214 protein-coding genes and 5 tRNA genes (1 of these 219 cut by a window edge) are annotated in these 230,686 nt (G+C 44.1%); 90 read left to right on the top strand and 129 right to left on the bottom strand.

Features of this window, described 5'->3' with window-relative positions:
* A protein-coding gene (icd, locus tag MJ764_RS01075; RefSeq protein WP_239323841.1) for an NADP-dependent isocitrate dehydrogenase crosses the window boundary here: on the top strand, window positions 1-949 show its 3' portion. Its footprint begins 290 nt before the window's first position; the window shows 949 of its 1,239 coding nt (coding positions 291-1,239); the start codon falls outside the window, past its left edge; the stop codon is at window positions 947-949.
* 189 nt (window positions 950-1,138) lie between these two features.
* A complete protein-coding gene (locus MJ764_RS11545; protein ID WP_369127153.1) occupies window positions 1,139-1,435 on the top strand; it encodes a CHY zinc finger protein in 297 nt (98 codons plus the stop codon).
* A gap of 17 nt (window positions 1,436-1,452) precedes the next feature.
* Here the strand turns inward: MJ764_RS11545 and MJ764_RS01070 are convergent, their stop codons facing one another.
* From MJ764_RS01070 to ettA, 6 genes are all read right to left on the bottom strand, one after another.
* Window positions 1,453-2,217, bottom strand: coding sequence for a toxin-antitoxin system YwqK family antitoxin (locus MJ764_RS01070; RefSeq protein ID WP_239323840.1), 765 nt, complete (start codon window positions 2,215-2,217; stop codon window positions 1,453-1,455).
* A 112-nt stretch (window positions 2,218-2,329) separates the two neighbouring features.
* Window positions 2,330-3,676, bottom strand: a complete 1,347-nt coding sequence (locus MJ764_RS01065; RefSeq protein WP_239323839.1) for an aldehyde dehydrogenase family protein — start codon at window positions 3,674-3,676, stop codon at window positions 2,330-2,332.
* Between the two features lie 112 nt (window positions 3,677-3,788).
* Window positions 3,789-5,324, bottom strand: a complete 1,536-nt coding sequence (locus MJ764_RS01060) for a peptidylprolyl isomerase (RefSeq protein WP_239323837.1) — start codon at window positions 5,322-5,324, stop codon at window positions 3,789-3,791.
* Window positions 5,325-5,476: 152 nt separating this feature from the next.
* Window positions 5,477-5,746: an HU family DNA-binding protein gene (locus MJ764_RS01055; RefSeq protein WP_239323835.1), complete on the bottom strand. Its 270-nt coding sequence runs from the start codon at window positions 5,744-5,746 to the stop codon at window positions 5,477-5,479.
* A gap of 193 nt (window positions 5,747-5,939) precedes the next feature.
* Window positions 5,940-8,345, bottom strand: a complete 2,406-nt coding sequence (gene lon / locus MJ764_RS01050; RefSeq protein WP_239324073.1) for an endopeptidase La — start codon at window positions 8,343-8,345, stop codon at window positions 5,940-5,942.
* 254 nt (window positions 8,346-8,599) lie between these two features.
* Window positions 8,600-10,270: an energy-dependent translational throttle protein EttA gene (ettA, locus tag MJ764_RS01045; RefSeq protein ID WP_239324072.1), complete on the bottom strand. Its 1,671-nt coding sequence runs from the start codon at window positions 10,268-10,270 to the stop codon at window positions 8,600-8,602.
* Window positions 10,271-10,414: 144 nt separating this feature from the next.
* Here ettA and MJ764_RS01040 point away from each other — a divergent pair, with 144 nt between their 5' ends.
* Entirely contained in the window at window positions 10,415-11,047 is a 633-nt protein-coding gene (locus MJ764_RS01040; protein WP_239324071.1) for a DedA family protein, read from the top strand.
* A 57-nt stretch (window positions 11,048-11,104) separates the two neighbouring features.
* Complete coding sequence (gene mutL, locus MJ764_RS01035; protein WP_239323834.1) at window positions 11,105-13,033, top strand: DNA mismatch repair endonuclease MutL; 1,929 nt, start codon at window positions 11,105-11,107, stop codon at window positions 13,031-13,033.
* A gap of 128 nt (window positions 13,034-13,161) precedes the next feature.
* On the opposite strand, the gene MJ764_RS01030 is transcribed toward mutL, so the two are convergent.
* The 12 genes from MJ764_RS01030 to ubiA form a co-directional block, all read right to left on the bottom strand.
* Complete coding sequence (locus MJ764_RS01030) at window positions 13,162-14,745, bottom strand: YdgA family protein (protein ID WP_239323827.1); 1,584 nt, start codon at window positions 14,743-14,745, stop codon at window positions 13,162-13,164.
* Window positions 14,746-14,893: 148 nt separating this feature from the next.
* Window positions 14,894-15,688 carry a TrmH family RNA methyltransferase gene (locus tag MJ764_RS01025; RefSeq protein ID WP_239323825.1) on the bottom strand — a complete coding sequence of 265 codons (795 nt, stop codon included), beginning with the start codon at window positions 15,686-15,688 and terminating at the stop codon, window positions 14,894-14,896.
* A complete protein-coding gene (locus MJ764_RS01020) occupies window positions 15,685-16,668 on the bottom strand; it encodes a tRNA dihydrouridine synthase (protein WP_239323824.1) in 984 nt (327 codons plus the stop codon). The genes MJ764_RS01025 and MJ764_RS01020 overlap by 4 nt, the downstream gene beginning before the upstream one ends.
* A 122-nt stretch (window positions 16,669-16,790) precedes the next feature.
* Window positions 16,791-17,540 carry a PhnD/SsuA/transferrin family substrate-binding protein gene (locus tag MJ764_RS01015; protein WP_239323822.1) on the bottom strand — a complete coding sequence of 250 codons (750 nt, stop codon included), beginning with the start codon at window positions 17,538-17,540 and terminating at the stop codon, window positions 16,791-16,793.
* The gene (locus tag MJ764_RS01010; protein WP_239323819.1) at window positions 17,537-18,028 is read right to left on the bottom strand and encodes a PAS domain-containing protein; all 492 of its coding nucleotides are present in this window, start codon (window positions 18,026-18,028) and stop codon (window positions 17,537-17,539) included. The genes MJ764_RS01015 and MJ764_RS01010 overlap by 4 nt, the downstream gene beginning before the upstream one ends.
* A 231-nt stretch (window positions 18,029-18,259) precedes the next feature.
* Window positions 18,260-19,312 carry a pseudouridine synthase gene (locus tag MJ764_RS01005; protein ID WP_239323817.1) on the bottom strand — a complete coding sequence of 351 codons (1,053 nt, stop codon included), beginning with the start codon at window positions 19,310-19,312 and terminating at the stop codon, window positions 18,260-18,262.
* A 2-nt stretch (window positions 19,313-19,314) separates the two neighbouring features.
* On the bottom strand, window positions 19,315-19,914 hold the full coding sequence (scpB, locus tag MJ764_RS01000; protein ID WP_239323815.1) for an SMC-Scp complex subunit ScpB: 600 nt from the start codon (window positions 19,912-19,914) through the stop codon (window positions 19,315-19,317).
* Window positions 19,915-19,964: 50 nt separating this feature from the next.
* On the bottom strand, window positions 19,965-20,888 hold the full coding sequence (gene ylqF, locus MJ764_RS00995; protein ID WP_239323812.1) for a ribosome biogenesis GTPase YlqF: 924 nt from the start codon (window positions 20,886-20,888) through the stop codon (window positions 19,965-19,967).
* Between the two features lie 89 nt (window positions 20,889-20,977).
* The gene (gene rapZ / locus MJ764_RS00990; RefSeq protein WP_239323810.1) at window positions 20,978-21,838 is read right to left on the bottom strand and encodes an RNase adapter RapZ; all 861 of its coding nucleotides are present in this window, start codon (window positions 21,836-21,838) and stop codon (window positions 20,978-20,980) included.
* Window positions 21,819-22,781 carry an HPr(Ser) kinase/phosphatase gene (gene hprK / locus MJ764_RS00985; RefSeq protein ID WP_100089478.1) on the bottom strand — a complete coding sequence of 321 codons (963 nt, stop codon included), beginning with the start codon at window positions 22,779-22,781 and terminating at the stop codon, window positions 21,819-21,821. The genes rapZ and hprK overlap by 20 nt, the downstream gene beginning before the upstream one ends.
* A 12-nt stretch (window positions 22,782-22,793) precedes the next feature.
* Window positions 22,794-23,249 carry a PTS IIA-like nitrogen regulatory protein PtsN gene (gene ptsN, locus MJ764_RS00980; RefSeq protein ID WP_239324070.1) on the bottom strand — a complete coding sequence of 152 codons (456 nt, stop codon included), beginning with the start codon at window positions 23,247-23,249 and terminating at the stop codon, window positions 22,794-22,796.
* Between the two features lie 149 nt (window positions 23,250-23,398).
* Window positions 23,399-24,238, bottom strand: a complete 840-nt coding sequence (gene ubiA / locus MJ764_RS00975; protein ID WP_239324068.1) for a 4-hydroxybenzoate octaprenyltransferase — start codon at window positions 24,236-24,238, stop codon at window positions 23,399-23,401.
* A 246-nt stretch (window positions 24,239-24,484) separates the two neighbouring features.
* Here ubiA and MJ764_RS00970 point away from each other — a divergent pair, with 246 nt between their 5' ends.
* Window positions 24,485-24,949: a SixA phosphatase family protein gene (locus tag MJ764_RS00970; RefSeq protein WP_239323808.1), complete on the top strand. Its 465-nt coding sequence runs from the start codon at window positions 24,485-24,487 to the stop codon at window positions 24,947-24,949.
* 41 nt (window positions 24,950-24,990) lie between these two features.
* A complete protein-coding gene (locus tag MJ764_RS00965; protein ID WP_239323806.1) occupies window positions 24,991-25,347 on the top strand; it encodes a YkvA family protein in 357 nt (118 codons plus the stop codon).
* A 57-nt stretch (window positions 25,348-25,404) separates the two neighbouring features.
* Here the strand turns inward: MJ764_RS00965 and MJ764_RS00960 are convergent, their stop codons facing one another.
* The 8 genes from MJ764_RS00960 to MJ764_RS00925 form a co-directional block, all read right to left on the bottom strand.
* The gene (locus tag MJ764_RS00960; RefSeq protein ID WP_239323804.1) at window positions 25,405-26,127 is read right to left on the bottom strand and encodes a glutamine amidotransferase-related protein; all 723 of its coding nucleotides are present in this window, start codon (window positions 26,125-26,127) and stop codon (window positions 25,405-25,407) included.
* 173 nt (window positions 26,128-26,300) lie between these two features.
* On the bottom strand, window positions 26,301-27,893 hold the full coding sequence (locus tag MJ764_RS00955; RefSeq protein WP_239323802.1) for a bifunctional aspartate transaminase/aspartate 4-decarboxylase: 1,593 nt from the start codon (window positions 27,891-27,893) through the stop codon (window positions 26,301-26,303).
* 31 nt (window positions 27,894-27,924) lie between these two features.
* Window positions 27,925-29,625, bottom strand: a complete 1,701-nt coding sequence (gene aspT / locus MJ764_RS00950; RefSeq protein WP_239323801.1) for an aspartate-alanine antiporter — start codon at window positions 29,623-29,625, stop codon at window positions 27,925-27,927.
* Window positions 29,626-30,489: 864 nt separating this feature from the next.
* Window positions 30,490-32,052: a patatin-like phospholipase family protein gene (locus MJ764_RS00945; protein ID WP_239323800.1), complete on the bottom strand. Its 1,563-nt coding sequence runs from the start codon at window positions 32,050-32,052 to the stop codon at window positions 30,490-30,492.
* A 193-nt stretch (window positions 32,053-32,245) separates the two neighbouring features.
* Window positions 32,246-33,724 (bottom strand): efflux transporter outer membrane subunit, encoded by a 1,479-nt coding sequence (locus tag MJ764_RS00940; protein ID WP_239323799.1) that lies wholly within the window; start codon window positions 33,722-33,724, stop codon window positions 32,246-32,248.
* Between the two features lie 34 nt (window positions 33,725-33,758).
* Complete coding sequence (locus MJ764_RS00935) at window positions 33,759-34,886, bottom strand: ABC transporter permease (protein WP_239323798.1); 1,128 nt, start codon at window positions 34,884-34,886, stop codon at window positions 33,759-33,761.
* Complete coding sequence (gene rbbA / locus MJ764_RS00930; protein WP_239323797.1) at window positions 34,887-37,676, bottom strand: ribosome-associated ATPase/putative transporter RbbA; 2,790 nt, start codon at window positions 37,674-37,676, stop codon at window positions 34,887-34,889.
* Between the two features lies 1 nt (window position 37,677).
* Window positions 37,678-38,676: an HlyD family secretion protein gene (locus tag MJ764_RS00925; RefSeq protein WP_239323796.1), complete on the bottom strand. Its 999-nt coding sequence runs from the start codon at window positions 38,674-38,676 to the stop codon at window positions 37,678-37,680.
* Between the two features lie 253 nt (window positions 38,677-38,929).
* Between MJ764_RS00925 and MJ764_RS00920 the strand changes: the two genes are divergently transcribed.
* The 10 genes from MJ764_RS00920 to MJ764_RS00875 all read left to right on the top strand — a co-directional run bounded on the left by MJ764_RS00920 (window position 38,930) and on the right by MJ764_RS00875 (window position 51,204).
* A complete protein-coding gene (locus tag MJ764_RS00920) occupies window positions 38,930-39,787 on the top strand; it encodes a chorismate mutase (protein ID WP_239323794.1) in 858 nt (285 codons plus the stop codon).
* 390 nt (window positions 39,788-40,177) lie between these two features.
* Window positions 40,178-41,950 (top strand): biosynthetic-type acetolactate synthase large subunit, encoded by a 1,773-nt coding sequence (ilvB, locus tag MJ764_RS00915; protein WP_239323793.1) that lies wholly within the window; start codon window positions 40,178-40,180, stop codon window positions 41,948-41,950.
* A complete protein-coding gene (gene ilvN, locus MJ764_RS00910) occupies window positions 41,947-42,438 on the top strand; it encodes an acetolactate synthase small subunit (protein ID WP_239323791.1) in 492 nt (163 codons plus the stop codon). Before ilvB ends, ilvN begins: the two co-directional genes overlap by 4 nt.
* A gap of 84 nt (window positions 42,439-42,522) precedes the next feature.
* Window positions 42,523-43,539, top strand: a complete 1,017-nt coding sequence (gene ilvC / locus MJ764_RS00905) for a ketol-acid reductoisomerase (RefSeq protein ID WP_239323780.1) — start codon at window positions 42,523-42,525, stop codon at window positions 43,537-43,539.
* A 93-nt stretch (window positions 43,540-43,632) separates the two neighbouring features.
* The gene (locus MJ764_RS00900; protein ID WP_239323778.1) at window positions 43,633-44,973 is read left to right on the top strand and encodes an MFS transporter; all 1,341 of its coding nucleotides are present in this window, start codon (window positions 43,633-43,635) and stop codon (window positions 44,971-44,973) included.
* Between the two features lie 138 nt (window positions 44,974-45,111).
* On the top strand, window positions 45,112-45,558 hold the full coding sequence (smpB, locus tag MJ764_RS00895; RefSeq protein WP_100135369.1) for an SsrA-binding protein SmpB: 447 nt from the start codon (window positions 45,112-45,114) through the stop codon (window positions 45,556-45,558).
* A 319-nt stretch (window positions 45,559-45,877) separates the two neighbouring features.
* Window positions 45,878-46,132, top strand: a complete 255-nt coding sequence (locus MJ764_RS00890) for a hypothetical protein (RefSeq protein ID WP_100089731.1) — start codon at window positions 45,878-45,880, stop codon at window positions 46,130-46,132.
* Between the two features lie 713 nt (window positions 46,133-46,845).
* Window positions 46,846-48,411 carry a glutamine-hydrolyzing GMP synthase gene (gene guaA / locus MJ764_RS00885; RefSeq protein WP_239323777.1) on the top strand — a complete coding sequence of 522 codons (1,566 nt, stop codon included), beginning with the start codon at window positions 46,846-46,848 and terminating at the stop codon, window positions 48,409-48,411.
* A gap of 489 nt (window positions 48,412-48,900) precedes the next feature.
* The gene (locus MJ764_RS00880; protein ID WP_239323775.1) at window positions 48,901-50,097 is read left to right on the top strand and encodes an MFS transporter; all 1,197 of its coding nucleotides are present in this window, start codon (window positions 48,901-48,903) and stop codon (window positions 50,095-50,097) included.
* A gap of 135 nt (window positions 50,098-50,232) precedes the next feature.
* The gene (locus tag MJ764_RS00875; RefSeq protein WP_239323774.1) at window positions 50,233-51,204 is read left to right on the top strand and encodes an alpha/beta hydrolase; all 972 of its coding nucleotides are present in this window, start codon (window positions 50,233-50,235) and stop codon (window positions 51,202-51,204) included.
* A 120-nt stretch (window positions 51,205-51,324) separates the two neighbouring features.
* Here MJ764_RS00875 and MJ764_RS00870 read toward each other — a convergent pair whose 3' ends face one another.
* Together MJ764_RS00870 and MJ764_RS00865 are read right to left on the bottom strand one after the other, a co-directional pair.
* Window positions 51,325-52,206 carry a LysR family transcriptional regulator gene (locus MJ764_RS00870; RefSeq protein ID WP_239323772.1) on the bottom strand — a complete coding sequence of 294 codons (882 nt, stop codon included), beginning with the start codon at window positions 52,204-52,206 and terminating at the stop codon, window positions 51,325-51,327.
* Between the two features lie 253 nt (window positions 52,207-52,459).
* Entirely contained in the window at window positions 52,460-52,612 is a 153-nt protein-coding gene (locus tag MJ764_RS00865; protein ID WP_239323770.1) for a hypothetical protein, read from the bottom strand.
* 677 nt (window positions 52,613-53,289) lie between these two features.
* Between MJ764_RS00865 and MJ764_RS00860 the strand changes: the two genes are divergently transcribed.
* Window positions 53,290-53,946 carry a hypothetical protein gene (locus tag MJ764_RS00860; RefSeq protein ID WP_239323769.1) on the top strand — a complete coding sequence of 219 codons (657 nt, stop codon included), beginning with the start codon at window positions 53,290-53,292 and terminating at the stop codon, window positions 53,944-53,946.
* A 91-nt stretch (window positions 53,947-54,037) separates the two neighbouring features.
* Here MJ764_RS00860 and MJ764_RS00855 read toward each other — a convergent pair whose 3' ends face one another.
* Window positions 54,038-54,232: a CsbD family protein gene (locus MJ764_RS00855; protein WP_100089724.1), complete on the bottom strand. Its 195-nt coding sequence runs from the start codon at window positions 54,230-54,232 to the stop codon at window positions 54,038-54,040.
* A 406-nt stretch (window positions 54,233-54,638) separates the two neighbouring features.
* Between MJ764_RS00855 and MJ764_RS00850 the strand changes: the two genes are divergently transcribed.
* The 7 genes from MJ764_RS00850 to MJ764_RS00820 all read left to right on the top strand — a co-directional run bounded on the left by MJ764_RS00850 (window position 54,639) and on the right by MJ764_RS00820 (window position 61,633).
* The gene (locus tag MJ764_RS00850; RefSeq protein WP_239323767.1) at window positions 54,639-56,897 is read left to right on the top strand and encodes a tetratricopeptide repeat protein; all 2,259 of its coding nucleotides are present in this window, start codon (window positions 54,639-54,641) and stop codon (window positions 56,895-56,897) included.
* Window positions 56,898-57,070: 173 nt separating this feature from the next.
* On the top strand, window positions 57,071-58,114 hold the full coding sequence (gene dusA / locus MJ764_RS00845; RefSeq protein WP_275415206.1) for a tRNA dihydrouridine(20/20a) synthase DusA: 1,044 nt from the start codon (window positions 57,071-57,073) through the stop codon (window positions 58,112-58,114).
* Window positions 58,115-58,168: 54 nt separating this feature from the next.
* Complete coding sequence (locus tag MJ764_RS00840) at window positions 58,169-58,963, top strand: thymidylate synthase (RefSeq protein ID WP_239323765.1); 795 nt, start codon at window positions 58,169-58,171, stop codon at window positions 58,961-58,963.
* Entirely contained in the window at window positions 58,960-59,457 is a 498-nt protein-coding gene (locus MJ764_RS00835) for a dihydrofolate reductase (protein ID WP_239323754.1), read from the top strand. Before MJ764_RS00840 ends, MJ764_RS00835 begins: the two co-directional genes overlap by 4 nt.
* Window positions 59,458-59,680: 223 nt before the next feature.
* A complete protein-coding gene (tpx, locus tag MJ764_RS00830) occupies window positions 59,681-60,178 on the top strand; it encodes a thiol peroxidase (protein WP_239323752.1) in 498 nt (165 codons plus the stop codon).
* A gap of 123 nt (window positions 60,179-60,301) precedes the next feature.
* Window positions 60,302-60,979, top strand: a complete 678-nt coding sequence (locus MJ764_RS00825) for an epoxyqueuosine reductase QueH (protein WP_239323747.1) — start codon at window positions 60,302-60,304, stop codon at window positions 60,977-60,979.
* A 285-nt stretch (window positions 60,980-61,264) separates the two neighbouring features.
* Window positions 61,265-61,633 carry a DMT family transporter gene (locus MJ764_RS00820; protein ID WP_476749654.1) on the top strand — a complete coding sequence of 123 codons (369 nt, stop codon included), beginning with the start codon at window positions 61,265-61,267 and terminating at the stop codon, window positions 61,631-61,633.
* A gap of 49 nt (window positions 61,634-61,682) precedes the next feature.
* Here MJ764_RS00820 and hfq read toward each other — a convergent pair whose 3' ends face one another.
* The 14 genes from hfq to MJ764_RS00750 all read right to left on the bottom strand — a co-directional run bounded on the left by hfq (window position 61,683) and on the right by MJ764_RS00750 (window position 75,829).
* The gene (hfq, locus tag MJ764_RS00815) at window positions 61,683-61,931 is read right to left on the bottom strand and encodes an RNA chaperone Hfq (protein ID WP_100089715.1); all 249 of its coding nucleotides are present in this window, start codon (window positions 61,929-61,931) and stop codon (window positions 61,683-61,685) included.
* An 84-nt stretch (window positions 61,932-62,015) separates the two neighbouring features.
* Entirely contained in the window at window positions 62,016-63,467 is a 1,452-nt protein-coding gene (der, locus tag MJ764_RS00810) for a ribosome biogenesis GTPase Der (protein WP_239323743.1), read from the bottom strand.
* Window positions 63,468-63,602: 135 nt separating this feature from the next.
* A complete protein-coding gene (locus tag MJ764_RS00805; protein WP_239323741.1) occupies window positions 63,603-64,229 on the bottom strand; it encodes a YfgM family protein in 627 nt (208 codons plus the stop codon).
* On the bottom strand, window positions 64,229-65,521 hold the full coding sequence (gene hisS, locus MJ764_RS00800) for a histidine--tRNA ligase (protein ID WP_239323731.1): 1,293 nt from the start codon (window positions 65,519-65,521) through the stop codon (window positions 64,229-64,231). Before hisS ends, MJ764_RS00805 begins: the two co-directional genes overlap by 1 nt.
* Before the next feature lie 64 nt (window positions 65,522-65,585).
* Entirely contained in the window at window positions 65,586-66,854 is a 1,269-nt protein-coding gene (ispG, locus tag MJ764_RS00795; protein ID WP_239323729.1) for a flavodoxin-dependent (E)-4-hydroxy-3-methylbut-2-enyl-diphosphate synthase, read from the bottom strand.
* A 1-nt stretch (window position 66,855) separates the two neighbouring features.
* Entirely contained in the window at window positions 66,856-67,740 is an 885-nt protein-coding gene (locus MJ764_RS00790; RefSeq protein ID WP_239323727.1) for a RodZ domain-containing protein, read from the bottom strand.
* Complete coding sequence (gene pilW / locus MJ764_RS00785) at window positions 67,740-68,504, bottom strand: type IV pilus biogenesis/stability protein PilW (protein ID WP_239323725.1); 765 nt, start codon at window positions 68,502-68,504, stop codon at window positions 67,740-67,742. The genes MJ764_RS00790 and pilW overlap by 1 nt, the downstream gene beginning before the upstream one ends.
* A gap of 4 nt (window positions 68,505-68,508) precedes the next feature.
* Window positions 68,509-69,591: a dual-specificity RNA methyltransferase RlmN gene (gene rlmN / locus MJ764_RS00780; RefSeq protein WP_239323723.1), complete on the bottom strand. Its 1,083-nt coding sequence runs from the start codon at window positions 69,589-69,591 to the stop codon at window positions 68,509-68,511.
* A gap of 658 nt (window positions 69,592-70,249) precedes the next feature.
* Complete coding sequence (gene ndk, locus MJ764_RS00775; RefSeq protein ID WP_239323721.1) at window positions 70,250-70,675, bottom strand: nucleoside-diphosphate kinase; 426 nt, start codon at window positions 70,673-70,675, stop codon at window positions 70,250-70,252.
* A 94-nt stretch (window positions 70,676-70,769) separates the two neighbouring features.
* The gene (gene zapE / locus MJ764_RS00770; protein ID WP_239323719.1) at window positions 70,770-71,930 is read right to left on the bottom strand and encodes a cell division protein ZapE; all 1,161 of its coding nucleotides are present in this window, start codon (window positions 71,928-71,930) and stop codon (window positions 70,770-70,772) included.
* A gap of 147 nt (window positions 71,931-72,077) precedes the next feature.
* Entirely contained in the window at window positions 72,078-72,395 is a 318-nt protein-coding gene (locus tag MJ764_RS00765; protein ID WP_239323717.1) for an integration host factor subunit beta, read from the bottom strand.
* Window positions 72,396-72,401: 6 nt separating this feature from the next.
* On the bottom strand, window positions 72,402-74,084 hold the full coding sequence (gene rpsA, locus MJ764_RS00760) for a 30S ribosomal protein S1 (RefSeq protein ID WP_239323715.1): 1,683 nt from the start codon (window positions 74,082-74,084) through the stop codon (window positions 72,402-72,404).
* Window positions 74,085-74,309: 225 nt separating this feature from the next.
* Window positions 74,310-74,984, bottom strand: coding sequence for a (d)CMP kinase (gene cmk / locus MJ764_RS00755; RefSeq protein WP_239323714.1), 675 nt, complete (start codon window positions 74,982-74,984; stop codon window positions 74,310-74,312).
* A 218-nt stretch (window positions 74,985-75,202) separates the two neighbouring features.
* The gene (locus MJ764_RS00750; RefSeq protein ID WP_239323713.1) at window positions 75,203-75,829 is read right to left on the bottom strand and encodes a hypothetical protein; all 627 of its coding nucleotides are present in this window, start codon (window positions 75,827-75,829) and stop codon (window positions 75,203-75,205) included.
* Between the two features lie 192 nt (window positions 75,830-76,021).
* Here MJ764_RS00750 and aroA point away from each other — a divergent pair, with 192 nt between their 5' ends.
* The 3 genes from aroA (at window position 76,022) to MJ764_RS00735 (ending at window position 79,947) form a co-directional block, all read left to right on the top strand.
* Window positions 76,022-77,335 (top strand): 3-phosphoshikimate 1-carboxyvinyltransferase, encoded by a 1,314-nt coding sequence (gene aroA / locus MJ764_RS00745; protein ID WP_239323712.1) that lies wholly within the window; start codon window positions 76,022-76,024, stop codon window positions 77,333-77,335.
* Between the two features lie 81 nt (window positions 77,336-77,416).
* Entirely contained in the window at window positions 77,417-78,457 is a 1,041-nt protein-coding gene (gene ruvB / locus MJ764_RS00740; protein ID WP_239323710.1) for a Holliday junction branch migration DNA helicase RuvB, read from the top strand.
* Window positions 78,458-78,549: 92 nt separating this feature from the next.
* Window positions 78,550-79,947 carry a phosphomannomutase/phosphoglucomutase gene (locus MJ764_RS00735; RefSeq protein ID WP_239323707.1) on the top strand — a complete coding sequence of 466 codons (1,398 nt, stop codon included), beginning with the start codon at window positions 78,550-78,552 and terminating at the stop codon, window positions 79,945-79,947.
* Window positions 79,948-80,056: 109 nt separating this feature from the next.
* Here the strand turns inward: MJ764_RS00735 and MJ764_RS00730 are convergent, their stop codons facing one another.
* The 3 genes from MJ764_RS00730 to MJ764_RS00720 all read right to left on the bottom strand — a co-directional run bounded on the left by MJ764_RS00730 (window position 80,057) and on the right by MJ764_RS00720 (window position 83,797).
* On the bottom strand, window positions 80,057-81,322 hold the full coding sequence (locus MJ764_RS00730) for an MFS transporter (RefSeq protein WP_275415204.1): 1,266 nt from the start codon (window positions 81,320-81,322) through the stop codon (window positions 80,057-80,059).
* Between the two features lie 799 nt (window positions 81,323-82,121).
* A complete protein-coding gene (trxA, locus tag MJ764_RS00725) occupies window positions 82,122-82,451 on the bottom strand; it encodes a thioredoxin TrxA (RefSeq protein WP_239323702.1) in 330 nt (109 codons plus the stop codon).
* A 161-nt stretch (window positions 82,452-82,612) separates the two neighbouring features.
* A complete protein-coding gene (locus MJ764_RS00720; protein WP_239323700.1) occupies window positions 82,613-83,797 on the bottom strand; it encodes an O-succinylhomoserine sulfhydrylase in 1,185 nt (394 codons plus the stop codon).
* A gap of 225 nt (window positions 83,798-84,022) precedes the next feature.
* Between MJ764_RS00720 and yaaA the strand changes: the two genes are divergently transcribed.
* From yaaA to MJ764_RS00705, 3 genes are all read left to right on the top strand, one after another.
* Window positions 84,023-84,805 carry a peroxide stress protein YaaA gene (gene yaaA, locus MJ764_RS00715; RefSeq protein ID WP_239323698.1) on the top strand — a complete coding sequence of 261 codons (783 nt, stop codon included), beginning with the start codon at window positions 84,023-84,025 and terminating at the stop codon, window positions 84,803-84,805.
* A 108-nt stretch (window positions 84,806-84,913) separates the two neighbouring features.
* Window positions 84,914-85,004 (top strand) — tRNA-Ser (locus MJ764_RS00710).
* 346 nt (window positions 85,005-85,350) lie between these two features.
* Window positions 85,351-85,536: a hypothetical protein gene (locus MJ764_RS00705; RefSeq protein ID WP_239323696.1), complete on the top strand. Its 186-nt coding sequence runs from the start codon at window positions 85,351-85,353 to the stop codon at window positions 85,534-85,536.
* A 38-nt stretch (window positions 85,537-85,574) separates the two neighbouring features.
* Here MJ764_RS00705 and MJ764_RS00700 read toward each other — a convergent pair whose 3' ends face one another.
* Window positions 85,575-86,147 carry a TetR/AcrR family transcriptional regulator gene (locus MJ764_RS00700; RefSeq protein WP_239323695.1) on the bottom strand — a complete coding sequence of 191 codons (573 nt, stop codon included), beginning with the start codon at window positions 86,145-86,147 and terminating at the stop codon, window positions 85,575-85,577.
* A 162-nt stretch (window positions 86,148-86,309) separates the two neighbouring features.
* Between MJ764_RS00700 and MJ764_RS00695 the strand changes: the two genes are divergently transcribed.
* From MJ764_RS00695 to MJ764_RS00680, 4 genes are all read left to right on the top strand, one after another.
* The gene (locus MJ764_RS00695) at window positions 86,310-87,074 is read left to right on the top strand and encodes an MMPL family transporter (protein ID WP_239323693.1); all 765 of its coding nucleotides are present in this window, start codon (window positions 86,310-86,312) and stop codon (window positions 87,072-87,074) included.
* A gap of 13 nt (window positions 87,075-87,087) precedes the next feature.
* Window positions 87,088-87,648: an NAD(P)H-dependent oxidoreductase gene (locus tag MJ764_RS00690; RefSeq protein WP_239323691.1), complete on the top strand. Its 561-nt coding sequence runs from the start codon at window positions 87,088-87,090 to the stop codon at window positions 87,646-87,648.
* Between the two features lie 1,317 nt (window positions 87,649-88,965).
* Window positions 88,966-91,539, top strand: a complete 2,574-nt coding sequence (gene clpB, locus MJ764_RS00685) for an ATP-dependent chaperone ClpB (RefSeq protein ID WP_239323689.1) — start codon at window positions 88,966-88,968, stop codon at window positions 91,537-91,539.
* A 443-nt stretch (window positions 91,540-91,982) separates the two neighbouring features.
* On the top strand, window positions 91,983-92,447 hold the full coding sequence (locus MJ764_RS00680) for a CYTH domain-containing protein (RefSeq protein WP_239323687.1): 465 nt from the start codon (window positions 91,983-91,985) through the stop codon (window positions 92,445-92,447).
* 49 nt (window positions 92,448-92,496) lie between these two features.
* Here the strand turns inward: MJ764_RS00680 and prmB are convergent, their stop codons facing one another.
* The 32 genes from prmB to MJ764_RS00535 all read right to left on the bottom strand — a co-directional run bounded on the left by prmB (window position 92,497) and on the right by MJ764_RS00535 (window position 117,154).
* Complete coding sequence (gene prmB / locus MJ764_RS00675; RefSeq protein ID WP_239323685.1) at window positions 92,497-93,441, bottom strand: 50S ribosomal protein L3 N(5)-glutamine methyltransferase; 945 nt, start codon at window positions 93,439-93,441, stop codon at window positions 92,497-92,499.
* A gap of 246 nt (window positions 93,442-93,687) precedes the next feature.
* Window positions 93,688-93,885, bottom strand: coding sequence for an Rz1-like lysis system protein LysC (gene lysC, locus MJ764_RS11540; protein ID WP_420853905.1), 198 nt, complete (start codon window positions 93,883-93,885; stop codon window positions 93,688-93,690).
* Window positions 93,839-94,174 (bottom strand): hypothetical protein, encoded by a 336-nt coding sequence (locus MJ764_RS00670; RefSeq protein ID WP_239323682.1) that lies wholly within the window; start codon window positions 94,172-94,174, stop codon window positions 93,839-93,841. Before MJ764_RS00670 ends, lysC begins: the two co-directional genes overlap by 47 nt.
* A gap of 2 nt (window positions 94,175-94,176) precedes the next feature.
* Window positions 94,177-94,608: a M15 family metallopeptidase gene (locus MJ764_RS00665; protein WP_239323680.1), complete on the bottom strand. Its 432-nt coding sequence runs from the start codon at window positions 94,606-94,608 to the stop codon at window positions 94,177-94,179.
* A gap of 63 nt (window positions 94,609-94,671) precedes the next feature.
* The gene (locus MJ764_RS11400) at window positions 94,672-94,797 is read right to left on the bottom strand and encodes a hypothetical protein (RefSeq protein ID WP_275415202.1); all 126 of its coding nucleotides are present in this window, start codon (window positions 94,795-94,797) and stop codon (window positions 94,672-94,674) included.
* A 237-nt stretch (window positions 94,798-95,034) separates the two neighbouring features.
* Window positions 95,035-95,298: a Txe/YoeB family addiction module toxin gene (locus MJ764_RS00660; protein WP_100114281.1), complete on the bottom strand. Its 264-nt coding sequence runs from the start codon at window positions 95,296-95,298 to the stop codon at window positions 95,035-95,037.
* Complete coding sequence (locus MJ764_RS00655; protein WP_100089862.1) at window positions 95,288-95,548, bottom strand: type II toxin-antitoxin system RelB/DinJ family antitoxin; 261 nt, start codon at window positions 95,546-95,548, stop codon at window positions 95,288-95,290. Before MJ764_RS00655 ends, MJ764_RS00660 begins: the two co-directional genes overlap by 11 nt.
* Window positions 95,549-95,777: 229 nt before the next feature.
* Window positions 95,778-96,113: a hypothetical protein gene (locus tag MJ764_RS00650; protein ID WP_239323673.1), complete on the bottom strand. Its 336-nt coding sequence runs from the start codon at window positions 96,111-96,113 to the stop codon at window positions 95,778-95,780.
* Window positions 96,110-96,586, bottom strand: coding sequence for a hypothetical protein (locus MJ764_RS00645; RefSeq protein ID WP_174828674.1), 477 nt, complete (start codon window positions 96,584-96,586; stop codon window positions 96,110-96,112). The genes MJ764_RS00650 and MJ764_RS00645 overlap by 4 nt, the downstream gene beginning before the upstream one ends.
* A 98-nt stretch (window positions 96,587-96,684) precedes the next feature.
* A complete protein-coding gene (locus MJ764_RS00640) occupies window positions 96,685-97,518 on the bottom strand; it encodes a hypothetical protein (protein ID WP_239323671.1) in 834 nt (277 codons plus the stop codon).
* Between the two features lie 74 nt (window positions 97,519-97,592).
* A complete protein-coding gene (locus MJ764_RS00635) occupies window positions 97,593-98,168 on the bottom strand; it encodes a hypothetical protein (RefSeq protein ID WP_239323669.1) in 576 nt (191 codons plus the stop codon).
* A gap of 1 nt (window position 98,169) precedes the next feature.
* A complete protein-coding gene (locus MJ764_RS00630; RefSeq protein ID WP_239323668.1) occupies window positions 98,170-99,285 on the bottom strand; it encodes a hypothetical protein in 1,116 nt (371 codons plus the stop codon).
* A 3-nt stretch (window positions 99,286-99,288) separates the two neighbouring features.
* Entirely contained in the window at window positions 99,289-99,843 is a 555-nt protein-coding gene (locus MJ764_RS00625; RefSeq protein WP_239323666.1) for a hypothetical protein, read from the bottom strand.
* Entirely contained in the window at window positions 99,830-101,350 is a 1,521-nt protein-coding gene (locus tag MJ764_RS00620; protein WP_239323665.1) for a hypothetical protein, read from the bottom strand. Before MJ764_RS00620 ends, MJ764_RS00625 begins: the two co-directional genes overlap by 14 nt.
* Before the next feature lie 9 nt (window positions 101,351-101,359).
* Window positions 101,360-103,507, bottom strand: a complete 2,148-nt coding sequence (locus MJ764_RS00615; RefSeq protein WP_239323663.1) for a hypothetical protein — start codon at window positions 103,505-103,507, stop codon at window positions 101,360-101,362.
* A 14-nt stretch (window positions 103,508-103,521) separates the two neighbouring features.
* Entirely contained in the window at window positions 103,522-104,100 is a 579-nt protein-coding gene (locus MJ764_RS00610; protein ID WP_239323661.1) for a hypothetical protein, read from the bottom strand.
* Window positions 104,101-104,138: 38 nt separating this feature from the next.
* Window positions 104,139-107,354: a tape measure protein gene (locus tag MJ764_RS00605; RefSeq protein WP_239323659.1), complete on the bottom strand. Its 3,216-nt coding sequence runs from the start codon at window positions 107,352-107,354 to the stop codon at window positions 104,139-104,141.
* 13 nt (window positions 107,355-107,367) lie between these two features.
* Complete coding sequence (locus MJ764_RS00600; protein WP_239323657.1) at window positions 107,368-107,592, bottom strand: hypothetical protein; 225 nt, start codon at window positions 107,590-107,592, stop codon at window positions 107,368-107,370.
* Window positions 107,593-107,631: 39 nt separating this feature from the next.
* On the bottom strand, window positions 107,632-107,913 hold the full coding sequence (locus MJ764_RS00595) for a hypothetical protein (RefSeq protein ID WP_239323655.1): 282 nt from the start codon (window positions 107,911-107,913) through the stop codon (window positions 107,632-107,634).
* Window positions 107,914-107,930: 17 nt separating this feature from the next.
* Complete coding sequence (locus MJ764_RS00590) at window positions 107,931-108,320, bottom strand: hypothetical protein (RefSeq protein WP_239323653.1); 390 nt, start codon at window positions 108,318-108,320, stop codon at window positions 107,931-107,933.
* 1 nt (window position 108,321) lies between these two features.
* Complete coding sequence (locus MJ764_RS00585; RefSeq protein WP_239323651.1) at window positions 108,322-109,008, bottom strand: phage tail tube protein; 687 nt, start codon at window positions 109,006-109,008, stop codon at window positions 108,322-108,324.
* 59 nt (window positions 109,009-109,067) lie between these two features.
* Window positions 109,068-109,424, bottom strand: a complete 357-nt coding sequence (locus tag MJ764_RS00580; protein WP_239323649.1) for a hypothetical protein — start codon at window positions 109,422-109,424, stop codon at window positions 109,068-109,070.
* Window positions 109,412-109,894 carry an HK97-gp10 family putative phage morphogenesis protein gene (locus MJ764_RS00575; RefSeq protein ID WP_239323647.1) on the bottom strand — a complete coding sequence of 161 codons (483 nt, stop codon included), beginning with the start codon at window positions 109,892-109,894 and terminating at the stop codon, window positions 109,412-109,414. Before MJ764_RS00575 ends, MJ764_RS00580 begins: the two co-directional genes overlap by 13 nt.
* Before the next feature lie 2 nt (window positions 109,895-109,896).
* Window positions 109,897-110,238 carry a phage head closure protein gene (locus tag MJ764_RS00570; RefSeq protein ID WP_239323645.1) on the bottom strand — a complete coding sequence of 114 codons (342 nt, stop codon included), beginning with the start codon at window positions 110,236-110,238 and terminating at the stop codon, window positions 109,897-109,899.
* Window positions 110,235-110,549 (bottom strand): head-tail connector protein, encoded by a 315-nt coding sequence (locus tag MJ764_RS00565; protein ID WP_239323643.1) that lies wholly within the window; start codon window positions 110,547-110,549, stop codon window positions 110,235-110,237. Before MJ764_RS00565 ends, MJ764_RS00570 begins: the two co-directional genes overlap by 4 nt.
* Before the next feature lie 50 nt (window positions 110,550-110,599).
* Entirely contained in the window at window positions 110,600-111,844 is a 1,245-nt protein-coding gene (locus MJ764_RS00560; RefSeq protein WP_239323641.1) for a phage major capsid protein, read from the bottom strand.
* A complete protein-coding gene (locus tag MJ764_RS00555; protein ID WP_239323639.1) occupies window positions 111,845-112,492 on the bottom strand; it encodes an HK97 family phage prohead protease in 648 nt (215 codons plus the stop codon). It abuts the gene before it with no gap.
* Entirely contained in the window at window positions 112,492-113,742 is a 1,251-nt protein-coding gene (locus tag MJ764_RS00550) for a phage portal protein (protein ID WP_239323637.1), read from the bottom strand. Before MJ764_RS00550 ends, MJ764_RS00555 begins: the two co-directional genes overlap by 1 nt.
* A 3-nt stretch (window positions 113,743-113,745) precedes the next feature.
* A complete protein-coding gene (locus tag MJ764_RS00545; RefSeq protein WP_239323635.1) occupies window positions 113,746-115,467 on the bottom strand; it encodes a terminase large subunit in 1,722 nt (573 codons plus the stop codon).
* Window positions 115,468-115,962: a terminase small subunit gene (locus MJ764_RS00540; protein ID WP_239323633.1), complete on the bottom strand. Its 495-nt coding sequence runs from the start codon at window positions 115,960-115,962 to the stop codon at window positions 115,468-115,470.
* A 265-nt stretch (window positions 115,963-116,227) separates the two neighbouring features.
* The gene (locus tag MJ764_RS11535; protein ID WP_100089649.1) at window positions 116,228-116,542 is read right to left on the bottom strand and encodes an HNH endonuclease; all 315 of its coding nucleotides are present in this window, start codon (window positions 116,540-116,542) and stop codon (window positions 116,228-116,230) included.
* A gap of 153 nt (window positions 116,543-116,695) precedes the next feature.
* Window positions 116,696-117,154: a hypothetical protein gene (locus MJ764_RS00535; RefSeq protein WP_239323631.1), complete on the bottom strand. Its 459-nt coding sequence runs from the start codon at window positions 117,152-117,154 to the stop codon at window positions 116,696-116,698.
* A 398-nt stretch (window positions 117,155-117,552) separates the two neighbouring features.
* Here MJ764_RS00535 and MJ764_RS00530 point away from each other — a divergent pair, with 398 nt between their 5' ends.
* The gene (locus tag MJ764_RS00530) at window positions 117,553-117,801 is read left to right on the top strand and encodes a type II toxin-antitoxin system RelE family toxin (protein ID WP_093093684.1); all 249 of its coding nucleotides are present in this window, start codon (window positions 117,553-117,555) and stop codon (window positions 117,799-117,801) included.
* Window positions 117,785-118,132, top strand: coding sequence for a helix-turn-helix domain-containing protein (locus MJ764_RS00525; protein WP_239323629.1), 348 nt, complete (start codon window positions 117,785-117,787; stop codon window positions 118,130-118,132). Before MJ764_RS00530 ends, MJ764_RS00525 begins: the two co-directional genes overlap by 17 nt.
* Before the next feature lie 216 nt (window positions 118,133-118,348).
* Here MJ764_RS00525 and MJ764_RS00520 read toward each other — a convergent pair whose 3' ends face one another.
* From MJ764_RS00520 to MJ764_RS00500, 5 genes are all read right to left on the bottom strand, one after another.
* Window positions 118,349-118,774: a hypothetical protein gene (locus MJ764_RS00520; RefSeq protein ID WP_239323627.1), complete on the bottom strand. Its 426-nt coding sequence runs from the start codon at window positions 118,772-118,774 to the stop codon at window positions 118,349-118,351.
* 45 nt (window positions 118,775-118,819) lie between these two features.
* The gene (locus MJ764_RS00515) at window positions 118,820-120,661 is read right to left on the bottom strand and encodes a DnaB-like helicase C-terminal domain-containing protein (protein ID WP_239323625.1); all 1,842 of its coding nucleotides are present in this window, start codon (window positions 120,659-120,661) and stop codon (window positions 118,820-118,822) included.
* Window positions 120,651-121,808: a winged helix-turn-helix domain-containing protein gene (locus MJ764_RS00510; RefSeq protein ID WP_239323623.1), complete on the bottom strand. Its 1,158-nt coding sequence runs from the start codon at window positions 121,806-121,808 to the stop codon at window positions 120,651-120,653. Before MJ764_RS00510 ends, MJ764_RS00515 begins: the two co-directional genes overlap by 11 nt.
* A 100-nt stretch (window positions 121,809-121,908) precedes the next feature.
* Window positions 121,909-122,118, bottom strand: coding sequence for a hypothetical protein (locus tag MJ764_RS00505; RefSeq protein ID WP_239323621.1), 210 nt, complete (start codon window positions 122,116-122,118; stop codon window positions 121,909-121,911).
* Window positions 122,108-122,347 carry a transcriptional regulator gene (locus tag MJ764_RS00500; RefSeq protein WP_174828647.1) on the bottom strand — a complete coding sequence of 80 codons (240 nt, stop codon included), beginning with the start codon at window positions 122,345-122,347 and terminating at the stop codon, window positions 122,108-122,110. The genes MJ764_RS00505 and MJ764_RS00500 overlap by 11 nt, the downstream gene beginning before the upstream one ends.
* Window positions 122,348-122,468: 121 nt before the next feature.
* Between MJ764_RS00500 and MJ764_RS00495 the strand changes: the two genes are divergently transcribed.
* On the top strand, window positions 122,469-123,197 hold the full coding sequence (locus MJ764_RS00495) for a S24 family peptidase (protein ID WP_239323619.1): 729 nt from the start codon (window positions 122,469-122,471) through the stop codon (window positions 123,195-123,197).
* A 233-nt stretch (window positions 123,198-123,430) separates the two neighbouring features.
* Here MJ764_RS00495 and MJ764_RS00490 read toward each other — a convergent pair whose 3' ends face one another.
* Complete coding sequence (locus MJ764_RS00490) at window positions 123,431-124,138, bottom strand: LexA family transcriptional regulator (RefSeq protein WP_239323617.1); 708 nt, start codon at window positions 124,136-124,138, stop codon at window positions 123,431-123,433.
* Window positions 124,139-124,747: 609 nt separating this feature from the next.
* Between MJ764_RS00490 and MJ764_RS00485 the strand changes: the two genes are divergently transcribed.
* Window positions 124,748-125,128, top strand: a complete 381-nt coding sequence (locus MJ764_RS00485; protein WP_239323615.1) for a hypothetical protein — start codon at window positions 124,748-124,750, stop codon at window positions 125,126-125,128.
* A 725-nt stretch (window positions 125,129-125,853) separates the two neighbouring features.
* Here MJ764_RS00485 and MJ764_RS00480 read toward each other — a convergent pair.
* Window positions 125,854-126,192: a hypothetical protein gene (locus MJ764_RS00480; protein WP_239323613.1), complete on the bottom strand. Its 339-nt coding sequence runs from the start codon at window positions 126,190-126,192 to the stop codon at window positions 125,854-125,856.
* 152 nt (window positions 126,193-126,344) lie between these two features.
* Between MJ764_RS00480 and MJ764_RS00475 the strand changes: the two genes are divergently transcribed.
* The 5 genes from MJ764_RS00475 (at window position 126,345) to MJ764_RS00455 (ending at window position 129,156) form a co-directional block, all read left to right on the top strand.
* Window positions 126,345-126,686, top strand: coding sequence for a hypothetical protein (locus MJ764_RS00475; protein ID WP_239323611.1), 342 nt, complete (start codon window positions 126,345-126,347; stop codon window positions 126,684-126,686).
* A 395-nt stretch (window positions 126,687-127,081) separates the two neighbouring features.
* Window positions 127,082-127,459, top strand: a complete 378-nt coding sequence (locus tag MJ764_RS00470) for a hypothetical protein (RefSeq protein ID WP_239323609.1) — start codon at window positions 127,082-127,084, stop codon at window positions 127,457-127,459.
* A gap of 105 nt (window positions 127,460-127,564) precedes the next feature.
* A complete protein-coding gene (locus MJ764_RS00465) occupies window positions 127,565-127,765 on the top strand; it encodes a hypothetical protein (protein WP_239323607.1) in 201 nt (66 codons plus the stop codon).
* Window positions 127,766-127,826: 61 nt separating this feature from the next.
* Window positions 127,827-128,069 (top strand): DUF4224 domain-containing protein, encoded by a 243-nt coding sequence (locus tag MJ764_RS00460; protein WP_100089792.1) that lies wholly within the window; start codon window positions 127,827-127,829, stop codon window positions 128,067-128,069.
* A gap of 19 nt (window positions 128,070-128,088) precedes the next feature.
* Complete coding sequence (locus MJ764_RS00455) at window positions 128,089-129,156, top strand: tyrosine-type recombinase/integrase (protein ID WP_239323605.1); 1,068 nt, start codon at window positions 128,089-128,091, stop codon at window positions 129,154-129,156.
* Between the two features lie 185 nt (window positions 129,157-129,341).
* Here MJ764_RS00455 and MJ764_RS00450 read toward each other — a convergent pair whose 3' ends face one another.
* From MJ764_RS00450 to MJ764_RS00440, 3 genes are all read right to left on the bottom strand, one after another.
* A complete protein-coding gene (locus MJ764_RS00450) occupies window positions 129,342-129,848 on the bottom strand; it encodes an eCIS core domain-containing protein (RefSeq protein WP_239323603.1) in 507 nt (168 codons plus the stop codon).
* A 4-nt stretch (window positions 129,849-129,852) separates the two neighbouring features.
* A complete protein-coding gene (locus MJ764_RS00445; RefSeq protein ID WP_239323601.1) occupies window positions 129,853-130,356 on the bottom strand; it encodes a DUF2062 domain-containing protein in 504 nt (167 codons plus the stop codon).
* A gap of 243 nt (window positions 130,357-130,599) precedes the next feature.
* Window positions 130,600-131,226 carry a Smr/MutS family protein gene (locus MJ764_RS00440; RefSeq protein WP_239323599.1) on the bottom strand — a complete coding sequence of 209 codons (627 nt, stop codon included), beginning with the start codon at window positions 131,224-131,226 and terminating at the stop codon, window positions 130,600-130,602.
* Between the two features lie 167 nt (window positions 131,227-131,393).
* Here MJ764_RS00440 and ubiM point away from each other — a divergent pair, with 167 nt between their 5' ends.
* Complete coding sequence (ubiM, locus tag MJ764_RS00435) at window positions 131,394-132,608, top strand: 5-demethoxyubiquinol-8 5-hydroxylase UbiM (protein ID WP_239323597.1); 1,215 nt, start codon at window positions 131,394-131,396, stop codon at window positions 132,606-132,608.
* A gap of 75 nt (window positions 132,609-132,683) precedes the next feature.
* On the opposite strand, the gene pyrF is transcribed toward ubiM, so the two are convergent.
* From pyrF to MJ764_RS00420, 3 genes are all read right to left on the bottom strand, one after another.
* Window positions 132,684-133,412, bottom strand: coding sequence for an orotidine-5'-phosphate decarboxylase (pyrF, locus tag MJ764_RS00430; RefSeq protein ID WP_239323595.1), 729 nt, complete (start codon window positions 133,410-133,412; stop codon window positions 132,684-132,686).
* A gap of 142 nt (window positions 133,413-133,554) precedes the next feature.
* A complete protein-coding gene (gene lapB / locus MJ764_RS00425) occupies window positions 133,555-134,739 on the bottom strand; it encodes a lipopolysaccharide assembly protein LapB (RefSeq protein ID WP_239323593.1) in 1,185 nt (394 codons plus the stop codon).
* Between the two features lie 24 nt (window positions 134,740-134,763).
* A complete protein-coding gene (locus tag MJ764_RS00420; protein ID WP_100113195.1) occupies window positions 134,764-135,084 on the bottom strand; it encodes a LapA family protein in 321 nt (106 codons plus the stop codon).
* Between the two features lie 331 nt (window positions 135,085-135,415).
* Between MJ764_RS00420 and MJ764_RS00415 the strand changes: the two genes are divergently transcribed.
* The 7 genes from MJ764_RS00415 to MJ764_RS00385 all read left to right on the top strand — a co-directional run bounded on the left by MJ764_RS00415 (window position 135,416) and on the right by MJ764_RS00385 (window position 140,586).
* On the top strand, window positions 135,416-136,339 hold the full coding sequence (locus tag MJ764_RS00415) for a branched-chain amino acid transaminase (protein ID WP_239323591.1): 924 nt from the start codon (window positions 135,416-135,418) through the stop codon (window positions 136,337-136,339).
* Window positions 136,340-136,429: 90 nt separating this feature from the next.
* Window positions 136,430-136,621: a zinc-finger domain-containing protein gene (locus MJ764_RS00410; RefSeq protein WP_100113193.1), complete on the top strand. Its 192-nt coding sequence runs from the start codon at window positions 136,430-136,432 to the stop codon at window positions 136,619-136,621.
* Between the two features lie 139 nt (window positions 136,622-136,760).
* Window positions 136,761-137,717, top strand: coding sequence for a thioredoxin-disulfide reductase (gene trxB, locus MJ764_RS00405; RefSeq protein WP_239323589.1), 957 nt, complete (start codon window positions 136,761-136,763; stop codon window positions 137,715-137,717).
* Window positions 137,718-137,869: 152 nt separating this feature from the next.
* Entirely contained in the window at window positions 137,870-138,679 is an 810-nt protein-coding gene (fabI, locus tag MJ764_RS00400) for an enoyl-ACP reductase FabI (RefSeq protein ID WP_239323585.1), read from the top strand.
* A 151-nt stretch (window positions 138,680-138,830) separates the two neighbouring features.
* Entirely contained in the window at window positions 138,831-139,280 is a 450-nt protein-coding gene (gene mscL / locus MJ764_RS00395) for a large conductance mechanosensitive channel protein MscL (protein WP_093090683.1), read from the top strand.
* Window positions 139,281-139,524: 244 nt separating this feature from the next.
* Window positions 139,525-140,055 carry a beta/alpha barrel domain-containing protein gene (locus MJ764_RS00390; RefSeq protein ID WP_239323584.1) on the top strand — a complete coding sequence of 177 codons (531 nt, stop codon included), beginning with the start codon at window positions 139,525-139,527 and terminating at the stop codon, window positions 140,053-140,055.
* 24 nt (window positions 140,056-140,079) lie between these two features.
* Complete coding sequence (locus MJ764_RS00385) at window positions 140,080-140,586, top strand: beta/alpha barrel domain-containing protein (RefSeq protein WP_239323583.1); 507 nt, start codon at window positions 140,080-140,082, stop codon at window positions 140,584-140,586.
* A 71-nt stretch (window positions 140,587-140,657) separates the two neighbouring features.
* Here MJ764_RS00385 and MJ764_RS00380 read toward each other — a convergent pair whose 3' ends face one another.
* Window positions 140,658-141,344 carry a glutathione S-transferase family protein gene (locus MJ764_RS00380; protein ID WP_239323581.1) on the bottom strand — a complete coding sequence of 229 codons (687 nt, stop codon included), beginning with the start codon at window positions 141,342-141,344 and terminating at the stop codon, window positions 140,658-140,660.
* Between the two features lie 189 nt (window positions 141,345-141,533).
* Here MJ764_RS00380 and MJ764_RS00375 point away from each other — a divergent pair, with 189 nt between their 5' ends.
* The 3 genes from MJ764_RS00375 to MJ764_RS00365 all read left to right on the top strand — a co-directional run bounded on the left by MJ764_RS00375 (window position 141,534) and on the right by MJ764_RS00365 (window position 144,014).
* On the top strand, window positions 141,534-142,382 hold the full coding sequence (locus tag MJ764_RS00375) for a 23S rRNA (adenine(2030)-N(6))-methyltransferase RlmJ (protein ID WP_239323579.1): 849 nt from the start codon (window positions 141,534-141,536) through the stop codon (window positions 142,380-142,382).
* A gap of 105 nt (window positions 142,383-142,487) precedes the next feature.
* On the top strand, window positions 142,488-143,468 hold the full coding sequence (locus tag MJ764_RS00370) for a class 1 fructose-bisphosphatase (protein WP_239323577.1): 981 nt from the start codon (window positions 142,488-142,490) through the stop codon (window positions 143,466-143,468).
* Between the two features lie 54 nt (window positions 143,469-143,522).
* The gene (locus tag MJ764_RS00365; RefSeq protein WP_100091355.1) at window positions 143,523-144,014 is read left to right on the top strand and encodes a peptidylprolyl isomerase; all 492 of its coding nucleotides are present in this window, start codon (window positions 143,523-143,525) and stop codon (window positions 144,012-144,014) included.
* A gap of 143 nt (window positions 144,015-144,157) precedes the next feature.
* Here MJ764_RS00365 and MJ764_RS00360 read toward each other — a convergent pair whose 3' ends face one another.
* The 4 genes from MJ764_RS00360 to MJ764_RS00345 all read right to left on the bottom strand — a co-directional run bounded on the left by MJ764_RS00360 (window position 144,158) and on the right by MJ764_RS00345 (window position 149,834).
* Window positions 144,158-144,649 (bottom strand): prokaryotic membrane lipolipid attachment site family protein, encoded by a 492-nt coding sequence (locus MJ764_RS00360; protein ID WP_239324065.1) that lies wholly within the window; start codon window positions 144,647-144,649, stop codon window positions 144,158-144,160.
* A 159-nt stretch (window positions 144,650-144,808) separates the two neighbouring features.
* Window positions 144,809-145,741 carry a cysteine synthase A gene (gene cysK / locus MJ764_RS00355; protein ID WP_239323575.1) on the bottom strand — a complete coding sequence of 311 codons (933 nt, stop codon included), beginning with the start codon at window positions 145,739-145,741 and terminating at the stop codon, window positions 144,809-144,811.
* 347 nt (window positions 145,742-146,088) lie between these two features.
* Window positions 146,089-148,674 carry a bifunctional aconitate hydratase 2/2-methylisocitrate dehydratase gene (gene acnB, locus MJ764_RS00350; protein ID WP_239323573.1) on the bottom strand — a complete coding sequence of 862 codons (2,586 nt, stop codon included), beginning with the start codon at window positions 148,672-148,674 and terminating at the stop codon, window positions 146,089-146,091.
* 263 nt (window positions 148,675-148,937) lie between these two features.
* Window positions 148,938-149,834, bottom strand: a complete 897-nt coding sequence (locus tag MJ764_RS00345) for a M48 family metallopeptidase (RefSeq protein WP_239323570.1) — start codon at window positions 149,832-149,834, stop codon at window positions 148,938-148,940.
* A gap of 367 nt (window positions 149,835-150,201) precedes the next feature.
* Between MJ764_RS00345 and trkA the strand changes: the two genes are divergently transcribed.
* The 4 genes from trkA to MJ764_RS00325 all read left to right on the top strand — a co-directional run bounded on the left by trkA (window position 150,202) and on the right by MJ764_RS00325 (window position 155,674).
* On the top strand, window positions 150,202-151,599 hold the full coding sequence (gene trkA, locus MJ764_RS00340; protein ID WP_239323569.1) for a Trk system potassium transporter TrkA: 1,398 nt from the start codon (window positions 150,202-150,204) through the stop codon (window positions 151,597-151,599).
* A 12-nt stretch (window positions 151,600-151,611) separates the two neighbouring features.
* The gene (locus tag MJ764_RS00335; RefSeq protein ID WP_239323568.1) at window positions 151,612-153,117 is read left to right on the top strand and encodes a TrkH family potassium uptake protein; all 1,506 of its coding nucleotides are present in this window, start codon (window positions 151,612-151,614) and stop codon (window positions 153,115-153,117) included.
* A 47-nt stretch (window positions 153,118-153,164) separates the two neighbouring features.
* Window positions 153,165-155,036: a transglycosylase SLT domain-containing protein gene (locus MJ764_RS00330; RefSeq protein ID WP_239324064.1), complete on the top strand. Its 1,872-nt coding sequence runs from the start codon at window positions 153,165-153,167 to the stop codon at window positions 155,034-155,036.
* A gap of 95 nt (window positions 155,037-155,131) precedes the next feature.
* Window positions 155,132-155,674 carry an isochorismatase family protein gene (locus tag MJ764_RS00325; RefSeq protein WP_239323566.1) on the top strand — a complete coding sequence of 181 codons (543 nt, stop codon included), beginning with the start codon at window positions 155,132-155,134 and terminating at the stop codon, window positions 155,672-155,674.
* 217 nt (window positions 155,675-155,891) lie between these two features.
* On the opposite strand, the gene MJ764_RS00320 is transcribed toward MJ764_RS00325, so the two are convergent.
* Window positions 155,892-156,356 carry a universal stress protein gene (locus tag MJ764_RS00320; protein ID WP_239323565.1) on the bottom strand — a complete coding sequence of 155 codons (465 nt, stop codon included), beginning with the start codon at window positions 156,354-156,356 and terminating at the stop codon, window positions 155,892-155,894.
* Between the two features lie 103 nt (window positions 156,357-156,459).
* Here MJ764_RS00320 and MJ764_RS00315 point away from each other — a divergent pair, with 103 nt between their 5' ends.
* From MJ764_RS00315 to MJ764_RS00290, 6 genes are all read left to right on the top strand, one after another.
* Complete coding sequence (locus MJ764_RS00315; RefSeq protein ID WP_239324063.1) at window positions 156,460-157,233, top strand: tRNA threonylcarbamoyladenosine dehydratase; 774 nt, start codon at window positions 156,460-156,462, stop codon at window positions 157,231-157,233.
* An 8-nt stretch (window positions 157,234-157,241) separates the two neighbouring features.
* A complete protein-coding gene (locus tag MJ764_RS00310; RefSeq protein ID WP_239323564.1) occupies window positions 157,242-158,075 on the top strand; it encodes a segregation and condensation protein A in 834 nt (277 codons plus the stop codon).
* 58 nt (window positions 158,076-158,133) lie between these two features.
* Complete coding sequence (locus tag MJ764_RS00305; protein ID WP_239323563.1) at window positions 158,134-158,613, top strand: PaaI family thioesterase; 480 nt, start codon at window positions 158,134-158,136, stop codon at window positions 158,611-158,613.
* Window positions 158,610-159,041: a PaaI family thioesterase gene (locus MJ764_RS00300; RefSeq protein ID WP_239323562.1), complete on the top strand. Its 432-nt coding sequence runs from the start codon at window positions 158,610-158,612 to the stop codon at window positions 159,039-159,041. Before MJ764_RS00305 ends, MJ764_RS00300 begins: the two co-directional genes overlap by 4 nt.
* A gap of 104 nt (window positions 159,042-159,145) precedes the next feature.
* Window positions 159,146-160,384: a nicotinate phosphoribosyltransferase gene (gene pncB / locus MJ764_RS00295; protein WP_239323561.1), complete on the top strand. Its 1,239-nt coding sequence runs from the start codon at window positions 159,146-159,148 to the stop codon at window positions 160,382-160,384.
* A 109-nt stretch (window positions 160,385-160,493) separates the two neighbouring features.
* Window positions 160,494-160,904 (top strand): RNA-binding S4 domain-containing protein, encoded by a 411-nt coding sequence (locus MJ764_RS00290; RefSeq protein ID WP_239323560.1) that lies wholly within the window; start codon window positions 160,494-160,496, stop codon window positions 160,902-160,904.
* A gap of 143 nt (window positions 160,905-161,047) precedes the next feature.
* Here MJ764_RS00290 and MJ764_RS00285 read toward each other — a convergent pair whose 3' ends face one another.
* The 11 genes from MJ764_RS00285 to MJ764_RS00235 form a co-directional block, all read right to left on the bottom strand.
* Window positions 161,048-161,608, bottom strand: coding sequence for a TIR domain-containing protein (locus MJ764_RS00285; protein WP_239323559.1), 561 nt, complete (start codon window positions 161,606-161,608; stop codon window positions 161,048-161,050).
* A 166-nt stretch (window positions 161,609-161,774) separates the two neighbouring features.
* The gene (gene lpdA / locus MJ764_RS00280) at window positions 161,775-163,187 is read right to left on the bottom strand and encodes a dihydrolipoyl dehydrogenase (protein ID WP_239323558.1); all 1,413 of its coding nucleotides are present in this window, start codon (window positions 163,185-163,187) and stop codon (window positions 161,775-161,777) included.
* 151 nt (window positions 163,188-163,338) lie between these two features.
* Window positions 163,339-164,553: a 2-oxoglutarate dehydrogenase complex dihydrolipoyllysine-residue succinyltransferase gene (gene odhB, locus MJ764_RS00275; RefSeq protein WP_239323557.1), complete on the bottom strand. Its 1,215-nt coding sequence runs from the start codon at window positions 164,551-164,553 to the stop codon at window positions 163,339-163,341.
* A gap of 65 nt (window positions 164,554-164,618) precedes the next feature.
* Window positions 164,619-167,444: a 2-oxoglutarate dehydrogenase E1 component gene (locus MJ764_RS00270; RefSeq protein ID WP_239323555.1), complete on the bottom strand. Its 2,826-nt coding sequence runs from the start codon at window positions 167,442-167,444 to the stop codon at window positions 164,619-164,621.
* A 197-nt stretch (window positions 167,445-167,641) separates the two neighbouring features.
* Window positions 167,642-168,925 (bottom strand): citrate synthase, encoded by a 1,284-nt coding sequence (gltA, locus tag MJ764_RS00265; protein WP_239323553.1) that lies wholly within the window; start codon window positions 168,923-168,925, stop codon window positions 167,642-167,644.
* 72 nt (window positions 168,926-168,997) lie between these two features.
* Window positions 168,998-169,255 (bottom strand): FAD assembly factor SdhE, encoded by a 258-nt coding sequence (locus MJ764_RS00260; RefSeq protein ID WP_239323551.1) that lies wholly within the window; start codon window positions 169,253-169,255, stop codon window positions 168,998-169,000.
* The gene (locus MJ764_RS00255; protein WP_239323549.1) at window positions 169,255-169,959 is read right to left on the bottom strand and encodes a succinate dehydrogenase iron-sulfur subunit; all 705 of its coding nucleotides are present in this window, start codon (window positions 169,957-169,959) and stop codon (window positions 169,255-169,257) included. Before MJ764_RS00255 ends, MJ764_RS00260 begins: the two co-directional genes overlap by 1 nt.
* A gap of 12 nt (window positions 169,960-169,971) precedes the next feature.
* Window positions 169,972-171,741: a succinate dehydrogenase flavoprotein subunit gene (sdhA, locus tag MJ764_RS00250; protein WP_239324061.1), complete on the bottom strand. Its 1,770-nt coding sequence runs from the start codon at window positions 171,739-171,741 to the stop codon at window positions 169,972-169,974.
* Between the two features lie 2 nt (window positions 171,742-171,743).
* On the bottom strand, window positions 171,744-172,091 hold the full coding sequence (gene sdhD, locus MJ764_RS00245) for a succinate dehydrogenase, hydrophobic membrane anchor protein (protein WP_239323548.1): 348 nt from the start codon (window positions 172,089-172,091) through the stop codon (window positions 171,744-171,746).
* A complete protein-coding gene (gene sdhC / locus MJ764_RS00240) occupies window positions 172,088-172,468 on the bottom strand; it encodes a succinate dehydrogenase, cytochrome b556 subunit (RefSeq protein ID WP_239323544.1) in 381 nt (126 codons plus the stop codon). Before sdhC ends, sdhD begins: the two co-directional genes overlap by 4 nt.
* 141 nt (window positions 172,469-172,609) lie before the next feature.
* Window positions 172,610-173,374 carry a GntR family transcriptional regulator gene (locus MJ764_RS00235; protein WP_275415200.1) on the bottom strand — a complete coding sequence of 255 codons (765 nt, stop codon included), beginning with the start codon at window positions 173,372-173,374 and terminating at the stop codon, window positions 172,610-172,612.
* A 222-nt stretch (window positions 173,375-173,596) separates the two neighbouring features.
* Here MJ764_RS00235 and MJ764_RS00230 point away from each other — a divergent pair, with 222 nt between their 5' ends.
* Window positions 173,597-174,574, top strand: a complete 978-nt coding sequence (locus tag MJ764_RS00230) for a malate dehydrogenase (RefSeq protein ID WP_239323542.1) — start codon at window positions 173,597-173,599, stop codon at window positions 174,572-174,574.
* Between the two features lie 77 nt (window positions 174,575-174,651).
* Here the strand turns inward: MJ764_RS00230 and MJ764_RS00225 are convergent, their stop codons facing one another.
* Window positions 174,652-174,834: a protein MIGRI gene (locus MJ764_RS00225; RefSeq protein WP_239323541.1), complete on the bottom strand. Its 183-nt coding sequence runs from the start codon at window positions 174,832-174,834 to the stop codon at window positions 174,652-174,654.
* An 81-nt stretch (window positions 174,835-174,915) separates the two neighbouring features.
* Here MJ764_RS00225 and metX point away from each other — a divergent pair, with 81 nt between their 5' ends.
* From metX to argS, 3 genes are all read left to right on the top strand, one after another.
* On the top strand, window positions 174,916-176,055 hold the full coding sequence (gene metX, locus MJ764_RS00220) for a homoserine O-succinyltransferase MetX (protein WP_239323539.1): 1,140 nt from the start codon (window positions 174,916-174,918) through the stop codon (window positions 176,053-176,055).
* Window positions 176,052-176,648: a methionine biosynthesis protein MetW gene (metW, locus tag MJ764_RS00215; protein ID WP_239323537.1), complete on the top strand. Its 597-nt coding sequence runs from the start codon at window positions 176,052-176,054 to the stop codon at window positions 176,646-176,648. Before metX ends, metW begins: the two co-directional genes overlap by 4 nt.
* Window positions 176,649-176,932: 284 nt before the next feature.
* Window positions 176,933-178,654: an arginine--tRNA ligase gene (gene argS, locus MJ764_RS00210; protein WP_239323535.1), complete on the top strand. Its 1,722-nt coding sequence runs from the start codon at window positions 176,933-176,935 to the stop codon at window positions 178,652-178,654.
* A gap of 481 nt (window positions 178,655-179,135) precedes the next feature.
* Here the strand turns inward: argS and MJ764_RS00205 are convergent.
* The 6 genes from MJ764_RS00205 to MJ764_RS00180 all read right to left on the bottom strand — a co-directional run bounded on the left by MJ764_RS00205 (window position 179,136) and on the right by MJ764_RS00180 (window position 182,034).
* Window positions 179,136-179,220 (bottom strand) — tRNA-Leu (locus MJ764_RS00205).
* A gap of 293 nt (window positions 179,221-179,513) precedes the next feature.
* A tRNA-Val gene (locus MJ764_RS00200) sits at window positions 179,514-179,589 on the bottom strand.
* Window positions 179,590-179,616: 27 nt separating this feature from the next.
* Window positions 179,617-179,693: transfer RNA gene (locus MJ764_RS00195), tRNA-Asp, on the bottom strand.
* A gap of 32 nt (window positions 179,694-179,725) precedes the next feature.
* A tRNA-Val gene (locus MJ764_RS00190) sits at window positions 179,726-179,801 on the bottom strand.
* Window positions 179,802-180,182: 381 nt separating this feature from the next.
* A complete protein-coding gene (locus MJ764_RS00185) occupies window positions 180,183-180,590 on the bottom strand; it encodes a hypothetical protein (RefSeq protein WP_239323534.1) in 408 nt (135 codons plus the stop codon).
* A 1,213-nt stretch (window positions 180,591-181,803) separates the two neighbouring features.
* A complete protein-coding gene (locus tag MJ764_RS00180) occupies window positions 181,804-182,034 on the bottom strand; it encodes a transposase (protein WP_275415220.1) in 231 nt (76 codons plus the stop codon).
* 1,155 nt (window positions 182,035-183,189) lie between these two features.
* Here MJ764_RS00180 and MJ764_RS00175 point away from each other — a divergent pair.
* Both MJ764_RS00175 and MJ764_RS11395 read left to right on the top strand, forming a co-directional pair.
* Window positions 183,190-186,549 carry a PilC/PilY family type IV pilus protein gene (locus MJ764_RS00175; protein ID WP_239323532.1) on the top strand — a complete coding sequence of 1,120 codons (3,360 nt, stop codon included), beginning with the start codon at window positions 183,190-183,192 and terminating at the stop codon, window positions 186,547-186,549.
* Between the two features lie 606 nt (window positions 186,550-187,155).
* A complete protein-coding gene (locus MJ764_RS11395; protein ID WP_275415199.1) occupies window positions 187,156-190,500 on the top strand; it encodes a PilC/PilY family type IV pilus protein in 3,345 nt (1,114 codons plus the stop codon).
* A gap of 83 nt (window positions 190,501-190,583) precedes the next feature.
* Here the strand turns inward: MJ764_RS11395 and ribA are convergent, their stop codons facing one another.
* Both ribA and MJ764_RS00160 read right to left on the bottom strand, forming a co-directional pair.
* Entirely contained in the window at window positions 190,584-191,207 is a 624-nt protein-coding gene (gene ribA, locus MJ764_RS00165; RefSeq protein WP_239323531.1) for a GTP cyclohydrolase II, read from the bottom strand.
* 5 nt (window positions 191,208-191,212) lie between these two features.
* Window positions 191,213-191,917 carry a hypothetical protein gene (locus MJ764_RS00160; protein WP_239323530.1) on the bottom strand — a complete coding sequence of 235 codons (705 nt, stop codon included), beginning with the start codon at window positions 191,915-191,917 and terminating at the stop codon, window positions 191,213-191,215.
* Window positions 191,918-192,328: 411 nt separating this feature from the next.
* Between MJ764_RS00160 and MJ764_RS00155 the strand changes: the two genes are divergently transcribed.
* The 5 genes from MJ764_RS00155 (at window position 192,329) to MJ764_RS00135 (ending at window position 200,503) form a co-directional block, all read left to right on the top strand.
* Complete coding sequence (locus tag MJ764_RS00155; protein ID WP_100137119.1) at window positions 192,329-192,511, top strand: hypothetical protein; 183 nt, start codon at window positions 192,329-192,331, stop codon at window positions 192,509-192,511.
* 1,728 nt (window positions 192,512-194,239) lie between these two features.
* Window positions 194,240-195,556, top strand: coding sequence for an SLC13 family permease (locus MJ764_RS00150; RefSeq protein WP_239323529.1), 1,317 nt, complete (start codon window positions 194,240-194,242; stop codon window positions 195,554-195,556).
* A 183-nt stretch (window positions 195,557-195,739) separates the two neighbouring features.
* Window positions 195,740-196,978 carry a multifunctional CCA addition/repair protein gene (locus MJ764_RS00145; RefSeq protein WP_239323528.1) on the top strand — a complete coding sequence of 413 codons (1,239 nt, stop codon included), beginning with the start codon at window positions 195,740-195,742 and terminating at the stop codon, window positions 196,976-196,978.
* Between the two features lie 2 nt (window positions 196,979-196,980).
* The gene (gene glnD / locus MJ764_RS00140) at window positions 196,981-199,545 is read left to right on the top strand and encodes a [protein-PII] uridylyltransferase (protein ID WP_239323526.1); all 2,565 of its coding nucleotides are present in this window, start codon (window positions 196,981-196,983) and stop codon (window positions 199,543-199,545) included.
* Between the two features lie 97 nt (window positions 199,546-199,642).
* Window positions 199,643-200,503 (top strand): NAD(P)H-hydrate dehydratase, encoded by an 861-nt coding sequence (locus MJ764_RS00135; RefSeq protein ID WP_239324060.1) that lies wholly within the window; start codon window positions 199,643-199,645, stop codon window positions 200,501-200,503.
* Window positions 200,504-200,592: 89 nt separating this feature from the next.
* Here the strand turns inward: MJ764_RS00135 and MJ764_RS00130 are convergent, their stop codons facing one another.
* Genes MJ764_RS00130 through MJ764_RS00120 form a run of 3 tightly spaced genes read right to left on the bottom strand, consistent with a single transcriptional unit; the run spans window position 200,593 to window position 202,988 of the window.
* Complete coding sequence (locus MJ764_RS00130; protein WP_239323525.1) at window positions 200,593-201,294, bottom strand: aspartate/glutamate racemase family protein; 702 nt, start codon at window positions 201,292-201,294, stop codon at window positions 200,593-200,595.
* Between the two features lie 26 nt (window positions 201,295-201,320).
* Window positions 201,321-201,974: an HAD family hydrolase gene (locus tag MJ764_RS00125; RefSeq protein WP_239323524.1), complete on the bottom strand. Its 654-nt coding sequence runs from the start codon at window positions 201,972-201,974 to the stop codon at window positions 201,321-201,323.
* Between the two features lie 36 nt (window positions 201,975-202,010).
* A complete protein-coding gene (locus tag MJ764_RS00120) occupies window positions 202,011-202,988 on the bottom strand; it encodes a cation diffusion facilitator family transporter (RefSeq protein ID WP_239323523.1) in 978 nt (325 codons plus the stop codon).
* Between the two features lie 732 nt (window positions 202,989-203,720).
* On the opposite strand from MJ764_RS00120, the gene MJ764_RS00115 reads away from it, so the two are divergent.
* Genes MJ764_RS00115 through MJ764_RS00105 form a run of 3 tightly spaced genes read left to right on the top strand, consistent with a single transcriptional unit; the run spans window position 203,721 to window position 207,568 of the window.
* Complete coding sequence (locus MJ764_RS00115; RefSeq protein ID WP_239323522.1) at window positions 203,721-205,226, top strand: MBOAT family O-acyltransferase; 1,506 nt, start codon at window positions 203,721-203,723, stop codon at window positions 205,224-205,226.
* Complete coding sequence (locus MJ764_RS00110; protein WP_239323520.1) at window positions 205,213-206,424, top strand: SGNH/GDSL hydrolase family protein; 1,212 nt, start codon at window positions 205,213-205,215, stop codon at window positions 206,422-206,424. Before MJ764_RS00115 ends, MJ764_RS00110 begins: the two co-directional genes overlap by 14 nt.
* A complete protein-coding gene (locus MJ764_RS00105) occupies window positions 206,414-207,568 on the top strand; it encodes a GDSL-type esterase/lipase family protein (RefSeq protein ID WP_239323518.1) in 1,155 nt (384 codons plus the stop codon). Before MJ764_RS00110 ends, MJ764_RS00105 begins: the two co-directional genes overlap by 11 nt.
* 75 nt (window positions 207,569-207,643) lie before the next feature.
* On the opposite strand, the gene nfsA is transcribed toward MJ764_RS00105, so the two are convergent.
* Window positions 207,644-208,384: an oxygen-insensitive NADPH nitroreductase gene (gene nfsA, locus MJ764_RS00100; protein WP_239323516.1), complete on the bottom strand. Its 741-nt coding sequence runs from the start codon at window positions 208,382-208,384 to the stop codon at window positions 207,644-207,646.
* Window positions 208,385-208,403: 19 nt separating this feature from the next.
* The gene (wrbA, locus tag MJ764_RS00095; RefSeq protein ID WP_239323514.1) at window positions 208,404-209,003 is read right to left on the bottom strand and encodes an NAD(P)H:quinone oxidoreductase; all 600 of its coding nucleotides are present in this window, start codon (window positions 209,001-209,003) and stop codon (window positions 208,404-208,406) included.
* 132 nt (window positions 209,004-209,135) lie between these two features.
* On the opposite strand from wrbA, the gene MJ764_RS00090 reads away from it, so the two are divergent.
* The 5 genes from MJ764_RS00090 (at window position 209,136) to MJ764_RS00070 (ending at window position 216,233) form a co-directional block, all read left to right on the top strand.
* A complete protein-coding gene (locus MJ764_RS00090) occupies window positions 209,136-210,377 on the top strand; it encodes a YihY family inner membrane protein (RefSeq protein WP_239323512.1) in 1,242 nt (413 codons plus the stop codon).
* Window positions 210,378-210,459: 82 nt separating this feature from the next.
* On the top strand, window positions 210,460-211,791 hold the full coding sequence (locus MJ764_RS00085; RefSeq protein ID WP_239323510.1) for a M23 family metallopeptidase: 1,332 nt from the start codon (window positions 210,460-210,462) through the stop codon (window positions 211,789-211,791).
* A gap of 71 nt (window positions 211,792-211,862) precedes the next feature.
* Entirely contained in the window at window positions 211,863-212,627 is a 765-nt protein-coding gene (gene xth, locus MJ764_RS00080) for an exodeoxyribonuclease III (protein WP_239323508.1), read from the top strand.
* A gap of 8 nt (window positions 212,628-212,635) precedes the next feature.
* Entirely contained in the window at window positions 212,636-213,742 is a 1,107-nt protein-coding gene (locus MJ764_RS00075; protein WP_239324059.1) for an anhydro-N-acetylmuramic acid kinase, read from the top strand.
* 112 nt (window positions 213,743-213,854) lie between these two features.
* A complete protein-coding gene (locus MJ764_RS00070; protein WP_239323507.1) occupies window positions 213,855-216,233 on the top strand; it encodes a DNA translocase FtsK in 2,379 nt (792 codons plus the stop codon).
* Between the two features lie 79 nt (window positions 216,234-216,312).
* On the opposite strand, the gene lgt is transcribed toward MJ764_RS00070, so the two are convergent.
* The gene (gene lgt, locus MJ764_RS00065) at window positions 216,313-217,164 is read right to left on the bottom strand and encodes a prolipoprotein diacylglyceryl transferase (RefSeq protein WP_239323506.1); all 852 of its coding nucleotides are present in this window, start codon (window positions 217,162-217,164) and stop codon (window positions 216,313-216,315) included.
* A gap of 283 nt (window positions 217,165-217,447) precedes the next feature.
* Between lgt and hmpA the strand changes: the two genes are divergently transcribed.
* Entirely contained in the window at window positions 217,448-218,665 is a 1,218-nt protein-coding gene (hmpA, locus tag MJ764_RS00060) for an NO-inducible flavohemoprotein (RefSeq protein WP_239323502.1), read from the top strand.
* 85 nt (window positions 218,666-218,750) lie between these two features.
* Window positions 218,751-219,200 (top strand): Rrf2 family transcriptional regulator, encoded by a 450-nt coding sequence (locus tag MJ764_RS00055; protein WP_239323500.1) that lies wholly within the window; start codon window positions 218,751-218,753, stop codon window positions 219,198-219,200.
* A gap of 39 nt (window positions 219,201-219,239) precedes the next feature.
* Here MJ764_RS00055 and MJ764_RS00050 read toward each other — a convergent pair whose 3' ends face one another.
* The 4 genes from MJ764_RS00050 to MJ764_RS00035 all read right to left on the bottom strand — a co-directional run bounded on the left by MJ764_RS00050 (window position 219,240) and on the right by MJ764_RS00035 (window position 223,338).
* Complete coding sequence (locus MJ764_RS00050; protein WP_239323499.1) at window positions 219,240-220,439, bottom strand: LD-carboxypeptidase; 1,200 nt, start codon at window positions 220,437-220,439, stop codon at window positions 219,240-219,242.
* A gap of 213 nt (window positions 220,440-220,652) precedes the next feature.
* Window positions 220,653-222,095, bottom strand: a complete 1,443-nt coding sequence (locus MJ764_RS00045; RefSeq protein WP_239323498.1) for an aminoacyl-histidine dipeptidase — start codon at window positions 222,093-222,095, stop codon at window positions 220,653-220,655.
* A gap of 75 nt (window positions 222,096-222,170) precedes the next feature.
* Entirely contained in the window at window positions 222,171-222,908 is a 738-nt protein-coding gene (ubiE, locus tag MJ764_RS00040; RefSeq protein ID WP_100091304.1) for a bifunctional demethylmenaquinone methyltransferase/2-methoxy-6-polyprenyl-1,4-benzoquinol methylase UbiE, read from the bottom strand.
* A 70-nt stretch (window positions 222,909-222,978) separates the two neighbouring features.
* Complete coding sequence (locus MJ764_RS00035) at window positions 222,979-223,338, bottom strand: gamma-butyrobetaine hydroxylase family protein (protein WP_100113342.1); 360 nt, start codon at window positions 223,336-223,338, stop codon at window positions 222,979-222,981.
* 195 nt (window positions 223,339-223,533) lie between these two features.
* On the opposite strand from MJ764_RS00035, the gene nadE reads away from it, so the two are divergent.
* From nadE to MJ764_RS00020, 3 genes are all read left to right on the top strand, one after another.
* Window positions 223,534-224,325, top strand: a complete 792-nt coding sequence (nadE, locus tag MJ764_RS00030; protein ID WP_239323497.1) for an NAD(+) synthase — start codon at window positions 223,534-223,536, stop codon at window positions 224,323-224,325.
* A gap of 237 nt (window positions 224,326-224,562) precedes the next feature.
* A complete protein-coding gene (locus MJ764_RS00025) occupies window positions 224,563-225,336 on the top strand; it encodes a nucleotidyltransferase domain-containing protein (RefSeq protein ID WP_239323496.1) in 774 nt (257 codons plus the stop codon).
* Window positions 225,323-226,387 (top strand): DNA polymerase beta superfamily protein, encoded by a 1,065-nt coding sequence (locus tag MJ764_RS00020; protein WP_239323495.1) that lies wholly within the window; start codon window positions 225,323-225,325, stop codon window positions 226,385-226,387. The genes MJ764_RS00025 and MJ764_RS00020 overlap by 14 nt, the downstream gene beginning before the upstream one ends.
* Window positions 226,388-226,497: 110 nt before the next feature.
* On the opposite strand, the gene MJ764_RS00015 is transcribed toward MJ764_RS00020, so the two are convergent.
* Window positions 226,498-228,213 (bottom strand): proline--tRNA ligase, encoded by a 1,716-nt coding sequence (locus MJ764_RS00015; RefSeq protein WP_239323494.1) that lies wholly within the window; start codon window positions 228,211-228,213, stop codon window positions 226,498-226,500.
* 158 nt (window positions 228,214-228,371) lie between these two features.
* Here MJ764_RS00015 and hemG point away from each other — a divergent pair, with 158 nt between their 5' ends.
* Together hemG and MJ764_RS00005 are read left to right on the top strand one after the other, a co-directional pair.
* Entirely contained in the window at window positions 228,372-228,902 is a 531-nt protein-coding gene (gene hemG, locus MJ764_RS00010; protein ID WP_239323493.1) for a menaquinone-dependent protoporphyrinogen IX dehydrogenase, read from the top strand.
* Between the two features lie 1,061 nt (window positions 228,903-229,963).
* Window positions 229,964-230,686 (top strand): hypothetical protein (locus MJ764_RS00005; RefSeq protein WP_420853904.1); only part of this gene is annotated, 723 nt, incomplete at its 3' end.

The following is a 230,686-nucleotide window of genomic DNA, read 5'->3' as shown; positions in this document are numbered from 1 at the left end:
TCCGATGACTACTCCTGTTGGCGGCGGTATCCGTTCACTGAACGTTGCTATTCGCCAGCAACTGGATTTATATCAGTGCGTTCGTCCTGTACAGTATTTCACCGGTGTACCTTCTCCACTGAAAGACCCAAGCAAGGTGGACATGGTTATTTTCCGTGAAAATACTGAAGATATTTATGCTGGTATTGAATGGCTGTCTGAGACAGAAGATGCCAAAAAAATAATTAATTTCCTGCAAAATGAAATGGGTGTCACTAAAATCCGTTTCCCGCAAACTTCCAGCATTGGGATCAAACCCGTATCCAAAGAAGGTACACAGCGCCTGACCCGTGCAGCCATCCGATATGCTATTGATAACGACCGTGATAGTGTTACTTTTGTTCATAAAGGTAATATCATGAAATTCACCGAGGGCGGCTTCCGTGATTGGTCTTATGAAGTAGCTAAAAATGAATTTGGCGCTACTTTAATTGGTGAAGGCCCATGGTGTGAATTCAAGAATCCGAAAACTGGCAAAAATATTGTTATTAAAGATTGTATTGCCGATGCTTTCTTGCAGCAGATTCTATTGCGCCCGGCTGAATATGATGTGATCGCCACCCTAAATCTGAATGGTGATTACATCTCTGACGCTCTAGCCGCACAGGTAGGCGGTATTGGTATTGCTCCGGGTGCTAATATTTCTGATGAATATGCTGTCTTCGAAGCTACTCATGGTACGGCGCCCAAATATGCCGGTCAGGATAAAGTTAATCCGGGTTCCATCATTCTGTCTGCTGAAATGATGTTGCGTCATCTAGGCTGGAAAGAAGCGGCAGATTTGGTGAATGCTTCTATTGAAAAAGCCATTGCTGATAAAATCGTTACTTATGATTTTGCCCGCATGATGGAAGGTGCAAAAGAGGTTTCATGCTCTGCTTTCGGCAAGGCTTTAATTGAACGGATGTAATCTAAAGCTACTTAGTTATAACAAACCGAATCTGTTTTAAGGATTCGGTTTTTTTACAATTTCAGCCTTTAGATGTATGTGCCTGCGTATAATAATTATGTCGCTTTAGTTGATACTAGCCTGTTAATTGATAAAGCCGGCAATTTCATTATCATATATTCAAATTAAATAGAATTGATAAATAAGAACATGATTTTAGGAATTGAAACTGATTCATGTGGTCGCTGTGTACATTATCATAATGAAAATGATATTGCTGCACTTCAATGTGGCCAATGTAAGCAATACTATGCTTGTTTTAAATGTCATGACCAGATGTGTGACCATCAGTTTGTTCCCATGGCAACTGCAAACAGCAAGCCAGTTATATGCGGTAAGTGCAATAGTCTTTTGACTTATGAACAATATCAGCAATATACCTGTCCATTTTGTCAGGCATCATTCAATCCACGCTGTGCATTACATAAGAATATTTATTTTAAATAATTGACTACGAATATTCTTTAATTGCCATCTAGATCAACGATCAAGCCGTCTTCATCCCATTCGGTTTTGCGTATCAATTCGTTCTTTTCAAATATCGATTCACTCTTTTTAGCACCAGAATCATACCAGCTCAGCACTACACCACTTACCTTATTATTATGTATGGCCACATCGGCAAGCAGATGTCCTTTATCATCCCATGTTGTCATGGTTTGGACTACGCCCTGATGTACGTTCATATCCTGTTTTATCTGGCCATTTGGATACCAGCGCTGCCAGCGGCCTTCAGCCTTACCATTAATAAAATACAGCTCTCCACGTTTTTGCCCGTTTTCATACCAGCTTAAAGTACGGCCATTCGGCATACCTTTTTGCCAGTTCATTTCAATTGCCTTCTGACCATTGGGATACCAAGTATGCCATTTCCCAACAGGCTTGCCGTCTTTGTAGTCACCCTGTATTTTTTTATGACCGTCTGGATACTGTAGCTTTAATGTACCCTCTTTCATAGCCGGAATAAACTGTTGCAGTTTATCTATGGGTAAGGCATAGCTGTCAGTGTATTTGCTTTTAGCCGGATCAGAAAAATCCTGTACGTCGATATGATTGCCATTATCATGAAATTGTTGCATAGGCTGTGCTTCAGGCTGTTTTTGCACAGCCTGACTATTTGCATCAAAATACACAGTCTTGTGTGTGTGTGACTTAACCTGCCACACAATCGCTATCAGAATGAGTATTACTGCGAGTACGAACCAGTAAAAACGTCTGGCTACATACATGATTTTTTTATCCCTTTTCACTAAGCAGCGTCATTATTTTATGCAATAAATATTATTTCTATCGTTATTACATTTTTTTTCAAATAGTGCAATCACTACCGGTTTTAGCTACTTATTTTTGCCAGTAAGTTTTAATATTAACAAATTCATATATACCAAATTCAGACAATTCACGCCCGAATCCAGAATCTTTTACGCCTCCAAACGGTAAACGCAAATCACTGCTGGTATGGCGGTTGATAAATACGCTACCCACATTTAACTGTTCAGCAAACTGCCATGCCAAATGGGCATCGTGAGTATAAATACTGGCACCCAGACCAAAAGGATTGTCATTGGCCAATTTCAGTGCATGGGCATTATCTCGCGCACGCAGGATAATAGCCACTGGTCCGAATACCTCTTCATGATATACGCGACAATCCTGATTCACTTGATCCAATATAGTGGCTGGATAAAACCAGCCCGGTATATCGCTTGGAATTTCACCCCCAAGCAGACATTGCGCACCATGAGACAGTGCATCCTGTACTTGGTTGTGAACAACTGTACGCAAATCCTGTCGGTGCAAGGGTGCTAAAGTGGTCGTTGACAGCCATGGTTCACCCATCTGCAATTTTTGACATTGCTGCTGCAACGCCGCCAGAAAATCTTCTGCAATTTCATTATGGACTATAAGCCGTTTGGCTGCATTGCAGGATTGTCCGGCATCACGGAAACGCGAATAACACGCCTCTGAAGCGGCCTGTTGCACATCTGCATCATTTAATACAATGAAAGCATTGCTTCCACCCAGCTCCATGACACATTTACGCAAATGCCGGCCAGCCAGTGCAGCAAGATAACGTCCGGTCTGAGTAGAACCAGTAAAAGCCAGCGCCTGTGTGTGTGCGATGGCATACTCAATATCATCATTATCCAGCCAAGTCAGTTGTAAAGGTAAATCATTACCGATCAGATCAAACAGCATCTGGCTGATTTGACCCACTGAAGGAGCCGGCTTCACCAGACAGGCATTGCCCGCACATAAGGCCGGTATGGCAAAACGCAGAATCTGCCATACTGGATAGTTCCACGGCATAACGGCCAGCACGGTACCCAGCGGCTCAAAACGTACCTGACTCAGGCTCGCCTGTGTGGCGATGGTTTTGTGTGCCAGTAGTTCAGGTGCCAGATGGGCGTAATAGCGGATTAACGCAATTGATTTACTGATTTCTGCTTCACACTCGCGCAAACAGCGCCCTACTTCAATACAAATCTGATAGGCCAGCTCTGCTTTAGCCTGTTCCAGACGCTGAGCAAAAGCAAGTAAACGGCGGGTACGAGTTTGTACATTTTCGCAGGCAAAGCCATGTTGTTGTCGGGCCAGTTGCTGATACTGTAGCTCGAATTCAGCTTTTGTCAGACTTTTACGGTTGAACAGAACCTCACCCGTAATGGCATGGTAACTGGTATACAACACAACAATCCTTAAACTGCAAAATATGAATCAAACAGTATGCAATACAATACAGCAACAGGTTATCAGACGATATTGACCTTATAAAAATTTATAAGGTCAATGATAAAAATTATTGCTCGTCGCCAGTTTCCAGTTTCTGTACGCCCTGCTTGATTTTATAACGGCTCTTTAACCACTCCAGATTACTGGTTGCCAGATTTTGCGCCAGACTCTGACTGATCACCTGTTTGGCTTGTGGCAAAATATTATCCATATCCTGTGGTAGGCTAATTGTATTAATTTTTACCAGCACCGGATCTTGCTGGTCTTTAAGCATGATATATGCTGGTTTACCATTTACCGGTTTGGCTTTAATCCAGGATTGGAAATCGTCCTTGGACATAAGGGCTACAGCCTGTTGTGGTGTCAAATCAGCACTGGGTGACCATGACAGGTTGGGATTGGTACCTTTATTTACGGCATCCAAAGCCTGTTTAGCTGCTGCTGTGGCAAGCTTTTTGCTTTCTACAGCAATATAGTCCTGCTGTACCTGTGATTTAACCTCTGCAAAGGATGCCTGATGTTCTTTGCGTACATCAAGAGCACGCACTACCCAGTATGTTCCATTGCCAATATCAACCGGTTCGGAATTGTAGCGTTTAACCAGTACATCATTGCCAAATAAAACATCTTGCAAGGCTTTCGGCATACCACCAGCGCTAGCCATATCACGGGTTATCCAACCCTGATCTACCTTGTGAATCTGCAAGCCAAGCTTATCAGTAATAGGTTGTAATGTTTTGGGATTGTTAAAGGCCAGATCGCTGACACTTTCTTTCATTTTGGCTACCAGCGCTACGCCTTTGCGAGCCTGAATTTCCTGAGTTAGCTGTGCTTTTACGTCTTCCAGAGAGGGCTTGGGCGCAGAGGCAGAAGCTGGAATCTGGTCATAGGCTTTCTTCAATTCTGCTTCACTGACACTCTCTTTGGCGCCCAGTTCTGCGGCAGATAGCTGCACAAATTCATATTTTACTGCTAGTGGCAGATAATATTGTTTTTTATTGGCTTCGTAATAAGCTTTCAGCTTGCTATCGTCTATGGCTACCTGATTAGCAAATTTTGCTGCGGGAAAGGTGATTGTCTGTAATTGTCGCGCAGACTGCAACAGATTAACCATCTGCTTTGCCTGTGTATCACTAACCAGATTACCGGCTTTCATCAGATTGAGCATGGTTTGCATGGCATACTGTTTACGCATACCGTCTACCAGAACTTCTTCAGACATACCAGCTTGTTGCAGAAATGCACGATATTTAGCCTCAACAAATTTTCCGTTTTCCTGAAAACTTGGATCGGATGCAATAACCTGCTTTATCTGTTCAATTGGTACGCTGATACCCATATCATAGGCACCTTGCTGAATATAGGCCTGATCAACGAGACTATCATAAACAAGCTGTTTGCTCACCGAATTGCCGGAGGCATTCTGTAATCGCCGCTGAAAATCATTTACATCATTAACTTTGATTTTAATATCACCAATTTTACTGATGTAATCAGTACCAGGGACAGCCAGCGAATAACCACCTGCAAACACAAAACTCAGGCAAATTACACCCAGAATAATCTGGGCTGGTGTTTTATATTTTTCTACAATGTGGAACATGAGATTCAGTTAACTTTTCTAAAGCAGATAATACTTCCTATTGTAGCGTTTTTTGTTAAGCTAAACCATGCTGTTTGAAGCGCATATGCACAAAAACGACAGACAACAGAAAAGGCGGGATATCCCGCCTTGATGAATTACGCAACCTAAAATTAAAGAGCGTCTTTCAGTGCTTTACCAGCACGGAACTTAGGCGTTTTAGCTGCTTTGATTTCTAATGGTTCACCTGTTTTGGGATTACGTCCAGCACGAGCCGCACGCTCACCAACATAAAATGTACCGAAACCCACCAGTGTTACTGTATCGCCACTTTTCAGTGCATTGGTGACAGCGCTGATCATACCGTCTAGTGCCTTCGCTGCAGAAGCTTTGGATAAATCGGCCTCTTGGGCAATGGCTTCAATCAATTCAGACTTATTCACAATAAAGTCCCTTTCTGTTGTTATGTTCATATGATTTTCAGGTACCACATGTCTGGTGGAGCCTGAACAATACATTACGATTACTTTATAACAAGGCCAAATTCTTTATGTCAAGCATCGATACAGCCACAATGAGTTAAAACAGGCCAAAAACAAAGCCATTCACCAATTAGTGTTGGTGAATGGCTGCATATCAATGTTTTACGGTTTTTGTAGTTGACTTAGGCGCAGATTTGGCTAATACCCCCTCTTCTGGAACACTTTGCCAAGGGCTAGGCGGATATGCCAGCCCCAGATTGAGCACTTCATCAATCCACTGTACAGGATGAATGCTAAGCTTTTCACAGATGTTAGCCGGAATTTCTTCCAAGTCTTTAACATTGTCTTTCGGAATCAGTACATGCTTAATACCACCGCGCAAAGCTGCCAGCAGTTTTTCTTTCAGTCCGCCAATCGGCAGAACTTCACCCCGCAGGGTAATTTCTCCTGTCATGGCTACATCTGCACGTACCGGAATACCGGTAAAAGCTGAAACTAGAGCCAGAGTGATAGCACTACCAGCACTGGGCCCATCTTTGGGAGTAGCACCTTCGGGAACATGAACATGGATGTCGTTTTTCTCATAAAAATCAGGTTCAATACCTAGACTTTCAGCTCGGGAACGTACAACACTCCATGCAGCACTCACTGACTCCTGCATCACATCGCCCAGTTTGCCGGTGCGTAGAATATTTCCTTTACCGCGGAATTTGCTGGCTTCAATGGTTAAGAGTTCACCTCCCACTTCAGTCCAGGCCAGACCGGTAACCTGCCCAACACGATTTTCATTTTCTGCCACGCCGTAATCAAAGCGGCGCACGCCCAGATAATCATGTAAATTGTCAGCATTGATAAGAATTTCTTCCGGTTTGGATTTGGTTTTCTTCCCTTTGCCTACACTTACTTTCTCTTCTGCAACTGCCTGCTTCATAACCACTTTGCGGCAAATCTTGGCAATCTCACGATCCAGTGAGCGTACACCGGCTTCGCGGGTGTAATAGCGAACAATATCGCGTATAGCAGATTCTTCGATGCGGATTTCACCATCGCGCACACCGTTTTGCTTGGTTTGTTTAGCCACCAGATATTTCATGGCAATGTTGATTTTTTCGTCTTCGGTATAGCCGGAAAGACGAATAATCTCCATACGGTCAAGCAGTGGGGTAGGAATATTCAGGCTGTTGGATGTGGCAATGAACATTACATCCGACAAATCGAATTCTACTTCTGCATAGTGGTCGGAAAATGAATGATTTTGTTCAGGATCGAGCACTTCAAGTAAAGCACTGGCTGGATCACCACGAAAATCATTACCTAATTTATCAATTTCATCCAGCAAAAACAGTGGATTTTTTACACCAGCTTTGGCCATGTTTTGCAGAATTTTACCGGGCATGGAACCAATATACGTACGACGATGGCCACGAATTTCACTTTCATCGTGTACCCCACCCAGTGCCATGCGCACATATTTACGGCCGGTAGCCTTAGCAATGGATTCACCCAGTGAGGTTTTACCTACCCCAGGCGGCCCAACCAAGCACAGAATAGGACCTTTGAGCTGGTTCATGCGCTTCTGTACAGCCAGATATTCAAGAATGCGCTCTTTTACCTTTTCCAAGCCATAATGATCAGCATTCAGAATCAGGTCTGCTTTGGCAATATCTTTGCTGACTTTGGATTTCTTTTTCCATGGTAATTCAAGCAGAGTATCAATATAGTTACGTACGACGGTAGATTCCGCAGACATGGGTGGCATCATGCGTAGCTTTTTGAATTCAGACAGACATTTTTCTTCAGCTTCTTTGCTCATACCTGCCTGACGAATCTGCGTTTCAAGATTAGCCAGATCGTCGTCTTCTTCGCCAAGTTCTTTCTGAATCGCTTTTACTTGCTCATTCAGATAGTATTCACGCTGCGATTTTTCCATCTGCCGTTTTACTCGGCCACGAATACGTTTTTCCACCTGAAGAATATCCAGTTCGGATTCAAGCAGGTGCAGCAAATGTTCTAGACGTGCGGTGACATTTACCATGGCCAGTATCTGCTGGCGCTGATCCAGCTTTAGCTGTAAATGGGCGGCAATGGTATCAGCCAGACGGCTTAGCTCTTCAATTCCATGAATAGTAGTTACCACTTCTGCCGGAATTTTTTTGTTTAATTTTGTCAGTTGTTCAAACTGGGATAACAATGTGCGGCGCAACGCCTCATCATTATGGGTATCCTCATCAGTATCTTCGCACTTAACGATGTGTGCTTCGACATATGGGCCAGTTTCATCAATATGCTGTACTTGAGCCCGATACAAACCTTCTACCAATACTTTAACGGTACCATCAGGTAATTTAAGCACTTGCAGGATACTGGCTACTGTACCCATAGCATACATATCTTCTGCATGCGGTTCATCAGTATCAGCATTTTTCTGAGCCAGTAAGAATACCGGCTCATCATGCTCCATTGCTGCATCAAGAGCCGCTATGGATTTTTCCCGACCTACAAACAGGGGCAATACCATATGCGGGTAAACAACAACGTCACGTAGAGGTAACATTGCCATTGTAGTTGGCTGCACTGGAGGAGAATCATAAACTTCAGCCATGTAATGCCTCAATCTTTCCTGAAAATATGCAATAAAATTGAATGTGAAAATGGTGCTGAACCAGCGTTTTTCAAGTACTTCTGTGGCTTGATGGCCATTGAAGCATTTCAATGTTTAGCGCATTAATTATTATGGATGTTAACTATAGAAATTAAGAGAGATAAGCCGGGCAAATCTGATTACCTGAAATCAGCCTGTCCGGCTTTTTAGTATCAGCGGGTTACTGGTTTGTAACGAATGCGTTTAGGTTTGGCGCCCTCCTCTCCCAGACGGCGTTTTTTGTCTGCTTCATATTCCTGATAATTACCATCAAAAAATACCCATCTGGATTCACCCTCAGCCGCCAGAATGTGTGTGGCAATACGGTCAAGAAACCAGCGATCGTGTGATACCACCAGTACACTGCCTGCAAATTCCAGTAATGCGTCTTCCAGTGCGCGCAGGGTTTCCACGTCCAGATCATTGGAAGGTTCATCCAGTAATAACACATTGCCACCAGAAATCAGGGTTTTAGCCAGATGTAACCGCCCACGTTCGCCACCAGAAAGTTTACCGACGATTTTGCTCTGATCACTGCCTTTGAAATTGAATCTCCCCAGATAGGCACGTGCCGGAATTTCAAATTGCCCCACCTGTAAAATATCACGCCCCTCTGCAATCTCATCAAACACAGTTTTATCTTCATGCAGGCCGTGACGACTCTGGTCTACTACTGACAGTTTAACAGTCTGTCCAATCTTTACCTGCCCCTGATCCGGCTGTTCCTGCCCGGTAATCAGCTTAAATAATGTGGATTTACCTGCGCCATTGGGACCAATAATGCCAACAATGGCACCCGGCGGAATCTTGAAGCTCAAATCATCAATCAGTAATTTGTCACCAAAACTTTTGCTGACATGCTCAAATTCGATCACTTCATTGCCCAGACGCTCAGCCACCGGTATGAAAATTTCCTGTGTTTCGTTGCGTTTCTGATACTCATAATTACTCATCTCCTCAAAGCGAGCCAGACGGGCTTTTGATTTGGCCTGACGTCCGCGTGCATTCTGGCGCACCCACTCAAGCTCTTGTTTCATAGCTTTAATTCGTGCAGCTTCTGCTTTTGCTTCATGTTCCAGCCGCGCTTCTTTCTGTTCCAGCCAGGAACTATAATTGCCTTTCCACGGAATACCATGGCCACGGTCTAATTCCAGAATCCATTCAGCGGCATTATCCAGAAAATAGCGGTCGTGTGTTACAGCAACTACTGTACCGGGGAAACGAACCAGAAACTGCTCCAGCCATTCTACTGATTCAGCATCCAGATGGTTGGTAGGTTCGTCCAGCAGTAGCATATCCGGTTTGCTTAATAACAGTTTGCATAAGGCTACTCGGCGTTTTTCACCACCAGACAAATTACCGATGCGCGCATCCCACTCAGGCAGCCGTAAAGCATCAGCCGCAATTTCCAGTTGATGTTCTATATTATCTCCGGCACCAGCGGAAATGATGGCCTCCAGACGTGCCTGCTCTTCGGCCAGTGCATCAAAATCAGCATCTGGTTCGGCATAGGCGGCATAAACTTCTTCCAGTTTCTTCTGCGCCCCGGCTACATCACCCAGTCCAGATTCCACTTCTTCCCGTACAGTTTTATCAGCATCTAATTGCGGTTCCTGAGGTAAGTAGCCGATTTTGATGCCACTCATTGCAATGGCTTCACCTTCAAACTCGGTATCTACCCCAGCCATGATTTTCAGTACAGTAGATTTGCCTGCACCGTTTAGTCCCAACAGACCAATTTTGGCGCCCGGGAAAAAAGATAGGGAAATATCTTTGATAATCTGTTTTTGTGGCGGCACGGTTTTACTTACGCGCAGCATTGAGTACACATATTGGCTCATAATATCTTCAGTAGATTAAATTTAGTCTATTTCAGCCTTAATTGTGGGCTGAAGGTAATAAATTTGATTTTAACATGCATATAACTGCTGTCACGGAATGCTTTGCGTTAAAATGCTTCCTTTTATCTCTCGCCATGGCTTATGAATATCATCTCCACTCTGATAGATTTCATTTTACATATTGACCAGCACCTGCAATTTATTGTTACCCAATATGGCATATGGATTTATGTTATTCTATTTGTTTTGATTTTTTGCGAAACTGGGTTGGTGGTTACGCCTTTTCTGCCGGGTGATTCCTTGTTATTTGCGGCTGGCGGAATAGCGGCAGTTGGCGAGATGAATGTCCATTTGATGGTAGCACTATTGCTGGCCGCAGCAATTATTGGTGATGCGGTAAATTTCTCAGTTGGAAAGAAATTCGGCGCACTTCTGTTTGCCAATCCACAATCTCGGCTATTCAAGCAGGTTTATCTACACAAAACGCAGGAGTTTTACGCAAAACATGGTGGAAAAACCATTATTATTGCGCGTTTTGTGCCAATTGTACGAACATTTGCGCCCTTTGTGGCCGGTATGAGCCATATGCATTATGGCCATTTTCTGCGTTACAACTGTATTGGTGCTATTCTCTGGGTAGTGTTATTTTCCTATGCTGGCTATTTTTTTGGTAATCTGCCATTTATTAAGCAGAATCTTTCTCTAGCACTGGTTATAATTATTGCCATTTCTTTCTTACCGGCCATTATTGAGATTCTGCGGCACCGGCAGACAGCATAAAAAGCAATTAATATTTAATTTTATTCTGCGGCTGATTTCAACACTTACAGGCAAGATATGAGCCAGATACATCTGTTACCCGATCATTTAGTTAACCAAATAGCTGCCGGAGAGGTGATTGAGCGTCCGGCCAATGCGCTTAAAGAAATTATAGAGAACAGTCTCGATGCCAGAGCCAGCCGTATTGATATTCAGTTGGAAGCGGGTGGTATCAAACGCTTGTCTGTGACTGATGACGGACAGGGCATGAGTGAAACAGACGTACCACTTGCCTTGCATCGCCATGCCACCAGCAAAATCAGCACACTGGAAGATCTGGAAAAAGTAGTAAGTATGGGGTTTCGCGGTGAGGGGCTGGCCAGTATTGCTTCAGTCAGCCGCCTAACCTTAACCAGCCGCACCGCTACTGCTACTCATGCCACCCAGATTTATGCAGAAGACGGCAAACTAAGCCCCGTCAAGCCGGCAGCACACGCATTAGGCACCACGGTAGAAGTTGTTGAGCTTTTTTTCAATACACCGGCCAGACGCCAGTTTCTTAAATCTACAAGTACAGAATTTGCTCACTGCCGCACCATGGTAGAGCGTCTGGCACTGGCACATCCTGATGTAGCTTTTGAATTACAGCACAACGACAAAAATATATTCACGCTGCCGGCACAATCCCTTTCGGAGCGTTGCACCGCGATTATGGGGGCTGAGTTTACCGCAGCCAGCCTGAGTGTGGATGAAACAATAAATGGGATGCGTTTACATGGTCTGATTGGCAAACCAACTTTTACCCAAGGGAAAACCAGCCAACAATACATTTTTGTCAATCAGCGTTTTGTGCGTGACAAAATCATTTTACATGCAGTAAAACAGGCTTATAACGATGTTTTACATCAAGCATTAACACCGGCATTTGCGCTTTTTCTTACGCTGCCGCCAACGGATGTCGATGCGAATGTGCACCCAACCAAAACCGAAGTGCGTTTTCGGCAGAGTCAGGCTGTGCACCAGTTGATTTTTCATGCTTTGAATAAATGTCTGGCTGCCACCAATGCTACTCAAACTGAATCGATTTCTCAGCCAGCCGTAGTACTGGCAGATATCATGCACAAACAACCAGCCAGTGTGCAGCAACTATTTTCTGCGCCAGAAGCGACTGGCTCAAAGCAGGCACCGGCACCCTATCACCGCAGCCATACACCAGTACAGCGCAGTCTAAGTTTAAAAGAATCCCAAGCAGCCCTGAATACTTATGCCGAACTGTATAGGGCAGAAACAGCATCAGTGGCAGACAAGGTTGCTACTGCTGATGCTGAAAAAACCGATAGTGAACTGGCTAGCTGGGAACAGGTGCGGGGTATTTCTGCTGCGCAAGCACCGGTACAGATATCAGCAAATGAAACAAATGCGCCACCGCTAGGCTACGCCATTGCACAGCTACTGGATATTTATATTCTGGCACAGGCTGAAGAAGCATTAATTCTGGTGGACATGCACGCCACTGCCGAGCGGGTAAATTATGAAAAAATGAAGCAACAACGCGACGCTAATGGCAAGGTGAGCAGTCAGACATTGCTGATTCCTGTCCGCTTTACTGCCAGCCATGAGGAAATTGCTGCGGTAACCGAATATGCGGCCACCCTGCATGATTATGGTTTGGATATTACCATTGAAAACAATCAGCAACTGCTAGTTCATACGGTACCAGCGATGCTGGTCAAAAGTGATATTCAGCAACTGGTACAGCAGGTACTGGCTGATTTGATGACCATTGGCAGTAGTGATGTAATCCGGGAACGTGAAAATCGTATTCTGTCTACTTTAGCCTGCCATGGTTCAGTGCGTGCCGGCCGTAAATTAACGCTGCCGGAAATGAATGCTTTGCTACGGGATATGGAACAGACTGAACGGGCAAATCAATGTAATCATGGCCGTCCTACATGGATAAAATTACGTTTGCAGGATTTGGACGGCCTCTTTTTACGCGGACAGTAATATTTTGCCAGTGTTTAGTGAAGCTATGCTGACCAGTAGTATTCACTGACTTGATATTTATTATAAAGTATTTATTATAAAACCCTCTTAGCCAATTGATTAAGAGGGTTTTATAATTTCATTACTGCTTAGTGAGTATTGGCAGCTTCTGGTGCTGAAGCTGCTGGCAATTCAGCATAATCAGGTTCATTCTCTGATTCAGGTTCAATATTCCATATTTTGCCATTCAGATAAACTTTACCATTGATTAATTTAAGATGTGTTTTCACCATCCCATTAGTCACCTGTATGTAACCACGTGCCTGCATGGATTTAATCGCACTATCAATCATCAGACGAATTGTCTGGTCAATATCTTCCAGAGCTTCAGCACCGCCGGCACTGGCATCCACCGTAAACAGCGCCCGAGCCTGACTGATGGCAAAATTTTCCATAATGGCCTGAGGAATAGCGAAATCCATTTCCGCTTCGGTTTTATTCAGCATTAGCCCCAGTTGCTGCATATCGGAAGCAAGCAGATTTTTGAAACCCAAATTACCATGTATATCAATCAGTCCCTGTGGCATTTGCAGTTTAAAACTGTTGAGTTTGAGAAGTGGGTTATGAGTGAACAAACCCAGTCCTTCATTGCGTACTGCCTCTACTATTGCCGCGCGTAGCTGCTCATTATTCAGATTCTGGCTTGAAAGCTGGGTAATTTTATTATTAATTGCTACCAGACTGGCCGCATCCAGATGCTCAGCCGAAGCATCGATATCCAGCGGACCATAAATATCATTACCATACTGCAATTTGGCAAAGCCAAATTTACCATTACTATTAATCCATTGATCCTTTTCCTCAGTAGAGGTAGCCAGTTTCAAATCCTGAATGATAATTTTGGTAGGCATGCTGCTACCAGCCGGGCTGATGAAAGCACCAATCTGTAAGTTGGTTACCAAATTAACCAGTTGATCCAGACGAATAGTATTGTCTGTGGTATCGTTCCACGTAAAAGTAATGGCCTTGATACGCAAATCGCTGTTACCTAAAGCGAGTGAGGTTTTACCGTGTTCAGTATGGCTATTAAGCTGCAAATCCTGATAGGAAGCACGTCCTTTGCTGGCAAGAACCATATCCAGACCGGGGCTGACGGTATGGCTGTCATAACTATTAAAGTCTTCTGCATAATCAATTGTTGATTCCAGCCCCTGCCAGTTGATTTTGATACCAGACAATTCTTCGTAGTTGAATTTTGGTATCACAACGTGCATTTGCCCGCTGCCTCCCAGATTAATCGTATTTTCCAGTTTGACTGGTGCTTCCTGCCCGAAAAAACGCGCCAGAATCTGCTCAGCTTGCGGTGTGAAGCGCAATTCAGTTTCCACATGTGCACGTACTGGGCGAATACTGCCTGCAAATAAACCATGGTGTACATGATTAACCAGAGTAATTGGCTGTTGCAGTACTGTACGCACATTATCGGGTAACTGCTGTTGCACTCCGGCAAAGAAACTTGGCTTAAAGCGTATCTGCATGGTTTCTGTAGAAGTAAACCAACCACGTTGATAGCTCTGTTTATCAATCACTAGAAAAGGACTTTTGGCCAGCAAAGCGCGTTGTTGATCCAGACTTTGCTGAGCTTTAGCTCCTAAATAATAAGGCAAAGCCAGTGCAATAAGCAGTATAACTGCCAAAATGGCAGCGATGATTGTTACAATTCGTTTATTCATGCTCGAAATGTCTTATATATCCACATTCTGGAAGATTTGCAGGATAACACCAAACTGGCCGTTTGTCCGCCGTGTTTGCCTGTGATAACACCTTATTTCAGGTTTAAAGACAACCAAAACAACCAGCTTAATAAAAAATATTAATTATTTAGTATCCAGCCTGTTGCCGCTGTCGCTGTTGTTCAAATAAACAGACAGTTGCAGCCATGGCTACATTGAGTGATTCTGTTTGTCCGCTCATCGGAATTATCACATGTCTGGATGCCGTTTGTAGTATTTTTGCACTCAAACCACTACCTTCATTACCAAACAGCCAGCCGGCAGGCTGAGTCAGATTCAATGTATAGAGATTTTTGGCCGATGTGCTTAATGCTGTAGCATACAATGGCCAAGTGTAATCTGCGCACCAAGCAGCCAAATCAGTAACAGTTTGAATATTCAGATAAGCGTGCGCACCCATTGCTGCACGCAATACTTTGGGTGACCAGACATCAACACTGTCTTTGCTCAGGACAATATTATCAATACCGGCAGCCAGTGCACTGCGTAAAATCGTACCAACATTGCCGGGGTCCTGTACCCGCTCTAACAGTACGGCATCCTGAATTTCTGTTGCAGGAATATTTTCTGGTAACTGCACTATTGCAACAGGTTCTCTTGAACTGACTAAATCGCTGATTTTGTCCAATAGATTATCAGCAACCAGTACCACTTTCTGCAACGGCATTTTTGCTATTAAGGCAGCTATTTCATGGTCATGTTCGCGTAGTTGCGGTACATACAGCGTTTGAATTGAATGCTCTGCCTGTATGAATGTCTGAATAAGGTGTATTCCTTCCAGAACGGCGAGCTGATGCTGACGGCGGTAGTTTGATTGAGCAATTAAACGGGCTAAATGTTTCAGCTCACTATTGCTGGCAGATTGAATAATTTTGTGTTTCATCCAGTAATCTGGCTTTCTGTTTGCTGTTGACTAAGAATCTGGCTGATATCTGCAATGGTAGTCAGAGTACGTAACTGAGTAAATAACTGCCCGGCTTCCGGATAGGTTAATTTTAGCATTGCCAGCCACTGCTTTAACCTTACTACCGGATAGTTAGCATTGGCGGCAGTTTTACTACAACAACAGTCAAAAAAATCATTAATCCACGGCAAAATTTCTGGCCATGACAAAGAAGGAATTATTTTTCCCTGATTATAAGCGGCAATTTGTCGGGCTAAATCAGGCCGCTGAACGGCACCACGCCCCAGCATCACATCCTTACAGCCACTGACAGAACGAATTTGCTGATAATCGGCCAGCGTGAATACATCGCCATTTGCAATAACAGGAATGTTAACAGCCTGCCTGATACGAGCAATCCATTCCCAGTGCGCAGGCGGCCGGTATCCTTCGGTTTTGGTACGCGCATGAACGGTAAGCTCTCCTGCTCCACCCTGTTCTATAGCTTGGGCACAGGCCAGTGCCAAATCTTTATTTTCATAACCCAGACGCATTTTGGCACTAAGCATGATTTCAGCAGGCAAATTCCTGCGCACAGTAGCCACTATCTGTTCTATTTTCTCAGGATATTGTAAAAGGATTGCCCCACCCTGATGCTGGTTAACAGTAGGTGCTGGACAGCCAAAATTTAAATCAATATGCGTAGCACCCAGTTCAACCACTTTTTGGGCGTTCTGAGCCATATTTTCGGCATGGCTGCCCAATATTTGTACTACTACGGCAGTACCAGCATGAGTCTGATTAGTATGTGCCAGTTCTGGCATGTATTTTAGCCATATAGAACGCCCATGTACGGTATGAGTAATACGGACAAATTCAGTGACACAAACATCAAAGCCGCCGATACGGGTTAACAAATCGCGCATGGGTGCATCAATCAACCCCTGCATGGGTGCCAAAAATAACCTGGGCGAATTCATTTTTGCTTGCAAACTAGCCTGACTCACACAAATAACCATTACTCAACTATAAAAAATAACGCAACCTGTTTTCATCAACAAGTTGCGTTTTCAATTATAAAATAAAAATGGTTGCGACAGGTTTAATCGCGTAATGTTTCAATCAGGTCAATCAGCAATTCAGCTTCTTCTTTCTTCAATACAGCAAACCCGTCATTCAGGCCTAAATCTTCCAGTAGCATTGCGCCAGCAGGCGTTTCATGCATGGAACTGAATGCATGCTGTAATGTTTCCAGCATACCGGCATTACGGGGATGCAGTAAAATCATATGATATAAATCATTGATTTTACTTTCAATCAACAAATTCAAACGGCTCAAGGTGATTGGAGTTAATTTATGGTAGGCAGATGACATAAACAAACCAATATCACCCTCATGCTGAATGAGTCCGCGAGCCACTGCCGGGAATGATTCACTTTTAATCCATGTCAGGTCTTGTTCATCTATATCGACTGCTTCCATTAAGCGCAAGGCAATGAGCTTAACATCATAATTTTCTGTACACAGAATCGACATGCCGGGCTTGATGTCTTGAATTGATTTAATTTCACTTTCTGCAGCGCTGGCAATTACCATTTCATCGAAACGGTTTACTGGACGTACTACAGGCAAGTAGCCTAACTCGCGAATCAGCTTGGAAGCATTAAATGGATTAGCATAGATGATGTCAACATTATCATTGTCAATTTCCTGATGTTCTTCTTCTGTATTGCTGGGCATAAACAAATGCACAGGTGCATCTATCAACCGTTGCAGACGGGTGTTGAGAAAATGCCAGCCTGCATAATATTTGGGGGGAAAATCTGGTGCAATCAGAAAATTAATAGTCATGAATTACCCCGTTCCTCTTTCATTAACCCCTCATAGAGACTCTGCATTTCCAATACTTTGCTACGTGATGGCTTACGCCGCACTGAAGTATAACCCTGAATAACACCATCACGAATATTGGGAACAATAGTGGCATATACCCAATAAAAGCCGCCATCCTTGCGCAGATTTTTGACATAGCCGTGCCATTTTTTGCCCTGTTGCACGGTATCCCATAAATCCTTATAAGCCACTTTCGGCATATCAGGATGGCGTAGAATGTAATGCTCTGCACCCATCAACTCACTACGTGACCACCCGCTCATATGCACAAATACTTCATTAGCATGTGTGATAATGCCCTTCAGATCTGTCGTTGAGGTAATCAGACAGCCATCAGGAAACTCTGTTTCTACATCAGTACAATATACGGTGCGTGTTACCCCATCGTAATGTGTCAATTCAAATGTACGGTGCTCAATTTCAGGCACCTGCATTGGTGAAATCATTATGACTCCATTTTCTTGAATGTGGACAACTAGGCAAACAATACAAAAGTCGATTTTGAGTATATATTGCGCCGATTAGCAAAAGAATACAAAGTATTTAATCAAATTATGCATAAAACTACACTTTTTGTTGATATAAATCAACAAAACCAAAATTTAATGTAAAGATTTTACTACATTGATTAATCGGAGATAACATATACTAGGGTATTTGTTTAAATAAATTGCAGGCTATCTACTTATCTTTTTTCTTGCAGAATCGGATTGATACAGACCAGCCCATTTCATGATATTGGCTACTTCAAACTCATTAAATTCATAATACTGGCCACGTTTCAGCCTTTTAGGTAGTGCAATCGGTCCGAAGCGTACCCTAACCAGACGGCTCACAGTCAGCCCCTGACTTTCAAACAGACGTCTTACTTCACGGTTGCGGCCTTCTTTAATGATAATGTTGTACCATCTGTTGGCTCCCTCGCCACCCTGTTCCCACAAATGCTGAGCTTTGGCGATACCATCCTCCAGTTCGACCCCATTGAGCAGGCTTTGCTTTTGTTCATCACTCAGCTCACCGAGAACACGCACAGCATACTCTCGTTCTACTTCGAAACTGGGGTGTGCGAAGCGGTTTACCAGTTCGCCGGAGGTGGTCAGTATCAACAAGCCGCATGTATTGATATCCAGACGACCAATCGCTACCCAGCGGCTGCTGGCAGTTTGCGGCAGCCGGTCAAAGATACTGACACGCCCCTGAGGGTCATCGCGACTGACAATTTCACCTTCCTGTTTGTAATACACCATAATACGTGGCAAGCGATCAGGCCATTTGATGTTAATGGCCGAACCGCGCACACTAACTTCATCGTCTGGGGTAATTCTGTCTCCTAATTGAGCCACTTTACCATTAACCCGCACCATTCCCTGACTAATCCACTGTTCCATTTCACGCCGGGAGCCCACACCAGAAGCAGCAAGTGCTTTTTGTAGGCGCACTGGTTCCATTTTTTCCAGATTGATACGCTGTTCTTTCAGTACCCGAGCACGCTGTAAAATCTCCTGATTTGGAGTACGCTGAACCAGTTTTTTGGCGCGCTGAACTTTTACTTTAGTGCCACCCTGCGCCTCAGGCTGTGAGGCCGCAGACCGTACGGTGGATTCATTTTGGCGTTTAAACGCAAATTTAGCTTTACCGGCAGTATGTCTGCTGGCAGTAGGCTTACTGCTTTTGTTGGCCACACCATCTCGTATCTGGCGCTTGGTTAATTTTTTGTTGGCTTGACTCATAGTTATACTCCTAATCCGTCATCAGACGGTTCTTCTGCGGTGGTTTGAGCCACGGCAGGTTCATTTAAATCGGGTAAAACCAATTCACCCAATTCTGTTAAAGGTGGTAGCTGGCTTAAATTTTCCAACTGTAAATCACTTAAAAAAGTAGCTGTAGTGGCCCACAAATTTGGCCGCCCCACGCTATCCCGCTGCCCGATAATTTCTATCCAGCCACGGTCCTGTAAAGTCTGTAAAACATTGCTGGAAACTGTAACACCGCGAATAGCTTCGATATCACTGCGTGTTACCGGTTGCTGATAGGCAATTATAGCCAATGTTTCCAGTACCGCACGCGAATAACGTGGCGTACGCTGCACATCCAGACCAGCCAATTGCGAATAAGCAGTACTGATTACCTGAAAATGCCAACCCTCTGCACTGTGTACCAGATTTAGCGCCCGTTCCTGCCAGCGCTCACGCAGTGCTGACAATATGTCACCTAATTCCTCTGCTGATAATGGCGGTTCCCTCAAGCTTGCTAATACCTGCTCGCTTAACGCCTCACTTTGGGTCAGTAATGCAGCTTCAATCAATGCTTCGATGGAAACAGGATGATTCATGGTTATATGTTTCAACGCTTTAAATTCTGTTTTCAATGGACTTTATAAGATTAACCTTTGCGAGCTGCTTTTTTGGCTGCCCGTTCAGCTTTAAGCTGCGCTTCGTGCTGCTGTCCCTTTTTCAGCCACACTGCCCATTGATTGGGTGTTTCCAGCGTGATTCGGCCAATCAGCCCGTCACGGAAATCAGTAAGCAGGCGTTCAGCAGCTTTCTGGTAATCAATGCGGCCGCCACTTAACAGGGCACCACGTTTTTTACCAATCCAGTCCAGCCAGTTGTCATCACGCCAGTGCGGACTTTCACTGAGGTCAGCCTGATAGCGCTGCTGAAGCAAAGGCAGATAATGGCGGCGCAGATAATCCAGTAATTGCAGTGCTACAATTTCTTCGTCCAGCGCGTTACGTCCGACAGCGCCACTGGCAGCCAGATTATAACCAGCTTCTTCAACAATAATTTTTGGCCACAACATCCCGGGGGTGTCATATAACCAGAAATCATCGGCCAGTATCAGCCGCTGCTCAGCTTTGGTGATACCTGGCTCATTACCCGTTTTGGCACTGCGTTTACCCAGCATACCATTAATCAGGGTAGATTTACCTACATTGGGAATGCCACAGATAAGCACTCTTAGTGGCCGGTCCAAACCATGACGGTTTGGCACCAGAGTGCGGCAGGCCGCAATAATCTTACTGGCTGCCTGTTTTTCTGATGCATCCAGTGCCAGTACGTTGGTATTGAGCTGGGAACGATAATCGGCCAGCCACAACTCAGTACGTTCGGGATCGGCCAAATCCTGCTTATTCAGAATTTTCAGTTTGGGTTTGTCACCAGACAGTTTTGCCAGTAATGGATTGGCACTGGAAGCGGGTAAGCGGGCATCCAGTACTTCAATGACCATATCCACACTTTTAATCCGTTCGGCAATGGCTTTTTTGGCTTTGTTCATATGCCCGGGATACCATTGAATAGCCATAAACTGTCCTTGTCTGATACACAAAACTCTTATACAAAAAACACACAGGCAGCCTAATTACGGGCTGCCTGAATAACTCACTGTTCTTATTATACCGTTTTTTCAGAATTCTTACTTAACTCTAACTGCCGGTGCCGCACCAGTACGCAATAAGCATTTAATTGCTGCGCTAAAGCTTCCACGATATAAACTGAACGATGCTGACCACCTGTACAGCCAACACCGATATTAACATAGCTGCGACTTTCTTTTTCCATCTGCGGTAACCAGCGCAGCAAAAAATCGGCTAAATCTGCAATCATTTCTGCCATCACTGGCTGCTGGGAAAAAAATGTCCTGACTGGTTCATCCAGACCGCTAAAGGGACGCAAGTGAAAATCATAATATGGATTAGGCAGAAAGCGAACATCAAAGACAAAATCCAAGCCAGCAGGCACGCCATATTTATAACCAAAAGATTCCAGCACTACGCGCATCGGAGCCACGGGCAAATGCAGCCATTGCTGAATCTGCCGGCGCAATTGCGGCACATTTAGCAAGGAGGTATCAATAACATATGCATATCTTTGTAAGGCAGACATATATTGCTGTTCAGCAGCAACGCTTTCACTTAAGGTTTTGTGTTCCTGTGCCAGAGGATGACTGCGGCGTGTTTCAGAAAAACGGCGAAGCAATACGACCGCGGAAGAAGTTAAAAACAGCAAATCAACCTGATGTTTTTGGGCACGCAAGCGGGTTACCAACTCCAGCACTTCTGCCGGATTAAAACGAGAGCGTATATCCACACTGACACCTAGCTGTGCCACATCGCTGGCAGCATAGTGTTCAATCAAATCAGGTAAAAGCTTTACCGGCAGATTATCCACGCAGACAAAACCAACATCTTCCAGTAAACGTAAAGCAATAGATTTTCCGGAACCGGACAATCCACTAATCAATACTATCCTCATGATTCACAGCATCCTCTTGCAGCATGGAATTATGACGATCCAGAAATTGCTTGGTACTGTCTTTTCCCCGCATCTGTAAAATGAAATTACTGACAGCAGCTTCTACTAATACGGCCAAGTTGCGTCCAACTGCTACCGGCAAGGTAACACTGCGAATAGATACGTTCAGAATACTTTCCGTTTCACTTTTGATACTCAGGCGGTCTATTCGCTGCATATGGCTGTCATCTGCCAGTACCAAATTGATTATTAGCTGTAACTGCTTTTTTGGTCGTACGGCAGTTTCACCAAAAATTGCCCGAATATTCAACACCCCCAAGCCGCGCACTTCAAGAAAGTCTTTCAACAAGGCCGGACAGCGCCCCTCAAGCGTTTCTGGGCCAATACGATACAATTCCACTGCATCATCCGCCACCAGACCATGTCCGCGCGATATCAATTCCAGCGCCAGCTCGCTTTTTCCCAGTCCTGACTGGCCGATAATCAATACTCCGACTTCAAAAACATCCAGAAATACACCGTATTTGACTGTAGATGCAGCCAGTACCCGTTGCAGATAGATGCGTAATACATCCATCAGAAAAGGGCTTTCCGTCTTGGATGTCAGCAATGGTACATTATGCGTATGGCAATAATCACGCAACATGTATGGTACAGGCAAATCATTGGCAACAATAATCAGCGACATAGTTAAATCGAATAATTCATTGAGTGTGGTTTTAATTTCACCAGCCTCAATTTTATTCAGATATTCTACTTCAGCAATCCCGATTACCTGTACCTGATTGGGATGTATGAAATTCAGGTGACCAACCAGTGCCAATACCGGCTTATCGGCATCAATACTGATGCGATTATCCGCACCAGCCGTACCAGCAGACCACGCAAGTTTCAACTTGGTCTGATTGTCATGATATAAGCGCCGTACCGATATACTGGGCATGATAATTCGTCCTTATACCTGTTCTGCTACCAGTATTTCGCGCACACTTTCGGCACTGGTTGCGGACAACAGGGCATTGCGTACCGATTTCTGTGAAAATTTTCCAGCCAGTTCTGATAACACATTCAGATGTCTGGTTGAAGCATTTTCCGGCACCAGCAACACAAATATCATACTAACCGGCTGTTCATCTGGTGCATCAAAGGCGATGGGTGTTTGCAGCCGAAAAAAAGCGCCTACAGTATCAGTCACTGCGCCAGTACGACCATGAGGAATAGCCACACCTTTACCTAATGCAGTAGAACCCAGCTTTTCACGCGCAAACAGACAATTAAACACATCTTCCTGTGAAAGACCTGCCTGTTGAGACAACAAGTGGCCGGCTTCTTCGAACAGGCGTTTCTTACTGCTTACGTTCAAATCCAGAACCACATGTGAAACCGGTAAAATATCCCCAATTAAACTCATGCTCATTTTCAATTCCTATCAAATTACACCATTGGCTGTAACAATCCAGCTAAGGATATATTTACTGCGCCAAATAATGTGCAATTTATTCAAATACAATCAAATTACAAAAAATTTGCTTCTTACCTGCTCAATACTGCCCTCAATCTTTATGCTTTACCCAGCCAGTAATGCAGTAATAGCCCAGTAAACCAGATGAGTCCAATTCGGTTATTACGTACAAACATAGTAAAGCATACTTTACGATCACGGGTACGGATTTTCCGCCACTGCCAGTACTGCAAGCTGAGTACCAGTGGCAGAGCCAGCCAGTACCAGAGACTGGCATGAATCAGCCAGCCAGCCAGAATCATCAGCATATCGAAGCCTGCATGGCACAACATAGCCGCAGTAATATCATGTTCACCGAAAGTAATCGCAGAAGTATGAATGCCAATTTTCAGATCATCCTCTTTGTCTGCCATGGCATAAATGGTGTCATAAGCCAAAGTCCATAACGTATTGGCCGCCAGCAAAATCCACGCAATCAGCGGCACATGATTGCTAACAGCAGCAAACGCCATCGGAATGCCAAACGAAAATGCCAAGCCAAGATATAGCTGTGGTAAGGGAAAAAAACGCTTGGTAAACGGATACGTTATGGCAAGAAACAGTGCCGGAATACTCATCATCCAGGTCAGCCGGTTCATAGGTAGCAAACACAGTGCCGCCAGAGCACACAACACTATAGTTAATGTAATTGCTTCTTTTTTGGTAACTTTTTTTAATGCAAACGGTCGCTGATTGGTGCGTTCAACGGCACCATCAAAATTGCGGTCTGCATAATCATTAATCACACAACCAGCACTGCGCATTAAAAATGTACCAATAGTAAACAACAATACGAGAAGCCCGTCCGGATGGCCATCTGCGGCAATCCATAATGCCCACCAAGTTGGCCACAGCAGCAGCAAGGTGCCAATTGGGCGGTCTATACGCATTAGTTGCATATAAATATGGAGGCGTTCCGCAAGCTGCGAGCACTTTTTGTGCTCCAATTCCCCTTCAACAGAAAATCGATTCACACCAGTCTTTCAATGTTAATGCTTGATTAAAAAACACAAAGATAGTCTGTATAACATTGCCAGAACCATCAAGATGCCACTACTATCATATAGCTGTCTGCAAACCAAACAATTGTAACATAAGCATAACAGCTCACTGTATTTTGATGCCATTATCCGAAAGAGTAAGATATGGATTTAATTTTATGGCGCCATGCCGAAGCTGAAGACAACTGGGATGATCTAGCTCGCAGATTAACAAACAAAGGCCAGCAACAGGCTAAAGTCAGCGCCCAGTGGCTACAGCAACACTTGCCTGCCAACTATCAGGTTTACTGCTCTGAAGCAGTACGGACACAACAAACTGCAAATTATCTTAAACAGCCTTTGTCTGTGCACAAATTGCTTAATCCTGATAGCCATCCGCTCAATCTGGCTACATTCCTGCAACAGCAGCCACCAACTGCTACCCAGATATGGGTTGGTCATCAACCGTGGATGGGTCAGTTTTGTGCCTATCTGCTCAATGGTGTCTGGTTACCACAACAATTCTGGTCGGTAAAAAAATCCGCTTTCTGGTGGTTTGATATCCGTTTTTACCACCAGCATCATCAGGCTCGTTTAAAAGTAGCCTTGTCTCCCACTGCTTTGAAGTAAGCCGTATACAAATAACTAATTAGCACGAAAGCACAAATGCTATGAATTTCTTCTCCAAAAAAGTGAATGTTCGCCACTCATGGTTTAATGAGCGGAGCTTTTTAGCCAAGCTGGCCAAAAACGCCTTGCGTCTGGGCAAGCCAGTTGTCGTGCAACTATATACCTTATATCTGCTGTTTAAATCACCTGAGACACCATTACGCAGCAAAATGTTGATTCTGGGGGCATTAGTCTACTTTCTCAGCCCGATAGACCTGATTCCCGATTTTCTTGGGCCACTCGGATTCACTGACGACATCGCAGTGATTACCATGGTGTGCAGACAATTACAGGCAGCCATAACACCGGCTCTGAAAGAACAAGCTCTGGCGGCCATTGCTCGATTCTTTCCTAAATGAAACACAGTAAAACATTAAGCAAAATTTGTTTTTAAACCCGATAATTCTCAGCTATCTTCATTGCAGCATCTGGTATCTCTGCATAAATTTATCCAGAAAAATAAATAACTGCTGATTCATTGCCGTGTAATTAAACGATTGTATTTCTTGTTCAGATTGTATAAAAAGGTATTTGTCTGCATGATGTAAATCGACCTTGGAATGCGCAATTAATGCATCAATTGCTGCTGTATTCAGCTCCAAATGACATTGAAACCCATATACCAAAGGCGCATAACGCACAATCTGCCGCGGACAACCGGTACTGTAAGCCAGAATTTGTGCCTGTGGTGTTAAGCCCGGCATATCTCCATGCCAGTGCCCTACAGTTAACTCTTTACCAAAATGCGCAATGAGCTCATCAGCCAAACCGGCTGAGGTCAGGTGTATCGGAAAATAACCTATTTCCCTATTGGGACTGGTTTCTACCATTCCACCCAGTGCCTGTCCTATTAACTGCGCGCCCAGACAGATACCCAATACAGCTTTGCCTTTATTAACAGCATCAATAATCAGTTTTTGTTCTGCGTTACTATCAAAATAGCTGCATTCCTTAGTTGAGGTTAAAGGTGATTGCGGACCACCCATCATAATCAGCATATCCAGATTCACGGCTGAATCTGGCAGTTTTTCGCCAAGATACAGACGTGAATACGAAATGTGATGTTTTCTACTTTTCGCCCACTCTTCGCAAGCTGCCGGACCTTCAAAATCTTCGTGAATAATAAAATGTATATGCATTCCTACTCTCCTCAGTGGATTCGAATCAGCTTTGACAAGCCAAAACTATACCGTTTTAACAACCAGATATCGAACCTAAACAGGATTTTTATTTGCACATAAGAGCAGGCAAACGCAATAGCACCGTACTTTGATAAAGTACGGTGCTGCTATTTAAGCTACAGTCAAATTAATTATTTGCTAGCTTTAAACTCTTCATGATACTCACAAGCCAGTTTGTGCAGTGAAGCACCGATAGCTTTGTACTGGTATTCATTCAGATTGGCTAAAGATACCCGGCCAGATGGGTGGCGAACGGCAAAACCTTTGCCCGGCAACAATACTACACCAGACTCATCTGCAATTCTGAACAGTAGTTCATTCGGATTTTTGGTTTTAACCACCCACTCGGCAAATTCATCACCATACAACTGACGGGCAGTATCTTCCATATCCACCAGAGTATAGTAATCCACACTGTTTTCATTAAACTCGTGTTTAATACCCAACTGTTTGTACATGGCTGCACTACGATTGCGAATCAACGCCATCAGAGCATCTTTATACTGTTTCTTGGTATCCATCATTTCAGCCAGAGAGAACAGTACCATCTGTACCTGTTGTGGTGTAGACAAGCCAGCGGTGTGATTCAGAGCCACAGCACGGCTGTCTGCAACCATACGGTCGATCAGTTTCAGTTTTTCCGGTTCAGGAGTAATAGACAGATAGCGTTTGTGCAACACCTGACGTTCTTCTTCAGGCAATTCAGCAATTTTCTTGTCCAGTACATTTTCTTTGGCCATGGCAATTACGCCCAAGCGCCAGCCAGTAGCACCGAAGTATTTGGAGAAAGAATAAACCAGAATAGTGTTGTATGGGCACAGCGTGAACAGAGATTCAAAGTTCTCAGCAAATGTACCATAGACGTCATCGGTCAGAATGATCAGGTCTGGACGTTTTTTCACGATATCAGCAATAATTTGCAGACTGCGATCATCCATTTTCACTGAAGGCGGATTGGATGGATTAACCAGATAGAATGCCTTGATTGAAGGGTCTTCCAGTTTACGCAATTCGCTTTCAGGATACTGCCAGTCCAGTTTCGGATCAGCATTGATTAGCACTTCTTCCAGTTCGTAATCATTCAGTTCAGGGATTTCCAGATAAGGCGTGAAAATCGGTGCGCCCAAAGCAATCTTGTCACCGTGACGAATCAAACCATTCTGTTTCAGTGAACTGAAAATGTATGCCATCGCAGCAGTACCACCTTCAGTTGCAAACAGGTCGATGTCGTCATTACTCATCGTTTTGGCACCCATTTCTTCCAGAATATAGGTTTTAACGATTTCTTCAGACAGACGCAACATACGGTCTGGTACGGGATAATTACAGCCTAGGATACCTTCAGTCATTTCCAGCAAAAACTGATGCTGATTGTAACCAAGCTGGTCACGTACATAAGACATAGCTTTGCTCAGGAAATCCACACCTGGATTGTGGCGGTTGCGACGAATAAAATCGTCAAAGCGTGCCATCAAATCATCTTTGAAAGGCATACCACCGATATTCTGATCCAGGAAAGAGAAAGAAATTTCAGACTCTTCAGTGGCAAACAGACCTAATTCAAAAAAAGCATTGCGAGGCAAAGTAGCCAGAAAATTAGGATTGCCACGACCAGCATTCAGCATCATGCGATCATTGCGACTCTGTGCCAAGTCAATCAAATGGTTTTTCAACTCAAATGGACTTAAATTAGCATATTTTTCAAAATCATGTTTTGAAGTCATAACGGTTTCCTCAAGAAATTAAAAGCACATATCAGACAAGAGCCACAATCAATGGTCCTAACAATGTCAGGAACACATTGGCTAATGCATATGTAACGGCAAATGGAGTAGTCGGAATAGCATTACCTGCTTTATCCAGAACTTCACCAAATGCAGGATTGGCACTACGTGAACCAGATAAAGCACCAGCAAACACCGCTGCATTATCATAACGAAGCACATAGCGACCAAAGAAAATAGCCAGAATCATCGGAACCAGCGTAACCACGACACCAATCAAAAACAGAGTCAACCCATGTTCTTTAATAGTCGTAATTGCCTGTAATCCAGACTGCAAACCCACTACAGACACAAAACCAGCCAAACCAAAATCTTTCATAAACTGAGAAGCGGCAACCGGCATATTGCCAAAGGTCTGTTTGCGGGCACGTAGCCAGCCGAAGAACAAACCGGACAGCAGCGCACCACCACCGGCACCCAAAGTAATCGGAATATTGCCAACACGAACCACTACCCAGCCGATAATCAGACCAAGCACTACACCCAGACCGTGATAAGCCCAGTCAGTTTTACTGTTAACAGTAATCGGCGCGCCAATAATGTGAACGACACGATTAATATCACTGGTAGAACCGTAAATGGTCATCACATCGCCCAGCTTGAATTCTGTATCAGGAGTGATATCCAGCTTTTGACCGTTGCGATGCAACGCAACCAGATAGATACCGTGCTGAATTTCAAAGTCATTGTCACTCAGATGTACTTTAGAACGGATTTCAGCCATGGTTTTATTGGCATACTCAGGATTGCGGAATACCACATCCTTAGTATCAACAATCACTTCCAGCCCATGTTCTGAATCCAGCTCACGGCCAAATAAAGTGCTGACAGAAGTAACAGCTTCACGCCGACCAACAATCAGAATAATGTCATCCGCTTTCAGCACAGTAGACGGCGTGCAATCGATCAGATTGCCATGACGTTTAATGCGTTCGATGGTAATACCCATATTTTCCAGCTCTATATCCTTAATGGTTTTATGAATATCACGTTCAACCACATAGATACGGCCAACCATCTGAGTAATTGCCATCCCCTGATTGCCTTCCAGTGCCATGGCACCTTTCAGTTGCTCAGCTTCGGCAGCCACTGCATCATCACGAATATCGCGCCCCATGACTTTTGGCAGCACATTCATACAGATAATGATTGCACCCAGTGAACCAAAGATATAAGTCACCGCATAACCAATGGCCACATTAGCCTGCAATTGCTGCAATTGATCTGCGGGCAGCCCCATATGCGTCAAGGCATCAGCAGCTGTACCCAGAATGGCCGACTGAGTTAAGCCACCGGCAGCCAGACCAGCAGCCAGACCTTTATCGAGATGGAACAGACGTGCCATAATCATCACCGTAATAAAACCGGTAATGGCAATGAACAGCGCCAGAAAGATTTCACGCAGAGTTTTTACGCCCAGTGAACGGAAAAACTGGGGGCCACTTTCATAACCCACAGCATAAATAAATAAAGTAAACAGCAAAGCTTTAAGACCAGAATCAATGTGAACATTGAGCAGACTTAAAACTACTGCCACCAACAGAGAACCAGCAACTCCGCCGAGCTGGAACTTACCGAAGCGAAAACTGCCCAGTAAATAGCCCAGACTTAACGACAGAAACAGCAGAATAACCGGCGATTCCTGAATATTAGTCAATACCCAATTCAACATATGTCTACCTTCTCCTGAAAGAACGAAGATTAGTGTGCGCTTGTGCGATTTTAATTTTTGTCTTTATTTTCATAGGTATGAAAATAAATGATAACTTTGGTATTTTGTTAACACCAAAGGCATATAATTAAATTAAATAATCACGTTTAGGTCATATGTAAGAATAAATTCACACTTACCACAAAAGGCGAATTAAGCAACTTTTTCATTGATTTAAAAGAAGAAAGTTAAGAATTTGTTTAGAAAATTTCATTAATATACTAATAAAATCAAAGGATAAATTATGCTATAAATATAATAATTATAAAATAACCCAATAACGCTATATTTAGCATACAAATTAAATAATCCATTTTTTTTTAAATATATTTATATAAATTGCATATATCATTATTAAGCTATATAAATGCTTTTCGCAACCTAAGTAACAAGCCATAACATACTGAAATAATACCAAGAATCCAAATTAGAAAACCGACTATTCTTACCTCACTCCGTGGCCATTTTACAACAAAATCCATTTTTTCCTAAAAAAATTGAAAATAAAATTAACATAACTTGCAAATTAAAAAATTTACTTCAGTAAGTAGCCAACTAATTCCATTTCGCTACACAAAATTTACACAAAATAATGGCAAACCGGCCGGCCAAAACCCCATCGACAGATAATAGCCATATATTGATTCTGAGCGGCGAATGAGCGCTTACCAGCAAAGAAAAACAAAAAAGCCTGAAAAAGAGCTTTCAGGCTTTATTAATAATGATTTTTTATATAAAAACTTATTGAGTAATGGCAAAACGTAACCGCAACAAATACACACTTATTTGCTAACCCACCTATTTATTTAGTCAGGTCAAAATAAATCAGCGCAGCAACGGTAGCGACTCAGTATTGATAAAATTGACTACATTATTTAGATCATTTTGTGGATTATCAACCATATCAGAATTTTTGGTATCCGCCGCCGCTGCATCAGAGTCTGGATCAGATGCGTCATCATCATATAGCGTTAATGATTCCGTCTTAGGTGCTGAAGATGGCACACCAATGTCTTTAATCAGCCGCTGATACTCTGGAGATTGTGTCAGCAACTGTTTAGCAGCCTTACGCAGGTTATTGACTTCACTATGAGCCAGATAAAATGTAGTCGGTATATGAATTACTTTTTCTCTCAACGGCGAAGGCGGCAAATCCAGCAAATTCACACTAATATAATAGACACGTGGCGTGTTCCCACTACGGTTCTCGTTCCACCATTCAGCATATTTTTGAAACTGACGCTGCGTATCTTCCGAATACTTCTCAATCGGAATACTGGTCAACGCCCTGACTACATCTGCCGTACCCGGGACACTGGCACTACTGTCAATTTCATTTTTTCGCTGCGACTGTGCATTGACATTAATAATAATGATTTTATGAATATTCGCCGATTCCAAACGATCGTACAGAGTTTTATTACTATATAGTTCTGTCGTATCCAGCAGACTGCGCAAGCCAAGATTATCAGTCAGTCCACCATCCAGTAAGTGAATATAAGGCCGTTTCTGACTATCCTGATACTGTTTCAGATTAGCACGGTAAACCGCGCGCGTCTGAGCACGAAACGCAGTGGTACCAGTAGCATCCGCAGTATTGCTGTCCTCGAGATCATTAGGTAACTGATAGTGACAGTTGCCACCATTGTTATTCAGTGTTACCGGAGCAAATACCAACGGTACTGCGCTGGAAGCAGCCACTGCCCGTGCAATAGGTACCTTGGTTAAATCCAGACAGAGCACATCAAAATATTCTTGCGTAAAATCCAGCCGACTGCCCAGACTCATATCCGTAGCACTAATCACAACAAACGGCCCTCGACGTTTATTATTTAAATCGGCATAGGTAGCACCATGATATAAATGTAAATCTAGCTGCTCCTGCAGCAAATCCCCGCGGCCAAACTCCGGCGAAGCCAGTCGCGACCAGTTTGCCATCGAAAACACCTGCCCGATAAGCATTTTCTGTAAATTCTGATTGAGAAAATTATGCTCAAATCTGGGAATCGTGTCTGCACCATGTAAGCCAAAATAAGTAGCCAGTACAGAACCGCCAGAAATGCCATAGGCCACATCCACTGTATCGAGCAGACTGGTTTGTCTGCCACCAATTTTCACCTGCTGCTTTTTCAGCGATTCAAGAACGCCGTAGCCAAAGGCTGCTGCACGTGTGCCGCCACCAGAGAACATAACAATACCAATTACATCATCTCTTTTATCCGTATTATTGTTTAATAAAGCATTTTGCAGTCGATAGCCCTTACTTTCATTAATATGATCAAGCGTTGCCACCGGCTGATATTGCAAAGTAGCACAGGCATTCAATCCGAATACAACAATCAAAGTTAGCATCAGCCATATTGTGGATCGAGTAATACACAGCGGCATATATGGCTCCCAGACCAAAAAAAGCGTATTAAAATATTCCGTTCAATTATCAATAATACTATTTTTATTGATTAAAGTGCCAGAGTAATATTGTCACCACTATTCAACCTTATCAGTTCTACTTTGTAATTACACTATTAAATTATTAAATTACCGATGCAGTCCGGAAACTAAATCCTGTTGCGCGTATTGGCTATTCTGCATCACTGCCCTGCCAGCCACCGCCAAGTGTCTTGTACAGATTGACCAGATTACGCGCTTCTTCCAACCGGCTCTGAATCTGTTTATCAGCCAAATCTTCTGCATTCAAACGTGCCCGCAAACTGCGATCTAGTGTCATATCGCCAAAGCGAAACAGTTTCTCGGCTGCACTGGCCTGACTGGCCGCCTGCGTTTGCGCCAGATGCATTAACTGGGTTTGCTGGTACAGGCTAAACTGCATCTGATAAGCATTATCTACTTCGGCCAGCGCCTGCAAAATCATATTATCATACGCAGCAATAGCTGCCTGTAACTGGGCATCTGCTCTTTCAATATTATGTTTAATACGGCCGGCGGTGAATACTGGAATTGTCATACCAGCATCAAGCAGGCCAACAATATTTTTTAAATATGATGTATTGTTATTTAAATGTATCTGGCCAGTTTGCCATAAAAAATTAAGTGTAAAACGCGGCAGCCGATCTGCTTTAGCACTGGCCAGCCCAGCGCTCATCGCTTTCACCACATTTTCCTGAGTACGAATGTCCGGCCGCCGGATAATGACCTCCAATGGTAACTGTCCAGCAGGTGCCGAAGGTAAATGCTGAAAAATGTCCAGAGACGCAGGAGCAATAGCAAAACCCTGCGGTGGCTGGCCGGTTAATACCGCGATATTGCGTTGGTATACATCTGCCTGTGCCTGATAAGTGGCAATCTGTGCCTGCATACCGGCCAGCTTGGCAGCAATTTCCCTTACATCATAAGCTGTAGTCTGGCCAGCACGAAAACGACCAACTGTATAGCGCTGCAATTCTTTGAGCGTAGCCACACTGTGTTCACCCACTTTCGCCCGCTGCTGCATGGCACGCATTTTCAGATAATTATCAGCAATCTCACTACTGAGTAGCATCTGAGCACCATGCCAGCGTTCTGTTTCGCTCAGACTCAGATAATGCATTTCATCAGCATCACTGCGCTTCTGCCCGAATACATCCGGTTCCCAGCTAGCGGTAAAACCCGCCTGCGCCATATTGCCATGCCAGCGACTGCGATTGGCACCCAAAGGTGAACCAGTCGCCTGTAAATAATCTTTAGTATTACCGATTCTCGGCAGATTCAGGTCTTTGAGCGCATTGGCACCATTGTAGCGGTGTAAGCCGCCACTGCTTTCCACCTCAGCCTGCGGACCAAGATCAGACTCCGCCACGGCTGCACTGGCACGGGCTGAAAGCATATTGGCTTTCATTTTGGCCAGATTACGGTTATTCTTTAAGCCAGTATTGATCAAGTCGTTCAATATTGGGTCTGGCCAGCTCTGCCACCAGCGGCTGATGTCTGCTGCACCGCGGGCTGTCGCACTGTGCTCAAACTGCTGTGGTACACCCACAGTAGATTTCACCTGAATATCGGTTCTGCCACAGCCTGCCATTAACCCCATAGCCAGTAATACCGGCAACCATGTTTTATTCATTACCTTACTTCCCGAAAATCCGGCGCAACCATCATTAAGAATGCTGTGCCAGCATGCCACGAAAGCGCGATAGAGCCAAAGCCAGAAACAGCGCACCCATGATTGTCATCATCATAATTTTCGGCCAGACAATATCCAGCCCAGCATTACGAAACAGCACATCCTGACTAAACTGAGTAAACTGGGTTTCTGGCGAAAACCAAGTTATATACTGAAAAAAAGCCGGCATGCTTTCCAGCGGCGATTCTGAGCCTGAAAGCAAACGCATGACCACATATATCGGCAAACACAACAAACCAAATTGCGGCATGGTTGGTGCCAGCGTCGCAAACCAGATACCCAGCGAAGCCACAGAAAACAAATAAATCAACATACCCAGACTAAACAAAGACACCGAACCATTAATCGGAATACCCAGCCAGCCCTCAATCACCAGCCACAGCGACAGCAGAGAAGCCACCGAAATCACCGCACCATTAGCAAAAATCTTGGCCATAACAATTTCACTGGGGTGTACCGGCATCACCAGCAACTGCTCAATCGTCCCGTGCTCACGCTCACGAATTACTGCTGCACCGACCAGAATAATTGCCAGTAAAGTCAGATTTGATATCACATTCATCGTAGCGATAAACCATGAAGATTCACCATTGGGATTAAACTGGATATTCAGCACCGGAGTCACCGGCGAATACTCAGCCGCCACCGGCTGATGTAAAAATGAGCGTGTCTGAGCATCAATTATCTGGCTTAAATAATTAAAACCAATACCAGCCTGCGTTACCGAAGTGGCATCAGCCAGTACCTGAATGGTAGGCGAACGCCCTGCCAGCACATCACGTTCAAAATTAGCCGGAATATCCAGCACAAACACGTAATCGCCTTTATCCATGGCCGCATCAATTTCCTCGCGCTTTACCTCTACCGGCGGCTTGAAGTATGGTTCCAGCAAAGAGTCACGAATCCGGTAAGACAGAATACTGTGGTCTGCATCCATTACCGCCACAGAAGCATGTCGCACTTCCGTGGAAATACTGGTGGCCACAGAATATATGGCTACAGACAACACCACCACCATCAGGGCAATCAGTACCACATCGCTCAGCAGGCTTTTCAGTTCTTTAATACTCAGTACCCACACATTTTTAAACCATTGCAGCATTTACACCTCCTGCTTTTTCAATAAGCAGCCGGCCAAAAATACATACACCAGACAAAATGCCAGCAATACCAGATAATAGTTAACAAAATCCAGAAAGCCCAAACCTTTAGTAAAACCGCCCAGACTGATTAACTGATACCATGCAGTGGGAAAACTCCAGCCAAACCAGTAATTCACACCAGTTAGCGTGGATAAGGGATAAAGCAGGCCGGAAAAATTCAGCGCCGGAATCAGTGACAAGATAGCAGAACCAAAAATCGCCGCCACCTGTGACTTAACAAAACTGGAAATAAGTAAGCCAAAAGCGGTGGCCGCACAAATCAGCGCCAGTGCCCCCAGACTCATGGCAAAGAAACTGCCACGTACCGGTACACCCAGTACTATTACCGCCAGCCACACCAGAATCAGATAGCTGATAAAGGAAACAAACACATAGGGTATCTGCTTGCCAATCAGAAACTGCCTTACCGAAGCCGGGGATGTATACAGATTGGTAATTGAACCAATTTCCCGCTCGCGTACCACCCCCAGTGCCGTCATCATAACCGGTATCAGCATCATCGCCATCATAATCATGCCGGGTGTTATTGCAAAAATACTCTTAAAATCCTGATTGTATACATAGCGCGGCGCAATCTGCGCATTAGGCTTGAGCGATACCGGCAAACCTTTCTGAGCCCATTCAGCCGTAGCATAGCGATTCAATATCACCAGAATAAAACTTTTAATATTTTCCGCCATAAACGGCATGGTACCATCTACATAAAATCCTACTTCCGGCTTATCACCACGCAGCAAATCGCGACCAAAATGTGGGGGAATATCAATAACCAGTCTGGCTCGCGAAATTTTCAGCGTTTGGTCAACTTCACTGGCATCATGCAGATTACCGGTAAAGGTAAAATAGCGCGAACCTTGAAAATGTTCGATTAACGCACGACTTTCCACCGTTTGATCACGATCCAATACCGCAAATTTCACATGCTCTACATCAAAAGACACCGACCACGCAGCCATCATCATTAAAACAACCGGCCCGAACAAAGCAAAAAACAGGCGGATTTTATCGCGTAGCAACTCCTTGCCTTCACGTACAGCAAACGTCCATACCGTCTGTAGCCAGTAAGTAAAACTATCAACATTCATTGCCTTGCCAGCAGTTTGCGCCAGTTTGGTTTCCTGTGGCGGATTATGCTCGGCAGTTGCTGGCTGATTAGCCTGATTCTTGTCTACCGCTTCCTGCAAATAATCAATAAATGCTGTTTCCAGATCATCTGTATTCTTGTTAGCGCACAACTCAGCAGGCGTACCAATAGCCAACACCCGTCCCTGATGCATAAACGATATGCGGTCGCATCGTTCTGCCTCATTCATAAAATGCGTCGATACAAAAATAGTGGTGCGATTATGCCGCGATAAATCAAGCAGATGATGCCAGAACATATCTCTGGCTACTGGGTCAACCCCTGATGTTGGTTCGTCCAGAATCAATACCTGCGGATGGTGCAGACAGGCCGCCGCCAGTTGCAAACGCTGCCGGATACCCAAAGGCAATTCACTAGGCTGGATATCAGCAAATTCAACCAGATCAAACTGCTGTAAAGACTGCTGAACCGAAGAACCAATCTGCACCGCATCCATACGATATAGCCGAGCAGAAAGAACCAGATTCTGCCGTACCGTTAATTCCTCATATAAAGAAAACGACTGCGACATGTATCCAATTTTCATGCGTGTCGTCATATCATCGGCATCAACCGTGTGCCCAAGCAACTGAGCAGTACCTGAGCTTGCGTCCAGCAAACCAGTGAGCATTTTCATAGTTGTCGATTTACCGCAACCATTTGACCCCAGAAAACCAAAAATTTCGCCACGCTCAATCGTAAAGCTAACATTATTTACTGCAACAAAGTCCCCGAAACGCTTGGTTAAATCTTTAGCCTCAATAGCCGGTGGCGAATCCTTATCGGGTACAAACGGCGTCAACTGTAAACTACCGCCCTTGTCCTGTTTCGACGCAGGTAGCATTTTCACATAAGCCTGCTCCAGCGTATCCGTGTGCGTGTCTTGCAATACCTGTTGCGTCGGTGCATTAACAATCAGGTGGCCATCATCCATTGCCAGCAAATATTCAAAGCGTTTGGCTTCATCAAAATAGGCAGTAGCCACAATAACCGTCATATTCGGGTTTTCCTGCCGCAATTGATCAATCAACTGCCAGAACTGCCGTCGTGATAAAGGGTCAACCCCAGTAGTTGGCTCATCCAGAATCAGCAACTCAGGATTATGTACCAGCGCACAACACAGGCTTAACTTCTGCTTCATCCCGCCAGACAGCTTACCAGCCGGCCGGTCGGCAAAAGGTGTCAGACCCGTAGCCTGCAACAAACGCGCAATACGCTCATGCCGCATCGCGCCACGCAAACCGAATAAGCGTGCATGGAAATCAACATTTTCATTAACTGATAAAGTTGGATACAGATTCTGGCCAAGCCCCTGTGGCATAAATGCAATACGATGGCTTAGCAGCTGACGGCTGTGCTTATCTGCCATGCTGTCACCAAATACCAGCACCTCGCCCTGCTGAATAATCTTCACACCAGCAATCAACGACAGCAAAGTCGATTTACCTACCCCGTCCGGCCCAATCAGGCCTACCGTGGCACAACGCCTGATTTGCAGCGACACATCGCGCAGCGCCACCGTTTGCCGGTATTGGTGAGATACATGGCGTAAATCAACAGCCCAGTTTTCTCCTGTCGCAGCCTGCTCTTTGGCAGTACTATCCATCTCAGGCACCTTTGGCTGATTGTTTCATACTGGGTAGATTAACCTGCCACTGCTGCGGCCATGCCTTACTGTTATCTAAACGGATATAGCCGTTACCCGTTAAGCCGCCCTTGAGCAAACCACTGTATTGCAACGCAATCTGCGGCGGAATTCTTAGCTTAACCTTATACATCAGCTTTTGCCGCTCGTTCAGCGTTTCCACAAATTTGGGCGTAAATTGCGCACTGGAATCAATAAAATCCACTTTTGCCGGCCAGACTGCATTCATCCCATCCAGAATAATCCGTGCTTCATCGCCAAGCTTCAGCTTACCAATAGTATCCGTGGGCAAATACACCGACAGCGTCACATCAGTTGGGTCTAACAGCGACACAACCTTATAGCCCTCACCCAGCACATTACCGGCTTCAGCAATACGATACTCAACCCGACCGGCTTTAGGCGCCCGAATCAGCATATCGTTGTTTGCAGAAGAAGTAGCATCAATTTGCGCCTGCGCCTGTTTTACCGCAGCCTGTGCCTCAGCGCGTGCCGCCTGTGCCGCTTTAACTTTAGCAATAGCCGCATCGCGGTCAGCCAGACGCCGGCGTAATTCCGGCGAAGATACCAGCTCATCTGATCTAAGCTGGCGCGTATTATCCAGATCCATCTGCGCAACTTTATGCGCCTGTTGCTGGGCAGCAATTTCCGCTTCTGCTTTAGCCACATTTTCCTGTGCGCGCAGTTTATCCGCACGCGCAGCCGCTAGCTTACTACTGGTCTGATCAGATGAAAGCTCAGCCAAAACCTGATTTTTGGCTACTACATCTCCCTCATCCACCTTCATTTCCACTACCCGGCCAGAATATAAAGTAGCCACATCCAGCCGTTTTAACTCCATGCGACCATTGCCACCAGCAAAACCATCCGGTAAAGCAGTATGACTGCGCATATTGATCCATACCGCCAGCCCTACCAATACCAGTACCACCAACACAAACAACAGTCTTCTTATTTTCATTTATCTATTCCTGATTATTGAACTGTTTTACTGGTTTCGCATCACGAAACTCGCCGAATTTTACTCACGCAAGTTAACACATAAAATAAAGCCACATTTCATCAATAACAATAGTTTACTATCACTGTTGTAGTATTACCATAATAGCTGACACCCTAAATGGATAGGCTTAATTCTGATTCCTGCCAATCGCCACTTGTCAGCATCCTGATTTTTTCTGACAATCAGAATACTGCTCTCAAGGACTTCCGACATGATTATCGTAATGCAGCGTCAGGCAACAGCAACCCAGATCAACAACGTCATCACTTTTATCCGCCAGCGCGGACTGCATGAACACGTATCGCACGGTGAAGAACGTACCATTATCGGCGCAGTTGGCGACGAAAGAGTATTTGAACCACGCGAGCTTGAAGCACTCGCCGGCGTTGAAAAAGCATTGCGCATACTACAGGACTGGCGCATCATCAGCCGCGAAATTCAGCCGCAGGACACCATCATCACCGTACGCGGCCAGCAATTCGGCGGTCAGCACTGTCATCGGGTAGCCAGCATAACCGGCTTACAACTTCCAGAAAACAACAACATATTTATCGACCCTTTCTACCAGACTGCCTCACCCTATACACCACCCCAGCAAACCAGTACTAACATGCAGCAACAGATTAAACAGGCACATCAGGCCAATAAATCCGTCTGGTTACGCATCAGAGATGTGCGCCAGCTCGAACCAGCCTTACAGGCAGAAGCAGATATTATTTATCTGGGCGGAGAACTCATGTCCAACCGTACCCTGCTCAATGAAGTAGGCTGTCTGAATATCCCGGTAGTATTGTGCAAAGACAAACATCATCAGGTTGATGACTGGCTGATTGCTGCTGAACACATCGCCCTCAAAGGCAATCATCACCTGATGCTGGGCGAAGCCGGAACATTAAGCCTTGAGCGCAATGCCCCATACAGGCTTGATGTAGAAGGCATTGTTAAAGCCAGACAAATTACCCATCTCCCTATTGTTGCCAACATTTCCCACCTTGCCCATGCCTATATGAATAGTGCAACACTTATGCAACTGGCACAGGCAGCAGGTGCCCATATCATCATCTATTAATTGGACAATAAGTCTAAATTTTAAAAACTAACAAAAACCTATAATTTCCTCAAATTTGGACAAATTAATCAAAATAAACAGTTTAATTTGTCCAAATTAAGCATTATATTGCCCATAAATAAAAAAATTTAGCATTAAATAAATTTAAAAAACCATAAAAACAGCAATTTTCCTAAAATTAGCGCTTGCTTAACATCAATACCTGCTTTATCGTAAACATTCATTTAGCTAACCCAAACCTGCTAATCCGACTATCGGACGCAGAGCCAACAGTTCATCACAATAGGTGTCTTCGCGTACCCCAAATCGCTGTTTACATCTATTAAATCTTACCGGATGAAGATGCATTGGCAACGTGTCAGTCGGACTACTAGAACATAAGAGGTTGATATGCAACTTTCAGGTGCACAAATACTCGTGCAGAGTCTCAAAGCCGAGAATGTAGAATATGTTTTCGGATACCCCGGCGGAGCAGTTCTCGAAATTTACGACGCCATCTTTCAGTTAAAAAAATTTCGCCACATACTGGTCAGACACGAACAGGCCGCAGTTCACGCTGCCGATGCCTATTCACGTGCCAGTAATGGTGAAAAAATCGGCGTAGCACTGGTCACTTCCGGGCCGGGAGCCACCAATGCCATTACCGGTATTGCCACAGCCAATTCCGACTCAGTACCCCTCGTGGTTATTTCCGGTCAGGTTGGCACGCCCGCCATTGGTTCCGATGCCTTTCAGGAAGTAGATACCGTTGGCATTTCCCGCCCCTGTGTCAAACATAATTTTCTGGTAACACACATCAGCGAACTGGCTGAGACCGTAAAAAAAGCATTCCAGCTTGCCCGTACCGGCCGGCCGGGCGTAGTGGTTATCGATGTGCCTAAAGATGTTACCCAGGCAATGGCCAAATTCAGCTATCCTCAGGAAGACATCAATATCCGCTCCTATCAGCCCGTCACCCACGGGCACACCGGCCAGATAAAAAAAGCAGCACAGGTAATGGCGGCGGCCAAACGTCCGATAGTTCTGTTTGGTGGCGGCGTGATACTGGGTAACGCCAGCAATGTCCTCACTGACTTCATCCAGTCTACCGGCACACCCTGTGTATCCACCTTGATGGGATTGGGCGCATTCCCCAGCACCAATCGTCAGTTTCTGGGCATGGTAGGCATGCATGGCTGCTACGAAGGCAATCTGGCCTTGCAGAACGCAGATGTTGTACTGGCCGTGGGCGCACGCTTTGATGACCGCGTTATCTCTGTACCGGGCAAATTTACCGATGATGGCAAAAAAATCATCCATATTGATATCGACCCCTCCAGCATTGCCAAACGCGTTAAAGCAGATGTACCGATTGTTGGCGATGTAAAAAACGTCCTTGCTGATTTACTCGCCCTGTGGCAGAAACAGAATCTGGCTTTCAACAGCAATGCACTGGAAAGGTGGTGGAAAACCATCGAAAACTGGCGCGGCCATAACAGCTTGTGGTTTGACAGCACAGGCGAATCTATCAAGCCGCAACAGGTAATCCAGACACTGGCCAAACTTACCGGCAATAATGCCCTCATTACCTCCGATGTCGGCCAGCACCAGATGTTCACTGCGCAGTACTACCCGTTTCAGCGGCCACGCCAGTGGCTCAATTCCGGCGGACTGGGCACAATGGGCGTAGGCTTGCCTTATGCCATGGGTGCCAAACTGGCCAAACCAGAGGAAGACGTATTCTGTATCACCGGTGAAGGTTCCATTCAAATGAACATTCAGGAACTGTCCACCTGTTACCAGTATCGCCTGCCCATCAAAGTAATCAACCTGAATAACGGCTTTCTCGGCATGGTTCGCCAGTGGCAGGAGCTGTACTACGAAAATCGTTACTCCGAAACCTATATGGAATCACTGCCCGACTTTGTCAAACTGGCCGAAGCCTACGGCCATATCGGTATCCGGGTTGAAAAAACAGCCGATATAGAAGGTGCCCTGAAAGAAGCCATTGCCTTGAAAGACCGATTGGTATTCATGGACTTCATTACCGACCGTACCCAGAATGTCTACCCGATGGTAGGCAATGGCAAAGGACTGGACGAAATGGTGTTACCACCGCATATGAGTGAACCCCAAACTGCCGCAAACAATGACCGCGAACAGAATAGCCGGAGTGCATCATGAGACACATTTTATCTATTCTGATGGAAAATCAATCTGGTGCCATGAGTCGCATCGTTGGCCTGTTTTCAGCCCGTGCCTACAACATCGATTCTCTGTCTGTATCGCCCACAGAAGACAAAACCCTGTCACGCATGACAATCGTCACCAGCGGTAACGATCTGGTCATGGAGCAGATAACCAAACAGCTAAACAAACTGATTGAAGTCATCAAGGTAATCGACCTCAATGACAGCCAATACGTCGAACGCGAACTAATGCTAGTCAAGCTGCGCGCCACCGGTAAAGACCGCGATGAAATACTGCGTCTGGCTGATATTTTCCGTGGCCATATTATCGATGTTACCGATAAAACTTACACCGTAGAAATCACCGGCACCAGCAACAAGCTTGATGCCTTTCTGGATACCGTGGGTAAAACACTGATTCTGGAAACAGTTCGCACCGGTGCAGCCGGCATAGGCCGCGGTGACCGCATGTTACGTATTTAATCAGGCACGCTAACAAAATTACCGGCTTAAAGCCATACCCAAACACCAATTAGAGAATCAAAGCATTAAACCAAAGGAATAACAATGCAAGTTTATTATGATAAAGACGCCGACCTGTCATTAATCAAAGGCAAAACCGTAGCCATCATTGGTTATGGCTCACAGGGTCATGCCCATGCTGCCAACCTGAAAGATTCAGGTGTTAACGTAATCGTAGGCTTACGCAAAAACGGTAGCTCATGGCACAAAGCAGAAAATGCCGGTCATGACGTACGTGAAGTGGCCGAAGCCACCAAAGCGGCGGATGTAGTCATGATTCTTACCCCGGATGAATTTCAACCGGCAGTATATGTAAATGAAATTGCCCCCAACCTGAAAGACAATGCCACCCTAGCCTTTGCCCATGGCTTCAATATCCATTACAACCAGATTATTCCAGCCAAAAATCTCGACGTAGTCATGATTGCCCCCAAAGGCCCCGGTCACACCGTGCGCAGCGAATTTCTCAAAGGTGGCGGCGTACCTAGCCTGATCGCCGTACATCAGGATGCAACCGGCCGTGCCCGTGACATCGCCTTATCCTATGCAGCAGCCAACGGCGGTACCAAAGGAGGCGTTATCCAGACCACATTCAAAGAAGAAACCGAAACCGACCTCTTCGGCGAACAGGCCGTATTGTGCGGTGGGCTGGTTGAATTAATCAAAACCGGTTTTGAAACACTGGTAGAAGCCGGCTATGCTCCCGAAATGGCTTACTTTGAATGTCTGCACGAAATGAAATTAATCGTAGATTTAATCTACGAAGGCGGCATTGCCAACATGAACTACTCCATTTCCAACAATGCAGAATACGGCGAATACTTCACCGGCCCGCAAGTAGTAAATGAACATTCACGTCAGGCAATGCGTGAAGCATTAAAACGCATTCAAAACGGCGACTATGCCAAATCCTTTATCGTGGAAGGTGCTACCAACTACCCGTCCATGACTGCCCGTCGCCGTCAGAATGCCGAACATCCGATTGAAATTGTTGGTAACCAGTTACGCAGCATGATGCCATGGATTGCCAAAAACAAACTGGTTGATCAGGACAAAAACTAATTTAGCTGCCTAAGCCAGCTTGTACCCAAACAAAAAGCTTGTGTATGCATTTTCATATACAAGCTTTTTTCAACCCTGAGCCCAAGAAAAATTATGACTAACACACCCGCATCGCAGCTCAAATCTGCACCTCCAATTAGCCAAAATTCCCCTACTAAAGTTGCTGTTGCCAGCTTAGTGGGTACAGCCGTAGAATTTTACGACTTCTACATATACGGCCTGGCCGCCGCACTGGTACTGGATGCCCTATTTTTTGAAAACAAGGATCCAGCACTTGCCGTCATGCACTCATTTCTAACCTTCGGCATCGCCTTTATCGCCCGCCCCATTGGTGCAGCACTGTTCGGCCATTTCGGCGACAAAGTCGGCCGCAAAACCACCTTAATAGCATCATTGCTCATCATGGGCATCAGCACCACCCTGATTGGTTTTCTGCCAACCTACCAACAAGCTGGCATCTTTGCACCAATTTGTTTATGCATCCTGCGCTTCTGTCAGGGGCTTGGGCTGGGTGGCGAATGGGGTGGTGCCGCCCTACTGGCTACCGAAAACGCCCCCAGAGGCAAACGCGCCCTCTTCGCCATGTTTCCACAAATCGGGCCTCCTATCGGCTTCATCACCGCCAGCCTGATATTCATTATCCTGTCCAAAAGCCTGAGCAACGAACAAATGATGGCTTGGGGCTGGCGTATTCCGTTTCTGCTGAGCATAGTGCTAGTTGGCCTTGGCATGTATGTCCGCATGTCCATTATTGAAAGCAATGCCTTTCGCAGCATGGTTGCCAAACAGAATGCAGTAAAAGTGCCGCTGGCTGATACCGTCCGTAAGCATTACAAACAGCTTATCCTTGGCTCACTGGCGGCCATGTCATGCTTTACCCTGTTTTTTCTGTCTACTGTATTTTCCCTGCAATATGCCACCACACAGCATCCATGGCAAAGCGCAGCATTATTCAACAAAATTGACTACCTATTCATCCTGATGGGTGCCATAGTATTTATGGCTTTAGGTTCGCCCGTCTCAGCATGGCTTTCCGATAAAATCGGCCGCCGTCCGATATTTTTAATCGGTGGCATCCTAACCGTAATAATCGGTTACTTGTACGGTGATTTAATCAATTGTGACAGTACAACCGTTGCCGCCATATTTCTGTCCTTTTCCTTATTCGTTATGGGCATTCTATGGACACCACTGGCTGCCTTTTTACCGGAAATATTTCCTACCAACGTACGTTATACCGGTGCGGCCATATCTTTCAGCTTCGGCGGCATCCTAGGCGGTTCACTTACACCCTTTACCGCCGCATGGCTAGTTAAAGAATACAGCTTACAAGGTACCGTGTACGTTGGCTGGTTTCTGATCGCCTCCTGTGTGCTTAGCATGCTCGCCGTGCTGCTGCTACCCGAAACCCATCGACAAGAAATTGAAAACTAAAACAGATAAAAAACCGATTAACCCAATCGGTTTTTTATTTATTCCATCTATTCCCATCAGCTTTAATAGTAATCTGTCTCCATTACCCATTCTTTCTGCTAAAATAGACACAAAAATACAGCGTAGCAGAAAACCAATATGAGCATTATCAACAATAAAAAAGCCTTTCACGATTACTTTATTGAAGAACAGATAGAAGCCGGCATCGTTCTGGAAGGCTGGGAAGTCAAAGCCATTCGTGCAGGCCGAGTACAAATCAAGGAAAGCTATATCCAGTGGAAAAAAGGTGCCTTCTACTTAGTCGGCAGCCATATCACCGCATTGCCTACCGCCTCCGATCACGTCAAACCCGATCCAGTACGCCAGCGGAAACTTCTACTGAATCAATCTGAAATCAACAAACTGATTGGCAAAGTAGAACGTAGTGGCTATACCCTCGTCCCCGTCAACATGCATTACAGCCATGGCTATGTCAAAATCGACATGGGCTTAGCCAAAGGTAAAAAACAGCACGACAAACGCCAGAGCAGCAAAGAAAAAGACTGGAACCGTGAAAAACAACGGCTAATGAAACAGGCTCGCTAACTCATGCCAAATCATAAAATCTTAAAAAGGGAAATTGATATTTTTCAATTTCCCTTTTTAATAAAATTTAAATCCGATTGATAATCACTATCCAATCCAGTTCCATAAAATAAAAGCCATCAACAACTACCAGAAAAGCCAAAATAAAAACACACACCCAACTCAAAATAAACTAAAAAGTACATCATTACTTACTCATTCACCCCATACCACTTTCCTGCAAATTTAACTAAACAGACACCTACTAAAATATGTTATATTTAAAACTTAAAAACACAACATAACCATTGTTTTCAATAACAAAAAAGAGAAATTAGCGATGAAAAAAACTGCTTATCTTTTAGGGCTATTATTATTAAGCGGCTGTATAACAATCAACGGAGATTATCGCCTTACTGCCCAAGATGAAAATGGTAAAGATTTATTACCTAAAATGAAATTGCTGGCACATGGCACTGGCATCTACACCGTTAAAAATTCCCTATGTGCATCCTTTCCCAAAGCTACTATTCGTATTTACGACCTCCGCACCAACGAAGAGCTAAAGGGTGAAAGCCCGCGCAAATGCCGCTAAATCCGGTTCCATCATCAATAAAACATTAGCACTTCCACCTCAATAGTTTACAGCTAGGTTTCAGTGGAAAAATAACACTCAGCAATAGCATGGCTATCAATCCAAAGACTTAAAAATCATGCAGGAATAGCGATGCAATCCAAGAGCCCATACAAGCATTTAGCTGTTTTTTTGCCGGAGTAAGTGCTTTCATATCCCTGCTTTGTAGACTAGCAATCTAAACAAATAATGAAACTTCCAGCTTGGCAATACTTTTATTAGCGGCAATAAGTACATATCCGCTATCTGTAATCAATCAACTTGATCAGAACAACTAACGGACTGGACAAAGAAGCTAACACCATTGAACTCTGTATGACATTTACACCTAAGCCCATCATTAACAAAAAAATTCATTTCTATATAGAGCTTGGCAAAAGCATTTTTAATAATATATAAAATGACGACTATCAGAACCGGCTTAGCAATATCCTGAAACTTCTGGCACAAAATTAAAGAGAGAAGCTGAATAAAAAAACCATAAAAATATTCAACCTACAAAACAGCAAACCAAATAACAGCAGCCATAAAACAAATACATTAATTATTTTATCCAGATAGATAGCATATTTTTCACAATATTAGTTTTCCGCATACAGCGCACTTGCAGAAATAAAAGCAGAAAAGTGTTAAAATAACTCGCTTCATACTCAAACACCTGTCAAGAGCCTAGCATGAATCAGGATAAAATCTTAATTCTCGATTTTGGTTCACAAGTAACCCAGCTCATCGCCCGGCGCGTACGTGAAGCTCATGTTTATTGTGAATTACATTCATTTGACATGCCCATTGCCGACATCAAGGCATTCGCCCCCAAAGGCATTATCCTGTCCGGCGGCCCCAATTCAGTATACGAATCAGACTATCAGGCCAATCCAGAAATCCTTAATCTGGGTATCCCCATTCTTGGCATCTGCTATGGCATGCAATGGCTGGCACACACCATGGGTGGGGAAGTCAGCGGTGGCGACCAGCGCGAATTCGGTTATGCTCAGGTGCATACAGAAGACAGCCAGTTTACCAATGGTATTTTCGACAACCAGCCCAACACACTGGATGTATGGATGAGCCATGGCGACAAAGTCAGCAAACTGCCAGAAGGCTTCAAAAGCATTGGCCATACCCCTAGCTGCCCTTATGCCATCATCGAAAACCCGCAAAAACACTTCTATGGCGTACAGTTTCACCCCGAAGTTACCCATACCAAACAAGGGCGTGAACTAATCAACCGCTTTGTACTGGACATCTGTCAGGCCAAACCAAGCTGGACAATGCCAAACTACATCGAAGAAGCCATTACCAAAATTCGCGAACAGGTAGGCACCGATGAAGTTATTCTGGGTCTTTCCGGTGGCGTGGATTCATCCGTAGCCGCAGCCCTGATTCACCGTGCCATCGGCAACCAGCTTACCTGCGTTTTCGTTGATCATGGCCTGTTGCGCTATCAGGAAGCGCAAATGGTTATGGACATGTTCGGCAAAAACCTTGGCGTAAACGTAATTCACGTCGATGCGTCTGTCGACTTCCTCGAAAAACTCGCCGGCGAAACCGACCCCGAACGCAAACGCAAAATCATCGGTGCCGAATTTGTCGAAGTCTTCCAGCGCGAAGCCGGCAAACGCCAAAACGCCAAATGGCTGGCACAAGGCACCATCTACCCTGATGTAATTGAAAGTGCCGGCGCCAAAACCAAAAAAGCGCATGCCATCAAAAGCCATCACAACGTAGGCGGCCTGCCGGAAACCCTCAATCTGCAACTGCTGGAACCACTGCGCGACCTCTTCAAAGACGAAGTGCGCGAACTAGGCGTAGCTCTGGGACTACCACGCGACATGGTATACCGTCATCCCTTCCCCGGCCCCGGCCTGGGCGTGCGTATTCTGGGCGAAGTTAAACGCGAGTATGCCGACTTACTGCGCCGTGCCGATCACATCTTTATCGAAGAATTGCGTAACACCTGTGATGAAGATGGCCTATCCTGGTACGACAAAACCAGTCAGGCATTTGCCGTTTTCCTGCCGGTAAAATCCGTAGGCGTCATGGGAGACGGCCGCACCTACGAATACGTGGTAGCCTTGCGTGCAGTCATTACCAGCGACTTCATGACCGCCCACTGGGCACACCTGCCTTACGACTTACTCGGCCGCGTTTCCAACCGCATCATCAACGAAGTCCGCGGCATCAACCGCGTGGTTTATGATGTCAGCGGCAAACCACCTGCTACCATTGAGTGGGAATAACAGCGCCCACACCATATTAACGCAAACCAAAAAGCCTTGTTCACACAAGGCTTTTTCTTTTTCAGCATACCCTAGCCTCAAAACCCTGCTTATTCCTGCCACCAGCAATAAAAAACTCATTTTTCAGAAACAATAACAGCAATACTTGCATACTAAATCTAATTTCCAACTACAAGCTGATTACATCATCTATCATTCTTTCACTTATTTATCTTCGCCATCTAAAGCCAGCATTTACTTCACTCCCCCCAAGCAAATTCCAGTACATATCATCCTTCAAAAATCTTCAAACCATGCTTTTCAGGCATCAATTACCATAAAGTATAAGTATTTTACATAGAAATTTTAGCTACTTATACTTTTCCAAACAGCCTGAAAGAATCAATCAGCCAATAAAACATCCACAAAAAACATAGTAAATGCCTACACGACTCTAAAAAACCAATACCACATCAATTGCACAAACCAGATAACGGAGATTCAGCAATAATGCAGCAGCAAACCCATCAGCCACCAGCAACAGCACACTGGTCTGCCGTTTTCTCATTATTCATGGGCGTTACCAGCCTCATCAGCGCCGAATTTGTCCCAATTAGCCTGCTAACACCAATAGCCAAATCCCTGCACATCACTGAAGGCATGGCAGGGCAAACTGTTACCGCAGTAGGTATTTTTGCCGTAATAGCCAGCCTCTTCCTTTCATCAGTAGCCAAAACCACCAACAGGCGCACAGTTTTATTAATCATGTCTGCCATGTTAATAGCAGCAAATACATTAATTGCCTTTGCCCCAAACTATATTCTACTGCTTAGCGGACGTTGCATATTAGGACTATGTGTCGGCAGTTTCTGGTCATTAGCATCTGCCGTAACCATACAACTGGTACCGGAAAAAGAAATTTCGCGCGCGCTCAGCATCGTCTACGCCGGCGTATCCGTGGCCACCATCATTTCCCTGCCATTGGCCAGTTATCTGGGCAACCTCATCGGCTGGAGAAGCGTCTTCCTGCTCACCGCACTTTTAGGCCTTGCCGCATTTATCTGGCAATTCCTCTCCTTACCCGCCCTGCCGGCGCAAGCTGATAGCAACTTTAAACAGATGCTCTTACTCTTAAAACAGCCATGGGTAGCCACCGGAATGCTGGCCACCATCTTCAGCTATGGCGGCTATCATATTTTCTTCACCTACTTAAGACCTTTTCTGCAACATACCCTTGCCCTGCCAGCTAATACCTTATCCATACTGTTACTAATTTTCGGCATCGGCAATTTTGCCGGCACTATTATCGCCGGATGGATAATGCATAAACACTTTAAACCAACCATGATAATCAGCCACATCATTTTATTTATTCTGGCCGTTACATTACTGTTCAGCCACAACAATCCGGCCACCGATTCAGCACTTATTGTTGCATGGGGTTTCATGTTTGGTTTTCTACCTGTCGGCTGGTCGACATGGATAGCCATTACATTGGCCAACAAAGCCGAAATGATGGGCGGCCTGTCTGTGGCAGCCATACAATTTGCCATCGGCTTAGCTGCGGCCATAGGCGGCTTCATCTATGACCATCAGGGCATACCGGGAATTTTCTTAAGTTCCGCATTAATTTTTATCGCCGCACTACTACTCATCAAAACCAGTTTTGCATCATATAGCCGCACAACAGCAAAACAATTTTCATAACTTATTCTTCACCCTATTCAGCAAAGAAAGTTGCCAATCATGCAAAACATCTGCCTTTATCTCAAAAAGAAAATTTTCATAACCATATGTCTCAGTTTTTTCGGACTGTTTCCCCCACTATCAATCGGAGCCAATATGTCAAACAACCCAGATAACTTTTATCAAAGCAAACAAGTAACCAAGCAAAAAGTCAACTTTCTCAATCAGTACAAAATGAAAGTGGCTGGCAATCTGTTTATGCCGAAAACATTAGCGGCGAACACAAAATACCCGGCCATCATTGTCGGCCATCCCATGGGCGCAGTAAAAGAACAAAGCGCCAATTTATACGCCACCAAAATGGCCGAACAGGGCTTTGTCACACTGGCAATCGACTTATCATACTGGGGGGAAAGCGAAGGACAACCACGCAATGCCGTATTGCCCGACATGTACAGCGAGGATTTCAGTGCCGCTGTCGATTTTTTAGGTACCCAGCCTTTTGTAGACCGCAACAACATAGGCGTAATCGGCATTTGTGGCAGTGGTAGTTTTGCCATCAGCGCCGCCAAAATCGACCCGCGTTTCAAAGCCATCGCCACAGTCAGCATGTACGACATGGGTGCCGCAAGTCGCAATGGCCTCAATCATTCACTCACCTTGCAACAGAGAAAACAAATTCTTCAGCAAGCAGCAGAACAGCGTTACATAGAATTTACCGGCGGACAAACCTTATATACTGGCGGTACCATTAATAAAGGGCAAATTACCGCCAAAGACAGCCCCATCGCACATGAATTTTATGATTTTTACCGCACCACGCGTGGCGAATTTACCCCGGCCGGTTCACAACCTGAATTAACCACCCATCCCACCCTGACCAGCAGCCCCAAATTCATGAACTTCTACCCCTTCAACGACATAGAAACCATCTCTCCGCGGCCATTATTATTTATCACCGGTGATAAAGCCCATTCCAAAGAATTCAGCGAAGATGCTTACCGCCGCGCTGCCGAACCTAAAGAGCTTTACTATGTCAAAAATGCGGGACACGTTGATCTGTACGACCGCGTCAACCTGATTCCATTTGACAAACTGGTTTCATTCTTCAAGGCAAATCTGCATTAACACCACAGCATAACAAAAAAAACATAACATCAATGTTTAAAATCTCTTCCTACCTGCACCATAAGCTTAGTTTATGAGTGCAGGTATAGCCTTACATAAAACCAATCGCAGATTTCATCACTAAACACAAAAACTTGCTTTCAAGCGTTGTAAAAACAGAGCAGAAACCCGCGAAAATAACTGATATCTTTTCCAGACAACATTCACATCAACTTCCAGCAGCGGCTCCAGCGGCCTGAAACAGAACATACTTTCCCCGGCCGTATTAATCAACTTGTCCAGACACAGCGCATAGCCCACCTTCTGTTCCACCAGCAACGCCGCATTAAAAATCAGATTATACGTAGCAACCACATCAAGCTTGTCATAATCCCTTTTGATCCATCTGGCTATACTGTCACTCACATACTTCTGCCTCGACATAATCAGAGGCAGGCTCCATAAATCTTCCGGCCGGATAAAATCACGCTCAGCCAGCTCATCATCCTTTCTCATCAATACGCCCCATCTATCCTTCTGCGGCAGACACAGAGATTCATAATTCTCCAGATAAGCAGGATCAATCAACACCCCGAAATCCAGTAAGCCCTTATCAATCCGCTCCGTCACATCATTAGCATTACCACTATAAATATGAATACGAATATGCGGATAATCCAACTGCATCGCCTTAATCACCTTTACTACCGGCCTTAAAGCGTCTGTTTCACCACAGCCAATATAAATATCACCACTAAGCGTTTTATCATACTGGTGAAATTCAGCTTCAGTTTTGTGCACCAGCTCAAGAATTTCCTCAGCACGCTGGCGCAAATGCATACCTTCTTCAGTCAGCATAATTTTCCGGCTGCCACGCATAAACAGCTTACTTCCCAGCTCCTCTTCCAGCTCCATAAGCTGGCGCGACAGCGTTGGCTGAGTAATATGCAAATAATCGGCCGCAGCCGTCACACTTTCCTGTCTGGCCAGTGCCAGAAAATAACGTAAAACCTTAATATCCACCCGTTCACCCCTCCTAGCCCGACAGCCAAAATATACCCTCTAAGCAGAATATTTATTTCCTTTAAACCACCCAGCATTAATTTAATATTTAACTGGCCATCAATCCTATCCATAAAAATCAGGCTGCCACAAAATATTATTGCAGCCACATCGGCTTAAAATCAAACCAGACTATCCTAACAAAATTATCCAGCAAAGCCATTGCTCATTTTCTATCAATAATTCACCAAGAAAATCAGCCACTACCCTTATGCTAATAAACAAAGTCAGCATAGATAACCAGCCAGCTAGATTGATTACAGCCAATATCATTACGCACACAATCCAGATTTTTAGCCAAAGCAATAAAATGCGCTGATACCCCCATCCCGATACCAGCTGCAACAGCACAACTATACGTAGCCACACTACTGGCTGTCAGGCAGCAGGATTTTTCATGCTATTTTTTCTAATCATTGTGATACTGGCAGGTACTGGTGCGTTTCAGGCCAGCCAACAAAATCAGCCTCTTTAAACTTAGCATCTTCCCTGCCCGCCGTTTGCCTTGCAGATAGCTTGCACCAGCATACCCACCAAACCCAAGTACGCCTAAGCACCAGATATTGATATTATCCGGTACAGAACATACAGCGTACTGCTTAGCTGAATCAGCAATACCATAGACGGGCACTTATTCTTTTACTACTGAGCTTATTGACCACCATTGCTGCAATTATTCTGGCCTTTACCCTGCCCGCCATGCGGCACTGCCTGACTGAGATAAAAGCAAGTCTGCAACAGTTATTCACCTTAAACACTTAATTCGTATATATGATTGCTTCTACGGCTATCATCGCCCACTTTGCTACCTTACTCATATAGAAATTTTCTGGCCAAGCAAATAGCCATCTCTACCAACCAGATTGCCATTTATCGGTTGGCATTCGCAGCCGCGGATGTGATTGGCAATCTGTTAATCAATGCATACAAATTTCAAAATAAATCCACTCTAAATCAATATAATCTTTGACAAAAAATAACTTATTATTTTAAAGTTAAATCACGTAAACATAAATCAATCTCTAACTAAGCAGAAATTTGAAAATGGATATTATTTCAATGATCAAATCTTCAATATTTATATTTCCTATGAGTTGTATTCATGAATTTTTCTCACAACAATTTATTCCGTCTGAAGACGATATGAAAAAAATTGCAGAGTACTTAATCACAACCAGAAAAGAGCTTAATGACAAAAATGCCAGCCCCATGGAAAGAAAGCTGGCATTAATGTCAGTACCCTATTTAAAGTATCTCGATTTAAGCCAAATAGATTTTTGGGAAGAAAATTATAGTGATGATATAGAGCTATTATTTAATCTTTATATTGCGCAAGGAGTTCACCATAAAGAACTCAAACGAGTTATATGGAATAAAAACGATTTAGAATATTACTATAATAATCCCTTTTCACTAAAAAACAAAAGCAAGAAAAATAAATTGCAGCTAAAAAAAATTATGGGCAGCACAAACCAGTCTGTTGGTTTTTTCGCCTTTCAAGCCTTGTTTATACTACTAATTTTACTCATTTTGGGTATAATTTTCGGTTCAATAATATTATTATATGCTTTTGTTGTCATATTTGGACTCAGTCTAATTTTTATCAGTTTTATCATGCATCGTAATCAAATTGTTATTGATGCCACTGAAAAAATCATTAATCAATATCCAGATTTAATAAAAGAATCAGATTTGAAGTAGAAATAAATTGATAATAAACCATCAATTAAAATATTTAAGCCCATCACCAATAAGCCGCTCTTATTGAGCGGCTTATTTATCATTTCAGATATTAATCCTGAAATTTTTTCTTAATCGAATCAACAGCGCCGTCTATCGCATTAGAGACATCGTGAACGGCGTCTTTTACACCACCAACAGCCTTGTCTACCATACCCTCAGACTGGGTTTTAGTATCACCAACTACCTTACCAACATTTTCTTTTACTTCGCCTTTGGCTTTATCAACGAATCCATTGTCACTCATAACCATCTCCATTCTGTTTGTTTACTGTTTACAACAGCATTAAATTAAACTACTGCTAAATTCTTATCCTTCAAAAACTTATCATAGAGAGACAATCATGCGCCTGCAATGGCTAAAGCCCACTTTTGCAGCTAATTACAAATATCATAGCAAAATAAGCAAATCATACAATTAATTAACTTAAACAGATACTTATATATATAACTACACATTAGTAATCGCCACGCTACAGTGTTTTATCTCAGGCAAGATAAAATCTGCTATCTCAACAATTGTCATATACAGTTTTATTTAAGACGGTTTTTAAATATAATTATTCGTTAAATTTAAACAAGATAATTTTATTTTAGTCATCAAACTAAAGTTCAGTTACAAAAACCTAAAACCAGCTAAAACAGGATTAGTAATGGAAAATAATGATATTGATGCATCAATTAAGGAACTTAGTCAAATTACACGTGATGATGGGAATGAAAAATATGCAGATGCTCAATTTGAATTAGGGTATATCTACGATAATGCAAAACACGATTATGATCAGGCTGAAGCTTATTATTTAAACATCACCAGAGAAGATTGCCCTGAAGTTTATGCTAATGCCCAATTAAATTTAGGATATTATTATTATAGAAAAGACAATTTTGAAAAAGCTGAACTCTATTTCTCAAATATCATTAGAGAAGATAGCCCTAAAATTTATGCTGAAGCTCAATTACAATTAGGACATCTTTATAGTGAAATAAAACTCGATTATGATAAATCCGAAGCTTATTACTTAAATATCACCAGAGAAGACAATCCTGATATTTTTAGTAGCGCTCAACTTAATTTAGGATTTTTCTATACTTATATAAAACCCGACTATACTAAAGCTGAGGCCTTTTACTTAAATATCACCAGAGAAGACTCTCCTAGCATTTATGCCAACTCCCAATTTAGTTTAGCTCGTTTATATAATGATATAAAACACGATTATGATAAGGCTGAAGTCTGTTATTCAAATATCACCAGAGAAGATTCTCCTTGCACTTATGTCTACTCCCAATTTAGTTTAGCTCGTTTATATGATTATATAAAACACGATTATGATAAGGCTGAAGTCTATTATTCAAATATCACCAGAGAAGATTCTCCTAGCATTTATGCCAAATCCCAATTTAGTTTAGCTCGTTTATATGATTATATAAAACACGATTATGATAAGGCTGAAGTCTGTTATTCAAATATCACCAGAGAAGACAACCCTTATACCTACGCTAAAGCTCAATTTAATTTGGGTTTTATTTATGAATATAAGAAAAATAATTTGGATAAAGCCATTAATTGTTTTTTAAATATTTTAAAAAGTGATCATCAGCAATTTTACTATAGAGCCCAGTACCAGCTAGCTAACATTTATTTTTTTCAAAAAAACGACAATAATAAATCCCAAGATTATTACAATGAAGTCAAATATTTCAACTCTGAGTCTTATAGATATATTTCAGCCAGAGTAATATCAGAACTAATTGATATTAATCCAAACTTTATTTTAAATAAAGAGAATTTAAAAGAACCAATTCTTGCTAATATTAAAAATATTTGTACGTTAGCAAATGATATAAAAAAAACATTATTAGTTTCTTTCAATATAGATAATTCATCAAATAATGACACAGAAGCAAAAGAGCCAGAACGGCGCGTTGCCCATTATACCAAGCCGGCAGTCTTGTTTAATCTGCTTAAAGGAAAAAATCCCAGTAAATTCCGGCTGAATATCGTAGATTTTATGAATGACCCAAGTGAAAATCAGGTATTAACCAACTGGCTAAATATCACTAATAATTCAGATAATGAAATCAAAAGTTTTTTAGCCAGTTTTTCGTTTAATCATAATTCTTTAAACCAGTTCCGTTTATACGGCAATGAAGATAATATCTTAGGTTCCGGCGTAAGTATTGCTTTTAATCAGTCATTTTTTGGATGGGATACAGAGCGTAGTATTAATAATAAAAAAATTGAAATGAAAAATAATTCTTCTTTTCCTTCATATCAATTTGATGAATTGAAAACCAACTCAGATAAAATTGAAAATAATAATGATTATAGCCTCCATTTTTTACCATTATATCGTTGCCTTTACTTTGACCCCAAAACTGAATATATGTCTCTAGCCAAACGCAATAAGCAATCGTTTTATCTGGAAATGTGCGACGAAAAAAAAGAAACTGCTGCCATAGACGATGAATGGGAAAGATATATTGATGCATTAAACGAAGAGGAAAAAATAAAAATTATTCGCAAACAGCTAAAAGAAATAAAAAAATTAATGGAAGAGCTTTTAGAAGATAAAGAATTGCAAAAGATACCCAATCTGGAGCAATTGCTTAGTCTGGCCGTATTACCCATTTCCTGTCTGATAAAACATGCCGCCTTTGAAGATGAAGACGAATGCCGCATGATTTATATTACTCATATTGGTGACGAAAATATTGTAGAACCACAGGATTACCAGTCTGCTAATAGTTTGTATGTTGAATACACTAATGTAGAAAATTATATTGATAATATTTATTTAGGCCCGCAGTGTAAATTACAGCATAAATTATGGCTGCAAAATCATTTCAAGAAAAAACAGCAAGGGAAACAAATCAGGTTGATTAAGTCTGAAATGCCGCTGCGTTAAACTACTTAAATAATTAGAGATTGATGCAAAGATTCATTTTTAGCACGCAGTAAAGGCAAGCTGCTTAGTTAAGCCATGTATAATCTAGCTTTATGAGAAAATGATTAGAGTGAATGGCTGAGCTGAGTTTCTGGCTCAGCTTGATTTCACTGATGTTTTAAGAATGCTGGATTATGCAAGAAAATAAACGGTTAAGCAGTACAGATGGTTCTGTACAAGGTAGTGGTTGTCAGCCTGATAACAGCCCTCAGCCGAAAAGAACCTTGTCTGTGGCGCCCATGTTAGATCTAACAAATAGGCACTACCGCTATATGGCCAGACTGATTTCCAGAAACGCATGGCTGTATACGGAAATGATTAATGCCAATGCAATCATTCATGGTAATAGCGATAAATTACTGGCTTATCACCCGCAGGAGCAGCCTGTTGCCTTGCAGCTAGGCGGCAGTGACCCCGCAGCTTTGGCGCAGGCAGCAAAAATTGCCGCCGGTTATGCTTACAATGAAATCAATCTGAACTGTGGCTGCCCCAGCCCGCGGGTACAGCAAGGTGTTTTTGGTGCCTGTCTGATGCGCGAAGTCACGCTGGTAGCGCAATGTCTGAATGCGATGCAGGATGCTGTATCCATTCCGGTAACCATCAAGCACCGCATTGGACTGGATAAGGAAACAGCCTACCAGCCGCTGGCCGATTTTGTTGGTACATTACGCGAGCAAACAGCCTGCCGTATTTTTATTGTGCATGCGCGCAATGCATGGCTGGAGGGTTTATCTCCCAAAGATAATCGTGATATTCCGCCGCTGCGTTATGATTACGTTTATCGCTTGAAACAGGAATTTCCTGATCTGGAAATTATTCTTAATGGTGGCGTTACCACCAATGAACAAATCAGCCAGCATCTGCAATATGTGGATGGTGTGATGGTTGGGCGCGAGGCTTATCATAATCCGATGCTGATGCGTAGTTGGGATGCTGAATTTTATGGCAGCAGGCAGCCTGCCGTTGAATATGAGGCGCTGGTTGAGCAGTTAATCGACTATACGCAGCAGCAACTGGCTGAGCCAGATCATTCTTTACGCCATATGACACGGCATTATCTGGGGCTGATGCACGGTCTGCAAGGTGCACGCCAGTGGCGACGCATGTTATCCGACGCTGCATTATTAAAAGATAACAATGCCAGCCTGATTGCCGCAGCATGGCAGGCAGTGAAATAGCCAGTATACATCGATTTAAGCTACAATTGCCCTATTTTGTATTGGATAATCCGCATGCAACAGTATCTTGGCTTAATGCAACACGTACTCGACCATGGCGTGGACAAAGCTGATCGTACCGGCACCGGTACCCGCTCGGTATTCGGCTATCAGATGCGCTTTAATCTGGCTGATGGCTTTCCTGTGCTCACCACCAAAAAGCTGCACTTACGCTCCATTATTTATGAATTGCTGTGGTTTTTACGTGGAGATACCAATATCCGCTACTTGCATGAGCACAATGTTTCCATCTGGGATGAATGGGCTGATGCCGATGGCAATCTGGGCCCGGTATATGGTTATCAGTGGCGTAGCTGGCCTGCGCCGGATGGCCGCCATATCGACCAGATAAGCAATCTGCTGCAACAGATTAAAACCAATCCGGACAGCCGCCGCCTGATTGTTTCTGCGTGGAATCCGGCTTTAGTAGACGAAATGGCCTTGCCTCCCTGCCATGCGTTGTTTCAGTTTTATGTCGCCGAAGGCAAACTGTCGTGCCAGCTTTATCAGCGTAGTGCGGATATTTTTCTGGGCGTACCATTTAATATTGCCAGCTATGCTTTGCTGACAATGATGATTGCTCAGGTATGTGATTTAAAAGTAGGTGAATTTATTCATACACTGGGTGATGCTCATCTGTACAGCAATCACTTTGAGCAGGCGAAGCTGCAATTAAGCCGCAACCCGAAAAAGCTGCCGCAAATGCACCTTAATCCCGAGATTAAAGACCTGTTTTCATTCCAGTTTGAAGATTTCACACTTTCTGATTATCATCCGGATGCCCATATTAAAGCCCCTGTAGCAGTATGAATAAACACCACAAAATTACCTTAGTTGCCGCATTGGCTGATAACAATTGTATCGGTGAAAACAACCGTATACCTTGGCACGTACCTGAAGATTTTGAATTTTTTAAAAATTACACCATGGGGAAGCCCGTGGTTATGGGGCGCAAAACCTGGGAATCACTGCCGAAGAAACCGCTGCCGGGGCGGCCAAACTATGTTATCAGCCGGCAGCAAGAGCAGCAATTCAACGGGGCTATTTTGTGTCACAGTATCGAAGAGGCGATTCAGCAACTGGCGGATTGCCCGGAAATCATCATTATGGGCGGAGCGCAAATTTACGCTCAGGCGATGCCGCTGGCCACAGATTTACGCTTAACCAGAATTCATGTCAACGTAATGGGTGACACCTTTTTTCCAGCAATTAATGCCAATGAATGGCGGCAAACAGAAAGCAGCAGTCATATCAGTAGTAAAAATAATATTACTTATGATTTGCAGCATTTTGTACGGCGCTGAGCTTTTATCTAAAGATTTTTCTTGATAGCCAGTTTGCATTCAGCCTGAATACAGCAATATCTGTAACGGCAATGCTTGCTGGCTAATTGCATTAATTAACTTTGCTTATGCGCCGGTGTTTTAACAACTGTAATCAGCATAGATAAACTTTGACAGTTACCCACCAATCCCCCACAATAAGCCTACACCTCATTAACCAGATTAAACATCAAAGGATACAATCATGAGTACAGTTACCCTGCAAGGTACAGCCGTAGAAGTAGGCGGCCAGTTTCCACAAACAGGCAGCACAGCACCGGCATTCAGCCTTACCGATGCCAGCCTGAATGAAGTATCACTTGCAGACTTCGCCGGCAAACGCAAAGTGCTGAATATTTTCCCCAGCGTAGATACAGGTGTTTGTGCTGCGTCAGTACGCCATTTCAATGCAGCCGCAGCCAAGCTGTCCAATACAGTTGTATTGTGTATTTCTGCTGATTTACCTTTTGCTCAGGCACGTTTTTGTGGTGCTGAAGGGCTGGATCAGGTAAAAACTTTATCTACATTCCGCCATCCTGAATTTCAGGATCAATACGGCGTTAAGCTCAGCAATGGCCCTTTGGCTGGTTTATGTGCCCGCGCTGTCATTGTGCTGGATGAAAACAATCAGGTATTACATAGCCAGCTAGTGGCTGAAATCACCACTGAGCCAGATTATGAGCAGGCATTAGCTGTGCTGTAAAACAGCCTTCTCATACAAGCGTTCAGATTTTTGAACGCTTTTTTTCTTTCCGGCTATGTTGTTGTGCTGGCAGCTTTGTTAAAATCTCTTCAGAAAAATATCAAATAACAGGAAATCACATCAATGAACCCACAACCAGTTACCACAGCGGTACAGCGCCCCAAATTAACTCCTCCCAATGGCGCAAATAAGGTATTGCTACACTCATGCTGCGCCCCCTGCTCCGGTGAAGTCATGGAAGCCATGCTGGCCGCTGGTATTGATTACACCATTTATTTTTATAATCCCAACATTCATCCGAAAAAGGAATACGAAATTCGCAAGGATGAAAACAAGGCCTTTGCTGAAAAATTCAATATTCCCTTTATCGATGCTGATTATGATATGGATAATTGGTTTGAACGTGCCAAGGGTATGGAGTTTGAACCTGAGCGCGGTATCCGCTGTACCATGTGCTTTGATATGCGCTTCGAACGCACTGCTTTATATGCGCACGAAAACGGCTTTCCGGTTATTACCAGCTCATTAGGTATTTCCCGCTGGAAAAATATGCAGCAGATTAACGACTGCGGCAAACGCGCAGCAGAAAAATATCCCGACCTTACTTACTGGGACTATAACTGGCGCAAAGGCGGTGGCAGCCAGCGCATGATTGAAATCAGCAAACGTGAGCAGTTTTATCAGCAAGAGTATTGCGGCTGTGCCTACTCTTTACGTGATAGCAATGCATGGCGCCGTGAGCAAGGCAGAGAAACGATTAAAATCGGTACCAAATACTACGGCGTTGAAGACGAAGCATAAGCAATCAGCCTGAATATAATAGTTTACAACTGATTGGCCAACGGCTCATCAAAAACAGTTCAGTATCAAAGCGGATTCTGGTATAAATCCGCTTTTTCTTTGGTAAAAAATGGCAGAACGGAAATTAAATTATCAGCAATCCATTGTGTTGGTGCTGATAATCAAATTTTCTATCATCGGGCAACACTGTCGATATCTCAGCCTGATGACCAAAATTATTAAACCATACTACAGCGCGCTATAGACAATATGACTGAACAGTAGCTTTTCCAGCTACTTTCTGCCATGCTTAAGCGCAAAAGCAGCAACAAAAGGATAAACATGAATCAATGGCTTTTTTTAGCAGTAGCCATACTGGCGGAAGTATTTGCAACCAGTATGCTCAAGCTGAGTAATGGCTTTACCCGGCTAATGCCCAGCATCTGTTCAATTATGGGTTATATAATCTCATTCTATTGTCTAGCACAAACTCTGAAAACCATGCCAGTAGGTATTGCCTATGCGGTATGGTCTGGCGTGGGTATTGTCTGCGTATCCCTGATAGCTTGGATCAAATTTGGGCAAAAGCTAGATATGCCAGCCATTCTGGGTATTAGTCTGATACTGGTTGGCGTGGTGGTTATTAATCTATTTTCCAAATCGATGACCCATTAGCAAAAAACCGTGGTTACCCACGGTTTTTTGCTTTAACAGAATAACTGAATTACTCTGCTGATGCAGGTTTCTGCTCGTGCTGCAAACTTACTGCTCGTGCAGGCACAATCGTAGAAATTGCATGTTTATACACCATTTGTGTTACTGAGGTGTTACGCAATAACACAACATACTGGTCAAATGATTCCACCTGACCTTGTAGTTTGATACCGTTAACCAGATAAATTGATACTGGCACATACTCTTTCCGCAGTGCATTCAAGAAAGGATCTTGTAACATTTGTCCTTTGGCGCTCATGTGGATACTCCGTTTTTTTGATTATGTTGTCGCTAAGCTGCACCCGCGTACAGCGATTAGAAAAGCAAAGTCAATGCTATCACATTACAGCGCGTTTGTTTTCTTCGAACTGACTTTATTTTTACGCTTTACCTGCTTTTTCGATTGTTTAACCTGCTCACGCTTGGCAATACGGTTACTTAGCTTTACTCGACGCAGAGGTTGCGCATGTTTACCGTCTTTTTCTTCATAGGGATTTTTGCTTACATTATATTGAATACGTAAAGGTGTTCCCTGCAAATGAAATGCTTTGCGAAATGTTTGTGTCAGATAACGGGTATAAGCATCACTGATATGTTGCAAGGCATTACCATGTATAACTATGACTGGCGGATTCATGCCTCCCTGATGGGCATAACGCATCTTGGGGCGAATCAGTCCGGCACGAGGAGGTTGCTGCCGCTCCAGCGCACTTTGTAGCACACGGGTTATTTTCGGCGTTGATAGCTTAATCATTGCGGCATCATAAGCAGCCTGAATGGAGCTGAACAGCCCATCAATTCCTTTTTCTTTCAACGCGGAAATAAAATGGAATTTGGCAAAATCCAGAAAATACAGTTTACGCGCAATATCCCTTTTTACCTGCTGTTTACGCTCATCACTCAATCCATCCCATTTATTAACCGCCACCACCAGCGCACGCCCTGCCTCTAAAGCAAAACCGGCAATAGTGGCATCCTGATCAGCGATGTCCTGCTGGGCATCCAGCACCAGTACAGCTACATTAGCGGCTTCAATTGCCTGCATTGCCTTAATAACGGAAAATTTTTCTATCGCATCATCAACCTTGCCGCGACGGCGCACACCGGCGGTATCAATAATGGTAAACGGTTTATCACCACGCTCAAAATCAATATGAATCGAATCACGGGTGGTACCGGCCATATCAAAAGCAATGACCCGTTCCTCGCCCAGAATGGCATTCACGAGGGTTGATTTACCGACATTAGGCCGGCCAATAACTGCAAAAACCGGATGATGGTTTTCAACTTCCTCTTCTTCATCAGGAAATGTTTCCAGCACTGTTTCTATCAGCTCATAAACGCCGTCACCATGTGCACCAGAGATAACCACCGGTTCACCAAGACTCAGTTCATAAAACTCAGCAGCCAGAACTGGTCGGTTGCCACCCTCACCTTTATTAACGGCCAGATACACTGGGCGGGTACTCTGGCGCAGACGATTGGCAATAATCTGGTCTTGCGGTGTTAAACCGGTACGTCCATCTACCAGAAAAATAACCGCATCAGCCTCATCAATAGCCTGTAGCGTATGTCGAGCCATTTCATACAGGATACCGCTGTCTACAACCGGCTCAAAGCCTCCGGTATCCACCACCAGATAAGGTTTATTCCCTACTCGGCCATGGCCATAATGACGGTCACGAGTCAATCCGGGTAAATCAGCAACCAGTGCATCCTTGGTGCGGGTCAAACGGTTAAATAATGTTGATTTGCCTACATTCGGGCGACCAACCAGAACAATCGTTGGTTTCATATTGATTCTTTCAGATAATTTTGCTTTGCTGTAAAACAGCAACAGCCTGCCAGTGGCAAGCTCTTTCAGTACAACGATAAACCTGAAATTTCCGCCGGATTAATCTGGCCGAAATTTCAGGTTTAATTAAACAGATTAACTCAAACTGCTGATTTTCATCTGAAGTACTTCACGTTGTACTGAATCTTTTGCTAACAGATTTAATGCCTGCTGGTAAGCAACAACGGCCTCGGCATTTTTCTGCTGAGCTTGTAAAATATCACCTCTGGTTTCCAGCAAAACCGGCTTAAACTGACTGGTTACTTTTATGTCCAGCGCCTGTAAAGCATCGTTATATTTACCTTGTTGTAAATAAACGGTAGCCAGTCGCTGAGCGACGATTGTTTGCAGTAAATCATCATGCTGTTTGCCTTTAACCCACTGCAAATGACGGATTGCCTCATCATACTTGCCGTCATCAAAAGCTGAACCAGCCATCATTAATGTAGCCTGAGTAGCATTCATGGTATCAGGGTATTCCTGCTGCAATTGCAGCAGCGCTTTTTTACTCTCAGCTATATTATTAGCACCTGCCTGACTCACAAAAGTATCAAATACCGCCGCTGCCTTTTCATTATTACTGCGTACATGGCTTTGATAGAGCACATAGCCCAGATAGGCAAGAGCCAGAACAACCAGAACCGCAAAAATCCAGCGCCCCCAGCGATGCCAAAAATATTTGAAATTTGCAACTTCCTGTTCATCCTGAATATGTACAACCATTATGTATTCTTCCATTGTTGGATTAACTGTAAAGCTGCGCTGGCAGCAACAGTTTGTTGTTCATGAGTACGCAGATTTTTAATAGTCAGCGTATTGGTTAACTGCTCTTCCTGTGCCACGATAACAGCAATTGCCGCACCACTGGCATCAGCTTTCTTTAATTGCGCTTTCAGGCTTTGTTCACCACAATGCAGGTAAACACTCAGCCCTTGAGTACGCAGTAAAGCAGTATGCTGCATTGCTACCAGACTACTGCCTTCGCCCTGATGTAAAACATACACATCAGGTGCATTGTTGACCGCAAGCTGCCCGAATTCCTGTACCAGCAATAATAAGCGTTCAATACCCAGAGCAAAACCAATAGCTGGGGCAGGTTTACCGCCTAACTCCTCAATCAGTCCGTTATAACGGCCTCCCCCGCACACAGTAGCCTGCGCTCCGAGTTTATCTGTTGTCCACTCGAATACTGTCAGATTATAGTAATCCAGCCCACGTACCAGACGCGGATTTTCTACATAATGAATACCAAGGCCATCCAGCATGCTTTTCAGCGCATTATAGTGTGCCAGAGATTCGCTACCCAGATAATCTATCAGACGTGGTGCAGCGTTGGCCATTGCCTGCAAATCAGGATTTTTGGTATCCAGCACCCGCAGTGGATTGGTATGCATACGACGCCGGCTGTCTTCATCCAATATCGCCTCATGCTGTTGCAGATACGCAATTAGCGCCGTACGGTGAGCAGCCCGCTCCTGCTGATTACCCAGCGTATTCAGTTCCAGTGTCAGATGCTCACGAATGCCTAGCCGCTCCCACAGATTGGCACTCATGGCAATCAGCTCGGCATCGACATCCGGCCCATTAAAGCCGAGTGCTTCAATACCTACCTGATGGAACTGGCGATAGCGCCCTTTTTGTGGCCGTTCCCGCCGGAACATTGGCCCCATATACCATAATTTCTGCGGATTATTATAAAGTAAATTATGCTCAACCACCGCACGCAAACAGGATGCCGTGCCTTCCGGCCGCAGACTGAGACTTAACTTATCGTTGGAATCAGCAAAAGTATACATCTCTTTGCCAATCACATCAGTCTCTTCGCCAATTGAGCGCACAAACAGGCCTGTTTGCTCCACAATCGGTGTACGAATCTGGCTATAGCCGAAACTACGCGTCCATGCAACGACCACATCTTCAAATGCTTGCCAGAGCGCAGATGTCAGTTTGAAATCTTTCTGCGCCACTGGTAACAAATCATTCATGCCTTTAACGGCTTGGATTTTCTGACCCATATTAATTAATTTTTTTATCCATATGAAACTGTACAGCAACTAATTGCTATAACAGTAATATTTATTATAAAGCTGTAATCGGGATAACTTTTGCCGTTACCCGTTTTTTACCCTGCTCACCATAATTGGTATGTATATATTCTTCTACCAGTGCCAGAAATTCTTCAGCCATATGCTCCCCTTTTAAAGTGGTTTTCCGTTCACCATCTATATAGACGGGAGCCACCGGAGTTTCGCCTGTACCCGGCAAAGAAATACCGATATCAGCAAGTTTACTTTCACCCGGGCCATTAACCACGCAGCCCATAACGGCCACATTCAGATTTTCAACACCCGGATATTGTAGCCGCCAGACTGGCATTTTCTCACGTAAATACTGCTGTATATCACGCGCCAGCTCCTGAAATACCGTACTGGTAGTGCGTCCGCAGCCAGGACAGGCCGTTACCATGGGCGTAAAGGAGCGCAATCCCATGGTTTGCAGGATTTCCTGAGCCACGACCACTTCCTGTGTTCGTGCGCTACCCGGTTCAGGTGTAAGTGATACCCGAATAGTATCACCTATGCCCTGCTGTAATAAAATAGCCAGAGCTGCCGTAGAAGCCACAATACCTTTACTGCCCATGCCGGCTTCTGTTAAACCAAGATGCAGCGGGTAGAGACAACGCGCAGCCAGATTATGATAAACCTCAATCAAATCCTGCACATTTGATACTTTGCACGACAAAATTATCCGGTTAGCCGGCAGACCCAGATCCTCAGCCTTTTGTGCTGATTCCAGTGCAGAAACAATTAATGCTTCTTTCATTACTGCTTCGGCTGGTTGTGGCGCTGATAACGCCAGATTGCTGTCCATCATGCGTTTGGCCAGTGCCTGATCCAGAGAACCCCAGTTTACGCCAATGCGGACAGCTTTATCATGTTCAGCAGCTGTGTGAATCATAAAGGCAAATTTTTCATCACCTTTCACACCTTTCCCTACATTACCGGGATTAATCCGGTATTTGGACAACGCACGCGCACAATCCGGATAATCTTTTAGCAGACGATCACCATTAAAATGAAAATCCCCCACCAAAGGAACATTACAACCCATGTCATTAAGACGCAGACGAATTTCAGCCACTTTGGCAGCAGCCTGAGGTGAATTTACCGTGATCCGCACCAGCTCGGAACCGGCATCTGCCAGAGCTTTAACCTGACAGGCAGTCTGCTCAGCATCAGCAGTATCGGTATTGGTCATCGACTGCACCAATACCGGTGCGTCAGACCCAATTACAGCATGATCAATTTTTACTTGGTGTGTTTTCCTGCGTACTCCCGCTAACGTCATTTTAATTTCCACCTACCGTTATTGCAGCAGTTCTTTTTTTATTTTGTGGGATAGCAACCTCTTTGCCAGCAAACTGGATACTGGCACCCAGCGTATAGCCCAGAATAACCTTATACGGTGCACCACCACTGAATTGATGTGTGCTTCCTGCGTCGACAATCTGGCTGATTAATATCTTGCCACTTTTGTCACTTACCTGTAACCATGTTCTGTTTTCCAGTTTAATAACTAGTGCCTCTGTACCTGTTACAACAGATGGAGAAGCCGTCATGCTAGTACTGGCACCATCAGCCTGGCTGGCATTAGTACCCGCATAAGCAGCTTGCGTGTTGGTTTGCTCACTGGCTGTCATTGGTACGACACGAATATTGCTGGCAGCGACATCGCCAATAGAAGCTGCCTGTACAGATACCTCCTGGCTGGATGTAGCTGTCTGTCTGGCATTTTCTGATGTAGATTTACTTTGCCACGCATACACCACAATACCAATTAAAATAACTACCAGCACAACAATCAGCCAGTGTGGAAAATGACGACGTAGCGGCCTATCCTGAAAATCCAGCTCAGTAGATGCTACTTTATAATTCTCCGCGGCCAAATGACGATTACCAGATGGAAAAATCTGCTGTAAATATTGCTTTAGCTCTTTCTCATCCAGTTCAAGCAAACGGGCATATGAACTCAGAAAACCTTTGATAAATACCGCCTCGGGCAAACCTTTATAACTGCCACTCTCCATTGCCTCAATCTGTCTGGCTGGCAATTTCAAGCGCTCAGCAACCTCTCCGACAGACAAGCCTCTCTGCTTTCGTGCCTGTGCAAGTATTGTTCCCAGAGTAACTGCGGCATTTTGGCCGGATTCGGGGTTTTTGGTTTGCTCATTCATCAGAATTTTCCTGTAGAAACCTGCTCTAATTCAGCAGAATAAGGGAAATTATTACGCAGTTGAGCCTCATATTCATAGGCAGCCTGCACATTACCTAAAGACCTTTCAATTCTCCACCCCAGCAATAAATCATCGGCAGATAATTTGTTTATCTGACTTTGATACTGCCTGAATAGATAATTTGCTTCTGATGTGCTGCCTGACAGTAGATTATTACGAGCCATTTCTTTTTTTGCAGCAATAAAATTCGGATTGGCAGCCAGAGCACGCTCAAAATAACTATTAGCAAGCTGATACTGTCCCATGCGGCTGCTACAAATACCTTTATTAAACTGGGCAATTTCCGGTGTTGGATATGTTGGATCTGTCAACGCCTTATCAAAATAAGCTATTGAAGCATTAGGCCTCTTCAAACCATCACATAAAAACCAGCCATAATTGTTGTTTACTTCAGCACTATTAGGTGCTATCGACAGCGCACGCTGAAAGCTTTCTTCAGCTTTGGCCGGTTCCTTTAAATATTGCCATATCTGCGCTCGTATCAACCAGGCATCAAATGAACTACTATTGCTTCTTAATGCTTCATCAATTGCCTCTACTGCCTGACGATAATTTTGAGTTTTCATATACTCAATTGCCAGTTGAGTTTTGATTTGTGCAATTTCACGAGCCCGCTGAGCAGCAGTTGGTTTCTTATTCATGCTCTGATTCGCACAAGCAGATAATACCAGTGCAAACAATAAAGTTAATCCTATTTTTTTCATCAAATCACCCCTGTACAAGTTGCCATTTTTGTTGACGACGTGTTTTGTCTTTCACTTTTCCGGCTAGCTGACCACATGCTGCATCAATATCATCGCCACGAGTTTTTCTAACCGTAACAACAAAACCGGCTTCCTGCAATATTTCACGAAATACACGAATACGTTCATTTGTGGAACGTTCAAAACCTGAATTGGTAAATGGATTAAACGGAATCAGATTAAATTTACACGGTACATCCTTAACCAGCTCTATCAATTCGCGGGCATGCTCCGGATTATCATTGACATCCTTGAGCATAATATACTCAAAAGTAATAAAATCACGTGGTGCCTTAACCAGATAGCGCTGACAGGCAGCCATTAGCTGGCTAAGTGGATACTTCTTATTCAATGGAATAAGCTGGTCACGCACCTTGTCATTGGATGCATGTAGTGAAATAGCCAGAGCCACCGGCATCACTTCTTTCAAACGATCCATTTGTGGCACCATGCCTGAAGTAGATACTGTTACGCGACGACGCGATAGACCATAGCCATGATCATCCAGCATAATACTCAATGCAGTTACCACGTTATCAAAATTGGCTAAAGGCTCGCCCATCCCCATCATGACCACATTAGAAATAACTCTTTCATCTTTGGGCGTTACACCAAGTGCTCTATTCGCCCACCATAACTGACCAATAATTTCTGCAGTAGTCAGATTACGGTTAAATCCCTGTCTTCCAGTTGAACAGAACAAACACTCCAATGCACAACCTATCTGTGAAGAAATACATAAAGTTCCGCGTGTATCTTCTGGAATGAAAACTGTTTCCACACCATTACCTGTGCCAACATCCAGCAACCATTTGCATGTACCATCAACAGATTTTTGCTCAAACAGTAAATCCGGCACTTTTATTTCGGCATTATCCAGTAATTTGTGACGTAAGGATTTGGCCAGATCAGTCATATCAGTAAAATCGGCCACACCGCCGAGGTGCATCCAGCGCATAACTTGTCTGGCACGAAAAGGCTTTTCTCCCATCTGTGCAAAATGGGCAGTTAAACCGGGTAAATCAAAATTTAGCAAATTGGTTTTCATCAGGGTAATACAATAAAATTAGGAAATGGCGGTAACAATTAGTATCCAATCAAGTCATTATGCTGATAATTCAAATTTATTCAACAATTTATACAATTATTTAATTTTTACTAAACAGGCAATGCCATAATTTTTTCAATGTTTCTTCAGTTTTCTTCTTTATGTACAATGACGTTAAACAGGCGCTAGTAATGATTAGGAGGGCAAGTTAAAACTTCGATAGCATGTCTGCCATCAACCGTATGTTTAAATAAAAAACTACTGTTATCGCGTATATCAAAGCTTCTATAATTTCAAACTCAGTTATATCAGGATTGGTTTTCGCTGTTTTTTTGCCACCAAGAGCTAAAATAGAATCATCCCATTCAACTTTCCAATCAGCAGAAATATTAAAATAGATAATATGCGTGCCAATTTTATCAAAACTGTCACAATGTGGTGAAACTTCACAACCCGTTTCGCCAATATGCCAAACGTAACGAATAACGTATTCGTCAAGGTTTTAAACAATGACGTCCAAATTCTTGCTGGGGTTCACCCGTTTGAACTTCACACACACAAATTCCTGCTATACCTTTTGTTTCTCCTAGTTGCATTTTAATTATAAATTAGCCCACCTGTTTTCAGGTGGACTAATTCTATAAGCTTACCTATAACCTTAGCGCGCGTATAGTTCTTCAGCAGCAAAGAAGTATGCAATTTCAGTAGCAGCATTTTCAAGACTGTCAGAACCATGTACTGCATTGGCATCAATTGAGTCAGCAAAATCAGCGCGGATGGTACCGGCAGCAGCTTCTTTAGGATTAGTAGCACCCATCAATTCACGGTTTTTTGCCACTGCACCCTCACCTTCCAGTACTTGAATCATCACAGGGCCACTGATCATAAAATCAACCAGATCAGCAAAAAAAGGACGTTCTTTATGTACAGCATAAAAGCCTTCGGCTTCGGCTTTAGATAGATGTTTCATTTTAGCAGCAATAATTTTCAGGCCATTGCTTTCAAAACGGCTATAAATCTGCCCGATAACATTTTTAGCCACGGCATCCGGTTTAACGATAGATAATGTGCGTTCGATAGTCATATTTTTTCCACCATGTTAAATATATTAAATTTTTGCATACAGACACAAAAATTTATCACAAAAATAGATTTAGTCATTTTAACAAAATTCAGCTTTATTTAATATCTTTTCCTGTATCGGCTGCGTCTTTATCCAGTGTCAGATGTGGCAAGGTTAAATATTCTTCCGAACGCATTTCGGTAAGACGGCTGGCTGTGCGGGTAAACTCTTTTGCAAAATCACCTTCTGTATAGATATCATCTATAGCTACTTCACAACTGGCGCAAAGCTTGATACGGTAATCATACAGTACATCAATCAGCCACGTGAGGCGACGCGCTTCTGCCATTTGGCCAGAACCCATTTTAGGTATATCAGACAAAATCAATACGCGAAACCGTTTTGCCAGCTCAAGATAGTCATTCTGCGAACGCGGCCCACAACATAAAGCTTTAAAATCAAACCAGATTGTTGTTTCAGAAATGGCTTTATATGCCAGCTTCCGTCCCAGTATTTCAATTTCTCCCCCTATTATCTGCTGCTGACCATTAATGTTGTGAAACAGGTGCTCAAGTTTTACTTCACTGGCTGCATCTGCCGGAATGTAAAATACATCTGCGGGCTTAAGCGTACGCATGCGATAGTCTTCCCCACCATCCACATTCAGAATACTCAATTCTCTTTCAATTAATGCAATAGTAGGCAAAAAACTAGAACGATTCTGACCTTGGGGATAAAGTTCGGCCGGAGCGTAATTTGATGTAGCCACCATAACTACTCCCTGCTCGAATAGACCTTCCAGTAAACGTCCCAGTATCATGGCATCGGCAATATCGCTGACGTGGAATTCATCAAAACACAATACTCTAACTTCACGTGCAATGTCCTGCGCCACTGCATTTAATGGGTTGGCCTGACTATGATGATCTTTCAGGCGTTGTTGTACTTCTGCCATAAATGCATGGAAATGCACCCGACGTTTGCGTCGGTAAGGTAAGCAGCCAAAAAATACATCCATTAAAAAACTTTTGCCACGCCCGACTCCTCCATACATATATAAACCCTTGGGCGCGCGTGGTGAACGTAAACTGCGCCCTAAAAAGCGGTTACGCTTACGTTTGAACATCATCAACTCAGCCCAAAGCCTGTCTAGCTGTTTGATTGCTTGCAACTGGGCAGCATCATGAATGAACCCCGGCTGCTGTTCTGCAGTCTGATACCAGGTCAGGGGACTTTGATTATTAAATTCGGGAGCAACAAAGACGAGTGTGGTCATATTATAGAATTTATTCTGGAAATTAAGATTATATATGGCAAAAGTTAAAAGACGTAACCTTAGCACACCCACTAAACATTCGACCACCCTAAAATAAAAATACGCCGCAGAAACTGCGGCGTTAACGTCTATCTCAAGTAAAACGTATTACTTATTCGCAGACTGTAGCGCATTATCAACGCGTTCGCGTAACTCCTTGCCAGGCTTGAAGTGCGGCACATATTTTTCTGGTACCGATACTTTTTCACCTGTTTTGGGGTTACGGCCAATACGAGCTGGGCGATGATTCAGATCAAAGCTACCAAATCCGCGAATTTCGATTCGCTGGCCTTTAGCTAAAGCACGAGTCATAGTATCAACGAGAATCTTGATACTTTGCTCAACATCTTTGGCATTTAATACAGTGCTATCATTATTAGCAGTATATAGCTCCGCCAAACGAATCATTAACTCTGACTTCGTCATAACCCCTTATTCACTTTCACCAGATAATTTTGCTTTTAACAAGTCACCCAAGCTGGTAGTACCGGCAGTGGCATTGTTAGCAGATAATGAACGTAAAGCTGCACTGTTTTCCTGTGCATCTTTGGCTTTGATTGACAGATTGATATTGCGGTTTTTGCGATCTACGGTAGTAATCACAGCTTCAACATCATCGCCTTCTTTCAGAGCATTGCGAATGTCTTCAACACGATCGTTTGAAACTTCAGATGCACGCAGATAGCCTTCAACATCATCAGCCAGTGCAATAACAGCACCTTTGGCATCCAATGATTTTACTTTACCGGTTACGATACTGCCCTTGTCATTTACGCTGACATAATTGCTGAACGGATCACCAGCCAACTGTTTCACGCCAAGAGAAATACGTTCCTTATCAACATCAATAGCCAAGACTACGGCTTCAACTTCTTCACCTTTCTTGAACTGACGTACAGTTTCTTCACCACCATCAGTCCACGACAGGTCAGACAGGTGAACCAGACCATCAATACCGCCAGGCAGACCTACAAACACACCAAAATCAGTAATGGATTTCACTACACCTTTGATTTTATCGCCTTTTTCATGGTTGGATTCGAATTCCTGCCATGGATTAGCCTGACACTGTTTCATGCCCAGAGAGATGCGACGACGATCCTCATCAATTTCCAGAATCATCACTTCTACTTCATCACCCATCTGAACTACTTTGCTAGGATGAACATTCTTGTTAGTCCAGTCCATTTCAGAAACGTGTACCAGACCTTCGATGCCTTGTTCGATTTCCACAAATGCACCGTAGTCAGTCAGATTGGTTACTTTACCAAACAGACGGGTACCTTGCGGATAACGACGCGCCAGACCATTCCATGGATCTTCACCCAACTGTTTCAGACCCAGAGAAACACGACTGCGTTCCTGATCGAATTTCAATACTTTGGCTTCTACTTCCTGACCAACTTCCAGTACTTCACTTGGATGTTTAACACGACGCCAAGCCAGATCAGTAATGTGCAGCAGGCCATCAATACCACCCAGATCAACGAATGCACCGTAATCGGTAATGTTTTTCACAATACCTTTCACTACCGAACCTTCTTTCAGGTTTTCCAGCAATGCTTTACGTTCTTCGCCTAAGGTTTCTTCCAATACTGCACGGCGGGAAACCACAACGTTGTTACGACGTTTGTCCAGCTTGATTACCTTGAATTCAATTTCCTTGCCTTCAAAGTGAGAGGTGTCTTTAACCGGACGTACATCTACCAGCGAACCAGGCAGGAATGCGCGGATGCTGTTAATCATGACGGTCAGACCGCCTTTGACTTTACCATTGATCACGCCAGACAGAATTTCACCATTTTCCATGGCTTCTTCCAGCTTGATCCAGTCAGCCGCACGTTTGGCTTTTTCACGTGACAGTTTGGTTTCACCAAAACCATTTTCCACAGATTCAATAGTTACAGTGACAAAATCGCCAACTTTAACCTCAATCTCGCCCGCTGCATTTTTAAATTCGCTCACTTCAATCAGAGATTCTGATTTCAGACCGGCATTCACAGTGACGAAATTATTGTCTATGGCAACAACTTCTGCGGTGATGACTTCGCCGGGATTCATCTCTTGTAAGGTGAAACTTTCTTCCAGCAACTGGGCAAAATTTTCCATAGTCATATATTTATGTTCTCAAACAGGTATCGTCAGGGGATACAGGGTTAGTTAATCAAAACCGGCACACCCTGACTGTGCCAGCGATACTACTGACTGCGACTGATGCGGGTTACAACCGCATCAGCACAAAATATTAAAAAAAACAATTAGTTAGCACGATATCCGTATACCACTAAAAGTGCAAGTACACTGAACGCTCGTACAAAAGTCCAGAATTGTAACCTATTTTTAGATTTTTCGATACCAATCAAGTACTTTTTCTACACTTTCTTTAATATCAAGTAAAGAAGTATCGAGAATCTTGGCATCACTGGCCGGTTTGAGGGGGGCGATAGCGCGGGAACGGTCAGCCTGATCCCGTTTTTCAATATCAGCAAGTATCTGCTGATACTCTGTTCCATCGGTGGCGATTCCTAATTGCAAGGCACGCCGTTGTGCCCGTATTTGTGCACTGGCAGTAAGAAATATCTTCAGTTCGGCCTGCGGAAATACTACTGAAGCCATATCCCGCCCGTCAGCCACCAGCCCTCTGGGGGTTAAAAAATCCCGCTGACGTTGTAGTAGCGCAGAGCGCACTGCCGGTAAAGCAGCAATAGCCGATGCACCCATACCAATTTTTTCAGTACGAATTGCGGTTGTTACATCCACGTTATCCAGCAAAATGGAATCTGTTTTGAAAACCACAGGCAATTTATACGCCAGTGCAGCAATTTCATGCTCATTTTGCCAGCCAATATTCTGCTGACAGGCATACAGTGCTGTTAATCGATAAAGTGCACCGGAATCCAGATAATCTCTATCCAGAATAGCTGCCACCTGTGCAGCCACTGTTCCTTTCCCGGATGCACTGGGACCATCAATAGCAATTACTTTCAATCGCGGCTTAAAGTGCGTCGCAATCATATCCATACCTTTTTCACAAAATTTTTTTTACGCATCGTACTGAACTTTAATTAGTACCAACAGCTGTCTGACACCATTAAATTTTTGCACCGGACAAGCTGATCTAACCATAAACAGGCACACTGTTTACCACTATATTTCAGTAAAAAATTAACAAGCCATCAGGCTTACTTTCAACACCTGATGGCTGAATTTCCATTTTTATCAAATACAATAAATTATTGTATCTCAACTTGCTTTAATGACTTTTTCATCTGAATAATTGTTCGCCATTGCAATACTACTGATACGGTAAATAAAGCCAGCATAAAAGGGCACTCATATAATTCTTCCAGCATATCATCATAAGCAGGATTGTACAGAATAAAATGTGAAATCCAGCGACCACGCTCTACCGCATCGGCTAGCAAAAAACCAGCAGCAGCCAGTAAGAAATTCCATGCCGGAAAAGGCTGATGATAATAATATTCAATACCAGCACGCAAGCGCGACCATAGCAACATCAATATTAATCCAAGAATCAGCACTGCCGCGATGCCATGATACACCGCGTGCGGGTAACCAGAAAAAGTTTGCCTGCCCCAGTTTTGATCTCGCCCCAGCAATACCAGCCACCACAATGATGCCCAGAGCCAGAATGCTCTTTCTTTTCCAGTTAATCCACTGCATAAAGTTGATAACAAGGTAAACAAAAAGCAAAATAACAAAAAAACGGTTTGCCCCTGTTCCACAAATGATACCCAAGCAGGATTAATTTGCAATTTCTGTACAAAGGGCACATACAGTAGCATTAGTAACCATACCGTACTGAATTTAGACCAGTGCCAGTCTAGTTTTATTTTCATATTTATTACATTAAGATATTAATATATTTACCATTATACTTAATATTACTAGTGATTACCTGATTTATATATAAGCTTCATTTATACATGTTCCTGTTAATACTTGCCCAAATCCAGATATATATACATATCCTGTGACACAATTAACTGATAAACTTCCAGCCAAATCTTCCAAAATTACCTAATACCAGCATGAATACCCTGCATTTAAAAGCCAGTACCTGTCATTCTGCCAACATCAATCTGCCTGGTTCCAAAAGCATCAGCAATCGTATCCTGCTTCTGGCCGCCTTGGCAGAGAATATCTGTGAAATTCATAACTTACTTGATTCAGATGATACCCAATACATGCTGAAAGCGTTAAAAACTCTGGGCATAAAAATTGAACAGTTGCCTGCTGATAGTGAAGACTCAGGCTTACATCTCAGAGTATACGGTTGTAAAGGTAAATTTCCACAGCAGCAGGCAGATTTGTTTCTTGGTAACGCAGGGACTGCATTCAGACCTTTAACAGCCGTGCTGGCGATACTGGGAGGTGAATATTATTTACACGGCGTGGCACGTATGCATGAGCGCCCCATTGGTGATCTCGTTGATGCACTGCAAACAGCCGGTGCAACAATCGAATATAAGGAACAGATCGGTTTCCCTCCTTTACAAATCCATCGTGCCCGCCAGAACACAAATTATCATATTAGCGTTAAAGGTAATGTATCAAGTCAGTTTTTAACCGCCTTACTGATGGCTCTGCCACTAACCGGAAAAGCCTACACTATTGATGTCTGTGGTGAATTAATATCTAAACCTTACATTGCTATTACCCTAAAGCTGCTTGAGCAATTCGGTATTCAGATTAGTCACCAAGATTTTCAGACATTTCAACTCGCTGCCGGACAGCACTACCATGCACCAGCACAAATTTATGTTGAAGGTGATGCCTCCAGCGCTTCATACTTTCTTGCTGCGGGACTAATATCAGGTAAACCTGTTCGTATTAACGGTATTGACGCAAACAGCATTCAGGGGGATATTGCCTTTGCGCACGAGCTGGAAAAAATTGGTGCACAAATATTCTGGGGTGAACAGTTTATTGAAATATCACGTTCCTCAAATCAGAATATACTGCCCTTTGATATTGACGCCAATCATATTCCAGATGCCGCCATGACTCTGGCTATCGTGGCTCTGGCCAGCAAAGGCACGTGTCACATTCGTAATATTGCCAGTTGGCGCGTTAAAGAAACTGATCGCATCAGTGCCATGACTGCCGAATTACGCAAACTTGGTGCTCATGTTATAGCCACAGAGGACAGTATCAGCATTACCCCTCCAGCAAAATTGCAGACCGACGTTCATATCAGTACCTATGATGATCACAGAATGGCCATGTGTTTTTCGCTTGTCAGCCTGCTTGGCACTTCCATCTATATAGATGATCCACAATGTGTCAATAAAACCTTTCCCGAATATTTCAAGGTTTTTGCCAGCATGTGCACACCTGTTTAAAGGTCAGAATTTTACCCAGTCTGTTTTCTATTTACTCTGGCCTAAAGCCATTATTGATATAATTTGTTTTTTTATTTAGCCATGCTACAAACAGACCAACTTTCTGGTGCACAGCCACAGCGTGTCATCAGCCCACAAACCGCTTCAGCACAGGAAGAACAGCTAGAGCGAGCTTTGCGCCCGCGGGCGCTAACGGACTATATTGGCCAGCACAAAGCCAAGGAACAACTTTCCATCTTCATTCAAGCCGCAAAAATACGGCATGAAGCTTTGGATCATACATTATTATTTGGCCCGCCCGGTCTAGGCAAGACCACTCTGGCTCATATCATTGCTCATGAACTTGGCGTTAATTTGCGTCAGACATCTGGGCCGGTACTGGAACGGGCTGGTGATCTAGCGGCACTACTTACCAATCTTGAACCGCACGACGTACTCTTCATAGACGAAATTCACCGCCTTAACCCAGTAGTAGAAGAAATACTGTACCCAGCACTGGAAGATTACCAGCTAGACATCATGATTGGCGAAGGCCCCGCTGCACGCTCAGTTAAAATTGACCTGCCGCCCTTTACTCTAGTTGGCGCTACCACACGCGCAGGCATGCTAACCAACCCTTTACGCGACCGCTTCGGCATAATTTCACGTCTGGAATTCTATAACAACGCTGATTTAACCACTATCGTTGCTCGTTCTGCCCAGCTACTACAACTACAGATTGACAACACTGGCGCTGCTGAAATTGCCAGACGCAGTCGCGGTACACCACGTATTGCCAATCGCCTGTTACGACGCGTACGGGATTATGCCGAAGTAAAACACCAGGGCCAGATAAATGCCGAAATAGCAGATGCAGCATTAAAAATGCTAGACATCGATCAATCCGGACTGGATGTCATGGACTGCAAATATCTGGAAGCAATTCTATATAAATTTGCAGGTGGGCCAGTTGGTCTGGACAACATTGCCGCGGCGATAGGCGAATCAACGGATACCATAGAAGACGTTATCGAACCTTACTTAATTCAGCAGGGTTTTTTACAGCGAACACCACGAGGACGTATGGCTACAGAGGTAAGCTATAGCCATTTTGGCTTGCCTGTTCCCAGCAGTAAAGTTTAATTAACACTCGTTGTAAACTGGCTATATCTTTAGTTCAACATGACAAATATTCTACAGTTTAATTGATTAAATGAATAAATAAGGAAAAATTTATGACCTCAAAACAGATAGATGCCAGCATATTCAAAGCATATGATATCCGTGGCATTGTAGATGTTTCACTAAACAAAGATACAGCTGAGCTGATTGGCCGTGCGATTGCTACCATAGCCATCAGCAAAGGTGTTAACCAGATTGCAATTGGCCGCGACGGCCGTCTTTCTGGCCCGATACTGGCCGCCAGTCTGATGCAAGGTATTACTGCCTGTGGAATCAATGTCATTGACGTAGGCATGGTTGCAACACCAATGTTATATTTTGCAGCCATTGAGCATTGTCAGGGTAGCGGCATCATGATTACCGGTAGCCATAATCCGCCCGAGTACAATGGTTTTAAAATGATGCTGGCTGGCATTACTCTGGCTGGTGACGATATTCAGGCATTACGCAAAATGATTGAATCCGGCCAGCTAGCCGCCCCTGCTGAACATAACGGGAATATTGTTCCCTTACCTATTGCCTCTGAATATATCAACTATATAGCCAGTCACGTTCAGCTCAGACGGCCGATGAAGATTGTGATAGATGCCGGAAACGGAGTAGCCGGTGCTTACGCTGGAGATTTATACCGTGCTCTGGGCTGTGAAGTAACAGAACTGTTTTGTGAAGTAGACGGCAATTTTCCCAATCATCACCCGGATCCGGCTAAACCGGCCAACCTACAGGATTTGATTCAGGCTTTACGTAGCAGTGATGCAGAAATCGGTATGGCTTTCGATGGCGATGGCGATCGTCTGGGCGTAGTCACCAAAGATGGCCAGATTATCTATCCCGATCGCCAGCTAATGCTGTTTGCAGCCGATGTACTGGCACGCAATCCAAACGCAAAAGTGATTTATGATGTTAAATCCACCCGATTACTGAAACCCTGGATTGAGCAGCATGGCGGCGAAGCCATCATGAGTAAAACCGGTCACAGCTTTATCAAAGCCGCAATCAGGGAGCATGGTGCACTGCTGGCTGGCGAAATGAGTGGCCACGTATTTTTTAAAGAACGCTGGTTAGGTTTTGATGATGGTTTATATGCCGGCGCCCGTTTACTGGAGATTTTGTCTGCCAGTGATAATCCTTCTGCAGTTTTAAATGATTTGCCTGAAGGTATATCCACACCTGAACTCAATATCGCTGTGCCAGCAGGAAAATCAGGACACGAAATTATCGCCAGTCTGGCACAAACTGCACAGTTTGATAATGAAATTGAGCGCATCACCATCGATGGCCTGAGAGTAGAATTTAAAGACGGATTTGGGCTAATGCGCGCCTCCAACACGACGCCAGTGCTGGTATTGCGCTTCGAGGCAGACAATCAGCAGGCTTTAGACAATATCATAGCTCAATTCAAAGCAGTGATTTCCCAAAACCCCGATTTAAGCTGGAGCGAAACGTGCTAATCAAATAATCATCAGATGCTTTGTCTGATTTACTCCAAAACACAAAACGGCTACTTTAAGTAGCCGTTTAATTCATTTCCAAACTGGCCAGAAAACCAGTTTATACAATTTAAGCTTTAGCTTTACTGCCAGTCTCGCGCACAAATATTGTCATGATAAAAGCCAGAATCAAACCACCAACAAAAATTAGGTCTGCAGTCTGGAAAACTTTCAAGTTTAACTGACCTCCCTCTGCGCTAATTAAGTGAGCAATCAGCATACTGAACAGATTTGTCATTATCGCACTGATCACAAACACGAAAAAGTTAATCACACCTGTAGCAGTACCTTTGACCTCATCAGGATTAACTTCTTTAATCATAGTGTAAGGAATCATTGCCGCGCCAGAAGCAACACCTAATAGCAAGCCCATTATATAAGGAGGCATGAGATTGGGCAGATAAACAATAAAACCACCGGTAATACCCATAGCAATAATACTACCCATAACCACAGGTTTACGACGACCAATTACATCTGATAAATAACCCAGAATAGGACAGCCAATCACCCAACCCAGTGGAACCATGGCCAGACGCAAAGCAGTATCCTCACTGACACCTAACCCTTCCTGCAAAAACTGATTACCCCAGGCAATATTACCAACATTAGTAGGCATAAACATCATGGCACCAATGAAAGCGCAGATATAAGATTGCGGATTTTTCAGTACCACCAGATAAGGATGGCTCAAACCGGTCCAGTCGATTTTACCTTCACGGGTGCGGGGCGTAATGATTACAGAAGCAAAAAACACCACGGCCAGAACACCTGCAGCAACCATCCAGAACATTTGCCAGGTCATTACCTGATTTTTAATAATCGGTGATACAACAGCCTGCCCCATAAAACCACCGAGCATACCGAAACACTGTGTCATACCAACCGCAGTAGCCAGCCATTTTTTGGGGAAACCACGTGTAGCCAGAAACACGGCACTGGTAAAGGCCAATCCAGAACCGGCACCCTGTAAGAAGCGGCCAGATTGAGCGGTAATAACCGTACCAGAGCAAAACAGTACACAGCCAACAACGACCAGAACAATACCTAATGATGCAGTGAAACGAGGCCCGATACGATCCAGCAGCACACCCGACACCAATGCAAAGAAAGCATAAGAATAAAAATACAGACCTATGATTCCAGCCATTTCAACTTTGGAAATCCCCAAGGTGGCTATCATTTCGGTCTGCATAATACTTGGTGCAGAACGCAAAGCATATTGAACAAAATAGAAAATAGCGCAGATAAGCCAAGCAATTACAAATTTTTTATTTAACACATTGAATTGATTGCCACTGGGAGGAGATACTGACACCTTGGATTCATGATTCATAGCGTACTCGCTTTCATTTAATTCCGAATGAAATTTCACAAAATCATTCTAACAAAACCCATGATACGTGCACAATAAAGTTAATCCTAATTCCAGATTAAATACAATACACTCAAATTACATTATTTTAAACAATAAAATCAAATATTAATTCAACTTAATTATTATAAAGTATACACTGTTTTGAAAATACCAAAACAACTAAATACCTTATCTTAATTTTACAAAACAGCTAAAATGGCGTGATTATTGAATGCTCAATTTACAACATATTTACACATAGCTAAGAATTTATAATCCTATTGCAAATGATACTGATTATTAATTTATTCTGAATAACAATAATGATGATTTCATTTAATGTCTGGATTTATCCTTAAAGAATCAATCCGGCAAAATATGATTAATGCCGATAATGATCGCTGTGCAGCAATCTGGCTATGAAAGATTATAAACAGCCAGATACAATTTTTTGGGTTATTTCAATTCACTTTGCATACTGATACTGAGATAGAAATGTAGAAAATTTGTTCAGCAAATAGAAGTAATACTAGCAAACTGATACAGATTAGTTCTTAGTTGTTATTGTTAATATCAGACGAAATATTTACAAAAAACGAAAAAACAAGAATATCGCAAAGTAAATATAAATATCAGTGCAAATGTCGCCACCAAATATAGATGCCGGCAAAATATGAAATTATGTCCTCATAAAAGACAGAATAAACAGTAAACTTTTTATTGAACCTGTATTTATCTCTGTCAGATTGAGGACAGTAATGAAATAGAAAACTAATAATTATATTGAAGCATTAATAAATGCTTCCAGTTGTCCTTTATTCAAGGCTCCAACTTTCGTAGCCACACTGGCACCATCTTTAAAAATCATCAGCGTAGGTATGCCACGAACATTAAATTTGGCCGGAGTTTCCTGATTTTCATCAACATTAAGCTTAACAATTTTCAATTTGCCCTGATAAGCCGAAGCCAAATCATCCAGAATGGGCGCAATCATTTTACAAGGACCACACCAAGGAGCCCAAAAATCCAGCAATACTGGTGTAGCCGCCTGTAAAACTTCCTGCTCAAAGTTGCCATCGCCTATATGAACAATTAATTCACTACTCATTATGATTTCCTTTTATTATCGGTTGTATATATAAAATATAGCCAAACAGCCATTAATGCAACAGAAGTATCCAAAACTAAACTGCTGCGTCATGTACAGCACCATAAGAAAACCGCTGTTACTGGCTATATCAATTACCTAAAAATTTTCTTTACACCATATCAAACGTTCATCTGACTTAATGCGTTAGACAAGTCTGCTTTTAAGTCAGCAGCATGTTCCAGTCCAATAGCTAAACGGATTAGCCCAGGCTGGATACCGGCATCAAGCTTGGCTTCCGGAGCCATCCGGCCATGTGTGGTTGTCCATGGATGGGTAACCGTTGATTTCACATCGCCAAGATTAGCAGTTTTACTAAAAAGTGTTAATGTATCAATTACCTGCCATGCAGCCTGTTCTCCTCCTTTAACCTCAAAAGCCACCACAATACCTCCACCCTGCTGCTGCTTGTGTACCAGTGCTTTCTGCGGGTGGTTAGTCATGCCTGTATAGTGCACGGCAACAACCTGCGGCTGAGTAGAAAGAAACTGTGCTACTTCCAGTGCATTGGCACACTGCTTTTCCATACGAATATATAAGGTTTCCACACCGCTCAACAGCACCCATGCATTAAATGGAGACAATACCTCGCCAGTGCTGCGTACATGTAGAAAAATTTCATTAATTAATGCTGCGCTACCACAGATAACACCTCCCATCACCCGCCCATGACCATCGATTGCCTTGGTTGCAGACTGCACAGATAAATCAGCCCCCAGAGATAACGGCTGCTGTAACGCTGGTGACAGAAAACTGTTATCCACTACCAGCAAAGCCTGATGGCAATGTGCCATTTCTGCCAACCGGGCAATGTCAGCCAGTTCATTCAGCGGATTGGATGGCGTTTCCACAAACAGCATTCTGGTATTGGGTCGGATAGCAGCCTGCCATTCAGCCATATCAGTCTGACTAACCAGCGTTACCTCAATTCCGAATCTGGGTAATATATTATTCAGTAAACCAATAGTGGTACCAAACAGGCTTTTACTGGCCACCAGATGGTCACCAGCTTTTAATAAGGCCAGAAAAACAGCGTTAATTGCGGCCATACCGGTGGATGTGGCCAATCCTGCTTCACCCTGCTCCAGTTGCGCCACTCGTGCCTGAAAAGCCGCTACAGTAGGATTGTTGGTGCGTGTATAGGTATAGCCCGGAGTTGAACCGGCAAACAGAGCAGCACCAGCTTGCGCACTGTCAAACATAAAGCTGCTGGTTAAAAACAATGCAGAATTATGTTCATTGTACGAAGTTTGTTCCTTGGCACCCCGGATTGCAATAGTTTCCGGATGCAGTTGTAAAGTAGACATGATTGTTTAATTTATCTATAAATATGAGTAAAGAATTGTGCCGTATTTTTTATGATTATGCAAATAACCAGCTTATCTAAATTCAGAATATAGTATTCTTTAAAATATCAAACACCATGCATACGCAAACAGCTATCAATGCCAAGTATATCGTTTTGCCTCAGCCTTAATCAGGGTAGAAACCGTACACGCATAAGAGCAATAGCCAGAGATCAAGGAAAAAAAATGTATTTTGTAATATCACCCGCCAAAAAACTCAATGAAACAGTAGAAATTGCTACCAAACAGCACACACAGCCACAATTACTGCCACAGGCACAGCAGCTAATACCATTATTACAACAACTGGCTCCGCATGAAATTGCAACTTTAATGAGTATCTCCGACAAGCTCGCCTTGCAAAATGCCGAACGCTATCATCACTGGCAGCCACCATTTACCCCAGATAATGCCAAGCAGGCTGTCTATCTTTTCAACGGTGATGTTTATGAAGGACTGGACGCAGGCCATCTATCTGAACAGGGATTAAATTATTTACAGCAACATCTGGCGATTCTTTCCGGTTTATACGGTGTACTCAAGCCACTGGATTTGATTCAGCCTTATCGTCTGGAGATGGGTACCAAACTCGTTAATCCTTACGGCAAGGATTTATATGCATTCTGGGGCGATACTATTACCAATACCATTGAGAACAATATGCAGGCAGTACAGGATCAGGTGTTAATTAACCTCGCCTCACAGGAGTACTTCAAAGCGATAAAGCCCTCAAAGCTTTCTGCTCCTGTGATTACTCCCGTGTTCAAAGACCAAAAAAATGGCGAATATAAAATTATCAGCTTTTATGCCAAGCGTGCACGTGGTTTATTCATGCGCTATGCAGCCGAGAAGCAGTTAACTGAGCCAGAAGAGTTAAAAGATTTCGACTACGAAGGCTATTATTATGATAAAGCCTCATCCAGCGATAAACAGTGGGTATTCCTGCGTGATGAATACACGCACCATTAAAATTTAATCAAAAATAAAATGAATGATTTAGCCAAAAAAGTCCACTTAACCTAAATAAAATACTTGGCAAAGGCGCATTTATCGTCTAATATGCGCATCTTCAAAGACGGAAGCGTGGCAGAGCGGTTTAATGCAACGGTCTTGAAAACCGTCGTGGGTTGATAGCCCACCGTGAGTTCGAATCTCACCGCTTCCGCCATCTATTTTTGTGGCAAATTCCACAGCACTCCAAAGAAGTCCATTTTGACCTTTTACAGCAAGGGTTCAAGTGGATTTTTTTTGCTTTCAATTTTATTATTAATTCCATACTTATCCAGAGTAATCTATTTCAATCCACGCTTAGATCGTATACTAAATTGGAAACACAACAGAAGATAAAGCCATTTGAAATACAACAGTCACGAGCGATAGCAATGGCTGCTCTCAATCCTTTACCTTTTTTAAAAGTCATGCCTTCGCTTATATGACCAGAAGAAAAACCGTTCGTTTTTGAGGGAGTAGTTGTTATAAATCCGCCAAAGAATGATAGTCATGTAGCACAAGAAATGACAACCCTATTTACAGAACAAAATGCACCCGACATATCCCATGAAATTGAAACATTAAAAACACCTAACGATTCACCGTCAGCTAATAGTTTAGAGGCGGTATTTGATTTACTTGAAATGAGTGATACTCATGAACAAGCAGTGCCAAATGAGACTTTAGCTCAATTGGTCACAGAATTATGAATAAGTTCTATGATCAAGAGTGTAGATTTTTTTTAAGATTATGTATTGATAATTAATTTGACAGTATTTAATACTTTTTCTTTTAAATCAAAGTCAATAAAGCTATTTTTCCCTAGTGGATATATAACTAAGAGTCCTTCAAACAATGCTATTATCATTACAACTTTTTGTTTTAACTCAGACTCATTGGTGTATGGTATTTTTTGTTTAATTATATTACTCATCTCTTCTATATAACGTGAATAAAATGACAGTAATGCCTTTTGACCTGGATTTTCACCAGATTCATCATTCGTAGTCCAAATTTCGCAAGCCAATTTACAAATGGATGCATGATCTAAACCATCCACAATCATATTAACTAAGATTTCTAATTGATTATTGTCTTCTTGTTTGAGTTCGTTAAATCGTGTTATCGCATCATCCATGCTTTTATCGAACATAGCAGCAAGTAGATCTGTCAGAGTGGGGAAATAGTATTGTATAGAACTCAAACTGTGGCCACATTTTTTAGCAACTTCCCTCACACTAAAATTGGCACTACCTTGTTTAGCTAACAATTCTTCTGCAATAGTTAGTATTTCCAACTTTTTCATTTCTCGTTTATTCATCTTTAGGTTACCTTAAAAATTTCTATAGGTCACTTGACCCAATTTAAAAGTGCATTTATATTATAGCCTCATTGAAAAAGTTCTAATTTAAACTAAATCATTAACAATAAAACAAAATATCTTTGAAAAATTGTATTTTTAACTTTTAGGGGGGAAGTTTTTATGGAGTTTTATAATGATATCATCAGCCAATTTGTATTAATGTATAAAAATGGTGGCGGTACGGATTTAACCAATGTATTGAGTAGCAATTTTTCAAAAACCACTCTACTTTATATCATGAATATCGCTTTAGCCAGTGAGTATCAGATATTTTTAGAAAAATTAGTTCCTTGGCTTAATGAAAATAGCCCCAATGGAGCAAGCTACAAATTGGCTGGTTCTCCTCTCATCTGGACATCAGTTCTAAATGAAATGTGGGATGGTCAAAAATTAGGAATTTTTATCTCATTTTTTTCTATCTTTTCTGTAATGAACCTATGGTTACGATCTGTACGTTATGGTTTTTTTGGTATTGTACCACTTATCTTCACTGTCATTTTCTATTTTGCTTTTATCAGCGTTACAGATACTGAATTAAATATTGGTACTGCAATCATTTCATTTTTAGTGTTAGGGGTGGTCAATTATTCTGTTCATTTCATTATACGAATGAGAGATGCAGTAAATGATGGTTCAGAAATTAGAGAGACTACGCATTACGCTATTATGCCAATTGGGAATATTATAACAATCAACATTATTATTATCTTATTTGTTGGCTTTATATCACTTCTCCTGTCTTCATTTAAGCCGATATTCGACGTTGGTCTACTTGTCGGATTTTCCTTATTTTTAAGTGGCATATTAACAAGCATTTCACCGAGCCTTTTTTGCACCAGTTATTTTTTACAAAAAAGAGCAATCATTTGCAACCAAAATCCATAAAGGAGATAACCACATGAAACATTGTATTATTTATGCTCATCCTAATCAGTTTAGTTTCAATCATGCTATTAAGGAAAAAGTTATTAACTTGATCAATAGTCGTGGAGATCAGTATGATTTAATTGATTTGTATCAGGAGCAATTCCAGCCGGTATTATCTGCTAACGATTTTATTGCTCTGCAAAACAACACTGTTAATGAAGAATTAAAAAGACATCAAAAACTAGTGTCAGATGCCCAAAATCTTATTTTTATTTACCCTATTTGGTGGTTTGGTCAACCTGCTATTTTGAAAGGTTGGATTGACCGAGTATTTTCTTCAGGTTTTGCCTATCGAGAGGATGAAAAAGGATTTACGCCACTATTATCAGATAAATCAGCAACGTTAATTGTAACACTCGGTTCTCAAAAAGAGACTCTTTTACAATATGGTATAGATGATTTCGTGAAAAATATGACTGTGGGCACACTGAATTTGGTTGGTATAAGCAACATAAATTGCCAACAGCTTTATGCTGTGCCTTCCTTAACATCTAGCGAACGTCATACTATGCTAGAAAATATTACTATTTAGCCAATATAAAATTTGACTATCCGTAACGACATACAGCTATATGACTTGGCTGTATGTCATTTTAATGACCCGGCGATGCTTATTCCCGATATTATCTATTACTATCCTTATTTAAAAATTATCTACTGAAAAATGGCAAAAAGATTGCGAAATGTTTTGATATCCTATAATAAAGTTTTTGGTAATAGGTTTAACATAGCCAAAAGTGACATCAACAAATCCATCAATGCAATAAATGCCTCATCAATAGAATAAGGCTCTACATCCGCGGTGTACGCTCTCACCGTATCAGAAACACGCTGACTCTCATATCACCATACAGCTCGTAATTAGAGCTTAGTAAGATCACTTGCTTGCGAATAACTCCGGAAAGCCAGATGCAAACACCAGCGTGATTTGAATGGCTGGCTAATACTCAATTAGATTTAACTCTACCACATCCCTATTAAAGGTTTTACCTCCCCTTGCTCCCTTGCTGCTGAAATTCCAGGCTGCGTGTTTTTTTATCTAGCATGAAAATATGAATTTCAATAGCGTAAATGCTTTTCAATTCGATCGGGCATATATATGATTTGCTCATCAAGAAATTCACGGCGCTTATTAAATTTTTCGGTTTTCATGACTATCTCAATTAAATATGCAAAACATAAACTAATTTTATACCATTAAAATTTTGGCTTTAAAGGCAGGTATATTGTGGCTTTGCAGCAGATAATAAAAATTTTAAAATACTTATAATCTGGAATAAAAAATTTTTCTACGGCAAGCTTTTATCAGAAATGAAACGGAAAAATTGCCCAAATTTTAATCACTATAAGATTGGTTTGATTCACCTTGTTTTTTTATAGTTATCCACAGATATACTCACAAAATTTGTGAAATTCTGCTGACCTTTCTTAACTGATATTTCACTCTTAATCCAACATTCAAAGTCATTTATATCTATAATTTTATTAATCTTTCTATAAAACATAATATAGCGCCAAATCAGCCAAATTTGAAAAACTAATAAAACTACCTGCACTATTCAGTGTCTTTTTCTGTGTGGAAGTTTTGCATTGATTTCCAGCAGAATCAAATTAGCAGTTTAGCAAGATTTGTAGATAATTAAATAAATCAGTCATATAAAGTGATACTAAAATTTATACTACTTAAAAATATAATTTAAAAATATAATATCCAATTGTTTAAAATTTAATATTTTTATTAAAAAACAATATATTATACATGAGATGAATTTTTAGCAATATTAGCCCTTGACATTAATTTTCTAATACCAATATTTCTATTAATGAAAATTTAAATAAAGGAAATTAGATGCGATTCGATAAGCTTACAGCGAAGTTTCAGCAAGCATTACAGGATGCACAAAGTCTTGCGCTTGGACAGGATGCTGGCTATCTTGAGGCAGTTTTCGTGTTGAAAGCCTTACTTGATGATACCGATAGTGGCAGTACAGCACTGTTAACACAAGCTAGTGTGAATGTAGCACAGGTGAAACAGCAAATTGAAGCCACTATTGGTGGCTTGCCCAAGGTTTCTGGTCAGGGCGGAGAAATTCTGCCCAGTACAGAGTTGCAGCATATTTTAAATCTGATGGATAAGGCAGCTACTAAGCGTAATGATGCTTATATTGCCAGTGAGTTATTCTTGCTGGCTGCCGTACAGGAAAATGGGCAGTGTGGCCGCATTTTGAAACAGGCTGGTGCTACTGAAGATAAATTAAATATGGCCATAGATGCTATTCGTGGAGGAGCAAGTGTGGATAATCCAAACGCAGAAGACCAACGTGAAGCACTGAAAAAGTATACAACCGACCTGACTGAAAAAGCCCGTGCTGGCAAGCTAGACCCCGTGATTGGACGTGATGATGAAATCCGGCGTACGATTCTGGTGCTGGAACGGCGCACCAAAAACAATCCAGTGCTGATTGGCGAGCCCGGTGTCGGTAAAACGGCCATTGTTGAAGGTTTGGCACAGCGGATTGTTAATAATGAAGTTCCCGACTCCCTACGCAATAAACGTTTGCTGATGCTTGATTTGGCCAGCCTGATTGCTGGTGCCAAATTTCGTGGCGAGTTTGAAGAGCGCCTGAAAGCTGTGCTGAATGATTTGGCCAAGGATGAAGGCAACACGATTATCTTTATTGATGAGATTCATACGCTGGTAGGTGCAGGTAAGGCTGACGGCGCCATGGATGCTGGTAATATGCTCAAACCAGCACTGGCACGCGGTGAATTGCACTGTATCGGTGCCACGACACTGGATGAATATCGCCAGTATATTGAAAAAGACCCTGCTCTGGAGCGGCGTTTTCAGAAGGTGCTGGTAAAAGAACCTACGGTAGAAGACACCATTGCGATTTTACGTGGCTTGCAGGAACGCTATGAAATTTATCATGGCGTGGAAATTACCGACCCTGCAATTGTGGCCGCAGCAGAATTATCTAATCGCTATATTACCGACCGCTTTCTGCCGGACAAGGCAATTGATTTAATTGATGAGGCTGCTTCGCTGATTAAAGTTGAAAGCCAGTCTATGCCGGAAAGCATGGATAAACTTAAACGCCGCGAAATCCAGCTCGAAATCGAACGCGCCTCTCTGATTAAAGAAAATGATGAAGCGAGTAAAAAGCGCCTGGCTTTGCTGGATGAGGAGCTGGATAATGTTAAACGCGAATTTTCCAATCTGGATGAAATCTGGAAAGCGGAGCGTGCCAAAGCTCAGGGTAGCGTAACCATTAAAGAGCAGATTGACCAGCTCAAAATTAAGATGGATGCACTCAAACGTGATGGTAAATGGGAAGAAGTGGCCAAACTACAATATGAAGAGTTGCCACGACTGGAAGCACAATTGCAGGCAGCAGACAGTGGCCGGCAGGATAATCAGCCTAACAAGCTGTTGCGTACAAAAGTAGGTTCGGAAGAAATTGCTGAAATTGTTTCGCGCATGACCGGTATTCCGGTATCGAAAATGATGGCCGGTGAACGGGAAAAGCTGCTGAAAATCGAAGAAGTGCTGCATGAGCGTGTGATTGGACAGGATGAAGCAGTTCGGGCAGTAGCAGATGCTATTCGCCGTTCGCGCTCCGGTCTGGCAGATCCAAATAAACCATATGGCAGCTTTCTGTTTCTCGGCCCTACCGGTGTCGGCAAAACAGAACTCTGCAAAACGCTGGCAAGCTTTCTGTTCGACAGTGAAAACCATCTGATTCGGGTGGATATGTCTGAATATATGGAAAAACATTCCGTAGCACGTTTGATTGGTGCGCCTCCCGGCTATGTCGGGTATGAGGAAGGCGGCTTTCTGACTGAACAGGTACGACGTAATCCTTATAGTGTAGTCTTGCTGGATGAAGTAGAAAAAGCCCATCCGGATGTTTTCAATATTCTGTTACAGGTACTGGATGATGGCCGTCTGACTGATGGTCAGGGACGCACGGTGGATTTTAAAAACACGGTTATTGTGATGACATCCAATATCGGTAGTCAGGAAATCCAGAAGATGGTGAGTGATGATTATGAAGCCATCAAGGCGGTAGTGATGGAGGAAGTCAAACAATACTTCCGTCCTGAACTGATTAACCGTATTGATGAGGTAGTGGTATTCCATAGCCTCAATCAATCAAATATCCGTGCTATTGCCAATATTCAGTTAGCTAGCCTGCGCCAGCGTCTGGAAAAAATGGATTTACATTTACAGGTTGATGATGATGCTCTGGATGTACTGGCTAAAGTGGGCTTTGACCCAGTCTACGGTGCCCGCCCCTTGAAACGTGCTATCCAGACGGAAATTGAAAACCCGTTGGCTAAAAAGTTACTGGCTGGCGATTATGCGCCAAACAGCACTATTATCTTAACTGCTCAGGATGGTATGCTGACTTTCGCCTGATAAAGGATAAAGAAACCTGCACAAATGCAGGTTTCTTTTTAACTGTAAATCGGCTTTAGTTTTAGTTTGCGCTGCTACAAATCAATTCGATGTAACCGTCAGCATGGAAATTAACGCTTCACACTAAATCCATCATTTTATAACACCGCTACTGATATTGCTCCCACAACAGGTTTAGCAATCAGGACAATATGAGGGCTTAGGGACAGATTATCATAGTTAATCAGGCACAGAAACTGGTTATCGTACAATGGTCAACATGGCCTAAAGCTGAGCCATCCATGCTGGAGCAGCCACTGGAAGCATCGCTAATGTTTAATGCTATTGCTAATAAACTGGCTTTGTAACTGTGATTATTAAGCTTAATATATCTGCACCAGATAACTGTCAGGCAGTTTCTGGTGTTTTTTATTCACCACATAACTTAATGGCAAATACTGATTATGGCAGAAGAGATTGAACGCAAATTTCTGGTAGAAGGCAATGGCTGGCGAGGCTTGGTGCCTGCGATACATTTTTGCCAAGGCTATCTATCCACCATCAAGGAACGCACGGTACGTATTCGTATCTGCGGCACTCAAGCTTGGCTAACCATCAAAAGTACTAATCGGGGCATTACGCGTACTGAATTTGAATACCCAATACCCGTTGAAGACGCTCAGTATATGCTCAGTGATATGGCCGAACAGCCAATAATTGAGAAATACCGTTATCGCATACCATTGAATGGTCTGGTGTGGGAAGTTGATGAATTTTTAGGCGCTAATCTGGGGCTGATTGTGGCAGAGGTTGAATTGAGTCATGCTAATCAGCAAATTGTTTTGCCGGACTGGATTGGACAGGAAGTATCGGATGACCCGCGCTATTACAATAGCAATCTGGTCAGTCTACCGTTTACCTTATGGTAAATACCTAAGATTCCATAATGTACGACAAGCTGACCAGACAGGCAACAATTTATACTTCGCCCAATAACTGTTCTCGAGTTAGCAGGAACACAAAACCATCACCGCCACTGGTGGACATCCACGTAAATGGTAGCTCGGGAAATGCCTGCTCCAGTACTTCGCGGTTATGGCCGATTTCAACCAGTAATACACCATGCGGATTCAGATATTTGGCTGCCTGCTGGATAATCTGTCTGGTAGCATCCAGCCCATCAACCCCACTGCCTAGCGCCAGCTCCGGTTCATGTAGGTATTCATCCGGTAATTGTGCAACGGATTCAGCATCTACATAAGGAGGATTAGATACGATTAAATCATAGGTAGTATCGATACCTGTAAATAAATCGGTGTGAATCAGATTAATGCGTTCCTGCAAACCATAGGACTCAATATTGATACCAGCCACTTCAAGTGCATCAAGGCTGATATCAACAGCGTCAATTAGCGCATCCGGATAACAGTGTGCCAACTGAATAGCCAGCGCACCACTGCCTGTACATAAATCCAGCGCCCTGTGTACCAATTCATCATATTCAATCCATGGCTGAAGTGGTTCGCCTAAAAGCTCATAAATGAATGAACGCGGCACAATCACCCGCTCATCCACATAAAATTCATATTCCCCCTGCCATGCCTGATTGGTCAGATAGGCAACCGGAATCCGCTCGCTGATACGACGCTGTACCAGTTGCAGCAAGGCTGATTTTTCTGTTTCCAGCAGGCGCGCATCTAAAAATGGTTCAAGTGTATCCAGCGGTAAATGTAAGGTATGCAGAATCAGATAGGCTGCTTCATCATAGGCGCTATCATTACCATGGCCATAAAACAGCCCTGCTTCTTCAAACTGGCTTACAGTAAAGCGTAAAAAGTCACGTACACTATGCAATTGCTGCGCTGCTGCTTCAAATGCAGAAAATAAACCCTTATAAGACGGTGTTTTGCGACTGTTTTCCATTCCGCAAATATCCCTAAATAGCTCTAAAAAAGCTATTGTAAATCAAATACCGATTTTTTTCTGCGGAATAGCTTTATTTATCTATCATTGTAAATTAGGCTTAATTTGAAGCATCATTACTCAGTTGTTGTGATCTACGCAACAACTGAATTTACACCCTCTTTCATGTAAGTCCAAAACCGGGGGCACGCAAATACATTTCAACCGTTGTGGAGATCACAACGGTTGACTCTTTACTTACACGCTTTACTGAATAGTATTTACTAGCGCGTTATGCCGCCTTGCGCAGTCGTTATACTTCCCTACCACCCCAACAGCCCACGGCAAGATGTCTGCGCCTGTAGCCCCGTTTAACGTGCTTAATGCAGGGCATGGCTCTGTAAGGTTGGCTGGAATGCTAGCGACTGCTGACTGCTTCGTTGATGATGCGCACCCCTGAAGCATCCAGACACACATTAGTGTACACAGGAACTTTAACAATCTTTGTAATTTGCGCTTGTCGTTCATCTTGTTTTACCTCATTCTTCGCTTTCTGTTTCTCGTATTCTTGGCTGGCTTTGTTAGCCACCTCCTGTTGTTTGGCCAAAGCTTCCTGATACTGGTGCCGAACTTCTTCCGTGCCCTTGCTATAGCCTTTCTGATACTGCTTGCTGCCGTAGCTAAGCACAGCAAATAGCACCATCAAGGCAAGCAAAGCCCAAGCTCCCACTGCCGGGTAATTAATGTATTTCATCGCTATACCTCAAAATGCGGATAATCTTTAGTCTTTACCCAATCCCCGCCCCAGATCATTTTTACGCTCACTTCTGCTGCGGCTTGTTTCATGGCTTCGGCGATTACCCGGAATTTCTTTAAATCATTCCAATCTACCGGATACGGTACTAAATCCACAGCCTTGCCTGTTGTGTGCTTACTCGCAAACGGATTATTTAACCAGGTTACTTTGCTCAAGCTTGGCTGGGCATATTTTGCCGGCACGCCTTTGATGGAACACTGCTGTGCAGTTCGCCCCTTGCCGTAGTTAATGCAGCACTGTTCACGGCTGCGCAAACCCTCAGTTACCATAAAATCCTGTTTGGTGATTTCAATGGCACGCTTAACTACCTTAACCAGACTCGCATCTACTCCTTGCAGATTTCCCAATGAACGTTGGCTTAATTTGTACATATCAAAACCTTTCATGCATAAAAAAGCAGCCGAAATGGCTGCCTCGTCGTTTGTTATAAAAAATCACCACCATTTAATCGCGCTAATCATTTCAGGCAGTCGCCATGCCAAAATGAGCACAAGCAGAATCAGTGCGGCCGTCCACATCGTTTTACGCAACTCTTTTGGGGTGAAATTAATAGTTTCCATAAGAATTCCTAGATACTTAAACGTAAATCGTTTATCATTGATCACGTTGTTTAAACCTTATTTTTGAATAACAAATGCCCCCAAGGAGTGCGAATCCCTGAGGGCAATTTTTTTGTGTTAAAAAAGCCAGCACTAGGCTGGCTTGAAACGGTTACAAAATCAAATAATAAATTTGTAGCTTTTAATCGGACTAGGAGGGAAATCTCTTAGGGCTAGGCTGAAAGCTACTGCGGACGTCTATTTATCGCTGTAATGTCCTTTGCATTGGATAATCTGGCAACGATTATCGACTATTCTGTAGACAAGTCTGTTTTTGTCATCTATACGTCTACTCCAAAAGCCTGACAGGTTTTCTTTAAGGGCTTCTGGCTTGCCTAGACCCTCAAAAGGGTTACGAGCTATATCATTCAAAAGTGTATTAATTTTTTTTACAGTCTTACGATCTTGGGTTTGCCAATATGTATATTCCATCCAGCTTTGCGGTGTGAAGTCAAAATTCATTCTGCAATTCGTCCAGTGTTTTGCTAACCACCTCGCCCGCGTTGAGTTGTGCAATAGAAACTTTTAATGCTTCCTGATTTTTGGGGCTATAAAACGGGTCTAAGTCGGGTCTGAATGGAAAACCTCTATCATTAACCATTTGTTTTAAAAAAACTCTAACAGCGGTCGTTAAATCCATACCCAAATCATTAGCGATCTGCTGCGCCTCGTCTCTCAACTTATCATCTATGCGAATTTGTAAATTTGCCATATACAATACCTTTTAAAAATCATTGTCTGTTCATTTATATTTCATTACTACTGTAATGATATTTTAAAAATTTTGCAATAGAAATGAATGTGAAACAAAGTTTTGCAGTTGTAGTTTTCAATCCCATCCTAGAAATCTAATCTTAAAATTTGCTCTGTGTTTCAGATTAAGCCAGCACTAAGCTGGCTTGAAACGGTTACATAATGATAAAGGGAACGCAACAGACACCCTATTTCTGCCCATCATCAGTATCACCAATCATCTTCTCTGCCCTGTTACAAACCGCATTAATCAGCTTTTGTGCCATCTTTGGTGCTGTGGCCTTGAATGCATCCAGTAGAGATGTGGAAGCCATACCGGCAAATACACCAGCACCGGCAAATAGCCACGGGTGGTTTTGCGTAAAGAAATATTCCGTTAATGCTGCCGCAAAAACCATGCCTATAACGATGAACGTAACTGTTAGTACTGTCCCATAGCGTTTGTAATCAGACACCACCAGCGCGCCCAGAAAGCCGCCAGCAAGGGCAAAGCAATTGGCTAGTGTGAAAGCCTCGTCCATCATTCACCGCCTTTTTTGTCTTCTACCCGTTTGGTGTGTTTGATTAGATTCCTGCCGGCAAGGGCACAGATGATGGCAATAATGGGATAGGTGGTCATGCCTGTAGACAAAGGCGGGTATGCTGCGATAAATGCCCCGGATATAACAACCCAGATTAATGCCGACCAGATCAGGAAGCAGCCAGACAGGATATTGCTGCGGCTGGAATGAAAAAAGGCAGCAAATAGCTGCCCTGCTGCCACAATTACCAGAATGGCCACGAATATTTTAGGGTGAAGATGCAGGAATTTTTCGTATAAATCCTCTTTAATCATCTCTTCACCATGCAGTGCAAATACAAGGGCAAACCCCAGCATGGCAAACCCGCTTAGCACTTCAATTATTCGTGTGCCGGTACCAAATAACCAATCTTGGAATTTGTCTGGCAAAAAGCGTAAATCAAGCAACCAGTGCAACCATTTAAATGCTTTAAGCATGATGTGCTTACTCCATAAAAATACCGCCACTAGGCGGTTAGTCGTTTAATAAAAAAGCCAGCTACTAGCTGGCTTGGGTTAATGTTACTATCATCGAATCATTCGTCATCGCTATCAGAAAAAATAGAAATTGCTTGCCTATCCTCTTCCATTTTTCCAGCCATTTCTACCATTTCTTTATCCAAACGATCGTATTCAATATCGTAAATAGAAGTCACTTCTCTTTCACTTGCCAATTTTTCATATTCAACTGAGCGAGCTATAGCTTCGGCGCTTTGTTTTGCTAATTCATCAGGGTCTGCATTTAAACAGTTTATTCTATACATAGTGCTGTAAAAATATTCCTTCCCTATCGATTCCGGCCTTTTGCTAGGAATCAACATGGCCTTTTTGGTTTTTACAAGGTACACAAATAGCTGTTTCCCTCCGTAACCTCCTGCGGGAACTCTTGCATTTACTTGACCACAAACAGATAGAAGCTCATTTTTGGAGTTTACAAGTCTTTTAACATTATAAAACTTAGCTGAATCAGGGTCTTTTAATATGTCCCGTACGGCGTCTTTAGCCTCCCACAAAGGCTTGTAATGCTTAAAGTAAACAACCGCCCCTGCAACAACCCCTGCTGCGACCACGCTCGCTAGAATCACATACAGCTTTTTCTTGCTCCGCGTTGTTTTCTTAGGTGGCGGCGGCTTTACCTCCTCAGTCTCTTTAGGTTTGGTTAACTCTCCCAAGACTTCTGGGTGCTCCGCAAATAGCTGTGCATTGTATTTCTTACGCTCTTCTGGGTTTAGCAGCGTAGCTTTGCAAAGCTTTAAATCATCCAATTCTATCAACTGAAGCTGCGCCATTTCCCGCATCGCTTTTACTATTTCTGTATCAGAGGCTGTAGGCGCAACTCCCAAAAGTGCATACAAATTCTTGAACGACATTGACGCTTTTCCTTTGCATAAAAGACAAGAATAACATAATTAATATGAGTAAATCTTTAACATTTTATGTAAATTTATACGTCTGTTGTCGTCGTAATCGTGCTGTTGGTGGCAAGGCCACGGCAGGCATCATTAAAGTCATTACGTAAGTCATAGGACTTATTAGCCACCCTCATATATATCGGTATGGCCTTGCCACCCTGCAACTGTGCGCCCAGCTCAACACCAGCACCACCTACCGCACGATCCAGCCCCGCCTGTGTCAGTGATAATTTGATATCGGTATGCCTGTACGCTTCGCCCAGTACGGTAAACCATGCGCTGCCGGAAGAACCCGAACCGCCGCTATCTATCCACCATCTCGGCTCTTCGCTGCCGGTTGTGCCCTGAGTGATGCACAGGTAAATATAGCCATTAGGGTGGCTTGGCTCAATTATGTTGCCCCAATAATACAACTTGTTAGGCTGCCATTTTTTTATCAGGTCAACCGGCTTGAGTATGATTTGCGCATCGGTTTGCGGTTTTAATACTTCGTCACTCTGGTTGCTACCAAAATACAGCACTGTATCAAGAATGCCGGTGCCGTTAAATGCAAGGCGGATATTGGCCGGCTTCTGCATTTTTTTATCTGCATATAACATAAAAGCCATTTTAATCCTCACTGTTCATACAAAAAGTGCCCGGCTTAAGTGGGTCTTGATCGCCTGAACCACCAATGTTAACTTTATCGTCGCCATTGCCGCCCGAACCACCGTTGCCACCCGAACCACCGTTGCCGCCCGAACCACCGTTGCCGCCCGAACCACCGTTGCCGCCCGAACCACCGTTGCCGCCCGAACCACCGTTGCCACCCGGCGGGTTATTGCTGCCATTGCCGCCACTATCGCCGCCGCCGGGGCTTACCTCTTTTGTCTCCGTGTAAATTTCGGCCAGCACTCCGCCACTTGGCTTGTCTATGTAAATCACGCCCTGATCATCATTATCATTGTACTCACCCAGCAGGGTACCGAATTCATCGCCGGATAAAGCATTGCTGTAGACTTTAGCCTGTGCTATACCACCGTTAAAGGCGGTTATTTCCTCTTCGTTTTCATATTCCACCCATGTGTCTGTATTAAAGTCAAATAGCCAGAAATAGTTGAACTCTTTCAACGGCTCTATGTTTAATCGATGGTAAGTGAACTTATGATAAATGCCGGCCAGTCCGAAGCCGTCACTACTGCTAAAATTCAGTCCGATGCTGCTCCAGCGATCGTTATTGTTCAGGTATATGCCGGTTTGGTTTTTTGTTACGTCCTTATTTTCGGCATTGCGCTGGCGATAGTAAGTGACAATCTGTAAATCCTGAACAGCAATAATCAGTAATTCATCCCGCTCATGTTCCCCCTCTTCGCCATACAGTACGCATAGAATCAGGGGGAAGCCGGCAAATTGTCCCGGCTTAATGCGGATGGTTAGTGCATTGCCGTACAGAATTGATTCGGAAGAATTGGTTAATGCGTTGCTGCTTGGATTGTTCTCGGCTGTTTTGTAGCTATTGAGCAATAAGCCCTCATCGCTGCCATGAATCGGGTTGATCGCACCTTTTCCGATTTGAGTATTCTGTGGCACGACATAGCGGCCGCTGATTTCGTCCCGCCATTCGGTATTGCTCTGATACTGTGCCCGCCCAAAGGGGAATGAGGCAATCGCAGATGGCGCAATTTTGCCTAGTGGCCGGACATAACGCCAGCCGTTATGCATATAAACTTTTAGTAACATGCCCATTGTTTAGCCTTTTAATAGTGTTGCGTTTGCAAAATCCGGCAATTGGTCTGCGCTATCAATGCCTTTTAATTCCAATAACATTTCATCGCCATCACGCATATGTGTAAACACGACGGGATAACCCGCCGTTTCGTCACCATCTTCTGCTGGTAGCAGTATCTGTGTACTGCCGTTGCGCGCATCTATAATTAAGGTATTCCTGTCATCAATTTGCCATCTGACGTTGACATGGGTTATTTGCTTGGGCTGAAAGCTCTGTGCTGTAGGTGCGCACAAGATGCGTGTCCCTGCTGGCCATGCAGCCGGCGTTGTTTCTTCCATACCAGCGCGGCAGATTATCAGGCTGTTGTTATACTGGTTATAGACGTCTATGAGCTCATATTCTGCCGCATCGGCACTTTGTAAGGTTAGCCGCATGTAATGCCGTCCACGGCTCATCGGTATGGCCTGTAAAAGTAATTCTGTGGATTCTTCATCAAGGATTAGCTCGGCATCTTTTTTGTTTAGTGCCAGCTCTTCGACCAGGGTGGTGCTGAAGTTGTTTTTATAGCATCTCATTGTTGTTGCCTTTTTCTTCTTTGGGTGCCAGTGTGTAATCGCCGTGCATGATCTGCCACGTTTTACCCGCTGCTGCGCTGTGCAATAAAAAACCACCTTCGGTTAAGGTGATGCTGTAGCGGTTTTCTTCTTCATCCTTGAGGTTTAAGCCACTTAGATTTTTCAGATTTTCGGGCAGTAGTTCTGGGTCAACGGGATGCGACGGTATAAATTTGCCTGATTTTGGGTCAAATTTGAGATCGATGATGGCACTATCCGGGAAGATGTCCACGCTCCATAATCGGGTAATGCCTTTCTCTGACAGGGTGATGAAAGGGACATTCATGTCTTCGCCGGTCTCGTTACCATCTTCATCGTATTTATTCCGATAGTAAAAGGTCACGTCCTGTTCAAAGTACTGTTGTACACCCTCTGAGTAGTCAAACGAATGGATGAAATGGTCAGCAAATTTAACGTTAGCCACATTATCCGCGGTGATTTCTTCATCCCGGGTAATGCCTGCGCTTTGCAGGGCATAATCTTTAATCAGGCCAGCGCCGTATACCAGATCATCGGCAAATTTCCAGCGCGATTCATACACTTTGTAATTATCGGCCGAAATTCCCCAGTAAACATCTTTCGCATTAAAGGTGTGGTTGTACGCGGAGCCATATAGAAACGGTTTGGCCGGTGTTTCCCATGTATAAACTTTCTCCCCATCTTCGGGAATTTTTTTACCTGCATACTGTTCAGTATCGCTAATCAGCATGGCTGAAGCTCTATTTTTTTCGGTTATGAAGCTGTTTTTCTGCTGATAAAAGGCATATACCTCTAACATTGTATTGCGGTTATATTTACTATCTTTGTTGATGTGGGTGCAGATAAAATCAAAAATCTGTTTAACTGCTTTTTTGTACTCCTCGCGATTGGTGGCCAGTAGGTTTTCTTTTATCGGGACGGTTGTAAAAAATGCTTTGGCGTTTAATGCGTTGGTTTTCAGCATTTTATACATTGTATCTTTAAGTGTACCTGCGCTTTTCCGTATGTTATTAATTCCTATATGATTGGTTTCGCCCGGCCATGGTAATGGCGTGTTTAATATATCCAAGCCTAAAAACCAATGGGCTAAACCAAAGAAGATATGATCTTTTGTAAAACACCTACCGGTTAGTATTGCTTCATAGTTGTTTTTAAGCTGCAATTTGTACCATATGTAAGCGCTGAAACGTTCTACGTCGCTGTTTTCGCAAATTGTGGCACTGGGGTCAAGAAATATGCGCACCTGCCGGCCGGTGTTTGCTTCAAACAAGCCCTCAATCGCGCGTGCGCTGGCAATGGATGGTTGGCCGTTGCTGTTGAAATGTAATAAGGCGTATTTGTCCAGACAGGTATTGCTTTGGGGCATATCCCCACCATACGGCATTTTTGACATTCCTGTGGCGCCGAGCAGTCGCGGGCGGTTGGGGGTGCGCTCATAGCCGGGGCGGTGGTTACCAAACAGTTTGCGGAAATCTTCTGCTAGGCTCATGTTCATTACTCATTTTTTATGACAGGTTAACTGTGGAGATGGCTCGTTGTGCGGTATGGCCAGATTAAATGTTTGATCGGCGGCATTAACGTCCAGTGTGTCGGTGCTCTTCTCTTCTATGTCCGGCGTCTGCACTCTGAATGCGATGCCGCGTTTCATTTTGGTACCTTTAAAGGTGTAACCGGTTTCTTTTCGTACATAGCCATTGCATTCATAGAGTTTGAATTTTGGCTTGCCGATAATGGCGGAATTGCCTTTGTCTTTTTCTTCCTCTTCTCTCTTTTCGTCCTCATCTTTGTCCGCATTCGGGTCTTGCTCAATCACGTCAACGCCATAAGGGACGATATAGTCGTTTAATACGAATTCCTGCTGAAATGTTTCACAGGGCAGTTGTGGCCGCTCGCGCGGTGGCTCTACTTGGCTGAATGTCTGTGTGCGGCTGCCGGGATTCATGAAGAATTTACCGGTCAGGGTGGTTTTGCCGCGCTTGCTGGTAAAATCCCAGCTATGGCTGTATGCCGCTATTTTGACGTTGGCGTTAAACCGTTTTGTGTCCACATGTACGCTATGGGTCAGGCTGGCGAACGGTAAGAACTTGCAATCCATGGTTATGCTGTTCTGCCGGTGGCTTTCCAGCATTCTGGTATAGCCTATCTGCACGGCAACCTGATAGCCGTTGGCAAATTCTCCGGGGATAACGTTGTCGATATTGGTTGTATAGTCGCCATTTAACTGCTTTATCCCTTTTGGCCTTTTGTAATGCTTTTCACTGCCCCAGTTTCTGGCCATTTTGTCATCATCACTTTCATGGTTGATGCTGTAGGTAATTTTTTCCTTTTTTTCGCCATGAATGGCAATGGATTCCTGATTCTGTAAGACAATGATGTACTTTTCATCAATTGCCTGTTTCCAGCGGCGCATTGCTTTCCATGAAGCGGCCAGCGCGTATAAATTGCTGTCGCTGCCGATTGGAATCTGCACTACATTGACAATATCGTGGCCGTTTTCGTCCTTTTCGCCGGTTGGCTCGTAATCGTATTTGTAATCGGCCGCTTTCCATATCACACCGTTATACACGCCCGGGGGCGGTGTGCCTTTAACCCACCATTCGCCGGTTGTCCAGCCACCGCCATTTGCCGCACTCTGGACATCGGCCAGTTTCGGGGCGGGCCCCTCTGCGGCCACTTTTATGATGTAATCAAAATCATTCATAAAGCTAAGGTAGCGGTAACTAAAGCTGATTTCTCGGTGAATCAGGCGGTCAAACTGGTGGTGTAATTCGATTTCAACCCGGTTGACGATGGAAACGGCGCTGCTCATCTCTAAGGCCATATTGGCTTCGTAAACATCGCAATCGCTCAGTGTCCAGTCAGCTACTGGTTTAGGCAGCCAAGATGTCAGATGCGCCTGTTCTCGGGCATCAAAATCAAGTGAAGCCGGTATGGTGCTTAACCGGTCGGTGAGCTGCGCGTTTTTGGTCTCATAATTCTGCTCTTCACCAAAAATCGACGGCGACCAGTAGCCAATGCCGTGGATGGTGTCAATGCTTAATTTTTCGACTGATTTGCTGCGGTCTTTGGTGGCGTTGAGGATGCGCAAACGGCCTGAATAATCTATTTTGGGCATATCTATCAGGCCGGAGAATATCGGGTACAGGTATTTATCGGTCTGCGCGTAAATAACGATCTGCCGGTTATAGTACTGGTATATGTCAATTGCGCCGCATGACTCCCGCAGGTACAGGCTGGCCGTGGCTGATTCGCTCTCGGCAAAATGCACTTCACAGGTGCGCACTACGTTACACAGTTCAACACCGCCCACAAATATTCTGATAGCGTATTTCTCTCCATCAAAGCCCTGTGCACATCTGGCGCGCATAAAGCGGTTGGGTGCGGGGTTTAGTACCTGCTGGCTAAGCTGTAGCAGTTCGCTGTCGCATACCGGATTGACTACCTGCGCTATATTGAGTAAGTCGCCACCGCTGTCTGTTTTCTGGTAAACATGGCAGGTTAGGGTTATTAAATCTTCGCTTTGCTCTATGGTGCGTACGGTACAGCCGATGCGGATTAATTCGATGCCGTCGCTGGTTGCTGCCTGCGCTGTATCGCCGCTATCGGTAGCCAGCAGGGTGTTGTTGAGTAAAGACGAACCTAGCATGTTTCACTTTCTGTTTATGCTGTTGTTTCGGTGATGGTGGCATTGAGCCTGATGCTGATGCATGGGTCGGAGCGGTCGCTGCGGACGCTGTTGTTGGTATTGGTGACGCGGATATACACCGGTATGGCCTTGCCACCCTGTAGCTGTGTGCCCAGCTCCAGCGCAGCACCGGCATTTGCTGTGTCCAGTCCGGCATACGTCAGGGCTAGCTGGATATCTGCGGGCTGGAATTTCGCCCCCAGATTGATAAATGTTGTACTGCCTGAACTGCATTTGCTGCCGCGCTCTGCCCGCCATGCCGGTTCGCTGCTGCCAGTCTGGGCATTGTCCAGACACTGATACATGCAGCCATTGGATGCGATCGGCTCAATAATATTGCCAAAGCTGTACACGTGGTTTGGCTCCCATTTTTTCAGGCGGCTGGCTGGCATCAGCATGATTTGCTGGTCTGCTTTTGGTTTCAGTACTTCGTTGGGGTACGGGCTCCCAAAAAACAGCTTGAACTCATTTTTGCCGGCGCCATTAAAATCCAGTTGATAGGGGTTGCTGGCTTCTATTGTCATCTGGGCATCGGTATACAACATAAAGGGCATGGTTAAACCTCATTAAAAAACCGGCCATCTGGCCGGGGTTATCGCAAATCACTGGCAACGCTGTGTAGCGTATTCTTGAGCATTTGCTTGAATTCATTGGCACCATTGGGTGCATCAAAAAGTGCTTTTAAAGTTACGTTCTTGTTGCCGTTGCTGATTTCCACCTTGATGGCCTCCGTCACTTTAATCATGTCGTCGATATCTTTGGTGGCATCTTTGCCTGAGCCAAAGCCGGCTGGCGCCATCGGGGCTGACATTAGGTTGACATCAGGTGCAGATGGCCGGCGGCCACTGATAAAGGCAAAGCCGCCCATGCTCTGTTCTTCTTCCCGCTTCTTTTTCCAGTAGGCCTCTTCCCGGGCGCGGTACTCTCGACTAAAGATACTAATCGGCTTGTCCTTATCTGCGTGGCTGCCGTTCTTTAACTCTTCCGCCGCCTCTGATAAATCCTGCGCCGCCGCTTTGGTATCTTTTTGTGCTTCATCGAATGATTTAATCTGCTTGAGCATGGCCTCGGCATAACGTAACTGCTCCGGCGTGGCACCATTCTTGCGCATGCCGTATAGCTGCCGCTGAATGGAATCCATGCCCAATGTTTCAACCTGCTCTTTTAAACCCTCCAGTGTGGCCATAACAGATTTTTGTTTCTGTATCTGCTCAGTTAATGCATTAACTGCCTGTGCCTGTCGTATCTGTTCATCGGTGGCATGGGTCAGCCCCAGCCGGAATGCAATCAGGCCGTTTTTACCGCCAATCAGTTCTGCCCTTGCCTCCTGTGCCTGCTGTACCATGTCTTTCAGGGTCTGCTGGTTTTGCAACTGCTCCCGGTATAGCTTGCTTTGCGCCATGGCCTGCTTGGCCTGTTCCATCTGCGCGCTGGTGGCATTTTGCGTTGAAAGTTTGAATAAAGTTAATCCCTCCTTTCCGCCCAGTAACTCAGCCTTCGCCTCAGCAGCGCTATTCCCCAACGATTGCAGGGTTGATGCCACCGCTTTGGTGTTTTCAATCTGCTTTTTCCAGTATTCATTTGTTTCTAAAACAAATTTATATTCTTTTAACTCTTCAGGTGTTCGTGTGCCGTCGTCTGCTTTTGCTAAATTAGCAGCAACATTTTCCGACACCCCACGAGCCATAAGCTGACTTTGCTTATAAAGAAGCTCATTGCTCTGTTTTTGCGAATCAATTAACTTCTGAAAAGCTTCATCAACCTTTTTTACACCCGCCTCCGCAGCCTGTGTTTTTTCCTCCGCAGTTTCAAATAGGGGCACGTTTCCGCCATAGGCGTTCATTTCCTTAGCAGCTTCATTACTTTGTTTGCGTAGCTGATCAACCCCGTAAAGTGCTTCCTCAAGGGCTTTTGCTGTCTTGGAACCCGGTTTTACATCAAGTAGCTTAAATGTCTCATCTTTTGCCTGCTCCGCTGTTATTTCGCAGTTTTTTAATTTTTCCTCTATCTGTCTAATTTGATTTAGTGACTTATCAAGCTTAAAAGCCGGCACTTCCTGAAAAGCTATTGACTTAACAACCATTCCAGCAATTGCCTTGTTTCTTCGCTTAATGATGTCGTTATAGTTTTTTTCCGCCTCGTTTCTCAGATGCGTTTTTTCTGTTGTATCTGCGGCGGCGTATTTTTCTTTTAGCTCTTCTATGGTTCCTATCTGCGCCCGGAGGGAATTGGTGGCCACATCGGTCGCTTTACTGATTTCATAATAAGTAAATGCTGCTGTGGCCAAGCCGGCAACCAAACCAACCCAGCCACCTTTGGCCATGCCAGCAACGCTGCCGACTGCGCCTACTGCCCCTGCCACCCCTGTGGTACCTGCCGCACCTGTGGCGGCACTGCTCGCCTTGGCTGTCGCCAGAAATTTAGCTGCGGCCGCCTCTTTCAACATGGCAGCAGTAGATTTTTCTGATGCGGCAATTTCGGCGTATTTGCGGATAATCACTGCTGCAATGGATGCGGCATATTTGCCGGTATAGACGGCAGCCACGGTACCGACAACCGTTGCAACCGTCCCCAGATGATTACCCAGCCATTCCATCATTGCACCCGCTTTGCGGCTGGCGCCGGTGGTTTCGTCCAGCGCGCCAACAAAGGACATCACTTTGTTTTTAAGGGTGGTGGCAGACTGGCCAATGGTCTTGACCATCTTGCTAAATTGCGCATCAACGACTGGCGCCTGCTTTAATATGGCATTGGCCACGGCCTCGGATGTCAGCTTGCCGGCAGCAGCCAGTGCACGTAATTGCCCGACTGTTGTCCCTAATCCTTTGGCTATTGTCTGCGCCAGCCCCGGTGCCTGTTCCAGTACGGAATTTAATTCTTCACCGCGCAATGTGCCTGAGGCAAACGCCTGTGATAACTGCACCAGTGCCGCCGCTTGTGATTCAGCCGAGCCACCACCGATTACCATGGCTTTATTGATGGTATCGGTTAGTTTCAGCAGCTTGCTGCCGCTGATTCCGGTCTGGTTCTGCGCCGTGACCAGCTTGTTATACAGTTCGGCCACGGTACTCAATGACTGGCCGGTGTTGTTGGCGCTGGCCATTAACTGGCTGCGCACCTGTACTAATTCGGCAGTAGAGTTAATCACCAGCTTCAAACGGTTGTTTACCGTTGTCCAATCATCCGCCATTCCGGATAACTGTTTCATGCTGCCAATGCCCAGCATGGCCACGGCCAGATGCTTTGCTTTAACCAAGGCCGTATCCAGCTTGGCATTAAATTCAGTCAGGCCTTTAACATCAATATCCCCGACTTTGACTGCAACCGGAGGCAGTGCATCCATTTTTGCCGCTGTTGGTGTGGCCGCTTTGGTTGGCTCTGGTGCCGCCGGCCGCGCTTTTCTCATGGCGGCAAGGGCGGCTTCTTCCGCCCTGAGTTCCCGCATACTGATTGTGGCCAGTGACAGCAATTCATTTTGCTTGCCAAAGTCCAACAGATATCTATTTAAACCGGCAGAATTATTCTCGTACTCGCCACTAACCTTTTTTAATTCTTCCTTGTACTTGCGTACGGATACGGCAGTCTGTTTGAATGCGTCTACCTGTTCCATGGTGACGCCCAGATTTAACAGGGTTTGGGCTCTGGTGGCAATGACTGCATCGGTCAGGCCGTTAACACTGCGGGCAGACGCCTGATAGGCGCGTGTCAGTGCCTGTGATGCTTTTTTGGCCTGCTCTTCCGTGCTGCGTATGCCGGAAATAAATCCGCGCGCGTCGATACCCACGCCTATGGTTAAATCTTCTGACATATCTATACCTTTACTACCATTTATCTAATGGGCAATGTAAGCCCCAGATTTTTGCTTTGGGCTTGATAAAACAGCCACACTGCGAACATCGGTCAAGAATGTGCACCGGTGCCCCGGGTGGGGTACCTGCTACCCAGCGGTTGATTTCCGCGCATGTCGTACAAATGGCTTGTTTGCGCTCATAGTTGCTACTGCTGTCGCGCTGCGCCTGTGCGCTCTGATTACAATCACATCCCATACAACGCCCTATAGAAAACAGCGGCACTTGGCCGCTGTGTTAGTCGAATGAATCCAGAAACGCGTCAACTTCATCTGCATCATCGTCACCACCTGAATCCGCAACATCCTGACTGTCGGTTTCATCATCCGCCAGATCAGGTAATAACAGGTCTTGCAATTGAATTTCATCATTGCCGGCCGCCCGTGCTGTGACTAGGGTGTTATAGGCCAGATACTGCTCAATACGCCATTGTGGGAAGCCGAAGCGGTTGTAATAATTCAGATAGCGGTTAAATTCGCTTACCGGCCAGCCGTCAATTTCTCTGGCCGGGATATGCAACAGAAAAGACAGCTCAATTATGAATTTTTCGCGTCTTGTAACTGCTTTTTTAACCCTGCATCTCCGTTGATCAGGAAGAAATGATCTTGTACGGCCGCCAGTACTTTGCTGGGCAGGTCAGCCAGAAACTCCAAATCTTCGCGGCTATCCGGGTAAAACATGGGATTGCCATCCTGGTCGACAATCATCAGCGCTTTTTCGCGCACGCCGTTTAAACCATCATCGTAGCTGCTTTCAAATTCGCTGCACCGCTGAAAAAAATCGGTCATTTCGCGCACATTCAACATCTTGACATGCAGATGGCCATCGTACGGAGCAATATCCGGTACGGCACTGATTACTGCCTTGCGCATATACTGGCGGGCGGCATTGATAAAGGCTTTTTTTGTGTCTGCGGTGTTGGTCATCTTATTTTGCTCCTGTTGTCATATCTAATTTACGGCTGCGGCCATTAATTTGCAGTTCGATTGAAAACTGCCACTTGTCACCACTTTTGCCATCCCAGTCCAAGCTGGTGATTTTTACCTGATAACCGCGCATATACTTGCTGCCTTTGGGTTTTAAGGAAAAAAATATGGTCTCCAGCTCCTCGGCCATCTCTTCCAGAAAATCCTGAACTTCTTTGTCTGGCACCCACAGGCCGGACAGGCTAATGGTGCCCGGCTCTTTTTCCAGCTCTGTAACAGCGCCCTCATCGCAGATGGTAGTTGCATCGATTGTTTTAGTCTTGATCGCCGCTATTTTGACGCTGGTGGCATCACAGAAGCTGTATCGTTTCACGGTGGTAAATTTAGCATCGGTCACTGTGCCGATATCTTCCCCGTCCAGTGTCATCAGCGCAAATGAGTCTTCGTTACTCACGCTAACAAGATAATAGCCATTAATGGCTTCGTTTTCGACGCTCTCAACCCAAACCGCATCACCCGTTTTTAAGCCATGACCCACAGATGTGGCGATGGCTGGTTTAGTGTTTGTTAATTCACTAATAACTTTTGTCGGCGTCTCCGGCAGGTCGTAAAAGTAAGTGCGGCTATTAAAACTCATCCCGCGCTTCGCACTTTTCTTAATAGCCGGTTGCCCTTGTGCTTTTGCCATAACAAAACTCCATAAAAAAGCCACGGGTAACCGTGGCCTGTATAAAAAACAATTGTCAGTTAAACAATCAGATAATCAAAGGTTGCCTGATATTTCTTTCTGTCAATATCGTAAGAAAAGAATGGCGCTGTTTTAAGCAGGCACTCAACTTCGTTGCTAGCCTGTATGGTATCCATCACCTGCTGCACACATTGCGCGCGCTCCGGCGCCGTGCTGGCATAAATATCCACCTGCACCCGCGGGTTGAAACTCTGGTAACAGTTTGTCGCCTCCACTTGCCCGGAAACAAGCACATAGCGCATGGCTGGCCACATGGCCGGGTCTGTGGCGCTGTTCTGCACCGGTATCAGGTCTGGATAAACACGCCCACCGCACAAGTCCTTTATGATGCTGTAAAAAATAGCTATTTCTTCCATTCTTTATGCACCTCTTCCAGCAATATTTTGGTTGCTTCCTTTTTAGCCTCCCCGCGTTTATTGTCATAGGCTGTACGCATAAACGGGTGTGGCTGCGGCATGTTAATACCGTATTCCACAAAGGTGGCAATCTGTTTTGCTCCTTTGGGAATTTCCTTGGAATTGGATACGGTAACAATATGCTTGGAAGTCAGCCCGTGCCGTTCCGAGGCAGGGATGCGCTTCATGATGATGCTGCGCCCGACATGGCCGGGCTGCACTACTGTACAGGTTTTGCCGCCCTTGCCGTCACTGTTGTAAACCCGGTAAGGTTTTGGTGCCTTGTAGGCATTGTTTTTTGCCTCGTCCCGGATGATGGCCGCACCTTTGCCGGTGGCTTTTTTGGCGATGTCTTCCTGAACGCTCTTACTAAGTCGCCTTAGCCTTTTCTGCAACCGCTCCAGTCCGTTAACCTTAAAGTTGAATGCCATTTTTAACCCTCGTTCATGCCCGTGATACAGGGTAAATTAATTACTTCGGGGTGAATCGAATCCGGTAATACTGCCTGAATATTGAAAATACTGCCTTTGTACATAATCCGGTATTCAGGGGTAATGTTGGCTGTCAGTTTGCTTGTGCGCACCTGTATCGACACGGTACAACTTGCCGAATCCAGCCCGTTTTTAACAAATTCACGGCCAGACAGATAGGACATGTTTGCCCATACTTTGCCGACATCAACCCAGTTTTTTTCAATATCCCCCAGACTGCCCTTGCTGATTTGCGGGCGTTGAAGCAATACCCGTTTATCCAGTTTACCTGCCGCGATACTCATGCATCCCCCCACATAATCCGGTACGGCTGCAATAAAAACCCAACACCAAAAGGCAGCCATGCTGAATTCATTGCAGAAACTGCCTCACGGTTTTTATACCAGTTGGCGGTTAGCAGCAACATTGCCATGTCGACTGCGGAGTTATACAACAGGCCGGTTGGGTCTGTATCCGGTACTTCATTTTCGTACCAGTTGCGTCCGGTGAACTGTTTTACTGTTTCCTGTGCCGCTGCTAGATAAATTCTAAGCAAATCATCTTCGCTATCGTCATCAATCCGGCAATTATTACGAATATCTTCAATACTAATCATAATCGCCCTCAGCCGCCCCGTCAGGGGCGGAATAAACGGTTTTGGTTTGTTTAGGAATTCGGCGGCGTAGGTGGCGTAGGCTGTGTACCCTGAACACCCTGCAATTTACCCGTTACAAATGCATCTTTCCGGTAAATAGCCAGTGCCAGCCGCTCCTCGCACAATATGGTTACCATATTGCGAATAAAATCATCCTCGTTATTAAAGGCGATATTAATACCCATATCCCAGCGGTCAAAGATTTGTGCCCCCATTTTGAAAGCACCAGTCAGAAACTCGCCTTGTTTCATAGACGGCGTGGCCACAACTGGCTGCCCCCATAATGTCGGAATTGCCTGCCCCTGCGGATTACCAATGACATAGCGGCCAATGTCATCCTTGGCCATTTCAATTTCTGCCCATTGCACCGGATTAAGTACATGGCCGGTAGCACTGTAGCCAGACAACACCACCTGCAGCATGGCCAGACGTAACTGGTCAATAATGGTAAAGTCCTTGACGTTGCTTTCATTTTGAAACTTTGTAGCGTTAGGTATCAGGCCTGTTAATTGCGTGCCACCACCTGCGCCATTTAATAGCTGCTGCTCTTCCTTGAGTTTCAGGCCGTACCGCAGGCGGCCATCAATCATAGATTGCAAGCCGGACGCATCACTTAATATCTGTCTGGTTGCTTTAAGCCAGTGGGCAATAGTTACAACCGGCACCGTTTCCTGCACATAGTTTAAATGTGATTCAGGCTTTGTCTGCCCCTCAGGTACTACATCAGCTTTATTTTCAAAAAAGTCTTCTCTGGGTACGATTATCATGTCGCTATCGGTATTGCCCGGCGTAAGCAAATCACGCACCATTAATCGCTGCTCCGGCAAGGTGACAGTACCAACAACGTGCGGCTGTACTAATGCACCGGCGCTGTAACCTGTGTTGTCTGAACCGCCCAATTCTTTAGTATTAATAGGAATGCGCAGATGCTCGTGTCGTGATATGTTGGCGCCGTTTTTAAACTGTTCAGACTTAACCACCATACTCCCCAAAGTCTGCTTGCCCTGCGGGGTGACTGGATTGCGAGCCTGCGCCTGTTCCATATCCTGCACTTGCGACTTGAGGCCGTTAACTTCAGTCAGCAGCTTGTCAACGTCGTTTTTAAGTTCTTCGGTAACTTTGTCACCTTTTGCAAGCTTGCCTTTAAGCTCCTCGCCAAGTCCCTTAACTTCGTCAACGGCCTTATTAACCGCCTCCTGCTTTTCTTTCAGCACTTTAGCCAGTTCACCTGCTTTGATTTCATCTGCATCAGCCATCTAGTTAGCTCCTAAAATTCGTATAACTTCGTCTATTTCAGACACGTGGTTGGTTGGTGTTGCCTTTTGTGACAACGAAAAAAAACCGCTGTCGTGAATGACAGCGGCCTGCTTTGCATTAAATCCGTTTTGTATTAACAGCGCTTTGAACTGTTCAGATGAGGGTAAGCCATAATCATGCTTGACATAGTCCACCCTAGCTTCTGGATTGGCTGGAAAAATGACGACGGATATTTCATATAGTTTTACTTCGATCAATTTGTTGGTATCTGTTTGCCGGTCGTATTCCTGCCGCTCGATGCTATAACCAATAGACAGGCCATCAATCGCCTTGGCCTGCAATAATGCATGCATTTCCCGCGCTTTTTCTATCTGGTTGATCAACAATTTACCCTCGACATACAGCCCTCGTTCATCTTCAACCAGTTTGGTATAGCAGCCAATAGGCGCATTCCAGTCATGATTGAATAACACTGGTGGCATGCGGCCGCGGGCTTCCCACTCCGCCAGCGACTTTGCGAACGCTCCCGGCACTACCACATCACCATAAGAATCTACATTGCCATTTATAGAACCGTAACCCGAAAAAAAACCGTCTTCTTTGACGGATTTAATTTCAAGCGGCATATCAAGACGTTTTGTCTGCATCATTCGTGCCTCTTTAATGTTTCATTTGCTGCATGATTCAACGTACCCATATTTAACTGCACGGTTAATTCGTCCCCGCCCTCCACTGCCGGCAAGTCTTCAAGGTCGCGCACATGATTGCGTGTGTATATTCCGTTTTGCACCATTGAGGTATAAAAGCTGGCGCGATTGGCGGGTGAAGCGCGCAATAACCCCTCGGTATTAAATTTGGGCGTATAAATCTTGCGCTCCGCCGGGCTTAACAGTTTGCGCGTAATCGTCTGCTCAATCCGTGCCAGCTTCGGCACCATTACAAACGCCTGAAAACTAAGCACCGTATTTTCGTAACTGGATGCCCAGCTAGACGATTTACTGGTATGGCCAATTAATTGCGGTGGTACCGAAAAACAGCGGCAGATTTCCTCAATGCCAAACAGGCGTGATTCAAGCAGTTGTGCATCAATCGGGCTTAATGACGGCGACCGGTTTACAAGGTCAAAACCACCCTCAAGTATTGGTGTTTTCCCTGCGGCACTTGCCTCTGAAAACTCTTGCAGCCATTTGCGGGTTTTCTTACGCTGCTCTTCATTCAATATCGGCGCCCCGCCTTGCCCTGTACCTCTGTATACAAGTACGTCGCGCCCTTTGAAGCGATTCTTGTAATCGTGTGCCGTAGTATCATTGGCTTCCATTTGCAAGCCCATGATTTCCGCGCCATGGGACAGCGGCGAAAGCCCGGTTATTCCGTCCATGGTGAAATCTTTCAGATGAAAGACATCCCGGCCGGGTAGTTTTCGCGTTCCGTCTTTTTCATTGTATTCATACACTACCGCGCCCGTTTGCAGGCGGGTGATGTTCATTCTGGCCGCATCAAGCACTTCCAGCGATATAATCCGCTCGCCTTTGCGTTTGATTTCAGCAAATGCATTGCCATATATGTCTATTGAAGTCATCAATGCCTGCCAGAATTCGCATGGATTCATGTCGGCATTGGGCGCATAGCGAAAGATGTCATACAAAGGATGCTCGGTAGCAATCTTTTTATCCGCAGTTCGCAAGGCAAAAGGCAGGGTGGACACCAGTCCGGAGCGTAAATTAATACATGCCCACACCGCCGAAAGCTTTAACGCTTTCTCTGGCGTCACCATGACACCACTAACCGACGATGCGCTGTCAATTGCCGCAAAACTCTCGCCTTTGCCTAGCTTTAACTGTGGCCTGAAAGCATTCAGAATGCGGCGGAAAAAGCCAGTATCCTGTAAATCAGCCATTGTTTAACCTATTATGTAATTGTCCAGAAAAGAATCAAGGCCGCCGTTAGATCGTGAGGTCGGATTGGTCGCCATCACGGCCACGGCATCAAACAGTGCCATCAGGCTGTCAATCTTGGCAAAACCTGCGTACTGTTTGGTTACCTGAATACCGTTGCCCGACTGGATAACGCGGGCGTTACCAACATTCCAGTTCATCAGTGGCTGATTAGCGTGCCACATATTTCTGCTGGCCAAAGCGCGCTCCGTGGCTTTAATCGTGCCTGTCATCTTGAAGCCTTGCGATATCGCTTTAAACAGGCCATCAGCAGGGGAAGCGTAGCCACTGGCAACAAATTTATTATGGATGGTTTGCAAAACCGGTTCCATGCCATAGCGGTCAACTGCTATCGAGTGCAACAAACCCGTTTCGCCGACTTTCAAACATATCTCAGCCACTTCTTTCAGGTCATCGCCTACATTTTGGCAAAAGGTCATGTCACCGTCTTTCACAAAACTATCCAGCTGGGGCAGGATATCCTTGCGATTATTCAGCACCGGCGGGTTTGCCCATGCATAACACCATGAAAGCCAGCGCTGCGTGTCTTTTTCCCGCCCAACCACAGCCAGCCCAAACAGGTCATCATTACCACCGCCGTCAAGCCCTATTACCACCACCTCGCTGCGTTCTAGCAGCGTATCTAGCGTCAGCGTATCATCCGTCTGCGCCAGCCAGTAATCTGCACCACTCCAGCGGTCTGAGCGTAAATTTAACCCGACTTCCTTGTTTAAGTGCTTGGCCTCAAACTCAATAAGCGTTTCTTCGCCTTTCAGTTCGGCCTGTCGATACTCACTAATCAAAAAAGCCTCGTCCACTGAGTAGCCAAGGCTTGGATTGGTTATATAGAAGTTTTCAGGCTTCTTATACGCCCCCGACTTAATAAGCGCAGCCGGAAACTCATATAAAACCGGCAAATAAGTCTTATCAATAAGTTCTTTACCCTGTGCCGTCTTGCCATCCCTTACCGAACGCGCATACTCCAGTTCCGTTTTAAACACACCAGCGGGCGGCTCTCGGGATTGCGTGGACAAAATAATTAAAAAGCCATCCACTTTAGACATCAGGCCGCCGGTGGCTTCTTTAATTATGGATTCCGCATTCGCCATCGCGCCAAATAAATGATGTTCATCAATCAAAACAAAAGCGGCTTTCAGGCCGCCTGCTGTTTTATCGTCCGCGGCCACAACTTTCAGGGTTGATTTGGTAGCTAAATGCGTTATCGTCCTTGTATGCTTGGAAATGCTGTATTTGTCCTGCATTTCCGGGTCAAACTCAATCATACCCGCCGCTGGTTTAAACGAATTATCAGCCACTTCTTTCGTTGGTGCCAGAATGATAGCCTCAGCTAAATTACGCTCATTCAGTTCAAGGGCGGTTATCATAATTCCGGCAGCAATGGTTGATTTAGCGTTTTTCTTGCTAATCAGCAGAAAGAACTTTTTGATTAGTCTGCGCTGCGTATCTGGATCAAGCGCGCCAAAAATCGCACCAACAAAATCAAATACCCACTGCGGCATTACATCACGCATTCTTGGCAATCCGGTCATGTCGGGCACTATCAGATCACCAAATACCTCAATCGCAATCTCTGCCACGATAGGAAATAGCGGCTCACTGGGCACCAATGACTGCCGGTTAACAATCCGCTCTTCCCAGTCAGGGCAGGCTGTCACCCAATCAGCCATTTACTTCACCTTTTTCAAACCTTTCTGCTCTAGCCGCGCAGACAACCCGCCAGCGCGTGATTTTTCAATGGCCACATCTCTGGCGGCCTCTTTCTTGCCGGTCTCGCCAATGCGCCCATGCTTATAAGGCATCAGGGTTTTAGCAGCATCAATCCGCAGCTTGTGCGGCCAGCTATCATCATTCATTACCATCACCAAGAACTGCAAAGGGTCATCACTGGGCGGTGATACAGACTGAACAGGATTAACAGGATTAACAGGATTAACATCCGTGTTAACATCATTGTTAACAATTTTGTTAATATTTTTGTTAAGTCTGTTTTGCTGCTTTTTCAGCCCCTCAATGCGCGCTAAAACGGCCTGATTTTTCATTAAACGACATGCGGCAGCGGCTGCTCCATTCCTGCTGTAACCCGCATTAACACAGGCTTCCGTCTGATTTATCCCTGCGGCCACATTCAATGCGAATAATTCCTGTTTATCATTAAGTGACATAGCAAATTGCCTATTTTTTGAGCAGATTTTGTTAATTAACAGGTGTTTTCAGGCCATTTTTTTTATAAATGAGGGAGCGCGCGGTGTCGGCGGCGATAGTAACCCAACTTTACTACTACCCCTGCCTATTTTTTAAGCAGTCCAAAAATAATAAATAATAACTCAATGTTACTATTTCATGTGAGAATATAAACCAAAGCGATAACATATCGTGACTATCTGCATGCGTAATAATCTAACCGGCTACATCCATCACTAAATATATTTACCATCCACGCTTGTATCGCTGCCGCAGTTCTTTGGTGGTTTTATGCTTATGACAATCCGCGCATAGCACTTGCAAATTACTATCATCATTACTGCCACCTAACTCCAATGGAATGATATGGTCAACCTGTAAGCTGCCACCAATGCAACCGCAGGATCGGCATCTAAAACTATCCCGTGCCAGCACCCGCTTCTTTATCTCCTGCCATTGATAGCCTCGTATGCGTTTTGTAGCCCCCGGTTTATCCCTGAGCACCGTGGCAGATGAACTGTTAAACTCAGGTAGGCTACTTTTAAGCGTTGGTATCTTCATAGCTTCGTGTCAGTAAAAGGCCTTTGTAATACGCCTGTGCAAAATCTATAGGGTTACTCATATCCCAACTCCAATAAAAAAGCCCACGCGCATATGCAGTGGGCTTGTCTTAATTCAATACAGGGTTAGTTGTAGTCGTTACCATCAATCATATTAGTCACCATTAACCGTTCGTTGCTCATTCATTAGAGAAGATATACGTTCTACTATGGCTGAGGATTCAAGCATTTCAGCTAAAGCGCATTCGAATTCCTCTTTATTATTTACTTTTTTTACTTTGTTAGCACTGGGATTAACACTACTCTTATATATAACATCAAAAGGATAGCCTCCAACATGTGTATCACACCGCATTAGAGTTCGCTGCTCCCCTGTTCTCGTACTTTTTAACTCAACCCGGTAACCTTTAAAATACGGAAGATTAGGCAATCCACCCCCCAGCTCCCCCATCGGTATCCATGCTTTTAACAACCCATTAACAGCCGCCTCTATTTCGCTAGCCAATCGCTCCAGCACAGCAAAAACTTCTTTAAGCTCACCCTCTTTAGCTTTTGCTTCATTCTTCTCAAAGGCTTCTAACAAAACCTGCTTAAAATCCACACTTGTAGTCATATAACAACCCCAAATAAAAAGCGGACTAGCATCTAACCAATCCGCTGAATATTAATTAATCCCAATATGTATATGCTGATAGCACCAAATAATAAGTTCTATGACTTTCCACAACCCAAACGGGGATAATATTGCTATTAACATTACCGCTTTTTCTAAACCATCAAAACCATTAAAACCCATACCTCACCTTTTGTCCCTCTGCCACATACTCGTGATCAACTTGCTTTATTTTCTTTTTCATGGCTTGCTATCTTAACAATTGATATTGCATTAATATTTCAAACGCTTTAATACCTTATTAGTTATCGTCGTTACCATCAACCATATCTATTCCTTACTTGTATATTAGTTATATTTTGGTTATAATTTAGTTATTAAAAAGTTATAACAACACCATGAACAAAATAGCTTACCAACCAAAAGCCCTTAAACAATTGCGGAAAATTCCTGATAGAAAACTCATCTATCGGAAAATTGAAGAGTTAACCAATATGCCAGAATGCGCAAATGTTAAAAAACTATCCAATCACCAATACGGATATCGTTTGCGGGTCGGTAACTACCGAGTACTGTTTAACTTTGATGGCATCATCCATATTATTTCAATTGAAGAGGTTAAAAAACGTGATGAACGCACATATTAATACTAACTATCAAATCATCAACGACAAACACGGCATGCCTCAGTTTGTTGTTGTTCCCTATGAAGATTTCAGACAACTAACCAATCAACCTGTTATTAACCTTGAAAATGCCATTCCCAGCGAAGTGGTAGGCATGGTAATTGAACAAGATTACACACCAGCTCGAGCATGGCGCGAATATCTGGAATTAACACAATCAGAATGCGCTGAAAAGCTTGGCATGTCACAACCCGCCTATCTAAAGCTGGAAGCTTCAGAAAAGCCCACTAAAGCAACTCGCACCAAACTTGCCACTGCTTTAGGTATTAATGAAGAACAATTAGATTGCTAAATACAAAAGCCAGCAGTTAAGCTGGCTTATTACTTAGTACAGTTAATATACAGACGCCCAATAAAAAAAACCCGCCAGGGAGATGGCGGGCGCAGTAGTAAAGTTTATCAACCTAAAAGGAGAAAAATATCAATGCCTTTCTTTTGGGTGCAGCAAAGCTGCCACCGGCATTAAAAAGGAAAAAAACAGATTGGTGATTAGAAATATACTAAATATTCAAGTCATGTGCAAGGGTGAATTAAAAAAATATTTATCAAAATTTTCACAATGTTGCATATACGCCCAAAACAGCATTAACGCCCTTTCTACCTGTTCAGCCCATGCGCTCCTATTGACCATAGCACGATGCCGTGCAGTGATTGAACGGCGCTTAAAGTAGTGGCTCTTGCGCCCATACTCAATACCAAGCACATTAAACGCCTCGCGATTGTTTTGTGCCAATAACGACAACGCACTTCTTACCAATGCAAACACCTCAGGCTTGTAGTGCACACCATCAAAAGCATATTCCCTGATGACTTTCTCTTTCCCGTAGCGCCATTCAGCACTCAGACAATGCCCTTGCCTCTTCCGATCAGCCATAGTTCGCTCATACGCAGCCAGCACATCCGCAGCAGTGTCTATTTCAATCTTACTAATCATCAAATATACCCTTTAACTCTTCGCTCTTTCCTAAACTTGACATCATCATCGCACGTGTTGTGACTTAAAAACCCGCTGAACTCTTTCACCTGTAATCATGCTAATGGCTTCCCTTTCACGCTCATGGTATTGGCAGCTTTCACGGTCAAAAAACAGATTAACCATCGGTTGGTAACCCGAATCGCGTTGTTTTTGACAAATAAGCTTGGCATCTGGGTCTGTCCCGTAACCTGTAGCATCACTATTCCTCCACACAACCAAAACATTATCAGCAAGATCAGTAATCCCCGCCGACCCCCTCACATCATGCTTGTTGGGAGGCTTGGATTCATCGCCGTTATCAGGCTTACGAGGGTGTGCAACAAGATGGATATGTATATTGTTTTGGGATTTAAAATCCCGCAGCATTTCCGCTATCTTTTTCTGCCTGTCCACATCACTCTCAGCCACCCCCAGCATCATCAAGCTATCAATAACAAAATGACGGCAGTTATATCGTTGCTTGGCATATTTAAATACATTGAGCATCCTTTCCAGACTGGCGGCACCATTAACGTCATATATCCACAGCCCGCCAGATTCATTGCCATTGTCTTCCGTGCAACGCTCACCATTGATATTCATCCCCCCAGATAGCAAATTTAATGCCTCTGTTAAATCCGCAATATCAGGGCGCTGCTTTCCACATACCTGCCTAACCATGCGATTTAATACCTTGTAGGGCTTCATCTCCCCAGAAAACAAACAAATGCGTTCTTTCTGCCTCAGTATCATTTCACACATGCAATACCCCAATAGCTGGCTTTTGCCGTGCCCACTGTAACCAGTCCATACCGTCAACTGATCCATGCCAAACTTAAAATCTTTCATCCCAGCAAATGGCGTAGTATTACCTGCGGCAGATTCAAGTAATCCATTAAAATCCTGAAACAAAATGTCCGCGTACTCAATGGCGTTTTTTAAATCTTCCGGCTTTTTGTACTTGGCACTGACTATGGCATCTAGTACAGCAGCTTCACCAGCCTTACACAGACACTCATTAGCATCTTTAAAATCGCCCCAATCAACCAACTTGCACCGGTGTTCACCAAGCCGTTGCAAAACCTCCACCGTGGCCAACTGTCCCGGGTCATCATTATCCAAGGCCAGATAAATCACCCTAAACTGCTGCAAGCGCTCCCAGTCGTATTCAATCCACTCCAGATTTTTAGCACCACTAGGCATAGACAGTGCCTTTACCCCAGACTGGAAAACGCTCAAAGCATCAATTTCACCCTCAGTAATCACAACCTTATCGTCATTAGGCGTGATAACCTGCCACCCAAACAAACATGGTTCACAGTTTGATTCTTGTCGCCAGCGGTTTTTCTCCCCACCCTTACGCCGTGGCGTTAGGTACTTGATGTTATAAATAACCCCCTCAACCATTAACGGGAAAGCAATCTCCCTGTCATGATTGGCCACATTGTAGGCTTTAAGCGTGCTGCCATTAATGCGCCGCCTGTCAAAATAACCATCCTCTTTTGGCTGAATCACCGCCCCCAAGCGTACAGATGGGCGCGTAAATGATTTTTTACTGGCAACTGAGAACTTGGGAGAAAACTCAACCCCCAGCCACTTACACGCATCCTTAAGCGCATCAACAAAGCTTAATCCCCTACAGGCTGCCCACAAATCCAGCAAATCGCCACCTTTGTCCTGATCACTGAAATCTTTCCAGACACCAGCCTTACTGCCGGATAAATGCACCTTTAGCGATTGCCCTTCCTCGCCATTAATCGAGCCACAGCACCACTCATTGCCATTTTTCCTGCCATTGGGGAGCAGATGCTCAGACACACTCAACGCCTTATCTGCCAGCAATTGAGACACCTCCCTAGCATCCATAATCAGCCTCATTCCACAGACGCACAGTTTCCATAAACAACTCATCAGCACTTGAGCTATTGCCTACCTCTTCCCATTTCGGCGCTTTCCATTCGCCAGTTGTTCCGAGAACAGAAACAAACACCTTGCGTCCGCCAACATCTACCCCATACACCCGCAGATTCGGTTTTACCTCCACATAGCGCGCATTAGTACAATCCCATTCATTCCGGCGTTTATTGGCACTCATTCTGCCAGCACTGCTAGTTGACCATGTTAAAACCCAGTTGCGCCATGTAGCTTCCCAGTTGCGTTTAGTAGGGGCTTTAGCATTGCCAGATAGCCAGTAATTCACAAACTTCTCAATCTCAATCTCCAGCGCAGTCCCAACAAGCCCTTTAGCTGCCGCGTAATCCAGATATTTATCAGGCATTACCCAGTTTTCACACCAGCCACATTTCTTATGCAGCCCTATTGGCGCATACTCAACACCATCACCATCAGCATTATCATCATTCGATTCTGGCTGTTCGCCATCTGGGACTAACTCAAAATCCTCAGAATCACCAGCGCGCTCTATCTCTGAATAATTCTCTGAATAATTCTTTGTATAAATCTCTTCTTTATACGAACTGTCACATGTCGCAACTCCCGAGTGTTGACATGTCGCCACTCCCGAATTGTCACATGTCACCACTCCCGAACTGCGACATGTCGTCATTCGGGAAATGTCATATTTTGCACCTCGGCAAATGCCACCAAGCACACCAGTAAATACTCGATATCTAGGCTTGTCAGCCTTATCAGCATCAAAACACTCAGCAGCCTTTTTAATCGCAGCCTCATCAACCAGATAATAAGTTCTATGCTCAAGCTTCTTAATCTTGCGCCGGATATAGCCAAGGCTTTCCAGCAGCTTAATAGACTTACGTACCGCATATTCACTTAAATCCAGCTCACTAGCCAATTCCTTAACAGACTTATAAAAACCCTTTGCCGTACTGGTACAGTACTGCCACCAATAGTGCAATTGGTTTAAAACCAGCCCGGCCTTAATATCGCCCTTACATATACGTTTCAGACGTGGATTGTAGGCACATGTAACATCCCCGATAATATCGCCTATTTTTAAAGAGTTATCATTGACAAGATTTGCTACTGAAGTCATAATTACACCTGTAGTTAACTGTAGTTATTTAAAGAATTGAACGACTGCCAAACAGCCGTTTTCCGAAAGCCCAGTCCCGTGGGCTTTTTTTTATTGTTATTCATCTCAGCCCCATCTCCTCTTCCAACGCCTCAACAACCTCAATCGGGCGGTTTCGATACATTTCATTTAGCACATCCAATAACCGATGCGCTTCCTCTTTCCTGCCGGAGCGAATCAGCTCTTTAAGCTGGCACCATTCATCATTGAATTTAAAATCAACCTCAGATTGACCATCTTGCAGATAGATTTGAGTTGCTTTAGTTGTCATCGTATTCATCCTCCAGTTCTGGCCAGTGTTTTTTGTAATCTAATGGCCTCAGGTCTTTTCTTGTTACAGCACCATTTGTCACTAGTTGCATCAACGAACATTTATAAGGTGGAACTGGTTTTCTTCCTGATTTCCATAACGAAATATTAGAAGGATGATCTTTAATTGCATCCGCTAATCGCTTAGCTTCTCCTCTAGGCTTGGATTCCAGATAAGATTTCAAATCCATTTAATTACCTTTTTAAAAATATATTTCCTATTAGATAATTTTATTTTATCTAATTTGTTATCTATTGGCAATTGTGTCTTTTATTTCGTTTAAGGTAAATTATTATCTAATTGATAATTTGATGAACAATATGAAACTTACATCAGAAATTAGACTTGAAAACCTGAATTTATTAGTTAAAGAGGCAGGGGGCGTAACAGAGCTAGCAAAAAAGGCTGGATATAAACAGCCAAGCTACTTGTATCAAATAATTAACCGCACACCTGTCCAGAATGGGAAAGCAAAAAATATAGGTTCTATAATGGCATCCAAACTAGAAGAAGCAATGAACAAGCCAAAAGGTTGGATGAGCCAAGAACATCGGAAAAAAACCAAACCCAATGCTGTTTATTTAGGCACTATGGAGCCTTGGGACAATTCAACGCCTATAGGGGAAGATGAAGTGGAAGTTCCGTTTTATAAAGAAATATGTTTATCAGCGGGCAATGGATTTTCTGATGATATTGAAGATTACAACGGATATAGACTGAGATTTGCGCGTTCTACATTAAAAAAACATAGCATTAACCCAGAATATGTTGTGTGTGTCACCGCAGATGGTGACAGCATGGAGCCTGTTATTCCAGATGGCACAACTATTGGAATTAATAAAGGAGATAAATTCATAAAAGATGGCAAAATTTACGCCATAAATCATGATGGGTTACTTCGTGTGAAGATTTTAAAAAAACGACCAGGCAATAAAGTATTAATTCAAAGTTTTAATTCATTGGAATATGGCGACGAAGAAGTAAATATGGAAGACATCAATGTTATAGGACGTGTTTTTTGGTGGTCTGTGCTTAATTAATAGATAATTCAAGCAATTGATTAGTTATCGGTAGGTATAGTTCAGATTAAGTAAAATCTAAACAGCTCTAATCTTTCTTAGCTGATGTTGCATCATTCAAAGCTTTAGAGTCTAGTTAATTGCACTAAAGCTTTGAACGTATATAATTTAATCGGCGCTTACATAATAATAAATTGTGGTTTTTATTGATTCATGTGATTTTTGAAGTTAATTAAGGAATAAGTTATTGGGTACTAGCCACCGCGCCAAATTTTTTTTCCTAAGACGATGAATTGATTTAATGTATCTTCTGTGACCTTCATTGGCGGATATTCAGGGTTTTTACTAATGATTAATATTCCATCCTCAGACTGGCGCAATTTTTTAATATATAATTTATTTTTAAAAACAATTGCATAAATTTCGCCATCTAATATTTCGGTATCATTCGTATTAATGATTACAGTATCACCATTGTGAAGCTCCGGTTCCATTGAGTCACCGCGTACATATATTCCTTTTAATAAGTCAGGGTTGTATCGATGCCTTTTAAACCACCGGCGTCTGAATACTATAGGATCATCAGAACTCTCTCTGGCTATCCAAATAGAGTTCCCTGCCCCTGCGCTTAAATTTACGTCAAATCTTTTAATTTCAATGTATTTTTTGAAATCAAGATATTCTTCTAAGACACCAATACTAGAACCGATCGGTAGGATTTTTAAATCCAACTCCTCTCCGAATTGCAACCATGCGGGCGTTACCCCTAATGATTTTGCGAGTAAAGAGAGTCCTTCAACCTTAGGCATTGCGTAGCCTTCGGTGTAACGGCGAATCATCTCATAACTAATACCTGAGCACCGAGCAAGCTCAGCCATTGAGTAATTTGCCATCTTCATTGCGTGTTTAATACGGGTAGCAAACTCAGGATGTTTAACTTCTAGATTTGTGGTTTTATTCATTATTTTCCAGTCTAACTACTAAAGGTAGTATTGTACAAAAAAATATTTAGACAAAAGCCACCAATTTCTATCGCCACAACTTCGGTTGCGGTTTTTTGTTGCCTTTAAATAACATAAATCTCCAAACACGCTACAAATAAATATATTTTAGATACAATAAGATAACATTTTTAATTATCTTTTATTTTCTTTTTTATTGCTAATATATTATCTATTAGATAATATACACCCATCGAAGTAAAACAACTTCACCGCATCGGCTCAGGGCAGCGGAATATAAAAGCCCGAGGCAAGTTAGGGAGCTTGCTGGCAAGCCGTTAAGCCCTCGCGGGCGGCCAGAACAAAACCAGTAAGCCGGTAACGCTTGCAGACAGACAAGTCTAAAAATCCAAAGAACTTTATGAAAGGAGAACGACTTCAAACACCAACTTTGATAATTTATATCTGAATGTACAAATACATAGATGTATTAATAGGCTAAAGAAAAAGCCAGTTTTAAAAGGATTTAATAGTAATAATCTCGAATGGCCACTTTATTTATTGGATTGCACAATCCAATTGATACCATAAGCATTAAACTTAATCTATTGATAACAGGAGTACACAGCAATGCAAGTAGAAAATAAATTTCGCGTCCGTCGCCGTGATGAAATAGCCTGCTTAATGGATAACGCCGGGTTGCTTGCCATAATACAGGATGTTGAGAGCCCAGATGAAACACTAGAACGAATCAGCAGAAAAGATTTAGGATATCTGAGTGAATATTGTTTTCATGCGTTAGATACAACAACGTTTATTATGGAAACGTTATCTAAATTAACTGACGGCTATAGAAATAATAATATCACTAAGGAGCTAAGCCAAGAAGATTTTTTGAAATTCACCAGCACGCTAGCTGCACTATCAGGCGGGATTAATAGCCGTGTTAATTACATGCATCTGACCATAGCACACCTGCTAAATCATGAATCTAGCAGCACCTCGAGCTAAATTAAATTTGGCTTAAATATCCAGATGAAAAATCTAGATGTAGTGACGATGTTGTTGTAGTTATAAGTATTCTGGGGGCAGAGCCTTGACTACTTATTCGCTTTCTATGGAGAACGATTTCAAATACCAATTTTGACATATATCTGAATGTTCCAACACACGGATTATTTTCTAAGTTGTTTATTAGAAACTTAATCCGAAACAGATGTAACAAGATTCTTGAATATCACCATTGATAGGGATCATCATTTTGATGATCCCCCACCTTTAACCACTTATCAGCTTTCTATAAAGAGTAGAAAAATGAAGAAAATTACATATCTTCTTCCACGGTTAAAACGAGTTCAACGCTCTCACAACCATTCGATGGATCTATACAAAAAGCTCGATAAGCAACAACAAAACTGCCTCGCGGGTGCGTTATATCATTTAATACAACAATATCCCCTTTGCTGGGTAGATCACACATCTTTGATTCAAAAGTTATATTTGAATATGCATCGTAGGGTATATATGGTCGAGCGTCATGCAAAAATCTAATCTTAACAATCATTTTAAGTATTTACTAGGTTGTTTATAGGAAATTCAATTCTAGCAGTATTCACATACTGAGTGACTAAAAGAGTGACAGCTCGGAAAGACGGGCAATACATCTAAGTTTAAAAATCGCCGCCCATTCTAGAAAAAGCCGATTCTAACGAGTCGGCTTCATTGTTTGGCTTAGATTAAATAAATAATTTAATTGTGGCATAAACCAAGATTAGACCACCAACAATATCCATTATGATGCCGGGTACTGTGTTGATACGTGGATTTAGTTTGCATCTACGGCCAAACATATTACCAAAATCATCATAAACAGGAATATTCAGGTTTTCTGGATAGTGATTGCACCTTTCACCAAAACTTACCAGAAATACTCCTGATGCGAATAACATAGTTTGCGTTGTCGGAAGTGATGGTAATAAACCCATTGCACTTAATAGAAATAGCGCGCCTGAAATTAACATCATCATGTTGTACCAAATATTTAAAGCCAGTGTAGATAAAAGATTAGGAATCATGGTTATAAATACTTGTTGTTGTGGCGACCGCAAGTATAGCACGATGGCAGTGAGTGCCTAACCACCTGCCACCCTACCCGAGTTTAAAAACCCAAGCCCGCTGATTAGTGGGCTTGGGTTTTTGAATTTAAATAAAATTAAAGGAGTTAACAATGAACGATGAAAACAACACCAATCCGGAACCTGTTGGATTTTGGGATGAAATGGCACAAGAGGCTGCTAAATGGGATTTAAGCAATTCCCCCAAGGAAACCAAACCACAACCAGAAAAACGATTGGCTAATAATGAGCTGGCGGATGTCGCTTGTGAAGCCATTTACCAGCTATACCATACGAAATATGATATTTGGCTGAAAAAGGTAACGAATGAGCTTGTTAAAGCTATTGTTTTAGGTGGTCATTACGAGCAGCAGACCGTAGGCCAGATATTAAGCCATCTGCCACCAGCAGCTAAAAAAATAGTTACTGAGTATGTTCAAAGCAACGCAAATTGAAAGGAGTTATCATGAAGCTTAAAATACATCTTCATGAATTAAAAAACCACCCTTATGGCAACCGTATTTGCTGGGAGCATAGACCAACGGGAGCACTGGTCGTAAGATATGGCATGTTACTATACGAGGTGATCGTCCCTATCAAATCACCTCCGCTAAACACCGAGGCGCATTACGGCGTGGGACATCTAAGAAACGCCAGAACCATTATCAGACGCCACTGGCTAGAATGTATATCAAAACGCAACACACACCAGCAAAAAACAAAGGATTTAATAGCAATAATATCAAATGGCCATTTTATTTATTGGATTGCACAATCCAATTGATACAATGAGCACAAAACCTAATCAACCTATCAATGTAATTGATTTATTAACTAGGAGTATATAGCAATGCAAGTAGAAAACAAATTTCGCGCCCGTCACCATGATGCAATAGCCAACTTAATGGATAACGCCGAGTTGCTTGCCATAATACAGGATGTTGAGGGTATAGATGAAATACTAGAACAGATCAGCAAAGATGATTTAGGACGTCTTAGTGAATATTGTTTTCAGGCATTAGAAACAACAACGTTTATTATGGAAACGTTATCTAAATTAACTGACGGCTATAGAAGTAATAATATCACTGATAAGCTAAGCCAAGAAGACTTTTTGAAATTCACCAGCAAGTTAGCAGCACTATCAGGCGGGATTAATAGCAATGTTAGTTACATGCATCTGACGATAATGGAACTGCTAGGAATTAAACATGACAGCACTTTATGATAAATTAAATTTAGCATTGTTTTAGAAATCAAATGGGGGAATAAACTTCCCCCTTTTTTTGAATGTAAATACCATTATGAAAAAAATGTACTGATAGCCACTTGTGTGGCTTTTTTTATTGCCGGTTGTGATTCTGTAGCAGAGAGAAAAATCAGCGCAGCGGCACAGGCTGGTGAAGATATTATGGAAACACAGGTTGTTTTACATGATAGACGCAAAATCACCTGCCTTGTTTACCACAACAGTTTTTACGGTGGTGCCGCAGGCCTATCCTGCGACTGGTATAACACACCGCAACCTAAATAACCCTAAGCAAACGTAACAACACATACCGGCAATTGGCCGGATTTTTTATATGAGCGAGATCATGTCTGAAATATCACCCTATGCGGAATTTTTGACACCAGCAGAGGTAATCGTATTAACGGGGTATAAAGCCAAAAGCAAGCAGGTTGAACATTTAAGAAAACAGGGTATTCCTTTCCGGTTAAATGGAAGAAATGAGCCGATAGTATTGCGCCAAGCCCTATTAGGGAATAAAAAGCAGCATTCAGGCAGTACCCAAGTCAAAACACGCTGGCAATCACCTATGCTAAGCAACTCTACTTAATCTTTTTACTGGGGGCTATATGGGTCGTAAGGCAACAGTTAATTTAAATCTACCAACAGGTATGCGTGCACGTAAACGCAAAACACGCAACGGCATAGTGACATGGTATTACTTCGATACTGGTGGCAAACCGCGTAAAGAAATACCGTTAGGCAATGATTATGTGAAAGCCTGTCAAAAATGGTCGGAGTTGTCACTACAGAAGCTTGATAAGGCTCACCAGATCACTTTTGTGCAGGCATTGCAACGATACATATTGGAAGTCATTCCTAAAAAAGCACCCAAAACGCAACGAAACAATATTTATCATACCAAAAGATTAAAGCTATTTTTTGGTGGTGATAATCCGGTACTCCTAGAAGATATTGATGCAGGCCATATACGGGAATATTTTAAATGGCGTTACAAGGCGCCGGTTGCGGCCAACAGGGAAATAGCCTTATTTAATCATATATGGACATATTGCCGCCCTGCTCATTGGGGGTATACATCAAAAGAATCACCCTCAAAAGATATCAAACGAAATAAAGAACAGCCGAGGGATGTATATGTTGAAGATTATATCTATAGCATCCTGTATAAATACGGTGGCCAAGATTTGCGTGATGCGATGGAGATAGCGATGATGCTTGGGCAGCGTCCTTGTGACACAGCCAAAATCCACACCGATCATATTCAAAAAGGGGTACTTACCATCAAGCAAAATAAAACAAGCAATGCCCTTAGATTCGTTGTTACAAAAAGATTGCAGGACATTATTACGCGCCGTGCCCCTCATGGTGGCTTTTTATTCTTAAACAACCGTAAACGGAAAATGACAACGGACAACCTACAGTATCGTTTTGATATTGCGCGTAGCCTTGCTATTCAAAACCACCCAGAACATGCTGAGGAATTGGCGCAGATTCAGTTCAGAGATTTACGTGCTAAATCTGCGACAGATAAATCGCTTGTATCTAGCGAAGAGGAAGCGAGTAAATTATTGGGGCACGCCAGTGTAAATATAACCAAGAAAGTCTATATTAGGCGCACTCTTCCTATAGTACCCTTTGAACATCAGGGTGACGAAATTGCGGAACAGGTTTAAAAATTGCGGAATAGATTTAATGGTATTTTTTATTTTATTTATTTATAACAATACATTGCATCAATTTAATTGAAATTCCCTGCTGCTTCAAATACATACATGAATCACTCAGACAAGAAAATCAAGTGCCGATTATAACAATTTAACCGGATAAGCCAAGGTGATTGGTCTGTACAGTCGGATGTTTAGTAATGTGGCAGTAAACGATGATTATCAGGCTGGTGGATTAGCGGCTTAAGCAGACGGCGAAAATGCACCAGAAAGGGCTGGTGGCGCTTATCTCCGGCCAGAGCCAGAAAATAATCCTGTACTAGCTGTGCCTGCTGCTCCATATTCAACTGTCCGAGGCTTTTGATGGTGCTTAAAGACGGATAACGATAGGCACGTGCCTGATAATAGCCCGCTTTCAGTGCCAGACAGACACCAGCAAATATAATTGGAAAACCATGCTGACTTTGCCATACATGCATTAATTCATGAATCAGCCACGCCTGTCGGCTCAAACTGGCCTGCGTAAAATCATCTACATAGTAGGCAGTTGGAAAAACAATATGGTTACCACAGGTAATGGCTGCATGCGGATGCAGCAGCCACCATGCACCACTGACAATCTGCACCTGAGACCAGTCAGCAGCATTACCCAGAATTTTTCTAACCAAATACAACTCGTTGTATGTTAAGGGGCGTTGCATAATATTATTTCTGACCGCTGGTGTTGGTATGCCTGCTGGTAAACCATTGCCAGCCATTCCAAACCAGAATATAACCTATAATAGCCAGTATTGTGCCCAGCACTGGCACACCCAAAAGCAAGGGCTTGCCAAACTGGGTTAGCCACTGCCACAGCTCTGCTCCTAAATGACCCACAGTAAAATCAGGCAAGGCAGGCATTTCCTGCCCCCACTGGCCATCCATTAATCCAGCTCCAATCTGATAGGCACAATAATATAAAGGTACATAAGTTAATGGGTTGGTATACAACGTAGTGAGCAATGCCAGTGGTAAATGTGTGCGCACAACATAAGCAACAAGCAAAGCGGTGAGCATTTGCGTTGGCCCAGGCATCAACCCGCAAAACATCCCTACTGCCACAGCCGAAGCTGCACGCTCACGATTTAGCTGCCAGAAATATGGGTGATTAAACCAGCGTGCAAAAGGTTTAAACCATGGTGAAGCAAACAACGATGCCTGAGTCGGCATTTTTTGCCTTATATGCTGCAACCATTTAGTTACACTACTACGTATCATATCGCTCTGACTAGTTTAAAGAAAAGCTAATGCAAATTCTCATATTGATTCAAAATAACCTGTTTGGTTTATGATCAGAATTTGCGATTACTGTTTGTGCTTTATCAATTTTTGCACATGGGCATCTGTTTTGCTCAACCTGATATTTAGTTTATTTTGCCTTAAGCTTTAAGAATACTGTTATTTGAGAATAAATTATTCCCATTCCTTTGTCCGGTGTTTCTTTTTAACCAGTACATACACAGCACCATCATTGCGCTCATTTGGCTGCGCATAGGCCAACACCTCCGGATGAGCCATCAGCCAGCGCCGTACCAGTGTTTTTAAAACCGGCTGAAAATCTCTGGAACCCAGTCCACTGCCATGGACTATCTCACCAACCACACCATATTTCTGAATATAATCAATAAATTCATTCAGCACCTGCTGTGCTTCTTCCTGGCGGTAGCCATGTAAATCAACATAAGCGACAATCGGCCAGTGTTTAGCCTGTAAACGCTGGATATCAGCCTTACCACGGCCATTTTTACTGAATACCATCGGTGCTGCATCGTGCTGATTTTCACCGATGTAAAAATAGCTGGCACTGTCCAGCGTTTCTTCCTGCCGTGGGCGTAATTTAATCGGAGTATTGTCGCGCGGGTGCTGAAATTGATTTCTTGCTTTTAATGGAATGACATTTTCACCCATTGCTTCTGTAAAACTAATATCTGTCTGGCGCTTTTGTGCTGCTTTGGCCTGCTGCTGTTCTATGGCCAGTCGTCTGGCTTTGGCCTGTTTACCCAGTTGCTGCAATTGATCCTGAAATGAGTTTTTAGCCATGTGTGTAACCATTCACATATAAATACCATTTCTATGATTTTAACAGAGCCGCAAACTGTGCGCTAAGCTTGACATTTATTAATTTTCTGACCGATGAAGATAGGATTCATGCTGATTTTCAGTTATCCTAACGCAGTATTGGATATATTTATTCAGGAATGGATTTTATGGCGGCAAATAATGTGTCTTTATGCTTAGGCAAAGAATCTGATGTCATTGTTGTTGGTGCCGGTCCAGCCGGCTTAAGTCTGGCACGTGCACTGGCTCCCTCAGGACTGTCAATTACCGTGGTAGAAAAACAGGAACTGGCTACGCTGGCACAACCACCTTTTGATGGCAGGGAAATCGCTCTGACACATTATTCCAAGGAATTGATGCAACAACTGGATATGTGGGGCAAAGTTCGAGCCGATGAGATTTATCCTTTGCGTGATGCCAAAGTAATCAACGGCTACTCCAATTATCAGCTACATTTCGAACAGCCGACTATGGCACGAGGCAAACCCGCCAGCTCATTGGGTTTTCTTATCAGTAATCACAATATCCGGCGTGCTGCCTATGAAGCAGTACAACCATTTAACAATGTCAGCTTCATTGCCGGACACAGCATTGTGAATGTGAAAAATGAAGCAGCCAATCGGATTGAAGCCACTCTGGATAATGGACAGATTCTCAGCGGAAAGCTGCTGATTGCCGCTGACAGCCGTTTTTCCAATACACGCCGCCAGTTAGGTATTTCTGCCCAGATTCATGATTTCGGGCGTACGGTTATTGTTTTCCGTATGCGCCATACCTTGAGTAATCAGCATACTGCTCTGGAATGTTTTCATTATGGCCGTACCCTTGCCCTGCTGCCTCTGGAAGAAAACCTTACTAACTGTGTAATAACGATTAATAATGAACACGCAGACGAAATACTGGCCATGTCTCCTGCGCAGCTTGCAGCAGATATTACCAGACAGTTAAAGGGCAAACTTGGTGACATGCATCTGGTTAGCACCATTCATCATTATCCGCTTGTCGGCGTTCATGCCAACGCATTTTATGCCCGGCGCAGTGCCTTGATTGGTGACGTTGCTGTCGGCATGCATCCGGTAACTGCACATGGTTTTAATCTGGGATTGAGTGGTGTGAGCATATTAGCCAAGCTGATTAATGAAGCCGTACGTAAAGGCAGAGATATCGGTAGTCAAAGCTTACTGGCTCAGTACCAGAGACAGCATATGCCGCATACCCGTATACTGTATCATGGCACAAATGCGATGGTATCTTTGTTTACCAATGACAGCCCGCCCGCCCGCATGATGCGTTCATTGGTATTACGCCTCAGCAATAATTTGCCACCAGTAAAAAAACTGATTAGCAAACAGCTAACTGGCTAATCCGCATTCACTAATATATAAAATGCCTGCTAGCGTACGCTGATAGCAGGCATTTTTATGTTGATGTACCCCGGCCTAAATCAGACCATTATTGATTTGTTGCAATATCCCAGTCGGGTTTTCGCTTTGGGTAATCGGCCGTCCCATTACCAGATAGCTGCTACCAGCAGCCAGAGCAGCTTTAGGTGTCATAATACGGCGCTGGTCATCTTCAATTGTATTGTGCAGGCGGATACCGGGCGTAACCAGTAAAAATTCTTCTCCCTGTTGCTGGCGCAATAAGGAAGCTTCCTGCGCAGAGCAAACCACACCATCCAGTCCTGATTGCCGGGTAAGCTCTGCCAGACGTAATACCGCTTCGTCTATGGGGGTGTTTATGCCTGTTTCAGCCAGTTCTGCCTGAGTCATGCTGGTTAAAACTGTTACCGCAATCAATAATGGTGGCTGACTACAATTGCTTACTGCTTCTGCGGCCGCTTCCATCATTCTGCGCCCTCCGGAAGCATGCATGTCTACCATCCATACCCCCATATCAGCAGCCACCTTACAGGCAGAGGCAACGGTATTGGGAATATCATGGTATTTTAAATCCAGAAAGACCCGATAGCCCTGTAATACCAGTTGTTCAACCAAATGGCGTCCGGTGGCAGTAAACAACTCCTTGCCGATTTTAAGCTGACACAAATTAGGGTCCAACTGGCGCACAAAATCCAGTGTTGTTTCTGCACTGGCAAAATCCAGCGCAACAATCACAGGTTTTGCAGGCTGATTAATCAGGGTGGTATCAAGCATTAATGGATTCATATTCTTCAGGTTTAACAATTAAATATAAAACACAACTACTCAAATTCTCTAAAATTCTAATTTCAATTTGAGTAGTTAATTTCACTGATTGATGGCTGTGCACAGCTAAGGGGGCTTATTTGTTTAAAAGCTTATCAGGAGGCTAAACATCGATACGATTAGGGGTAAATGTTTCCCATTTATTGCAGGCCGGACAGTGCCAGAAATAAACCTGTGATTTAAAATGGCAGTGGCGGCAGCGGTACATGACAGATTTCTGCATCTGCATACCCACTACCGAGCGCATCATGTCGACATCAACTTTCCACTTCGGATTAATATTGGTCTGCAATACCCCAAGTAAACGATAAGTTCCGGTAAGCGTGGGTCTGCGCCGTACCAGATCAATAACAATTTCTCTGGCTCTGTCTTCACCAAAGACAGGCAGGGATTTTTCATAAATCACGCCAGACAGATCAAGCTGTGGGAAAGTCTGCGCAAAACCAATTAATACTTCAATTCCGTCAGCCGCTTTCTGTAAACCATCATAGGCATCGTACAAGCGCTCACCTACCAGACTCAGATATTCATAATTCTGTTTCTCTATAGCACTATAAGCATCTATTGCAGCCTGATAATTCTGCTGTTTCAGCTCTACATCGCCCAGAATCATATTGGCACGGCTGCATTTGCGGTTTACGGCCAATGCCTGAAAAATATATTCGCGCGCTTTGTTGTATTCAGACTGATACAGCGCCAATTGTGCCAGTTCACAGTAAAACTGGGCAATTTCAAACTGGTAAGTCTGATCGCCGGTGCTGAGTTCCTCAGCCAGCTTAATGGCTTTCTCCCAATCGCGATCCTGCTGGTAAATATTCAACAGTATCTGCCGTGCCTGTCTGGCTTTACTGCCATTAAGTAAACCAACCAGTATCTGTTCTGCACGGTCAACCAGACCTGCTGCCTGATAGTCCTGACCAAGCTCAAACATTACCGTATCACGACGTTCTGCAATGGTTTCTGGCAATTGAAGCAATCTCTGGTGCAAGGTAATGGCTTTATCGTTTTCACCACGCTGGCGATACAGCTTGCCCAAAGTTAGATGTAGTTCATAAGTGCTTTGGCGGGCATCATTTTGCTGATCCACCACTTCTGCCAGTTCCCGTACGGCCACTGCGCTTTTACGTTCAACCAGAGCATCCAGACTTTTATAAAATCCTTCCGGAATGGCTTTCGCCTGCTTCAGCACTGTACGCATGTCCACACGTGCAGCAAACCATCCCATGGCAAAAAATACCGGCAACAGAATAACCGGCGTCAGCCACATCCAGAAATCATTACTATCCATACTAACTGCTTACTTTCTTCTACTCTATTTGATATTACTGGATTCTGCCGGTTTAACTGTCACAACATTTTCGGCATGTACAGTCTGGCTGGCCGCTTTAGCTTGTTTATTAAGTTGATTCTGCAACTGATTAACCTGACTGCGCAGACGCAGTAAACGGCCAAACATGGCGAAAACGCCAAAAACAGCACCGATAATAAAAAATATCAGCAAGAGCACAATTAACGGTAAATTCACCATCTGCCCGGGCAGATAATTAAATGCAATCAATTGCGTGTTGCTAACAGCCAGTAATAAAAATGCCAGCAACACCACTATTTTTATTAATGTATAAATAATCTTCATACCTATCCACCCTGTAATGCATCGTTTTCTGAAAAAACAATTATATGCCAGATACCAGCCAGTTTATCCAAGAAGCAGCACAGTTTAAACGATTTCGCTGCTTTTTAGCAAAAGCTGAGCGTGTTTTCAGCATTGGCAAGTCAAATAGGCAGTGTATAATATTTACGTTTACATAAAGTAACGGCAACCATGGCTAAAGCTAAGACCACAGGCTGCTTTTACCATTATTTTTTCTGTACTGCCCAAGTCATCAACTCTGTCTTGCCCTATCCATTGCAAGACAGGTTTCCGGCCACGCAGCTTAATGTCTTAATTTTGGAGAAGTTTTATTATGTCTATGGCCGATCGAGACGGTTTTATCTGGTTTAATGGTAATCTTGTTGACTGGCGAAATGCCCAAACCCACGTATTAACCCACACATTGCATTATGGCATGGGGGTTTTTGAAGGTGTACGTGCCTACGAAGCTCAGCATGGAACAGCCATCTTTCGTTTGCACGATCACACTAAACGCCTGTTCAATTCAGCCAAAATTACCGGTATGCACCTGCCGTTTTCGCAGGAACAAATTAATCAGGCGCATATTGAAGTGGTTAAAGCCAACAAACTGGCTTCATGTTATTTCCGCCCAATGGCCTTTTATGGTTCGAACAAACTGGGCGTGGCTCCAGATCAGGATGATGTACAGGTAATTGTTGCGGCTTGGCCCTGGGGCGCCTATCTGGGCGAAGAAGGTATGCAACGTGGTATTCGCGTGCAAATCAGCTCGTTTACCCGCCATCACCCCAATATCACCATGATTAAAGCCAAAGCCAATGGCAATTACATGAATTCCATCATGGCCAATACTGAAGCAACTCGTAATGGCTACGATGAAGCCATCATGCTGGATTCAAATGGTTTTGTTGCCGAAGGTTCAGGCGAAAACATTTTTATTGTGAGTGATGGCAAACTCTATACTCCTGCACTGGATGCGGCTCTGGACGGGATTACCCGGCGTACTGTGATGGCAATTGCCGCCGATATGCAGTTAACTGTTTCTGAAAAACGCATCACCCGTGACGAAGTTTATTGTGCTGATGAAGCATTCTTCACTGGTACTGCTGCGGAAGTAACACCAATCCGTGAAGTAGATGGCCGTGTTATCGGCTGTGGTGCCCGTGGGCCGTTAACCACCGAGATTCAGCAGCGTTATTTTGAAATTGTTCATGGCAAAAATACCAAGTATGAATCATGGTTAACCTATATTGACTAACCACCAGACAACAGGTCTGATTAACAGTGTATTTATCTGAATCAGACCTGTTTTATATGATTGCTTTTTAGCTGAACCAAGGAAAATATGATGAGTAGTACTGCCCAGTCTGTTACCACTATTACCCCACATGATTTACCTCTGATCTGTACCGGATCGGAAAACGGAAACTGGAACGGTCATCCACGAGTGTTTTTACCAATTCAGTCCAACAGCAGCATTGAGTGTCCCTATTGTGGCAAGCAATACCATCTGGATGGCATTGCTGAAAATCACCATTAAAGATTTACTTCCCTGCTGTGCCACCAGCAAACCAAAGCCCTGTCGCAGCAGTGCCAGAAGATTTAATCCCCGGTGGGTATTGTGGTACAGTTACTACCATTTATTCACCGCAACATTGCTACCATAATAAGGAATTGTCATGACCGAACTCACACACAGCCGCTTAATTATTCTCGGTTCCGGGCCAGCAGGATATACCGCTGCCGTTTATGCTGCCCGTGCCGGCTTAAAGCCCACTCTAATTACCGGCATGGCACAGGGTGGTCAATTGATGACAACGACTGAAGTGGATAACTGGCCGGCTGATGTCAATGGTGTACAGGGACCTGAACTGATGCAGCGTTTTCAGCAACATGCTGAACGCTTTGGCACAAACATGATTTTCGATCACATTAATCAGGTGGATTTACAGCACCGGCCGTTCACTCTCAGCGGTGATATGGGCAGCTATAGCTGCGATGCACTAATTATTGCCACAGGTGCTTCAGCCAAATATCTGGGCTTACCCAGCGAAGAAGCTTTTGCAGGCAGAGGGGTATCAGCCTGCGCTACCTGTGATGGTTTTTTCTATAAAGATCAGGATGTAGCCGTAGTTGGCGGGGGCAATACCGCTATTGAGGAAGCTCTGTATCTGGCCAATATCGCGCGTACCGTTACCGTTATTCACCGGCGTGAAAGTTTCCGTGCCGAAAAAATCATGATGGATAAACTGCTGGAACGGGTAAAAGAAGGCAAAGTCATTCTCAAGCTCAACGCTACAGTAGATGAAATTCTCGGTGATGACACTGGTGTCAATGCTGTACGTATCAATTACGCTGAAAATGAAAGTGAACTTCTTGCTGTAACTGGCATATTTATTGCCATTGGTCATCAGCCGAATACCCAGATTTTCAAGGGACAGCTAGATATGGATGCTACCGGCTATCTCATTACCAAAGGTGGTAATGAAGGCAATGTAGGTGCTACCAATATACCGGGTGTATTTGCCGCCGGCGATGTTAAAGACCACGTATATCGTCAGGCTATTACCAGCGCCGCGTCTGGCTGTCAGGCAGCACTGGATGCCGACCATTACCTCTCCGGATTAAGTAGCTGATTGTTTTATTTGCTAGAAAACCGGACAGTTGAATATACATCAACTGTCCGGTTTTAAAGTTTCTACTCTATACAAGCATTTCGCGTAAAAGTAAATATTGGTTATAATGCGACCTTTAAGCTAAACACAAATCACGTTCAAGGATAATAATTATGGGCTTTTTGCAAGGCAAAAAAATCCTCATCACTGGTATGATTTCTGAACGCTCTATCGCCTATGGTATTGCCAAAGCCTGCCATGAACAGGGTGCAGAACTGGCCTTTACCTATGTAGTGGACAAGCTGGAAGACCGGGTGCGCAAAATGGCGGCTAGCCTCGGTTCCGAACTGGTGTATCGCTGCGATGTACAGAGTGACGAAGAAATCAACCAGTTATTTGCTGATTTGGGTCAAAGCTGGTCACAGCTGGACGGACTAGTACACGCCATTGCTTTTGCACCGAAAGAAGCTTTAAACGGAGATTTTCTGGACAGCATTACCCGTGAAGCATTTATGACTGCTCACGAAGTATCAGCCTATAGTCTGCCTGCACTGGCTAAAGCTGCACGGCCGTTAATGAGTGGCCATAACAGCTCTATTCTGGCACTTACCTATCTGGGTGCTGTACGTGCTATTCCCAATTACAATGTGATGGGTATGGCCAAGGCTTCACTGGAAGCCGGTATCCGCTTTACTGCGGCTTGTCTGGGAGAGGAAGGAATTCGCTGTAATGGTATTTCAGCCGGCCCGATTAAAACACTGGCTGCCTCCGGCATTGCCAATTTCAGCCGCCTGCTGGCGCATGTTTCAGCGCAAAATCCGATTCGCCGCAATATCACCATTGAAGAAGTGGGTAATACTGCTGCTTTTCTGTTATCCGATCTGGCTTCTGGCATCACCGGTGAAATCACCTATGTTGATGGTGGCTACAGCATTAATGCTCTGGGTGTACCAGAAGATTTGGTTAGCACGCATAATAGCTAATTCACAACGCTTTATTCAAAGCTGCCTGCATTCCCGTTCAGGCAGCTTTTATTATTTTTACATTGCATAACCCTGCTCAGGCTTATCTACTTGCATAATCGCGCTACCATGAAACCAATTATTTCGTTTTATTCCAACCATGGAGACAGGCATGAAGTTTTTTGAACAGTTTAAAGCTTTTTTATTACGTGGTAATGTAATCGATCTGGCTGTCGGTATGGTAGTGGGTACGGCTTTTACCAATATGGTGAAATCACTGGTAGACAATGTGATTATGCCACCGATAGGTTTACTGATTGGCGGAGTGGATTTTTCTAATCTGTTTTTTACTTTGCGCAATGGTTCAAAATCGCCCGGCCCTTATGAAACGCTTGGTGCCGCACAGGCTGCCGGAGCGGTAACCCTAAATATTGGCTTATTTATTAACACCGTTATCAGCTTGATTATTGTAGGCTTCGCCATTTTTATGGTTGTTAAAGCAATTAATAAGCTGCATAAAAATCCCCCGCCTAAAACCACGACTAAACAGTGCCCACAATGCTGTACTGAAATTCCGCTAGAGGCCAAGCGCTGCCCAAACTGTACATCTGAGCTAAGTTAATTCAAATCTTATTTTGCTTTAAAACGTGATGTACATGCATACTGGCTAAAATTTGGCTTGTTCCGAATATTCAAAAGCTACATACTGTGTGTAGCTTTTTTTGCGCCAGAATAAACTGTGTATTCTGCTCATGGATTAGGTGCTGATAGTTTATTGTGATCCTATCCACAGTGATTGCAGCACTTTATAGCTTCACAGGCATCGGCCAACGCAGAAAATTTAAACCAGACTGTCAGGAATAACAATGCAAACTAATCTAATCCCGTTTTATAATCCCTTATTAAGCTACGAAGACAACTATCAGCATGGCCCGTTTGGTGATTTCAGCAAAGCAACATCATGCATAGGAAAGAATAGGCATACTGAGCGCTTTCTCAATTTGGAAGTTAACCTGCCCTTTGGCATCCCCGCTGGGCCATTATTGAATGCCAACTTTATCAAAGCTGCATTCAATCATGGTTTCGATTTATGTGTTTATAAAACTGTGCGTACCCGCGCTCAGGCCAGCCATCCTTTACCCAACGTGCTTTCTATTCACCCTGCTGGTCAATTGTCAGCCAACATTGATACGGTACTGGCCGATACCAACTACACAGCGCCTTTATCTATCACCAACTCCTTCGGTGTACCTTCATTTAATCCCGATATCTGGCAACCCGATTTGGCTGATGCTGTTAATGCTGCGCACAAAGGCCAATATGTTATCGGCAGCTTTCAGGGTACTGCCGGCAATGAAGCTAGCATAGAAAAAGATTATGCTGGTGCGGCACGCTAAGTAGACGAAACTGCTGCACCGATTTTGGAGGCCAATTTAAGCTGTCCAAACGAGGGCGTAAACAAATTATTGTGTTTTGATTTTGATAAAGTAGAACGGATAGCCAAAGAAATCAGAAACGCTGTACCTGATAAGCCGCTGTTTCTGAAACTGGCCTACTTTGCCAATGACGATGTTATTTTTCCGCTTTTAAGCAGGCTGGATGGCATTGTTGATGGTTATAGTACGATTAATACCTTATCAGCCAGACCAGTTACAGCAAATGGTGAACCTGCGCTGGGACAGGATCGTCCTACTGGTGGCGTCTGTGGTGAGGCCATTCGCTGGGCAGGGCTGGAAATGGTAGAACGTCTGGCCAGATTAAGAACACGCCTGAATAATCATTTTGCGATTATTGGTGTTGGCGGAGTAAGCAGTGCAGCACATTATCAGGCTTACCGCACAGCCGGAGCCGATGCGGTAATGAGTGCTACCGGTGCCATGTGGAATCCGCAACTGGCTTGGGAAATTAAAAGCAGCCTGAATGGATAAAATTCCTGCTGGTGGCCTGAACTGAATCAGGCTACCAGCACCACTCTTCACTATTATCAGAACATGATGTTTCAGCGTGCAATACGATAAGGCTCATCCATAGCAATGAAATCTTTTTCTTCAAGTGCCTGAGCAATCCATGCTACTACAGCCTCAGTAGCACATAGAGTATTAATATAATTGGCCAGTATTTCTGAAGTATGAATCTGGAAGCCTTTTAACCTTAAACACATCGGGGCATAAAAGGCATCAGCAATACTGAACTCTCCAAACAGATATTTTCCCGCCGATGCAGCAAGCAGTGACGACAAATGCTGATCGAGAAAATCGATTTCTTGTTTTACGGCAGGAAAATCACGCAGCACAATCTGGCCAATCTCTGGTAGCACCGCCTCAATATTCATTGGAAAATGCTGGCGTATATGATTAAATCCATTATGCATTTTGGCTACCACACTTCTGGCTCTAGCACGTGCTTTATAGTCTTGTGGCCATAAGGGTAATTGCGGATGGCGTTCAGCCAGATATTCACAAATCGCTAGAGAATCACTCACCACCAAATCATCATCGGTTAAAACCGGCACGGTACCATAGGGATTAAGTGGCAATATGGTTTGCTTAAAAACTGAATCAGCAGCAAAGCTATCAAAACGCACCAGTTGTTCGGTGAAATCAATTTGAAAATGCTTCATCAACACCCACGGCCGCATAGACCAAGTGGAATAATTTTTATTACCAATATAAAGAGTGTAACTCATGGCCTTTATCTTTCTTTGTAGAACTATTTTATTAATCACAGTACATCATAACTGATTTACTCCTTGCTCTCTGTATAAATCTGAAAACAGGTTTAGTAAATGCTGCTAATACTGATTTTTTTGCCCATACACATAAATTCGGTACAATAACAGTTTAAGTCCATCAGTTTTTACAGCAGTCACTCACACATGCTTAGCTATCGTCATGCATTTCATTCCGGTAATCACGCCGATATTCTCAAACATTACTGCCTGATGGCAGTACTGGAATACTTCAAACTGAAAGACAAACCATATTGCTATATAGATACTCATGCGGGAGCAGGCCTGTATAACCTGATTAGCGATGAAGCCCAGAAAGTAGGTGAATATCGTGAAGGAATTGGCCGGATTCTGGCCGCAACCAGTCTGGACGCCAGTCTGATACCATTTCGTCAGGCAGTAACCGCCTGCCTGCCCGATGCTGAAAACCATTATTGCGGATCCCCGTGGCTGGCTCAGACACTGGCACGCGAACAGGATCGCCTGCGGTTGTTTGAATTACATCCAGCCGATGCTGAACTATTGCGCAGTAATATGCGCAGCATCAAACAGCCTAACCGCGCACAGGTATTCTGTGATGATGGATTCAAAGGCCTGTTATCGATGCTGCCACCTCCCAGCCGGCGCGCAGTGGTATTAATAGATCCACCCTATGAATTAAAACAGGATTATCAGCAGGTAGTGGATACGCTTAAAGCTGCACTGAAAAAATTTTCCAGTGGCTGCTATCTGGTCTGGTATCCATGCCTGAGTCGTGCAGAAAGCCAGAAACTGCCACAAAATCTGCAAAAACTGGCTCCAGATAATTTCGTTCAGGCAGAACTCCATGTCCATGCGCCGCGCCCAGATGGCTTTGGCATGCACGGCAGTGGTATGTTCATCATTAATCCGCCTTACACTTTACCGCAGCTACTGGCTGAAGTATTACCGCCAATGACACAGCTACTGGCTCAGGATAACAGTGCACATTTTGTCCTGCAATCAAACATTGCCTGAATTCACACAGACAAAACACATCAGCCTGATTGACTGCAACGGCTTTTCAGTCTGGCTAATAAGGCTATTGTATAATAGTACTGAATTTTAAAAGGGAGTATTTGCATGTCCGTTTTACTGTCTGATTATCTGCAACAGCAACAACAAAACTATGCTGTTACACCGTTTTTACCTGAAGTCATCACCAGCATCAGTCAGGCATGTCTGCACATCAACCGCGAAATCCGTTTGGGTGCGCTGGATAACATTCTGGGCAGTGCACATACAGGCAACATTCAGGGGGAAGAGCAGAAAAAGCTGGATGTACTGTCTAATCAAATTATGATTGACATCCTGTCAGCTAATCCAGCCATTGCCGGCCTCGCCAGTGAAGAAGAAGATTCATTTGTTACAACCAATAATGATGGCCGGTTTCTGGTGTTATTCGACCCGCTGGACGGTAGCTCCAATATAGACGTTAATATATCCATCGGCACCATTTTTTCAGTATTGGCCAAACCAGACGGCACCCTCACTACTGAAAGCTTTTTACAGCCCGGCCGGCAGCAGCTGGCCAGTGGTTATGTACTGTATGGGCCACAAACCATTCTGGTGCTGACATTGAAACATGGCATAGCCATGTTTACTCTTAATGAGCAGAATCAGTTTCAGCTAACTCAGGAAAATCCCCAGATTCCTGCCGCCACTGCTGAATTTGCCATCAATATGTCCAACCAGCGCCATTGGCAACCGGCGATGCAAAACTATATTGCTCAGTTACTGGCCGGCAAAACCGGCTGTCGTGGTAAAGACTATAATATGCGCTGGGTAGCTTCCATGGTAGCCGAGGTACATCGTATTCTCATTCGCGGCGGTATTTTTACCTATCCGCAGGATCAGCGTAATCCCGACAAGCCGGGCAAGCTACGCTTAATGTATGAAGCCAATCCGATGAGTCTGCTAATTGAGCAGGCACAGGGTGCGGCCACCAATGCCCGGCAGAATATTCTGGATATTCAGCCAGAAGGATTGCACCAGCGTGTGGCCGTTGTACTAGGCAGTAAAGAAGAAGTCGACTACGTTACCGCGATGCACAATGCAAGCTAACCGTGGCAGACAATACTGCAAACTTTTTTGTTTCACTCCCATCAGGAGATACCAATGATTAAATTAACTACTAATTTTGGCGTTATCGGCATCGAACTTGACCATGACAAAGCGCCTAAAACCGCTGCAAACTTCGAACGTTATGTGCGTGAAGGCTTCTACGATGGCACAATCTTTCATCGCGTTATTGATAATTTCATGATTCAGGGCGGTGGCTTCGACAAAGACATGCAGCAAAAACCCACGCATGAACCGATTGAAAACGAAGCCAATAATGGCCTGAAAAATGATCGCTATACCATTGCCATGGCTCGTACCATGCAGCCTCATTCAGCCAGTGCGCAGTTTTTTATCAATGTGAAAGACAATGATTTCCTCAATCACACCAAACCAGATTTACACGGCTGGGGCTATGCTGTATTCGGCAAAGTAGTTGAAGGACAGGATGTGGTTGATCAAATTAAAGGCGTTAAAACCGGCAATCATGGCGGCCATCAGGACGTTCCGGTTGAAAATGTCATTATTGAAAAAGCCGAAATCGTTTAATCGCCATTTTGCAACAGGCAGTCCATTACAGGCTGCCTGTTTTTCTGTGTGCAAATGCTGCCATTATTCTAAACGTACTAGAATTTGAACCAAAAAAATACCCTGCCAACTTGAACAGGCAGGGTATTTTTATCCATATACAATTATTGCAACGGCTTCATATTCATCACTTCCATCAGGAAGTTGGTAAATGCCGGATTGGCCGGTTTCGTACGCATTACCGGCCAGCGCTGCTGCCAGCCAACCAGAGCATTCTGAATATAAGCTTTGGACTGTGCTGTGTCAATTGAACCTTGCTGACTTTGTACAGCACTACGCAAATAAATGGCATACATATCATCATCTACCATATTATGCCCTACCTGAGCTATGCGGAACTGATCGAGCAACTGCGCAGCTTGAACCTTAGTGATACTGCCCTGAGAAACCTGAAAACTTAAGCGGGTAGCCTCATCACGAATTTTGGCCACATCAGACCAGTGACTGCTGGCTAAATGGTATTCGGCACTTGCAGCAGCACCATCCACTACCTGTACCGGCTTTATTTCCTTATTGCCACGCTTTTTAGGCATATCCAAAGATGAACAACCACCTAAAAAGGCTGCTACGACACATAATGCTAATGTTTTTTTCATCATTTGTTTACTCAACGTATATTACTTAAAACAAAAATCAAAGCCAGCTAGCTCAAGCGTGTGGCTGTACATATATTCACAATGATTGTACCACAGCCTTGACTGCAAGAAAAAACCGAACCAGTTTTCTGATTCGGTCTCAGTCATACAAAGTGAAATTTAAGCCAGATCGGCAAATAATGGTGTTGACAGATAACGTTCACCATAGGAAGGAATCAAAACCACAATCAGTTTATTTTTGTTTTCCGCTCTTGCTGCCAGCTGCAAGCCTGCCCACACGGCCGCGCCAGAAGAAATGCCTACCAGAATACCTTCTTTGGATGCCATGGCACGGGCGGTATCAAAACATACGTCATTAGGCACCTGAATGATTCCATCATACACATGGGTATTCAGAATTTTAGGTACAAAGCCCGCGCCAATACCCTGTATCGGATGTGGTCCTTTGCAACCACCAGACAATATCGCTGACGCTTCAGGTTCTACTGCATAAACCTCCACTCCGGGTTTCTTTTCTTTCAATACCTCACCCACACCGGTAATGGTGCCTCCGGTGCCTACTCCGGCGACAAAGATATCAACCTTGCCATCAGTATCATGCCATATTTCCTGAGCAGTAGTTTCACGATGAATTTCAGGATTGGCCGGGTTTTCAAACTGCTGTGGCATAAAATATTTCTGCGGATCAGAATCCACCAAAGCCTGCGCATGGGCAATAGCACCAGACATCCCTTCTGCTCCGGGTGTTAAAACCAGTTCAGCCCCGAATGCACGCAACAGCATGCGCCGTTCTTTACTCATCGTTTCCGGCATAGTGATGACCAGCTTGTATCCCCGAGCCGCACACACCATAGCCAGACCAATACCGGTATTACCGCTAGTTGGTTCTACAATCACTGTATCAGGATGGATTTTGCCCGCCTTTTCCGCCGCAGCAATCATGCTTGCAGCGATTCTATCCTTAACACTGTTGCCCGGATTAAAAAATTCCAGCTTGACCACCAGCTTGCCGGGTAAACCAGCGCTCAAACGATTAAGCTGTACCAGCGGAGTATTACCAATCAGGTCAGTTATACTAGAGGCGATATTCATTTTTTATCCTTCGTCATGAGAGATTGTCTTTATCATCATAGATTAAAACCAGAATCAGCCAAAATAATTTATCAGAGAGTTGATACAATTAATATTTATATAGGCATTCAGCAGGTTTTTGGCTTAGTTTTAAAAGCCTAATTTTATTCATCTTATTGCAACAGAATGTGATAAATCATTATAGCAGTAATACGAAAATTTATTCACACAACCTCACACCTCAATCAGCAGTTAACCAAATTTTCTGTTTCCAAGCCTGCTATTACATGCATATTCTGATTCTGCATATATAAAAAAGGACTACCCTTGGGGTAGTCCTGTTGTAGCAAGACAGTAAATGCGTTGTCTTAAGCGTTAACTTTAGCGGCTACATCCACATAGTCCTGAATTTCATTGAAGTTCATATAGCGATAAATTTCAATACCTTTATCATTGATAATGGCAATATTTTCGCGATATTCTTCAATACTCGGGATATGTCCCAATTTGGAACAAATAGCCGCCAGCTCAGCCGAGCTTAGATATACATTGGTATTTTTGCCCAAACGATTGGGGAAATTACGGGTGGAAGTGGAAACCACGGTTGAACCCTCACGTGCCTGCGCCTGATTGCCCATACACAATGAACAGCCGGGCATTTCCATCCGCGCACCTACTCGCCCAAGAATACTGTAATAACCTTCATCGGAAAGTTCTTTAGCATCCATTTTAGTTGGTGGTGCTACCCACAGGCGTACTGGTAAATCGGTTTTACCATCAAGCAAAGTAGATGCTGCACGATAATGGCCAATATTAGTCATGCAGGAACCAATAAATACCTCATCAATATGCGTACCGGCAACATCAGAGAGGATTTTCACATCATCCGGGTCATTCGGGCAGGCCAGAATAGGCTCTTTAATTTCATCCATATTGATATCAATAATGGCAGCGTATTCGGCATCAGCATCGGCTTCGAGCAATTTCGGCTGTGCCAGCCATTGTTCCATTTTCTGAATACGCCGTTTCAGAGTACGGGCATCCTGATAGCCATCTGCAATCATATTTTTCAACAACACGATATTAGATTTCAGATATTCTTCAATTGGTTCTTTATGCAGTTTTACGGTGCAGCCTGCAGCGGAGCGTTCAGCAGACGCATCAGTCAGCTCAAATGCCTGTTCTACTTTCAAATCCGGCAAACCTTCGATTTCCAGAATGCGACCAGAAAAAATATTTTTTTTGCCGGCTTTGGCCACAGTCAGCAAGCCTTCTTTAATGGCCTGTAAAGGAATAGCATTAACCAGATCACGCAAAGTGATACCCGGCTGCATAGTGCCGGAGAAGCGCACCAGTACAGATTCGGGCATATCCAGTGGCATTACACCAGTGGCAGCAGCAAAGGCCACCAGACCGGAACCTGCCGGAAAAGAAATACCCAGCGGGAAACGGGTATGCGAATCACCGCCAGTACCCACCGTATCCGGCAACAGCATGCGGTTTAGCCATGAATGTATAATACCGTCGCCCGGACGCAAGGCAACACCTCCACGTGAAGACATAAACACCGGCAATTCCTTATGGGTTTTTACGTCTACAGGTTTTGGATAGGCGGCGGTATGGCAGAAAGACTGCATGACCAGATCAGCACTGAAACCCAGACAGGCAAGGTCTTTCAGTTCATCCCGAGTCATTGGGCCAGTGGTATCCTGCGAACCAACAGTAGTCATCCGCGGTTCACAATAAGTACCCGGCCTGACACCTTGTCCTTCAGGCAAGCCACAGGCGCGGCCTACCATTTTTTGTGCCAGCGTAAAGCCGGCCGTGCTCAGTGCGGGAGCTTGTGGCAAGCGGAAAACTTCTGAATGTCCCAGACTCAGGGCATCACGTGCTTTCGCAGTCAGGCTGCGGCCAATAATCAGATTAATACGGCCACCGGCCTGAACTTCATCAAGAATAACCTGTGATTTCAGTTCAAATTCAGCAACAGTTTCGCCGTTTTTAATAATTTTGCCTTCATATGGCAAAATATCAACTACATCACCCATTTCCAGTTTAGACACATCAACTTCAATAGGTAATGCTCCTGAATCTTCCTGAGTATTGAAAAAGATTGGCGCAATTTTGCCCCCCAGACATACGCCGCCAAAACGTTTGTTGGGTACATAAGGAATATCCTGCCCAGTATGCCAGATTACCGAATTGGTAGCTGATTTACGTGAAGAACCGGTACCGACTACATCACCTACGTACGCTACCAGATTACCTTTGGCTTTCAGTGCAGCCAGTTGTTTGATTGGTCCAACTTCGCCGGATTTATCCGGATTAATACCTTCACGCGGATTTTTCAGCATGGCCAGAGCATGCAGAGGAATATCCGGACGGCTCCAGGCATCAGGTGCCGGTGATAAATCGTCAGTATTGGTTTCACCCACTACTTTAAATACGGTAACAGTAATTTTTTCCGGTACTTTTTCACGGGTTGTGAACCATTCAGCATTTGCCCAGGATTCAATCACTTCACGCGCATACTGATTACCGGCACGCATTTTTTCTTCCACATCATGGAAAGCATCAAACATTAGCAAAGTATGTTTTAACGCATTGGCGGCAGTAGCAGCCAGCTCTTCATTATCCAGAAATTCTACTAGCGGCTGAACGTTGTAGCCACCCAACATGGTACCAAGCAATTCCACTGCAAATGTGGGCGTGATTAAAGGACTGCTAACGGTTTTTTCGGCAATGGCAGCCAGAAAAGATGCCTTGACCTTAGAAGCATCATCTACGCCTGGTGGCACACGATGTGACAGTAAATCAACCAGAAACGCTTCTTCTCCTTTGGGCGGATTTTGCAGTAATTCAACCAACTCTTCTGTTTGCTTCGCTGTCAGCGGCAAAGGTGGAATACCTAGTGCTTCACGTTCAGCGGCGGCTGCGCGATAGGCTTCTAACATCTTGAACATCCTTAATGTAATGGTTTTTTAAATTTTTCTTGTAAATTTATTATGCATTACCAATGCAATAATATGAATGATAACCGAAAACACAGGCGATTGAAACAATTTGTAGTCTGATGTAGTCAACAGTAGAAAGTGTAAAAATTAAAATAAAAGCAGCCTGTAACAGGCTGCCATACAAATATAAAAAGCTAAATTTAACATGAAGATTTATGATTTCAATCAGCTACTTCTATGCAATTATGCTGATTAAGTTAATTTCAGGAACGATTTTTCTTTTTGGCTGTGCTTTTGCGAACATTATTGGCTCCTGAGTATCCTGCGCTGACATCTGGCTTTTGCCGCGTGATATTATTTTGTTTAGCCTGTTCATAAACGGGTAATACTTCAGGTAACATTTTTTTCAGTGCCGTAATGCGCGCATCATTACTTGGATGGGTAGTTAACAGGCTCGTACTACTATTATTGCCAAAAACCTTATTCATTTTTTCCCATACTGTAATGGCTGCATGCGGGTCATATCCTGCCTGTGCCATTAATTGCAAGCCACCGGCATCAGCCTGATTTTCCCGATGACGTGAATAAGGCAGAGTCAGGCCATACTGATTTAATATATCTTTATAGAGCCCCGCACGGTCCGGACTAACACCAGTTTTTGACTGCAACGCAGCACTGCCCAGTTCAAGAGCAGTACTGGTGAGGATTTGCTGCCCTGCGGCTTTTTTACTGTGTTCCTGTAGAGCATGAGTCATCTCATGGCCCACAATCGCCGCGATTTCATCATCACTGAGATTCAGACGCTCAACAATACCAGTATAAACCACCATTTTGCCACCCGGCATGGCAAAAGCATTAGGTACATCGCTGCGAATAACATTAAGCTGCCAGTCAAATGGCACACCTGTCTGATTGGCAGCATTGGCATACGGTACCAGACGCTGAAAAACGGCACGTACACGTCTGGCCACGGGTGTATTGGTTTCAATCGCACCTTCAGCCTTGGCCTGTCCCATCATTTGGGTATAGCTTTTAGCCGCGCTAGCATTAAGCGTTTGTGTATCATAACCCATTACATCAGCTACCTGAGCACAACCACCCAGTGCCAAATAAATTGCCGCCAGAGTTATTAATTTCGGTTGCAGCCTGATTAAATACATAATTTATCCACGGTTAAAAACTAATTAAAAAAAATTATCACTTCTTATGGTTTTATATTCAGCCATAAATGTAAAACATAGTTTTATTATATTGTATTAAATTAATTTATTCGCACATTGTTTAACAAAATAAAAACTCTGCAAGATGATTATCACCTCCCTGTAGTATCAACATGGCTCAATATCCTTTTAATCTTGATAAAATTCATATATTTAAACCTCAACCCCTCAGTCAGGCCAATAACGCATATAGCATATTCAATCATATAATAAAATTAAAGTTGTGTAGCGGTTTTACACCAATATTTGCACCTGAGAGTACACAGGCTACAATGCTGAAGATTACCACTGAGGTGATGTAAATAACGTGAAAATATTGATTCTCGGCTGTGGACAGGTAGGCTCGACCATCGCCAGCAATTTGGCCAGAATGACCAATAATGATGTTACCATTATTGATATCAACGAGAACGCCTTACAGAAAATCAACCAACGTCTGGATGTGCAGACAATTGTGGGTAATGGCGCCTGGCCGTCCGTATTGTCTGCCGCCGGAGCTCAAGACGCCGACATGATTTTGGCCTTAACCCAAAATGATGAAACCAATATGGCCGCCTGCCGCATTGCCTATGCCTTATTCAACACCCCAAGCCGCATTGCCCGGGTACGATACAGTGATTTTGTTGAGTTTGAAACCGGTAACAATGATTATAAAACCAGTCTGGACCTATTCAATATTACCGAGGCCATCAGCCCGGAGCAGCTAGTAACTGAACAAATCGTCAACCTGTTGTTACACTCCAGTGCCCTGCAAATTCTGCGTTTTGCGCACGATAAAATTCGTCTGTTGGTAATCCGTGCCCAGAGTGGAGGCATGCTGATTAATCAGCCCATCAGCACCTTGAAGCAACATCTGGAAGAAGGGGTAGATTGCCAGATTTGCGCGATTTACCGCAATAATCGCCTGCTTGTGCCCACCGGCAGCACCGTATTGCAGGAAGGTGATGAAGTGTTTGTTCTGACACCTACTGCCTATCTTGAAAATATCATGCGCGAGCTGCGGCCAATTAACAAACGCACCCGCCGGATTATGATTGCCGGCGGTGGTAATATTGGCTATCGCGTCGCCAAACAACTGGAAACACGTCTGGATATCAAAATTATTGAGCGCAGGCAAAACCGTGCTGAATGGCTGGCAGAAAACCTCAACAACACCCTTGTGCTGGTAGGCAATGCCTCGGATGAAAGCCTGCTGGAAAATGAATATATTGATGAAATTGATGTTTTCTGTGCGCTTACCAATGATGATGAAAATAATATCATGTCAGCGATGCTGGCTAAAAACCTTGGCGCCAAACGCGTAATGGCGATTATCAATCGTTCCAGTTACGTTGACTTATTGCAGGGAAGTGCCATCGATATCGTGATATCTCCGCATCTGATTACCATTGGCTCAATTTTAACGCACGTGCATCTGGGCGATATTATGGCCGTTTATCCATTGCGCCGAGGTTCGGCGGAAGCAATTGAAGTAGTTCTGCATGGTGACCGCCATACCTCCAAGCTAATAGGACGCACCATGTCACAACTACGTCTGCCGGGTGGCTGTTACTTCGGCGCCGTGGTGCGCAACGAAAAAATTATTATGTATCATCACGATACAGTACTTGAAGATGGAGATCATGTAATCTTTTTTGTGGCTCGGCGCAGAGCTGTTCAGGATCTGGAAAAAATGATTCAGGTCAAACTGGGCTTTTTTGCCTAAGGCAGTATCATTATGAGTCACTTTACCAACCGTTTCACCTTGCATCACAAGGAATCAGGTTTTATCAACAAAATTGCGCCAACTGCGCACATTGTGGCCAAAACCGGTTTTCTGTTTTCCATGTTGCTACTGGCGCCGACAGTTGTCTCTTTACTGTACATGGATCACGTGTTTCCCGCCTTCGCCTTTACTGCAGGTATCAGCATGAGTGTATGTGCAGTAACCTGGTTACTGACCATGCGTTATAACCGTGAACTGCGTCCACGTGATGGCTATACACTGGTATTCATGTTGTGGATTGGCTTTGCTCTGATTGCCTGTCTGCCGTTTTACATTTACTTGCCCGGGCTGGGCTTTACCAATGCCTATTTCGAAGCCATTTCCGGCCTGACAACCACTGGTGCTACTATCATCACCAGTCTGGACACACTGGCACCATCATTAAACTTTTGGCGCCATATGCTCAACTGGTTGGGCGGTATGGGCATTATTGTACTGGCCGTGGCAATTATGCCGATGCTGGGTGTGGGTGGCACACAGTTATTCAAGGCTGAAATACCGGGGGTGAATAAAGACAGCAAAATGGCGCCGCGTATTTCAGAAACGGCCAAGCGCCTATGGGGTGTTTATGTACTTTTCACCATAATCACCCTATTGGCTCTGCGTCTGGCCGGCATGAGCTGGTTTGATGCAGTATGCCATGCCATGGCAGCGTTTTCACTCGGTGGCTTTTCCACTCACGATAACAGCATTTCCTATTTTAATTCAGTTCCGATTGAAGTTATTCTCAGCATGGCCACCCTTCTGGGTGCAATAAACTTCAGTAATCACTTTAATGCATTACAAAAAAGATCATTGCGTTATTACTGGCGCGACGAAGAAGTCAGGGTATTGCTGTGTGTACTGTTTTTCAGTATTCTGGGCATTAGCCTGTATCTGTGGTGGCATAGCTTTTATTCGTTTGCCGAAGCATTTCGCTATACCAGTTTTAATTTGATTTCAATCGGGCTGGCAAATGGCTACTCTAATACCGATTTTGCCAAATGGCCTTTAATAGCCTCATTATGGATGTTTTTTTTGTCGAACATTCTTTCCAATGGGGGTTCTGCCGGTGGTGGTATTAAAACTGTACGTGCCATTGTGCTGTTCAAATTCAGCCTGCGTGAAATGCTGCTGATGTTGCACCCCAATGCAGTCAGCATGGTAAAAATCAATGGCAGCAATATTCCCGACCGGCGTGCGCTGACAGTAATGGCCTTTGTGTTTGTATACGTGATTACCATCATTTTATTCAGCTTTGCCCTGATGATGAGCGGGCTGGATTTTCTGTCTGCACTTACAGCGGCAATTAGCTGTATCACCAATGCTGGCCCCGGGCTGGGTGCAGTTGGCCCAACAAACAATTTTGCTTTCCTTTCAGATATCCAAAAGTGGTTATGCATCGTCATTATGCTGCTTGGGCGTCTGGAAATTTTTACCGTTTTTATCCTCTTTACACCAGCATACTGGAAAAAATAAATTACATTATGAGAAAAATTGAAGGAAAAAAATTGATTAAGCACTTAATGAAGCTGAAATCAAAACTGTCGTTTCAACAGCATTACCTCATTTCAGGCGCCCTGCTTCTGATGACAGCATGCAGCAATCAGCAAGAAGTAGCTCTTCAGCCGATTAACAAGAATACAGGTAATGCTATTTTGCCAGGCACCCAAGCTACAGAAACCCCGGATAAAGTTATCGGCAGCTTCCAGCAATATCAGAATGCACTCAAAGCTGCAAAAAACGGGGACGACGTGTTACCGGCACAATTTCTTGCCCAGCAGCCAGCCAGTGCAATGAGTAACAGTATCCGCAATATCTGGTTACAACAGTTAGGCAAACGCGGAAACTGGCCTGTCTTTAGCCAGCAATATGCATTACTGGACAAAAATTTTCGTGAACAGGAAACACGCTGCTATGCTGCATTGGCTGGAATAGATAATGATTCAGATTTATTAGACAGTCTGAGCAGAGAAACAGGTAATCTTCCGCAAGGGTGTGACCGCTGGCTGGAACAGGCTGCAACCCGTCAGCAAATCAGCGCGCAAAGTGGCTGGCGCCGTGTACGATATTTATTGGCACTGAATCAGATTTCCAATGCACGCAATCTGGCTCAGGCACTGGGCAGCCCCTTACCCGATTCACTCGGCAGCGGCACAGGGGGCAGTCAAGGAGCACAGGAAGCATTGCTGTATCAGGTAATTAACAAAGAAAATCGCAGCAAAGACAGTGCGGCTGCTACATTACAACAGTTATCAGCCAGCCTGACAACAGAACAAAGCGGTTTTGGCTGGGCGCAACTGGGGCTGGCACAGGCTTATAACCTCAATGCAGCCAAAGCGCTGAATTATTTTGATCGTGCCGACTCGGCACAGATGAGTAATGAAATGTGGGAGTGGTATGCCCGTTCAGCCCTGCGCCTACAGCAATGGCAAAAACTCAGCAATATTATTCGCAGCATGCCGCAGGCACTCCAGCAACAGGTTACATGGCAATATTGGCTGGCGCGCAGTTATCGTGCATTGGGACAAAATAGTCAGGCTCAGGAAATATTCGAGCAGACAGCACAACGCGGACGCAATTTTTACTCCCTGCTGGCAACAGAAGCTCTGGGCAGAAAAGCAAATACCCAGAGTACTGTAGCCAAAAGCAGCCAGCAGGTACAAAGCAAAATAGCAGCAGATGGCAATATCCATCGTGCCATAACCTTGTTTAAAGCCGCACAGGCAGAAAATAACTGGCCAATGCGCCGTCAGGCACAACAGGAATGGCGCTATGCCACACGCAATTACAACGATGACACACAAATTGCTGCCGCAACGCTGGCTGAAAACACCGGTTTTTATGAAATGAGCATTTATAGCGCAGACAAAGCGGATGGCCAACTGAACTATGAATTACGCTATCCTGCCCCATTCAGAGAATTGACTGTTCCTTATGCCCAGCAGGCTGGTATCGACCCAGCATGGGTTTATGGCTTAATCCGGCAGGAAAGCCGCTTCATGATCGGTGCTCGCTCAAGTGTCGGTGCTACCGGCCTGATGCAGGTTATGCCCGCCACAGCCCGCGATATAGCCAAACGACTGGGCATGGACAGCAGCGAACTGTATACCATGCGCGGCAACATCCGCATGGGTACATGGTATATGAGCAATGTACGCAACCAGTTTGCTGATGAAGTACTGGCTACAGCCGGCTACAATGCTGGCCCGGGTCGTGCCCGGCGCTGGCAGGCCAATATCCCACTGGAAGGGGCTATTTACGCCGAAACCATTCCCTTTGATGAAACCCGCACCTATGTCAAAAACGTAATGGCTAATGCCACTTATTATGCCAATCTTTTCGGTGAACCCCGCACCACACTGACAGAACGTATGGGCACAGTACCGGCGCGCTAGCGAGTCTACCCGGATTACCCTGAGCTAATTTTTAGCTGCATATAAATACAGCAAAATTAACATACAGATTACTTAACTATTAGTGAAAGCAAACCATGTTGATAGACAGCAAACGCTCCGCCGTATTAATGATTGATTTACAGACACGTCTGTTACCAGCCTTGAATAATACAGATGAATTGCTGGCCAATAATGTATGGCTGGCTGGACTGGCGCATGATATGGCTATTCCTACCTTAATCAGCGAACACTGTGTAGACAAAATTGGCGCAACCCGAGAAGAAATCATGACCGCCGCGCCACAAGCCAGAATCGTACAGAAACAGAGTTTTTCCGTATTTTCCGCCGGTGTACTAACTGAAGATAGCCTGCATCAGGCCAACCAGATTATTATTTCTGGTATAGAAGCCCATATCTGCGTATTACAGACTGCTTTAGATTTGCGTGCACACGGCTACGAAGTTTTTGTGGTTGCAGATGCAGTCAGCTCTCGCCGGCAACGTGACGTTGAGTTGGGGCTGGCACGCATGCAGGCCAGCGGTTGTGAAATCGTTAGTCGTGAAATGATTGCATTTGAATGGCTAGGTAGTGCCAATAACCCGCAATTCAGAGAGATTCACAAAAAATATATCCGTTAACCCGGCCAGTATATTCGGAAATAAAACTGTACTTTTATTTAAATCAATAGTGTAGTTTTATTGTTAAACAGCCAGCATAATATTCACAACAATACCGGCCAAAAAGCTGAATCTGCTTTAAAGCAGATTCAGCTTTTATTGATATGAAACCCATAGAAATTCTCGAAAGCTTGACTGCTGCCGAATCATTCATCCAGACCAAATGGCCTGATTAACCCTAACTGCTGGTTTCACTGCGAATAATCAATAATGGCAGATTGGTTTCGCGCATAACAGTTTCTGCAAAACTGCCCATCAGTAAATGCATCAAACCGCTACGTCCATGAGTTCCCAGAATAATCAGATCGCTACCATTCCCATCGGCATAATCAACTAGCATTTGTGCCATTTCTTTTGCCCCTTTATTGGCAATTAGCAAATGACGATGCACTTTGCCTTCCGGCAAAGCAGCTTTGGCTTTTTCCACCGCAGCATCCAGTACAGTATTACCCTCTGACAAGGCAGCAGCTTCATAACTTTCATGCTGCAAAAACTCGGGAGCCAGAGCCATATATTCAGTTGGATTGGCCACATTGACAACAGTTAATTCTGCATCTTCACCCTTGGCCAGACCAATAGCATGATCCAAAGCATTTTCTGAAGTATGGCTGCCATCTACTGCCACCAGTAAATGTTTATACATGAAACTCTCCTTAACCTTTTTAGCAATTCGAATCACTTAGCAGATACAGTATAATACCACTACCTGCTTAAAACGGCTTTCTGGATTTTATTACGTGTCGCAGATATTCAATTTTTCAGCAAACTATCAACGCCGCTTCGGTGGCATCGCACGCTTGTACGGCGAAGACTGCCTGCAACGTTTCGCTTCGGCACACGTCTGTGTAGTCGGCGTGGGCGGTGTGGGTTCATGGGCAATAGAGGCACTGGCGCGCAGTGGCATCGGTGCACTGACACTGATTGATCTGGATAATGTAGCCGAATCAAATATCAATCGCCAGCTACCAGCTTTAATCAGCCTGATTGGCAAGCCTAAAGTCGAAGCTCTGGCAGAACGCATTGCCGATATTAATCCCGAATGTCAGGTCACCTGCATAGAAGATTTTGTAGATACAGACAATCTCAGCCAGATATTCAGCCAGCCTTTTGATTTTGTCATTGACGCCATCGATCAGGTGCGTGTAAAAGCAGCGATGGCCGCTTTCTTTATCACACAGCGCCAACCTTTCATTGTTTCAGGAGGCGCTGGCGGACAAAAAAATGCCGCTCTGATTCAATGTGCTGATTTAAGCCGGGTCACCAACGACCGCATGCTGGCCAATATGCGTTATACATTACGTAAACGACATGGATTCAGTCGCCAGCCAGCCGATAAAATGCATATACCCTGCATCTATTCCAGCGAAAATATTACACCGCCGCAGGCTGGTATCTGCCATAGCGAGCAAACTGCTCCGCAAGGCCTGTCCTGTGCCGGTTATGGTGCTGCCATGGTTGTCACGGCCAGCTTTGGCCTGCGTTGTACTCAAGCATGCCTGGAACATCTGTGCAAACAGTGAACGCAGACATGAGTATAGTAAATACCACGGAAAAAACTGTAGCTGTGCTTTTCGGACAGCCAGTCACCGAGATTCCGCACGACCTGTTTATCCCGCCTGATGCCCTGCAAGTCGTTTTACAGAGTTTTGAAGGTCCACTGGATTTACTGCTGTATCTGATTCGCAAACAGAATATTGATGTACTCGATATTCCCATGCTCACAGTAACCGAACAATATCTGTCCTATATTCACCAGATGCAGCAACACGAACTGGATTTAACAGCCGAATATCTGTTAATGGCGGCAGTACTGATTGAAATTAAAACCCGTTTACTTTTGCCCACACCGCCCGCCAGCGAGGAAGAGGTAGTCGATCCACGTGCCGAACTGGTACGCCGCCTGCTTGCCTATGAACAAATGAAACTGGCGGCCGCCGAATTGGATGCACTACCTCGTGCTGGGCGTGATTTTGCCTGGGCATGGCTACCCGTAGAACTGGTTGCCGTTACCCAGCCACCGCAAGTGCAAGTAGCAGATTTAACTCGTGCATGGCTGGCGATTCTGGCTCGCTCCCAGAACAATCGCAGCCATAATGTCGTCAAAGAAACCTTATCCGTGCGCGCCCAGATGAGCGCAGTTTTGCGCCATCTGCAAACCCGTCAACACTGTTACTTCACCGAACTTTTCGGCCGTAACGATAGTCTGGCAATGGTTGTCACTACTTTCATCGCAGTGCTGGAACTGGCCAAGGAAGGGCTAGTGTACATTACCCAACACAGCACTGAAGAACCGATTACCATTCAGACTGCTGGTGTGGAAGCTGGCAGTGATTTAACACTGATTAATAAATCAGCTTCATAGTGACAAGCACAGTGAAAAACCCTAATATAACAATTAATATTTACATCAGGATAAGCTCATGCCTGCCCATCAAGGGTTATTTAAAACCCTGTTTAATCATTATCTGAATTTACCACATTGCCGCTGGTTAAAAATTTATGGGGATTGCAGTTCCAATGAACCTGTCATTTCTATTGACTGGCGTGATGAGCTGCTCGAGAACCCTGACAGCGGCAATATTCATGGTGGTGTAATCACTACGCTTGTTGATATGGCCTCAGCCTGCTCACTGGCTGCATTGTTTCAACAGTTTGAAACCACAGCCACACTGGATATGCGCATAGATTACCTGAAACAACCTACAGCCAAGCAATCAATTCATGTTCGTGCGCATTGTTATCGGCAGGAGGGAGAAATTGCCTTTATCCGTAGTCATTGCTTTCAGGAAGATGAAAATCAGCCCTTTGCTCTGGGTATGGCCACCTTTATCCATACCCCGCTATCTGAAACAGAACAGCAGGTATTACAGGCATACCTGCAACAGGAACAGGCCAAATGAATCCGAATATTTTCCAGTTGGATACACAATTAACCAGCAAAGCTCATCAGCTTATGCCTTATAGTGCAGCAATTAACCTGAAAATCGGTACAGACAGCCAGAACAAACGCCTTTACTGCTTACCTTTTGCCCAGCAGAATATTGGCAATATTTTCCTTCCCGCACTTCATGGCGGCCTGATTGGCGGCTTTTTACAAAGCTGTATTAATTTATATTTACTGGAACAGCAAAACTTGTCTGAACCTGCCCGGATAATTGACTACACGACAGATTATTTGCTTAGCGGTAAGGCGCTAGACAGCTATGCCCAATGTCAGATTCTGCATGCCGGCAAGCGCATTTCACATATTACCGTAACAATGTGGCAAAACCAGCCAGATAAACCTATTGCTTTTGCACGTGCACACTTACAGATGCCTGTGCAATAGCCGGATGAAAAAAGTAAACTGCTAGCCCATGCCAGAAACCTAAAGATACATTTTTCTGCAATAGCAATACAACTTCACTTCTTTTCAAGAGTTAAACCAGCGATATGGCCATAGATACCAACCGCCCGCCGATTATCCAGTCTCTGTTGGATACAGATTTATACAAATTCACCATGCTGCAAGTTGTACTGCACCAATTTCCTCAGGCAACTGGTGTCTATGAATTTCGCTGTCGTAATAACCATGAAACAGAATATCCGCTGGGCGATATTCTGGCTGAACTCGACTGGGAGCTGGATCGCCTTTGCCAGATGAGATTCACCGCAGATGAATTGCAGTATTTACGCAGCCTGCGCTTTATCAAGAGCGACTTCGTCGACTATATGGAATTGTTTCAACTGAAACGCCGTTTCATCAGAACATCCATAGACAGCAACCAATACCTGAATATCCGTATCGAAGGCCCCATCATACAGGCAATGTTTTTTGAAATATTTGTCCTTTCCATTGTCAATGAACTGTATTTTTACCGGCTGGAAACTCCCGAAATACTGGCCGAAGGCGAACGCCGCCTACAGGCAAAAGCTGAGTTGATACACCACTATGCATCAGAACAGCAACAATACAGCGCCCCATTTATCGTTTCTGATTTTGGTACTCGACGACGTTATCGTTATTCATGGCAAAAACATGTCGTAAAAACCCTTCACCAAGCTGCGCCCAATGTTTTTCGCGGAACCAGCAACGTACATATCGCCAAAGAACTTGGACTGACTCCCATAGGTACTATGGCACATGAATTCTTGCAGGCCTTTCAGGCGCTGGATGTGCGCTTACGTGATTTCCAGAAGGCGGCATTGGAAGCATGGGTACATGAATATCGTGGCGATCTGGGCATTGCCTTAACCGACGTAGTCGGCATGGACGCTTTCCTACGCGATTTCGACCTCTATTTCGCCAAACTGTTTGACGGACTGCGCCATGACAGTGGCGACCCCTACATCTGGGGAGAAAAAGCATATGCCCATTATCAGAACCTCAAAATAGATTCACGTACCAAAATGTTAACCTTTAGTGACGGATTGGACTTACAGCGCGCCTGGGATTTATATATTCACTTTAACAGCCGTTTCAAAACCAGTTTCGGAATTGGCACCAATTTCACCTGCGATATGGGCTTAACGCCATTGAATATTGTATTAAAACTGGTTGAATGCAACGGGCAGTCTGTAGCCAAAATATCTGATTCACCCGGTAAAACCATGACAGACAACAACACATTTCTGGCTTATCTGCGGCAAATTTTCGACATACCAGACAGCACGGCCGTAAAACCGGATTAAACCAAAGCGACAAGCGCAAATTTTTGCCATAAAATTGCTAAATAATTCAATCTCCCATTTGTCAACAATTAAGATAAATACAGATAATCATCAAGATGAATATAAACCAATGAGTAAAAACAACAATATCAGCACAACAAGCATGCGTCTGGATAAATGGCTATGGGCTGCACGATTTTTTAAAACCCGTGCTTTGGCACAAAAACATATTGAATTAGGACGCGTTCAGGTCAATGGTACCAAAGTCAAAAACAGCAAAAACATCCAGATTGGCGACATGATTGATTTAACCCTCAACTCCCTGCCCTATAAAATTCAGGTGCAGCAGCTTAATCAAATGCGTCGTCCGGCACCGGAAGCGCGTTTACTTTATAGCGAAGATAGCAGCATTGCCGCCAAACGTGAAGAGCTGAAAGCCTTGAATCAGGCCAGCCAGATAAGTGCCGCATATCCTGATGGCAGACCCACCAAACGTGACCGCAGAGCACTTGATAAAGTAAAAAGACATTGGGATGAATAAAATTCAGAGTACGGACTTAATTTGTACAAAAAGCCGCACTCTCATTCTCGATAATTGGATTGTGAACAGCTTAGAATAGCGTGGTCAAAATATCCTCATTATCTATAGTCAGCAAACATCACCTATTGATAAATCCCAAAGGGTTAAATCGTCAACATATAATTATTGGGTCTGATATGGCTATTTTTAACAAAATTTTTTTTCTTTAGTGCCTTAGTAACCATTTCCTTATCAAATGGTACATGCAAAACCGGAACCTGCGATTTTAAATGCTTGAATATGGGTAATTTACTCCAGAAATAATGTAATTTAAAATTTACATCATTTTTTCCAGCAACCAGCATATCCTTTTTTTCACGCAATTCAGTATAAATCACAATAACTGGTAATTTAAGACATCCAATACCATATTCAATCTCCTCTTTCACACATCGCGATTGAAAAGTATCCTCACTCAAAATCAAAATTAAATTATCAGCATACTTTAAACGTTCTCTAATACGTGGTTTTAAAACACTGTCCCAATCACTACCATCACGGACATCATATTTTTTATCATGAACATCATTAAACGGAAAAAGTGCATCCTGACCTTTCCAAGTTCTCAACTGCTTATAATAAAAATAATCTTTCTGAACTATCGCACCAGCAGTAAACTCATTAAAGGGCTCTTCTACATAAAAAACACAGTAATTGTTAGGCATAAACTTTCTCTAACGTACTTATTACAGGAAAATGCTAAAATAACAAATATTACCTTAAAATACAAAATAACACAAAAAAACTTTAATATACAAATACATATATTTATTAATAATATAAAAACCCGCATCCTTCAGAATACGGGTTAAATCTGCACAACAATCAATATCATTTAACTGAAGAGGCGGCCTCATGCATGGCTTCAGATAACGTCGGATGAGCGTGAACAATACGGGTAATATCTTCGCTAGATGCCTTAAAGTCCATGGCCATCACAGCTTCGGCAATCAGTTCAGAAGCCACTGGTCCGATGATATGCGCACCTAGCACACGATCCGTATCTGCATCAGCCAGAATCTTAACGAATCCCTTTGCCTGCCCCATACCAAGAGCACGACCGTTTGCAGCAAAGCTGGACTGACCTTTTTTATACTTCACACCAGCAGCTTTCAACTGCTCCTCAGTCTGGCCAACCCATGCAATTTCCGGATGAGTATACATAACAGCCGGAATAGTATTCATATCTACAAAAGGTTTCTGCCCAGCAATACGCTCAGCTACGGCCACACCCTCAGCAGAAGCTTTATGTGCCAGCATCGGGCCACGTACCACATCACCAATCGCCCACACATTTGGCAGACTGGTACGGCATTCATCATCAACCACAATAAAGCCGCGTTCATCTTTTTGCAGGCCAACACCTTCGGCATTCAGGCCATTGGTATTAGGAATACGGCCAATTGCAATAACCAGCTTATCAAAGGTTTCCGTTTTTTCTTCACCGGCAACAGTGTACTTAACAGTTACACCATTTTCACCCTTAACAATTTCATTAACCGTTACACCAAGATGAATATTGAGCCCCTGTTCTTTAGTGAAAACCTTGAAAGCTTCCTTGGCAACCTGCTGATCAGCAGCAGCAAGGAACGTAGGCATCGCTTCCAGAATGGTAACTTCCGCACCCAGACGATTCCATACAGAACCCATTTCCAGACCAATCACACCAGAGCCAATCATACCCAGTTTGGCTGGCACTGCTTCAAGATTCAGTGCACCTTCATTATCCAGCACATTAACATTATCAATCTCAGTTAAAGGCAGTGGACGTGGCAGAGAACCAGTAGCCACGATTACATGCTTGGCAGTAACCAACTGTTTAGTACCATTGGTATCCACCTCTATCTGCCATAAACCATCAACCTGGCCTTGCAGAGAACCTTTACCAAAAATACTTTCTACTTTTTCTTTTTTGAACAGAAAGCCGATGCCGTTAGTCAACTTACTAACAATAGCATCTTTACGTTCAATCATTTTCTTGGCATCAAAGCCTTTAACCTGCACATCAATACCATGTTCAGCAAATTCAGTTTGCGCTGCATGGTAATTCTCACTGGTCTGCAACAAAGCCTTGGAAGGAATGCAACCCACATTCAGGCAGGTACCGCCCAATGCTGGTCCATCACCTTTTTTATTCAAACCAGCATCAATACAGGCTGTCTTAAAACCCAGCTCAGCAGCACGAATAGCAGCAACATAGCCACCAGGACCAGCACCAATTACCACAACGTCAAATTGAGACATTAAAATTCCTTTCAATCATGAATATTTCTGACTGATAAAATAAAACCGCAATGCGGCACAAACGCCATTTTATCCGCTGTGGCCATCATTACGGTTGTCATCCTCAGGCTGATGCATCTTATAGTTTGATTACAGCAGCCTGCTCATTTCCTTACAGTTCCAGCAGTAAACGTGCAGGATCTTCCAAAGCATCCTTAATGGCCACCAGAGTCAGTACTGCTTCACGGCCATCAATCAGACGATGGTCGTAAGACAAAGCCAGATACATCATCGGACGTACCACAACCTGACCATTCTCTACCACAGCACGTTCTTTAGTAGCATGCATACCCAAAATGGCAGATTGAGGCGGATTGATAATTGGCGTTGACATCATTGAACCGAAAGTACCACCATTGGTAATACTGAAAGTACCACCAGTCAGGTCTTCCAGTGCCAGCTTACCATCTTTGGCTTTTACCGCATAATCGTAAATTGCCTGTTCGATGTCAGCAATGCTCATCTGATCAGCATCACGCAGAATCGGTACCACCAGACCACGAGGGCTGCCAATAGCGATACCAATATCAAAATAGCCATGATAAACAACATCAGTACCATCAATAGAAGCATTCACAACAGGGTATTTCTTCAGAGCAGCAACCGCAGCTTTAACGAAGAAAGACATAAAGCCCAGTTTAACCCCATACTCTTTCTGGAACTGTTCTTTATAACGGTTACGCAAGTCCATAACCGGTTTCATGTTTACTTCGTTAAAAGTAGTCAGAATGGCATTTTCATGCTGTGACTGCAACAAACGTTCAGCAACACGGGAACGCAGACGTGACATCGGCACACGTTGTTCTACACGGTCACCGGCAGTAGCAGGTGCAGCAGCCTTGCTAGTAGCCATAGTAGGAGCAGCAGCCAGAGCAGATGCAGCAGCGGCAACATCTTCTTTCAGTACACGACCATCACGGCCTGAACCCTGAATAGTAGCTGTATTCACACCTTTTTCTGCCGCCAGCTTGGCAGCAGCAGGCATAGCAACACCAGCCTGAGACTGATTAGCCGGTGCAGCACTTGCAGCAGTAGCAACAGGAGCAGCTTCCTGTACTGGCGCAGCAGGTGCAGCAGCTTCAGCAGTAGCTGAAGTATCAATTTTAGCCAGCAACTGACCTGCTGTTACAGTTGCACCATCAGCTTCAATAATTTCCACCAGTTTACCTGCCTGCTGGGCTGGCAATTCCAATACAACTTTATCCGTTTCCAAATCAATCAGATTTTCGTCACGCTGTACGAAATCGCCTACTTTTTTATTCCAGGTCATCAGAGTGGCTTCAGTCACACTTTCTGGAAGCATGGGAACGGTTACATCAATAATCATGGATTACTCCTAAAAAAGGCCGGAGGCCACCACCTAGGTGGCCAGTTATTCAGAATGGATTCGGATTATTTCAATTCCAGAGCATCATCTACCAGTTGTTTCAGTTGGGCAACATGTTTACTCATATAACCCACAGCTGGTGAAGCACTGGCCGGACGACCAGCAAAAATAACTTTTTGCTTACTACCAGCAATTTTTTCAATACGATGACGAATCTGGTACCATGCACCCTGATTTTTTGGCTCTTCCTGAGCCCACAGAATTTCAGTTGCATTAGGATAACGGCTCAATTCAGCAGCAAGCTGTTCGTATGGGAACGGATATAGCTGTTCCACACGTACGATCGCAATATCTTTGCCCAGATCACGTTCCAGACGCGCTTTATTGATATCGTAATACACCTGACCGGCACACAGAATCACCCGTTTAACACTGTTTTCATTACCTTCCACCTGATCGCCGATTACTGGACGGAAAGCATGGCCTTCAGTGAAATCACTGAGCGAACTCATGGATTCATTGAAACGCAACAGGCGTTTGGACATGAAAATAACCAGCGGTTTGCGGTATGGACGCAGTACCTGACGGCGTAATACATGGAACATCTGAGAAGCTTCAGACGGCATAACAACCTGAATATTTTCTTCAGAGCATAATTGCAGCCAGCGCTCCAGACGACCAGAAGAGTGTTCAGGACCCTGACCATCATAGCCATGAGGTAAAATCACCGTTAAGCCACACAAACGACCCCATTTAGTTTCACCAGAAGTAATAAACTGGTCAATTGCTACCTGAGCACCATTAGCAAAGTCACCAAATTGTGCTTCCCAGATAACCAGTTGATCAGGTGCACTGCAAGCAAAGCCGTATTCATAAGCCAATACAGCTTCTTCATTTAAGATTGAATCAATTACCAAGAAAGAGGCCTGATTTTCACTCAAATTGCGTAGCGGCACATAAGCACCGGCATCACTTTTTTCGCGTTTCTGATCGTGCAATACAGCATGACGGTGAGAGAAAGTGCCACGGCCGGAATCTTCACCGGAAATACGCACACCATTGCCATTGCTTACCAGACTGGCATAAGCCAGCGTTTCTGCCATGCCCCAATCAACAGGCTGTGAACCTTCAGCCATGGCAACACGATTAGCCAGCATTCTCTTCACAGTATTATGTGGCGTAAAATCTTCTGGAAGCGTAGTAAATTTTGCAGTCAAACGTTGAATATCTGCGGCAGGAATACCCGTTTCAACTGGATGGTTCCAGTGAGTACCCATATAAGGTGTCCAGTCTACCGCGTACTTATGGTTGTAATCAGTCAGCGTAGTCTGCTCAACATGTTCACCTTTATCCAGCGCATCGCGATAAGCCTGAATCAGCCCATCCGCCTGCTCTTTAGTAATCACATTTTCACTTACCAGACGGTCTGAATACAGTGCACGTGTTCCCGGGTGCTGATGAATCTTGTTATACATCATTGGCTGCGTCAGCATTGGGTCATCACCTTCGTTATGGCCCAGCTTACGGAAGCAAACAATATCTACTACCGCATCTTTACCGAATGACTCGCGATAATCCATCGCCAGACTTACTACATAACTCACCGCTTCAGGATCATCACCATTCACATGGAAAATCGGTGCGTCAACCATTTTAGCCAGATCTGTACAATACACAGTTGAACGTGTATCACGCAAATCAGAAGTGGTAAAACCAATCTGATTATTGATTACAATATGAATAGTACCACCAGTGGTATAGCCACGGGTTTGGGACAGATTGAAATTAGCCTGATTCACACCCAGACCAATAAACGCAGAATCGCCATGAATCAATACCGGCAACACAGCTTTGCGACCAGATTCACCACGACGTTTCTGTCGCGCGCGGACAGCACCTTCAACTACCGGATTAACAATTTCCAGATGAGAAGGGTTGAAAGCCAGTGAAACATGCAACGGACCATTGCCAGTAGCCAGATCAGAAGTAAAGCCCATATGGTATTTCACGTCACCGCTAGGCAGAGTGGTTGTATATTTACCCTCAAACTCGCTAAATAAATCGCGTGGTTCTTTACCAAGGATATTTACCAGCACATTCAGGCGGCCACGGTGAGCCATACCAATCATGACCTCTTCAACGCCCTGATTGCCACAATGCTGCGTCAGATAATCAAGCGCAACAATCGTACTTTCGCCACCTTCCAGCGAGAAACGTTTCTGGCCGACATAGCGGGTATGCAAATAACGTTCCAATGTTTCTGCAGCAGTTAACTGTTTCAGAATGCGGCGTTTATGTTCAGGAGTAAAACTGCCTGCTGATAAATCTTTTTCTACCCGCTCCTGAACCCAATTGCGTTCATCCGGGCGGGTGATATGCATAAATTCCACCCCTACCGTACCGCAGTAAGTCTGATCCAGCTTATTAATAATTTCACATAAAGGCAGCTTCTGGCTGCGTGCAAAATCGCTACCAGTATAGAATCTGGTAGACATATCAGCATCCGTCAACCCGTATTGTGCCGGATCCAGTTCAGCCAGATACTCTTTAGGACGCCGTTTTAACGGATCTAGATTAGCTGTGCGACTACCCAGAATACGATAAGCATTCATCAGATTTAATACTGATACCTGCTTTTGCAACATATTTAAATCAACGCTGCCCTGAGCAGCGGTACCATGCTGTCTGGACAGATTGGCAAAAGATTCCTGAATCGGTAATTGCGGTATATCTTTGGCAACATAGCCAGGCAATGCAGCTACTTTGTCAAAATAATCTTTCCAGTATTCATCAACTGAATCTCGATCTTTCAGGTAGCTCTCATACAGCTCCTCAATGTAAGGAGCATTGGCACCATATAAATAAGAAAGACTGGTTTGTTCTTCCATCATGGTAAAAACCCTTTTTTACCTTAAACTAATAAAACAGGAATATCACTATCCCCTACCAATATTCAATTCGAGAATCGAATGCCGATTCCAGATTACCGCATATCAACATACCGATTCCAGATCACCACGTGCATACATGGGGATGAAGCATCAGTATGTTTCAGGCAGCTTATAAAGCTGCCTGAACACACAAATAATTAGCGTTTATCTACAGGTAGATAATCGCGTCGGCCAGAACCAGTATATAGCTGTCGTGGACGGCCGATTTTCTGATTCGGGTCAGCAATCATTTCGTGCCAGTGTGATACCCAGCCTACCGTACGGGCTAAAGCAAACAGCACGGTGAACATCGTGGTCGGAATGCCCAATGCACTTAAAACAATACCGGAGTAAAAATCAACGTTCGGATACAGCTTGCGTTCAATGAAATATGGGTCTTCCAGAGCAATTTTTTCCAAAGCCATTGCCAGCTTGAATTTAGGACTATCTTGCAATCCCAGCTCATTTAATACTTCATCACAAGTCTGTTTCATAATCTTGGCACGTGGATCCATGTTTTTGTATACACGATGCCCAAAACCCATCAGACGATAACGTCTTTCTTTAACTCCCTGTATAAATTCTTCAACACGAGATACATCACCAATCTCATCCAGCATTTTCAGCACTGCCTCATTGGCACCACCATGAGCCGGCCCCCACAGGCAGGCAATACCCGCGGCAATACAGGCAAAAGGATTGGCACCAGATGAGCCAGCCAAACGCACAGTTGATGTGGAAGCATTCTGCTCATGATCTGCATGCAAAATGAAAATCCGATCCAACGCACGTTCCAGCACAGGATTAACCACATAATCCTCTGTTGGCTTGGCAAACATCATATGCATAAAATTGCCGGTATAAGACAAATTGTTACGCGGATAATTAAATGGCAAACCTTTTGAGTAGCGATAACACATCGCAGCTAGAGTTGGCACCTTAGCAATCATGCGGTATTCAGCAATTCGGCGGTGATCAGGATTATTGATATCCAAACTATCCTGATAGAATGCCGCCAGTGCACCTACTACCCCTACCATCATTGACATCGGATGAGCATCACGACGAAACCCCCGGAAAAACCAGGTTAGTTGTTCATGCACCATATTATGACGCAAAACACCCAATTCGAACTTCTGCTTTTCGACTGCATCAGGTAACTCGCCATATATCAGCAAATAGCAGGTTTCCAGATAATCACTGCGTTCTGCCAACTGCTCAATGGGATATCCCCGATAATATAACTGCCCCTTTTCACCATCAATGAAAGTGATTTTCGATTCACAGGATGCTGTTGATGTAAACCCTGGATCAAACATAAACATGCCAGTACCAGCATACAGCTTATTAATATCAACGACATCCGGCCCCAAACTGCCAGACAATACCGGCATCTCAAAAGGTTCTTGCCCCTCAATGTTGAGTATAGCGTTCTTAGTCATCTCTAACTCCTTAATTTTCAATTTTTCTATTTAAATAAACTAAACTAAAAAACATTAACGAAAGAAAAGCATTTACAAAAATTGAGCCTGCCTAATTTTTTCAAGAACAGGCTCAAACTGGGCACTTTCACAGTTTCCAGACTGATTGATCAATGCCAGAATTTCCGGGTCAGGTAAATCCATTAACGCCACAAACGCGCTTAAATCATCATCAGATAGCTGATCAAAGGCTTGAGACATAAAGCGACCTAAAATAATATCCAGTTCCAACAAGCCACGACGGGTTAACCAGCGTATGCGACGTTTGGCATTATCATCAAAATGCTGCATCAGATTACTCTTCTTAACATTAAATCTTTAATCTTACCGATAGCCCGTGTCGGATTCAGATGTTTCGGGCAAACATCCACACAATTCATAATCGTATGACAACGGAACAGCCGGTAAGGATCATTCAGATTATCCAGACGTTCGTTAGTGCGCGTATCACGAGTATCAGCAATAAAACGATAAGCATTCAGCAAACCGGACGGGCCAACAAACTTGTCCGGATTCCACCAGAACGAGGGACATGACGTAGAACAGCAGGCACACAAAATACATTCATACAGGCCGTCTAGCTCCTTGCGTTCCGCCTGCGACTGTAAACGCTCGCGCGTCGGTGCCGCCGTATCATTAATCATATAAGGCTTAATTGAATGGTATTGATTAAAGAACTGCGTAAAATCAACAATTAAGTCACGAATAACAGGCAAAGCCGGCAGTGGTTTCAAAACAATTGGCTGCTTCAAACTGCGAATATCAGTCAGACAGGCCAAGCCATTTTTACCATTAATATTCATCCCATCAGAACCACAAATCCCTTCACGGCAGGAGCGGCGAAAAGACAGACTGTCATCCTGTGCCTTGAGCTTGATCAGCGCATCCAATAGCTTCACATCTGTAGGTTCGATTTCGAGTTCGTAATCTTTCATGTACGGCTTGGCATCCACATCGGGATTGTAGCGGTACACTTGGAAACGGATTTTTTCCATCTTGATAGTTCCTTAGTAAACGCGTTCAGCCGGTTTTATATATTCCACACTCAAAGGATTAGTATGTACCGGTTTATATTCCAGATGCTGGTCTTCTGCATAATATAGTGTGTGTTTCATCCAGTTTTCATCGTCACGGTTTGGATGGTCATCTGAAGCATGGGCGCCACGCGATTCTTTACGTGCAGCAGCAGAAACCAGCGTAGCCTGAGCCACTTCAATCAGATTATCCAGTTCCAGTGCCTCAAGCCGTGCTGTATTCCACACTTTACTCTTGTCATGAATCTGCGTTTTGGCTACGCGTTCAGCAATCGCATTGATTTTCTCAATGCCATCCTGCAACAGAGCATCGGTACGGAACACACCTGCATGCGACTGAACACACCGCTGCAAGTCATTACGTACCTCAGATACTTCTTCACCATTAGTCTGATTTTCCAGACGGCTGAGGCGCGCAAGCGTTTTCTCGCCAGCATCAGCAGGCAACTCACGATGTGCACCCTGCTTCTTAATATAATCAATCATATGATCACCAGCCGCCTTACCAAACACCACCAAATCAAGTAAAGAATTGGTACCCAGACGGTTGGCGCCATGTACCGAAGCACAGGCACATTCACCAGCGGCATAAAAACCAGGTACAGGAGCTTCCAAATCATCACCTTTGGCCATTACCACCTGACCATGATAATTAGTAGGAATACCTCCCATCATATAGTGACAGGTTGGCACCACCGGAATCGGATCCTTAATCGGATCAACACCAGCAAACTGAATGGAAATTTCGCGAATACCCGGCAATTTTTCCATAATTTTTTCTGCACCAAGATGATCTACTTTCAGCAGAACATGATCCTTATTCTTACCAACACCACGGCCTTCATGGATTTCAATCGACATAGCCCGCGAAACCACGTCACGGCAAGCCAAATCTTTCACAGTAGGCGCATAACGCTCCATAAAACGCTCACCTTCACTGTTCAGCAGAATCCCGCCTTCGCCACGCACACCCTCAGTAATCAAAACTCCGGCACCAGCCACACCAGTAGGATGGAATTGCCAGAATTCCATATCTTCCAGAGGAATACCTGCACGTGCAGCCATACCCAAGCCATCACCAGTATTCATGTAGGCATTGGTAGAAGAAGCATAAATACGACCTGCGCCACCTGTGGCAAATAACACCGCTTTGGCATGCAGAATGAAAACTTCACCCGTTTCCATTTCCATGGCGATGACACCAATCACCACACCTTCAGAATCACGAATCAGATCAAGAGCAGCCCACTCAACAAAAAACTGGGTTTCTGCATGTACATTTTGCTGATACAAAGTATGCAGCATCGCGTGGCCGGTACGGTCTGCCACAGCACAGGCACGCTCTACTGCACGTTTACCGAATTCAGCTGTATGACCGCCAAACGGACGCTGATAAATCTTGCCAGACTCAACACGGTCAAACGGCATACCCATGTGTTCCAGTTCCACAACAGCATCAGGTGCGCGGCGCGTCATGAATTCAATCGCATCCTGATCACCCAGCCAGTCAGAACCTTTAACCGTATCGTACATATGCCAGTTCCAGTGATCTTCCTGCACATTGCCAAGAGAGGCAGAGATACCCCCCTGAGCAGCTACCGTATGAGAACGGGTTGGGAAAACCTTAGACAGCACCACTGTATTCAAACCTGCTTTAGATAATTGCAGAGCCGCACGAAGCCCTGCACCACCGCCGCCAACAATTACTGCATCAAAACGACGTACCGGTAAACTCTTGGGCATACTCATGCTAACCCCCAAATCACTTTAATAGAATAAATCAGACAGCCAACCAGCCATAAAATTGTGGCGGTATGCAAAAACAGGCGTAAACTTGCCGATTTAATATAGTCCATCCACAAATCACGAATACCAATCCAAGCATGTAATACCAGCGCCAGCACAAAAATCTGAGTTATCAGACGCACCCAGGTTTGAGCAAAGAAACACTGCCATTGCTGATAACTGTGCGGTAAACAAATAATCATGATTAAAAAGAGTACTGAATACACCAACATAACTACTGCGGTGATACGCTGCATAATCCAGTCGCGCAAACCATAGTGCGCGCCGGCCAATTTACGATCAATCATGATAACAAGCACGCTCCATAAATAATAACGGTCAATACAATTGCGCACACAACCACTGCTTTAGCAGAAGTTCGAGCTGTATTTAGTCCTGTGCCTTTATGAATATCCAGAAGCAGAAAGCGAACACCGGCTAGACTGTGATAAACATAAGCCAGCAGCAGAACAAAAAAAATGCACTTTGCCAAAGGATTCTGCACAAGCGCATGATAGGTATTAAACGTAGATTCATGGGACAGCGTGCCTGAAAACAGCCATAACAACAGCGGAATACAGATAAACAGCGCCACACCACTGAAACGATGAAAAATAGATACAATACCCGGAATGGGTAATCGTATCTTGTGTATATCGAGATACACTGGCCTTTCTTTTTGCATCGGTAACTCCTCTTGATTATTAGAAGATTTAAAACTCAAAACCAGCGACCTGAGTCGCCTCAAACCGAAATTTACAGCAATTGACCTAGTTTTTAAAAAAACAGGCAAAAAACAACATACAAATTATTTACAATTCAGCCCTCAAAATTCAGCAGCAGCACCACTTAACTGCAGAGATTTATTGCCAAGCTGTAAATAACGCCGGCGCCACTCATAGAGCACACCGTCCACACTCTGGCTCAAACGTCCCAGACAAAGTGCAGGAAGAGCCATATCCGCTTTCAACAGTCTGGCTATTTCTGGATGCAATGCGGTCTGCCAAAGCCATTGTTGCGCAGTATCCAACAGAACATCATATTCAAGCAACAAAAAAGCATAAAAACTGCGGCGACGACGTACAAATCGCACATTTAAATCTGGTAATAATGCAACAGGTAAAAATAATTCATCTACCGCCACCTCCGTATAGCCAGTACGCCATAGCAACATAATTTTCCACACCGGTTCCGCTATTTTTAAGCCTAGCTGTACGGCTGTTTCCTCATCCGCAGCAGCCAGCATCAGACTAAGTACCTCTGCTACTGGCCAGACCCGCTCCGTTCTACCCTGTTGCAATACAGGTATTTCAGTAAAAGAGTAATAACCCCAGTCCCAGTTTTGCTGAGTAACAAAAGTACCTACTCCCTGATGGCGCTGTAAAATGCCTCGCGATACCAGCTCATTCAAACCCTTGCGTATCGTACCTTGACTTACGCCCCATTGCGCAGCCAGATCCCATTCACTGGGTAACTGCTGACCAGGTCTGAAATCACCATCCACAAGTAAATGTACAACCCTCTGCATCACTGACTGGTATAACGGTATATGCCTTTTAAGCGGATTGATTTTTAATCTATTGTACGACATTTCAAACTCAAGTAAACAAAGTCTTATATAAGACATAAGATAACATGAAAAACTGTGCCAATATTCTCAAAAAGACGCCAATCTATTACGTCAATTAATTTAACCTTAAACAGAATTTTGTTATCATACGCGCCAAATTCTTGTAGTGCTGCCAAATCCACCACCATAAAGACAAGAAAAATATTTGTAGTCGTGTTTCTATTTTTAATAAGAGGATAAGTTATGAAGAAACCTGTACGCATCGCCGTGACGGGTGCTACCGGTCAGATTGGTTATGCTTTGCTGTTTCGCATTGCCAGTGGTGACATGCTTGGAACTGACACTCCGGTTATTCTGCAACTTCTTGATTTACCCCAGTCACAAACTGCCGCTCAGGGCGTGATGATGGAATTACAGGATTGTGCATTTCCCCTGCTGGTCGACATGTTTGCTACACATGACCCAGAGGTAGCATTTAAAGATGCGGATATAGCTATCCTCGTAGGTGCGCGCCCGCGCACCAAAGGCATGGAACGCAGTGATTTACTACAGGCAAATGCAGCAATATTCACTACTCAGGGAGCGGCTTTAAATAAAGTAGCCAGCCGTGATGTAAAAGTACTGGTAGTTGGCAATCCGGCCAATACCAATGCCTATATTGCCATGAAATCCGCACCAGACCTACCGGCCAAAAATTTCACCGCGCTAATGCGTCTGGATCAAAACCGCGCACTTAGCCAGCTGGCTGAAAAAACCGGCAAGCCAGTGAGCAAAATTAAAAAACTGTGCATATGGGGAAATCACAGCCCTACCATGTACACTGATTACCGCTTTGCAACTTTAGATAACGAAAACATAGCAGAAATGATCAATGATCAGAACTGGTATGTAAACGAATATCTGTCTAAAGTAGGTAAACGTGGTTCTGCTATCATTGAAGCTCGTGGCCTGTCTTCAGCAGCCAGTGCCGCCAACGCCATTATCGATCAGATTCATGACTGGGTAATCGGAAGTGATGGCGAATGGGTTACCATGGGCGTGCCATCCGATGGTTCCTATGGTATTCCAGAAGGAATTGTATTTGGCTTCCCCATGACCTGTGAAAATGGTGAGTACACCATTGTCAAAGATTTGCCAATTGATGAATTCAGCCAGCAGCGTATCAACCAGACTTTAGCAGAGCTTGAAGAAGAAAAAGCCGAAGTTAGCAATTTATTATAAACCACGAGCAAGATATCCGGCCGGCCTGAATAACTGACCGGATATTTTCTATTAATCAAAACCACAACACTCCTGAACTACCAGAAATCCGCTTCAAGTGCATATAGCAGCCACATCAACGAAGTAATCAACAGCAATATCAGCGCCAGACAGTTTACCCAATAACCGAGTTTCTGCTTTTGTTGTTTTCCAAGCACATACTTTAACAACACACCCAACAAAAGCACCACAACAAACAGACGCAACAATCGGCCTAGCATATATTTTCCAAAACACGTTAAATCTGTGCAAACCAGACAAAGCCGTTATAATGCCAGTTTTCTATTCTTTTACCTATTCCCATGAAAGAAATAGACAGTATTGGCATTGTTACCCCGCAGAAATTGTCTTTTGACCACCCGTTAACCTTGCAGAACGGTTGTGTTTTACCACAGTTTGAACTGATGGTCGAAACCTATGGCACCCTTAATACAGACAAAAGTAATGCGGTACTGATATGTCATGCCCTGTCTGGAAATCATCACATTGCCGGCTACCATAGCAGTAACGACAAACATCCCGGCTGGTGGGACAACATGGTTGGCCCCGGCAAACCAGTTGATACCAACCGCTTTTTTGTTGTCGGCCTAAATAATCTGGGAGGCTGCCATGGCAGTACCGGACCACTGAGTATCAACCCCGCCACCAACAAAGCGTATGGTGCCGATTTTCCCATGGTTACAGTAAAAGACTGGGTTCAAAGTCAGGCCATGCTGGCCGACCGGCTTGGTATCCGGCAGTGGGCGGCAGTAATGGGTGGCAGCTTGGGCGGAATGCAGGCATTACAGTGGGCAATTGATCAGCCACAGCGTTTACGTCATGCATTAATCATTGCCTCTGCCCCCCGATTATCGACACAAAATATCGCTTTTAATGATGTAGCCCGTCAAGCCATTCTTACCGACCCCGATTTTTGTCAGGGTCATTATGCATTACAACAACGGATTCCCCGCCGGGGCTTGCGTATAGCACGCATGATGGGACATATCACCTATCTAGCCGAAGACGGGCTTGGTAAAAAATTTGGCCGTCAAATGCGTCAGCAAAACTATCAGTACGATTACAACGTTGAATTTGAAGTAGAATCCTACTTACATTATCAGGGTGATAAATTTGCCGATATCTTTGATGCCAATAGCTATTTATTGATGACAAAAGCACTGGATTACTTTGATCCGGCGCGTGATTATGCCGGTGACTTAGTTGCAGCAGTATCAGCAATTCAGGCCAAAATACTCATTGCCAGCTTCAGCAGTGACTGGCGTTTCTCACCCAGACGTTCACAGGAATTACTCGACGCTCTGGTAGCTGCCAACAAACCTGTACAATACATAGCACTCCAGTCTGCCCATGGCCATGATGCATTTTTAATGGAAGACCCTGACTATCAGGCTGCCATCCGTATTTATTTTAATAATATAGCCAACGAACTAACACAATGAATACTTCGTCAACACCACTGCGTGGTGACTTACAAATGATTTTCGACTGGATTACCCCCAATAGCCGTGTACTCGATTTAGGCTGTGGAGATGGTGAACTACTGGCTGCCCTGATCAAACACAAAAACTGTCAGGGTTACGGACTGGAAATTGCCACCAGCAGTGTTTTGGCCGCCATGCAGCGTGGTGTTAATGTCATACAGGCTGATCTGGAAGTCGGCTTACAACACTTTAACGATAACAGCTTTGATATCATAGTTTTGAGTCAGACCATCCAAGCCATGAAAAACACCGAAAACATCCTGCAGGAAATGAAACGCGTAGCCAGAGAAGCCATTGTGACCTTTCCTAACTTCGGCTATTGGCGCAATCGCCTGCAAATCGCCCTTGGTGGGCATATGCCGGTATCGGAACGCATGCCTTATCAATGGTATAACACCCCAAATATTCACTGGTGTACACTTCAGGATTTCGACAAATTATGTAGCAAGAACCATTTAAAAGTTTTACAACGCGCCGTTATGAGTGGCAATAAACGTATCTCCCTATGGCCAAACCTGCTGGGTAGTCTGGCCTTTTATCGCGTCGGCTAATTTTACAGGCCTGCATAAACACCAAACATCTATTTGCAATCCAGATAGATAGCAGCAGTACCTGCTTTACCCCATACAAACAATATATAAAATAAAGATTCAGCCCACCAACAGACAGCTATTTACCCACTCATATAACAACAACCCTATCCTGTTACAGACTAAACTCTCCTAACCAGCAGCAAAAATGAATCAGGCTATAACCTACCTGCCGGCATGTTCTGTTAATGCGATTTACGCATATTTATGCGAAAATGAACCATCTTCCTAATAGTTAAACCAACATGAAATTACATCAACAAGTTGCAGCTGAAGTTGAAAAAGCATTCAGCGCAACCGGACTCGCCGAACATCCAATTGTCCTGCAACCTGCCAAAAACCGTGATTTTGGTGATTATCAGATTAATGGCATCATGGGCGCGGCCAAAAAAACCAAACAAAACCCACGCGAACTGGCACAGAAAATTGCCGATGCCCTACAGGAAAACACCCTGATTGCCACAGCAGAAGTCGCAGGCCCAGGCTTTATCAACCTGCGCCTGCGCCCTGAAAAACTGGCTCAATATATCAAAAATGCATTACAGGATGATCATTTAGGTATAACACGCAGCAGCGAACCGCAAACAATAGTTATCGATTACTCCTCACCCAATCTGGCTAAAGAAATGCACGTAGGGCATTTACGCTCCAGCATCATCGGAGACAGCCTAAACCGAGTATTGTCTTTTCTGGGACACAAAGTAATTGCGCAGAATCACGTAGGAGACTGGGGTACCCAATTCGGCATGCTGGTAGCCTACCTGACAGAACAACAACAAAACGGTCGTGCAGATATGGAACTGGCCGACTTAGAACAGTTCTATCGTAACGCCAAAGTACGCTTTGACGAAGACGAAAACTTCGCCAATACCGCGCGTGAATATGTAGTGAAATTACAAAGTGGCGACGCCAGCGTACTGGCCTTATGGCAACAGTTTGTGCAAACATCATTGCAGCACGCTCAGGCAGTTTACCAAAAGCTGGGCTTAAAACTATTACCTACTGATGTAACCGGCGAATCGTTTTATAACGACCAGCTACAACCTACCGTAAACGAACTTCTGGCCAAAGGCATAGCCGTAGATAGCAATGGAACTAAAGTCGTTTTTCTTGAAGAATTTAAGAATCAGGACGACGAACCAGCGCCATTCATTATCCAGAAAAAAGATGGTGGTTTCCTTTACGCCAGTACCGATTTAGCCTGTGTGCGCTATCGTATCAATACCTTGCACGGCAATCGCCTCTTATACGTCGTAGATGCACGCCAAAGCCTGCATTTTGATGAATTGTTTACCGTAGCTCGCAAAGCTGGCTGGCTACCAGAAAACGTACATGCAGAACACGTACCCTTTGGCACCATGATGGGCAAAGATGGCAAACCATTTAAAACCCGCAGTGGCGACACCGTAAAACTGATGGAATTGCTCAATGAAGCCGTGACTCGTGCATCTGCTTTGGTCGCCAGTAAAAATCCCGAGCTGAGCCCCGCCGAAATAGCTCATATAGGGCAAGTAGTAGGTATTGGTGCAGTAAAATATGCTGATTTAAGTAAAAACCGCACCAGCGATTACATATTTGACTGGGACAGCATGCTGTCATTTGAAGGCAATACAGCACCCTATTTACAGTATGCCTATACCCGAGTACAAAGCGTTTTCCGCAAAGCAGGTGCATGGGATAAAAATACCAAGATTAGCCTCAATGAACCACTGGAACAACAGCTAGCCGTAGAATTGCTCAAATTTGAAGACATACTTGATAGCGTTGCTGATACCACCTATCCACATTATCTGGCAGCTTACCTGTATCAGATTGCTACCCTCTTCAGTCGTTTCTATGAAGCCTGTCCGATACTGAAAACAGATGATGCCACACGCAATAGCCGCTTGCAGCTAGCCAGCCTCACCGGCAAAACCCTACAGCAAGGCTTAGCTTTATTAGGCATAGATACCTTGGAAGCCATGTAATCTAAGCAGTCATTTATCTAAATAACAAACTGCACTGTCTGAATCAGCTTTACGCCAGACAGTGCAGTTTTTTATAAATATCAATCAGTATAGTTAATTAAATCGAAAGAATTTATCTAAATGCTTATCTACAGTACCAACTTATAACCAATTTCAACCCATCAACGTTGGCCAAACTCTGAATAGATGCTTGAATATTCAGACCTAAGAACAATTACTCAATCAGACATTCAGCCGCTTTTACCAAACAAAAGATGAAATAAACCTGAGATTTAACCTGCTAACAACAATATCAAGCAAACTGGTTACAATTTAGATTGAGCTTATCCCAACTAATAAAATAAATAGATAAACAAATCAATGATTTTAAAAACAGTAGAAAAATATGAATTTGAATCAAACTTAGGCCAATACGTCAAACCGAACAGCATAAGCAAAATAAAAAAGATATCTTAGTATCTAAGATATCTTTTAAAATCTGTGGTGCGGATAAAGAGACTCGAACTCTTACGCCTTTCAGCGCCAGAACCTAAATCTGGTGCGTCTACCAATTTCGCCATATCCGCACAAACAATCAAAAATTGACTGAGCATTGAATTATAGGATAGTTTATAATCCGTGCCAAGTGAAATATCTCAAGCATATACAAACAGATGCATATTAGTTTATTGAGCAATGCATAAATATGTTTGAGAACCTGTTACTGTAAATGTGGTAGTTGTAACAAATTTACAATGACAAATATAATCTAAAACTCATCGCACCATCAGCAAAATATATAACAACCAAATACTAATAGCTCAATAAATTAAATAGCAATTTAATCAATTAGGATAAGAAAAGAAAATAGAAAACTGTTTGGTGGGTGATGACGGAGTCGAACCGCCGACATTCTGCTTGTAAGGCAGACGCTCTACCAACTGAGCTAATCACCCATAAAAGAAAACAGCAAAAATGTAAATTGGCGCGGCGGACGGGGCTCGAACCCGCGACCCCCGGCGTGACAGGCCGGTACTCTAACCAACTGAGCTACCACCGCGCATATTTTATGCTACGCATAAAACAGAAAACTGGTGGGTGATGACGGAGTCGAACCGCCGACATTCTGCTTGTAAGGCAGACGCTCTACCAACTGAGCTAATCACCCTGTGCTGTTGAGGCGCGTATTAAATCATAGAGTAAGCAACACAGCAAGCACTTTTTTTCAGCACAGCGTACTTATTTTATAGTTTATTGTTTTTAGAAATAAAATTTACCATAACCAGTAATTAATTTTTACAGACCATAGTCAAACCATACTATCAGACATTTAACCAGCAGATATGTACACACCCTCATATCCGACAAAAACCACAGTAAGAGCAAAGATTCACGCTATGATGCCTATCGCAATCGCGATTATCCGTGTACCAATGGCCGATTGAACCTCTTTGCAATAATCACAATGCCAACAACTATCGCGTCTGAAATACCCCACAGACAGCCATAATAACCCCACCCTTAGTGATTACATCCATACCCAAGATTCTTACAACCCAACCAGCAAATCTATTAATGCCTTAGCAGTCAGAAGAAATACCAATAATTCAGGCCAGCCATAGAATGAAATTAATCTGCTAACCGGTAAACACTTTCGCCAAGCTGCGAAACATTCACTACTGACTTGAACATAGGCCAGCGTAATACTAATAAAATCAAAATCACCACCCCTATCTGAAAAATGACACAACATCAAACGGCGCATACAATGAAAAAAACCTAAAGGTCGTTTTTCAAAGCCAATCTGCGGGATGAAATCATCATTACCTTTAGCAAAATATTTAAACCCATCAAAAGCAAAATAGCCGTAACACCCATTCAGACCACCATCGCAGGCATAGCAATTTCCAATACCAGCATAGGTAATTTGCCCATTATGGCTAAAACAAAAATCCATTCATGAAATAGCCAGATTTGCATTTACTATTAGATAAACCAATAGCAATCACTCATGCCCGAGGCAGCCTTCCCGCAATAACCGGACAACAGCTACTTAATGCTAGTAAAAATACCCGCCTGTACAATGTGCCCCGCCCCCACAGCTTTAATAACAAGTTCAAAATCAGTAACAACAATAAAATTGTGTAGAGTGGCACACCTGCCTGCTTGTCTGGTTAGATCGTTCACATATCGACACCGCAGTCCAAAAAATAATCTTAGTCTCGAACCTACTGAAGAATTTTGGCAACACCCACAATCTGGAAGACATCATTGAAATGGCAACACATATTCAAACAACAAAATTAAAGGAGCTAGTTTGTTAAATTCCGCGAGGGATAAACAACTTAACTAAGCATGTAACCGTTTATGCTCACACCAATAAGCAAAAGCTGCAAAGGCTTGTTGCCATTTTCGAGTTATCATGAAACTTTCTCCTTTGGCAAACTTAGTATTAATGTTTTATAAATATTGCTTGCACTACCCCATTATCAAACAAGCATCCTTTTTGCTCAGCGAATGTTAAATGTATTGAAACATTCTTCTAGCAACTGATTATCAAATTTCTTTCCGCTATCAAAATGAAATAAATTTAATGATGACAGAAGTTATTTAATCTGGCTTAATGCTGAACCTGCTGTTTTATATTGACCAACATAACTAGCTGGCAATCTGTCGACCAGATAAATTCAGTCATATATATAAATAATTCCAGCAATGGCTAACACAAATATAGCTTAAGACAGTTACTATAATCTGTCACTTAGTACTCACATCAAACTGATGAAGTAAATGATTAGCGATTGCTTCCCGCCTGATGGACTTAATAAAGCTTAACCGGATATTTTGATAGCAATGTTAGCAACCTCATTACCCGGGCAAGGTAACGACAAGAAACACTGATACCTATCTATTGTAAGGCAAAACGAATCAGCCTGCCCGCATAGGATTGATAGCTGCGATTAACAATAGTCAATATCTTATTTATTGGCATAATCTGCACTTATATTCTGCTTAGTGGCTTTGCCTTGATAATATACATAATACCTAGGTATCCCTAAACAGCGACATAATGCCACTACAGCACAACGATGTTGGTTTACTTTCAGGATTTTGATTTCCGTCTCATTATCTAGTGCATTCTGCTTAAGGATATCGTTTGCCATACGCAGCTACTTAAGCTCTTTTCGTAATGCAATCAGTTCATTTTCTTTCAGACTGCGATTATCTTTGATCTTAAATAAACCGCTTTTGCCTGATTGGCTTATCCAGCGATCTAAAGCAGATGGTGTCAAATCATATTCTCTAACCAATTCCCCGCGCAGTTTTCCTTGCTGATAAAATTTAACCATTTGTGCTTTGAAACCAGCACTGAAAGTCTGTCGTGCATGTTTATTATTGATGTATCCTCTTTTCCCTTCTTAGAGTTGAGTTTACATGACTCCCCAAAATTTGTAGGAAATAGTGTAGCCTAGCATGGCAAATAACATAGCCAGTATCGTATATACCGGCGATTACACCAGTAATCTGTACCGCATTGATTTACGTGTTCCAAATCCTGCCAACTGGAAAGTGCATAAAAATTTTTATCGCTGATGCGCCAGCTACCGCAGCACCACATACACTTGTGATAAAAACCATAGCGCGTTCTAATATTTGCAGTGTTCACCATAGCTAAAGCCTATACCCAACGGCAATAGTCACTTTTGATTCTGGTCGCACTATCCGTCAGACTGACCTGAAAAACAAAGCCGGCACACTGCATACTCAATCTGTAATGGCTTAAAGCAGCAAGAAGTTGTAAAAATCAACAAAGTAAGCCTTTTACAAAAATTCTTACCCAAATAGCCCCATCGCCAGCTAAGCCATACCCTGTTTAATCCCTCTGAGATTGCGGCTGCTACTTCAAACTACAAGAATGCTTTTAGGAACCGCATCGTCATCAAGCCAGTTATTGCAGCGACTAATGGAGAAAACTTAACCGCTTACGTGCCACACAGCCCTATCAGATTTAATTATCGCTTCTAAAGAGAAATCAAAACAAATCATTAAAATTAACCAAGCTGCAAATGAGCCTAATAAAAACAAACATTTTTTTTCATTTATTTGCCAAAAATAAATAATTCAATCCATTTCTCCTTATTTAAGTAATTACAAGCTTATAAAAAACAATACATTAAAAACAACAAAAGAATAATTTTCTTGGAAATCATTATATTGAATTAGTCACTTTTTATATTTTACATAAATTTTTAAAATTTATAAATATATAATCTTTTATGAGTATAATCCTATATTCTAAATACATTAAATCCCTTCTATACATATATAATCTTTGATAAATCTAGCTATTCCACCCCAGCCTGAAGCTATTATTTATTTAAACTGAAATATAAATAAAACATAAATCACTAATACGTAAATTCATATTGTCATTACCTATACAGGATAATATCTTATTTAACATATACAAAATAGTATATAATCATGATAATTTATGTATAGCATATTATTTTAATCAACTTGCCATATATACCCATACTGGAAAGTAGTTAACTATGAGCACCTTAAACAGAAACAATAAAAAAAGCAGATTTCGAAAAGGGAAAAAATTTCTATTTGTTGCAGTAGCAGGAGCATTAAGTTCTCAGGCACTGGCTGTGGTTAATATATTTGCCGACACTCCTCTGCATTTGCAAAACTCATCTACAGTTATGAATGCTTATGGTGTTAAACCTAATATTACCTTCTTGATTGACGCTTCAGGCAGTATGAATGGAACACTTGAGGGGGACTCAATAAAATGCAGAAGCCGTACATCAATAAGAAAAAATGCATCGGGAAGAACGACAGAATGGTCGCCATGGAGTGAATATCAGTATGGATTTCACCAAATACCGGCTGACACCGATGATATTGAATACAGATGTAAGGAATTCAAAAAAATTGATGGCGTAAAAGATGTTTTGCTGAATATTGTGGCAAACTACCGCAATGATATGTATTTTGCTTTCCGTCCCCTGCTTGGCACCGATGACCGCCATAATACTTTTTATGATACTTCGCATCCTGCACAATACAATGCTTTAATTTCAACCATCAAAGAGCAGAGAGCCCACGGTTCTACGCCCACTACTGAGCAAATTGCAGTTGCGGGCAGAAATTTAGTGATGAACAAATTAAAGTATCGCTGTCAGAAATCTTATATCGTTTTGCTTTCTGATGGTGAGGCAAAAAATCAAGTGGCCGCATCCGACGCCAATGTGGACGGCTATTTTGATAGTAATTGGAATACAGACAAAGAAAGAAAAGAATTTCTTCACAAGAATGATTCATACAAGCCTTATCGTCTGAAGTATTACACCAAAATCTTAAAAGAAAAAAGCTTCGGGCCTTATATTTACAACAGTGATTTTTATTACTCTAATGGTAATAAAATTCATAGCGATATTTACAGACGTACTACCGATAATGCAGGCAAAGCGTGGAACTCTCCTGATCCCCTGAATGGCAACCGTCCTTTTACCCAAACGGCTGAAACGTTTACTATTGGCGTGGGTCTAGGTCAGAAAGACAGTAAATTAGGTAGATTAGCCATTCCATATCTGGAAAACGGGGCCATGCCGTCTGGTAATTTCTTTAATGCCAATTCCCAAAAAGAAATTATGGATGCTTTTGCAAAAATATTTGCATCAATTCATGGGAACTCCGAAACCATCACCACCATTACTTCAGCAACTGCACCAACTGTGGCCATATCTCAGTCCAGATGGGGCAAGATATCCATAACAGCCACGACTGAGTCCGGTTCTTGGAGTAGTAAAATCTGTATTCGTCAAATAACAGATAAAGTTAATAAGGAATGCACCGCGCAGCCATCATTTAATAACCGCCAGCTATTATTGAATGATGGCACCCATACCTATTTGTACTCAGGAAATCTAACCGGTTTGAACAATGACACGTTCAAAATAAGCAATAATGGCAAAAATCAGTCAGAATGGCTAAATGGTTTACTGACCTGGTTGAGCCGCTCCAAACCGGATGACGCCATCAAGACCGATAACTTTGTGCTCGACTACCGCAATCGTACTACTTCTACTATAGCAGGATTCGGTAAAACCAGAGATTTGGGCGACATCATTGATAACCCGATCATTACCGCGGGTGACAATGATAGATATAGTGGCCTGCAGAAATACATGGTTACCTCAGCTAACGACGGTATGGTATATGTTTTCCGTTCTACTAATGATCAAGAGTATCCTTACGATTTGGGGTTTAACTTCATGCCGATGGGTATTGAACGCCAAAGCAATGATGGTTCTGATCTGGTTGCCCATTATTATAAAGACCTTACCAATAAAAATTATGGTAAAAACAGCCAGCATCCGCATCGCTTCCTCCTGAACGGAGGAATGGTGGTACAGCAAACTGAACAACGTGAAGATGAAAATGGAGAAGACCTTCCGCAACAAACATTTATGCTATCAACTATGGGGCAGGCCGGACGCGGAGCGTTTGCAATCAATATCGGCGGGAAAGATCTTATTTCCGGTCAGAAAATTGCTGTAGACAATATGTACAACTCCGACTGGTATCATGATGTAGCCTTATTTCAGACACCCACTGGAGCAAACAATTACTTTGGCTTTACTATAGGTACACCTGCCATAGCAAGACTACGAGTAAATGAAGCATCCAACGCATCCGCTACTTCTGTAGCAAACCACATCCGTGAAGCCGCGTTTATCAGCAATGGCTATAATTACTCTGCTACGCTGGCCAGCAATAATGCGGGGCTACCCTCCTCAGAGTCTGCACTTTATATTTACGATATTCTTGGTGTAGATGTTGGTACTGATGGCTACAGAAAAATTGGCTTCAAAAAGGGAGAGCTGATTGCCAAACTGGCACCGGAGATAAATCCTAATCAGAATCCTGATGCCGATGAATATACTGGCGGCCTTTCCAGCCCCACAGCAATTGATATTGATGGCGATGATATCGCAGATATAGTTTATGCCGCCGATTATAGTGGCAACCTATATCGTTTTGACCTGAGATCACCTGATCCTGCGCTATGGACTGTGCACAAAATATTTTCTGCCGGCAAACCTATTACTTCGGCTCCGGCTGTCATTCTGGTTAACAATTCAACAGATCATAACCCAAACAACAATAACAGTCGGAATAATCTGACGGCCATTATTACTTTTGGCACAGGCAGTGATATTTACCAGTCTGATTTATCAAATAAAGATCAACAGACTGTGTATGGTATTTATGATGATCTGAGTATCACAGCACCGACTGAAATCTCGAAACAATCGCTGCTGAGACAGGAATTAACCACCAGTGGCGGCTATCGCCAACTTTCAGAAAATCAGTTTAATCCCATGGTTAATAAGGGCTGGTATTTCAATCTGGAAAGCGGCACCGGTGAACGTGTAGTAACCCAGCCGGTTACTATTTCCTATGCTGGCGTTGTCTTTGCCCGAAAATATAAAACCACAAAAAAAGATAGCAAATCAAACGATCCTTGTCAGGTAAGTGAACGCAAAGAGGAAAACGAAGTTTACACCAGTGTAATACAGTACAATGTTAAAACTGGTGCAAGACTGAAACAAAAAGATCCGCATTTTAATTTGGATTCAGAGCTTCAGGTTGGTGTAGTGAAAACGATTAAAGGACTATATAGTTTCACAGTAGCTGGTGCCAATCGATACAATATAGGCGGCAACAGGATACAGCTTCCACTGGTACCTCCTGGAAAACGCAAACTGGAAGAATGCACTCGAGCACCAATAGAAGGTGTCGATACAGAGGGTAATTTGATTACCGCTAATGCACCTAAATGCCCAATCAGATTCAAGCGTTTATCATGGCGGGAAGTTAAAACAGGCTATCTCAGCTAAATTCAATTTATGAAATCAACGGCTAGTTAATACTAGCCGTTTTTTATTTGGTTTTTGTTATACATAACCTGAATTAACTGAGAATCAAATTTATTTCGTGATAATTCAGATTATGAATTTAGAAGAAATATTTTTACAAATATGCAACAGCATAACTAAAACAATAATTGATTCAGATAATATTTTTATGGCCATTTAATTAAAACTTTCTACTTGAATACCATAAGTTAATAAATATAAAACCATTTATTAAACAACAATCATCATATGTATGCTATTGTTCAATTTTTATTTAAAATTTCATCATTTTAGAATGTTTATTATAACAAACAGATTATCTACATTAGAATAATTTTAAATTAAATTTATTCTATAGTAATTTATAATTTCACCCATTATATTCAATAAGCATTAATTAAATATAATAACATATTTGGGTAAATAAAATTTTACATTAAATAATCATTTTTTTTATTTGAATAAATATTATTTTAGGAGTAATAATAAATAAAGGTATTTGAATCTTTAAGTTTATATACATGTATATAAACGAAATACTGTTGTTACGAGATACTGTTGTTACACTATAAGTGGAGAGTAATTAACATGCGCCATAAATTTGTAAAAAATAAAAAAGGCAAATTCCTCAAAGGGCAGAAAATACTGTTTTCAGCAGTTACTGCTGCGCTGAGTGCTTTTCCTGCATTGCCGGCACTGGCTGAAGTTAATATATTTGCCGACACCCCTCTGTATTTGCAAAACTCATTAACAATTACTACTGCTTATAGTGTTAAACCCAATATTACCTTATTCATTGATGACTCAGTTAGTATGAATAGGAGATTTATAGAAGGGAAAGACACATTTAAATGCAGAAGCCGAACATCAATAAGAAAAAATGCGCGCGGAAGAACTGTAGCATGGTCTCCATGGAGTAAATATCAGTATGGGCTTCACGAAATACCGGCAAACACTGATGATATCCAATATAGATGTCGGGAACACAGAAAAGTCGATGGCGTAAAAGATGTTTTGCTGAATATTCTAGCAAACTATCACAATAATATGTATTTTGCTTTCCATCCTCTGCATGAAGGTGGTATCGATCCGCGTTATAATACTTTTTATGATACGTCAGATTCGACACAGTACGATACTTTGACAGAACTCATCAAAGATATGCCGACAAGGGGTGCTACGCCAATAACACAGCGATTTCCCGTTATGGCCAGAAACTTAGTGATGAACAAATTACAATATCGCTGTCAGAAATCTTATATTGTTTTGCTTACTGATGGTGAGGCTCAAAATCAAATGGCTAAATCCGATGCCGATGTGGATGGCTACTTTGATGGCGAATGGCAAAGTGATACACAAAGACATCGATTTTTCCACCATGATCATGATATAAACAAGCCCCACCGTCTGGAGTTTTACTCTAGAACATTAAACACAAAAAGTTTTGGGGATTTTATTTATGATAGAAATTTTTATGACAAAAATGGTAGTCATATTTATAGTGGTATTCAGAAACGCACTACCGATAATGCAGGGAAAGCGTGGAACTCTCCTGATCCCCTGAATAACAACCGTCCTTTTACCCAAACGGCTGAAACGTTTACTATTGGCGTGGCTCTAGGTGAAAGAAACAGTAACTTAGGCAGATTAGCCATTCCATATCTGGAAAACGGCGCCACCCCATCCACTAATTTCTATAATACCAACTCCCAAGCAGAAGTTATGGATGCTTTTGCAAAAATCTTCGAGTCAATTAAAGGTTCCTCCGAAACCATCACCATTACGTCTACTTCTACTGCACCAGCTGTGGCCGTATCCCAGTCTGACCGAGGCAAAATATCGATAACAGCCATAACTGAATCCGGTTCATGGGGTAGTAAAATCTGTATCCGTCAAATAACAGATAAAGTTAATAAGGAATGCACCGGGCAGCCATCATTTAATAACCGCCAGCTATTACTGAATGATGGCAGCCAAACCTATCTGTATCCAGAAAGGCTGACCGGTTTGAACAATGACACGTTCAAAATAAGCAATAATGGCAAAAATCAGTCAGAATGGCTAAATGGTTTACTGACCTGGTTGAGCCGCTCCAAACCGGATAATGACATTAAAACCCGTGATTTTGTACTCGATTATCGTAACCGATTAGAAACCAGAGATGTGGGCGATATTATTGATAATCCGATTATTACCTTAGCGGATGATGAGAATGGTGGCTTGCAGAAATACATGATTACCTCAGCCAACGATGGTATGGTGTATGTTTTCCGCTCTACTAATGAACAAAACCGTCCTTACGATTTGAAATTTAACTTCATGCCGATGGGTATTGAACGCCAAAGCAATGATGGTTCTGATCTGGTTTCCCATTATTATAAAGACCTTACCAATAATAATTATGGTAAAAACAACGAGCATCCGCATCGTTTCCTCCTGAATGGCGGAATGGTGGCACAGCAAACTGAACGGAGTAACGAAAAAAACAGTAACACTCCTCGTCCGCAACAAACATTTATGGTGTCAACAATGGGACAGGCCGGACGCGGGGCATTTGCAATCAATATCGGCGGCAATGATCTGATTTCCCGCCACCCAGTTGCTGTAGATAATATAGGCAGCTCCGACTGGTATAATAATGTAGCCCTATTTCAGACGCCCACAGGGCCAAACAATTACTTTGGGTTTACTGTGGGTACACCTGCTATAGCAAGGATACGGGTAAATGAAGAGCAAAATGCATCCCCTACGTCTGTAGCAAACCACATTCGTGAAGCCGCGTTTATCAGCAATGGCTATAATTACTCTGCTACGCTGGGCAGCGATCATGACGCCCAGCCCTCCTCAGAGTCTGCCCTTTATATTTACGATATTCTTGGTGTAGATGTTGGTACTGATGGCTACAGAGAAACTGGCTTCAGAAAAGGTGAGCTGATTGCCAAGCTGGCACCGGAAGTGGATGCTAATCAGGATCCTGATGCTGATGGAGCTACTGGTGGCCTTTCCAGCCCCACAGTAATTGATATTAATAACGATGGTGTCGCAGATATAGCTTATGCCGCCGATTATAGTGGTAATCTATATCGTTTTGACCTGAGATCACCTGATCCTTCGCTATGGACTGTGCACAAAATATTTTCTGCCGGCAAACCTATTACTTCGGCTCCGGGTGTCATTCTGGCAAACAATAGGGATAATCTGACGGCTATTATTACTTTTGGCACAGGTAGTGATATTTATCAGTCTGATTTATCAAGTACTAAGCAACAGACTGTATATGGAATCTACGACGACCTGACTAACCCAAGGCCAACCGAGATTTCAAGAGGCACGCTATTGCAACAACAATTAACCACCAGTAACGGCTATCGCCAGCTTTCAGAACACCCGTTTGATCCCCATGTTAATAAGGGCTGGTATTTCAATCTGGAAAGCGATACCGGTGAACGTGTAGTTACAAAACCTATAACTGCTTCTTATGCTGGGGTTGTTTTTGCCCGAAAATATAAAACCACAAAAGATGATGATAACCAATTAGAAGATCCTTGCGTGGAAACTAAACACAAACAGGAAAACAAAGTTTACACCAGTGTAATACAGTACAATATTAAAACGGGGGGAAGACTGAAACATACTGATCCGAATTTTGGTCTGGTGGGTGTTCCGTTTGGTGCCGTAATGACTATTGAGGGACTATATAGTCTCACAAAATCTACTACTGGCTTTATAGGTGCTGATGGCGATCCTGATGTGGGTCGTGATGGAACACAATCTCCATTACGCCACGCTGGGCCGCCTCCGGAAGCATGCGCCCGAGCACCAGTAGAAGGTGTTGATACCGAGGGTAATGTAATTGTGATTCATGTACCTAAATGTCCAATCAGATTCAAGCGTTTATCATGGAGAGAAGTTAAAACAGACTACATTAACTAAATTCAATTAATGAAACAAACGGCTAGTTAATACTAGCCGTTTGTTTTTAGTGTAATTAAGAAAATAAACTTTTGCAGTAAACGTCAATTAGTAAAATGTCCCAGTTTTTCCATTTTGGTGTGCAGATAATGCTGGTTTTCAGGATTCTGGCCAACATGCAAAGGCACGCGATTGACTACATTGATACCAAGCGCTTTAAGTGTGGTTACTTTCTGCGGATTATTAGTCATTAGCTGTATTGATTGTACGCCAAGATAGTCGAGAATGTCTTTGGCCAGCGCAAAATCGCGGGCATCTACGGGCAGACCTAAAGCCAGATTGGCTTCAACTGTATCCAGTCCTTCATCCTGAAGCTTGTAGGCACGGATTTTATTCAGTAAGCCGATACCGCGGCCTTCCTGACGTAAATAAACAATCACGCCGTGGCCTGCATGCTGCACGGCTTTCATGGCAGCTTCAAGCTGCGGACCGCAATCGCAACGCTTGGAAAATAAGGCATCGCCGGTAAGACATTCAGAATGAATTCGTCCAAGCACAGCTTCACCATTAGCAATATCACCTACGGTAAGTGCTACATGCTCCTGCCGGTTGCGCACATCTTCAAATCCATACATGGTAAATTCGCCCCACTGCGTTGGTAAACGGCAGGAAGCAATAAAACGCACGGGGCTATGGTCTTTAATTTGGTTTTGCTGTGTTGTTGTCATGATATTTATCCCTTGATGAGTGCTGTGCTGGCGTTATGCAGATTGTGCAGCAATGGTGTGATAACAATGGCCAGAGCTGTCCAGTCGATTAGTTCGGCTTCGGTAATGGCATTAGCGTGCTGATGAGTAGTATACAGCACACCCAGTATCAGCCCCTGCTCACTGGTTACGGGAACAGCTAGCTGGGAAACACCGACCTGTTCACCGACCAAACTGCCATCGGCCAGCCATTGCTGTACGTTATTTACCTGATTGAGCCAGCCGGTTGTTGCCGTTCGGGCAAATAAATACTGTTGTACCTGTTGCTGCCCACATTCAATTCTGGCTGGCAGTTTGCTGCCCTGAGCCAGTAATCGATATAACTGCCCTGCTTCTTCATCTGATTCGTATAAATATACAGCAAAGGTATCGTTATGATAACGGCTTGCGATTGAATCCAAAGCGAGATATATCTGCCGCAATGTATATGCACTGTTATTATTGGCAGTAAACAGATCAGTCGGCTGTAGCTGATGCAGTGCTGCTGTATTCAAGCCAAATTTTTGTGCCAGACTGAATCCGTTTTCTTCATACCATAAGACAGACATATCGATTTCTGCCTGAGCCAGCTCCAATACAGACTGTACAGCCAGCATAGCCATCTGTACTTCTTCTGCCGATACTTTTAATCCTTGCGTTTGCAGGTAATCACGCACCTGAGCGCATGCCATACTTTTCCTTACTTTTTTCTTTGCAAGCGATTATTGTAACCGAAAATCGCCCGGATACCGGATAACAAGTGCCAAGACTAAATAAAAACTTCTTTATTATTTATTATGGCCTTTTCTGATGATAAAAATCAGCAAGCAAGATTAATTCATTTATATCAATTATTTATATATAATTATTTTTACAGTTTGCTGCCAAGAAAGGGGATATTTGTATATTAATGACTGGCTGAATTAATATATTCTGCAAAGAACTAGCAGCATCTGTAGATACCGTAACTTACTGTAAACCATGGTAGCTGTTAATTTAACTTCAGCCAGTTAAATTAAGGTTAAGTGCTTGTATTATTTAAAACTATAATCAATAATATTCTTACCGTAGTTTCACGGTAGATATTGTACAAGGAGTGGTATATGAGCAATCTGAAACCCGGTGATAATTCTGGTACTAATGGCGGAATTTATCAGGAAGTCGATCAACATGGTCATGGTGTAGAAAATTATGTCACGCTTAAGGACCATGAAAAAGCACCTCCTACCCAGCATGCAGGTAATAGCTGGAAACTGAAGAACAGAACGCCAGACAGTAAGCATTGAATGTTTTGTTAAAAGCTATCTGGTTGTATGTAATGTATGCTGTTAAAAGGTAATTTGTCTTTCTGACAACTGCGGCACAATAACAGCCAACCAGATAGTCCGAATTATTATCAAATATATTAACTCCGCATTATCGCTATAAGCTAGTTGTTACTATTGGCTGCATTTTAATTAATAATGTTCCACTCTCTTTTATACTTTTGAGTTTATGTCAATTTTCAACCCATATACCAATTAGTATTTTAAATATGATTTCTTATTCAGAAAGTGGCGGATTATTGTAATAACTTTAATGATTGCTTAGAAATTAATTGCGTATTATTAATTAATGAAAATAGTATTTCAAAATGAGAGAGGATAATTATTTGGTCAGCTTCAACCATAAGATAAGTAAAAAAATTCTTGATTTTTCTATTAACGGGGTTGAGAAATTTCTAATACAACACCCTAGGTTAAGATTTTACGCTTTTGCTTTTGATTGTAACGTTGATTATGGTGAAATTAATTTATGCTTTAATACTGAACATGCTTTTTCTAAGGTGTTAAACAGGTATCAAAACGCGGATTTTGCTGAAAATTACTGAACAACAGAGGCGATTTATCAACTCAAATATAATACGGGTGATTGGGAATATCAATGTTTTGATACGCTATACGTTTTTAGTGAGGAAGAACTAGAAAATTATTTTTAATAAACTTTATCCTAATGATGTTGATGACGATTATGGTGCATGGAAAGCTTTCGCCAATTGTTTGCTTGATTTATTCACGAAGCAACTAATTGAATTTTCAAAAACAGATATTTTAAAAAATTCCTAAAACGAATGATTTTAAATTTTTTTGTATAGGCCACGATGAAGATTTTGAAGAAGCCTGACAGCGCATGAATTTAGTTTTATCTGATTAATATTTTTGCCTATAACTATTTATCTTCATGGCTTGAAGTGTATTTATAGCCATGCTGGTTTTTAACGGCACGATAGCGGTATATCCAAGTTACAGGTGCTAGATTAAAGTCTGCTCAACATGACTACTAACCAGCTAATTTTATTATCTTTTCCATCTAAATAATGTGAAATTATCTGCTATCCGGCTGATTAGGCAGATAAAGCCGATGATTTTTATGATTTTGGATCACTGGGCATTTATCGCTGATTAAGGCCGAATGTCCTCTAGTGTTGTTGCCGATCGTGATAACTCTGGTTGATATAACGAGCGTACTGGTAGCTTGTTATGCCGCTGAGTAGCAAGCTGCGATTTGCAGACACCAGCTTGATAATTGCTTTTTAACCTTCCCAATTATTCCAGACACAGCTATGCTTACTTCGGCAATGATGAGGTGAGTTTGTGCTAATCGCTGCATTTAACACTTTTATACATTGATGCTATATGTATATAAGCATTGATGATTTTGCTAAGAATATTTCGTTTCCCCAGAAACAGAATAGCATTAAATTAAGTTTTTTCTTTTGTTTTATATAAATATATATTCTGTACTTTATTTCATACCTGTACTTCACCAGTAACATTCATCATAACAAATATAGATATTTAGTTAATTTTTATTTGTTAAAATCTATTAAATAGGCTATAAATGATAAGTTAAGAATTTACTGAACTTTAACGAAAGAGGGTAAAATTTAATTCAAAATAAATATAACTTCCGTTTGATTACTTTACGGTTTTCAGCGTAATTCTTTTCAGAACGATAACAAATCAGGACAATCTATGAACTTACTACAAGTATTATCGGTCGTATTATTGGTTGTGATTTTGATTCTGGCTGTCTGGCGACATGTCAATATTGGTTTGCTGGGGTTTAGTGCTACAGCCGTGTTGGTTATGGCATCTGCTGCAATTGCAAAAATTTCCGCTACAGAGATGGTGCTAAGCAGTAAAGAGGTTCTGATGCATCATTTTCCCGGTGAAATTGTCACGCTGTTAATCGGGGTATCTGTACTATTCTCCCATCTGGAAAAAAGCGGCGGTTTGAGCTGGTTTACAAATAAAATTTACGCCAAAATGGGACACTATACTCATGCTGTGCCGTGGATTGGCTATTTTATAGGATTCGCTATCTCAACAGCCGGCGCCTTTTCTACTGCTTCGATTACGTTGCTGGTGCCAGTAATTGCGGCTTTAGGCAGAAAACATCCCCGACTGTTTTTTATCTGTGAAATGGCGGCAATCATTGGTGCCAATACGGGTGCTCTGTCGCCGATTAATCCTACCGGTCAGGTAATTCTCGATGCGGCTAAAAAAGCACAGGTGGAGTATAACCCGTGGCTGGTGTGGCTGCTGGGTACAGTAATCAGTATTCTGTTTGTCATTGCTTTACAGATTGTGTTTCATGAAAAAAGAGTGGTTGATGCAGATAATACTGACAAGCCTGTAAAGGGTTTTCTGCTGCTTAAACCAATCAAGCAGGAAACCTGTGATACTCATCAGTTACAACCATTTTATGCAATATGCTCTACGATTGGCGTCTTGATTTTTCTGCTACTGGTGGTATTTGCTAAAGCCAATGTCGGCTTGACTGCCTTAACGCTGGCTGTGGTATTGATGTTGTTTTTCCCCAAAAACAGCAAAGATTTTGTGAAAAAAATTCCCTGGAATGCTGTGGTGGTTATCAGCGGCTTGCTGGTTCTTATTAATACCATGATACAGATAAATACCATGGATGCAGTTGAACATGGGCTGTTAAGTCTGACCAGCAGTAAAATCGCCCTGCTGTTTATGCTGGCTTATCTGACTACGTTCCTGAGTAATGTGGAGTCGTCTACTTTAGGCGTAATCAGTATGATGATTCCGATGGTATTCACCATTTTTGGCGAATCTCCGCAAATTTCACTAATTGTGATGGCCTGCGCCGCTCCGGCTATGCTCAGTGTGGTTAATCCGATTCATATTGCCGGTACGTTAGTGGTGAGTGTTACGGATGAAAAGCAGCAGGAGACAATGTTTAAACGTTTGCTGATTATTGCCTTTTCTACAGTGCCGATTTTTCCGGGTTTGGCCATGATTGTGCCTGTGCTGATGATGTAATCATCGTGCAATGATAACGCTCTGCCAGTATGCAGAGCGTTTTATTTTCTGTGCGTAACTGAATCTGGCTGGTCTCATATCCTGTTTTCCTGCCTGTAGCCTGCTAATCCGGTAGAAAAATCAGTTAACAACTGTACCGGACTACGGCACAATGACCTTCTGTTTTTGATTGATACATTTGATATGCAAATTTATTTAGTTGGTGGGGCGGTAAGGGATAAGTATTTGCAACGTCCGGTGGCTGACCGCGACTGGGTAGTTGTGGGTGCTGATGCCGAAGATATGTTACAGGCTGGCTATCAGCCGGTGGGCAAGGATTTCCCCGTGTTTCTGCACCCACAAACACATGAGGAATATGCGCTGGCACGCACAGAACGCAAAGTGGCGGCAGGTTATGGTGGCTTTACTTTTCATGCAGCCGCTGATGTCACGCTGGAACAGGATTTGCAGCGGCGCGATTTAACCATCAATGCCATGGCAGAAGATGCAGCAGGCAATCTGATCGACCCCTACCATGGTCTGGCTGATTTACGCCGTGGTATCTTGCGCCATGTCAGCCCGGCATTTGCGGAAGACCCGGTGCGGATTTTGCGTATAGCCCGTTTTGCAGCCCGCTACGGATTTCAGGTTGCGGATGAAACGATGGCTTTAATGCGCCAGATGGTGACCAATGGTGAGGTAAATGCGCTGGTTGCCGAGCGGGTATGGCAGGAGCTGGCGAAAGGAATGATGGAAAAGCAGCCGCGTCTGATGATAGAGATTCTACGTGCCTGCGGGGCACTGAAGATTATTCTGCCAGAAGTGGATGCTTTATTTGGCATACCGCAACGGGCTGATTACCATCCGGAAATAGATACTGGTGAGCACACGCTACTGTGCTTGCAGTATGCTGCCGAACATGACTATTCGCTGGAAGAGCGTTACGCTACCCTTACCCATGATTTGGGCAAAGCGTTGACACCAGCTGATAAATTACCAAGCCACCCCGGACACGATCAGGCCGGAATCCAGCCTGTGGAGGCAGTAAACCAGCGCTGGCAGGTGCCCAAAGCCTGTGCACAACTGGCTTTACTGGTTTGCAGCTATCATATCAGGCTACACAGTGTCGGCCAGCTCAAACCGAAAACGGTGCTGGATATTCTGAAAAAAACCGATGCCTTGCGTCGCCCGCAACGTTTTGCCCAGATTTTACGGGTATGTATGGCTGATATACGCGGGCGGCTGGGATTTGAACAGCAGCAATACCCACAACAGCAGCACTGGCTGGCCATGCAGTCGGCGGCAATGGATATTGATGCAGCAGCAATTGCCCGTAGCACGGCTGAGTCGCAGCAGATTGCTCAGGCTATAGATCAGGCAAGACTGAATCAAATCCGCCCGTTACAGAATGCCTATCGTCAATCTCAAACCAACGGCTATTAATTATGTTTGCCTCAGCGCTTGTTACTCAATTGTCGGATAGATTACACCAGCACAAGCAGCTTGCTGCTGAGATGTACCGGCACCGCCAGCATCCTTTTGTGTATTTTCGTCAGCATACCCAGATTATTACTGAAGTGTTGACAACGCTGTGGCAAGAATTTTTTGCCGGACAGCAATTGTGTTTACTGGCTATAGGTGGTTTCGGGCGTGGCGAGATGTATCCATATTCTGATATGGATATGGCTATTGTCAGCAAAAATGTGCTTGATGATGACCTACAACAGCAGATTGCCGCATTTGTGCAAATATTATGGGATATGCACTTACAGCCAGCACCAAAGGTAGGCACGATTGAGGAATTATGTGAAAGTGCACGGCAGGATTTAACTGGCGATTCGGCCTTACTAGAAAGCCGTTTTTTGTGCGGCCAGCGGCAACTGGCAACAGAATTTATCCATCAGCTTGATTTGCAACGTGATGTAGCTGCTTTTATTGAGGGTAAAATACTGGAACAATGGCAGCGCTATGCCAAGGCCTCAGGTGAAGACAGTCTGCTGGAAGCGAATGTAAAAACCACTCAGGGCGGTTTACGTGATATTCATACGCTGTTGTGGCTGGCCAAGGTGCAGGGATTACCGCCACAGATTCATGAGCTGATGAAAAATTCAATTCTGAACCGTACTGAGGCAAGATTGTTACTCAACTGCCAGAAGCAACTGGCGAGAATCCGCATTGAGCTGCATCTGACTGCCAAACGGGCAGAAGACCGGCTGATATTCGATTTGCAAACACAGGTGGCACAGAGTCTGGGATACGTTGATGATGCCACTTCACGCGCCAGCGAAAAACTGATGCATGATTTTTACCGTGCACTAAAAGGGGTAAAACAGCTCAGTGGTATTCTGGTGCCAATGCTGCGCGACCGAGTCTATGCTGCGCTACCCCGTGTGGTAGTGGAACTTGACCAGCATTACTATCAGGTTGGCAATATGCTGGCGGTACATGACCTTGAACTTTTCTGGCAGAAACCAGAACATATTTTCACTATTCTGCACATTGCTCAGGAACACAGCGATATTATTGGTTTCGCGCCCAAAACCTTGCGTGCCTGGTGGGCGGCAGCACACAAGCTGGTTAATGAAGAGTTTTATCAGAATCCGGTTAACCGCAAATGCTTTGCGGGTTTCTTCAGGCGTGGCGACGGGCTAACTCATTTGCTGCGGTTTATCAATCTGTATGGGGTGCTGGGATGTTATCTGCCTGCATGGGGGAAAATCGTTGGTCTACTACAACATGATTTGATTCATATCTATCCGGTAGACGACCATATATTAATGGTTGTGCGCAATATGCGGCGTCTGGCCATGGAGCAGCACAGCCATGAGCTGCCTTTTGCTTCTACCCTGATGCATGCCTTTGCGCATAAACATATTTTATATATGGCAGCATTGTTTCATGATATTGCCAAAGGGCGTGGTGGCGACCATGCGCAAAAGGGGGTGCCAGATGCACGGCGTTTTGCTGATGATCATTTTCTGGATGCGGAAGAAAGCGATTTACTCGCGTGGCTGGTGGAGCAGCATCTGCTGATGTCGATGACGGCACAAAAAGAAGATATTCAGGATCCGGAAGTGGTTGCCCGATTCAGCAAACAGGTAAAAACGGTTGAACGCCTGACTGCGCTGTACTTGCTTACCGTAGCCGATATTCGTGGTACCAATCCGAAAATCTGGAATTCATGGAAAGCCAGCCTGCTGGAAAGGTTATATAAAGCGACACTGCACCATTTGAGCGGTAAACAAAGTAACCGGCAAACGGCCATCCTCGACCGCCGGCAGCAGGCAATGCATGAATTAAATCAGTATCACATCAGCGAAGCACAGCAACGCGAGCTGTGGCACATTCTGGGGCAGGCTTATTTTGCCCGCCATGAGTGGCAGGATATTCTGTGGCATTTGTCAAAAATTATTAATTATGAACAGCAGGCGCAGGCACACAGCCAGCTACTGCCAGACACCGATACTTTAAAAGTAATGGTATACATGCCCAATCGCCCGAAACTGTTTACCGAGTTGGCTTCTGTTTTCAGTGAGGCTGGTATGAATATCCTGACTGCCCGCGCTTATATTACCGAGCACAACTTTATTCTCGACACGTTTATTCTGCAATTTTCCCCGGGGCTCAATACAGGCGATTATCTGGCTATTCAGAATAAAACCGAGCTGGCACTCAATCAGTTTGTTAATGGTCATCTGCCGATGTCTACTAATAACTCGGCCAGCCTGAGCCGGCGAAGCCGCCATATGCCGATTGCACCACGTATCAGCATTGATGAAGAAGATAATACCGGCTGGTATAACCTGCACATTATCACAGCCAACCGGCGATTTTTACTGGCCAATATTGCCGCCGTTTTATCCGAACTGAACATCAGTATCCGTTTTGCCAAAATCATGACTCTGGATGAACGTGTGGAAGACAGTTTTTTGGTGTATGCCCCTCAGCTAGCCGATACACAGCAGCAATTACGGCTTAAAAATGCCCTGCTGGATCAGCTCTTGCTGTAAACACAGATGATACGCATTAGCTGAAAGATATTTTACAATGACAGTAAGCAGTAATGACGGGGAGCAGGCAGTGAATAGGTTTCAGATTGATAAAGATATGCTGAGGCAATGGCGGCGACTGGCATATACACAGTTTCCAGCTCTGTGCCAGCCACGCTCGCCGCAAAGCCACAAAGGTACGTTTGGTACGCTGGCTATTGTGGGCGGTTCTGAAGGAATGGCCGGTTCGATTACATTGGCTGGGATGGCTGCGTTGCATTGCGGCTGCGGCAAAGTATGGCTTGGCTTTCACCAGCCTGCTTTACCAATGCCGTTACTGGTTCAACAGCCTGAAATTATGCTGAGTACTGCAAATCGGCTGCTGCAACGCTCAGATATTACTGCATGGGTGATTGGCTGTGGCTTGGGGACTGAAACCTCTGCTTTAACCCTGCTGACTGAATGCCTGCAACAGAACAGCACCACCGTGCTACTGGATGCCGACGCCCTTAATCTGGTGGCGCAACAGCCAGCTTTACTAACCAGCAACCAGAATAAGCAAAACATTATTTTAACGCCACACCCGGGCGAAGCAGCACGCCTGCTGCATTGCACGATCAGTGAGATACAAAGTAATCGTTATCAGGCCGTGCGCTGTCTGGCCGAAAAATATGGGGCATGGGTGGTGCTGAAAGGTCACCAGAGCCTGATAGCGTCACCCAACGGGCAGGTACAGCAAAATGAAACGGGTAATTCAGGGCTGGCAACTGCTGGTAGTGGTGATGTGCTGGCTGGGATTATTGGCAGTTTACTGGCTCAACGCATACCACCGGAACAGGCTGTTTATGCTGGTGTGTGGTTACATGGTGCTGCCGCAGACATTCTTGCAGCCAGTGGCACCGGCCCCATAGGTTTATGTGCCAGCGAAATAGCAGCGGCCGTACGCTGGCTGCGTAACCGTCTGACTGACTCAGCCTGAAAACGATAAAAACGGTGGCCATTAGCAGATAATGGTCACCTGTGTTGGCTTTATATCAGCTTTTACGATATCGGAAAAATACTGCGCATTTATTGTTCATCCGCCAAAGCCCAGTCCACTGCGGCTGTAGCATGGATAGCAGTAGTATCAAATACCGGAACCGGACTGTCAGCCTGCGACACCAGTAACATGATTTCGGTACAGCCCAGAATAATCGCTTCTGCACCGGCATCAGCCAGACGCTGAATGATTTGCCGGTATTGCTGGCGTGATTCTTCACGGATAACACCCGATACCAGTTCGTTATAAATGATTTTATGTACGATCTGGCAATCTGTATCATTCGGAATCAGCACCTCCAAGCCAAATTTATCGGTAAGCCGCCCTTTATAAAAATCTTGTTTCATGGTGAATTCTGTACCAAGCAAACCCACTTTGTGCAGTTTTTGGCGACAAATCTGTTGTGCAGTGGCATCGGCAATATGCAGCAGTGGAATGCGCACGGTGTTCTGTACCTGTTCGGCCATGCGATGCATGGTATTGGTACAAATCACTATACATTGGGCACCGCCCTGCTCCAGTTGGCGCGCAGCCGTACACATGCTCTCGGCCAGCTCATCCCAGCGTCCCAGATGCTGTAATGCTTCAATTTCCGCAAAATCCACGGATAACATGATGCTTTGGGCTGAATGTGTGCTGCCCAGACGATAGCGCACCTGTTGGTTAATCATACGATAATATTGGGCAGAGCTTTCCCAGCTCATGCCACCCAGTAAACCAATGGTTTTCATTGCTATTTCCCCTTGTGAGTTAAAAGTTATTTTTTCAGTAGTTCGAGAATCTCTTTTGGCTGCTCAATAATATAATCTGCCGGCCAGCTTGCTGTGTTGTCTTCGGCACTTATATAGCCCCAGTTTGCCAGCACGGTTATCATGCCGGCATTGCGCCCGGCCTGCATATCACGCTCTGCATCACCAATATACAGACAGCTTTCTGGAGCCACGCCTATCTGCTGACAGGCATACAGCATCGGTTCGGTACTTGGCTTGGGTGCACTGGTGGTATCACCACTTACCACCACTGCTGGCGCAATACTGCAACCCAGTTTCGGTACCAGACGATCGGTGAATACATGCGGTTTATTGGTGATAATACCCCACGCTATACCCTGCTGAGCCAGCTTTTGTAATACTTCGTCAATACCGCCAAACAGTACAGTTTGCTCGGTGAAGTGCAGCTCATACTCTGCCAAGAAAGCCTGTCTTAAAGTGGCAAACTCCGGATTGTCTGCCTGCATCCCTGTACCAAGCTTAATCAGCCCTGCGGCACCATGGCTGGCAACTGGGCGAATTTCCGTCATACTTTTAGGCGGCAAATGCTGCTTTTCCAGTACTCGATTGAGGGCAGCACCCAAATCCGGCGCAGTATCGGCAAGCGTACCATCCAAATCAAATAACACTGCTTTAATCATGATTTTCTATCCAGTATATAATCCGCATGTTTTGTATCAATGTGCATGCTGGTGCGCACCCGATGGCATACAGCATAACAGGTTATTGCTGTGCGTATGGGCAGTACTTTCTGTCTGTACAGTTACATGATGGATGTTATGCTGAAGTAGTATTTCTGCCAGTTCATTCACCAGTTTTTCAGCTTCGGTAACCGTTAATGCACCATCGACTACGATATGGCAGGACAAAGCATTCATATTGCTGGTAATCGTCCATGCATGCAAATCATGCACAGCTTCAATTCCGGGCATAGCCAGAATAATGTTGCTTAGTTGTTCCAGTTCGATGGCATCTGGCGTACCTTCCATCAGAATGCGCAGAGTAGTTTTCAGAATCCCAATACCACTGTAGGCAATCAGACAGGCCACCACGATACTGGCAAGCGGATCAGCCCAGCGCCAGCCAAACAGCATCATGAGTATGGCTGCAACGATTGCCCCCACAGAACCCAGTAAATCGCCCAATACATGTAAAAAGGCACCGCGCATGTTGACGTTATGTTCGGTTTCGCTAGTGCGATACATATACCAAGCAATAGCGATATTCCCTAGCAAGCCAAAAACACTGATAATCAGCATGCCACGGGTAGCAATATCTGGTGGATTGACAAAACGGCCGATTGCTTCATACACAATCATCACCGCAATCGCAATCAGCGCCATACCATTCACTGCAGCGGCAATAATTTCAAAGCGCTTATAGCCAAAAGTCTGACGCTGATTCACCGGACGTTCACTCAGATGAAACGCAATCAAGGATAGTGCCAGCGCGAGCGCATCCGAAAACATGTGCCCAGCATCTGATAGCAGAGCCAGACTGTTGGTTAAGCAGCCACCAATAATTTCCACCACCATATATGCGCCGATAACCAGCAGAGAAATGCGTAAAACCTGCTTATCAGCACTGTGTGCACCTAAATGGTGATGATGTGCACCATCATGATGGTGTTCATGTGTATGGTTATGTTCGTGCATAGAAAGCCTTTTTTCATCGCCTAATACCGCTACAGGCTAAACCCTGCCATATGGTAAAAATCAAACCCATTTGCGCCTGTGGTTTGCAAGCGCAGAAGTCCAGAACCTATTACTAATATAAAAATTCTTACAAAATAATGAATACCCAGCTTTATTTGATAATAGCAGAAAAAAAAGAGAATCGGCCGCTGTTTCAATAAAGTTCTTCGCCAAGAAATATTCAAGGCAGACAAACGGTAAAAAATATAGCTTTCTGTACATCCTGCCTGATATCAATAGCTATATCCTTAAATAAAATTTATTTTGATAATAAATTTTTATATATAATTTTCGTTACAATACTTCACATTTACGGGTAAAATATCGTTTCCCTATATTGATGCGATTAACCTTAGCATGGCAGTATCGGATTAAGGGTATTATAGCCAATTCAGATTAACCGAAAAGAATGCAAATTCACTAGCACAACACGAGAGCAAACCCTAATTCTGCCCGAATATACGGGTTTGAATTCATAATGTGTGAATATTCATTCTTAGTGTATTAATAGCACTCGAATAATATAATTATTTGGGTGTAATCCTGTTATGAATACAGCAGACGCATAGTTTACCCACTGGCAGCCTGCTCATAATCATAAACATGAATTAACTGATTTTAAAAATAAAATTTTCAATCAAGTTTTATTTGGCACGGTTTAACAATCACTATTTTTGACAGTTTATCTACTTCATGTTTAGCTTTATTTCTATCGAATTCGGCCTGTCATTTATCGCCTTTTTCTGCCTGTACTGGCTTTTGAAAACCAAACCACAGCTACAAAATCTGCTTTTACTGTGCACTAGCTATCTCATTATTTATCTGAGCGGGAAAGCACAGGCACTCACTGCCTTACTGGTATTCACCGTATTCATTTACGCCACTTCCATCCGGATTAATCACAGCAGCAAGCCAAAAATATGGCTGATAACCGGATGTGTGATTACCCTGCTGAATCTGATATTGTGGAAGTATTTCGATTTTTTCCGCACCCCGGTGGGTAACAGTCTGGATACATTCGGACTGGATTCCGATTGGCTGGCGAGCGTTATCTTACCTCTGGGCATATCCTATTATTCATTTCAGGCAATCAGCTATCTGGTTTCCCTGTATCAGACGCGCTGCAAAGGGCAACCAGCGGGCAGACATCTTTCCCTGCCCGCTCTGGCTCTGCATCTGGCATTTTTCCCTACCATTACAGCCGGCCCGATTGCACGTGCCTATGACGCACGCGGGCTAACAGATATATCCGACAAGCCCTGTGGCATGGTGACGCAAATCCACACTCAGCAATACCGCCGGATTCTGGCGCCCACTGTGGCACTATGTCTGATAGTCATGGCGCTGATGAAAAACTGGTGGTTATCAGGCTGGATTGCTGACAACTGGGTTGATCCGGTATTTGCCAATCCCATGCAGTATCAGAGTCTGGAGATACTGGCGGCCATTTATGGCTATACCGTACAGCTTTTTTTCAATTTTTCCGGTTATAGTGATTTGATGGTGGCCATAGGGCTGCTGCTAGGATTTCGTCTGCCAGTGAATTTCCGCGCGCCACTACTGGCTCATAATATCCGTGAATTCTGGCTGCGCTGGCACATCAGCCTGTCCACCTGGATACGCGACTATATTTATATTCCACTCGGCGGCAGCCGGCACGGTACGGCACGTACCCAGCTCAATTTACTGATTGCCATGGCCTTATCCGGTATCTGGCATGGCAATGGCTGGCATTTTCTCATTTGGGGATTATTACACGGCGCCGGCATAATATTGCTCAATCTGGGCGACTTACTGCACTCCCGCCTGCGTCACTGCACGCTGGAGCAGGCACGCAACGGCCTGAGCAAAAGCGGCAAGGTTGGCAAAATCATCAGTATTGTGCTTACGGTACATTTTGTGTGTTTTTGTTTTGTTTTTTTCCGTGCACCAACCCTTAATGATGCCTTACTCCTGTTACACGCGCTGCTGTACAACCATATTAATGTGCCACTAAGCACCAATCCATTTTACTTTTTTAGCCTGTTGTTACTGGCATGGATACTGTATCCATTGCTGGCGAAACTCATCAGCTTATTATATGAACGTGCTGATACCTTACCTCGCTACAGCCTGATTCTCCCTTTATTGCTGCTGCTGGTTCTGGTATTAATCTGCGCGCCGACTGGTATCCCGGGATTTATTTATGCCAACTTCTAAATATCGCCGTCTACCTTCTTATCAAAACTACAATCAGCAAAGAAAATATCCGCAGTTTGAGTACATGCCCGTGGTTAGCCTGAAAACAGTCACCACCTTGCCTATGGTAGCAGCCAGTGAAGAACCGAAAACTGAAGTACAGGTAGAAAAAAGTAACAAGCAGCAATTTCGTTTTGTTCTTCTTACTTTAGTGATTACTGCCAGCATTTCATTATGGCTGATGCAGGACTCGGTAGCAGCTTATTATCAGCAGACCTATCATCAGAACAGTATTTTATCAAAACTGAAACAGCAGCCGTGGTGGCAAAGCGGCGCACAGGCAAGCATGATGCTTAACAATGGCATCGACTGGCTTAATCAGAATATTGCCACTGCTAATCACAATATTATTACTGCTTTTAATAAGCATTATGCTTACACTGACAGGGATAAGGCCAGAATACAGCAACAGGCTAAACTGGCCGAGCAACAACGCCAACTGGTTCTGCAAAAAGCCGCAAGAGAAAACAGCATAAAGGCAGCTTTTACCCTCACGCCTACCGATGAAGTATTTTTTGCCGGAGATTCACTGATGCAAGGTGTTGCACCACATGTGCAGAAATGGCTCAGTGAAGATTATGGTATTAAGACTATTAATCTGAGCAAGCAAAGTACCGGGCTTAGCTACCCCAGCTTTTTTAACTGGCCGCAAACCATTGCCCGTACTCTGGATACGCATCCGCATATCAAGATACTGGTAATATTTCTTGGCCCGAATGACCCGTGGGATGTTCCCGACCCGCGTAACGGCAGCCGTTTCATCAGCTTTGCATCCGCACAATGGGAAAGTATGTACCGCAGCCGGATTAAAACCATTATGGATACAGCCCGGCAGCATCAGGTAACTGTATTATGGCTTACGCCACCGGATATGCGCCGCACTAAGCTAAATGAACAAATGGTATACCTGCGCGAGCTGACAGCAGACGAAGTAAGCAGAAATCACGGCTATATAGTGGATACTCGGGCTATGCTCGGTAGCAATGACAATGGATTCAATGATACAGTTACCGAAGCTGATGGAAAGAAAGTCAAAACTCGTAGTGCGGATGGTATTCATTTCACAATATCAGGACAGAAAATCATCGCCAGAAACATTTTTAACCGCTTTAACCTACCGGTACAGCCTGTTGAAAACGATACATCAAATGTACACTAAAAAGCATTTAGCCATTCTGGGCTGCTGCCTTTGGGTAATGGCGTGCTCAGCCGATCCAGCTCCGGCTCAATCTGGCTACAATCGTGCCCCTTTATCTTCACAGCCTAAACATGCTGCACAACTGGCTCAGGCTTTACAGAATAAAAGCATCAATATTGTGCAACTGGGCGACTCGCACACCGCAGCAGATTACCTTACCGACGCCGCGCGCGTGCGCCTGCAACAGCAATTGGGCAATGGCGGCCCCGGCTGGGCAATGCCCACTCAGTTTCCCGGTATGCGGCTGGCGCGCTTTACCTATCAGAATCAGGGCTGGCAAGCCGCTTCCAGCCGCACGGAAACCAGCCAGAACTACGCCCTTGGTGGCCTGATTGCTACCCCCTCTGTCGGTGCGGTGATGACCATCAAAACCCGTGAATCTGAAGCAGAGCAAACGGTTATTGTCAGTATTCGGCAGGGACAAAACGATGAAGACTTAACAGTTACCGACAGTAACGGCCAGCAGATTTTGCTTTCTGCACAACCTAAAGATAATCAGTGGCATTTCAGTCAGTTTAATGCGCGTTTCCCGATTACGATTAAAGCAGGCATGAATTTTCAGACTGCTATCGGCGGCTGGTGGACACGAAATCAAAACCGGCAGGGAGTAGTGTTTTCTGCATTGGGGATCAACGGTTTTCAGCTCAATCAGTGGAACCGCTGGAATACACAGGCATGGCAGCAGGAATTGAATGTGATTGCGCCCGACCTGATTATTCTGGCCTTTGGCACAAATGAAGCCTACAACGGGGTAGAGATCGAAACAGTTAAGCGGAATCTGCTTGAGACAATTGCCCAGATTCGCACTGCTTCACCCAATAGCGCTATCATGCTTCTGGGCGCGCCGGAAAGCCTGAAAAGTACTGCCGGTTCCTGTGGCGTACGCCCAGAAAAACTAACTGAATTACAGACAATGCAAAAAAAAGTGGCTCAAAACCAGCATATTTTCTACTGGGACTGGCAGGCAGTTATGGGTGGCGAGTGCAGTATGAAAGCATGGATAAATCAGGGACTGGCACGCAGTGATGGCGTTCATTTTACTGCCAGTGGTTATCAACGCCTTGGTCAGGCACTGGCAGACAGTATTCTGTCACTGCGACAATAGCTTATTCTGTTTTAAGCCAATAACACCAGTTCCGACTGATACAGCCAAAACTGGTGAATTTTTTAGCAAACCTGTTTAGCGTTTGGCCAAACCCTGCTGGTGTAAGAATGGCAAAATCTGCGGACGTACCGGTTGAGCAAAGTTGTTGGCTACTGCCTTACTCCAGTTCAGATCAAGCCCGCTGCGTTCACGGTAATACAGCGTAAGCTGTTCATCATAAGCGGCAAGCTTGGCTGGATCAAGTGGGCGATAGCGGTTTTCGCTCACCAATGTATCCAGCGGCAAGCGCGGACGATACATCGGATCTTGTGCCGGATGCCCCAAGCATAGTCCAAATAGGGGGAAAGTTAACTGGGGCAAGTCCAGAATTTCGGCCGCCCGTTTTACATCATTGCGCAAAGAACCAATATACACCCCGCCCAATCCGAGCGATTCAGCCGCCAACAGACAGTTTTGCGCCATAATACCCGCATCAACAGCACCAATAATCATCCCTTCGGTCCAGTCCAACTGTGCTTCGGGAAAAGCGAGTTTATGTCTGGTGTAGTCCACACAAAATACCCAGAATTCGGCTGCGGTACGCACATATTTCTGGTTGGCCGCTACTTCAGACAAAGCTGCACGCTTTTCCATATCCGTTACCCGAATAATATGCACGCTTTGCATAAAACTGGATGAAGAAGCCGCACGCCCTGCTTCCCAAATGGCTTCACGCTGTTCATCCGTTAACGCTTCCTCGGTAAATTTACGAATGGAACGGTGGCGGTAAATAGTCGGCAAAGTAGCCGCACTGCTTAAATTGGAGTGGTAACTCATCATAATTCCTAAAGTTATTTCAGCGCGCCAAACGCAACGCCAGTTCTGCCAGTCGTTTGCCCTGTGCAAATGCCAGTGCATCCTCTGCATCACTTAGTTTGGGGCAATTTTCGTGTCCTGCAACATGGCTGGCACCATAAGGGGTGCCACCGCTTTGCGTCTGGTTCAGTTGCGGCTCACTAAACGGGATACCACACAGCAGCATACCGTGATGCAACAATGGCGTCATCATGCTTAAAAGTGTACTTTCCTGCCCGCCATGCAAACTGGTGCTACTGGTAAATACACAGGCTGGCTTGCCAATCAGGCTACCGGCCAGCCATAGGCTGCTGGTACTGTCGAGAAAATATTTAATAGGCGCAGCGCAATTACCAAAGCGGGTTGGACTACCCAGTGCCAGTGCGGCGCAGTTTTGCAGTTCTTCCAGCGTAACATAGGGTGCACCCTCATCTGGAATTTCCGCAGCAGTTGCTTCACACACAGCCGAGACTTTGGGCACAGTCCGCAACAGCGCTTCGCAGCCAGCCACGCTGTCTACCCCGCGTGCCAGCGCCAATGCCAGATTGCGCGTACTGCCAGACAAACTGTAATACACCACCAGAATGGGTAAATCTGCCATAAACCGCTCCTTGAACAGTGTTTGAATGCCATTATTGTGCCGTAACTGTCATAGCTTGACCAGTCAGCATGGAAATTCTGCACTGTAGAGGCTTTTTGGTTACAATCAATTAGCCCCTTATCAGGAGTAGCCATGGATATACATTCATTTAAAAGCAAATATTTACAGCAGCGCTTGCCGCAGTTTTTACTGTTTGTCGGACAAAATTATCAGCGCTGTAATTTGCCCCTGATTGCCGCCAGCCTAACTTTTACCACCTTGCTGGCACTGGTACCGTTTTTTACCATTACCGTGATTGTGGTAAATGCCTTTCCCATGTTTGCGGATATGGCCACACGCTTTAACCAGTTTCTGACTCACATTATTGTGCCGGCAGCCGGTGCCGACTCAGTCAGCGATTATCTGTATGCCTTCCGTGATAAAGCCAGCGGCCTCACCGCAGTAGGCATTAGCTTCATGATTATCACTTCATTAATGCTGATTCAGACCATAGAACATGCGTTCAATCAAATCTGGCAGGCACGCGACCAGCGCCCGCTATGGATTCGAATCCTGATTTACTGGGCATTACTCACTCTTGGACCGGTAGTACTGGGCATGAGTCTTTCAGCCATTGGTTTATTGTCTAATCCGGCCAATATGGCCAGCCAGATTCCGTTTTACAGCACACTTTTCGGCATTGTTACCAATCTGGCACTGATTACCCTGTTGCTGTTTCTGATATACAAACTGGTGCCATTCTGTTTTGTTCGATGGCATCATGCTTTACTGGGTGCCATCATCACAGCAGTCGGGCTGGATTTACTGCGGCGTGGATTTGCCATTTTCGTAACCGATTTTGGCAATTACCAGAAAGTGTACGGTGCCTTTGCTGCCATACCGGTGTTTTTAATCTGGCTAAATTTATTATGGCTTTTATTACTTGCCGGTGCCGTACTCACCTCCTCACTGCCCTACTGGCATCAGGAAAGATTTCGCTATTTGCATCAGTGTCAGCCATTTGAAAACGCACTGGATATGCTATACCAGCTATTACAGGCTCAGCAGCAGGGGCAGGCTGTTAAATCTGGTCAGCTTCAGCAACAGCTCAGTATTAACGATAAACATCTAGACCAGATACTTACCCAGCTCGAACAACAACATTATATTGCTCACAGCAGCAATGGCTGGCTATTGCAAACAGATCCAGACAAAATCATGCTGGCCGATTTGTATAAACTATTTATTTATCAGCCAAACCACAATTCAGCAGTAGGCAGTTCAATTCAGTCTCTGCTGCAACCATGTTTACAGCAACTGGATATCAGTCTGTGTGAATGGGCAAAACAGTTGCCACAGCAGCTTTCAAGCCAGCAGCCACAAAATAAAGCATAAAAATAATCTGCCACTGGCATTTTCAGGTAAATAGTTTTACATTTACCGGTTTTAGCGTTGCACTTTCAGCAAAATACCAACCATGACTATGTTTACCCACTCAGCAGCGTTACTCCGGCACCTCAGGCAGAAAATAGCCAGCAAACCCAAACTCTGGTGTAGCATGGCCGTAGCCAGCACATTGCTACTGTGCATAGCTGTTGTGCTTATTTCCAGCCGCAAACATACTCCAGAGCGCTATCAGGCAAAACACATCACCCTAAAAATAGCACCAGTAACCATCAAAACTCATGCAGTCAACCTGAATTTCTGGCGTGATGAGATTGTCCAGCCGGGCGACAACATCAGCATGGTACTGAGTCGCTTTAACATCCGCCCCGAAGAAATCCAGCAAATAACCAATCTTAAAATCATCAAAAATAAAGTACAGCATTTACAAGTTAATCAGGTATTCAGCATACGCATGGATAATAATGGCCACCTCACCGATATCCAGTTTTTTAATGACGACGACAATGGTGAAAAAAACCTGGTGGCACTGAAAAAAGTTGACAATAGCTGGAATGCCGATGTCAGTGCGGTTGATACCGAAACCCTGCCAACATTCAAAGCTGTAGTCGTGAAAACCTCTGCCCGTGGCGCACTGGCACAGGCAAGCATACCTGTGGAAATCCGCGAATCACTGCGCGAAATTTTCAAAGATAAAATAGACATCAACACCTTGCAAAGCGGTGATACCATCCGCCTGATTTACGATAGCCTGTATTATCGTGGTCAGGAACTGGCTACCGGCGATATCCGAGCTGCCGAATTCAACCATAATGGCAACCTATATCAGGCCTATTATTACGACACCGGCAATGATGGCAATGGCCAGTATTATGATGCCAACGGCAAACCACTGCGCAAAGGCTTTACCAGCGTACCGGTTGAAGGTGCGCGAATATCCTCACCATTCGGTACCCGTTTTCATCCGATACTGCAAACACTGCGCATGCACAGCGGCATTGATTATGCTGTCGCTAGCGGCACGCCCATCCATGCGCCGTCTGATGGTACCGTTGAAAGTTTTGGCATCAAAGGGGGTTATGGCAATACAGTCGTATTACGTCACAACGACAGCATGCAAACCCTGTACGGACACATGAGTGCCTTTGCCAACCTCAGTGTCGGCCAGCATGTGCGGGCAGGAGCTATTATTGGTTATGTAGGCAGCACCGGTGTTTCTACCGGTCCGCACCTGCATTACGAAGTACGGATTAACGGCCAGCCGGTAAACCCAACCAGCGTCGCCCTGCCCACCCGTACACTGAATGCTCGCGAACTGGCCGATTTCAGGCAGAAACAGCGCCACTGGAATGAGCAGCTAGCTAGCATCCGCAACCTCAAAGTAAGCATTGCCCAACTGGATTAATCACTGTATCCACTCTGGAACTCACCACACTTTACGCATACAATAACCGTTTTGCTGTTACAGAATTCATCATGAAAATCGCTACATGGAATGTCAACTCACTGAATGTGCGCCTGCCCCACACCCTGCGCTGGCTGGAAGAAAACCAGCCGGATATTCTGGCCTTGCAGGAGCTTAAACTTGAGCAGGACAAATTTCCAGAGACCGAATTTACCCGAATTGGTTATCATGCAGCATGGAATGGTCAGAAAACTTACAATGGCGTTGCCATACTTAGCCGCCAGCCTCTTGAGCAGGTTACCATCAATATTCCCGAGCTGAATGAACCGCAAAAGCGCATTATTGCTGCTAGCATCAACGATATCAGGGTTATCTGTGCCTATTGTGTAAACGGCGAAGCAGTAGGCAGTGAAAAATTTGCCTATAAAGAGCACTGGTTTGCCGCGCTGAATGCCTATATGCGTCGTGAACTGGCACAGCACCCCAAAACCATTCTGCTGGGAGATTTCAATATTGCTCCGCAGGATATAGATGTTTACGATCCAGAAAAATGGCAGGACAAAGTATTATGCTCGCCACAGGAACGCAGTTGGTTTCAGCAATTGCTGCAACTGGGGTTGACCGACAGCCTGCATTATCTGTATCCCGACAGTGCCCACTACACTTGGTGGGATTACCGCATGAACATGTTCAAACGCAAGCTCGGGTTACGCATCGACCATATCCTGCTGAGTCAGCCATTACTACCGGCATTACGTGAAGTACAGGTGGATAGCGCTGCTCGTGGCTGGGAACGCCCCAGTGACCATGCGCCGGTTATGGCTACACTCGCCTGATGAACAGCATGCAATCCTGCCAATATTATATTGGCCTCATGTCTGGTACCAGCATGGATGGCATCGACGCAGTACTGGCTAAACTAACAGGTACCCAATGGCTGGGCGTCTGTGCGCATGCATTCATCGCCTATCCCGAAAACCTGAAACGAAATTTACTGGCGCTGCAAACACCAGCACATAACGAGCTGGCACAGGCGGCCGTACTGGCACAGGAACTAGCGCACCTCAATGCACAGGCAGTTAGTGCCGTACTCATTGAAGCCGAGATAGAGGCTCAGGCAATAACTGCTCTTGGCTGCCACGGCCAGACCATACGCCATGCACCCGAGCAGCACTACAGTATTCAGCTAATGGACTGGGCATTACTGGCCGAACTCACCGGTATCACTACAGTAGGTGATTTGCGTAGTCGCGATCTGGCCGCAGGTGGTCAGGGCGCGCCATTGGTACCAGCTTTTCATCAGGCCGTTTTTGCCAATGAGCAGCATAGTCGTGTGGTATTGAATCTGGGCGGCATTGCCAATATCAGCGTACTGCAACCCCAGCAGCCGGCTTTTGGCTTTGATACTGGACCGGCCAATATGCTTATGGACGCATGGGTACAACATCACTGGCAGCAGGAATTTGATTACAATGGTACACTAGCCAGTCAGGGACAAATCATTGAGCCACTATTGCAAGCCATGCTCAGCCATGACTACTTCAGCCAGCCCTACCCCAAAAGTACCGGCCGCGATTTATTCAGCTTCGACTGGCTCAACCAATATCTCACCGGACAGGAAAATCCCGCTGATGTTCTGCGTACTTTGCTCGAGCTTACCGCACAAACTGCGGTAAACGCCATCATCAATGCCGCACCCGCCACCAATAACGTCTATGTCTGCGGCGGCGGAAGCCAAAACCGGCTCTTAATGCACACACTGGCACAACTGCTTGAACAGCACCAGATTTCCCTACACAGTACCGATAATTTACAAATACCAGCACAACTGGTTGAAGCCGCTGCCTTTGCCTGGCTGGCGGCATGCTGGTATCAACGTCAGCCCGTAGCTACCCATCATGCTACCGGTGCTGCCGGGGCACGCATTCTCGGTTGCGGCTACTGGGCTTAACCATCCGCAAAAAACCGTTAAATCCTGTTATCAATATCAGCTATAATCGCCAACAGACCTTATAATAAACAGTTAATTTCAGATAAGAATACTAAATTCAGTTGCAAGATTTATGGCCACCACACGAAAAAAATCTGTCCCCCGTAAACAGCCGCCACGAAAAGTAAAGCCACAGAATGTGCAGGCGCAGAAAGTTAGCAAACCGAAACAGCCATGGTTAATGAACCTGATTAACGACATTTTCTGGCTGCTGGCGCTGATGGTTACCCTGTTTACCATTTTGTCATTAATCAGCTTCAATATGGCAGATCCGGCTTGGTCACGCGGAATCGGCCAGATTAACAAACCCCATAATTTGGCCGGCTTAACCGGAGCTTGGCTGTCTGATATTGGCTACTACATTTTCGGACTATCCGCCTGGTGGAGCATCATCGCCGCCATCATGGCTCTGTATAAAAGCTTCCGCCCGCTAAACGCCCGCTCACTCAATACCAGCGATGACAGTTTGCCCTATAGCAACTGGCTGGCCTTAACCGGTTTATTTATCCTGCTCGTTTTCAGCCCTGCTCTGGAAAATCTGGTATTTGCCAGCATGCTACAGGATGCCCTGCCTATCGGTGCCGGCGGTGTGATCGGGCAATCACTCGGCAGGCTGCTACAGCAATTTTTCGGCCTTACCGGCGGATTAATTATCAGCATCTTCATGATGCTGATTGGCGTGTCACTGTTACTACAGGTATCGTGGCTAACCGTAATCGAAAAACTTGGCACCCAGTGTGAATGGTTCTGGTGCAAACTGCTGCGCCGGCCACGGCGTCTGATTACCGAATTTCCCAATAACAAAACCGTACGGCGCATGGTCAAACAGGCCAAAACCATTACTGCCAAAAATATCGATACGCCTGTGCTTGCCACCAGCAATCGCAAAACCGTAGCCGTGCGCACTGAACCTACAATAGCACAAAACATAACCGAACCGGCGCCAGAGCCCGGCCAGCCAGCCGCAATAAGTGAAAATGGCCTTATCCACTTACCAGATGTCGAATTACTGAGTAAACCAACCAGCCAGCCAGCCGTTGTCAACAGTGAGCTTCTGCAACAAACCGCCACACATATCGAATCCAGATTAAAAGAATTCGGCGTTGAAGTAGAAGTCACCAGCGCTACCACAGGCCCCGTCATCACCCGCTATGAAATCGAACCGGCACAAGGTGTCAAGGGTAGCCAGATAGTTAACCTCAACAAAGACCTGGCACGATCACTGTCCGTCCAGAGCGTACGCGTTGTCGAAACCATCGCCGGCAAAACCACCATGGGAATTGAGCTGCCCAATGATGAACGCCAAAGCGTTCTGCTCACAGAAATTCTTGGCGCAAAAATTTTCCACGATGCCGCCGATAAACTAACCATGGCCATGGGTAAAGACATTGCCGGTGCACCCGTTATCGCCAGTCTGGCAAAAATGCCGCATTTACTGGTTGCCGGCACCACTGGTTCCGGTAAATCAGTCGGCGTCAACTGCATGATTCTGTCGATTTTATACAAAGCGCAGCCAGATGAAGTACGCTTCATCATGGTAGATCCGAAAATGCTCGAATTAAGCGTATACGACGGCATTCCGCATCTACTGGCACCAGTAGTCACCGACATGAAAGAAGCCGCACAGGCACTCAACTGGTGCGTTACCGAAATGGAAAAACGCTACCGGCTCTTGGCACACGTAGGTGTACGCAACATCACTGGCTTCAACGACAAAGTAGCAGCAGCCAAAGCTGCTTCCACCCCACTGGTTAACCCATTCAGTAACAATCCGGATGAACCGGAGCCGCTGGATAAACTGCCTTACATTGTAGTAGTCATTGACGAACTGGCCGACCTGATGATGGTTGAAGGTAAAAAAGTAGAACAGCAGATTGCCCGTCTGGCACAAAAAGCCCGCGCTGCCGGCATTCACCTGATACTGGCTACCCAGCGCCCCAGCGTCGACGTCATTACCGGCCTGATTAAAGCCAATATCCCTACCCGACTTTCCTTTCAGGTATCCAGCAAAATCGATAGCCGCACCATTCTCGACCAGATGGGCGCAGAAAACCTGCTCGGCAAAGGTGATATGCTGTTTTTACCGCCCGGTCAGGCTGAACCAACCCGCCTGCATGGCGCATTTGTGTCCGATGAAGAAGTGCATGCCGTTGTTAATTTCATCAAACAGCAGGCGCCCACCCAGTATGTGGAAGGTTTACTGTCTGGCGAAGCAGCCCAGACCAACGTCAATCAGGTTAACCCAAATGCCAACAGCGACGAATTATTTGATCAGGCAGTGGCTTTCGTACTGGAAACGCGCAAAACTTCCATTTCCTCATTACAGCGCCATCTGCGCATTGGCTACAACCGTGCCGCCAACCTGATGGAAGCACTCGAAGCTGCTGGCATTGTCTCTGCGGCCGAACTGGGCGGTAACCGGCGGATTCTGGCACAAAAAGACAATCTGTAATCCATTCCGAAGCTACCCATATAATAAAGCCGCAATAAACACACCTTTATTGCGGCTTTAACCATATTACCAGTCCGGCTTACTTCGCTTTCCTGCCGGCATAAACAAAGCCAATCACACCAATCACAATCATCGGCAGACTGAGCCATTGCCCCATCGACATATGCATCGCCAGCAAACCAAGAAAATCATCCGGTTCGCGCGCATATTCAACAATAAAACGAAATACCCCATAGCCCAGCAAAAACAGCATCGATGCTTGTCCCAGCGGGCGTGGCTTTTTAGTAAACAGCCACATAATCACAAACAGCACAATCCCTTCAAGTATAAATTCATACAGCTGCGAAGGATGACGCGGCAGCATCTGAAACTTCTCCCATACCGGCAGCCACTTCTGCGGATCCTGCATCACCAGCATCACATCATTTTCACGTGCATGCGGAAAACCCATTGCCCAGAAAGCATCCACACTGGTCACCCGTCCCCACAGCTCACCATTAATAAAATTACCTATACGGCCACATGCCAGCCCAAGCGGCACCAGCGGTGCAACAAAATCGGCCACAGCCCAGAACTTAATCCGGTGTTTGCGCGCAAACAGCCACATAGCCACCAGCACACCAACAAAACCACCATGAAACGACATCCCGCCCTGCCAAACTTTCAGAATCTCCAGCGGATGGTTCAAATAAAAAGCCGACTGATAAAACAGCACATAGCCAAGACGCCCGCCAAGAATTACCCCCAGCACACCCCAGGTAATAAAATCATCCAGCGTCTCATTGGTAAAAACCGATTGCCCCCCCTTAATCCGTTTGCGTCCCAGCCAGATAAACAAACAAAAACCAACAATATAACTTAACGCATACCAGCGAATCGCCAACGGTCCCAGATGCACCAGCACCGGGTCAAAATTCGGATGAATCATCATAAACTTATCATTCCTCAGATATCTTGCTCATCATCTCATCTGCCACAACAACATGTGTCAGATAACAGTCAGCACGGCCATAAACACTACAGCCAAAACAGCACACAGTTTAACCCATATTAGTCAAACCATGCGCCCCTTTCAGCCTCCCTGCATCTCCACAGCTATACTAGAGTAAAAATAACCCTCACAAACAGCCGTATACACATTGACAGCCAGTAACAGGCAGCCTAAGATAAAATATGTATATTATATACATATTAAATTCATCGGGAGAACAACCATGCAATTAACTACCAGACAAATCAAACTGGTTCAGGCAACCATACCCACACTACAGCAACATGGCGTTGAATTAACCCGTTACTTCTACAACAGGATGCTCAGCAACAACCCAGACCTGAAAGAAATATTCAACCTCGGCAACCAGCGCAACGACACCCAGCCACAGGCTTTGGCCAGCGCCGTACTTGCTTACGCACAGAACATCACCGCATTACAGAATCTGGACAACGCCATCAGCCAGATAGCGCACCGCCATGTCAGTCTGGATATTCAGCCTGAACAGTATCCAATAGTCGGCACCAACCTGCTGCACTCCATCAGCGAAGTATTAAACGTACCCATGGACAGCGAACTGATAGAAGCGTGGAGCGCAGCCTACCAGCAACTGGCCGATATTCTCATACAAACCGAAACAAACCTTTACCAGCAACAAAACAATACTAAAGGCGGCTGGAATGGCTGGAAAAAATTCAAAATTGTCGATAAACAAGAAGAAAGCAGCGAAATTACCTCATTTTATCTGCAACCAGTCGACAACGCCCCATTGCCGGAATATCAGCCCGGCCAGAACATATCCGTTCGCGTCATGGTGCCACAACTGGGTATCAGACAACCGCGCCAGTACTCCCTGTCCGACAGCAATCATCCCGAGTATTTCCGCATAAGCGTCAAAAAAGAAGCTGCCGATCAGCAGCACAAAGCAGGTTACGTTTCCACAACCCTGCATGAACACTACCAGATTGGCGATGAAATAGAAGTTACCAATCCAACCGGCACCTTCTTATTACACAATCCGGATAAAAATACTGTACTGATTAGCGCAGGTGTGGGCATTACCCCCATGATAGCCATCCTCAATACTCTCGCAGCAGAAAACAATCCACACCAGCAGATTAGTTTCATCCACGCCTGCCGCAATAGCAATGTACTGGCCATGCATCAGCACATCATCGAATTACAGCAAACCATGCCTAATCTGCACAGTTATCTGGCCTGCGAAAATCCGGGTACAGAATTAGCCGCAGACAAAATCGGCCGGCTGGAACTCGCCGAGCTAGATCGCGCTTTGCTGCCAGCAGATGCCGATTATTATATTTGCGGCCCTAAACAATTTATGCATAGCCAGTACCAGACCTTGCGTAACCTGCATATATCGCAGAATCAAATCTTTATGGAACTGTTTGGCACAGGCGGAGTCAGCCAGCTCACAGCCTGAGAAATCAACTGCAATTTAAACGTAAAACTTTTCATGGCAACTGAAAACAGGCAAAATTATTCCATCAACAGCCCGACAGTCTGCCATGCAATTAAACCGCTTCACCGATTTAGGCTTGCGCGTACTAATATCACTGCAATACCTGCCCGAATCCGAGCTTTCCACAGTAGAAAGCCTCGCCAAACAGCTCAACGTATCCAGAAATCATCTGGTAAAAATTGTTTATTTTATGGCACAAACCGGTTGGATTGATTCATTCAAAGGTAGAAACGGCGGTATCAGGCTGTCTGCTCTTAGCCATCGGCTCAAACTGGGTGACATCGTTCAGGCACTGGAACAAGCTTCGTCCGAAACACCCGCCTTAATCAACTGTCAGCAGCCACCCTGTTCAATAACAGAATTCTGTTATCTGCCACAAATATTCAGCGAAGCACAACAGGCTTTTTATCATTCACTAAACTGCTATACCCTCAGGCAGCTACAGGCACCGGCCACCCATCAGGCGGTCATCAAATGGCTGGATCAACAAACATAACCCAGACAGACATGCGCAAACACAGACAGCCTGAACAGACTACATCACATCTTCTGTTTCTGACGACGGAGTCTCATTAGCTGGCGCACCCACTATTCCATTAAGCAAACCTTCAACAGCCGGCGGTTGCGGAATCAAAGTACTCAAAGCCAGCACAGAAGCATTCAGAACCGGGTAGTCCCTGAAATCAATCTGATAACCACCATCACTAGTCGAATGCAAACTGGCATGGGCACCAAGCGGGAAAGTTACCTTATCAGCAATATGACCAAAAGGAAATTCGGTTAATACCGGCACCTTTGTCAACCGAGCCATCGTCTGTACCACAGAATTAAATGTATAACTACTGTCATACACATCCCGAATCGACCCCATACGGAAATTACCCAGCACAATTGCCTGCTGGCGTCCGAGAATACCGCTTAAAAACAAAGTCTGAAGCATTCGTTCAATCCGGTATGGCTGCTCACCTACATCCTCAATAAACAAAATACCGCCCTTTACCTGCGGCATATAAGGTGAACCCACCAGAGCAGACAGCACACTCAGATTACCACCCCATAAAATCCCCTCTGCCCGAACCTGATAATTCTGCATAGCGGCAACCCTAACCGATATAGCCGGATTACAACTATTATCAATAAAAGAACGGGTAGTAAACTCACTCATCTGCGGCTTGCCAAATTCACTGTACAACATTGGCCCCGCAAAACTGCACATCTGTCCCTGCGCCAGCAAAGCCAGTTGCACCGCAGTCACATCACTATAACCAAACAATAACGTGCCCTGTTCACGCATCCGCGCACCCAGATCAGACCAGTTAACCAGCGGCAAAATACGCATCGCGCCATAGCCACCACGCAACCCCATCAGCACCTTTGGCACAGGTACACGACCAGCGGCCACCTCCTGCAAATCAGCAGCCCGCTCAGCATCACTGCCGGCAAAACGCTGATAGCGACGCACAGAAGCCTGCTGATTACTGACTACAAAACCGGCCACGGCCAGACGCTGTACCGCCAGCTCACTGCGACTGCTGCTCTCTCCAAAACCGGAACAGGCAAAAATACGCATAGTATTCAAATTATTATTATTATTCGATTGTACAGGTACTTTAGGGGAAGACGTTGTCGGTACGGAAGGCTTCTGGGTATTACCACATGCCTGCAATAAGCCAGCACCTGCAAAAGCAGCACTGGCACGCAAAAAACCACGACGGCTCTGTTGTTGGGCATCCATAAAAACTCACTTCCTGATCCAACGGATTATCTGAGTGAAAAACACCGGCCATTGTAACAAAAAACAGTTCATACCGATTAACAGCCAGAACCAGAACAATTAAAGCCGACACACACACCAACCATACCTTACTATAGCCCTGTTGTCATGAACCATCGCAAAAATAACAAAAAGGCATGGAATCACCATGCCTTTCTGAATCAAACCAACCTATCACTGGCGCGGTGGTATCGATTTCAGCAAATCCAGTAAAATAGCCCAGCACTCAGCCACAGCAGCAATCTCTACCCGCTCTTTAGGCGAATGGGCAGCACGAATAGTCGGCCCGAAAGACACCATATCCAGATGTGGCGCCTTACCACTGAGAATACCGCATTCCAGACCAGCATGAATAATCTGTAACGGTGGCTGTTTGCCATAATGTCTGGCAAATATATCACTGGTAAGCTTCAGCAATGGCGAATCTGCATTCGGCGCCCAACCCGGAAAATCTGCCGTTAAATCCAGATGCGCACCAGCCAGACGTGCCAGAGCCGCCAGACGCAGACTAAACTCATCTTTCGGCGTTTCCAGAAGCGAGCGCATCAGACAATGTATTTGCAAGCCCGCGGCACTGGTTTTCACCTCGCCCATATTGGATGAAGTTTCCACAATACCGGTAAACTCTGCACTCATGCGCATCACCCCATTGGGTACAGCCACCAATAAATCCAACGCTTTCTGTGTACATGCCAGTGTAGCAGCCTGCGGCAAACTTTCCGCCGGTAATACCTCAATGCACAATTGCGTTTCTTCTGCCCATTCTGCCGCAATAACAGCAGCAATCGGTTCTACCGCCGCACGAGCTGCTGCTTCATCCATCACAATCACAGCCTGAGCCTCACGCGTAATCACATTACGCAACTCGCCACCCTGCCATGAGCCCAGAGCAAACGGTTTCTGCGCATACAGGCTGGCCAGCACCCGCGTCAGCAACACATTAGCATTGGCATGATTCTTATCAATATCTACCCCGGAATGGCCACCGCGCAAACCGGATACCCGAATCGTACACGCTGGCTCCTGATTAGGCTGCCAGTCCAGTGGCAAAGTCAAACTGGCATCACGACCACCAGCACAGCCAATAAAAATTTCACCCGCTTCTTCTGTATCCAGATTAATCAGATATGGCATCTGTAACCAGTCTGCGCTCAATGCCTCAGCACCGCCCATACCGATTTCTTCTTCCACCGTAATAATCAGCGTTAATTCAGGATGAGCCACATCATCAGCAAACAGCACCGCCAGCCCCATGGCCAGGCCGATACCATTATCAGCCCCCAGCGTTGTATCATTAGCCCAAACCCAGCCGTCCTCAATTCTGGTCTGAATTGGATCATGCCGAAAATCATGCTGCGAATCAGTGCCTTTCTGCGCCACCATATCCATATGAGCCTGCATCGCCACCGGTACACAATTTTCCATACCCGGCGTAGCTGGCTTGCAAATGCGCAGATTACCTTTCGCATCGATATCTGTTGCCAGACCACGCTGCTGCGCCGCCTGCACCAGCATTTCCCGTACAGCCTGTTCATGAAAAGTCGGACGAGGCACAGCACACAGACGCGCAAACCACTGCCATACCGGCTGCGGCTGTAATTGTTCAATTTCACTCATATTCTTTAATCCAGTCACAGATAAAAACAAATCAGGCCACCATATGGCAGCCTGAACACAGTGTCAACCAGCAAGCTAAAACTTAACTCCTTTATGCAAAGCCACTACCCCAGCAGTTAAATTGTGATAACTTACACTGTCAAAACCTACATCCAACATCATCTGTCTTAACGTTTCCTGATCCGGATGCATGCGAATTGATTCCGCCAGATACTGATAACTGTCTGCATCTTTAGCAATCAGCTTGCCCATCAGCGGCAACATCTTGAAAGAATACAAATCATAAATCGGCTTGAGCGGCTTAAACACATGGGAAAATTCCAGCACCAGTAAAGTACCGCCCGGTTGCAATACCCGATACATTTCTGCCAGCGCCACTTCCTTATGCGTCATATTGCGCAAACCAAACGACACCGATACCAGATTAAAATAATTATCTGGAAACGGCAGTTTCTCCGCATCACACAACGCCACAGGCAGCGCCAGCCCCTCGTTCAGCAAACGGTCGCGCCCCACAGTCAGCATGGAAGAATTAATATCCGTTAACCATACCTCACCGGAACGCCCCACCCGTTTAGCCCAGCCGCGCGACAAGTCGCCCGAACCACCAGCAATATCCAGTACCCTGTCACCCTTGCGTAACGGCGCTGTAGTAATCGTGAAGTGCTTCCAGACCCGATGCAAACCGCCAGACATCACATCGTTCATCACATCATAGTTCTTGGCTACCGAATGAAACACCCCGGCAACACGACCCGCTTTTTCATCTTCATCAACAGTTTGATAACCAAAATGAGTTTTGTGATCGCTCATACCACACTTTCAGAATTAAATATTGCCCAAATAAATATATCCAGCAACCAGTACCAGTATCACTACAGCATTAATCCGGTTCACGGCTGGCACCAGCCAGAAATAACTGTTGTTCATAACCGGCCCAGTGTTCAGCCTGTCGCACAGCCAGATCATACAGATAGTCCCAGTCGTACAGGCCAGTATCATGCCCATCCGAAAAAGCAATACGCAAAGCATAATTGCCCACCTGCGACAAACCGGCAATCGTCACATAACGCTTGCCCGTCTGTAATACCTCCTGCCCCACACCATGACCGCGTACCTCAGCACTGGGCGAAAACACCCGCAAATACTCCGCTGCAAGCTCATATACCTGTGATGCATACACCAACCGCAATACCTGTCGGTTCTGGCTCAAACGGATTTCAGCTGGCACCCTATCCTGCATACAAACTACATTCCCATCACAAGACATTAATAAACTATACCTATTCTAACCCAATATCCCGCTTACTGCCCACACAGATTACATACAACAGCCAGCAAATCACCACCATCAGCAACCACCTTGCAGATACTTTGCAAGCCTGCCTGTAAAGAAGTATATTAACTGAGTTGCACAATCAGCCAAAGGATGCACACCATGCAAACAACAGCCATCATCAAACACATCGTTAACTGGCTATGCGATTACGCCACTGAAGCCAATTGCAAAGGCTTTGTCGTTGGCGTTTCTGGCGGTATCGATTCCGCAGTCGTCTCCACCCTTGCCGCCCAAACCGGCCTGCCCACACTGGTGCTGGAACTACCCATTCACCAGAAAGTTAACCAGATAGCACGTGCACAAGAACATATCCGCCAGCTGAAAAGCCGCTTTACCAACATCGAAGAACACTGGGTAGACCTCACCCGCACCTTCGATTCATTCACCATGGCCGTAGATATCGGTGATAACAAAGAAGAACAAACCCAGCTGGCACTGGCCAACGCCCGCAGCCGCCTGCGCATGCTTGCACTATATTACTATGCCCAGCAACGCGGCCTGCTTGTCGTGGGTACTGGCAATAAAGTAGAAGATTTCGGTGTAGGCTTTTTCACCAAATACGGCGACGGTGGCGTAGACCTCAGCCCGATTGCCGACCTGCTCAAAAGTCAGGTATATGCCTTGGCCAAAGAACTGAATATCGACCAAAAAATCATCGACGCCCCGCCTACCGACGGCCTATGGGATGCAGACAAAACCGACGAAGAACAGATTGGCGCCACCTACCCCGAGCTGGAATGGGCAATGAGCGTCTACGACACACATAAAATCGATGACTTCACCGGCCGCGAACGCGAAGTATTTGCCATCTACGACCGCTACCACCGCGCCATGCAACATAAAATCAACCCGATTCCAGTATGCAAAATTCCGCCAGAATTACTTAACTAACACCAAAACCAGATTGCAAAATCTGGTTTTTTATTCCCTAATGAAACCTTATGGCCAAATCAAAAGTCTGGCAAAAAACATATCCATTACGCAGCCATAACAATCAAGTCAGAATTAAATAACCATAACTTCACACAGACTCAAATCCTCACCGAGAAATCATACCCAGAACAAAAATTGTAAAAATATATTAATCCAGTCATACTAGCATAATAAAATAACTTTAAACCCCACAGCATGATGCAAAATATTATCCAGCAGCAATTACAACAAATAGAACAAAAACATAATATCCAGATTATTTATGCATGCGAATCCGGCAGCCGTGCCTGGGGATTTGCCTCGCCCAACAGTGACTATGATGTGCGCTTTATTTACCTGCATCCAATCGAAAAATATCTAGCCATCGAACCCATAAAAAATCAGCTCACCTTTCCTATTACCAGCGAGCTTGACATTCACGGCTGGGATTTAAAAAAAACCTTGCAACTCATCCACAAATCCAACGCCACACCATTTGAATGGTTACAATCGCCAATCATATATCAGCAGCAAACAGACCTCGCCCAGCAACTATGGTGTCTATGTGCCCATTACTTTAATCCCAGAGGCAACGTCCATCATTATCTGGGCATAGCTTCCAGCGCCCTGCAAAACCTCCATGGCCGGCAAATTAAAATCAAACAGCTATTTTATATCCTCAGACCATTACTCTGTGCCTGTTGGTGTATTCAACATAAACAGATTGCACCAATGACAATCACTCCTCTACTGCAATTACTCCCAGCAGATTTACACAAACAGATTCTGGCGCTCATCGATTTTAAAAATACAGTTGTCGAATCCCATATAATCGAAATCAGTAGTAATCTACATGATTACATTACAACCACCACCAACCACATCAAATCACAAATACCCCAATTACCAGCACTAAATTTCACCGCCACACAACTGGATACTTTTTTCATCAACACATTAAAAAAACGTACCAGCCATGAACATCAATGATTTAAAAGCACAAAACCTGATTTTACTGGAAGTAATCAGTGGCAGCCGTGCATTCGGTCTGGCCACCGAAACTTCAGACACAGATATCAAAGGCGTATTCTACTTACCCAAAGACAAATTTTACGGTCTGCACTATATTCCACAGATCAGCAACGCCAGCAACGATATTGTTTACTACGAATTAGGCCGGTTTACAGAACTATTACTGAAAAACAACCCGAATATCATCGAAGTACTGGCCTCAGCTCCTGAATGTATCCTTTATCAGCATCCGCTGATGCAGCAATTTTCACTAAAGCAATTTTTATCCAAGCAAATTCAGCAGACCTTTATTAATTATGCCTGCTCACAAATAAAAAAAGCCAAAGGACTAAACAAAAAAATCAATAATCCAGTAGACAGCAAACGCAAAACCGTTTTCGATTTCTGCCATATCATTGACCAACAACACTCCTACCCACTCAACAACTGGCTGCAACAGCGCCAATGGCAACAACACCAGTGTGGATTAGTCAACATTCCTCATGCCACCGACTTATATGCACTATACTATGATGAAAGCGGCAACAAAGGATATCGTGGCATTATTCAGCAAGAAAATGCCAATGATATTTGCTTATCTTCAATCAGCGCCTCCGACCCGTTTATTGCCTATCTGAGTTTCAACCGTAGCGGATATTCCACCTACTGCCACGAATACAAAAGCTACTGGCAATGGGTGGAAAAGCGAAATGAACAGCGCTATCTCACCAACAGCCAAAGCGGGCAGGATTATGATACCAAAAACATGATGCATACCATCCGTCTGCTCCAAGTGGCATTAGAAATCATTTCGCATGGCACCGTCACCAACAAACGCCCAAACCGACAAGAATTACTGGATATCAAACATGGCAAATTCTCATATACAGAAATCCTGCACAAAGTCGATTCACTGGTTAGCCAGATTACAGCAGCCAGCAAAACCAGCAGCCTGCCAGAGGAGCCTGCTACAGCAGAAGTGATGCGCACCTTAATCAACATCCGCCAAACCCTGTATGCCAATCACTAAACAGGCAGCAAGCCATTTACCGGTAATCAGCCAGATTAAAAATATTAAATAAACCGCCCACAAAAAAACCAGACTTTAAATGTCTGGTTTTCTTCACAGTAACTTACCTATTAGTGTTTAAGCAACGCACAAATATGCGCCACCACCGCATCAATAGCCAGCTCGGTAGCCGCAGTATCCTTACGCGCCTGATATTCCACCTTACCCGCTTTCAGGCCACGGTCACCAATAACAATACGGTGCGGAATACCAATCAGCTCCGAATCATGCAGCAGCACACCAGAGCGCTCATCACGGTCATCCAGCAGCACATCCACACCCGCCTGCTGCAATTGCGCATATAAATCATCTGCCGCCGCTTTCACATCAGCAGATTTCTTATAATTCATCGGCACAATCACCACCGTAAACGGCGCCATCGCTTCTGTCCAGATAATACCGCGCTCATCATTATTCTGCTCAATTGCCGCAGCAATCACACGAGTAATGCCAATCCCGTAACAGCCCATTTCCAGCACCACATTCTTGCCATTCTGATCAAGTACCGTAGCCTGCATCGCCTCAGAATACTTCGTGCGCAACTGGAATACATGACCCACCTCAATCCCGCGCGCCAGCTTCAGACTACCCGTACCACATGGGCTAGGATCGCCAGCAACCACCTCGCGTAAATCAACAAATTCCGGCTCAGCAGCATCACGGCCAAAATTAAAGCCAGTATAGTGATGATCATCCTCATTAGCCCCAATCACCCAGTCTGCACCTTTAGCCGTAGCAAAATCAGCATACACCTTACCATTAAACCCCACAGGACCAAGTGAACCACCATGCGCACCATTAAAAGCAGCCTCAATCGCAGCCACCGAAGCCATGGTTAACGGTGCTTTCACCCCTGCCAGCTTCTCAGCCTTAATTTCATTCAAATGATGGTCACCCCGTACCAGCAACAGTACCACCGTACCCTCTTCCTCGCCCTCAACCACCAGCGATTTCAGCGTTTGTTCTACCGGCACCTGTAAAAAAGCCACCAGCTCATCAATACTGCGTACGTTCGGCGTATGAACCTTACTTAAATCCTGCCCGGCATACTGGCGTTCACCAGCCAGCGGCAAAGTAGCAGCCAGCTCAACATTAGCGGCATAATCAGAAGCATCACTGTAAGCAATAACATCTTCCCCGCTTTCAGCCAGAACCTGAAACTCATGCGACCCAGTGCCACCGATACTGCCGGTATCCGCGGCCACCGGACGATAGTCCAGCCCCAGCCGGTCAAACACACGGCAATAGGCATCAAACATATCCTGATAAGACTGTTGCAGCGATTCAAATGTCGTATGGAAAGAATACGCATCTTTCATCACAAATTCACGCGCACGCATCACCCCAAAGCGCGGCCGCACCTCATCACGGAATTTAGTCTGAATATGATAAAAATTCAGTGGCAACTGCTTGTAACTGCGAATCTCACTGCGCACAATATCAGTAATCACCTCTTCACAGGTTGGCCCCATGCAGAATTCACGCTCATGACGGTCAGTAATGCGCAACAATTCCTTGCCATAAAACGACCAGCGGCCACTTTCCTGCCATAATTCTGCTGGCTGCACCACCGGCATCAGCAACTCAATCGAACCTGCCCGGTTCATTTCTTCCCGAACAATCTGCTCTACCTTGCGCAACACCCGCAAACCCATCGGCATCCACGTATACAATCCGCTGGCCAAACGGCGAATCATTCCCGTACGCAACATAAGCTTGTGACTGGCCAACTCCGCTTCAGCCGGAGCTTCTTTTAATGTCGAAATATAAAACTGACTGGCTTTCATATATATCTCCAAAAACAGCCGCCATTGTACCAGCCTCCGGCCAGTAAAAAAGCCAATATCCCACACCAAAATAAACAAATTTTGCACAAAACAATTACGCCTAGCCAAACCCGGCAAGCATGGTATGATTCACCTTATTTAACCGCAACCACCCTGCCATGAATTTTCTGCTTATATACAGCAGCCGTTTTGGCTACACCCATAAAATTGCCCAGACACTGGAAGCACAATGGACTGCTGCCGGTAACACAGTTAACATGGTTAATCTGGCAGACACACCAGTTATCCAGCCGGGTGAATACGATAAAATCATTATTGGTGCGTCTATCCGCTACGGCCACTACGCTGCCGCACTGGCACCATGGATTGAACGCCATCAGCACATCCTCAACAGCACCCCAAGTGCCTTTTTCAGCGTCAGCATTCTGGCCAACAAACCTCACCGCAGCACCCCGCAAACCCATACCTACACCCGCAAATTCTTTACCAAAAGCCCGTGGCAGCCGCAAGCTATCGGCATCTTTGCCGGAGAACTGCATTACGCAAAATACAACCTGCTCGACCGCTACATGATGCGTTTGGTAATGAAACTGAACAAAGGCGAAACCCGTCTCAACGCACATATTGAATACACCGACTGGCAAAAAGTGCGCGAATTTGGTGAACAAGTACAGAAATTAAACAAATAAGCCACCACATACTTACTTTATCGTATGAATATAATATTTAAAAACGATAAAAAATAACCAACTTATCGACTTTTCAATAAACAGATACAGATATTTTTTAAATAAGCACCGAAAAAAATTACCAGAAATACCGCTTGAACAGCTCTTACCATATTCATCGAATAAAAAGCCCTAAAATTAGCGCAACCTGTTATATTTTCAAATTCAAAATCAGCTTACAAAATACAAAAGAAATAATAATTAAATAAATACCATCAATTAATACAAATAATTTACTTTAAGCAAAAATACAAAATTAAACTGCTTAAATTCATAATAATATTTAGAAACAATAAACTACCTAAACCAAAGAAGCTGGAAATTATTCATTTACAAAAATAGATTGATAAAACTCAAACCATAGTATAAAATAATTATATACTTACATAATTGTACATTTTAAAAATTCATAGCGTATTTATTAATAAATCAAGCATGCATCCAACAAACGGATGTGGATGCAGAGAATTTCATACACAGATAATCAGTTAATTAAAAAAACTGATTAAATTAATATTAATTACAAAAATTTATCCCGTTTTAGTATTGATTATTAAACAGAGTAATTCTAATTAAACTTAAACATTTAAAGCCCTAATTAGGCAGTTACAAAATTTTTTTATTTTACCAAGTAAATGAAAAATTGCAGCTTAAATCCAGTAAATATTCGTCTATCCAACTGATTCGAATTAGCGGAACTAACCGAATTGGTTTCCATTGATTAAGAAAGGATTATCAATCCTCTTACTCAACTACACCTTATTATGCCTAAATGAAAGGAAAATATAACTTAAAATCACATCCTAAAAGCATACTTAAAATTAAACCAAAATAACTACTTGAACCATAACATTAGTTTATTTGAGATCTAAACAACAGAATACATTTAGTATTACTTTAATTTTAAGTATATATTAATTATGATAAAAATATAAATATGATTAAATAAACATTTCAATAATAACCAAAACAAATTTATCCATTCAAAAATTCTTATTTTAATCTACTTAAAGGAATTAATAATGATACAAACTGACAACAATATTCCAAATGGGAGTAATAAAAAACCATACCGTTATGTATTTCAGGCAGGACATGGTGAAGATATTATCAACAGTAAAACCAGCGACAATAATCACAACCAGAACATCGAAATTGTATTCAAAAAAGCCCACGTAGCTAATGCAATTTTCTTACACTCAGGTAATGATCTAGTCATTCAGGCATTCAATAATCAGGACTCTGTCACCCTAACTGATTTTCTTAGCTCTGACAAAACCAATATTTGTACTTTTACATTCATCTTTGACGATAAAACATTAAACTCAGAAGATATTACCGATATAACAACGACTTTGGACGATACCAACAAAAACAATAAACCCACAGATTCACATAACAACAATACCATCAACGACAAAACAAGTAATGATAAGCCGCATGGCGAGAATGGTAATGATATTCTAGATGATATTGCCAGTTACGGTACTCTTATTAGCGGTACAGGTAATGATACACTTAAAGGAGTTAACTGGCAGAAAGACCGCTATGAATTCGAGGCAGGACATGGCCAGGATGTGATTTATGACCAAGGAAACACTGACTATAAGGACCAGTACAATGATGTAGTATTTAAGGGCGCCACTCTGGCTGATGCTCAGTTTACCCGTTCCGGTACTGATCTGGTTATTCAGGCTTATGGTACGGATGATTCTGTTACCCTGTCTAATTATTTTAACTACCAA

The organism is Snodgrassella gandavensis (genome assembly GCF_914768025.1).
Taxonomy (GTDB): Bacteria; Pseudomonadota; Gammaproteobacteria; order Burkholderiales; family Neisseriaceae; genus Snodgrassella; species Snodgrassella gandavensis.
Note: the sequence above shows the minus strand (reverse complement) of the source record. Positions and strands in the feature narration are given on the sequence as shown.

Bases quoted from the DNA above. Each gene is read 5' to 3' on its own strand.
- MJ764_RS00270 (WP_239323555.1), bottom strand. From the start codon at position 167,444: ATGATGGAAGAACAAACCAGTCTTTCTTATTTATATGGTGCCAATGCT.
- clpB (WP_239323689.1), top strand. From the start codon at position 88,966: ATGCGATTCGATAAGCTTACAGCGAAGTTTCAGCAAGCATTACAGGAT.
- MJ764_RS00300 (WP_239323562.1), top strand. From the start codon at position 158,610: ATGAATCCGAATATTTTCCAGTTGGATACACAATTAACCAGCAAAGCT.
- MJ764_RS00450 (WP_239323603.1), bottom strand. From the start codon at position 129,848: ATGCAACGCCCCTTAACATACAACGAGTTGTATTTGGTTAGAAAAATT.
- MJ764_RS00285 (WP_239323559.1), bottom strand. From the start codon at position 161,608: ATGCCTAACAATTACTGTGTTTTTTATGTAGAAGAGCCCTTTAATGAG.
- MJ764_RS00550 (WP_239323637.1), bottom strand. From the start codon at position 113,742: ATGGCTGATTTACAGGATACTGGCTTTTTCCGCCGCATTCTGAATGCT.
- cysK (WP_239323575.1), bottom strand. From the start codon at position 145,741: ATGAATATCGCCTCTAGTATAACTGACCTGATTGGTAATACTCCGCTG.
- rapZ (WP_239323810.1), bottom strand. From the start codon at position 21,838: ATGAGGATAGTATTGATTAGTGGATTGTCCGGTTCCGGAAAATCTATT.
- MJ764_RS00290 (WP_239323560.1), top strand. From the start codon at position 160,494: ATGAGTAAAAACAACAATATCAGCACAACAAGCATGCGTCTGGATAAA.
- MJ764_RS00880 (WP_239323775.1), top strand. From the start codon at position 48,901: ATGCAGCAGCAAACCCATCAGCCACCAGCAACAGCACACTGGTCTGCC.
- MJ764_RS00485 (WP_239323615.1), top strand. From the start codon at position 124,748: ATGCAAGTAGAAAATAAATTTCGCGTCCGTCGCCGTGATGAAATAGCC.
- MJ764_RS00875 (WP_239323774.1), top strand. From the start codon at position 50,233: ATGTCAAACAACCCAGATAACTTTTATCAAAGCAAACAAGTAACCAAG.
- ilvN (WP_239323791.1), top strand. From the start codon at position 41,947: ATGAGACACATTTTATCTATTCTGATGGAAAATCAATCTGGTGCCATG.
- MJ764_RS00505 (WP_239323621.1), bottom strand. From the start codon at position 122,118: ATGACAACTAAAGCAACTCAAATCTATCTGCAAGATGGTCAATCTGAG.
- tpx (WP_239323752.1), top strand. From the start codon at position 59,681: ATGAGTACAGTTACCCTGCAAGGTACAGCCGTAGAAGTAGGCGGCCAG.
- MJ764_RS00365 (WP_100091355.1), top strand. From the start codon at position 143,523: ATGATTAAATTAACTACTAATTTTGGCGTTATCGGCATCGAACTTGAC.
- MJ764_RS00255 (WP_239323549.1), bottom strand. From the start codon at position 169,959: ATGGAAAAAATCCGTTTCCAAGTGTACCGCTACAATCCCGATGTGGAT.
- MJ764_RS11545 (WP_369127153.1), top strand. From the start codon at position 1,139: ATGATTTTAGGAATTGAAACTGATTCATGTGGTCGCTGTGTACATTAT.
- MJ764_RS00515 (WP_239323625.1), bottom strand. From the start codon at position 120,661: ATGGATGCTAGGGAGGTGTCTCAATTGCTGGCAGATAAGGCGTTGAGT.
- yaaA (WP_239323698.1), top strand. From the start codon at position 84,023: ATGTATTTTGTAATATCACCCGCCAAAAAACTCAATGAAACAGTAGAA.
- ylqF (WP_239323812.1), bottom strand. From the start codon at position 20,888: ATGGCTATTCAATGGTATCCCGGGCATATGAACAAAGCCAAAAAAGCC.
- MJ764_RS00310 (WP_239323564.1), top strand. From the start codon at position 157,242: ATGAGTATAGTAAATACCACGGAAAAAACTGTAGCTGTGCTTTTCGGA.
- MJ764_RS11395 (WP_275415199.1), top strand. From the start codon at position 187,156: ATGCGCCATAAATTTGTAAAAAATAAAAAAGGCAAATTCCTCAAAGGG.
- MJ764_RS01030 (WP_239323827.1), bottom strand. From the start codon at position 14,745: ATGAATAAACGAATTGTAACAATCATCGCTGCCATTTTGGCAGTTATA.
- ispG (WP_239323729.1), bottom strand. From the start codon at position 66,854: ATGACGTTAGCGGGAGTACGCAGGAAAACACACCAAGTAAAAATTGAT.
- trxA (WP_239323702.1), bottom strand. From the start codon at position 82,451: ATGAGTAGTGAATTAATTGTTCATATAGGCGATGGCAACTTTGAGCAG.
- MJ764_RS00820 (WP_476749654.1), top strand. From the start codon at position 61,265: ATGCTTAAGCGCAAAAGCAGCAACAAAAGGATAAACATGAATCAATGG.
- MJ764_RS00670 (WP_239323682.1), bottom strand. From the start codon at position 94,174: ATGAAATACATTAATTACCCGGCAGTGGGAGCTTGGGCTTTGCTTGCC.
- MJ764_RS00650 (WP_239323673.1), bottom strand. From the start codon at position 96,113: ATGATGGACGAGGCTTTCACACTAGCCAATTGCTTTGCCCTTGCTGGC.
- MJ764_RS00345 (WP_239323570.1), bottom strand. From the start codon at position 149,834: ATGTATTTAATCAGGCTGCAACCGAAATTAATAACTCTGGCGGCAATT.
- MJ764_RS00555 (WP_239323639.1), bottom strand. From the start codon at position 112,492: ATGCAGACAAAACGTCTTGATATGCCGCTTGAAATTAAATCCGTCAAA.
- MJ764_RS00115 (WP_239323522.1), top strand. From the start codon at position 203,721: ATGTTTAGCTTTATTTCTATCGAATTCGGCCTGTCATTTATCGCCTTT.
- MJ764_RS00035 (WP_100113342.1), bottom strand. From the start codon at position 223,338: ATGCAGGATAGGGTGCCAGCTGAAATCCGTTTGAGCCAGAACCGACAG.
- MJ764_RS00720 (WP_239323700.1), bottom strand. From the start codon at position 83,797: ATGTCTACTTTACAACTGCATCCGGAAACTATTGCAATCCGGGGTGCC.
- MJ764_RS00380 (WP_239323581.1), bottom strand. From the start codon at position 141,344: ATGAGTTACACTCTTTATATTGGTAATAAAAATTATTCCACTTGGTCT.
- MJ764_RS00970 (WP_239323808.1), top strand. From the start codon at position 24,485: ATGGATTTAATTTTATGGCGCCATGCCGAAGCTGAAGACAACTGGGAT.
- MJ764_RS00045 (WP_239323498.1), bottom strand. From the start codon at position 222,095: ATGAGTGAAATTGAACAATTACAGCCGCAGCCGGTATGGCAGTGGTTT.
- MJ764_RS11535 (WP_100089649.1), bottom strand. From the start codon at position 116,542: ATGAAGATACCAACGCTTAAAAGTAGCCTACCTGAGTTTAACAGTTCA.
- hemG (WP_239323493.1), top strand. From the start codon at position 228,372: ATGAATTTTCTGCTTATATACAGCAGCCGTTTTGGCTACACCCATAAA.
- MJ764_RS00530 (WP_093093684.1), top strand. From the start codon at position 117,553: ATGAACAAAATAGCTTACCAACCAAAAGCCCTTAAACAATTGCGGAAA.
- scpB (WP_239323815.1), bottom strand. From the start codon at position 19,914: ATGAATCATCCTGTTTCCATCGAAGCATTGATTGAAGCTGCATTACTG.
- MJ764_RS01005 (WP_239323817.1), bottom strand. From the start codon at position 19,312: ATGAGTCAAGCCAACAAAAAATTAACCAAGCGCCAGATACGAGATGGT.
- zapE (WP_239323719.1), bottom strand. From the start codon at position 71,930: ATGACCACACTCGTCTTTGTTGCTCCCGAATTTAATAATCAAAGTCCC.
- MJ764_RS00085 (WP_239323510.1), top strand. From the start codon at position 210,460: ATGACTATGTTTACCCACTCAGCAGCGTTACTCCGGCACCTCAGGCAG.
- MJ764_RS00500 (WP_174828647.1), bottom strand. From the start codon at position 122,347: ATGGATTTGAAATCTTATCTGGAATCCAAGCCTAGAGGAGAAGCTAAG.
- rlmN (WP_239323723.1), bottom strand. From the start codon at position 69,591: ATGAAAACCAATTTGCTAAATTTTGATTTACCCGGTTTAACTGCCCAT.
- MJ764_RS00620 (WP_239323665.1), bottom strand. From the start codon at position 101,350: ATGAGCCTAGCAGAAGATTTCCGCAAACTGTTTGGTAACCACCGCCCC.
- MJ764_RS00580 (WP_239323649.1), bottom strand. From the start codon at position 109,424: ATGGAAGAAATAGCTATTTTTTACAGCATCATAAAGGACTTGTGCGGT.
- MJ764_RS00155 (WP_100137119.1), top strand. From the start codon at position 192,329: ATGAGCAATCTGAAACCCGGTGATAATTCTGGTACTAATGGCGGAATT.
- MJ764_RS00175 (WP_239323532.1), top strand. From the start codon at position 183,190: ATGAGCACCTTAAACAGAAACAATAAAAAAAGCAGATTTCGAAAAGGG.
- MJ764_RS00230 (WP_239323542.1), top strand. From the start codon at position 173,597: ATGAAGAAACCTGTACGCATCGCCGTGACGGGTGCTACCGGTCAGATT.
- MJ764_RS00415 (WP_239323591.1), top strand. From the start codon at position 135,416: ATGTCTATGGCCGATCGAGACGGTTTTATCTGGTTTAATGGTAATCTT.
- smpB (WP_100135369.1), top strand. From the start codon at position 45,112: ATGAGCATTATCAACAATAAAAAAGCCTTTCACGATTACTTTATTGAA.
- mutL (WP_239323834.1), top strand. From the start codon at position 11,105: ATGAGCCAGATACATCTGTTACCCGATCATTTAGTTAACCAAATAGCT.
- MJ764_RS00855 (WP_100089724.1), bottom strand. From the start codon at position 54,232: ATGAGTGACAATGGATTCGTTGATAAAGCCAAAGGCGAAGTAAAAGAA.
- cmk (WP_239323714.1), bottom strand. From the start codon at position 74,984: ATGATTGCGACGCACTTTAAGCCGCGATTGAAAGTAATTGCTATTGAT.
- sdhA (WP_239324061.1), bottom strand. From the start codon at position 171,741: ATGCCCAAGAGTTTACCGGTACGTCGTTTTGATGCAGTAATTGTTGGC.
- lapB (WP_239323593.1), bottom strand. From the start codon at position 134,739: ATGGATAGTAATGATTTCTGGATGTGGCTGACGCCGGTTATTCTGTTG.
- MJ764_RS00075 (WP_239324059.1), top strand. From the start codon at position 212,636: ATGCAATCCTGCCAATATTATATTGGCCTCATGTCTGGTACCAGCATG.
- MJ764_RS00680 (WP_239323687.1), top strand. From the start codon at position 91,983: ATGGCAGAAGAGATTGAACGCAAATTTCTGGTAGAAGGCAATGGCTGG.
- MJ764_RS00420 (WP_100113195.1), bottom strand. From the start codon at position 135,084: ATGAAGATTATTTATACATTAATAAAAATAGTGGTGTTGCTGGCATTT.
- MJ764_RS00625 (WP_239323666.1), bottom strand. From the start codon at position 99,843: ATGAGATGCTATAAAAACAACTTCAGCACCACCCTGGTCGAAGAGCTG.
- metX (WP_239323539.1), top strand. From the start codon at position 174,916: ATGAAAGAAATAGACAGTATTGGCATTGTTACCCCGCAGAAATTGTCT.
- sdhD (WP_239323548.1), bottom strand. From the start codon at position 172,091: ATGATTGATCGTAAATTGGCCGGCGCGCACTATGGTTTGCGCGACTGG.
- MJ764_RS00575 (WP_239323647.1), bottom strand. From the start codon at position 109,894: ATGGCATTCAACTTTAAGGTTAACGGACTGGAGCGGTTGCAGAAAAGG.
- ubiM (WP_239323597.1), top strand. From the start codon at position 131,394: ATGGCGGCAAATAATGTGTCTTTATGCTTAGGCAAAGAATCTGATGTC.
- MJ764_RS01070 (WP_239323840.1), bottom strand. From the start codon at position 2,217: ATGTATGTAGCCAGACGTTTTTACTGGTTCGTACTCGCAGTAATACTC.
- trxB (WP_239323589.1), top strand. From the start codon at position 136,761: ATGACCGAACTCACACACAGCCGCTTAATTATTCTCGGTTCCGGGCCA.
- MJ764_RS00050 (WP_239323499.1), bottom strand. From the start codon at position 220,439: ATGGATGCCCAACAACAGAGCCGTCGTGGTTTTTTGCGTGCCAGTGCT.
- MJ764_RS00235 (WP_275415200.1), bottom strand. From the start codon at position 173,374: ATGTCGTACAATAGATTAAAAATCAATCCGCTTAAAAGGCATATACCG.
- aroA (WP_239323712.1), top strand. From the start codon at position 76,022: ATGAATACCCTGCATTTAAAAGCCAGTACCTGTCATTCTGCCAACATC.
- MJ764_RS00605 (WP_239323659.1), bottom strand. From the start codon at position 107,354: ATGTCAGAAGATTTAACCATAGGCGTGGGTATCGACGCGCGCGGATTT.
- MJ764_RS00790 (WP_239323727.1), bottom strand. From the start codon at position 67,740: ATGAATGAGCAAACCAAAAACCCCGAATCCGGCCAAAATGCCGCAGTT.
- MJ764_RS00260 (WP_239323551.1), bottom strand. From the start codon at position 169,255: ATGCAGCATTTTGATGATAATGCCAAACGTCGCATACGCTGGTTAACC.
- odhB (WP_239323557.1), bottom strand. From the start codon at position 164,553: ATGATTATTGATGTAACCGTTCCCATGCTTCCAGAAAGTGTGACTGAA.
- MJ764_RS01025 (WP_239323825.1), bottom strand. From the start codon at position 15,688: ATGAAACACAAAATTATTCAATCTGCCAGCAATAGTGAGCTGAAACAT.
- MJ764_RS00150 (WP_239323529.1), top strand. From the start codon at position 194,240: ATGAACTTACTACAAGTATTATCGGTCGTATTATTGGTTGTGATTTTG.
- MJ764_RS00565 (WP_239323643.1), bottom strand. From the start codon at position 110,549: ATGATTAGTATTGAAGATATTCGTAATAATTGCCGGATTGATGACGAT.
- MJ764_RS00055 (WP_239323500.1), top strand. From the start codon at position 218,751: ATGCAATTAAACCGCTTCACCGATTTAGGCTTGCGCGTACTAATATCA.
- MJ764_RS00120 (WP_239323523.1), bottom strand. From the start codon at position 202,988: ATGCACGAACATAACCATACACATGAACACCATCATGATGGTGCACAT.
- hfq (WP_100089715.1), bottom strand. From the start codon at position 61,931: ATGAGCGCCAAAGGACAAATGTTACAAGATCCTTTCTTGAATGCACTG.
- MJ764_RS00335 (WP_239323568.1), top strand. From the start codon at position 151,612: ATGAGTCACTTTACCAACCGTTTCACCTTGCATCACAAGGAATCAGGT.
- MJ764_RS00305 (WP_239323563.1), top strand. From the start codon at position 158,134: ATGCCTGCCCATCAAGGGTTATTTAAAACCCTGTTTAATCATTATCTG.
- ilvB (WP_239323793.1), top strand. From the start codon at position 40,178: ATGCAACTTTCAGGTGCACAAATACTCGTGCAGAGTCTCAAAGCCGAG.
- fabI (WP_239323585.1), top strand. From the start codon at position 137,870: ATGGGCTTTTTGCAAGGCAAAAAAATCCTCATCACTGGTATGATTTCT.
- MJ764_RS00695 (WP_239323693.1), top strand. From the start codon at position 86,310: ATGGAGTTTTATAATGATATCATCAGCCAATTTGTATTAATGTATAAA.
- MJ764_RS00925 (WP_239323796.1), bottom strand. From the start codon at position 38,676: ATGAAAATAAGAAGACTGTTGTTTGTGTTGGTGGTACTGGTATTGGTA.
- MJ764_RS00665 (WP_239323680.1), bottom strand. From the start codon at position 94,608: ATGTACAAATTAAGCCAACGTTCATTGGGAAATCTGCAAGGAGTAGAT.
- ruvB (WP_239323710.1), top strand. From the start codon at position 77,417: ATGCTACAAACAGACCAACTTTCTGGTGCACAGCCACAGCGTGTCATC.
- MJ764_RS00825 (WP_239323747.1), top strand. From the start codon at position 60,302: ATGAACCCACAACCAGTTACCACAGCGGTACAGCGCCCCAAATTAACT.
- MJ764_RS00935 (WP_239323798.1), bottom strand. From the start codon at position 34,886: ATGCTGCAATGGTTTAAAAATGTGTGGGTACTGAGTATTAAAGAACTG.
- MJ764_RS00540 (WP_239323633.1), bottom strand. From the start codon at position 115,962: ATGTCACTTAATGATAAACAGGAATTATTCGCATTGAATGTGGCCGCA.
- MJ764_RS00495 (WP_239323619.1), top strand. From the start codon at position 122,469: ATGAACAATATGAAACTTACATCAGAAATTAGACTTGAAAACCTGAAT.
- ubiE (WP_100091304.1), bottom strand. From the start codon at position 222,908: ATGAGCGATCACAAAACTCATTTTGGTTATCAAACTGTTGATGAAGAT.
- MJ764_RS00320 (WP_239323565.1), bottom strand. From the start codon at position 156,356: ATGTATAAACATTTACTGGTGGCAGTAGATGGCAGCCATACTTCAGAA.
- hprK (WP_100089478.1), bottom strand. From the start codon at position 22,781: ATGCCCAGTATATCGGTACGGCGCTTATATCATGACAATCAGACCAAG.
- MJ764_RS00370 (WP_239323577.1), top strand. From the start codon at position 142,488: ATGTCCGTTTTACTGTCTGATTATCTGCAACAGCAACAACAAAACTAT.
- lpdA (WP_239323558.1), bottom strand. From the start codon at position 163,187: ATGTCTCAATTTGACGTTGTGGTAATTGGTGCTGGTCCTGGTGGCTAT.
- MJ764_RS00920 (WP_239323794.1), top strand. From the start codon at position 38,930: ATGATTATCGTAATGCAGCGTCAGGCAACAGCAACCCAGATCAACAAC.
- wrbA (WP_239323514.1), bottom strand. From the start codon at position 209,003: ATGGCAGATTTACCCATTCTGGTGGTGTATTACAGTTTGTCTGGCAGT.
- MJ764_RS00325 (WP_239323566.1), top strand. From the start codon at position 155,132: ATGTTGATAGACAGCAAACGCTCCGCCGTATTAATGATTGATTTACAG.
- MJ764_RS00590 (WP_239323653.1), bottom strand. From the start codon at position 108,320: ATGACCAACACCGCAGACACAAAAAAAGCCTTTATCAATGCCGCCCGC.
- ilvC (WP_239323780.1), top strand. From the start codon at position 42,523: ATGCAAGTTTATTATGATAAAGACGCCGACCTGTCATTAATCAAAGGC.
- xth (WP_239323508.1), top strand. From the start codon at position 211,863: ATGAAAATCGCTACATGGAATGTCAACTCACTGAATGTGCGCCTGCCC.
- pyrF (WP_239323595.1), bottom strand. From the start codon at position 133,412: ATGAATCCATTAATGCTTGATACCACCCTGATTAATCAGCCTGCAAAA.
- hisS (WP_239323731.1), bottom strand. From the start codon at position 65,521: ATGGGTCAGAAAATCCAAGCCGTTAAAGGCATGAATGATTTGTTACCA.
- ribA (WP_239323531.1), bottom strand. From the start codon at position 191,207: ATGACAACAACACAGCAAAACCAAATTAAAGACCATAGCCCCGTGCGT.
- glnD (WP_239323526.1), top strand. From the start codon at position 196,981: ATGTTTGCCTCAGCGCTTGTTACTCAATTGTCGGATAGATTACACCAG.
- MJ764_RS00765 (WP_239323717.1), bottom strand. From the start codon at position 72,395: ATGACGAAGTCAGAGTTAATGATTCGTTTGGCGGAGCTATATACTGCT.
- MJ764_RS00110 (WP_239323520.1), top strand. From the start codon at position 205,213: ATGCCAACTTCTAAATATCGCCGTCTACCTTCTTATCAAAACTACAAT.
- MJ764_RS00135 (WP_239324060.1), top strand. From the start codon at position 199,643: ATGCTGAGGCAATGGCGGCGACTGGCATATACACAGTTTCCAGCTCTG.
- nadE (WP_239323497.1), top strand. From the start codon at position 223,534: ATGCAAACAACAGCCATCATCAAACACATCGTTAACTGGCTATGCGAT.
- MJ764_RS00615 (WP_239323663.1), bottom strand. From the start codon at position 103,507: ATGCTAGGTTCGTCTTTACTCAACAACACCCTGCTGGCTACCGATAGC.
- ptsN (WP_239324070.1), bottom strand. From the start codon at position 23,249: ATGAGTTTAATTGGGGATATTTTACCGGTTTCACATGTGGTTCTGGAT.
- acnB (WP_239323573.1), bottom strand. From the start codon at position 148,674: ATGTTAGAAGCCTATCGCGCAGCCGCCGCTGAACGTGAAGCACTAGGT.
- MJ764_RS00535 (WP_239323631.1), bottom strand. From the start codon at position 117,154: ATGACTACAAGTGTGGATTTTAAGCAGGTTTTGTTAGAAGCCTTTGAG.
- lysC (WP_420853905.1), bottom strand. From the start codon at position 93,885: ATGCTTCAGGGGTGCGCATCATCAACGAAGCAGTCAGCAGTCGCTAGC.
- MJ764_RS01020 (WP_239323824.1), bottom strand. From the start codon at position 16,668: ATGAATTCGCCCAGGTTATTTTTGGCACCCATGCAGGGGTTGATTGAT.
- prmB (WP_239323685.1), bottom strand. From the start codon at position 93,441: ATGGAAAACAGTCGCAAAACACCGTCTTATAAGGGTTTATTTTCTGCA.
- lon (WP_239324073.1), bottom strand. From the start codon at position 8,345: ATGGCAATGTTACCTCTACGTGACGTTGTTGTTTACCCGCATATGGTA.
- MJ764_RS00965 (WP_239323806.1), top strand. From the start codon at position 24,991: ATGAATTTCTTCTCCAAAAAAGTGAATGTTCGCCACTCATGGTTTAAT.
- ndk (WP_239323721.1), bottom strand. From the start codon at position 70,675: ATGACTATCGAACGCACATTATCTATCGTTAAACCGGATGCCGTGGCT.
- MJ764_RS00655 (WP_100089862.1), bottom strand. From the start codon at position 95,548: ATGGCAAATTTACAAATTCGCATAGATGATAAGTTGAGAGACGAGGCG.
- guaA (WP_239323777.1), top strand. From the start codon at position 46,846: ATGAATCAGGATAAAATCTTAATTCTCGATTTTGGTTCACAAGTAACC.
- metW (WP_239323537.1), top strand. From the start codon at position 176,052: ATGAATACTTCGTCAACACCACTGCGTGGTGACTTACAAATGATTTTC.
- MJ764_RS01010 (WP_239323819.1), bottom strand. From the start codon at position 18,028: ATGATTTCACCAATGCAGGTGCCTGAAATTGAGCACCGTACATTTGAA.
- rpsA (WP_239323715.1), bottom strand. From the start codon at position 74,084: ATGACTATGGAAAATTTTGCCCAGTTGCTGGAAGAAAGTTTCACCTTA.
- MJ764_RS00750 (WP_239323713.1), bottom strand. From the start codon at position 75,829: ATGAAAATAAAACTAGACTGGCACTGGTCTAAATTCAGTACGGTATGG.
- pilW (WP_239323725.1), bottom strand. From the start codon at position 68,504: ATGAAAAAAATAGGATTAACTTTATTGTTTGCACTGGTATTATCTGCT.
- der (WP_239323743.1), bottom strand. From the start codon at position 63,467: ATGAAACCAACGATTGTTCTGGTTGGTCGCCCGAATGTAGGCAAATCA.
- MJ764_RS00470 (WP_239323609.1), top strand. From the start codon at position 127,082: ATGCAAGTAGAAAACAAATTTCGCGCCCGTCACCATGATGCAATAGCC.
- MJ764_RS00510 (WP_239323623.1), bottom strand. From the start codon at position 121,808: ATGACTTCAGTAGCAAATCTTGTCAATGATAACTCTTTAAAAATAGGC.
- dusA (WP_275415206.1), top strand. From the start codon at position 57,071: ATGCAAGAAAATAAACGGTTAAGCAGTACAGATGGTTCTGTACAAGGT.
- MJ764_RS00105 (WP_239323518.1), top strand. From the start codon at position 206,414: ATGTACACTAAAAAGCATTTAGCCATTCTGGGCTGCTGCCTTTGGGTA.
- MJ764_RS00660 (WP_100114281.1), bottom strand. From the start codon at position 95,298: ATGAATTTTGACTTCACACCGCAAAGCTGGATGGAATATACATATTGG.
- MJ764_RS00525 (WP_239323629.1), top strand. From the start codon at position 117,785: ATGAACGCACATATTAATACTAACTATCAAATCATCAACGACAAACAC.
- MJ764_RS00070 (WP_239323507.1), top strand. From the start codon at position 213,855: ATGGCCACCACACGAAAAAAATCTGTCCCCCGTAAACAGCCGCCACGA.
- MJ764_RS00645 (WP_174828674.1), bottom strand. From the start codon at position 96,586: ATGCTTAAAGCATTTAAATGGTTGCACTGGTTGCTTGATTTACGCTTT.
- MJ764_RS00330 (WP_239324064.1), top strand. From the start codon at position 153,165: ATGAAGCTGAAATCAAAACTGTCGTTTCAACAGCATTACCTCATTTCA.
- MJ764_RS00015 (WP_239323494.1), bottom strand. From the start codon at position 228,213: ATGAAAGCCAGTCAGTTTTATATTTCGACATTAAAAGAAGCTCCGGCT.
- MJ764_RS00735 (WP_239323707.1), top strand. From the start codon at position 78,550: ATGACCTCAAAACAGATAGATGCCAGCATATTCAAAGCATATGATATC.
- MJ764_RS00130 (WP_239323525.1), bottom strand. From the start codon at position 201,294: ATGAAAACCATTGGTTTACTGGGTGGCATGAGCTGGGAAAGCTCTGCC.
- MJ764_RS00020 (WP_239323495.1), top strand. From the start codon at position 225,323: ATGAACATCAATGATTTAAAAGCACAAAACCTGATTTTACTGGAAGTA.
- nfsA (WP_239323516.1), bottom strand. From the start codon at position 208,384: ATGAGTTACCACTCCAATTTAAGCAGTGCGGCTACTTTGCCGACTATT.
- MJ764_RS00025 (WP_239323496.1), top strand. From the start codon at position 224,563: ATGATGCAAAATATTATCCAGCAGCAATTACAACAAATAGAACAAAAA.
- MJ764_RS00390 (WP_239323584.1), top strand. From the start codon at position 139,525: ATGCAAACTAATCTAATCCCGTTTTATAATCCCTTATTAAGCTACGAA.
- MJ764_RS00160 (WP_239323530.1), bottom strand. From the start codon at position 191,917: ATGGCATGCGCTCAGGTGCGTGATTACCTGCAAACGCAAGGATTAAAA.
- MJ764_RS00480 (WP_239323613.1), bottom strand. From the start codon at position 126,192: ATGATTCCTAATCTTTTATCTACACTGGCTTTAAATATTTGGTACAAC.
- MJ764_RS00445 (WP_239323601.1), bottom strand. From the start codon at position 130,356: ATGCCGACTCAGGCATCGTTGTTTGCTTCACCATGGTTTAAACCTTTT.
- rbbA (WP_239323797.1), bottom strand. From the start codon at position 37,676: ATGGATAGTACTGCCAAAGAGCAGGCTGCGACAGGAGAAAACTGGGCT.
- MJ764_RS00410 (WP_100113193.1), top strand. From the start codon at position 136,430: ATGAGTAGTACTGCCCAGTCTGTTACCACTATTACCCCACATGATTTA.
- aspT (WP_239323801.1), bottom strand. From the start codon at position 29,625: ATGTTGAATTGGGTATTGACTAATATTCAGGAATCGCCGGTTATTCTG.
- MJ764_RS00600 (WP_239323657.1), bottom strand. From the start codon at position 107,592: ATGGGATGTGATTGTAATCAGAGCGCACAGGCGCAGCGCGACAGCAGT.
- argS (WP_239323535.1), top strand. From the start codon at position 176,933: ATGAAATTACATCAACAAGTTGCAGCTGAAGTTGAAAAAGCATTCAGC.
- MJ764_RS00940 (WP_239323799.1), bottom strand. From the start codon at position 33,724: ATGAATAAAACATGGTTGCCGGTATTACTGGCTATGGGGTTAATGGCA.
- MJ764_RS00635 (WP_239323669.1), bottom strand. From the start codon at position 98,168: ATGGCTTTTATGTTATATGCAGATAAAAAAATGCAGAAGCCGGCCAAT.
- MJ764_RS01060 (WP_239323837.1), bottom strand. From the start codon at position 5,324: ATGTTCCACATTGTAGAAAAATATAAAACACCAGCCCAGATTATTCTG.
- MJ764_RS00900 (WP_239323778.1), top strand. From the start codon at position 43,633: ATGACTAACACACCCGCATCGCAGCTCAAATCTGCACCTCCAATTAGC.
- MJ764_RS00545 (WP_239323635.1), bottom strand. From the start codon at position 115,467: ATGGCTGATTGGGTGACAGCCTGCCCTGACTGGGAAGAGCGGATTGTT.
- sdhC (WP_239323544.1), bottom strand. From the start codon at position 172,468: ATGCAAAAAGAAAGGCCAGTGTATCTCGATATACACAAGATACGATTA.
- MJ764_RS00945 (WP_239323800.1), bottom strand. From the start codon at position 32,052: ATGCCGCTGTGTATTACTCGATCCACAATATGGCTGATGCTAACTTTG.
- MJ764_RS00640 (WP_239323671.1), bottom strand. From the start codon at position 97,518: ATGTCGTTCAAGAATTTGTATGCACTTTTGGGAGTTGCGCCTACAGCC.
- MJ764_RS00850 (WP_239323767.1), top strand. From the start codon at position 54,639: ATGGAAAATAATGATATTGATGCATCAATTAAGGAACTTAGTCAAATT.
- MJ764_RS00835 (WP_239323754.1), top strand. From the start codon at position 58,960: ATGAATAAACACCACAAAATTACCTTAGTTGCCGCATTGGCTGATAAC.
- MJ764_RS00520 (WP_239323627.1), bottom strand. From the start codon at position 118,774: ATGATTAGTAAGATTGAAATAGACACTGCTGCGGATGTGCTGGCTGCG.
- MJ764_RS00185 (WP_239323534.1), bottom strand. From the start codon at position 180,590: ATGGATTTTTGTTTTAGCCATAATGGGCAAATTACCTATGCTGGTATT.
- MJ764_RS00475 (WP_239323611.1), top strand. From the start codon at position 126,345: ATGAACGATGAAAACAACACCAATCCGGAACCTGTTGGATTTTGGGAT.
- gltA (WP_239323553.1), bottom strand. From the start codon at position 168,925: ATGACTAAGAACGCTATACTCAACATTGAGGGGCAAGAACCTTTTGAG.
- MJ764_RS00360 (WP_239324065.1), bottom strand. From the start codon at position 144,649: ATGAAAAAAACATTAGCATTATGTGTCGTAGCAGCCTTTTTAGGTGGT.
- lgt (WP_239323506.1), bottom strand. From the start codon at position 217,164: ATGATGATTCATCCGAATTTTGACCCGGTGCTGGTGCATCTGGGACCG.
- MJ764_RS00705 (WP_239323696.1), top strand. From the start codon at position 85,351: ATGACAACCCTATTTACAGAACAAAATGCACCCGACATATCCCATGAA.
- MJ764_RS00700 (WP_239323695.1), bottom strand. From the start codon at position 86,147: ATGAATAAACGAGAAATGAAAAAGTTGGAAATACTAACTATTGCAGAA.
- MJ764_RS00610 (WP_239323661.1), bottom strand. From the start codon at position 104,100: ATGCCCTTTATGTTGTATACCGATGCCCAGATGACAATAGAAGCCAGC.
- MJ764_RS00090 (WP_239323512.1), top strand. From the start codon at position 209,136: ATGGATATACATTCATTTAAAAGCAAATATTTACAGCAGCGCTTGCCG.
- MJ764_RS00630 (WP_239323668.1), bottom strand. From the start codon at position 99,285: ATGGGCATGTTACTAAAAGTTTATATGCATAACGGCTGGCGTTATGTC.
- MJ764_RS00960 (WP_239323804.1), bottom strand. From the start codon at position 26,127: ATGCATATACATTTTATTATTCACGAAGATTTTGAAGGTCCGGCAGCT.
- MJ764_RS00585 (WP_239323651.1), bottom strand. From the start codon at position 109,008: ATGGCAAAAGCACAAGGGCAACCGGCTATTAAGAAAAGTGCGAAGCGC.
- MJ764_RS00890 (WP_100089731.1), top strand. From the start codon at position 45,878: ATGAAAAAAACTGCTTATCTTTTAGGGCTATTATTATTAAGCGGCTGT.
- MJ764_RS00375 (WP_239323579.1), top strand. From the start codon at position 141,534: ATGCTTAGCTATCGTCATGCATTTCATTCCGGTAATCACGCCGATATT.
- MJ764_RS00145 (WP_239323528.1), top strand. From the start codon at position 195,740: ATGCAAATTTATTTAGTTGGTGGGGCGGTAAGGGATAAGTATTTGCAA.
- MJ764_RS00570 (WP_239323645.1), bottom strand. From the start codon at position 110,238: ATGAGTATCGCGGCAGGTAAACTGGATAAACGGGTATTGCTTCAACGC.
- MJ764_RS00490 (WP_239323617.1), bottom strand. From the start codon at position 124,138: ATGAATAAAACCACAAATCTAGAAGTTAAACATCCTGAGTTTGCTACC.
- MJ764_RS00690 (WP_239323691.1), top strand. From the start codon at position 87,088: ATGAAACATTGTATTATTTATGCTCATCCTAATCAGTTTAGTTTCAAT.
- mscL (WP_093090683.1), top strand. From the start codon at position 138,831: ATGAAGTTTTTTGAACAGTTTAAAGCTTTTTTATTACGTGGTAATGTA.
- MJ764_RS01015 (WP_239323822.1), bottom strand. From the start codon at position 17,540: ATGACTATTAATTTTCTGATTGCACCAGATTTTCCCCCCAAATATTAT.
- MJ764_RS00730 (WP_275415204.1), bottom strand. From the start codon at position 81,322: ATGAATCATGAATCCAAGGTGTCAGTATCTCCTCCCAGTGGCAATCAA.
- MJ764_RS00560 (WP_239323641.1), bottom strand. From the start codon at position 111,844: ATGGCTGATGCAGATGAAATCAAAGCAGGTGAACTGGCTAAAGTGCTG.
- MJ764_RS00840 (WP_239323765.1), top strand. From the start codon at position 58,169: ATGCAACAGTATCTTGGCTTAATGCAACACGTACTCGACCATGGCGTG.
- hmpA (WP_239323502.1), top strand. From the start codon at position 217,448: ATGCAATTAACTACCAGACAAATCAAACTGGTTCAGGCAACCATACCC.
- MJ764_RS00440 (WP_239323599.1), bottom strand. From the start codon at position 131,226: ATGGCTAAAAACTCATTTCAGGATCAATTGCAGCAACTGGGTAAACAG.
- MJ764_RS00955 (WP_239323802.1), bottom strand. From the start codon at position 27,893: ATGACTTCAAAACATGATTTTGAAAAATATGCTAATTTAAGTCCATTT.
- MJ764_RS00460 (WP_100089792.1), top strand. From the start codon at position 127,827: ATGTCTGAAATATCACCCTATGCGGAATTTTTGACACCAGCAGAGGTA.
- MJ764_RS00805 (WP_239323741.1), bottom strand. From the start codon at position 64,229: ATGGTTGTACATATTCAGGATGAACAGGAAGTTGCAAATTTCAAATAT.
- MJ764_RS11400 (WP_275415202.1), bottom strand. From the start codon at position 94,797: ATGGAAACTATTAATTTCACCCCAAAAGAGTTGCGTAAAACGATGTGG.
- MJ764_RS00455 (WP_239323605.1), top strand. From the start codon at position 128,089: ATGGGTCGTAAGGCAACAGTTAATTTAAATCTACCAACAGGTATGCGT.
- MJ764_RS00125 (WP_239323524.1), bottom strand. From the start codon at position 201,974: ATGATTAAAGCAGTGTTATTTGATTTGGATGGTACGCTTGCCGATACT.
- pncB (WP_239323561.1), top strand. From the start codon at position 159,146: ATGGCCATAGATACCAACCGCCCGCCGATTATCCAGTCTCTGTTGGAT.
- MJ764_RS00225 (WP_239323541.1), bottom strand. From the start codon at position 174,834: ATGCTAGGCCGATTGTTGCGTCTGTTTGTTGTGGTGCTTTTGTTGGGT.
- ubiA (WP_239324068.1), bottom strand. From the start codon at position 24,238: ATGCAACTAATGCGTATAGACCGCCCAATTGGCACCTTGCTGCTGCTG.
- MJ764_RS00860 (WP_239323769.1), top strand. From the start codon at position 53,290: ATGGATATTATTTCAATGATCAAATCTTCAATATTTATATTTCCTATG.